The sequence below is a fragment of the Streptomyces sp. NRRL WC-3742 genome (assembly GCF_000720635.1).
Lineage (GTDB): Bacteria > Actinomycetota > Actinomycetes > Streptomycetales > Streptomycetaceae > Kitasatospora.
Map to the genome: position 1 here is coordinate 115343 of NZ_JOCF01000003.1, position 167111 is coordinate 282453.

The following is a 167111-nucleotide window of genomic DNA, read 5'->3' on the forward strand; positions in this document are numbered from 1 at the left end:
ACCCGCGCGGCAAGCAGATGCTGCACGCCGCCTGGCTGCACGGCTCCGGCGTGCTCTGGGGGTACGGGGTCAGGCTGGACGCCGACGGGGACCGGCTGCACGTCTCGCCGGGCCTCGCGGTGGACGGCTGGGGGCGCGAACTCGCGCTGGAGGCCGAGGGCTGCCCGTCGCTGGTCGCCTGGGCGACCCGCTGGGCCACCGACCACCCGGCGCCGGCCCGTGCACAACCGGACCCCTGCGCGGCGGAGAGCCGCAGTGTGACGGCCTGGCTGGTGGCCGAGTTCGGCACCTGCGCGAGCCGCCCGGTCCCGGCCCTGGCCGACCCGTGCGACGTCACCCGCCGCCACGACGACTACTCCCGGGTCGTCGAGACCGTCCGGCTGGCGATCCGGCTGGACGAGCCGCCCCGGCGCCGCCCGTACCACCGGGTCCGGGTGCTGTTCGGGCTGGACGGGGTCGCCGGTCCGCAGGACGCGGCGGGCCGTCAGGGGGCCGAGGCCGCCGACCGTGTCCGGTCCGCTCCGCCCGGCCTGCGGGCGCAGCAACTCCTCTCCGAGTTCCGCCAGTTGGCGGCCTGCGACGCGATCGAGGACGCGCCCGAGCACGAGGAGGGCGACTCCTGCCCGCAGCTCTTCCCGGTGGCGGAGGACCACGCGCCGGTGGTGCTCGCCAAGCTCACCTTCGACGTGGTCACCCGGCCCGGCGAGGTGGGCGTCGCCAACGTCGGGATCCGGCAGGACGCGCGAACGGCGCTGCTGCCCACCGGGGCGATCCAGGAACTGCTCTGCGGGCTGGCCCCCGCCCTGCTCGGCGAGACCCTGCGCGAGGACGCCGGGGGGCCGCGCCTCGATCCGGCCTCGCTGCGCTGGTCCCGGGGCGACACCTGCCTGAGCTTCTGCTTCGACAGGCCCGTGGACCGCGCCTCGCTGGCCCAGGCCCTCAGCGTCACCTCGCTCTCCGCGCACGGCGCGGGCTGGTCCGCGAGCACGGTGGCCGGGGTCCGGCTGACCGACGGCGACACCCGGGCCGTCGTCGACCTCGACCAGCCGCCCGCCGACCCGCTGGTCCGCGTCCTGATCCGGGGCACCGGCCCGCAGCCCTGCTACGGGACGGACCCGCGGGTGCCGTTCGCCGGACTGAGGGACGGCCCGGCGGCCGGTGCGGACGACGGCCACGACGCCGTGGTCACCGCCCAGTTGAACCACACCGCCGAGGCCGGGAGGGCCGAGTCATGACCATCGCCGACAGCGGAGCCCCGGCCGACACCGTCACCGCCGCCACCACCCAGACCGGCACCCCCGACGGGAACTCCGACGGCACGCCGGGGACGGCGGGCGGCGGCATCGACCGGCTGCACCCCTTCGACGGACTGTTCCTGCGCGCGGAGCACCTGGACCAGATCCAGGACTACGCCCGGGAGTTCGGCGCGGCGGTCGGCCGCTCCGGCGGCCCCGGCGTGGTCGAGGGCTTCCAGGTGTTCATCGAGCGCGGCGAGTTGCAGGTCGGCGCCGGGCTGGCGATCGACTCGGCGGGCAGGCCCCTGCGCTCCGGGCGGCAGGTCTCGCTGCCGCTGAAGACCCTCAAGCCGGAGAACGACACCTTCTGGTGGGTCGTGGTGTCCCGGGCGAACTGGAACTACGGCGACACCGCCGTCCAGGGCCTGCTGTGCGAGGACCCGTGCGCCGGAGGCACGACCAACAAGCAGTTCACCGCCGAGGGCGTCCGCATCGACCTGGTGCCGGACACCCTCCCCGGCCTCGGCGCGGCGAAGGACTCCGCCCGCCGGAACCTGCTGGCCTCCTGGCTGTTCGGGCAGGAGCAGAAGTCCGACACGCCGTGGCTCGCCACCCCGGCCGCGCTGCCCGCCGACTGGGAGCCACCGGTCGTCTACGGGCGGCCGCCCGTTCGGCTCGCGGTGCTGATCCCGATCGGGAACAACCCCGCACAGTGGGTCGTCGACGCCTGGTCCGCCCGCCGGGAGGTCGGCGCGCCGCCGCCGGAGCGGTGGTGGCAGGGGCGGCTGGGCATGCGGCCGTGGAACGTCTTCGTCGCCCAGATCCTGCAGTTCCAGGCCCAGTTGGCCGAGTGGCGGGGCGATCCGGCGGGCGCGGCGGTGGCGAGCGCGGCGGCCGAGGAGGAACTGGCGCACACCCGCGCGGAGTTGATGGAGATCGTCGAGAAGGCCGCGAACACCCGCTCCCAGGTCGCCCTGGCGATGAAGGCGAAGGTCGAGGAGGCCATCGAGAACGTCGGCCGCCGGATCGCCGACGCGCAGGCCGCCCAGGCGCTGCCCCAACCCCCGCTCGCCGAACGGGGGTTCGGCGACCTGCCGCCCGCCGGGTACCTGCCGGTGCAGGTCTCCTCCGGAGGATCCGCCGCCGCCGCGAGCGGGCTGCACCAGGAGGTGGTCAGGCTCCTCGGCCAACAGCTGAACCTGCGCTTCTGCCACGGCACCCCGGCCGACATCGCGGCGGCCGTCCAGCAGGCGCAGCACCGCGGCCGCATCACGCTCCAGAGCGCCGCCGACGTGGACATCCTGGTACCCGTAGCGGACTTCGCAGGCTCCGGGGACCTCGCGGCGACGGACGGCTGGACGGGCGGGTGGGTCGCGTTCGTACGGCAGAACCAGCTCTCGTGCTCGAGCGGCCGGTAGAGGTGAGACCGGTGGACGAGGAGCAACCGCCCTACGGCGGGGTGTGCGTGGTGCGGGTGGAGCCGCAGGCGTCGGGGCGCTTCCTGATCACGGTGACGGCCAGCACCGACCTGCGGCGGGCGTCCGCCGAGTCGCGCGGCCGGGCGACCGACGCGGGGGCGGTGCTGACGATGGTGGCGGACTTCCTCCGGGGCTGCCGGGTCGCAAGTGGACAGAGCTGAGGAGGAGTACGGAGGGAACAGGGCGGGCAAGCACCATTCGATTGCGCACCGTGACGAAGCGGTGACGACATCGCCCATAGCATCGGGGGGCCGGGCTTCGAGCGGGAGGACCGTCATGCTTGCTCCGTCTCTGGAATCGCCGAACCTGACCCCGACTCAGGACGACGCGCCGACCCTGCACCTCTTCGGCACTCCGCGAGTGGTGCATGCGGGCCGCCGCCTGGAGGTTCCCGAAGGCAGCAAGCGACTGCTCGCCTTCGTCGCCCTCAACGGCGGCTGGGTCGAACGCCGCCACGCCGCCGGAACCCTCTGGCCGCTGGGCGACGACCTCCGCGCCGCGGGCAACCTGCGCTCGGCGCTCTGGCGGCTCAAAGCGGCCGGAATCGACGTTCTCGATTCCGACAAGTGTTCACTCTCGGTGCGCGAGCACACCGTCGTCGACCTGAACGTGCTCTGCGACTGGGCCGGCCGCCTGATCGCCGGCACCGCCACCTCCGAGGACCTCCACACCTTCCGCTGGCGCGCCGACGCTCTCGACCTGCTGCCCGGCTGGTACGACGACTGGGTGCTCATCGAGCGCGAACGCATCCGCCAGCGCCTGCTCCACGGCCTGGAGGCGCTCAGCCGCCACCTCGTCGTGGCCGGCCGCTGCGCCGAGGCCGTGGAGTCCGCGATGGTCGCCGTCGGCGTCGAACCGCTGCGGGAGAGCGCCCAACGCGTCCTGATCGAGGCCCACTTGGCGGAGGGCAACCTCGTCGAGGCGCTGCGCACCTACGACACCTACCACGGCCTCACCCGCCGCGAACTCGGCGTCGAACCCGGCCGCGACCTCTCCATGCTCCTGCGCGCCCACTGCGACGCCGTCCGCCTCCCGCGCCTCCCCTCGCAGGCCCGGGAGAACTGACGTCCGTCGACGCGGCAGGTGGGTGGGTGGTGTCGGTGCGCGGCGCCCTCCGGCCGGTCACATCGCGGGTGCCGCGGTCCCGTGCAGGCGGCCGCCTGCGAGGTGGAGCCGGCGGGTGACTCCGATGAGCAGTTGGGCGGCGAGGCCGAGGGAGCGGGCCGGCCGGGGTCTTTCCGGTGAGCGGGCGTCAGATCGGGCGCCAGAGGTGGTCCGGGGTCCCGTTGTCGGAGAGGCGCTGCGGCAGTGCCGCCGCCAGGTCCCCGTCGAACGCGACTGAACCCGCCGCCCCGGCCGGCGCGTTTGACCTAACAAGCGTGCGCACGCGAAGGAGTGAACGGTCCGATCAGGAAGGTGAATTGATGTCACACCAGGTACGGCGGCGACTGGCCGCGCTGCTCAGCGGGGCCTCGCTCGTGCTCTCCGCGCCCCTGCTGGCGGTTCCGGCTTCCGCCGCGTCGGCCGGTCCGGCCGGTCCGGTGGACGGCGCCACCGCCGAGGCGTTCTACGAGGCCCAGAGCCGGATCGCCGCGGCGGCGGACGAGGTGAACCGGCAGGCTCACCTGGACCCGGCCACGGGGTACAGCAACATCACCGTGTCGGTGAAGGACCAGGGGTACACCCTCTACTGGAAGGGTGAACTCCCCAAGAACGTCCGCGATCTGGTGGCGGCCCAGCGCGCCCGGGGCGTGGCCGTCTCGGTCGTTCCCTCGCGCTTCACCGCGGAGGAGCTGAAGGAACGGGCGCATGCGATCATCACCTCGGACGTCCGCGTCAACGGCGCGGAGATCATCAGTGCGGGACCGAGCGAGGACGGCAACTCGCTGAAGATCGGCATCGACTCCGCCCAGCTCGCGGCGAGGGGCGAGAACCGGGAGGCCCTCGGGGACGCGGCCGCCATCCCGGACAGCCTCACCCGCGGCATCCCCGTCGCCCTCGCACCGGAGGAAGCCGCCCATGACACGGGCCTGAGGGAGGCGGACAACTCCCCCTGGTTCGGCGGAGCCCTCATCAAGACCGTGAAGGACGGCAAGGCCGGGCTCTGCACCTCCTCCTTCGGCGCCAAGTGGCCCAAGGAGTACAACCCCGCGAAAATCGACCAGTACTACCTGATCACCGCCGCGCACTGCGTGTCGGCGCACACCACGGTCAGGAGCGGCAACGGTGTGGTGATCGGCGAGGTGAAGGACCAGATCGCGCTCTACGACAGTGCGTTCATCCTGGTCGACAAGGCATCGCCGTGGTTCTACACCGGCGGACCGGTCAGGTCGGCCAGCCAGTACCCGTCGAAGTTCACCGGCCCCGGATTCCTCTACAACGGCATGGACTACTGCGTGAGCGGCGCGCTCACGGGCGAGGTCTGCGGCGGAAGGGCCGTCGCCACGGGCCAGGAGAAGAAGATCGACGGAAACACTCGAGTGGTCGCCGAGCTCGACCAGCTCGCCGGCAACAACATGGCAGGAAAGGGCGACAGCGGCGGCCCCGTCTACTCGTACGGCACGCAGGGCACCAAGTTCGCCGTGGGCATCCTGTCCGCGACCATCAAGGGCCAGAACTGCAAGAACCCGCTCGGCGGAAACCGCTCGGAATGCTCGCCCAACCTCTACGTGACGGACATCGCGTCAACCATGCGCCTGTACAACGGCCTGCAGGTCGGAGGCTTCGCGTAGCGGGCCTTCACCGCAGCCGTGGGGTGGACGTGACGTCGTTGCGTCCACCCCACGGCGTGACCCTCACGAGGCCGAACCTCCGACGCGGGTCAGCGCCGCGAACGCGGCGGGCATCCCCGCCCTCGGCTGCACCGGCGGGGTCAACTCCGCCGACCGGCTGGCCGGGACGGGCCGGGTGCTGTTCGGCGACATGCGCGAGCTACCGGAGCTGGTCGCCGCGCTCCGAGCGGGAGTTGACGCCGCGCGGCCGTCGGTAGAGTGGCCGGGACGGGCCGCCGACGAACCACTGGGGTGCAGGGTGCACGAGTTGATCCTCCGCCACGCGGCGGAGCGCACGGGGAAGACCGCCTTCACCGACGCCGAGGAAGCGGTCGACTACGGCGAACTCGCCCGCCGCACCGCCCTGGTGGCGGGCAACCTGCCCGTGGACCAAGGCGGCCGGGTGGCGTTGTTCCTGGGCAACGGGGTGCCCGCCGTCACCGCCACGCTGGGCGTCTGCCGCGCGTCCGCCGTGGGCGTCCCGCTGGACCCGCGGTGCGGCGACGAGGACCTCCGGTTCCGGCTGGAGGACAGCGGCGCCGACCTGGTCGTCACCGACCGCGAACACCTCGCACAGGTCAGGCGGGTGGCCGGGGTCCGGGTGGCCGCCGTCGAGGACCTGCTCGCCCCCACCCGTACGCCGCCGCGCGACGACCTGGCGCCGGACGCGCCCGCCTGGCTGCACTACACCTCCGGCACCACGGGGGACCCGAAGGGCGTGCCGTCCACGCAGGAGGCGTGGCTCCGGTCGGCGGAGCACGCCTACCGGGGGCTGCTGGGCATGTCCGGCGAGGACCGGCTGCTCTGGCCGCTGCCGCTGTTCCACGCCTTCGGGCACTCGATGTGCCTGGTCGGCGTCCTGGCCCTGGGCGCGAGCGCCCACCTGATGGACCGCTTCACGGCGGACGGCGCCGCCGCCCTGCTGCGCCGTACGCCGTTCACCGCCCTGGGCGGCGTGCCCACGGTGTTCACCCAACTCCTGGACCTGGACGCGCCGTTGCCGCCGCTGTGCCTGTCGGCCGGGGCCCCGCTGCCGGAGGGGCTGCGGGAGCGGTTCCGCCGCAGGTACGGCCGCGAGCTCCACGACGGCTACGGCAGCACGGAGGCGTCCGGGAAGATCGCCGTCGACGGCGTCCTGCTGCCCGGGACCGAGACCCGGTTCGTCGACGGCGAGATCCATCTGCGGACGTCCGGCAGCGATGGGTGGCACGCCACCGGGGACCTCGGCCGGGAGGAGGGCGGCCGGCTGGTGGTCACCGGGCGGGCGAGCGAGACGATCATCCGGGGCGGGGAGAACCTCCACCCCGCGGAGATCGAACGCGTCCTCGCCCGCTGCCCGGGCGTCCGGGACGTGGCCGTGGCGGGCGAGCCCGACCCCGTCCTCGGCGAGGTGCCCGTCGCCTACGTCGTGGGCGAGGCGGACCCGGCGGCGCTGCTCGCCGCCTGCCGCCGCGAACTGCCGCCCCACCGGGTGCCGGAGGCCGTCCGCACGGTCAGCCGGATCCCGCAGACCCCCTCGGGCAAGCCGGTGCGGCGGCGCCTGCGCTTCCAGTACCTGCTCGACGTGGTGCAGCGCGAGACCGGGCGGATCACGGGCCTGCCGCCCGACGCCGACCAGCCGTTCGCCGAGGCCGGACTCGACTCGCTCGGCACCGTGCGCCTGCGCGACCGGCTGGTCGCCGAGCTGGGCCTCGCCCTGTCGCCGTCCCTCGTCTTCGACCACCCCACGCCCCGCGCCGTCGCCGACCACCTCACCGGCGGACCGGCCGGCCCGCCGCCGCCCGTCCGCCGGGCCACCGACCCGATCGCGATCGTCGGCATGGCCTGCCGCTACCCCGGCGGGATCAACGGGCCCGAGGACCTCTGGCGGGCGGTCGCCTCCGGGCAGGACGCGATCACCGGCTTCCCCACCGACCGGGGCTGGCCGCTCGAGGAGCTGTACCACCCGGACCCCGACCACGTGGGCACCAGCTACGTCAGGCACGGCGGATTCCTCGCCGACGCGGCCGAGTTCGACGCGGGCTTCTTCCGCATGTCCCCGCGCGAGGCCCTGGCCACCGACCCGCAGCAGCGACTCCTGCTGGAGACGGCCTGGCAGGCGTTCGAGCGGGCGGGCATCGCCCCCGAATCCGTGCGGGGCAGCAACACCGGCGTCTTCGTCGGCCTGATGTACAACGACTACGCCGGACGCTTCCACGGCACCGCGCACCAGCTCCAGTCGCAGATCGCCCTGGGCGCGGCGGGCAGCGTCGCCTCCGGGCGGATCGCCTACCACCTGGGCCTGCACGGGCCCGCCCTCACCCTGGACACGGCCTGCTCCTCCTCGCTGGTCGCCATGCACCTCGCCGCGGACTCCCTGCGCAGCGGCCAGTGCGACCTGGCCCTGGCGGGCGGCGCCACCGTCATGGCCACGCCCGACAGCTTCGTGGTGTTCAGCCGCCAGCGGGGCCTCGCCCCGGACGGGCGGGTCAAGCCGTTCTCCGCCGCCGCCGACGGGACCGCCTGGTCGGAGGGCGTCGGGCTGCTCGTGCTCGAGCGAGTCTCCGACGCGCTGCGCAACGGGCACCCGATCCTCGCCCTGCTGCGGGGCTCCGCGGTCAACCAGGACGGGGCGTCCAACGGGCTCACCGCGCCCAGCGGGCCGGCGCAGGCGGCCGTGATCCAGCAGGCGCTGGCCGACGCGGGGCTGACCGGCGCCGACGTCGACGTGGTCGAGGCCCACGGGACCGGCACGGCGCTCGGCGACCCGATCGAGGCGGGCGCGCTGCTCGCCACGTACGGGCAGGACCGGACGGACCCGGTGCTGGTCGGCACGGTCAAGTCCAACCTCGGGCACACCCAGGCGGCCGCCGGGGTCGCGGGCGTGATCAAGAGCGTGATGGCGATGCGGCACCGCAGCGTGCCCGCCATGCTGCACGTCGACGAGACGAGCCCGCAGGTCGACTGGTCGGCCGGCGCGCTGCGCCTGGTCACCGAGCGGACGCCGTGGCCCGAGCACGGGCGTCCGCGCCGTGCGGGGGTGTCGGCCTTCGGGATCTCGGGGACCAACGCGCACGTGATCGTCGAGGAGTACGAGCAGCTGCGGGTGGCGTTCCTCCTGCGGGGGGAGCGGGACGAGGAACGGGAGGGGTCGTCACGGGGGCCAGCCGCCCGGTACCCCGAGTACGCCGAGGCGTACGAGGAGGCGCGTGCGCAGTTCGAGCCCGGGGACATGCCCGCCCACATCGCGCACTTCGCCCACTTCGCCCACGAGGTGGCGCTGTACCGCCTCCTGGAGTCCCGGGGCCACCGCCCCGACGCGCTGATCGGGCGCGGCCCGGGGCGGATCGCGGCGGCGCACGTGGCCGGCGTCCTGTCCCTGGCGGACGCGGCGAGGCTGGCCGGGGCCCACGGGAGGCCGCAGTTCGCCGAGGTGGCGGAGGGTCTGACGTACTCCCCGCCGGTCGTCCCGATCCTCGGGGTCCGCCCGGAGGAGGTCGGGGAGTGGGTACGTCGGGCGGGGGAGCCGGTCGGCGGCCTCGCCGAGCAGCTGGCCATGGCCGGAGGCGCCACCGTGGTCGACCTCGGCTCGGGCGGTTCCGTCGAGGGCGTCATCCCCACCACGGACCCCGAGCAGGCGATGGCCCGGCTACGGGGCACCCGCGCCTTCCAGCGGCAGCGCTACTGGCTCGACCGCGGCGCCGAGCACCCGCTGATCGAGTCGACCGTGACCGTGCCGGGCACCGGCGAGGTGGTGTGCACCGCCGACCTCAGCCCGGTCTGGCTGCGCGACCACCTCGTCGACGGAACGGCGGTCCTGCCCGCCACGGCGATCGTGGAGCTGGTCTTGTACGCCGGGGAGCGGGCCGGCTGCTCCGTCATCGACGAACTGGTCCTGCACGCGCCGGTGCCCCTGCCGCAGACCCGCCGGGCCGAGATCGTCGTCCGCCCCGGCGAGGACGGCGCGCGGCCGTTCGAGGTCTACGCGAACGGGGTCCTGTGCGCCGACGGCCGCCTGGCTCCGCCGGTCGGTGACGGGCGGCCCGCGCCGGAGGTGGACCTCGGCGCCTGGCCCCCGCCGGACGCCGAGGAGCTCGACGTCGAACAGGCCGACCGAGGGCACGGGCCCGCCTTCCGCGGGCTGAGCCGGATGTGGCGGCGCGGCGACGAGCTGTTCGGCGAGGTCCGCGGCGAGTTCCCGGACGCGGGCCGGTTCGCGCTGCACCCCGCCCTGTTCGACGCGGCCCTGCACCCGGCCCGGCTGCTCGACGACGGCGTGCCCTTCGCCCTGCGCGGCGTCCACCTGCTGGCGCGGGGCGCCACGGGACTGCGCGTGCGCATCCGCGAGGGGCGGATCGACGTGACCGACCGGACGGGACTGCCGGTGGCGCACATCGAGTCGCTCACCGTACGGGCGACGGGGACGGGCCGGGGCACGCTGTTCCGCCCGTCGTGGCGGCGGGTCCCCGGCCGACCGCAGGGCCGCGTCCTCGACGTACCCCGGGGCGAGGCGCCCGAGGCCGCCCTGGCGCTGGTCCTGCGCGAACTGCAGGCCGGCCACGAGCACTTGACCGTACGGGTCCGGCCGGACGACCTCGCCGGAGCGGCCGTCGCGGGCCTGGTCCGGGTCGCGCAGGCGGAGCACCCCGGGCGGTTCACCCTGGCCGAACCCGGCGACGGTGAAGCAGAGTTCGTGGCCGAGCGGGCGGACCTCGCGCCCGTGCCCGGCGGCGGAGCCTTCACCTGGCGCGGGACCGTCCTGATCACCGGAGGCGGCGCCCTGGGCCGGGCGGTCGCCGACCACCTGCGGGGTAAGGGCGCTCGCGTCGTCCTCGCGAGCCGCAGCGGCGAGACGAAACTGGACGTCACCGACCGGGCCGCCCTCGCCGCGCTCCTCGACTCGATCGAGGACCTGCGGGCCGTCATCCACACCGCCGGGGTGCTCGACGACGGAGTCCTCGCCTCGATGACCCCGGCGCGGATGGACACGGTGTGGCGCCCCAAGGCCGAAGCCGCGCGGCACCTCCACGAGTTGACCGCGCACCGGGACCTGGACGCCTTCGTGCTGTTCTCCTCGGCGGCCGGCGTGCTCGGCCACCCCGGGCAGGCCAACTACGCGGCGGCCAACAGCTACCTCGACGAACTCGCCCGCCACCGGCGGCGGTTGGGCCTGCCCGCCCTCTCCCTCGCCTGGGGCCCGTGGACGATCGGGATGGCGGCCGGCCTGACCGGAGGCCCCGGCCTGCTGCCCCTCACACCCGCCGAGGGCGTGGCACTGCTGGAGGCGGCGCTCGGCACCGACGAGCCCGTCCTGGTACCCGTCGCCCTCGACCGCCGGACCGGGGCGAAGGCGGCCGAGAGGCCCCAACCCAACCGGCCCACCCGGTCCGCGAGCACGTTGGAGCTGGTGTGCGCCGAGGTGGCCGCCGTGCTGAGCTACCCCGACGTCGAGCCGGACACCCCGATCTCCGACCTCGGCTTCGACTCCCTGACCTCGATCGAACTGCGCAACCGCCTGGAGGAACGCACGGGCCTGCGCCTGCCCGTCACGCTCGTGTTCGACTCCGCCACGCCCAGGGCAATCGCCGAGCACCTGCAGCCGCAACAGTCCCCGGCCCCCGACACCCTCACCTCCCTCCACCGCAGGCTGTGCGAGCTCGGCAGGCCCCGCGAGGCCATGCACCTGCTCGTCTCCGCCTCCTGGGCGCTGCCCACGTCGACGGCCTTCCCCACCACCGCCCCCCAACGCCTGAGCGACGGCGACGTCCCGGCCATCGTCTGCTTCCCCGCCTTCGTCTCCCCACCCGGCGAGTACGGCCCCCTCGCCCGCCACCTGCCCGGCCTGTGGCTGGCCCCGCACCCCGGCTACGACGGCGGCCCCGTACCCCAGGACGTGGACGCCCTCGCCCTCGCCCACGCCGCCTCCATCCGGCAGCTTTCCCGCCCGGTGGTCCTGTTGGGCCGCTCCACCGGCGGCCTGGTCGCCCAGGCCGTCGCCGACCTGGTCTCCGCCGAAGCCGTGGTCCTCCTCGACACCCACCCCGTCCGCGACGAGGAACCCCTCACCGAACTGGCCGGCCGCACCGCGATCGACCTCGCCGCCCCCGCCCTCGCCGCCCTGGGCGCCTACGCCCGCATCTTCCTCGACTGGAAGCCGTCCCCGACCACCATCCCCACCCTCCACCTACGCCCCGGCGACATCCCGGGCGACCACCACTCCCTCCTCACCGAACACGTCGCCACCACGGCGGACGCCATCCGCACCTGGCTCACCCGCACGCTGCGCCCCGGCGGCGACGGCCCGGGAACGACAGGCCCTTGAGCCGCTGGATGACTACCCCTACCGGGAGCCGTGGACCTGAAGCCCCCTCACGGGGCCGGGCGGGCCGCCTGCCAGTAGGAGGGGTCGGCGGGCGGCCGGGTGCGGAGGTCGGCGCGGACCTCCTGGGCGAGCCGCCGGGTGTCGCGGCGGTTGATGTTGGCGCCGATGCCCGCGCCGAGGAGGAGCGGGGTCAGGGTGGGCAGGCGGCGGATCCAGCTGCGGGTGAGGCGGCGGCGGACACGGCGGCGGACCTCGGCGCTCAGGGTGAGGGCGGCGAAGCCGGCGGGGCGGAGGAGGAGGCGGGCGTCGATGCCGCGCCGGTCGGCCCAGGCCGCCAGGTAGGCGCCGGCCCGTTGGGTGGCGGTGCCGGCCGCCGGGGCGCCGTAGACCTCGTGCAGCTCGGCGACGAGTTTCACCTCGACGGCCGCCACCGCCAGGATCTCGGCGGCGATCTCCATCGGCATCGCGGGCGGCACCGGCAGCATCGCCGCCGCCCCGACGCCGGCGCCGAGGGCGCCGCAGGCCCGGGTGGCGCCGGTGACCAGCAGGTCGGCCAGGGCCTCGGGGTCCTGCGCGCCGGGGTGCTGGGCGCGCAGGGTGGCGAGGTCGCGGACGGGGATGCGGGGCGCGGCCCGGACCAGCTGCTCGGTCAGCGCCCGCCCGCCGATCGCCGTACCCCGGGCGGCGGCCCGGCCTCCCCGCCCCAGCGCCCGTGCGCCCTTGGCCACCAGCGCCCGACCCCGCCCGTGCGGCGACTCCCCGGCCGGGCCCTCGGCCTCCTTGACCAGCTCGGCCAGGCCCTCGGCCAGTGTTCCTTCAGTACTGAGTTGCTCGGAACGATCCGGTTTGCGGAATTTCGTCATGCGCTCGCGGATACCCCGCACGGCCGTCCGTCACGCCGCCATGCCTTCGTATGGCGGTGGGACCGGGCCCGGCGAACGACGCACCGGGCCCGGCCGTGGATCTCGGGCTAGAACAGAACGTCGGTGCAGGAGTAGAAGGCGTTGCCGGTGTCGGCGATCGTCCACACGGACACGACCACGTGGTGGCCGGTGCGGCCGGTGGGCAGGGTCGCGGTGTGGGTGGTGGTCGCGGCGGGCTGGCGGCCGTTGTACGGGACGGTGAGGAACGGGTTGAGGTCGAGCGAGGCCCGGGTGATCGGCTGGCCGGCGTCGTAGCCGGGCTTGGTGAGGTAGTACTTGAAGTTCGTGGTGGAGTGCCGGGCCTCGATCTCCCAGGTGAAGGTGAGCTGCTGGCCCCCCGTCACCTTGGTGGTCGGCCAGGCGCCACCGTGCGGGTCGTCGAGCGGGGCCCACCGCCCGTCGGCCCCGGCGCAGATGGTGCCGTCCGCCGGCCCGCGGGTCGGGAAGCCCTTGGGGCCCTCGACGCTCTGCGGCTCCCACTGGATGTCGCCGCAGTCCCACGGGACGGCGTTGGCGCCGCAGAGCGCGGAACGGCTCGGCGGGAGGTTGATGAAGCCGTGCGACTGGGCCGGTAGGGCCGTCGCGATCGGCAGGATGATCGCGGCCGCGGCGGCCCCGATCAGGTAGCGCTTGCGCATGGTGCTCCTCCGTGGGGGTGGATGGAGTGTGTGCCCGGCGCGGGACATACGCGTACGCGTGGGGGTGCGCACGACGACCGGCCCGAGGGGCGTGGCATGCCCACGCCAGAGCGGTTGCGCACACCGTAGGATCAGGCTTCCCCCCGCGTCAATGGTCTGAACCATTTGCGCCAAGGCCGGGCGGGGCCGCGACCCCGGCGCCCTTCGAGAGCTCCGACCCGCGCGCCACCGACCTGCGCGCCACCGACCCGCGCGCGACCGGCCGCCGCACACCTGAGCCACCGGCCCTGCGTTCGTCGGCCGTTGCACCGGGCGGGCCTGCGGACGGACGATGGGCGCGCACCCGTGGACCCGCGGGTCGACCGGCAGGAGGAGTGATGGATCCGTTGGAGGACTGGCTGGAGGGCATGCAGCCCCGGCTCGTCGGCCTGATCGACTTCGAGCTGGAGGAGGGCGCCCTCCCGGACTACGGGGCGGCCTCGTTGGCCCGTCTGGAAGCCGAACTGCTCGCCCGGCCCGTTCCGGCCGCCGACTTCCTGGAGCGGGTCGCGGGCTTCCTGGGCGAGGCCCTGCTGACCGTGGCCGGCGGGGGCTGGCGCTGGGACGAGCGCCTCGCCCTGCCCGTCGTCTCGCCGGACCGGGCGCTCGGCCTTCCGCCGCTCTGCCCGGCGCAGATCGTCGACAGGGCACGGCGGTTGCGCGGCGGGGATGAGTTCGGCCGCGCGTACCGGGGCCTGGAGGCGGCCGTTGCCGAGCGGCGGTCGGCGGTGCCGGGATGGGAACCGGCCAAGGAGCCCACCCCCGGACTGGACCGCGATCTCACCGTCCGGGGAGGGGAGTTCCTCGCCCAGTGGCTGCCCGAGCGCGCCGCGCGGCACCCGGCCTGGCTCGCCACGTACGCGCGGCGGCCGCAGCGATGGGACTTCTCCGCCGGCTCCCTGGGCGAACTGGAGCAGACGTCCCGTCAACTTGTGGGCAGTTCCGGCGAGTTGGCCGACCATCCCGACTTCGCGGACGGGGCGGTCTGGTACCTCGGTGAGGTGCTCCGGCCCGCGATTCGGGCGCAGTGGAACTACTACCCGGGCGATCCGGCCGACGGCATGTTCCTCGGGCGCCCGTTCCTCGACCAGCTCCTGCCCGACGGCGAGGTCGCCGTGCCGTTCCTGATCCTTCAGATCGCCCTCGACGACCGTGCGCCGGGCGTACTCCGGCGCATCCACGACCGGTTGGTCTGAGCCTCCCCAAGCGCGGTGGGCGCGGCTACCGTCAGGGGCCGAAGCATCTGACGAGGGGAAAGCCGGATCATGGGTGGTCGCCGCCGGGTCCTGCCGTTGTCGCTCGGGCTGATACTCACGGCCCTGATCGGCGTGGTCGGTTTGCCGAGCGCCGGCGAGGCCGCGCCCAGACCGATTCCGCTGCCCACGTTCGGCGGCGCCGCGCCCACCGCCGCCGACCTGCCGGGCGGCGCCCACCCCGTCTCACCCGGCCCCGTCCAGGTCTACCAGTACCCCAACGCCGCCGAGGCGTTCCGGGGCCGGGCCCAGCCGAGCGACGTCGAGGTGGAGGCCGCGCGGTACAGCGACAACGCCGACAAGGCCGGCACCTGGGAGCACATCCTCACGAGGTGGCGGGAGTACCAGCTCCGGAAGGACGCCGAGCTGGCGGCCTACACCGCGGACCCCGCGAACAAGGAACGCCCCTCGCGCAAGCAGCCCTGGAAGACCTGGCTCAACGGGCAGATCCCGAGGCAGGGCAACGACGCGCAGGGGAAGGCGTTCCAACTGCACGTCGCGGAGCGGTTGCGGCTCGGGGCCGACTTCGGCTGGAAGACCGAGGTGCAGGTGCCGGAGGTGAACCGCCAGTACGACCTCGCCAACCCCGAACTCGGCCTCTACTACGAGGTCAAGTCGGGTACGGGCATCGACCTGAAGACGGAGTTCCCGCGCGACAAGGCGTTCGTCGAAGGGGAGCGGGGGAAGCCCAACCCGCGCACGCTGGTCTACATCTTCCCCAGCGAGCCCACCAAGGCGGCCAGGACGGCCCTCCAGAGCGCGGGCATCCCGTACTTCGTCGTGCCCGCGAAGAAGCAGCCGGTCATCCCGGGCGGCGGAGGTCAGCAGAGTGGCGGAGGTCCGCAGGGCGGCGCCGCGGTGCCCGACGACACCCTGCGTGCCCCTGATCAGTTCCAGGCCCCCGGCGCCGCCCCGGAGGAGATCACCGGCTCTCCGGAAACCGCCGAGGACGCGGTGGAAGCGCGCGCCGTCCAGAAGGAGGAGTCAGAGGCGTCCGGGCACCCCGAACTGGCCGAGGACCTCGGCGGCGTCGACTTCTCCACCCTCGAACTGCGATACGTCTCCGACACCTACCACCACGGCCCCGGCGTGCAGTACGCCTTCAAGGCCAACTCCCTGGAGCCCGATCAGAACTCCTTCGGCGGAGCCCGCAACGCCCGCCTCGCCTCCGACTCCTTCTTCGTCTGGCTCGAACTGCCGCCCTCCGCCTTCACCGTGAACCTCAACCCGGACGAGCCGGACCGGATCATCGACGCCAAGTTCGGGAAGACCGACGCCGGCCGGGTGCTGCTGGAGGCGGACCTGGCGATGAAGAAGATCGTCGCCAGGTTCATCCACCCCGACACCCCGGCCGGGCAGAAGTTCTGGGACTCCCTCCAGGGCGACACCAAGTGCATCTCGATGCGGCAGTGGATCGTGCCCGACACCGCCACTGTCCGCGACACGGGCGACGAACTGTACATCCTGGACGCGCCGTTGCTGGTCAAGATGGAGTCGGACGTCGTCAAGGCCCAGGGCGTCGGCGGCTCACCCGGCTGCACCCAGCAGGACAAGGCGGTCACCAAGCACAACGAGGACGTCTACCGGCAGACCATCCTTCCGCAGGTCCAGGACGCCGTGAACCGCGCGCCCGAGTACGCCGACCTGCGCCGGGTCTACGCCAGCCGGGTCGCCGCCGAGTGGTTCCGCCAGCGCAGCACCACCAAGCACACCGCGTACTCCGACCTGGTCGGCAAGGGCGACATCAGCCAGTGGTCCTCCCGGGAACCCTGGTCCCCGCGCGAGGTCTTCGACCGCTACGTCCAGTCCTACAAGAACGGCGAGTTCAAGGTCACCCACACCACCACCAGCGGCGAGACCGTCTACACCTACACGTACGTCTACGGCGGCGTGAACTTCAGCCGGATCAACCAGAACCGGGTGAGCGCCGAGAAGTTCGCCAAGGACCACCCGGAGCTGGCGGCCGCCGCACGGGGCGCGCTGAACGGGCCGAGCGGCGACGGGAGCGGGCTCTGGCTCGGCGGCCAGACCACCGCCGTACCGCCCGCGGAGGCGTTCGCCACCCCGCCGCAGGCGACGTCGAACCGGCTCTTCTACCCGCTCGCGGCCACACCGCTGGTGCTCTGGCTGACGGTCGGCGGCGTGCTGCTGCTCCGTCGGCGGCGGATGGCGGCCCGGGGGAGCACCCGATGACGGCGACCGCCTGGACGGCGGCACCTTCCGAACGACCCCGCCGCCCCGCCGCGCCGGGCACCGTGTTCGCGGCGGGCTACCTGCTCGCCGGGGCGGCCTCGCTGGCCCTGGTGGCCGCGATCGGCGCGTTCTTCGCGATCCCCGAGTACAGCGACCGGCGAGCGGAACAGGCTGCCGACCCGCAGGCCGGCAGCGCCGCCGCGACCGGCCTGGTCGCCTTCGGCACGACGGCCGCGGTGCTCGCCGCCGTCATCCTGGTCCTCGCCGTCCTCGCGGCCCGCGGACGGCAGCCGGCCAGAGTGCTCGCCTGGATCGTGGGCGGGCTGTCGGCCGTCGCCGCCGTTGCGATCCTCACGACGGACGCCTACGGCTCGCTCTCCTGGTTCCGCAGCCTGATCGAGCTCACGGCCGCCGCCGTGCTGGTGCTGACGGTGCTCTCCCTCACGCTCCTGGCGCTGCCGCGCTCCCACCGCTTCTACCGGGCCACCCGCCCGCCGCGCCGCCAGGCTCTCCCCCTGCCGATGCCGCCGCTGCCTCCTCCGCCCCAACCCACCGGCTACTCACGGCCGTTGCCCAGCACGTCGGTCCCACGGCCCGACTACCTCACCCCACCTCCGGGCCACCGCTACCCGCCACCGGCGCCCGGGCAGCAGCCGGGCCACGATGGCTGACGCCGGCTGCCGGCTTCCCGGCCGCTGACGTCAGGGTGACGATGTGGTTGGCGAGCGGCCGTTCGCGCTCATTCGCGCTCATTCGCGCTCATTCGCGTTCAGTCCGGGCTCATTCCGGGTCCTCGGCCGCGAGGAGCTGATCCGCCGGCGGGTCTGAACGGGCCTGATGTTCGGCCCCGAACGACAGAGCTCCCGGGGATCGGCCGGACTGGACCGGACCTGACAGCGGCGTGACAATGGCGGCGGAGAGGGCCTCGCGTGCAGAGCGAGGACGGTGATGTCCGAAGGGGCGGGATGTCCGCGCAGCAGGGCAAGGAGCGTTTTGAGCGCTGGCGGGATCTGATCGGGCGGACCAGGGCCGCCGAGACGACGAGTGAGCACGTGGACGACTTCACGGCGCAGGTACGGCGTCTCGACCTCGGGCCGTTGGTGCTGCTGGGGTCGTCGTTCCCGTCGGCGCGGTTCCGGCGGACGAAGCGGCTGATCCAGCGTTCGGACCAGGAGCTCTACCATCTGACGCTGCTGACCTCCGGAGTGCACGGGCTCAGGCGCGGCCGGGACCAGGCGGAGACCTTCGGCGCAGGGGACCTCGCCCTCATCGACAGCTCCACCCCGCACGATGTGCACCTGTCCGGGGAGCAGGACCCGGGCGGGGGACGGTCCGAGGTCGCCGCTGTGGGCCTCGACCTGCCCGCCTCGCTGTTGCCGGTGCCGCCGCACCGGCTTCGCGACCTGCTCGGCCGCAGGCTCTCCGGCCGGGAGGGGACGGGTGCGCTGCTGGCCGAGTTCCTGCTCGGGCTGGACCGGCAGGGCGCCGGCCTGAGGCCGGCCGAGGCGGGCCGTCTCGGCGCGGTCGTGGTCGACCTGGTGGCGGCGCTGGTCGCCGGGGAGCTCGATGCCGAGTGCGCGCTGCCCGAGGACGCCCGGCAGCGGACCCTGGTGGAGGGCGTCCGGGTGTTCATCCGTGGCAACCTGCACGACCCCGGGCTGACGCCTCCCGTGGTCGCCGCCGCCCACAACATCTCCGTCAGCCATCTGCACCGCCTCTTCGCGCGCCACTTCCCGGGGGAGACCGTGGCCGGGTTCATCCGCGCCCAGCGGATGAGGAAGGCCCACCGCGAGCTCGCCGACCCGGGCCTTCGGGACCTCACGATCCGGGCCGTCGGCGTGCGCTGCGGCATGCCCAACCCCTCCGACTTCGGCCGCGCGTTCAAGGCCGCCCACGGCCTCACCCCGCGCGAGCACCGTCTCCTGGCCGACGCGAAAGCGACCGCCTGAGCAGGCGGGCCCTTCGGTGGTCGCGGGCTCAGCCCTCGCGGGGGAGGGGATGATGCCGAGGCCGTTCCTGAGGGTGAAGACCGAGATGAGAGCACCAAGTTTGACAGATCTTCAAGTTCTCTTGGTCACCCCGTGGTTGTCGCCATGGCCTTCGGCTCGGTGCGCCGCCAGGACGGAGGCGAGCAGGCCCGGGAAGCGGGCGTCGAGTTCCGGGCGGCGGAGGGCCATGATGCGGCTCTTGCCCTCCTGGCGGGTGGTGGTGAGGCCGGCCTCGCGGAGGATGCGCCAGTGGTTGGAGAGGGTGGAGCGGGGCACCGTGAGCCACTCGGGGCTGCAGGCGCTCTCGCCCTCGGCGGCCATCCAGCGGACGAGGGCGAGGCGCACCGGGTCGCCGAGGGCGTGGAGGACGGCGGCCAGTTCCAGATCGTCTGCCATGGCAGTAGTATGCCGATCGTTTCGACGTTTCGGGAAAGTCGAAATGATCAGCCGTAGCCGTCGTCTGCCGAACGGAGTGTCAGCCATGCCCGCACTCGCCACCCTCGCCCGCGTGTACGTGGACGACCTGGACACCGCGCTGCCCACCTTCACCGCCCTCGTCGGCGAGGGGCCCCGGCTGCGGTTCGAGTACCGCGACCTCGAACTGGCCACCGTCGGCGGCTTCCTGCTCATCGCCGGCACAGCGGAGGCGCTCGCGCCCTACCGGGACACCCACGCCACCGTGCTGGTCGACTCCCTCGACGACGTCCTCACCACCGGCACCGTCCTCGACGGCCCCAACGTGGTGCCCACCGGCCGCAACGCCACCCTCCGGCACCCGGGCGGCGCGATCATCGAGTACGTGCAGTTCCAGCCCGCCTGAGACGTCCCGAGAGGACGTGGCGAGGGGGCCCTGCGCGACGCAGGGCCCCCTCGCCACGTCCTCAACCGCTCACAGGTTGGCGCACTGGCCTGCGCGGGTGCCGTGGACGGTGTTGGGGTTGCCGCCGTTGGTCGGAGGCGGGGTGTTGCCGGTGCAGTGGAGGGAGCCGCGGATGGTGTTGCGCTCGATCTCGGCCCGGTCGTCCTCGGGGAACGGGCCGGTGCCGGTGGTGCCGTTGACCTCGACCGAGCCGCCGATCCGGTTGGCGACCAGTTCGGCGCCACTGCGGTTGCCGGGGCAGCCGTCGCCGGGCGGACCTGGCGCGGGGTGGACGGGCCCGGGCGGTCGGTCCGGTCGCGTGGCTGGTCGCTCGCGCCGCCCTGGCTCGTCGCCACGCTCGGTTCGACGGCCCCGGCGGGCCCCGCCCAGGCGTGGGCGGACAGCAGGAGCGGTCCGGCGGCGAGCGACAGGGCGAGGGCCGCGCTGAGCGGGCGTCCGAGGAGGATCGGTCTCCGGGGTGTGCGGATGGCACGCGTCAGTCCTCTCGGTCACATGGCAGGGCGGTGACATCCTGTGATCGAGAGGGGTTCGACGGTGACGCGGCGCACCCGGTCCGTACTTCGTTCGATGGCGGGATACCGTCCGTCAGCGCAGCGTGGGGCGTCTCAGTCGTTCGGCCGCCCGGCCCGCCCGAGGGCGGCGGTGAGGCTGTCCAGGACCTGGGCAGCCGGGGGTTGCCGGGGGCTCAGGGCGTCGATGGGCAGGCCGGACCAGTCGAGGTCCGCCAGGTGGGCGGCCAGGAGGCCGACGCGCTCGCGGTAGAGGGCGTCCCGGTCGAGGTCCGAGAAGGCGGGGGGCAGGGCCTCGCGCAGCTCCTCGAAGCGGTCGGCGGCCGCGGTCACCAGGGTGCGCAGCACCTTCTCCCAGCTGACGCCGCTCAGGCCGATCGTGAGGTGCAGGGAGGGCTCGTCGGTGGTGTCGCCGACGTGGACGAAGCCGTGCGGGATGTAGAGGCACTCGCCCTCCTTGAGCACCACGTCGAGCACCGGCTGCGCCACGGCCGCCGGATCCACCGGCTGCACCCGGTTGGGCCAGCGCTTCGCCGGAGGGCTGATCCGCCAGCGCTTCGAGCCGTGCAGCTGGCGGAGGAAGACTCCCAGCAGGTCGAAGTGCGGCTTGACACCGCGTGCTCCGGGCGGGGTGAGGAAGGCCGTGCTGTCGACCTCGTAGCCGGTCGCGCGGGAGACCTCGGCGGCGAAGGCGGAGACCTCCGGGCTGTGGGTCTGGAGCTCCTCCAGGACGAGGGTGGCGCCCCGGGCGACCAGCTCGGTGATCCTTCCGCCGTCGGCGAGTCCCTCCCGGCTGCGGGGGCTGGTGCCGCGGTTGCGGCGGTAGAGCTCGCTCGGGAGTTGTTCGCCGTTCCTGAACAGCCGGACGGCGGTCAGCGGCAGGCCCGTGTGGATCATGCGTTCGGCGGCCGCCAGGGAGAAGACGTCGCCGAAGTCGTCGAGCCCGACACTGACGAACGGCTCGCGCTCCCAGGCGCGTTGCAACGTGGGGAGGTCGTCCACGAGCCGGAGCAGACTGTCCACGGAAACCTCCAGGAGCGATCGAGCGGGCGATCGAGCGAGCGGGCGATCGAGCGAGTGGGCGGGTCGGGCGTCGGGGCGCGGGAAAGCCGGTGCGGTGGTGACCGCACCGGCCGGGATTCGACGGGGCGCGCCGCCCCGTCGGTCCGTCAGCTCAGGCCGCGCCCTGCTGGATGCCACAGGGGGCTGCGTCCTCGTCCTCGTCGCCGGCGCTGTGCGCGATGACGTCGTCCGGCACGATGCCCTGCTGGACGCCGCAGGTCGAGGGGTTGTCGTCGTCGTCGCCTGCGCTGTGCGCCTGCACATCGGGCTTGGTCATGGGGGACTCCTCTCGTCAGGGCCGGAACCTCGTCCGACTCCAGGGCGACGCTATGAGGGCGCGGTTGGGCTCCGGTATGTGCGCGGCTTCCTGACAGCTTGTCCGCGGGGGCGACGCAGGGCCACCGAACCGTTACGGATCGCGCGCACGTTCTTGTCAGTCCCCCGGGTTGTCCCGCAAGCTGACCGGACACGCGCACATGCCAACGAGGGGGTCCCGTATGGGCGGGGGCAACGCTGTGTCAGGTCCTCTCCGGTTCTCGGTGCTCGGGCCGCTGCAGGTCCACTGCGCCGACCGACGGCTCCAACTCGGGCCCTACAAGCAGCGCCTGCTGCTGGCGGCGCTGCTCTGCCGCGCCAACACGGTGCTCTCGGTGGACCAGTTGACGCAGGTGCTGTGGGACGGCGACCAGCCGCGCACGGCGAGGAAGAACCTCCAGGTGTACGTCTCCGCGCTGCGCAAGATCGTGCCCGACCACATCGACCGCCTGCCCTACGGCTACACGCTGCTGGCGGACGCCCAGGAGTCCGACCTGCTGCGGTTCGACCAGCTGGCCGCCGCGGGCCGGCAGGCCCAGCGCAGGGGCGACCCGGCGGGCGCCTCCGCCCTGCTCGGCCGGGCGGTGGGGCTGTGGCGCGACCGGCCCCTGGTCGACCTGCTCGACAGTCCCTTCGCCGTACGGGAGTCGCAGCGGCTGGCGGACCGCCTCCTGGAGGTCTACGAGGACTGGGCCGAACTGGAGGTGGAGGCCGGCCGGGCGCACGGACTGCTGGACCGGCTGGGCGAGTTGGCAGGCCGCTACCCCTTCCGGGAGCGGCTGGTGGCGCTGCGGATGACGGCGCTGGAACAGGTCGGCGGACGCCGCCAGGCGCTGGCCTGCTTCGAGGCGCACCGTCAGTTCATCGCCCGCGAGCTGGGCCTCGATCCGAGTGCCGTACTGCGCGGGCTCTACCGCGAGATCCTGGCCGGCGAGCAGTCGCCCGCCCCGCCCCGGCCGACGGCGGCGGCACGCCTGCGCCCGGCCCAACTCCCGCGCGACCTCTCCGACTTCGTCGGCCGCTCCGAGCCGCTCGCCGCGCTGACGGCGGCACTGACCGCCGACGGCCCCTGTCCCGGCGTGGTGCTGGTCTGCGGCCCCACCGGGGTCGGCAAGAGCGCGCTGGCCGTCCACGCGGGCCACCTGGTCGCCGACCGCTTCGAGGACGGCCAGGTCTTCGTCTCTCTCAGCGAACCGGACGGCACACCGCGACACTGGCACTCGGTGCTCACCGAACTGCTGCGCAGCACCGGCCTGGACATCGCCCCACCGGCCGAGGAGGCCACCGCGCTCGCGCTGTGGCGCTCCTGGCTCGCCGAGCGGCAGTTCCTGCTGGTCCTCGACGACGCCACCGGCGAGGCGGACATCCGGCGGCTGCTGCCGGGGCGCGGGCCCAGCCGTACGGTGGTGACCACCGCCCGCAAGCTCAGCGGGCTGGAGTGCGTCCACCGCCTGGAACTCGGCGAGTTCACGCCGTCGGAGGCCGGCGAGCTGCTGAACCGGGTGCTCGGCGGCGACCGGGTCGCCGGCCACGAGCAGGCGCTGCCCCGCATCCGGCAGCTGTACGGGCTGGCGCCCGTGGTGGTGCGGGCGCTGGCGGCCAAGCTCACCGTGCTCGGCCACCTGTCCCTGTCCGCGTACGCCGACCGGCTGGGCCGGCTTCCGGTGGCCCTGGACGAACTGATGGTCGGTGGGGTCTCCCTGCACGACGGCTACCGCCGCTTCCACCGGAGCCTGACACCGTCCCAGCGCGCCGCCTTCGACGCCCTCGGTGCGCTGCCCCGGGCCGCGTTCGACCTGGCGGGCCTGCGGGCGGTGCTGGACGGGGTGGACGGCCTGGCGGGCCCCGTCGAACGGGTCGCCGAGGAGCTGATGGAGGCCAACCTGGTCAGCGTCACGGGCGACGAGGACGAGGTGACGGCCCACGCGGCCCATGAGACCCATGCGGCCCATGAGACCCACGCGGCCCACGCCGTCCGCTACCGGATGCCGCCCCTGGCCCACCGCTACGCCGCCGCGCTGCTGCTCGGCAACACGCAGATGCAGAAGGGGAGTTGAGCCGATGGTGCGCCGATCGCCCCGCTCAGCGCACCATGCCCGCCAGCACCTCGTGCAGCGAGTCGACCAGCCGCAGACCGCTGGCCCGCCGGTCCTCCGGCAGCTCCGCGAGCAGCCGGACGATCCCGGCCAGCCGCGCGAACTCCCCGCCGCCCAGGGCCAGGGCCCCGCGTGCGGCCCGACTGCGGACCAGCCCTGAGAGCGCCAGGCCGGCCTGGGCCGCGAAGGCGGTCAGGAGGTCGAGGTCGGACATGCTGGAACGGGACTGGGGGTGCGGGTCGAGCACCTGGATCACCCCGAGCACCTCGTCGCGGTGCATGACCGGGGCGGCCATGATGGCGTCGGGGACGAAGCCGGTCCGCTCGGCGAGGTCCTGGGCGAACAGCCCGTCGCCGGCGAGCCGGTCCACCGTCATCGGCTCGCCGGTGTCGGCCACCCAGCCGGCGATGCCGCGGTGGGCCGGGAAGCGGGTGCCGACCAGGAAGTCCTCACCCTCCCCGGAGACCGCCTCGAAGACCAGCTCGTCGTGCTCCCGGTCGAAGAGGAAGATCGAGCTCGCGGCCGCGCCGAAGATCGAACGCGCCACCTGCACGATGGAGGCGAGCAGCTCGCGGTCCTCCGGTCCGGGGTCGGCCAGCGCTCCGGAGATCGCGGCGACCATCGCCGTGGAGTCCGTGGGGTGGTCCATGGTGTCAGGCTCCTCGCACGTTGGCGGCCGTCAGGTACAGGATGGTCTTCAGCTCGAAGCTCGTCAGGTACGGGTGCTTGCCGAGGATCAGCGCGCAGAGCCCGGTCACGTGCGGGGCCGCGAAGCTGTTGCCGGTGTTGCGGGTGGTGCCACCCTTCAGCGCCGCGACCGGCACGGCCTGGCCGCGGGCGAAGAACTCCACGGGCGGGGAGGGGTTGTAGAGCACCAGACCGGAGTCGTCCTCGGCGTGGCTGCCGACCGACACCACCGAGGAGAAGCGCCAGGGGAAGCTCTCGATCCGGGCGTTGTGGGCCGAGGCGACGATCACCGACCGGCTGAAGTAGGCGCGGTCGGCGAGTTCGCGCAGCACCTGGTTGAACTGCGGGCGGGAGGTGGACAGGCTCAGGTTGATCACGTCGAAGCCCTGCTCGATGGCCCAGGCCAGTCCGGTCAGCAGCGCCTGGCCGCTGCCGCCGCCGTTCTCGCCGAGGATGCGCACGCTGGACAGCTCGCAGCCGGGCGCGACCCCTCGCACGATGCCGGCGCACGCCGTGCCGTGCCCGCAGACGTCCGCGGCGGCCACCGGCACCACCGTCGGCTCGCCGTCGCGCTCGACGACCGCGTGGCTACCGGCGAGTTCGCCGACCATCGGGTGACCGGGCTCGACGCCGCTGTCCACCACGCAGACCCGGACCCCGCTGCCGTCCGCCCCGCCGTACGCCCACGCGGGCGTGACGCGGTGGGCCCCGTCGGCGGCGACCGGGATGTCCGAGGGGCGTCGGTCCAGCAGGTTCCAGGTGAGGGCGCCGCCGCGGGGGTTCCCGGCGGGTGCTTCGGGCGTGGTGGTCATCGGTCGGTGCCAGCTCCTTCGCCGTCTCTCCCGACAGCCGGATCTCCCAACAGGCGTTCGGTGTGCGCGAGTGCCACGAGGTGCCCCTTCCCGGCGAACTGGCGGCGGGCGACCCCCAGCGCGCCACGGGCCCGCTCGGGCAGCCCCGCCGCGGCCCTGGCACAGGCCAGGTCCAGGCAGGCGGTGCCCCGGTCGGCGGGCGAGTCCGTCCGGTAGGCGAACAGCACCGCCCGGCGGGCCAGCGCCAGGGCCTCGCCGTGCTCGCCGCGCAGCGCCCGTATCCTGGCCCGCACCCCGCAGGAGTCGGCCTGCACGCCCGGCTGCCCCTCGGGCACCGCGAGGTCCTCGACCAGCGCCGCCGCGGCCGGCCAGTCACCGTCCGCCAGGTGGAGGCGGGCCAGTTCGAGCGAGCAGGTGCGGACCAGTTCCGGCGCCCGGAGCGCACGGGCCGCCTCCAGGGCCTCGCCCAGTGCCTCACGGGCCCGGGGCCGCCGGTCGGCCAGGACGGCGAGCATCCCGTCGAGCAGCGGCCCGAACACCCGGCCCTCGGCGTGCGCCAGGGCGGCCATCGCCTGCCGGGTGGCGGCCAGGCTCTCGGCCGCGAGGTCGTCGCGGCCCCGCAGCGCGTGCAGCACGGTGAGCGGAAAGCCCAGGGTGCCGCGTACGGCGGGCCGGTCGGCGCCGTGGGCCGCCAGCAGCGCCTGGCAGCGGGCCACCGCGGAGTCGGCGGGTTCCGGGCCCCGCCAGAGCGAGAGGCCCGTCGCACCCAGGGTGTTGGCGAGTTCCCGGTCGGCCCCGACGGCGAGCGAGTGGGTCAGCGCCAGGCCCAGCGTCCGCAGCGCCTCGGCATGGCGGCCGCGCCGCCGGCAGCACCCCGCGAGCACCAGCCGGCTCCGGGCCAGGCCCAGCTGGTCGCCGGCGGACTCGAACACGGGAAGCGCCACGGCCGCCGCGTGCTCGAGCGCCGCCTCGTCGGAGGCGGAGGCGGCCAGGTGCAGCCTGGCGTGGGCGGCGGTGGCGGCCGCCCCTGCCGTGTCGGCCTCGGCGGCCGCCCGGGTGAGCAGGTCGCGGGCCTGAACCGGCCGCCCCAGGGTGAGCAGCACCTCGCCCAGCCGCTGCAGGAGCTCGGGGCGGCCCTCGTCGCCGGGGGCGGTGAGCTCGGCGGCCCGTTCGAACAGGGTCAGCGCCCAGGGCAGGTCCACCCGGTCCAGCGCGCCCGACCCCGCCCTGACCAGGTGCCGCACGGCACGCTCGCGCAGCCGCAGACCGTGCTCGTCCAGCCGGACGACCGCGCTGCGGTAGCGGTACGCCTGCTCGAAGTGGGTGCCGATCAGGGCGTCCGGCCGGCCCGTCCGCACCAGGAATCCGGCGTACCGCTCGTGGAGTTCGCCGCGTCGCAGCTTGGTCAGCCCCTCGTAGGCCACCCGCCGGGTGACCCCGTTGACGAAGCAGTAGGCCGCGCTCGCCCCGAACGGTCGGCGCACCGGCCGCACCAGCCCCCGCCGCGACAGCGTCCGCAGCACCGCCGCGCGGCCCTGCTCACCGTCCTGCTCGCCGTCCTGCTTGCCGTCCTCCGTCGGCGCCGTCAGCTCCGTCAGCTCCGCCAGGTCGGCGGCGTCGAACTCGAGGCCCACCACGGACGCGTGCCGCAGGACGGTGCGCTCGGTCTCGGCCAGCCGGTCGATCCGGGCCGCCAGCAGCGACTGGAGCGTGGGCGGCAGCTCCCGGATGCCGCCGGTCTCCTCGACGGTGGCGGCCAGCTGCTCCAGGTAGAGCGGGTTGCCGTCCGCCTGGGCGACGATCTGTTCCGTCGCGCCGCCGTCGTGCAGCGCCAGGTCGACGAGGTGGGCCGCCAGCACGGTGGAGTCCGCGGCGGACAGGCCCGTGAGCGTGACCGTGGTCGAGTTGGCGCGGCCGGTACCCCAGCCGGGGCAACTGTCGATCAGCTCGGGCCGGGCCAGGCAGAGCAGCAGGACCGGAAGCCGGCGCGTCTCCTCCACCAGCCGCTCCAGCAGGCCCAGCAGCGGCTGCTCGGCCTGGTGCAGGTCGTCCAGCACCAGCAGGACCGGGTGCGTGGCGGTGAGCTCGGTCAGCACATGGGCGAGCGCGGCGCAGGTGGCGTCCACGGACGGGGCCGGGGTGCCGTCCAGCAGCAGGCCCGTCCGCAGCAGCCCGATCGCGTCGGCGGCGCCGCTGGTGAGCGCCCCCTGCTCCGCCCGCGACAGCTCGGCGATCAGCGGGTCCAGGCATTCGGCCAGGGCGTGCAGCGAGCCGCCGGTACCGGGCGCCCGGCACCGGCCCGCGCCCACCGGGCGGTCGCAGCGGCGGAGCCACTCCTCGACCAGCCGGGACTTCCCGATGCCCGCCTCGCCCAGCAGGGTCAGCACGTGCACGTCGCGTTCCTCCACCACCCGCAGCCAGGCCAGGTCGAGTTCGCTCAGGTACCGCTCGCGTCCCACGAAGGGCACGTCCGGGCGGCGGGCCTGCCCCGGACTCGGCTCCGCCACGTCCACCAGCAGCCCGGCCTCCACCTCCTGGGCCACGCCCTTCAGCCTCAGCGGGCCGACCCGTTCGACGGTGAGGCCCGGTTCGGCGGCGCGCCAGGTCTGCGCGCTGAGCAGCACCGTCCCCGGGTCGGCCGCCGCCTGCAGCCGGGCGGCGATGTTGACCACCTCGCCGGAGACCAGGGCCTGACGGCTCGTCGGATCAGCCGTGGTGACCACCTCGCCGGTGTGCACCCCGATCCGTACCCCGAGCCGCACCCCGTGGTCCCGCTCCAGCTCCGCGTTGAGCCCGTCCAGTGCGGCCGGCATGGACCGGGCCGCCGCCAGCGCCCGGTGGGCGTCGTCCTCCCGGGTGGCGGTGAGGCCGAAGACCGCCATCACGGCGTCGCCGATGAACTTCTCCACGATCCCGCCGTGCTCCTCGATCCGCTGCTCCATCAGCGCGTAGTAGCGCAGCAGGATGGCGCGCAGCAGTTCGACGTCCAGCAGGCCGGAGAGCCGGGTCGAGCCGACCAGGTCGCAGAAGAGCACCGTGACGATCCGGCGCTCCTCGGCGGCCTGCTCCCCACGTACGGCCGTGGGGGCGCCGCACCGGGCGCAGAACCGCGCCCCGGCCGGGGGCCGGACGGCGCACGAGGGGCAGCTCACGTTCCCGCCTCCCCGGTCATGCCGACATGTCGCCTATGCACCAGGGCCGTTCGCCGTCGTCCTCCGCCGAGTGCAGCACCACCTCGGGCTCCTCGGGGTCGGCGATCGGCTCCGCAGGCTCCGTCGTGCCGTCGCCGGGTTGCCCGGCGGATGCCTGCTCGGCCGATGCGTGATCGACGGATGTCTGATCGGCGGATGTCTGCTCGGTCACCTCGATCAGCCCCCTTTCTGACACGACACTAGGGCGCCTCAGTTGAGCTTCGGTTTGCGTCCGGTATGCCGTCGACGCCATCCGGGGCGATCACGGTGGAAGCCCGCGGTCAACCTGCCGCATACCGGCGGCAAACCGCCGCTGCCTACCCTCGCGCTGTACTGCGGACCCCCGACCGAGGGAGAAACGATGATCGGCACCAGGCTGGACGAGGCCGACTCGCCGCGGCTGATCAGGACCGACCGCGGCTGGTGGTTCATCGGCAACCGCACCTGGACCCTGCTCAAGCCCGAGCACGTCAGGCCCGACGGCTCGCTCCGGCCGGACGTCGACGGATTCCTACGCAGCGAGGGCGCCTACCGCGAGCGCACCGCGAAGTCCTTCTCGCTCACCGTCCTGACCAGTACTGCCTGCAACCTCGGCTGCGGGTACTGCTTCCAGAACACCGGCCAGGACCTGCAGGGCGGGCACCGGCCCCCGCGGATCGACAGGCGGCAGCTCGACTCCGCCACCATCGACCGGATCGTCGGCTTCGCCGCCGGGCGGATGGCCGAGGCCGGGCTGGAGCGGCTCTACCTGCTGCTCTTCGGCGGCGAGCCGCTGCTCAATCCGGCCGGATGCCTCGAACTGCTGCGCCGCTGCCGGTCGTTGGGGCCGACGACCGCGGCGATGACCAGCAACGGGGTGCTGCTGCACCCGAGGCGCGCCGTCCAGCTGTACGAGGCGGGCCTGCGCACCGTACAGATCACCTTCGACGGGAGCCGGGAGGACCACGACGGCACCAGGGTCACCCACACCGGCGGCGGGACCTTCGACCGCATCCTCGCCAACGTCGCCGCCGCGACCGAACGGACGGGCCTGCTCTGGAACTTCCGGGTCAACGTGTCGCACCACAACGTGGACCGGATCGGCGAGCTGTTCGGCCTGCTCGACGGCCGTACCGACCCGCGCCGCTGCACCTTCACCTTCGCCTGGGTCGGCGACTCCGGGGTCGGCTACCGCAACGACCTGGCGCAGGGCCGGGAGGTGGAGGACCGCTTCGTGGAGTGGACGATCGAGACCCTGGAACGCGGCTACCAGCTGGTCCGGCCCTCGATGCGCACCACCTGCCAGATCTGCTCGACCCCCGGCGGCGCCCAGGGCGCGGTGGTCAACGCCGACGGCACCCTGTTCAGCAGCTGGCAGTCGGCGGGCAAGCCGGGCATGGAGGTCGGCCACATCGACCACGGCTACCTGGACCCGGACACCGTGCCCGACCGGTGGGTCACCTGCGGCTACGAGTACGAGCAGACCGACGCCGAGGTGATGAACCGGTTCCAGGACAACGTCGACGCGCGGATCCTGGACTACCTGCTGGCCAGCGGACGACTTTGACGGGGAGAGCGACCGTGACCGGAAGAGCGGCAGCGGGCGCGGGCCTGCGCAACCACGTGCTGCGGACCAACGCGAACCTGCGGCGGTCCTTCCTCGCCGACCTGACCTCCAATCTCGGTTCGGCGCTCTCCACCCTCGCCTACCCGCTGCTCGTGCTGAGCCTGGGCGGCTCCGCCGTCCAGGCCGGTACGGTGGCCACCGTCTCGCTCGCCACCCGGCTCGGGCTCCGGCTGCCCGCCGGCAGCCTGGTCGACCGCTGGAACCGGCGGACGGTGATGCTCCTCGCCGACCTGGTGCGGTGCGTCGCGGTGGCCACCATCCCGCTGGTGGCGCTCTGGTCCGCCACGCCGTACTGGCAACTGCTGCTGGTGGCCGTGATCGAGGGTTCGGCCTCGGCGCTGTTCGGTCCGGCCAACTCGGTGCTCACCCGGGACATCGTGGCCCCGTCGGAACTCGCGGACGCGCTCGGCGTGAACCAGGCCATGCTCTCCGCCGTCAACCTGGCCGGTCCGGCGCTCGGCGGCGCCCTCTTCGCCGTGGACCCGCTGCTGCCCTTCACCGTGGACGCGGCCAGCTACGCCCTCTCCGCGCTGCTGATCCGGCGGATCACCGTACGGCCGAGCGGGGTGGAGAGCGCCCCGACCGACCTGGACGCCGCCGAACCCGGGGACCGGTCGGCGACAGCCGGGCTGCGCTGGCTGATCGCGCAGCGGGAACTGCTGGTCGTCCTGCTGTACGCGGCCGTCATCAACCTGGTCTCGGCCGCCATCGACGTGACGGTCATCCTGGACCTGCGGGCTGGCGGGGCGTCCGGATCGCTGATCGGGCCGATCCTGTCCTGTGCCGGGGCCGGCGGGATCATCGGGTCCCTGCTGTCCCCGTGGCTGGTGCGGAGGCTGAGCATGCGGGCCATCGTGCTCGGCATCGGCGTGGTGTGGACGGCCGTCCTCGCCGTGTTCGCGGTGGCCTTCCAGCCCGCCCTGGTCGCCGTCCTCCTCACCCTCCTGATGCTGCTCTCCCCGGCCGCCGGGGTCGTGGTCTTCAAGGCGCTGCTCGGGCAGACCCCGCGGCACCTGGTCGGCCGGGTGAGCGCCGCGACCAGCCTGCTGCTCAACGGGCTGGCCGCACTCGGCCCGGTCGCGGCCGGCTCGCTCTACCAGTCGCTCGGCGGTGCACCCGCCTGGGCGGCGCTCGCCCTGCTGACCGGCGCGGTCACGGCGGGCGGCTGGCTGCCCCTGCGAGCGGCCCGCCCACGGGGCGTCGCACCGGAGCCCGCCGTCGCGCCGGAATCCGCCGTCCTCGCCCACGCCGTCGAACCCACCGGATCGGAGCATGACTGACATGACGTCAGATCCCTCGGGCCCCCCGGACCCCCCGGAGCCCCCGGACCCCTACCGCTGGCTGGAGGACGCCGACGATCCGGCGGTCCTGGAGTGGACGGCCAAGCAGGAGGCTTCCTACCGGGCCGCCGCCGACGGCTGGCCCGCCCGGGAGCGCTCGCGGGCCCGGCTGCGGGACCTCTACGCACGCCTCGGCGCACGCTCGGCCCCCCGGCCCGCAGGCGACCGGCTCTTCCTCACCCGGAACCGTCCGGGTGCCGACCACCCCGAGCTGGTGGTGGTCGAGCCCGACGGCACCGTCCGGGTGCTGGTCGATCCGGTGCGGGCCGACCCGAGCGGCACCACCACCCTGGAGGAGTGGGAACCGTCCTGGGACGGACGGCTGCTCAGCTACCAGCTGGCACCCGGCGGCACCGAGAACGCGGCCCTGCTCGTACTCGACGTGGACTCCGGACGGCCACTCGACGGCCCGATCGACCGCGTCCGCCGCAGCACGGTCGCCTGGCTGCCGGACGCCACCGGCTTCTACTACGTCCGCCGCCTGCACCCCGACCTGAACCCGGGAGAGGGCCAGTACCACCGGCGCGTCCGGCTGCACCGGATCGGCACCGACCCGGAGCAGGACCCGGTGGTCTTCGGCGAGGGACGGGAGAAGACCCAGCACTACACCGTCCGGATCAGCCCCGACGGGCGGTGGCTCGCCGTCAGCGCCGCCGCCGGAACCGCACCCCGCCGGGACCTCTGGCTGGCCGACCTCACCGCCGGACCACCCGAAGCACCCCGGTGGCGCGCCGTGCAGGAGGGACTGGACGCCCGGACGGTCCTCCACCCGCGCACCGGGCCCGACGGCACCTGCCACCTCACCACCGACCTGGACGCCCCGCGCGGCCGGGTGGTCGTCACCAGCCCCGGCCGCCCCACCCCCGACACCTGGACCGACCTGATCCCCGAGGACCCGCAGGCCGTCCTGGAGGACTTTGCCGTACTCGACGGACCGGAGCTCGCCCGACCGGTGATGCTGGTGGCCCGCACCCGGCACGCCGTCGGCGAGGTCACCGTGCACGACCTGGCCGACGGACGACCGCTCGGCCGGCTGCCCGTCCCGCCCTGCAGCAGCGTCGGCAAGCTCCGGGTCGCCGCCCGCGACGCGCACCGGGCCTGGTTCCTGTGCAGCGGCTTCGGCACCCCGCCGACGGCGCTGCGCTACGACGCGCGCACCGGGGCCCTCGACCCCTGGACCGCGGCGACCGAGCCGGACACCGGCCCCGCAGCGGTGACCACCCGCACCGTCCAGACCACCTACACCTCCCCGGACGGCACCCGGGTACGGATGTTCGTCATCTCCCCGACCGGCACCCCCGACCGCCCCCGGCCCACCCTGCTCACCGGCTACGGCGGCTTCGGCCAGTCGATGACCCCTGTCTACTCCCCGGAAGCCGTCGCCTGGGTCCAGGCCGGCGGGGTCTACGCCGTCGCCAACCTTCGCGGCGGCGGCGAGGAGGGCGAGGACTGGCACCGCGCCGGCATGCTGGACCGGAAACAGAACACCTTCGACGACTTCCACGCCGCCGCCGACCACCTGGTCACGACCGGCTGGACCACCAGGGACCGACTCGGCATCTGGGGCGCCTCCAACGGCGGGCTGCTCGTCGGCGCGGCCCTCACCCAACGGCCCGACGGCTGCGCGGCCGCCGTCTGCATGGCACCCCTGCTCGACATGGCCCGCTACGAACTCTCCGGCCTCGGCCCCAGCTGGGTCGGCGAGTACGGCAGCGCCTCCGACCCCGAGCAACTGCGCCGGCTGCTCTCCTACTCGCCCTACCACCGGGTCCGCCCCGACACCGCCTACCCCGCCGTCCTGTTCGCCGTCTTCGACGGCGACAGCCGGGTCGACCCCCTGCACGCCCGCAAGATGTGCGCCGCCCTCCAGGCCGCGACCAGCAGCGGCCAACCCGTCCTGTTCCGCCTCGAACGCGGCGCCGGCCACGGCGCCCGCTCGATCACCCGCCTGACGGACCTCTTCGCGGACATGCTCGCCTTCTTCGCCGACCGCCTGGGCCTGCCCCTCTGACGGCGCGGTGGCGCTGGTCCGAGGCGCCGTCGAGATCCTCACCGGTCATGAGGAGCCGCCGCCGCCCGGGGGCGAGGGGTTCTGGGCGGAGGGGTCCTGGGGGGCGGAGCCGTGGGCGAGGTCGAGGCCGAGGCGGGTCGGGTGGTGGTGGACGGACTGGCCGTTGCGGGTGGTGGTGATGAGCCCGGAGTCGCGGAGGACGGCCGCGTGGCGCGACGCGGCTGCCACGGAGACGCCAAGGGTGGCCGCGAGCCGGCTGGTGGTCAGGGCCGGTGTCCTGACCACGGCGACCAGTGCCGCCGCCCTGGTCGAGCCCATGAGGCACTCCAGGGCCTGGGGCGGGGTGCGGAGTTCCGGGTCCCGGGTGAGGGGGGTTGTGGCCGCCGGGTAGCTGATGATCACCTCGTCGGAGAGCGGGTTGAAGCTGATCCGGGTGGCGAGGGCGGAGGGCTGGAGGATCAGGGGCCGTCCTTCGAGGGACTCCGCGGCCTCGACGTTGGTGTTCAGCCGCAGCACCCGGCCGTCCCAGTGGACCGACGGGTGCAGGCGGTTGAGGAGCTCGCCGGGGCCGCCGACGGCGGCGCGGGTCAGGGCCCCGGCGGACGCCGTCGCGACGACGGAGGTGACGCGCCGCCGGTACGGGTCCAGCGCGGTGGCGCGCAGGCCGGTGAGGATCCGGGTCAGGTCGGAGACCGCGCGGGGGTGGCCGTCGGCGAGCCCCCGGGTGAAGGGGGTCAGGGCGCCGGACCGGGCGAGGTCCCGCAGGTGGGCCACCGCGGGCGGCGACTGCGGATCGATCGCGGCCGGTACGGGCAGGGTCGCCTCCTCGAAGAAGGCCGGCAGGTACAGCTCGGTGTACAGGTCGAACAGCCTGCCGTGCCGCGGGTTCCAGGTGCGGGCGACGTCGCGGCGCCACGCCGTGAGGTGCCTGTTCGGTGCCGGCAAGGCCAAGTACTGTCCGGCCAGGGCGAGTTCGTATCCGAGGTCGGGCGTGTCGGCGACCCGTATCCGGTCGAGGTCGTCGGGCGTCAGACGAATCCGTATCAACGGCATCCCCCCGTCGCGGGACCTTTGCGTCGGTGTGCAAAAGCCTAGCCGCCGGGGTGCGGGTCGTCGATCGTTGGTGCGTCCGAAGCAAGAAGTCGTTTCCGTACAGGGGGTACCAGCCCATGCGCTCGGCCCGAACCGCCAAGACCCTGGCCGTCGGTGCGGCCCTCGCACTCTCCGTCCTCGCCGCGCCCTCGGTGACGTCCGCGTCGGCCGCGTCGTCCTCGTCGGCGCCCGCCGCCGCCGTGTACGACTGTTCCGACTACTACTCCGTCAGCAGCAGCGACGTGAACCTCTACGGCTACGTCGGCTACGTGGACCTCCAGTACTCGCCCGGCTGCCACGCCACCCGTTCGCACTTCCACGTGGCCGACTCGTTCCGCAACGGCCACTCGGGGTGGAACGTCCGCCTCTGGGTCGACAACGGCAGGAACGCCGACGGCAGCGCCCAGAACGTGCTGATCGCCTACAACTACCCCAACAACACCTCGTACGCCGACTACTGGTCCCCCAGCACGAGCATCTACGGGAACCCGACGGAGGTGTTCACCGCCGGGGTGACCTGGACGTACAACACCTGCCGGGGCGAGTGGAGTTCCGGCTGGCACGACTACAGCAACGGCTACAACTTCAACGACGGCGGGGCGTCCTCCTTCAGTCAGGGGTGCCACGGCTGAGGGCTGTTCCCGCCTCCGTTCCCGCCTCCGTCCCCGCCTCCGCCTCCGGCTTCGAGCCGGGGGCGCCGCCGGTACCACGGGGGGACGGTGGCCCTCGGCGTGTGGCCGGGGTGGTGGGCGGTCGTCACGGTCAGGGACTCGACGTGGTCCCCCCGGTACCGGCCTGGGAACGGGACGCGGTCATGAACTGCCACAGCGCCCGCGCGGGCTCGCCGGCGGCGGGCGGCTCGCCGTCGACGGTCTCGACGGCCAGACGGATGCGGTCCGCCCACGCCTGCCGCTCCGCGAACAGGCCCCGGAGCTCCCAGTACCGGTGCAGCGCCTGGGCCACGGACCGGGCGTGCTCCCAGAAGCCGTGGGCGACGGCGTGCCCCAGGGCGGCGCTGAGCGTGAGTCTGTTGCGGTGGAGCAGGCCGAGGGCGGGGTCGGCCTCTCCGCTCTCCAGCTTCCGCGTCACCCAGTCGCCGAACATCCCGCAGGTCTCCAGGAAGGCGGGGTCGACGGCGCCGGGCCCGACGGGGTTTCCGGGCGCCCGGAGGTGGGCCGGCAGGGCGGGGTGGACGCGGTACTGGCCGCTGCCGAGGGAGGTGAGCAGGCCCACCCGGGCGGCGCGCGCGAGCAGGCCCTCCCACTCCTGCGCGCTGCGCCACCGGAAGGGCTCCGGGCACCGGGGGACGCGTGAGTAGGCCGCGAGCAGGCTGCTGTCCGCGACGCCCCGGAAGAGTGCGAGCACGGTGAGCGCCTGTTGGTCGGCGTCGGACAGGTGGCCGAGGGAGTACGCGATGCTCGCGCCCAGGGAGGCGGTCCGGCCCCCGTCGGCGGACTCCGGCGGGGGAGCGGCGCTCCGCAGGGCGTCGAGCAGGGTGCCCCGCAGGGCGTCGAGCAGGTCCCGGGCGTCCGTGGTCTCCAGGTGGGGGAGGACCAGCCGCAGGCTCAGCGGGTGACCGTCCAGCCGGCGCATGAGCTCCCCGAAGGCGCGCGCCTCCCGGCGCCGGCGGGCCTGCGGGTGGGGAGCGAGCAGCTGGTCGGCGTACTCGTGCGCCTCCTCCGGCTCGAGGCCGGGTACGGCGACCCGGCGGAGGTCGCCCAGCCACTGTTCCTCGGTGCGGCTGGTGAGGAGGACGGTGCTGCGCCCGCCCTCGGCGACGCGGGCGAGGAAGGCGCGGAGCTCCGTCCGCTCGGTCCCGGACAGCGGCGGGGTCGCCCGGGCGGGGTCGGGCATCGTGTGCGCGGCCTCGAAGTTGTCCCAGATCAGCAGCATCCGCCGGGTGCGCAGGGAGTCCTCGACCCGGGCGCGGCGTGCGGCGCGGTCCAGGTACGGGAAGTCCTCGTCGCCCAGACGCTGCCCGAGGGCGTTGACCACCCCGTCCAGGCCGAAGGTGGCGACGCCGGGTTCGAAGGAGTGCCGGACGACCAGTTCCGGGGCGTCGACCGCGCCGGTGTCGCGGTACCAGCGCCCGAACGCCTTGGCGAGTTCGGTCTTCCCGGTGCCGGCCGGTCCGTGCAGGACGACCACGCGGTGCAGCCTCGCGGCGGACTCCAGGGTGTGGAACAGGGCGTCACGGCCGACGAACTCGCCCTCGGCGGCCAGGTCCGGGTCCTCGTGCGTGTCGTGCGTGTCGTGGCGCTCCTCGGGCCCGGGCGGTACGGGGCCCGCCCCCCGGAGCCAGGGGAAGCCGGCCTCGCTGCGGGCGTACAGAACGGGGACCATCCAGTCGGCCAGCGGCAACAGCCCCTTCGGCGAGGGCCGTTCGTCGGCCGTCGCGAGCCTCCGGCGGCCCGCCGCGACGGCCTCCGTGACGCGGTCGCCCGCCAGCAGGCGCCCGTAGAAGGCCGCCATGAACTCGGCGGCGGCCGCCGCGTGGACGCTGTAGGCCAGCGCGACCACGGCCGCGGTGCCTTCCTGGAGGAGCCGGGTGGCGACCGCGGCCTCCACCCGGGAACCGGCCGCCGCGGACCGGCAGGCGTTCAGCACGACGATCGGCACCCGGGCCTGCGCGAGCACCCCGGCCACCCGCTCGGCCGGCACCAGGTCCTGCCCGCCCGTGGGGTGTTCGAACGCGAGCGTTCCCTGCGGGCCCGAGCCGTCGAAGGAGCGCGGGGAGAAGCGGTCGACGGGCCGCGGGGTGTGCTCGAAGACGCCGTGGCCGTCGAAGTGCACGACCTGGAACGGCTCGCCGGCCGCCCTGGCCTCGGCCAGCACCTCCGCGAGGCGTTCGAGGGTCGGCGGGCGCAGCACGACCAGGTCGACCGTCTCGCGCAGGGGCGCCAGACGGCGGAGCAGCGGCCGGGCGATCATCCGGTAGCCCACGTCCTGCGGTCCGTCCGGCTGCGGTCCGTCCGGCCGGGTGATCACCATCAGGACCCGCAGGCGCGAGGCGCTGACCCGCGCCACCTCGGTCGAATGGGCCGTGAGGAGGCCCCGGGAGAGCGCCACCCGGTCGAGGGCGACCGGCGTGGGCCGCTCCGGGTCGGCCATCAGCTCCCAGGGCAGGCCCAGCGGCCCGGCGCTGGAGGAGAGGATCACGACCTCCGTCGGACCGCCCCGCGCCCGGGCCCGGAGGTAGGCGTCACGGGCCGGGCCGGAACCGAACACCGCTTTGAAGATGCGGGCCCCCCAGACCGGCAGCCGGGCCTCGACCGCGCTCCCGCGGTCGCCGTAGACCCCGAACGGGGTGCTCAGGTACTGCTCCAGGTACCAGCGGAGCTCCTCCAGGTCGTGCTTGTCGAGGGGCCACCGCAGGGGAGCCGCCGGAGCGGCGACCGTCGGATAGAGCTCACCCGAGGGCCACTCCCGGACCGTCACCAGCCCATCGACCCCGCACTCGACCAGCAGACGATCTGTCACAAACCCCGCCCCGGCTACCGGAGGCGGCCACTGGGCAGCCCCGTTTCGGCACCGAGCATAGAGGGTGAACGGCCGCCCGAGGTGCGGGGGACCGACTGCGGCTTCGCGCAGGTCGGATCGGTCCTCGGCAGGCCGTCGCTCGCCGGGTGGGCGTTGACGGTGTCGTCCACGCAGGGGTCGCCCGTCGGCCCGAACCGCGGGCGGCGGGAAGCGGGAAGCGGGCAAGGGAAAGGGGGCAGCGCGCAGCGGGCCCGCTCCTGCCCGTTCCCGCCCGCTGCGGGAGCGTGCGGTCAGCCCCGCGCGGCGGGGTCGGCGGCGAGGCGGCCGAGGAGCGCCATCACCGTGATCCGGGTCCGCTTGTCGTTCGTCACCGCGCAGTGGGCGTCGACGCCCCGGGGGTCCGGCTCCTCCTCCGGGTCGGTCAGGCCGATCCGGACCAGGTCGACGGCGTAGTCGCGGCACCGGGCGTACGCCTCCACGGCCTTCACCGCCTCGACGTGGTCGATCCGGCCGGGGTCCTCGCCGCGCAGCAGCGCCGGGGTGGGCAGCGGGCCGAGCACGTCCCCGATCCACCCCGCGACGGCCTCCCTGGAGCAGCCCTGCTCCAGGTGCGAGGCACGCGCCGCGGTGAGCGCCAGATGGATGAGCAGCAGCCCGAACCAGTTGGCGGCCTCCGCCGGAGGCGTGTCCACACCCGCCGGCGGCATCACGGCCTCGTACATGGCCTCCGTGTCATCGCCACCGGCCGCGGCGATGACGGCCTTCACGGCACTGCCGAGGGCAGCCTGGTCGATGGTCATGTCGCGCTTCTCCCCACGGTCGGCAGCGGTCAACTTACCGCTCTTTTGCGGGGATCGGTGCGATTTGGCCGTTTGTCACCCGCTCGCCGGTTGACCGTGCCGAGGCTCCGGCCGTGGAGATTCACCCGAGTGAGTGACTGTCATGGACAGTACACGTGCGGTCTACTGGCCGTGGGCGGCGGGACCGGTCCCGCCGCGTGCTGGAGGAGGGAGGGGATCGGTGGTGTTCATGCGGCGTCTGCTGCTGCCCGTGGTCATGGCGGTCGCGATGGTCGGCGGGACCACGGTCGCGAACGCGGTACCGGCCGAGGCCGGTTGGCGTCCGACCGCGGTGCCGAGGAGCGAGGTGGTGGCCGGGAAGATGCGGTCGGACCGGGAGGGCGTGCCCGCGGGGTTCAGCAAGGCGGAGGCGGACCGGGCCGAGACGCTGGAGGCCCGCCGGGACGCGGCCCCGGGGTGCCAGGTGTACTGGCCGGCGCCGTACGCGGTGTGCGGCGCGATCCGGGACAAGTACAACGAACTCGGGGGCCCGAACAGCTTCCTGTCCTTCCCGAAGTCGAACGAGCTGACCAATCCGGACGGGTACGGCAAGCGCACCGAGTTCGTCAACGGGCCCATCTACTGGTCCCCGCAGGGCGGCGCCCACCCGGTGGTGAACCACTTCTTCGCCGCCTGGGCCCGCAACGGCTACGAGGCCGGGCCGCTGGGCTACCCCACCTCCGACGAGGCCGTGAACCCGGACAACATCGGGCGGCGGCAGTACTTCGAGCACGCCACGATCTACTGGAAGCTCAACGAGGCGTACGCGGTGCGCGGCGCCATCCGCGACAAGTGGGGCGAGGCGGGCTGGGAGACCGGCTACCTCGGCTACCCGGTCAGCGACGAGTTCGCCACCCCGGACGGGATCGGACGGGGCGCCCGCTTCGAGCACGGGATGATCTACTGGACGGCCGCCTACGGCGCCCACCCGGTCAGCGGCGGGCTGCTCGACAAGTGGACCCTGTCCGGCTACGAACGCGGCCCCTACGGCTACCCGGTCGCCGACCAGCGGCCCCGCGGCTCCTCCTGGGACCAGGACTTCCAGTTCGGCACCATGGGATTCCCCACCGACCCCGTCGCCGCAGGCGTCCCCGACCCCGACGTCGAGAGCGGGGACACCGACGTGGACGAGCCCGAACCGGTGACCTGGCAGGACTTCGCCGCGGACGCGGGCCTCGGCGTGAGCGCGAGGGTCACCCAGGACAAGGCGGGCAGTCTGGAGCCCTGCCGGTCCGGCGAGTCCTGCACGGAGGAGGGGACGGCCACCGCCGCGCCCCGCGCCGCACGGGACCTGCCGATCGCGGACGGCCCCGACACCCAGGGCCGGTTCATCCCCGAGTGGTGCACCAGGGACCCGTTCGACAGCCGCTGGAAGGTGGAGCGCAAGCACGCCTGCGCGACCTGGTCCAATCTCGCGGTCAGGGTCCGCGACACCAAGGGCGCCGAGATCGGGAGGATGGAGTACGCCGTGAAGTCGGGGATCCTGAGCTCGCACAAGTCCGGCGCCCTCCAGCAGGAGTTCCGGGTCGAGTTCGGGAACTTCACGGGCGAGGTCGGCAAGCCCACCTTCGTGTACCAGCCGACGTACCTCGGCTACGGCTCCGGCGCCTACAGCGTCGACGGCCCCGCCAGCGGATCGCCCGTCAGCCCCAACAGCGTCAAGACCTTCGTGGTCACCTGGAAGCAGCAGACCAAGCCGGACAACACCCAATGGAGCCCCGGCTTCCAGATCACCTGGAACCTCGGCAACCTCGCGCCCAACGTCACCGCCTCCAACAGCGGGACGTACCGGTACAGCGGCTTCCGCTGCGACTCCACCTTCAAGATGGCCCGCAAGTACCGGCAGGGCTGCGTGGTGCCCGGCTCCACGCCCACGTTCGAGCTGACCGCCCTCGTGCCGGAGCAGACCTGGCACGTCCAGGAAGCCGTCCGCTCCGGACTGCCCGGCGGCGCCGGCCGTCCGCTGAGCCGCCTGACCGACCAGGTGAAGCGGGACATCAACCGGCAGATGTCCTGCCCCCGTTCGGGCCCGGTGTACGCCGCCCGGCAGCTCGCCGGCCGGTCCTGCGACGAGTACCCGTTCGCCTCGACGTACCAGGGCTCGGCCCTGTCGAACGGCCCCGGCCGAACCGTCCACGAGAACTGCCACGTAGCGGACCTGCCGATCGCCACCGGCCCGACCGGCTACAGCGTCTGCATGATCGACGACGGGCAGAACAAGAGGAGCGGCAGCCTGCTCGGCGCGTTCTACCGCACCCAACGGGTCGTCGACCAGGACGACTTCACCCTCACGACCACCGGGGGAGCGCCGCCGGCCAAACCCTAGGCTCTCGCGAACTCCGTACCGCCTACGGCGCGTTGGCGTGGAGGGGGCGGCGCACTCGGACGCGAACGACGCGAAGCGGAAGCCCGCCCCCTTCTTGCGTCGCGCCGAGTGCGCCGTCACCACCCCTCACTCACCGGCGGCCGCGCACCGTTCGGTCGAGCAGTACCGGGACGAACTGAAGGACGACCTCTTCGAGCGGCTGGTGATCGACCGCATCACGGGCTGACGCCGGCACCGGCCCGGAAAAGGGTTTGCGGGCGAGGGTGGCGGTCCGATAGACCTGCCGCTGGAACTTCGGCACATGGGCCGAGGGCCACGACGGAGAGAGGAGGGATAAAGCCCATGAACGCCATGATCACTGCGCTTGTCTCCTCCCAGGGTGCGGACCGCGTCTGACCCCGGAGCGGACGGGCGCCTTCACCGGAGTGTGCCTTGACCGTGGAAACGTACGACCTGACCATGCGTCCGATCGCCGGGCGCGAAGAACTCGACCTCTTCTGCCAACTGCCGTACGCCCTGAACGGGGAGCTGGCGGACGACCTCGCCGTCGGCCGCCGACGTCCCGAGTGGATGTGGGTCGCCGTGCGCGGCGACCGGCTGCTCGCCAGGGTGGCCTGGTGGAGCCGACCGGGCGGCGACGCGCCGCTCATCCTGGACGTGCTCGACGTCGCCGACGCGCCCGACATCCCCGACATTGCCGACCTTCCCACCGCCGGGGACGGCGATCACGTGGACGTCGGGGTGCGGCTTCTGCGCGCCGCGATGGCCGCCGTCCTCCCGACCGGGGCGCCGCTCCCCGAGTACAGCCGCTTCGTGGCGTCCGACTGGCGCGAGAGCGCGGCGACGAGGCGGGCCGTCGAGGACCGCATGGCCGTCCTCGAGCGGACCGGTGCCCGGCCGCTCGTCGAACGGCTGCGCCTGGAGTGGCGTCCGGGAACGCCCGTTCCCGAGCCCGACGGGCGGCTGGCCTTCCGGCCGGTCCGCGACGGGGAGGAGCTCGTGGGCCTCATGTCCTCGGCCCTGGACGGGACCCTGGACGCCCACAGCCGCGCCGACCTGACCCGGATGCCGCCGCAGGAGACGGCCCTGCGGCACTACGAGGACGAGTTGGCGCGCTACACCAGCCCGAGGGACTGGTGGCGGGTCGCGACCCTGCCCGACGGAGAGCCGATCGGGTTCGTCATCCCGGCCCACAACGGCTACAACCCGATCATCGCCTACCTCGCCGTCCTGCCCCCGCACCGGGGCAACGGGTACATCGACGAGGTCCTCGCCGAGGGCACCCGCATCCTCGCCGGGCAGGACGTCCCCCGCATCCGGGCGTCCACGGACCTCGGCAACGTCCCGATGGCGAACGCCTTCCGCCGCGCCGGATACGTCAACTTCGAGCGGGAGATCACCATGACCTGGAGCTGACGGCGAGGCCCCGTCAGGCCGGGACGGCCTCGACCACGGAGAGCACCGTCGACGTCGGGAGGATCCGGGAGAGTCGAAGGCCGGCCCGGTCGAAGAGCTTCGCGAAGCCCGCCTCGGTGCGCTCGTGGCCCGCAGCCGCCCCCGCCTTGTCGCCGGTGCTCCGGTCCTCGTCCTGCAGGTGTCCCGCGACACGGCGACGGCCTGCACGATCCCAGCGGGATCGTGCAGGCCGTCGCGCAGGAGCAGAACCTTGCCCTCATCGCAGGAATCCGGATGTCGGATCGGATGCGGGCCTTCGGTTTTCTGTGGCGGCCGCGGGCTACAGGTACTCGCAGACCACGGGGTGGAAGTCGGTCTCGATCGGGACGCCGGGGATCGGGCCGTCGTTGGAGCCGCCGCTGACGTAGACGGCGCTGATCCAGCCCAGGGTGTGCTGGGGCGTGATGATCTCGACCCAGTAGTGGTTGTAGTAGGGGCCGTCGGTGACAGCGCCGCCCCATCTCTGGCAGAACGCCTGCACGTTGGTGTTGCTGACCTGTTCCTGCGTGGCCAGCCGGCAGGTGACGGCCAGGCAGTCGCGCACCCGGACCTGGCTGGCCCAGACGTGGACGGTGGTCGTGGTGGGGTCCGCCTGTGCGGGGGCGGACATGAGGCCCAGTGCGGCGGTCAGGCCGAGCAGGGTGGCGCACAGCGCGCGCAGGGAGAGCCGGCGGGTCGTGGACTTCGGGAGCATGGCGAGGTTCTCCTTTCGGTGTCGGTCGGAGGGAAGGCGGTGCGTCGGGGATCAGCAGGTGGGTACGCCGGGGAGCCAGGCCGGGCCCTGGATGGAGATGTTGCTGATCCAGGAGCCGTCGGTGAGGCGGGACCAGGCGTCGTTGGTGTAGCCGTCGGCGGTCACCTGCTGGGCGTGGGCCTGGCAGACCACGTTGACGGTGGTGGGCTGCGGGAAGTAGTCCACGGCGGGGGAGTTGACGTTGGGCTGGGAGTGGGTGCGCACGTCGGTGGTCCAGGTCTGGAACGGTTGGCTGCTGCCGTTCGGCGGCGGGGTGGGGGTGCCGCCGCAGTCCGGGACGCCGGGGAGTGAGGCCGGGCCCTTGACGTAGATGTTGGTCAGCCAGGAGCCGTCGGTGAGGCGGGACCAGAGGTCGTTGGTGTAGCCCTCCGCGGTGACCGTCTCGGCGTGCTGCTGGCACGTCACCGACACCTGGGTGGGGCCGGGGAGGGTGCCGGTGACGGAGGCGTGGACGCTGGGCGCGGAGTGGGTGTGCACGTCGGTGCCCCAGGTCTCGAAGGTGGTGCCGCCGTTGGCGGGCGGGGGCGGCACCGTGCCGGAGCCGTCGATGCGGACGGCGCCCGCGTAGTCGCCGCCGGTGCGCACCGGCGTGACCCGGACGTGGGTGCCCGACTGGTACGCCTCCACCATCTGTCCGGCGCCGAGGTAGACGGCGACGTGGTGGATGTGGCCGCTGCCCCAGAACATCAGGTCGCCGGGGAGCAGCGGCGCGGAGCCCTGTGCGGCGGAGAACCTGGCCGCCGCGTCCGGGGTGTGGAACTGGTCGTCGGCCGTGCCGCTGAGCAGGTCGCGACCGGTCGCCCGGGCGTAGGCGTAGCGGGCCAGTCCGGAGCAGTCGAAGCCCAGGCGCTCGTCGTCGTGGAGGCTGGCGGGGTCGGAGCCGTCGTAGTAGCCGTACGTCGGGCCCGGGGTGGCGCCGTGGCCGCCGCCCCAGCTGTACCAGACGCCGAGCTGGCTGCACGCGGCGCGGACGGAAGCCTCGGCGGTGGCGGACGCGCCCGGGGCGAGGACGTCGCAGGCGGCCTGGGTGGACGCGGGGCCCTCGGGCGCGGCGTGCGCCGCCGCGGGCAGGGCGACGGAGAGGGCGAGGGCGGCGAGGGCGGCCAGCGAGCGGCCGGCGACGCGGGGCGTCCTGATGGTGGTGGTCACGGTGCACTTCCTCCGTTGACGGTGTGTCATCCCGAGGACGGTTCCGGGGTCGAGGCGGTATGTCCCTGCTCGAAGTGACGTGCGTCACGGCCCTGCCGCTCATATCCGCTCCGGCCTTTCGACGTCTCCCGGATGCCCCCGCCGACCATGGGAGACGACATGGCTCTGTCCGAAGTGCCGACGACCGCCCGGCGCCGCTGGGCCGCCGCCCTCGCGTCCGCCGCGGCGCTGGGCGGCGCGCTGCTCGCGTCGCCCGCGGCCGCAGCCCCGCTGCCCGCCTACGAGGCGTACGTCTGGGCGAGCGACGTGAACCTGCGTCCGTGCCCGCAACTGTCCGACGCCTGCCGGCCCACCGGTGTGCGCCTCGGGCGCGAGTACGTCTCCGCCTACTGCCAGGCCCTCGGCGACCGCGTCGTCGACGGGACCTACGCGAACGCCTACTGGGTCGAGGTCGCCGCGCACGGCCAGGTCGGCTGGATCAGCGCCGTTTACGTGCGCGGGGGCGACAACGACCGGCCCGCGCCCGGCATCCCGGGCCCCGACAGCTGTGTCTGACCCGTCCACCCACCGCCTTCCACGTCAGGAGACCGCTGTGCCCCGATTCCCGTCCCGCCGCCGCGGCGCCACGTCCGCCGTCGTCGTCCTCGCCGCCTCGGCCGTCCTGCTGGCCACCGCCCCGACGGCCGGGGCGCGCACGCTCGGCCCGTACAGCGTCACTGCGTACGAGACCGTCAACATTCGTACGAAGCCCACGACTTCCTCCCGCGCCTTCGGTCAGGTCCGGGCCGGGGAGACCCGTACGGACGCCATGTGCTGGACCCACGGCGAGACCGTCCGGGACCACGGTTACACCAACGACGTATGGATCGGCTTCACCGAGGGGTGGGCCAGCGCGGTCTACCTCAAGGGGAACGAGTACGCGGGGCTGCCGGCCGACGCGACCTGCTGAGACCGAGCAGCCCGAAACGGGGGCGGGGCCAGGCGCCCGCCCCCCGCTTCGCTGCTTACCGCGCCTCGGCCAGCGCGGCCCGCATTTTGGCGAGGCCGCGCATCCGGTTGCGCTGGACGGTCCCCCGGTGCGCGCCCAGATGTTCGCCCGCCGCGTCGTGGGTGAGCCCCTCCAGGTCCACCAGGATCACCGCGGCGGCCTCCTTCGGGGACAGCAGGGCGAGTAACTCCAGTGCCGCGAACCGGGTTTCGCAGTGCTCGACCCCTCCGTCCCAGCACGGTTCCGGCATCCGGCCGGTGGCTGTCTCCCGGCGCGAGGGCTGCCGCCAGGAGTCCCGAAGCAGGTTGAGCGCGGTGGCGGAGGCGTAGGCGTACGGGGGCTGCTGGAGGGTGAGGGGGCGCGTCCTCGCGCGGCGGGAGAGCCGCAGGTAGGTGTCCTGGAGCAGGTCGTCCGCGTCGTACGGGTTTCCGGTCATAGCCAGCAGCCGGCGGCGCAGCCGGGGCATCACCTCGGTGAAGGCGGCGTCGAACTCGGCCTGGTTCATGGTGCTCATAGGACGTTCCCCAGAGGCACGTGAAGGGCGGCGCGCGCGGTTGGGGGACGCGCGCGCCGCCCTCCGGGGCGGAGAAGGATCAGGTCGTGGGGCCGGTCACCCGAAGTACGGGACGGGTTGGCCGTAGATGTCGATGATGTCGCTGTCGCCGTTGGGGCCGCCGCTGACGAAGATCCCGCTGATCCAGCCCCACCTGTCGGTGCCGGGGAAGGCGATCCACGCCCACCGGTTGTTGTGGTAGGCCCCGTAGGACGCCTCGTCGCCGATCCACTCGCTGTCGACGCAGTAGTTCCCCGCGTTGACCGTGCCGATGGTCGGCTGGTTGAGGATCCGGCCGCCGTCCCAGGGGCTGTGGACCCGCACGTCGTTCGCCCAGACGTGGACGGTCGTGGTGCAGGAGGGCCCGCCGGTGGCGTGGGCGGGGGCCGCGGAGCCGACGCTCACCACGGCTCCGGCCAGGGCGGTGGCGGCCAGGGCCAGAGCCTGGGTGCGGCGGAGCCTGCCGAGCATCTTCATGGTGTTCTCCTCTGTGTTCTCGGTGCTCGTGCGGGATGACGGGATGCGGGAGCCGAACTCCCGCTGCCGGGCCGTCAGCAGTGGTCGACGTGCGGTGACCAGTCCGCGAACCGCCCGGTGTTGAGGTAGTAGTCGTTCACGTAGACGGTGGCCTCGGAGACCTGGAACCAGTAGGTGTCCCCGTGCCCGTCCGCGTCGGGGGCCCCGGTGGTCCAGCAGACGAGCGGCACCTCGTCGCCGTTGTGGAGCTTCACGCCCTCCTGGACCCCGTGGGCGTAGTCCGGCGCGTTGTGCTGGGCGAGGTACGAGCCCGGGGCGATGGCGGTCACCGTGGTGCACACACTCGAGCCCCAGTTGGCGTAGCAGGGTTGGTGGAGGTCGACCGCGGCGGAGGCCGGGGACGCGAACAGGCCGCAGGCGGCCAGTGCGAGTCCGAAGGCGGTGGCCAGGCGGGCGGTGGCAGCGGCGGAAGGACGATGCATGAGGGAACTCCTCTCGAGGGGACGGCCGTCGGGGAGCCGCAGGGAAGGAGGCGCAGTCCGACTCGGAACGGCCTCGACGGCGAGCGGCTTCGGTTCGAAGAGCGCGGCCGTCGAACTCCTACGGTTCCCGCAGGCGGCATGCTTCGGCTATCCATTCGGCGGCGAACTGTGGTCCTTCGGCGGATAGTTGCCGCGCCGCTCGATCGCCGCCGGACCGACGGGGGCTCGGTCGAGGTTCGTTCCGCCCAGGTCGGACGGCCAGGCCCACAAAGGCCGTCGCTCTCAGGCCGTCACGTGGTGGCCGTTGCCGTTCTCACCCGGCCCCGGCCCCGGCCCCGGTGCAAGAGCGCCAGAGTCACACTCGGTTACTGTCGTCGACGTTCAACGAGCGGACGAGCTGGGTGAGTTCGGCGTGGAAGAGCTTCTGCGGCGAGAGTGTCTGGGCGTGCAGGTGGCCGTAGATCTCCAGCGAGACCAGGCCGTGCAGGTGCCCCCAGATCCGCAGCGCCAGGGCCACCCCGGCCGGCGGTAGCGCGGGGAAGGCCGGGCGGACCTTGTCGAGGAGGCCGGGGTCGAAGTCGGCCCAGTCGAAGTCGCTGTCCCCGTAAGCCTGTTCGGCGTCGCCCCACGCCGTGTCCGCCAGCGCGGCGATGCCGATGCAGACCCGCCGGGCGGCGTCCGGCGCGGCGCCGCCGTCCGGGGCCCGGTAGCCGGGGACGGGGTCGCCGTAGATCAGCCGGAAGCCCTCGGGGTTGGCGAGCGCCCAGTTGCGGAAGGCGTGCGCCCAGGCCCGGATCCGCTCGGCCGGGGCGGCCTGTGCGGACGTGGTCCAGGCGGCGTCGACGGCGTCGGCGAGCGCGGTGTAGACGTCCGCGATGAGGACGGTGACCAGGTCGTCGCGGGTGGCGAAGTAGCCGTAGATGGCGTTGGCGGTCATGCCCATCTCGCGGGCGATCGCCCGCAGGGTGATCGCGTCGGGGCCGCCCGAGCCCATCAACTCCAACGCTGTGCGCTTGATCTCGGCGGTCGTCTCGGCCCGCAGTCGCTCGCGTCGTCCGGTGCTTCGGGTGCCTGCCACGGGCTCACTCTACAGCGTCACCGCACTGATTGCCGTGCATAAACTTCACGCCGTATAGTTTTCGCACGGCGTGAGACCGCTTGGCCGCCTTGCGCCGTCCGTCCGGCATGACCACGGCATGAACCACGGCATGAACCAAGGGGAGAACCATGCACATCGGCGTCATCGGAGCCACCGGCACCATCGGCAGTCGGGTCGTCACCGAGGCCCTCGGGCGCGGGCACCGCGTCACGGCGTTCAGTCGGGACGCCTCCGCGATCACCGACCGGCGGGAGAACCTCGACTGGGCGAGCGTCGACGTCCTGGACGCCGCGAGCATCGCCGCCGTCCTGCCCGGCCTGGACGTCCTGATCAGCGGCTTCCAGCCCGGGAACGCGGCGAAGGACTTCGCCGACACCGTCCGGCGCTCGATCGCGGACCCGACCGTCTACGCGGCTGCCGCCCAGGCCCTCGTCAAGGCCCTGGAGAGCCACACCCGCACCCGGCTGATCGTCATCGGTGGCGCCGGCAGCCTGGAGACCGAGCCGGGCGTCGTCCGCGCCGACCACGACGAGCTCATCCATGCGTCGCTCGACGAAATCGGCCTGCCCCGCGAGTACGCCGCCGCCGTACGCGGCCACCGGGAGGCGCTGAACGTCCTGCGCCTCTCGAACCGGCTCTGGACCTACTTCAGCCCCGCCGAGCAGATCGCCCCCGGCGAGCGCACCGGCCGCTTCCGGGTCGGCGGCGACCGGCCCGTGCTGGACTCCGACGGCCTGAGCCGGATCTCGGCGGAGGACGCCGCAGTCGCCCTGGTGGACGAGGCGGAACTGCCTCGCTTCGTCCAGCGCCGGTTCACCGTCGGCTACTGAGGCGGCGGGCTGGGTCGGATCGCCGTCAACAGCACAGTCCTGCATAAGTAGTTGACGTATCGTCAGAGATGCGTGCCCGCCGCGTCGGCCGACCGGCCAGGCGGTCGCCAGGCACCCTCCCGAGGGCGCCTGGCGTGCCGGGGGCACCGGGGTGAGGGGTGCTCGGCGGGGCTGTCCGAGGGGGGCGGGCATACTGGCGCGGTGTCGACTGCCGAGGAACCCCACCAGCCCTCTTCCCGTGAGCCGGAGCCCGTGGCGCCCGGGCGGGAGGTACCCGATCCGTTCGAGGGGCTCGTCCTGGACGAGCGGTTCGTGAAGGACGCCGCCGTCAAGGAGCCGGGCGCGCGGGCGCGGATGCTCGCTGCGCGCTGGCGGGTGGAGCCGCCGGTGGATCCGGGGGGTCGCCGGTGGGCGCCGGGGGAGGGTTCCGGCGCGGTGCGACGGCGGCGGTGGGTTCTGGCCGGGCGGCGGCGCACGGTGGTGGTCGCGGGTACGGCGTTCGCGGTGCTGCTGGCTGTCCTGGTCGGGTCGGATCCGTACGGGGTGATGAACTGGGACGGCCCGGGGGGTCCGGGGGCCGTGCCCGCCTCCCCTCGGCCGGGTGCGGACGTGGCTCTGCCCGGCGGCGGGGTTTCCGACGGCAGCAGGTGCGGGGCCAAGGGCTTCCACTACTTCGCGCCGACGCCCGCGTCCTTCACCTACGCCCTCGGGTCGGAGCCGCCCGTCGCGCCGCCTGGACCGCAACTCGTGCTCGGCTCCTACGGGTTCTCGCGGTCCGGGGCGAAGGACCCCGGGCACTTCGAGTTCGGCCTGAATCTCGCCGCCGGCCCCGGCGGTCACACGCTGGACCTGTCCGCGCCGCTCGGCCCGCAGGGCGTGGCGGTGGAGATCGAGGGCCCGGACGGGCTGGTCGCCGGGGCCCACGGGCTCCCGGTCACGAGCGTCGAGGACGCTCCGCCCGGCGCAGGTGGCACCGTCCACGTCGGACCGGAGGGCGGCGCCTCCGTGCAGGTGACCCTCCCGGTCGAGGCGCTGTGCCGGGGCTTCGACGGCTTCGCCGTCGCGCAGCGCCTGACGGCGCCGATCGACTCGCACAACACCGTCATCGGTGACCCGCCCTACCGGCTCACCGTCTCCATCTCGGACCCGGCGATCGGCGCATTCCGGCGCCAGGCCGGTTCGAAGGTGCCGGGCGACGTGCTGGCGACCGACAACCGCAGTCCCGGAACGCTGTCGGTGGCTTGACCCTCGTACCGGTCCCGAAGTGCCTGGCATACGCGGGCCGTGATGGATGTCCAGGAGTTCCGGGCCCTGATCGACGAGGCGTGCGCCGAGGTCGACGCACTGGAACCGGACCTCGACTACTCCAGGGGTGGATCCCGATCACACATTCCCTGCCCGGCCCACACAGCGCCGGCCATTTCTATTCAGCGGGTAGGAGATAAAGGCAGCTGAATTTCCTGCTGAAGCGGCGGCACACTCACACCTCGGCCGACTCCGGGACCTGGCGCTTCCGGGGTTCGGACAGCTCGCGGTCGAAAAGCCGTCGCGGGTAGACCGCCATCAGCAGTGGGCTGGTCATGGCGGTGGTGACGACCGCCATCAGCACCATCAGCGAGTACAGCGAGGTGTCGAGCATGCCGAGTTGCAGCCCCACGCTGAGGATCACCAGCTCGGTCAGGCCCCTGGTGTTCATCAGCGCCGCGAGCGCCGCGGACTCCCGGCGGGCGATGCGGCAGGCGCGGGCCGCCAGGTAGGCGCCGCCGAGCTTGCCGCCGATGGCGGCGAGCAGGATGAGGGCGAACTCGCCGATGGAGGCGGGGTTGATGACGGACAGGTCGACCTTGAGGCCGGCGGCGAGGAAGAAGACCGGCATCAGGAGGAGGTTGCCGATCCGGCCGAGGCCCCCCTCGATCTCGCGGCGGAACTGCCCGGACTCGTCGCGGGGCACGACCAGGCCGAAGACGAAGGCGCCGAAGATGAAGTGCAGGCCCATCCACTCGGTCAGGGCTCCGGAGACCAGCAGCCCGGCGAGCACGGTGGTCAGGCTGCCGGCGCTGCCGGGGCGTCGGCCGAGTGAGAGGCGGCGCAGCAGCGGGCCCACCACCGTGAAGAGCAGCAGCAGGTAGAGCGGGAAGAGGACCAGCCGCCACTGGTCGGCGCCGCCGTTCCCCACCACCGCCACCACCACGGCCAGGACCGACCAGGCCAGTACGTCGCTGGCGGCGGCGCAGGTGAGGGCGAGTCCGCCCAGTTGGGTGCCCTGCATGCGGAGGTCGGTGAGGATGCGGGCCAGCACCGGGAACGCGGTGACGGACATGGCGGCGGCCATGAAGAGCACGAATCCGGTCATGTCGTGGGTGGGGTGGTTGCGCACCAGGACGAAGGCGAGTGCGCCGCCGAGCACCATGGGCAGCAGCATCGAGCCGAGGGCGACGCCGCCCGCTGCCCGGCCCCGGCCCTTCAGGAGGCCGCGGTCGAACTCCAGGCCCACGACGAACATGAAGACGGCCACGCCGACGTTCGCCAGCGCGTTGAAGAAGGGCAGTTCGCCGGCGGGGAAGAGCAGCCGGGTGTGCGCGCCGTGGAACAGGGTGGGCCCGAGGAGGATGCCCGCGAGGATCTCGCCGATCACCGCGGGCTGGCCCAGCCGTTGCGCCGCGAGGCCGCAGAGGCGGGCGAAGCCGAGGCAGACCGCCAGGCCGACGAAGAAGAGGACGAGCTGGTGTGACGTCACCTTGAATGGCCTTTCACAGCGATACGACGATACGGCGGTACAGCGAAACAGCGATACGGCGATACGGCGATACAGGTCGGGGTATCCGCGGAATGAGCCTTTTCGGCCACGGAGAGGGAGGGGGGAGAAAAATTCGAATCGGACTCTGCGAAGGGAAAGGAAAAGGCGGTAGCATCGGCTGGCACGGTTGACTGTCCAGCAGGGGGAACGATGAATCGTTTTGTGGACGAAATGACAGAGCTGTCGGCCGGGGTCCGGTATTCACTGAAGGGGTTGGAGGGCATCGCGCCGTCCGCCTCCTCGGTGGTCGAGCTGATCGACCGCCAGTGCGCCCGGACGCCCGGGGCGGTGGCGGTGTCCGGTGCGGAGCGCCGGATCGGCTACGCGGAGCTCGCCGGTGACGTGTCCCGGCTGGCCCGGCGGCTGCGGCAGGAGGGCGTCCGGCCGGGGCAGGTGGTCGGCGTGTCGGCGGAGCGCTCGCCGGAGCTGGTCGTCGCCCTGCTGGCGGTCCTGAAGGCGGGCGGCGCCTTCCTCTACCTGGACCCGGCGCTGCCCGCCGAGCGGCTGGGCTTCATGGTCGAGGACGCGGACGCCGCGCTGGTGCTCGGCGGGCAGGAGCGGCAGCCGGACTTCGGTGGACGGCGCGCCCTGCCGCTCGACGCGCAGCCCCTGGCCGACGAGGTCGCGGAGGACGTGGAGGTCGCGGCCGCGCCCGGGGACCTGGCGTACGTCATCTACACCTCGGGCTCGACCGGGCGCCCCAAGGGCATCCTGGTGGAGCACGCCGGTCTGCTCAACTACGTGGAGTGGCTGGTCGCCGAGTTCTCCGCCGGGCAGCCGGTGACCAGCCTGCTGCACAGTCCGCTCGGCTTCGACTTCTCGCTCTCGAGCCTCTTCCTGCCCCTCGTCACCGGTGGTGAACTGCGGCTGGCACCGGCCGAGTTCGAGCACGAGAGCCTGGCGGAGGCGATCCAGGACCAGAGCCTCGACCTGGTCCGGCTCACCCCCTCGCACATCGAGGTGCTGCGGGCCGCGCTGGACGGGCGGCGCGACCTGCCCGGCGCCCGGGTGCTGCTGATCGGCGGGGAGGTGCTGAGGGCGGACCAGGTCGCCGCGCTGCGCGCGCTCTTCCCGTCGGCCTCGCTCTACAACCACTACGGGCCCGCCGAGGCGATCGTCGGACGCTGCTTCCAACGGCTCGACGAGAGCGAGGAGTTCAGGCTCGCCGACTACGCGCCGGGCGACCCGGTGCCGGTGGGCCGCCCGATCCCCCACACGGAGCTGGTGGTGGAGCAGGGGCCGGACGGGGCGGGCGAGCTGCTGATCGCGGGCCTCGGCCTGGCGCGGGGCTACCTGAACCTGCCCGAGCTGACCGCGAGCAGCTTCGTCCGGTCCGGGGCGGACGGGCGGGTGTACTACCGCACCGGGGACCAGGCGGTGGTCGACGGCCACGGCCGGCTGACGGTGCTGGGCCGGGCCGACGACCAGGTCAAGGTGCGGGGCTACCGGGTCGAACTCGGCGAGATCGAGGCCGCGCTGCGGACCGTCGACGGCGTGCGGGCCGCCGCGGTGGTACGCACCGTGCGCCCGCACGAGGCGCTCTGGGCCTTCGTCGTGGGCCCCGGCCAATCCCGGCTGGACGCACCGGAGTTGCGCGCCGACCTGCAGCGCAGGCTTCCGGCCTACATGGTGCCGCACCGGCTGCTCGCACTGGACGAGCTCCCGCTCAGCGCCCACCGCAAGCTCGACCGGGCCGCGCTGGTGGCCGAGGCCGAGCGGATCGGCCTTACCGCAACGGACGACGTGGCACCCCCGGCCGGGGGTGGCCGGCTGGCCGAAGCCTACCGGGCGTGCGCCCAGGTGCTGGGGGTGGCGGAGGTCCGTCCGACGGACAACTTCCTCGCCCTGGGCGGGGATTCGATCACGGCGATGAAGCTGGCCGCGGCCTGCCGCAGGCTCGGCATCGGCCTGCGCAGTGTCCGGGTGCTCGCCACGGACACGCTGGCCGAGGCGTTCGCGGGCATCGAGAACTAGTGCCCGCCTTGCGGAGGTTGCCGAACGGATCAGCAACCTCCGCAAGACGCTACGCACGGGCCGTCAGCAGGAAGAGCTGACCGGCCCGCTCCGGGTCCCGGGCGGTCTGCAGGTGGTCGAGCTCGACCAGCGCCGCCAGGGTGTCGGCGTCCTCGTCGGGGACGCTGACGCCGACCGCCTGCGCGTCGGGGAAGGTGCAGAACGGTGTCGTGGCGACCTCGCCGAAGCCGGACCCGCGCAGCTCCTCGGCCAGTTGGGAGGGCTCGGTGAGGCGCCCGCGCAGCTGGGCGAGCTCCATCGGGGAGTAGAAGGACAGGAAGCTCTGGAACGCGCAGCGCGGGTCCCAGGCGCTGACCACCAGCCGGCCGCCGGGGCGCAGCGTTCGCCGGGCCTGGGCGAACAGCCGCAGCCGCTGCGCGTCGGAGAGGTGGTTGACCGTGCCCATCATGCAGGTGATGAGGTCGAAGGAGCCGTCCCGGAACGGCAGCGCCGTCCCGTCGGCGACCACGAAGCGGCGCAGCCACTCCGGTTCGACGCAGGCCCGGACCCCGGAGTCGCGCAGGTCGATGCCGACCGAGCGGACGCCGTACCCGGCCAGCACCTGCGGGTAGCGCAGGGTGCCGCTGCCGATGTCGAGGGAGCTGCCGATCCGGGTGGGGTCGACGGCGGTCAGCAGCTGCACCATCTCCAGCCGCTTCTTGACGGTGTCCTGGACGGCTGTGTTGTCGAACTGGTGGTAGAAGGAGGAGTCGTAGGCGTCGATGCCGCGCTGGTCGACCGAGGGCAGCAGGTCGCGCGCCGCCAGCCGCCGGACGGTGGAGACCGTGGGCGGCACCGTGAGGTCGGCGTCCTGCGCGGGCTGTCCGGACCGGAACTTGCGCAGGTGGGCCCAGGCGTCCTGGTAGTCCGCGTCCCAGCTCAGCAGGAACTCCAACTGCCGCGCCGCCTCCACCGTCCGGCCGCGCTCACCGAGGCCCCGGGCCAGGTCGTAGAGGGCCTGCTTCTGCTCCTCGGAGGGCCCGCAGGCGGCGGCCCGGCGGTAGACGGAGTCCGCGGCGGCGGCCGCGCCGAGGGCCTGGAAGCAGTCGCCCATGCCGTGCAGTGCCCGGGCCCGCAGGTGCTCGGCGGCGAAGGCGGCCTGGTAGTGGCCCACCGCCTCCTCGAAGCAGCCGCTGCGGGCGAACGCCGAGGCCGCCTCGAAGGCCGCCTCCGGGTCGCCGGCCGGCGGGTCGTTACGGACGGCCCCGGTGATCTCCCGATCCGCCTCGCCCGGCTCGATCGCGCCCGCGTCGGCCAGCCGCCGCAGCCGCCGGACGGCGAAGCCCGTCGAGGCGGCGCCCAGGTAGAGCTCGGCGGCGCGGGCCGCCCGCTCGGGTGCGGGCAGCTGCCGCTCGGCCGCCAGCAGCGCGGCGGCCGCCTGAGCGGAGAGCCGCAGGCACAGCCCGTAGGCGGTGCCGACGGACGTGGTGGCGGTGACCAGACCATCCTGCCCGAGGGCCAGGGAGGAGACTCTGCCGTCCAGCCGGACCCGCTCCAGCACGGTGCCGTCGAGCCGGGCGAGGACCCGATCCCCGTCCGCCGCGATCTCCAACTCCGCTGCGGCGGTGGCGATCCGGCGCGGCCCCGCCGGGACCGGGCCGGGCTCCTCGCGGATCCACAGGATTCTCATGCGCTTGCTCCTCGCCCGGTGGTGGGGGCCTCGGTGCCCGCCCGCTCGCGCAGCCGGGCGCTCAGTGCGGCGACGGTCGGCTCCTCGATGAAGGCGGCCAGTTCCAGTTCCACCCCGAAGCGCGCGTTCAGCTGGCTCAGCAGGGTGACCGCGATCAGTGAATCGCCGCCCAGGGTGAAGAAGTTCTCGTGCACGCCGACCTCGCTCAGCCCCACCGACTGCTCGTACAGCCGCAGGACCTCGCGCTCGAGCTCGTCCTGGGCGGCGGTGCGGTCGGCGGAGGTGACGACGACGGGCCGCTCGGCCAGGGCGCGGCGGTCGACCTTGCCGCTGGGGGTCAGCGGGAAGCGGTCGAGGGCGACGAAGACGGACGGCACCATGTAGCCGGGCAGCGCGGCGGCCAACTGCTCCCGTACGGTGGAAGCCTGCCCGTCGTCGGCGAGCAGGTAGGCGATCAGCCGGCGGCCCGTCCCGGCGCCCTCGTGGACGACGACCACGGCGTCCGCCGGTCCGGGGACGGCCTTGAGCGCGGTCTCGACCTCGCCGAGCTCGACCCGGTGCCCGCGGATCTTCACCTGGTCGTCGCGCCGGCCGAGGAAGACGACGCGGCCGTCCGGCTCGATCCGGCCGAGGTCGCCCGTGCGGTAGAGCCGGGCGCCGGGGGCGCCGGCCGGGTCCGGCACGAACTTCTCGGCGGTGAGCACGGGCCGGTTCAGGTAGCCGCGGGCCAGCACCGGGCCGCCGATGCCGAGTTCGCCCTCGGCGCCGTCCGGCAGCGGGCGGCCGTGCTCGTCCAGCACGTACATCCGCGCGGAGCTGATCGGCCGTCCGATGGAGGGCAGTTCCGGCCAGCCGTCCGGGTCGGGGTCCAGCCGCAGGGCGGTGACGATGTGGGTCTCCGAGGGGCCGTACTGGTTCTCCAGGGTCAGGTCCGGCAGCTCGGTGAAGAACCGCCGCAGCGCCGGGGTGACGTGGAGCTGCTCGCCCGCCGTGATGATCTCGGTCAGCGACAGCGGGTACCGCCGCTGCTCGTCGGCCGCCCGGGCGAGCGCCTGCAGGGCCACGAACGGCATGAAGACGCGGTTGACCCGGGCCTCGTCGACGAAGGCCAGCAGCCGGTTGGAGTCCCGGCGGACCTCCTCGTCGACCAGCACCAGGCAGCCGCCGCAGGCCCAGGTGCTGAACATCTCCTGGAAGGAGGCGTCGAAGCTGGCGGGCGAGAACTGGAGGGTGCGCGACTCGGGCCCGCAGTCCGAGGCGGCCCGCTGCCAGGCGATCAGGTTGGACAGCGGCCCGTGGCCCATCGCGACGCCCTTGGGGACACCGGTGGAGCCGGAGGTGTACATCACGTAGGCGAGCTGCTCGGGTGCGGCGGCTCGCTCCGGGCGGGTCTGCGCGTCCGGCGCAGCCGTCTCGAGCAGCTCGTCCAGCAGGACCACCCGGACACCGGCGGGGACGGGCAGCCGGGTGAGGGCGTCGCGCTGGGTGAGCAGGACGGCGGCCCCGCTGTCGCGGATCATGAACTCCAGCCGCTCGGCCGGGTATCCGAGGTCCAGCGGCAGGTAGGCCGCGCCGGCCCGGAGGATGCCCAGGACGGCGATCGGGAAGTGGAAGGACCGGTCGGTGGCCAGGCACACCACCGTGTCGGGGCCGCAGAGCCGGGCGAGCTGGGCCGCGAGGTGGTCCGCCCGGCGGCCGAGCTGCTCGTACGTGAGCTGCTCGCCCCGGTACTCCGCCGCCGGAAGGTCGGGGGTGGCGAGCCGCTGGGCGGCGAACATCGCCTGGACGCTGGGCAGTTGCGGCACTTGCGGCAGTTGCGGCAGTTGCTCGGTCATGCCGACTCCCCAGGAGTGGGCAGGGCGGCGGTGACCAGCGCGGCCAGCTCCCGCACGTGAGGTTCGGTGAACATCGAGAAGTGGTCGCCCGGGGTGCGGAGGGGCTCCACCGGCGCCTCGGTGAACTCCTGCCAGCTGTCGGCCGCCTGATGCTGGTAGACCGGGTCGCCGGCGGCGGCGAAGACCAGGAGGACGCGCTCCACCGGACGGGCCGGCCGGTAGCGCAGCAGCGCCCGGGTGTGGGACTCGAACCGCGTCAGCCGGGCGAGCAGCTGCGGGTCCTCGACCGTCTCGGTGCCGGAAGCCTGCGCGGCGGTCAGGCCGAAGGCGCGCTGGACGAAGCCCTGGAGCGCCCGGTCCTCCGCCAGCGGCCGGTACTCGGGCAGGTCGGCGCCGAGGTAGCCGTCGAGCAGTGCCAGCAGCTCGACGGATTCGCCCTGCTCGCGCAGCCGTCCGGCCATCTCGAAGGCGATCGCGGCCCCCATCGACCAGCCGAGCAGCGCGTACGGCCCGTGCGGCTGGACGGCGCGGATGCGCTCCAGGTGCCGGGTGGCCAGGGACTCGACCTCGGTGTCCGCGTCGTCGGCCGCCCCGAGGGCGTGCAGGCCGTAGACGGGCCGGTCGGCGCCGAGGTGCGCGGCCAGCTCGCGGAAGCCGGTGATCTCGCCTCCGGCGGGGTGCACGCAGAACAGCGGCGCGCCGGTGCCCTGGCGCCGCAGGGGCACCGCGCCGGCCGGGTCCGGCGTGGCCGAGACAGCCGGGCCGTCGAGCAGTTCGTGGATGCGCTCGGCGAGGTAGGCGGCCGTGGCGGGTTGGCGCCCGTCGCTCTCGGGGGTGTCCTCGAACAGGACGGAGAGCGGGAGGACGGCGCCGAGCCGTTTCCTGATCCGGGCGATCAGCTGGGCGGCGAGCAGCGAGTGGCCGCCGAGCTCGAAGAAGCACTCGTTCCGGCCGATGCCTTCGATCTTGAGCAACTCCTCGAAGATCCGCAGGAGTTCGTCCTCGACGAGGTCGTGGCGGACGGCGGATTCCTTGGTCATACGGCGTCCTTGGTCATGCGGCGTCCTTGGTCATACGGAGCCTCCGGGCGGGTCGGTGCGGGGGACGAGGGTGACCTCCAGCCGGTCGAGGCCGTGCAGGAAGGTGGAGGCGGAGCGGACGGGCACGCCCGCGGGCACGATCCGGGCGGCCCGGTCGAGCAACACCTGGAGCAGGGTGCGCAGTTCGAGCCGGGCGAGGGCGGCGCCGATGCAGTAGTGCGGCCCGGCGCCCAGGCTCAGGTGCGGGTTGGGGCGGCGGTCGATCAGGAACTCGTCGGGCCGCTCGAAGACGGTCCCGTCGCGGTTGCAGGACGGTATCCACAGCACGACCCGGTCGCCGGCGGCCAGTTCGGCCCCGCAGAGCTCGGTGTCCCGGGTCGCGGTGCGCATCATGTGCATGGGCGGCGTCGTCCAGCGCAGCACCTCCTCCACGGCGGGCCCGAGCAGGTGCGGGTTCTCCGCCAGGCGGGCCCAGGTGTCCGGGTGCTCGGCCATCGCGAGGACGGCACCGGAGACGGCGTGCCGGGTGGTGCCCAGGCCGCCGTTGACCAGTCCGTCGCAGTTGAGCAGGATCTCCTCGTCGGTCAGCCCGCCCGGTCCGTCCTGGTCGCGCAGCAGGCTGCTGATCAGATCCTCGTTCGGGTTCTCGCGGCGGTCCTCCAGCATCTCGGCGAAGTAGCCGAAGATGCCCGCGCTGGCGGCCTGGCGGGCCGCCGGGGAGGCGTTCTCCTCGCGGAAGGCCGTCCCGGCCAGCGCGGCCAGGTGGTCCCAGTCGGCCTCCGGCACGCCGAGCAGGTCGCAGACCACCCAGGTGGGCAGCACCTCGGCCAGGCCCGTGACGATCTCCACCGGCCGGTCGCCGACCAGGGCGTCCAGCCGCTCGGCCAGCCGTCGGCGCAGGACCTCCCGGGCTCCCTCGAGCGCCCGGCGCTGGAGCCAGGGCGCCAGCGCCGCGCGCACCCGCTGGTGCTGCGGCCCGTCGGAGACCACCAGCATCCGGCCCGCGGCGGCCCGTACCGCCGCCTCCGGCGCGCCCAGGCGCATGCCGAGGGTCGAGGTGAACAGCTCGGGGGCGCTCAGCACCTGGGTCGCCGCGGCGTGGCCGGTCACCGACCAGTAGGGGCCGAAGGCGGGGGAGTCCAGCCGCTGGACGGGCGCGCCCCGGCGCAGCTCGTGCCAGCCGGCCGGGTGGTCGGGGCGCTGGTGGGCGGCCGGGTCGGTGGGGTCGAAGGCCGGGCACCCGGGGGGCGGGGCGGCCGCGCGAGGGCTGGTCATCGGGCGTCTCTCCTGGCAGCGGTGGTCCTGGAGGCGGTGGCGTGCTCGGCGGCCAGCCGGTTCAGGGCGGCCCGGTCGAGCTTTCCGTTGGGCAGGACGGGCAGCCGCTCCAGCACCTGGGCGGCGCGCGGCGCGGCGGCCTGCGGCAGCGCGGAGAGCAGGGCGCGGTAGAGCAGGGCCGGGTCGAAGCCGGGGCGGGGGGCCACCACGAACGCCACCAGCCGTACGGGCGCGCCGGGGCGGCGCACCACCCCGACGGCGGCCGCGGCGGCGCCGGAGTGCTCGCGCACCAGCTGCTCGATCTCCGGGAGTTCGATCCGCATCCCGGCGAGCTTCAGCTGGTCGTCCGCGCGGGCGAGGAAGTGGACGGTGCCCGCTTCGTCGAGCCGGGCCAGGTCGCCGGTCCGGTAGCCGGGCCGCCCCTCGACCGGGGCGAACGGTCCGGGCCCGTCGCCGTGGCCCGCGTACCCCAGGGCGACGCCGGGGCCGCTGACCCACAACTCGCCGGTGCCGGAGGCGAGATGGACGGCCGCGCCGGGGATCGGGCGGCCGATCGGGACGCTCGTGCCCGCCGCGTCCTCGGGCCGGCAGGTGTGCGCCAGGGACCAGACGGTGCACTCGGTGGGGCCGTACTCGTTGTGCAGCGCGGCCCCGGGCAGCTCGGCGAAGTGCTCCCGGACCAGCGCGGGCGGACAGCTCTCCCCGGCCACGATCACGCACCGCAGGCTCGCCAGCGCCTCCCCGTGCCCGGCGTCGAGCAGCGCCTCGTACAGCGAGGGGAGCAGCAGCAGGTGCGAGGCGCGGTGCCGGGCCGCCGCCCGGGCGATCGCCTCGGTGTCCAGCGGGTTGGCACTGGGCACGACCAGGTGCGCGCCGGTGGCCAGCGACCAGTAGATCCCGGCCACCGAACTGTCGAAGGAGATCGAGGAGCAGAGCAGGAAGACCGACGGTGCCTCGCCGTAGTACGCCGTCCGGGCCTCGGTGGAGTAGCCGAGGTTGCCGTGCGAGACCGTGACGCCCTTCGGGGTGCCGCCCGAGCCGCTGGTGTACATGGTGTACGCCGGACGGTCGGCGGGCAGCTCGGGCAGCTCGGGCAGCTCGGGCAGCTCGGGCAACTTGGCCACAGCGGAGGACGGTTCGGGCAGGCCGACGTGGAAGACCCGGTGCTCGGCCGTCTCGGGCTCCCCGGCCTCGAGCACCAGGAACCGGGCGCCGGAGGCGCGCAGGACGGTCTGCTGCCGGGCGGCCGGGAACCCGGTGTCCACGGGCACGTACTGCGCTCCGGCGCCGAGCACGCCGAGCATCGCCGCCACCGCCCAGCGGCCCGGCCGGGCCCGTACGACCACCGGTTCTCCCGCCCGGACCCCGGCCGCCGCCAGCTCACCGGCCAGTCGGGCGGCGTGCGCGTGGAGCTGACGGTAGGTCAGCGAACCCTCCGGGTCGGTGACGGCGGGCCGGTCGGGCCGCCGCGCGGGCCAGGGGCGCAGCAGCTCGAGGATCGGGCGGGTCGGGCCGAGGGGCGGCCCGGCGATCGTGGTGAAGGTCAGACCCGGTTCCACGGCGCCTCCCCGTCGGCGAGTTGGGACAGCGGCCGGTCCGGGTCCACGAGCAGTCCGTCCAGCAGGGCCGAGATCCGCCCGAGCAGCCGGTGCACGGTCGGTTCCTCGAAGAGCTCCGCGCGGTACTCCAGGAAGCCGCTGAGGCCGTCCGGGGCGTCGCGCAGGATCAGCGCGAGGTCGCAGCGGGTGGTGTCCAGGCGGGAGGGCATCGGCCGCACCTCCAGGCCCGCCAGCGCCTCGCCGTCGTCGCCGCCGGGCGTGGTGTCCAGCACCAGCTTCACCTGGAACAGCGGCGCGTGGCTGCCGCTGCGCCGGGGGTTGAGGGCGCGCACCACCAGGTCGAACGGCACCTGCTGGTGGGCGAGCGCCTCCAGTACGGTGGCCCGGGCGCGGCGCAGCAGCCCGCGCCCGCTCGGGTCCCCGGAGGCGTCCAGGCGCAGCACCAGCTGGTTGACGAAGAAGCCGATCATCCGTTCGCTCTCCGGCTCCTGCCGGTTCGCCACATCGGTGCCGACCGCGAGGTCCGTGAGCCCGGTGTACTCGTGCAGCGCCGCGCCGAGTGCGGTCAGCAGGACGGCGAACGGGGTGGTGTTCGTCTCCTGGGCGAGTGCGCGGACGGCCCGAGCCGTCCGCTCCGGGTAGCGCACCGGCACCACCCGGCCGGCCGAGGAGAGCCTCGCCGGGCGCGGGTTGTCGGTCGGCAGCGGCGGCAACTGGGCGACGCCGTCGAGGCGTTGCTTCCAGTGGTCGAGCTGCTGGTCGAAGTGTCCCTCGTCCAGCAGCCGCCGTTCCCAGGCCGCGTAGTCCGCGTACTGGACGGCCGGCGGTGGCGTGGCGGGGGCCCGCCCGGTGCTGAACGCGCCGTACAGCTCGCGCAGTTCACCCATGAACAGGCCCATCGACCAGGCGTCGTGGACGATGTGGTGGAAGCTCAGCAGCAGCGCGTGGTCCTCGGGGGCGAGCCGCACCAGGTGGGTGCGCAGCATCGGCCCCTCGGCCAGGTCGAAGGGCCGGTGGTACTCGAGGTCGGCGAGCCGTTCGAGCTCGGCCTCCCGAACCTCGGGGGGAAGGCCGCCCAGGTCGATCAGCGGCGCCTCGAACGGCCGGTACGGGCGCACGGACTGCAGGGGCAGCCCCTCCGGGGCGACCAGCACGGTGCGGAGCACCTCGTGCCGGGCGACGATCCCGTTCAGCGCCCGCTGGAGCGCGGCCAGGTCCAGCGGCCCGCGCAGCCGGTCGAAGGCCGGGACGTTGTACTCGACGTCGCCCGGGCGGAGCTGGTCGGCGATCCAGAGCCGCTCCTGGGCGAAGGACGGCGCCATCTCCTCGCTGCGGGCCACCCTGGCGAGGCGCGGCCGCTCGGCGGCCGAGGCGTCCGGGGCCGCCGCTTCGCTCAGCAACCCGTCCAGGTGGGCGGCCAGTTCGCCGAGTGTGCGGTACTCGAAGGGGGCGCGGACCGGGAGCTCCACCTCGAACCTGCGGCGGAGCCGGAAGACCAGCTGCAGGGTCAGCAGGGAGTGGCCGCCCAGGCCGAAGAAGTCGTCCTCGGCCGTGACGTCCGTGCAGTGGAGCAGCTCCTGCCAGATCGCGGCGACGGCCTGCTCGGTGCCGGTCAGCGGGCGGGCGGCGACCTCGAGGGCCGGGCGCTCGGCTCCGGCGGTATCGGCTGCCGGGTCGGTGGCGAGCCGGCGCAGCATCGCCCGGTCGGCCTTGCCGTTGGAGGTCAGCGGCAGCTCCGCGAGGACCACGAACCGGGCGGGCAGCATCGGTTCGGGCAGCCGCTCGCGCAGGTGCTCGGAGATCTGCGGTACGGCGGCGGAGGCGGCCCGGTGCCAGAGCGGGTCGTTGGCGTACCGGCGCGGCTCGAAGGCGGGCAGCGGTTCGGCGGCGGGCGCGGACGGCGTGGCCGCCGTCGTGTCCTCGCGCACCAGGACGGCGTCGAAGGCGCCGTCCGCCCGCCCGGTGTGCCAGCTCAGCTCGACCCGGTACCCGTGCCGCTCCTCCAGCGCCCACAGGTCCTCGGGGTCGACCCCGGCGGGCTCGCGGGCGGTGGCGGCCCCCAGCAGTTCCCCGACCGAGGAGGCCGGGTCGCGCTCGGCGAGCAGGCGGTGCAGCTCGTCGGCTGTGGCGAGGCGGGCGTTGGGGACGTTCCGCAGCCGGAGCCGTGGCGGCTTGTGCTCGTCGAGGAGCCGGCCCAGGGCTTCGAGGTCCAACCCCTCGGCCGACCGGTCGAGTTCAGGCCCGCCGAGTTCAGGACCGTCGAGTTCGGGCCCGTCGAGTCCAGGCCCGTCGGGTTCCGAACCGGCGGGGGAGCCGACGGTGAGCACCACGTCGTAGCGGAAGCAGCTGAGCTCGTTGCGGTAGCGGCCGCGCTTCGGCAGGACCCGGACCTCCCGGATCCCGGGCCGGCGCCGTCCGAGCTCCTCGAACAGCCGTGGGTCCAGGCAGAGTTCGGGCTCGTTGGCGACGGCCCGCCGGACGCGCGAGCGCAGCTCGGCGATCCGCATGGCGGCCGGGGCCTTGTGGGCCTGCACCGAGGTGTGGAAGAGCTCCAGCAGCGGCAGGCTGCGCAGGTCGCCGAGGAAGACGTGGCCCCCGGCGGGCATCGCGGCCACCGCGCGCTCGATCACCTCCAGCAGGTAGTCCACCGAAGGGAAGTACTGGACCACCGAGTTGACCACCACGGTGTCGAACTCCTGGCCCTCGGGCACGCTCAGGTGCGCCGGGGCCGCGAGGAGCTCGGCGCCTTCGGCGGCCGTCCCGGGCAGGGTGCGCCGCAGGTAGGCGATGGCGGCGGGCGACAGGTCGGTGCCGAGGTAGGAGGCGCAGGAGCCGGCCACCCGGCTGGTGATCATGCCGGTGCCGCAGCCGATCTCCAGCACCCGTTCCGGGCGCAGTGCGTGGATCCTGGCCACGGTGTCGTCCAGCCAGGCCGCCATCTCGCCCTCGTCGAGCGGGCGCCCGGTGTAACTGCTGTTCCAGCCCGCCAGGTTGAACGTCGGGTCGGCGTCCTCGCGCAGGTCGCGGTAGGTGTCCTCGTAGAGCCGGTGCCACTCGTCCAGGCGCTCGTGCTGCCAGTCGGCCGCCTGCGACTGCGGCCGGAGCCGGACGAAGGCGGTGAGCTGGTCCTCCCCGGAGGGGCGGGGGACGAGGTCGACGGCGCACTGGCGGACGGCCGGGTGCGCGGTCAGCGCGGCCTCGATCTCGCCGAGCTCGATCCGGTAGCCGCGCAGCTTCACCTGCTCGTCGCGGCGGCCCAGGTACTCGAGGTCGCCGTTGGGCAGGTGGCGCGCGAAGTCGCCGGTCCGGTACAGCCGCGCGCCCGGCTCGTCGGCGAACGGGTCCGGTACGAACCGCTCGGCGGTGAGCGCGGGCCGGCGCCAGTAGCCGTAGCCGACGCCCGCCCCGCCGACGTAGAGCTCCCCGGTCACGCCGACCGGGACGGGCCGCATGGCGTCGTCCAGGACGTAGACCCGGGCGTTGGCGATCGGGGTGCCGATCGGCACCCGGCCGGAGGCGGAGCGCTCCTCGCCGACCTGGTAGGCGGTGCAGGCCACCGCGGTCTCGGTCGGGCCGTACTCGTTGACCAGCACCGGGCCGCCGGGCCCGCGCAGGTCGGCGATCGACTCCTCGTACAGCCCCTCGCCGCCGATGATCACCGTACGGGCGGGCAGCCGCCCGGCGCCGGGGGCCGGTCGGCGGTGCTCCAGCAGGCGCAGGTGGGAGGGCGTCAGCTTGACGAAGGCCATCTCCGCGCCCGGCGCCACCCGGTCCAGCAGCAGCGGCAGGGCCGTCCCCGGCGCGGCCTGGGCGGGCGGGAGCAGCAGCCGCTGGCCGACCAGCAGCGGGGCGAAGATGCTGGTCACCGTGAGGTCGAAGGCGAGCGAGGAGTGCACCGGCACGCCGTCGCCGTTCTCCGGGGTGAAGCGGCCGGTCACCCAGGAGAGGTAGTTGACGAGGTGCCGGTGGGCCAGCACGGCGGCCTTGGGCGCGCCGGTGGAGCCCGAGGTGTACATCAGGTACAGCGTGTCCTGGGGCGTGGCACCGCCGACCGGCGCGGTGTCCGGGCCGGAGGCGATGGCCTCCCAGTCGGTGTCCAGCCGTACGACCTCGGCGCAGGTCACGCGCGGCTCGCCCCGGGTGACCAGCACCGCGGCGGCGCTGTCGGCCAGCACGGCGGCGTGCCGTGAGTCCGGATGCGCCGGGTCGAGCAGCAGGAAGGCCGCGCCGGACTTCATGACGCCCAGCAGGACGGCGATCGTCTCCGCCGCGGGGTCGAGCAGGACGGCGACCACCTCGCCCGGCCGGGCCCCCAGGGCGCGCAGGTGGTGGGCCAGCCGGTTGGCGGTGCGGTCCAGCTCGTGGTAGCTGAGCTCGGGGGCCTCGACGGCTTCGGCGCCCTCGGCGCTCTCGGTGCTGACGGCCACGGCCTCGGGCGTGCGGGCCGCCTGGGCCTCGAACAGCTCGGTGAGCGTGGCGTCGGGCACCGGGGCGGCGGTGTCGTTCCACTCCCGCAGAATGCGGTGCAGCTCCTCGCCCGGCACGATGGGGTAAGCCCCGGCCGGCCGCGCGGGATCGGCGGCGACGGCGGTCAGCAGCAGCTCGAAGGAGCGGGCGAACCTCGCCACGGTCGCCGCGTCGAACAGGTCCGTCGCGTAGTCGATGAAGCACTCCAGGCCCTCGGGCGTCTGGAGGATGTTGAGGTCCAGGTCGAAGCGCGCGGCGTCGGAGTCGGTGTCCAGCAGCTGCACCCGCAGGTCCGCCATCGACTCGGTCAGCGGCGGTGTGTTGTGCAGGGTGAAGTTGACCTGGTAGAGCGGGTTGTGGCCGAGGTCGCGCTCGGGGGAGAGCCGCTGGGCGATCTCGTCCACCGGGACGTCCTGGTGCTCGTACGCCTCCAGGCAGGTCTGCCGTACCTGGGCCAGCAGCTCTTCGAAGGAGGCGCCGAGGTCCGGCCGGACGCGGTACAGCAGGGTGTTGGCGAAGAAGCCGATCAGGCCGTGGAGTTCGGGGCGGCGGCGGTTGGCGATCGGGCCGCCGACCACCAGGTCCCGGTCGCCGCTGTAGCGCGCGAGCAGCAGCGCGAAGGTGGCGAGCAGGGCCATGTGCGGCGTCGCGCCGGACCGGGCGCCCAACTCGGTGAGCTGCGCGCCGAGTTCGGCGGAGAGCCGGAAGCGGTGGGTGGCACCCCGGTAGCTCTGAACCGCCGGGCGCGGCCGGTCGGTCGGCAGCCGCAGCAGGGCGGGCGCGCCGCTCAGCCGCTCCACCCAGTACTCGAGCTGCCGCGCACCCTCCGCGCTGCGCGACCACTCCTGCTGCCACCGGCTGAACCCCGCGTACTGCACCGGCAGCGGCTCCAGCGGGGACGGCAGGCCCATCTGGAACGCCTCGTACAGGTCCTGGAGCTCCCGGCCGAAGACGGCCAGGGACCAGCCGTCGATCACCGCGTGGTGGAAGGAGGCCAGCAGTACGGCCTGTTCCGCGCCGAGCAGCACCACGGTGAAGCGCGCCACGGCCCCGGCGGCCAGGTCGAACGGGCGGGAGCGCTCGGCGAGCATCAGCCGCTGGTGCTCCCGCTCCCGTACGGGCCGGGGCAGCCCGCGCAGGTCGACCACCGGCAGCGGCGCGCCCGTGGGCGGCACGACCCGCTGCACCGGGGTGCCCGCGACCTCCAGGAAGGCGGTGCGCAGCACCTCGTGGCGGGCGGTGATCTCGTCGAGGCAGCGGGCCAGCACCGGGAGTTCGAGCGGGCCGGTCAGCCGGTAGGCGTTCAGGTTGTGGTAGAACGCGCTGTCCGGCTGGAGTTCGCTGAGGAAGAGGACCCGGCGCTGGGCGGAGGAGAGCGGCGCGTCGGCCTCGCCGGTGTGCTCGGTCGGTTGCGTCGGTTCGGTCAAGTCGGTCATGGGTGTGCCGGGCCTCCGGTCGGCCGGATCGCCACAGGCTCGCCGCCGCCCGTCCGGTCGCCGTCGCGCAGCGCGTCGACGACCCGGGCGAGTTCGGCGACGGTGGCGCTGCCGAGGAAGCGTTCCAACGGCAGCTCGACGCCGAAGCGCTCCTGGTATCCGGTGATGAGGATGGTGGCCAGCAGGGAGTGGCCGCCCAGGACGAAGAAGTTGTCGTGCCGCCCGACCGCGTCGAGGCCCAGCTGCGCGGCCCAGTCCTCGGCGAGCAGCTGCTCGGTGGCGCCCACCGGCGCGGCGTACGGCGCCCGGCCCGGGGCGGGCTCGGGGGCCGGCCGTGCGGCGGGGGAGACCTGGGCCAGCGGCAGCGGCAGGTCCGCCACGCCCTGGTCGGGGTCGGCGGCCATGGCCTCGAGCACCAGCGCCCAGGCGTCGGCCAGCTGCGCCACCGTCCTGCCGTCGTAGAGGTCGGTGGCGTACTCGAAGGAGCCGGTCAGCCGGTCGTCGCCGTCCAGCACCGTGCAGACCAGGTCGAAGGTCGAGGTCTCGCGGTCCACGGCATGAAGCCGGGCGTCCAGGCCGGGGAAGGTGAGCTGCGGCGCGCGGTCGTCCAGCAGCTGGAAGACGGTCTGGAAGACGGGGTGGCGGCCGGGCTCGCGGACGCCGCCGACCTCCGCCACCAGCTGTTCGAAGGGCAGCTCCTGGTGCTCGTACGCGTCCTGGCAGGTCCGGGCGGTGCTGCGGAGCACCGCGCGCAGGGAGTCCTTCGGATCGACGGCGGTCCGCAGCGGCAGCATGTTGACGAAGCAGCCGATCATCTCGCGCAGCTCCGGGCGCTCACGGCCGGAGGTGGTGCCGCCCAGCACGATGTCGCCCAGCCCGGTGCGCCGGTGGGCCACCACGGTGAAGGCGGCCAGAAGCGCCATGAACAGGCTGGCGCCCTCCTCGCGGCACAGTGGCCGCAGCCGCTCGGCGAGGTCGGGTGCGAGCGGCGCGAGGTGGGTCCCGCCCCGGTGGGAGGGCCGCTGGGGGCGGGGCCGGTCGGCGCCCAGGTCCAGCTCGGTGAGGTCGGCCAGCTTCTCGCGCCAGTAGGCGACGGCGGGGTCGAAGGCGCCGCCGTCGACGGCCCGGCGCTGCCAGGCCGCGTAGTCGGCGTACTGCAGCGGCGGGGCGGGCTCGGGGTCGGTCCGGCCGGAGACCCGGGCCCGGTAGCGCCCGGCCAGCTCCCGGAGGAACAGGTCGAGGGACCAGGCGTCGGCGATGATGTGGTGCAGCGTCACCAGCAGGACGTGCCGCTGCCGGGAGAGCCGGATCAGCCGTAGGCGAACCAGCGGGGCGCGCTTGAGGTTGAACGGTTCCTCGGCCTCCTGCCGGGCCAACTGCTCGACCAGTTCCCCGGCCGTCGGCACGCCCTCGGCGGGCGGAAGGGCGGAGAGCGCGGAGAGGTCGATGACGCGCAGCACGGGCTGCTGCGCCGTGACGATCTGCAGCAGCCTGCCCTGCATCGTGGTGAAGCAGGTCCGCAGGCTCTCGTGGCGCTCCACGCAGTCCCGTACCGCCCCGGTGAGGCAGCCGAGGTCGAGCTCGCCGGTCAGCTCGATGCTCCGGGCGATGTTGTAGACGGCTCCGGAGGGCGCGGTCCGGTCCAGGAAGTGGATCCTGGCCTGGGCCGAGGAGACCTCGGCGGCGGTGGCCCGTGCGTTCACAGCGAACCGACCGCTGCGCTCGGCTCGGCGGTCGGCTCGGCCATCGCCACGGCGATCCGGCGCGGCGGGGTGAACGGCTCGCGCCCGTGCGCGGTCAGCATGTTGTCCACGATCAGCACGTCGTCCTCGCGGTAGTCGAACCGGGTGGCGGCGGCGCGGTAGCAGTCCCGTACGTGCGCCATCACCTCGTCCGGGATGGCGCCGCCGTCGCCGAAGTAGCTGTTGTTCGGCAGGTCCTCCTCGTCGAACATCTCCCGCATGCCGTCCCGGACGTCGGGGGAGAGCGAGGACAGGTGGAAGATCGCGGCGTGGTTGAACCAGACCGCCTCGCCCGTCTCCGGGTGGCGGTGCACCGCCTCGCGCACCGAGCGGGTGCGCAGCCGGCCGCCGGGCAGCCACTCGGCCTCGACCCGGTTGGCGGCGCAGAAGCGGTCCACGTCCTCGCGGCTGTCGGTGTCGAACACCTCCTGCCAGGGCAGGCCGAAGTCCGAGCCGAAGTTGCGCACCACCATCCAGCGGCGGCGGGTGAACTCCTCCAGCACCGCCGGGTCCAGTGCGCGCAGCACCTGCCGGACGTCGGCCAGCGGCGTGGCGCCGCGGTCGGCCGGGGCCTGCACGCAGTGGAAGAACAGCGTCATAGGCCACGCGCTGCGGTAGGAGTTCTCGTTGTGGAAGAAGATCTCCTCGTGCGCCGGGTACTCCGTCGAGGTGTAGACGTGCCCCTTGATGGTGGTGCGCGGCGAGGAGCGCTCCTGGTAGGCGAGCGGCTCGCCGGAGAAGCGGCGCACCGCCTCCGCGAAGCCGTCCACGCCGCCGACCCGGAAGCCGCGGAACAGGATCGCCCCGTGCCGGCGCAGGTCGGCCCGCAGCTCGGCGCGCCTGCCGGTGAGCAGGTCGTGGAGGTCGTGCAGATCGCCGGTGGGCGCGTCGGCGCCGATCACCAGGGGCAGCGTCGCGCCGCCGTCGGGCCGCCCGTTCATGCCCGGGCCGCCCGCAGGTCGTCGGGCAGCTCGAAGCGCAGGTCCTGCTCGCAGAACGCGCGCCACTGCGGGGTGGCGCTGTCCCACAGCACCTCCTGGTCGGCCAGCACCGGGTTCCGTACGACCGTGAGGTCCTCGCGCAGGAACACCACCGTCTCGTCGGGCAGTTCGGCGCTGCCGGGCAGGGCGGAGTCCGCCCAGTCGGCGAAGCGGCGGACGTCGCGGAGCAGGAAGCCCCGGTAGTACGTGGTCACTGCGCCTGCCTCTCCTGTATGCGGACGCGCAGGCTCAGGGGCCTGATGTCCGTCCAGACGTCCTCGATGCGGCGCAGGCACTCGGCCCGCGTGCCGCTGGTGCCCTCGTCCCGCCAGCCCGCCGGTGCGGGCCGGTCGGCCGGCCAGATGGAGTGCTGCTCCTCGTGGTTGACGACCACCCGGTAGCGGGCTGCGTCCTCGGGCGGCTGTTCCGTCGTCACCATGCCTCCTCTGGCAGTTGGATGGTCTCCCGCTCGACGGGGATGATCGGGCCCAGCCGGGCCGCCGGTGGCCGGGCCTGCCCGGCCTGCGCCTGCCCGGCCTGCTGTTGGACGGCGGCGGCGAGCCCGGCCACGGTGGGGGTCTTGAAGAAGGTCCGGACGGCGATCTCGGAGCCCCACTCCTCGCGCACCTGCGCGATCACCTGGAGGGCGAGCAGCGAGTTGCCGCCGATGGCGAAGAAGTCGTCGTGGACGCCGACCCCGGTGCGCCCCAGGGCCTGCTCCCAGAGCTCGGCCAGGCGCAGCTCGTCCGGGGTGCGGGCCGGGGTCCCGTGGGCGGGCGGGGCCACCTCGGTGCCGCCGGCCGAGGCCAGTGCGGCGCGGTCCAGCTTGCCGTTCGGGGTGGTCGGCAGCGCGGGCAGCAGCACCAGCCGGTTCGGGGTCATGTAGAGCGGCAGGCTCCCGCGCAGCACCGCGTACCAGTCGGTGGCCCCGGCCCCGGCCCCGGCCCCAGGACGCGGCACCAGGTAGGCGTGCAGCCGCCGCTGCGCCGGGTCGCTGCCCTCGGTGACCACCACGGCGTCCTGGACGCCGGGTGTGCGGCGCAGGGCGGCCTCGATCTCGCCGAGCTCCACCCGGTAGCCGCGGATCTTCAGCTGCTGGTCGCTGCGGCCGAGGTACTCGATCCGCAGGCCCCCGGGGGTCGGGCGGTGACGGACGCGGTCGCCCGTGCGGTAGATCCGTGCGCCGGGGGCGGTGCTGAACGGGTGGGGCAGGAAGGCGGCGGCGGTCTGGCCGGCGCTGCCGAGGTAGCCGTGGGTGAGGCCCGGGCCGGCCACGTACAGGGTGCCGGGCACGCCCGGCGGCACGGGCCGCAGCTGCTCGTCCAGGACGTACGCCTCGGTGCCGGGCAGCGGGGTGCCGATCAGGATCTCGGGCCCGTGCTCGGCCTGCGGGTCGACCGTGAAGTAGGTGCTGTCGATCGCGGCCTCGGTGACGCCGTAGCAGTTGACCACCCGGGTGTCCGGCCCGGCGAGCCGCTGGATGCGGGCGAGTTCGTCGCACGGGTAGGTGTCGGAGCCGACGATGAGGAGCTTGAGGAAGTCCAGGCCCTCGCCGGTCGCCTCGACGTGGTTGACCAGGTTCCGCAGCACGACGGGCACGAAGTCGGCGACGTCGACGCCCTCCTCGCGCATCAGCCGCAGCAGCCGCTCCGGCTGCAGGGAGACCTCGCGCGGGCAGACCACCAGGGTCGCGCCGGAGCCCAGGCAGCGGGTGAACTCGCCGAGGAACCCGTCGAAGCAGAAGTTCGCCATCTGCAGGTGCGCGGTGATCCGGCCGCGCAGGGCGAAGGCCCCCTGCCAGGCCAGGTGGAAGGTGATCAGGCCCCGGTGCGCGGCCAGCACGCCCTTGGGCCTGCCGGTCGAGCCGGAGGTGTAGATCACGTAGGCGAGGTCGGCGGGCCCGGTCGTCCGGGGCGGGCGGGTGCTCGGCGCCGGGGCTTCGCTCGCGGTGACCAACTCGACCGGGGCGTCGCCGAGTTCGTCGGCCAGGTCGTCCTGGGCGATGACCAGGCGCGCCCCGGCGTCGTCCAGGATCAGCCGGCGGCGGGCGGCGGGGCTCTCCAGATCCAGCGGCAGGCAGGCCGCGCCGGCCTTCCAGACCGCCAGCACGGCCACCGCCGTACGGGCCGAGCGCTCCATCAGGATGCCGACCCGGTCTCCGGGGCGGGCGCCCGCCGAGCGCAGCCGGTGCGCGAGCCGGTTGGCGGCCTGGTCGAGCTGCCGGTAGCTGAGCCGGTCCCGGCCGCTGACCACGGCCGGGGCGTCCGGGCAGCGCTCGGCGTGCGCCTCGATCAGGTCGAGCAGGGTGGGCGCCTCCGGCTCCGGTACGGGGGCTCCGGCGGCGGCCGCCAGGGCGGCGGCGTGCTCGGCCGGGTCGGTCAGGCTCACCTCGGCCAGCGGGGTGTCGGGCTGCTCGACCAGCAGGCCGAGCACCGTACGCCAGTGGCGCAGCATGCGCTCGACGGTCTCGCCGCGGTAGAGCCCGGTGTCGTAGTGGGCCAGGAACTCCATCCCGTCGGCCCGGTCGATCGCGTCCAGGGTCAGGTCGAACTTGGCCGCGCCCGCGTCCACTTCGTGCACCTGGACGTCGAAGCCGTCCGGGTCCAGCGGCCCGGTGGCGGGCACGTGCTGGAAGGCGATCTGGAACAGCGGGCTGACCGACGGGTCCCGCTCGGTGCCGAGGGCGGCGAGCACCTCGTCGAAGGGCAGGTCCTGGTGCTGGTACGCCTCCAGGCAGCCGCGGCGCACCCGGGCCAGGGCTTCGCGCAGGGTCCGGGCGCCGGTCAGGTCGGTGCGCAGCACCAGGGTGTTGAGGAACGGGCCGATCAGCTGGTGGGTCTGCGGCTCGTCCCGCAGCGCGGCCGGGGCGCCGATCGCCAGGTCCTCGCGGTCCAGGTGGCGCGAGAGGGTGACGGCCAGGGCGGTGAGCAGCACGATGAACGGGGTGCTGCGCTCTGCCCGGGCCAACGCCCGTACGGAGTCGGCGAGTTCAGCATCCAGGGGGAGCCTGGTGGCGGTCGCGGGGGCCGTGCGGCGGGGCTTGCGGGGGAAGTCCGGCGGCAGTTCGGTGGTGCTGGGCAGGCCGGCCAGCCGCTGCCGCCAGTAGGCGAGTTGGCGGTCGTACTCGCCGGGGGACAGGCGCCATCCCTCCTGCTCGGCGGCCACCTCGGGGTACTGGGCGGAGAGTTCGGGCAGCCGGTGCGGCCGTCCGGCGGCGAGCGCGTGGTAGCAGCGCAGCACGTCGCGGACGAGGACCGTGGTGGACCACCCGTCGGAGACGATGTGGTGCAGGCTGAGCAGCAGGGTGTGCCGGTCTGCCGACTCGCGCACCAGCACCGAGCGCAGCAGCGGGCCTTCCTGGAGGTCGAAGGGCCGGGCCGCCAACTGCCGTGCTATTCGCTCGCCTTCGGCCGTACGGACCGCCTCGGGCAGGCCGCTCAGGTCGACCAGCGGGGTCGGCCCGGCGGGCTCGGCGGCGATCCGCAGCACGGGCCCGCCCTGTACGGCGGGGAAGCGGGCGCGCAGCACCTCGTGCCGGCGCTGCACCTCCAGCAGGCTGCGGGAGACCGCCGGGTGGTCGAGCGGGCCCTCGATCCGCACGGCCGAACAGACGTTGTACTGCGGGCTGCCGGGGGAGAGCCGGTCGAGGAACCAGAAGCGGCGCTGCGCGGGCGACAGCGGCCGGTGCGATCCGGTGGCGGTCATGCTCACACACCCTCCGTCAGCGGGCGCTCGGGAGCGCTGCGCCACAGCGCGGTGCGCAGCCCGTACAGCGCGGTCAGCAGGCTCCCGATGCCGATCAGCAGGCAGACGGCCTTGACGCCGTACGCGGAGGCCGCCGCCGTCAGCAGGCCGGCGCCGAGCGGGCCGAGCGCCGAGTGGATGGTCCAGAACGCCGAGGTCACCCGGCCCAGCAGCTTGTCGGGGGTGACCTCCTGGCGCAGCGACATCGAGCTGATCCCGCCGACACCGGTACTGGCCAGCATCACGCAGGCCAGCGCGGCGATCACCGGGACGCTCGCGGACAGGCCCAGGCAGGCGATGGCGGCGCCGCACAGCACGTTGGCGCCGATCCAGGTGGCGCCGAAGCCGATCTTCCTGCGGATCCGGGCCACGAGCGAGGAGGCCACCATGGTGCCGATGGTCGCGACGGCGAGCACGTAGCCGACGGTGGTGTCGCTGTGGCCCAGCGACTCCTTGAGGTAGTAGATGATCAGGTCGGTGAGGCCGTAGTTGAGGAAGGTCAGCACCGAGAGCAGCACGGTGAGCGGCCGCATGATCGGGTGGTCCCAGAGGAACCTGGCGCCCGCCAGGAACTCCGCCAGCAGCGCCTTGCGCCGGCTGGTCGGCGGCAGCTCGGTCGCCTGCTCGGCCTCGGTCTCGTGTGCCCGCTCGCGGGTGCGCACCAGCAGCACGCCGAGGGCGGAGACGATGAAACTCGCGGCGTCGACGCCGATGGCGACCTCGGGGCCGACGGCGGCGCAGACCATGCCAGCGACCACCGGGCCGATGACGCTCGCCACCGCGAACGAGCCGTAGAGCTTGCCGTTGGCCTCGGTGATCTGGTCGCGCTCGACCAGGCTGGGCGTCATCGCCACGTAGCCGACCCGGAACAGCATCGCGAAGGCGCCGGCGATCGGCACCACCGTGTAGATCACCCACAGCTGCGGGGAGAAGATCCAGGCCAGCGGGATCAGCGCGTAGAGAACGCCCCGCGCCACGTCGCAGAGCAGGAGCAGCAGCCGGCGGTCCACCCGGTCGACGACCACCCCGGCGAACAGGCCCGTGAGGATCGAGGCGGCGCCCTGGAGTGCCGTCACCATACCCATCTGGACAACGGATCCGGTGGCGTGGAGAACCAGCAGAGGAAGCGCCACGTAGGAGAACGAATCACCCAGGGAAGACAGCGTTTGAATCGTCAGGAATAGCTTGAAATCGCGATTCTTCCATAATGAGCCGGAAACGTTCGGCACTGCTTCCCCTTGCTGGAGCCGCTGATCTGGAACGAGGCGAGACGTCAGTAGATCAGCCGTGTCGGCGCTCCGTCAACCCTTCTTGGCTGCTCCGGACCTTAGAGCTGACACCAACTCAGGTTCGCCTGGCTTCCTTGGGATTGGCTGTGAGCCAGTTCGATCACCCTTGACGTGTGCGCGATGGCCGGGGTAGGAAAAGGTGGGGGCCGTCTGTGATTGGCGGGCGCCGCAGTTCGGGTGTCGAGGGGGCGGGAATATTGCTCCGACGTGAATGCGGTGGCCTGGAAATTCTTCCGAGAGGTACAGATGGAGTTTCGATGGAATTAACCAACTGGCGCTGTCCGGGCGGTGGGGGTGACACCCTCGTCCTCGCCGTGAACTTCGAGGCCGGCCGCGGTGACGCCGGGTTCTCCGACCTCGCCGCCCGGCTCGGCGACCACACCGTCTGGGAGACCGCGCCGCTGCCCGCCACCGGTGACCTGCTGCCGGAGAGCGCGCCCGAGGAGTACGTCCGGCCCTGGCTGGACGAGGTCCTGCGCCACGGCCGCCCCGTGGGCGCCGTCCTCGGGATGTGCGCCGCCGCCCCGCTCGCCCAACTCCTGGCGCGGGGCCTGCAGGAGGCCGCGCCGGGATCACCGGCGGTGCTGCTCTACGACCCGCTGCCCGTCGACCGGGACACCCTGGTGACGGAGTTCGAACTCGCCCTCGCCCCGCTGCGCGGCCGGATGACGCCCGCCGAACTCGAGGAGTTCGGCCGGCCGGTCGCCCTCCCCGGCGCCGACCTGGTTCCCGGCGCCGACCTGGTTCCCGGCGCCGACCCGGCCCCCGGCGCGGACCTGGTCCCCGACGCCACCGCCCTGCTCCGGACCTACACCCGGGCCGTGCACACGGTCTGCGGACGGCTCGGCGTCGCCGAGACCCTGCGGGCCCAGCTCGCCGACCGCTTCACCCGCTACCTCACCTACCTCCTCGCCGCCTCCCGCGCCGACCGGCCGAGCGGCCCCCGCCTCCTCCTGTCCCGCGACCACACCGCGCCCTGGCCGGGCGAGCCCGCACTGACCACCCGCTTCGAGGTGCCCGGCGCCAAGCTGCTCGCCGACCCCGAGGTGGCCGCCTTCACCGAACGGGCGCTGCGCCGATGACCGGCGCCGGGCTCCACGGAGCCGCCCCCGACGGGCATCCGGCCGAACTGGTGCGCGCCGCCCGGCGCGAGCGCATAGCCCGCGACCTCTACGAGCACGAGAAGGACTGGCGCCTGCACCCCTTCGACGGCCTGGACCCGCGCGAGGTCTCGGACCAGGCGCTGGCCCGCGAACTGGCCCTCGAACTCACGCAGGCCGACTCCGGGGACGCGGCCGGGGCGCGGCACCGCCGCAAGCACTTCCCCGTCCTGTTCGTCAGCGCCCCGCACGTCGAGGAGGGCGCCACCGGCTCCTTCCCCGGCATCCCCACCCCGCTGCTCTACGCGACCAGCGTCCTCGACCGGCAACTGCGGATCGACGAGTTCCCGGCCGCCCGGGTGCCCGAGGTCGTCGGCGTCATGAACCCGCTCGCCTACAGCCCGGCCTTCGAGGCCGAGCTGATCCGATGCCTGAAGCAGCACCGGCCGGCCCTGGTCGGCATCAGCAACCTCTCCGAGGGCCACCACTTCGCCCTGCGGATCGCCTGCCTGGTCAAGGAGTTCTCCCCGGACAGCCTGGTCCTGCTCGGCGGACAGCACGAGGACGCCGTCAACGCCCGCGCCTACCGCTCGGCCGCCCTCCGGGTCGGCGGCATGGACGGCAGGAAGCGCGCCGCGCACGCCCAGTTCGACCTGACGGACGCCGAGTACGGCCGGCTCCCGGCCCTGCAGACCCTGGCCGAGGACGAGGAGCGCGAGACCGTCGACCTGGTCTTCGCCGGTGAGGCCCCGTTCGCCCTCGCCGAGGTGGTGCGGGTGCTCGCCGAGCACCTGGACGAGGGCATCGAGGGCGTCAAGCGGGCCCTGCTGGCGGGCCGCGAACGCTTCGCCCGACTCCCGGGCACCGGAGAGCTCTTCCTCTACGACCGCGACACCGAGCGCATCGAGTCCGTCGAACTGAGCGGAGCGCCGATCGACGGCAACGAGATCCCGTTCATCGACCTGACCCGGCTCACCCACGAGAACCGCTTCTCGATCTTCGGCAACCGCCTGACCGCCCAGGTGATGGCCGCCATCGGCTGCAAGTACTCCTGCAGCTTCTGCCACGAGTCGGCCGACGCCTTCCTCTACAACCAGCCCAAGATGCGCCAGCGCACCCCCGAGAACGTGGTCAAGGAGATCGCCCTGCGCCGCGAGCAGGGCTTCGAGGCGGTCTTCTTCGACGACAGCACCTTCACCCAGAACCCGCGCTGGCTCGCAGAGTTCCTCGAACTGCTCCGCAAGGAGACCGGCGGCGAACCCGTCGAGTGGGGCTGCCAGACCACCATCAACGACGTCACCCCGGACACGCTGCGCGCCATGGCGCAGGCCGGCTGCAGCTACATCTACTTCGGCGTCGAGTCCGCCGAACCGGACAACGTCGCCGTGCAGAAGGTCCGCCAACTCCGGGTGCTCGCCACCCCGGTGGACTGGGCGACCAGGTTCCGCGAGGTCGCCCACCTCTGTCGCGACCTCGGCATCCGGGTCGGCACCTCCCTGCAGTTCGGCCTCGGCGAGACCGAACGGCAGCGGCTGAACACCCTCGACCTGATCGCCGAACTCCACGGCAGCGGCTGCATCCCCGACGGCTGCGTCGCCCTGAACATCAACAGCCCCTACCCCGGTACCGGACAGTGGCTGGAGATGATTCACAGCGGCGCCGAACTCCCCGACTACCGCGTCAAGTTGGAGCGCCACCCGGGCTTCGAGACGGCACACCAGTTCTCCTCCATCGGCCCCGCCGAGGCCGAGGAGCTCTACCGCCTGGCCGCAGGCAGACTGGGGGCCGCGATCCATGCCTCCGAGTGAACCCGGGACGCTCGTCGACCGGGCCCGCCTGGACGGGCTCAACGCGCACGAGACGGCGTTCCTGTACGAGGAGATCGTGACCCGCCGCGGCTACCTGCCCGAGGGCCTGGAACTGCCCGAGCACGCCGTCGTCCTCGACGTCGGCGCCAACATCGGCGTGTACGCGCTCTTCGTCCGGGCGCACTGCCCCACCGCCACCGTCTACGCCTTCGAACCGCTGCCGCCGATCTTCGACAAGCTGCGGCGCAACCTCGCCGCACACGGAGAAGCGGTCAAGCTCTTCCCGTACGGACTCGCCGACCGTACGGGCGAGGCCCGGTTCACCTTCTACCCGGGCTACACCACGATGTCCGCCCGCAGCGCCCTCGCCGACACCGCGGCGGACCGGGCCTACGTGCGCGACCTGGTCGTCAGCGCCGACGGTGCTGACGGCCCCGGCCTCGGCGACGCCGCCGACTTCCTCGACGAGATGCTCGACTACCGGTTCCGCGAGGAGCCCTACGACTGCCGGCTTCGTCGGCTGTCCGAGGTCATCGAGGAGGAGCGGCTCACCCGGATCGACATGCTGAAGATCGACGTCCAGCGCGCCGAGGCCGAGGTCCTGCACGGGATCGACGACGAGCACTGGCCGCTGATCCGCCAACTCGCCGTCGAGGTCCACGACGAGCCCGGCACCGCGACGGCCGGCCGACTGCACGGGATCACCGCCGACCTGGAGGCCCGCGGCTTCGCCGTCCGCGTCCGCCAGGACGGCACGACGGCGAACGCCGACCGCGCGATGGTCTTCGCGTCCCGTTCCTTCACACACTCACAGGGAGACACCAGATGACGGGTACGACGGGTACGACTGCCATGACGCCACGCGAATCGCTCGCGACCCAGGGCTTCGCCGGCCCGTTCCCCCGGTTCGCCTCCCCGGAGGTGATCGCCGAACTCGCCGCCTTCTTCGCCGACCTGCTCGAGCGGCAGCCCGAGCAGCCCCTGTACGGACGCTATTCCGTCCGGGACTGGCACCTGATCAACGAGACCCTGCGCGACGTGATGACCGCGCCGGAGCTCGTCTCCACCCTGGCCGAGGTCACCGGCGCCGACTCCCTCGTCCTCTGGCGCACCAAGCTGTTCGAGAAGTTCCCCGGCGACGGCGCCATCGACTGGCACCAGGAGTACGGCTACTTCGACGGCGAGGAGGTCGGCGGCCACCGGCCCGCCCTGTTCCCGCTCAACCACTCGGGCCAGTGGGACTGGACGCTCTGGATGGCCCTCACCGACGTCTCCGAGGACGACGGCGTGATGGAGTTCGTCAAGGGCTCCCAGCAGGCCCAGTACCCCAAGCGCATGGTCCGCCTCAGCGAGTCCGGCGCCTACGTCGACCCGCGCAACCGCGTCCGCACCAAGGAGGAACTCCTCTCCCGCGCGGCCAACAACAGCCTCATCCTCGACATCGACACCCGCCGCGTCTTCGAGGGCGTCGACGCCGACAAGTACACCCTCGACGAGCTCTTCGACCAGCTCGAGACCCACTGCGAGGACCTCCTCGCCGTCGTCACCGAACCCTTCGAGCTCGAGCCCGGCGCCACTCAGACCGTCCCCATGAAGGCCGGCGAGTACATCATCTTCACCGAGCGCTGCATGCACCGCTCCCGCGCCTCGCTCCCCACCGCCAAGCCCCGCCTCGCCATCAACGGCCGCTACACCCTCGGCGACACCTGGGTCTACCCCCAGCGCACCACCCGCGACACCGTCGACGGCTCCAACCTCGACATCAGCAAGCACCGCTGCGTCCCCGTCCTCGGCGACCGCCTCAACCCCGACAACGCCTACCTGTAACTACTCACCCGGGGACGCCCCTCGGGGCGTCCCCGACCGGGACCGTGCCGGGCCGCCCCCGCTCAGGGGACGAAGTTCGCACCGAGCAGGCCACGACCGGCCGTTGCCGCGGCGCGCCAGACCGGGAGGACGCCGTCGAGCAGCTCGTCGATGTCCTGCCGGTCCCCTTCCGGGTCCAGGGCCTCGGCGAGGAGCAGGGCGGCCCGGGCCCGTGTCTCAGCGGTCCAGGTGAAGACCCGTTCGACGGCGGGCAGCGTCCGGAGGACCTGCTCGGGGCTGAGGACGAGGTCTCCGAACCAGCCGGGCAGTTCGGCGCTGCGCTGCGGTCCGAGAGCGTAGGCCAGGGCGGCCGCCGGGTAACCCTTGCGGACGGAGACCGTGAGATAGGGAAGATCCCTGTCGCAACCGCGCTCCCACGCCTCGTAGACGAGGCAGATCCTCTCGTCCAGCGCGGACGGGCCGGCCTCGTCGAGGAACTCGTGCATGACCTCCTCGGTGCTGCCCGTCTGCTGCCATCGCCGGATCAGTGCTCTGGAGCCGGGGCGTGCGGCCTTGGCCTCGACGGCCGGTGCCAGCTCCGGCGAGTACTGCGCGATGACGTCGGCGTGCATCGGAATCAGGCACCACATGCCCAGGAAACTCACGGTGCTTCCCCCTCCTGCCCGGTGGCCGGTGCTGCAGGTCCTCCGCCCGGCAGCACCGCCAGGTGGCGAACCGGACCCCGGACGCGCCGGCTTCGTCGAGTGACACCATGCCACAGACCGATCGGGGACGGACAGTTCGTATTCCGGCGGGCCGGACCTCCCGCGCCCTCACCGCCCGGGCGGCAGCAGCGGGCGTTGCTGGACGGGGGAGGAGAGGATCACCGAGGTGGTGGTGCGGCCGAGGGCGGAGATGAGTTCGATCAGCTCTTCCAGGTGGGTGGTGTCGCGGGCGGCGATCCTGAAGACCCAGCAGTCCTCGCCGATCACGTGGTGCACCTCGAGGATCTCCGGGCGGTGGAGGAGTTCCTGGCTGCGGAGGTACTTGACGGTCATGCGGGCGTGCGGGGAGACGCGGACGAACGCCTGGATGCCGTAGCCGAGGCGGGCAGGGTCGACCTGGGCGGTGTAGCCGGTGACGGTGCCGTCGGCCTCCAGGCGGCGGACGCGTTCGCCGACGGCGGCCGGGCTGAGGTTGACCCGGCGGCCGAGTTCGCTCAGCGTGATCCGGCCCTCGGTCTGGAGGAGCTCCAGGAGGTGCAGGTCGACCGCGTCGAGGGTGCTCGCGGGGCGCACCGCGGAATCGTCGGCGGAGATGCCGCTCTGCCGTCGGTCTTTCGGTCGCAGCGCCGGAACTCCCACGATCTCCCCTTCAGTCGGTCGGCCCGCACCGTAACACTTGAGGCATGGAAAACGTGCTCGTCATCGGCGGTAACCGCTACTTCGGACGGGGCCTGGTGACCCTCCTCCGCGACTCCGGTGTCCGCGTCACCGTGCTGAACCGGGGCTCGGTCGCCCCGCCGCCCGGGGTCGCCCACCTCGTCGCCGACCGGGAGGACGGGGCGGCAATGGCCGCCGCCCTGGCCGGGCGGAGCTTCGACGTCGTGGTCGACCAGGTCTGCTACACCCCGCAGCACGCCGAGGGCGCCGTGCGGGCGTTCGCCGGCCGGGTGGGGCGGTACGTGATGACCTCCACGATCGAGGTGTACGACACCGGTGAGCGCCGGCCCGTGGGCGTGCCGCTCGCCGAGCACGTCGTGGACCCGCAGCACTGGCCGGTGCCTGAACCAGCGCCGCAGAAGGGCGAGTTGTCGTACGGCGAGGGCAAGCGCCAGGCGGAGGCGGTACTGACCCGCAGCGGCGCGTTCCCCTTCGTCAGTGTCAGGGCCGGGCACGTCCTGGGAGTCGACGACTTCACCGGCCGGCTCGCCTCCTACCGGGAGCGGATCGCCGCCGGGCTGCCGGTGGCCGTCCACCCGGAGAACCTGCCGTCCTCCTACACCCACGACGCCGAGATGGCCGACGTCCTGTGCTGGGCGGCCGGTGCGGACTTCACCGGGCCCGTCAACGCCTGCTCCCACGGCGAGCTGACCGCCACCGACCTCTGCGACCTGCTCGCCGACGGCCGCCCCTACCGTACGGCCGTGCCCGTGTCCGGCGAGGAAGCCTCCCCGTTCTCCTTCGACCGCTACTACGGGATGGACAACTCCCGCGCCGAGCAGCTCGGTTACACCTTCTCCCACACCCGCGACTGGCTGCCCGGGCTGCTCCTTCCCTCGCACGGATGATCGCGGGGCCTCGGCATCCACCACGACATCCCCGGCATCGTAGACGCGGCCCCCGACCGCGTGGTCACCGCCGTCTCAGAACGGCGGTGACCACCGGCCCGCCCAGGCGGGCTTCGACCCGGCCGGCGGCCAGAAGAAATCCGGGTACGACGGGTGAGGCCACACGTACCCCACCCACTCGCACTCCGGAACCGAGCCTTCGTGGTCGTCGGCGCAGCGGTCGGCCCATTCGCGGCCGACGAGTACCGGCCGCGTGGCCAGTCCGGTCGGAGTGGCCTGGACGCGCAGGACCAGGCCCAGGTCGTCGATCCCGGGGTTCCCGCGCGGCCCGTACGCCAACCTGCCGACCGATTCGGGAAGATCGCCCAGCCAACCGTCCAGTGCAGCCGGATCCCGGCCGACCAGCTCCAAGCCGTCCAGCGTTACCTGTGGCCCCCGCACGGCATCGGCCGCGACGCAGAACAGCCGACCCGAGCCGTCGAAGTACTCGTACAGGGCGGGCTCCTGCGGGCTGTGCCCCAGCTCGATGCCCACGGTCCCCGGGAACCAGGGCTCGGCCTGGAACCGGCGCAGCTCCCGGCCTGCGCCTCGCGGCCGTGGACGCGGCCGGGCCTGTCCAGGGAGCCAGCAGACTGGCTGGAGGGAAGGGGTCAACGGGCGCTCTCGGCTACGAACCCGAGGGCGCGCCGACCGTGTCGAGGTTCATGTCCGACCTGGGGGCACGTCATCGCCCGCCGTGCCCCCTGCCTCCCAGCGCAGGAGGTCGCCAGGCTGGCACATGAGGACCTCGCAGAGCGCGGCGAGGGTCGCGAAGCGTACCGCCTTGGCGCGGCCGTTCTTGAGGACCGCGAGGTTGGCGGGGGTGATGCCCACCCGGTCGGCGAGTTCGCCCACGGACATCTTGCGCCTGGCCAGCATCACGTCGATGTCGACGACGATGGGCATCAGATCACCTCGTCCAGCTCGGCCTTCATCTGCGCCGCTTCGACGTCGCGTGCGACGGCCTGGGAGAGGAGCATCCGCAGGACGAGCACGATGAGCGCGACGCCGAGGATGGCCACGCCGATCCCGGCCATGATGACGGTGACGCCCGGATCGTCCCGCTGGCCCGGGGCGTTGATGGCGGTGACCGTGAACCAGACGAGGGCGGCGGCGACGATCGCGCCGATCACGCCGTCCACGTAGCGGAAGGCGGCGTGGGAGAACACGGTGCCGCGTCGCACCATCGCCACCAGCCGCCACACGCACACCAGGGCGACCTGGGCCGATGCCATCCCCAGGACGGTGACCAGGCGCAGCGGGGTGAGGGGGAGTGCCCCCTCCGCCGGTTTGGTGGCCATCGCCCACACCATCATGGCCTGGATCAACACGGTGCCGGCGAGTACCACCGCCAGCACGGCGCGCAGCGCGCGTACGGCCAACTTACCCACGGCCCATCATTCCTTCCGATCGAACTGCGATCGGAATCTATCGAATCTCGATAGGCAGGGCAAGAAGCCTTGCCTTGCGCATGTCTTGAACTCCGGTCGGCGTATGCGTCAGTCTCATTTCGCCTTTGTGGGCGCTAACAATCCATCGAAGAGACATGCCCGTGGCGCATGTCCTCGACTCCGGCGGCTGAAAGGCTCCAGCACCCCGGACACCGTGTCAACCCTTCTCGCACAGCCCTGCCCCCCGTACGGCGCCCGGCCTCGCAGGCTCGCAGCGCGGCCCCGACGTACGTCCCGCGAGAGGGCCTCGGTCGTGCGCGATGGCTGGGCGCGAACCGGTGTTACCGCGGTTCTTCCTGCCACTCGATGCAGGTCGGTCGGAGGCCGCCGGAGAGCACGAACTCCTTCACGGCCTGACGAGCCAGGTCGACGGGAATCTCCGGTGACTTCCAGAACTCCCTCGGGTACGTGGCCAGCGTGTAGGTCACGTACTCCTTCTCGGCCGTGCCACTCGGAACGAACCAGCCGTCCGCGTCCGCGAAGGCGACGATGCCGACCTGTTCCTCAGGGTCGATCCCGACCAGGAACTCGTGCTCCGGGAACTCCGCCGGGACGGGCGTGCGGTCCAGTGAGAACAGCCTGGCCATGTTGTGGCTGGGGTGTCCGGCAACGAGCGCTTCGATCAGCCGATCGACGGCGTCCTCCGAACCGAGAACGAGGGGCTTCTCATGGTGCTCCTCTTGGAAAACCGCCTCAGCACCCCGCACGGTTCCTGCCTCCGTTGTCTGCGTCCGCCCTGGCCCGGCTCACCGGGGCCGGGTCCCGCGGTGACGGACTCAGCTGTCACGCGAGCCGGTTCAATCCTGTTGTCCGGCTCTCAGAACTCTTCCTCCTGCCATTCGATGCAGGTCGGAAGACGGCCGCCGTTCTCAAGGAATTCCTTCACGGCCTGGCGGACGTTTTCGATGGGAATTTCCGATCCGGGCATGAACTCCCGCACATGCCCGAGGAGCATGTACTCGCCTATGCCGCGATCCACTGTGCCTTTCGACACGAGGTTCTCGTCGTCCGCGAGGGTCAGCGCACCGGTCCGGGCGATCCTGTCGACCCCGACCGCCAACTCGTGATCTCGATACCCCGACGGCAGCGTGGGGCGATCGAGCGAGTACACCACGGCGCAGTTGCGGTCGTGGCGCCCATTCAGCAAGGCGTCGATGAAAGAATCCACGTCATCCGCGCTGGAGAGCTGGCCGGGAGCTCTGGTGTGTTCGGGTTGGAACTGTACCTCCAGCCCCTTGATCCTCATCCCCTGCCTCCGAAATGGTGACTCGTCACCTCACCTGACTCTGTGTCGCGTCAGTGTACCCTCGGCGTCCTGCCGCCCGGCAGCGGGATTCCACGTTTCAACGTGAAGTGCCCCGCCGGAAACGAATCCGGCGGGGCACTTCACTCCTGTTCGGTTATCACTACCCGATGGAACCCGTGAGCCCTTGCTGCCAACGGCTCTCGAGAATTCCGCGGACGTCTCCTCGGCGTGCAGATCGTTGTTCGCCTCAAGCTCCGCCCACGAGGGGACGCGCTCCGAACTGAGCGTCACTCCGTCTCGCGTCCGGTGCTCCCGATCGACGTCGAGCTTGAAGGCCGCGGTCAGAATCCAGCACCCGCAAAACGATCGAAGGCCCCTTCGGAAATTCCGAAGGGGCCTTCGACGTGGTGACGTCAACTGCCGATGTCCGGCCTGCTCGTCATCCCGCGAGGAACGGCCGCGAGGGATTCTCCCTCGCCTCGGCCCATCGCTGTTCGAAGAAGCCCGACGTGATCTCCTCGACCCAGATGTCATCGCGGTCATCGAGCTCCGCGAAGGGAGGAAGAGGATCGGGGCTCAGGGAGATCCTGCCCCTTCCTTCGTCCGCGGCGACCCACTCGACCTTGCCGCCTCCGTAGTACGCGACCTTGCGTACCTCTCTTCCCTCGGCGCTGATCTCGCTGAGGATCTCGGAAGGCTCCTCGGGCCCATGGCTCGGGTACGCCGTTTGCAGGTACCACGCCTTGGCCGGCGCTCCCTGCCTCCGACGCAGCTCCTGGGCGAGGGTCTGCTGGGCCCAGTGGCGCCGAACGCATTCGGGCCTCTCCGCCCGGCACGCCGGCCAGTCGCAGGTGCCGCCGCACGGCCCGCCCGGCTTCCAGCCGAACTCCTCGACGTGCCCGGCCAGTGTCGACCGGGATGCCGCGAGGTTCTCCCGCAGCAGATCGAGGTGCGCGGTGAACGCCGAAGGGTCCGATGCGCTGAGTGCCATGACCCGCTCCTCGGCTTCCTGCCAGGACCGCTCCTGGTGCGCGAAGGCCGAGTCCGACAGGGAGAGCGGGGGCACTCCTCGCGCCTTCGCCAGATTGGTGTCGAAGTTCTGCCAGAGCGCCTCCGCCTCCATGTACGGAGACCGGGGCTGCGGGTAGTACCTCGGCCACTGGGCCTCGCTGACCAGGATGGCCACGGATGCGATGCCCACCTGCAGGTGGACCGGATCGTATTCGTCGATGGTGTCTGCCGCCTGCCGATAGTCGTCGAGGACGATCAGCGCCCCGTCGGGCGCAGGACGCCCGGCGAGAGAAGCCTCGACGACGCTTTCCGTCGCAGCCTTGATCGGAGAATCAAGTGCGTCGAGCAGCGGAAGGATGCGGATCAGGCAGAATACTCCACCGTGCATGGTGATTCCTTGCATTTCGGATCAGTACCCTATTTCCCCGTTCCTGAATTCTCTGTTGATCGCGGTCTTCCACCGAGTGTACTCGGGAAGGTCTGCGTCAATTCCCCCACGTGAGTCTGCACCATGCCGCGCAGGCCGGTCACAAGCTTGCAGCGCGTGGGGCACATGCGCGTACTCGAAGCAATTCCGAGGAGTACGTGTTTGTCCTCGAGCGCGCCGACGATGGTCGCCTCCACGTCCCCCTCGCCGAACTCGGGTCCACGGCAGGGGAGTCGGTGGCGGGCCCGTCCCGTAGCGGGTCGTGGCGGCTGCTGTTCGCCCCTTCGGCGCTCAAGCTCACCCTGTTGTGCTGCGGGTTCTGGATCATGTGCACGACGTCCTACTACGGGATCACCTTCTACACGCCGACCATGGCCAAGCAACTGACCACGAGCACCGCACAGACAAACGTCGGCCCGCTGATCTTCGCCCTGGTCGGACTGGCGGGCGCGGGTCGCAGGCGTGCTGCTCGTCGACCGGGTCGGCCGCTGGCCGCTGCTGATCTGCGGATTCTCCGGACTGGTCCTCGCGCTGCTCGCGCTCGCCCCGCAGCCCAATCCGGGCCTTGCCATGCTGACTGCGCTGCTGACATCTCGAATGTGACGTCATGGGCGGTCGGCTGCTCGGGGGAACGCCGGTACCCGACCGTCCTGTGGAAGGATGGGCGGATGATCGATCCCACACATATCGACCTGCCCCAGTTTCTGGCCACATGGTTCGGACCTCCCGCGGCAGAGGCGAAGCCCCTTCCCGAGAGCTGCAATTGGCTCCCTGCGTCATTGCGTGACTGGCACGCGCTGATCTCGAGGTGGGATGAAGAGCTTGCGTTCACTACGAGAATGACCCCTCCCGAACGGATCGCGGTGGAAGACGGTAAGGCGGTCTTCATGTCGGATTGTGGCGGAGAATGGTGCTGGAGCTTCGATCCGGCCATGCCGGGAAGTGTCTTCAACGCCGAAATCTACGAGCCGTGGGAGCAGGATTCCGAAACGATGTCGGAATTCCTGGTGCACCGGACGATCATGGAGGTGCTTTCCGGGGCCAGCACGAGGATGCGGGCATCAATGGTTTCGGATGAGCACATGGAATACATCCTCGATTCTGCGGAAGAAGTCGCTTTCGGTGCTTGGAGCTGGCCGGTCCCCGGGTATCGAACCTTCATGCGCGGTGACGTTCTGATGCAGATCATCCGGTGCGACGACGGGCCTGGATGGGACGTGGACATTGCCGCCCCGGAGGTCGGAATGTTGTCCAGGTTCAGGGAGATGGTCGATGTGAAGTGGCTCGGCTGACCTGATTCGGTGCAGGAAAGATTTGAGGCCGGACCCGCAATTCGCGGGTCCGGCCTCAAGTCATTTGTTCGTTAGTTTCCTATGAACGGGGCAGGGCGTTGGATGACGCCATTGATGTCCTTGTAGATGACGCTCAGTGAATGGCCTGTCGGAAGCATGTCCTCGAGATACTTGAAGCAGGTGGAGCAGACCTTTCGATCCTCCGCTGCCACCGAATCGGCGAAGTGGATGAAGAGGGTAGCCGACTTCATCTCCGAATCCTGGTGCATCATCGCCGCAACCTGAGATTCCAGGTGGTGGGCGAACCCCATCTGGGTGCCCGGTGCTCGCGTTGCGGCCAGCGGGTTGATGTTCCTGGCGCCCGAGGAAAGGGCATCCGAGAACCACCCGCGCCCCTGGACGTGCAGGGCGCCGGTGGCCTTGCCAGGCTTTGCGAAGGCGCTTGCCGCGCGCTCGGCGGCAGCCAGCCCTGTCTCCTCGCAGGGCAGCCCGTTGTTGTTGTGGACCAGGACCGGGGTGTTTCCGGCCTCCACGTAGTAGGTGTGGAGGTCGCCGACGGTGAGGTCGTAGGTGACGGTGTCAGCGTGGAAGAGACGGACGCCGGTGACCTGGGCGGTGCCGGTGGGCGTCTGGAGGACGTCGCCGACGCGGAGGTCCTTGGCCTCGACGAAGGCGGTCTGGGTCTGGTCGTAGAAGGGGTGGTGGAAGGTGGTGTGGATGGTTCCACCGTCGGCGTTGGCGTCCGAGTCGGTGGTGTCAGCGGTGCCAGCAGTGCTAGCGGTGTCGCTGGTGGTCGAGGCCGCGTAGGCGACCGGAGCGGTCGTGTCGGCCGGCTGGTGGTTGACGCCGATCAGGCTGGCGGCGGCGAGGGACGCGGCCAGGGCGAGGCCGGCGCGCTGCCAGATCCTCTTGCCCAGCGGGATCTCGGCCTGCTTGGCCGGGGCTGCCTCGGCGGTCCGGGTCGGGCTGGTGTGCTCCTCGTTGCTCTTGGTGCGGGTCGGGGTGACCGTGACGTTGGCGAAGTCGTGGTCGGTAGTGGTGACGATGACGTTGGTGACGGTGTGGGTCTGCGTCCCGTCCTGGCCGGGGACGGCGTTGGTGATCTGGTCGCCGGTCCTGACCTGGTCGATCCTCTTGGTGCTGCCGTCGGCCATCAGGACCGGAGTGGCACCGGTGAAGCTGTGCGGCACAGGGGGAATCGGGCAGCTCGCACCGGACTCCGATGCGGACCTGGCTCCCTTGGCCCCGGCCTGCCGGGCCGCCGCCTGGGTGGCGTCCTCGGCCGCGACGTCCGCGGCTTCGGTCGCGCCCTTGCCGAACAGGCCGCCCACGGCTTCCATCGCCTTGGGAGCGACCTTGCCGATGATCGCGCCGCCGAGCTTGCCGAGGGCCCCGCCGACGGCGCCCTCAGCAGCGCCCTCGAGCGCGGACTTGCCGAACGCGCCTGCGCTGCAGGCCGATCCGCCCTTCTGCGCACACTTGAAGCCCTGGGTGACCAGGCTTCCCGCAGCTCCCGCGGCCGCCGCGCAGCCGATGGAGCCGACGCCGCCGGTCAGGGCCTCGCAGCCCGCGAACACGGCGGTCGAGACCACGAACGAGGTGATCGCGGCGGCGTGGTGCTTGACGAAGGTCGCCGCGGTCTTGGCCGCGTGAACCGTCGCCTTGTACGCCGTGCGTGCGGCCTTGTACGCCACGCCCGCGGCCTTGTGAGCGACCTGGACGACGCGCTTGGCGGCAGCCTTGGCGGCGTGGTAGGCGTGTTTCACGACCCGTACGGTTGCGTGGTAGGCGCGTCTGACGGTCCGTACCGCCCAGTGATGGACGCGTTGAGCGTAGTGATAGGCGCGGTGATAGGCGTCCTTGACGTGGTGGTAGACCGACCGGGCCGTGCTGACCGCGGCGTGCTCCACGTACGTGGCAGCGGCCTCGACCTTGTTGGCGACCCAGGTGGCGCCGGTTTCGACCTTGTCGGCCACCCAGGCGGCCCCGGTTTCGACCTTGTCGGCCACCCAGTGGGCGCCGCTGTCGACCGCGTTGACCACCTTGTTGGCGATCTTGCAGGCCGAGTCGGGCATGTACCAGGGGCAGTGGCCGGACGGGTCACCCGCGGAGAGCGGGTTGTCGGCGACGTAGGCGAACGGGTTCGCCGCAGCCGAGTTCGGCACCGGGTTCAGCGAGACGGTGTCCTTGTTGAGGAACACACCCGTACGCGGGTTGTACCAGCGCGAGGCGGTGCCCACCAGGTTGGTGGAGCTCTCCGTCCAGCCGGACTGGAAGCCCAGGTGTCCGGGCAGACCGCTGTTCGCTGTCACGGCGCCCAGTGGGTCGTACGTGGCGGAGGTCGTCAGAGCGGAACCGGTCGGCGCGAAGGTGCCCACCACGTCGTTGTGCTGGTCGAGGACGGCCAGCTGTCCGGTCGAGGTCGACATTGCCCCGGCGAGGTTCAGTCCGACGAGTGAGTTGCCGGGGTCGTAGGTGTAGGAGTAATCGCCGTCGGAGGCGACGACGTTGCCCGCACCGGAGTACGAGAACGTGCGCGTCGTGGCCCCGCTGGTGGTGTCGGTGATGTTCCGTCCGGCCGCGTCGTGGGTGTACGACTGCGTACCGGCAAGCACCTGCTGCCCGTAGGCGTCCGAGGCCAGCGTGGTGCTGCCCGCGGAGGTGATGTCGCTCTTCATCGTGCCGCGCGCCGAGTACGTGTACGTGTGCACGCCGTCCGAGGTCAGCTGGTCACGTGCGTCGTAGGTGAACACGTTGGAGCCGGACTGGATGCGGTTGCCCGAGGCGTCGTACGCGTAGGCGGTGTTGGTGGTGCCGTTGTTCCACGACGTGAGGCGGTTGGCCCAGTCGTAGCCGTAGGTGTGGTTGGCCGCTCCCGTGACTCCGGTGGTGCTCTTGCTGGTCAGGTTGTTGTTGTTGTCGTAGCCGTAGGCGATGGAGGCGAGGGTCGTCGTCCCCTTGGCCAGGGTGTCCGAGGTCAGGCGGTGCAGGGCGTCGTAGCCGTAGGTCCGCACGTTGCCGAGCGAGCCGTAGGTGACCGACGAGACCTGGTTGAGCTTGTTGTAGCCGTAGGTGAGCTGGGCACCCGTGGCCGGGTCGTTCGTAGACTGCAGACGTCCGGCCGTGTCGTATCCGTAGCCGGTTGTACCGGCCGCGTCCGTCCGGGAGGTCAGCTGGCCCGAGCCGTTGTAGGCGAACGAGGACGCACCGCCCGAGCCCGAGGCCGTCAGCAGCGCCCCGCGGTCGTTGTAGGTGAACGTCTCGCTGGTGGCCGCCTGGTAGTCGGGGTTCCCCATGGTGCCGGCACTGGAGGTGGCGGCGGTCAGGACCTGGCCCGCGTTGTCGTAGGTGAACGATCGGGTCGCGGTCGCCGCTTCGGCGCCCGTGCCCGAGGCCGTGAGCAGGTTGTCGACCTTGTCGTAGCCGAAGGACACCGACACCCCGCCCGGCAGGGCCTGGGAGGTCGTGCGGCCGTTGGCGTCGTACGCGTAGGTCGTCGTGGTGTTGTCGGCCGAGTTGTACGTACCGGTGCCCGGCTCCTGGACCGTGGCCATCTGGCCGCGGGAGGTGTACGTGTAGTACCAGGAGTTGTTGCGGCCGTCGGTGTACCGGGTGCGCTGGCCCGCCGCGTTGTAGCCGAACGACGTGGTGATCGAGGAGGTCGCCGAGACCGGCTGGATCTCCTGCGTCACCATGTTGCTCGCGTCGTACGTCAGCTGCGTGGTGTGGCCGTTGGCGTCGGTGACCGAGGTCGCGTTGCCGTTGCCGTCGTAGACCGAGGAGGTCTGGGTCAACAGGTTGTTGCTGGCGTCGTACTGCTTGTGGGACGCCGGCAGGTTGGCGGCCGTGTAGTCGACCGTGCTGTACGTTCCGTCCGCCGCCGTCGTCCGGTACGGACGACCCACGAAGTCGTAGGCGACCGTCGTGGTGTTGTTTGCCCCGTCTGTGACCTGGGTCTGCTCACCGAGCCGGTTGTAGCCGTAGGCCGTGGTCACGTTGGTCGCACTGGTCTCGGAGGAGACGAACGCGCCATAGGGGCTTCCAGGCGTCACCGCGTAGGACTTGGTGCTGGTGAGCGTCTGATTGGTCGGGTAGCGCTCGAGCTTCGTCGTGGTGACGGGCCGTCCCATCCAGTCGTACGTGGCCTGGCTGGCCGCGCCGTTGCCGTCCGTCACCGACAGCTTCTCGCCGTTGGTGTCGTAGAGCGCATGGATGGTGCTGCCGTCCGCCGACGTGACCTGGGCCACGTCACCGAGCTGCGTGTACTTGTACTGGGTGCTCTCTCCACCCGGTCGGGTCGTCGACAGCACGTTGCCGTCGGCGTCGTACGTCCAGAGGCTCTGGCCGTTGACCGGAGTCGTCGAGCCCGGCGCCGTGTACACGGGAAGCGTCTGCGAGACCTTCTGCCCGTTGGCGTCGTACCCGGTGAAGCTCTCGTTCCCGTTCGGGTCGAGCTCCTCCACCGCCTCACCGAAGGTGTTGAACCCGCTGGTGGTCACCGGGCGGGCCGTCACCGAGGTGCCGCCGACCGCCTCCACCGCCACGGCCGGGGCCGTGGTCACCGCGAGGTTGCCCGCCTCGTCGTACGAGAACTGGGTGGTGTTGGAGTTCGGGTCGGTGACGGAGGTCGGCAGGCCCCGCTTGTCGTACGTCCACTGCGTGGTCTGCGTGTTGGACGATCCGACGGAGCCGCCGTTCTGGCCGTTGGTGTAGAGCGTCTGGGCCTCGGCGGCGCTGACGGCCCGCTGGTAGACCTGGACGTTCGCGACCTGGCCCATGGCCTTGTCGAAGGTGCCGTTGTTGGGCGTCTTGGCGGCGCCGACGGTCAGCCCGCCGGTGCCGGTCCACGGACTCGGGTTGTTGCCGGTGGCGCCCAGGGCACCGTTGACGTACAGGCTCATCGTGCCGTTGGACGCGTCGAACGTGGCGACCAGGTGGGTCCACGTGTTGAGCGCGGCCGAGGACGTGTGGGCCGAGTAGTAGGCCGACGGGCTCGTCGCGTCGGAGCTGTTCGCGATGAACGTCCAGCCGCCGAACGCCTTGGAGTACTGCAGGTAGAAGGACGGGACGTTGGTGCCGCCCTGGGTGACGAAGGAGTGGTAGGCCGTGTTGTCGGTCAGGTTCACCCACGCCGAGACGCTGTACGACGAGGTGGTGTTGAGGACCGGGCCGTTGGTGGAGATCGTTCCACCGGAGCCGTCGAAGCCGGCGGCCCCGCCGGACCAGGAGACGTTGCCCGAGACGGACGCGGTGTTCCCGTTGCCCGACTGGTCGGTGACCGTCGTGCCCGAGCTCTGGTTCAGCTGCCACCAGCCGGCCGGGTGGCCGGAGGCGTCGCCGTGGAGGGTCTCGGTGAGCGGACGGCCCATCGGGTCGTAGGTCTTGCTGATGGTGCGGTCCGCGCCGGAGGAGTCGGTCTGGCGCGTGGTGGCGACCAGGTCGTCCGGCGTGTAGGAGACCTGGGTGACGCGGTTGACGCCGGCCGGGTCCAGGGTCGTGCTGGCCACCCGGGAGGCGGCGTCGACCTGGTACTGGGTGACGCTGGCGCCGTTGTTGGTGGTCTTCTGGGTCAGGTTCCCGGCTGCGTCGTAGGTGCTGGACGACAGCTGGAAGGAGCTCTGCCCGGTCGGGTCCTTCCTGGTGACGGTGGCCGGCAGGCCGTTGTCCGTGTAGGTGTAGGTGGTGGTGTTGCCCATCGAGTCCGTGATCGACGCCAGCCGGCCGGCCGGGTCGTAGGCGCGCGAGGACTCCACCAGGTCGGTGGCGGCGGACGGTGCGACCGGGTCGCCCGTGTAGCCCTTGAGGGTCTTCGACAGCAGGTGGCCGTTGGCGTCGTACTGGAAGGTGGTCGTGGTGCCCGTCGGGCCGACCTCCTTCACCATCTCGCCCATGGCGTCGAAGCTGTACGTCGTCGTGCCGCCGTTGGTGGCGCCGGGCACGTTGCCGTTGGCGTCGGTGCGCGACTGCACGTGGTTGTAGGCGTCGTACACGGTGGTCTGCGTACGGGAGGCGTCACCGCCGGTGGTGTCGGCGACCGTCTGCGAGGTGACGTTGCCGTCGTAGTCGAAGACGGTGCTGACCTGCGCGGTGTGGATCGCCCCGGTGACGCGGTCGGTGAGCGCGGGGTTGGTCTCCTGCGTCACCTGGCCGTCGCCGTCGTAGACGTACGAGGTGGCCAGACCGTTCGGGTAGGTGTCCGAGACGACGGTCTTGGTCAGCACCCGGCCCAGCGGGTCGTAGGTGTACCGGGTGACCAGGCCCGTCGGGTCGGTGGTGGAGGCCACGTCGCCGTTGTGGAAGTACGCGACCGAGTTGACCGCTCCACCGGGCGAGGTGGTGGACACCGGCAGGCCCTTGGGCACGGTGCCGCTGTCCGCCGCCGGGTAGGTGGCGGAGCCGTCCGAGATCACCGTGGTGGTGGTGCGCCCGTTCGGGAAGCCGGGCACCGCCGCGGTGGTGACGCCGGTGTGGTTTCCGGCGGCGTCGAGGGTGTAGGAGGTCAGGTAGGTGTTGTCGGTGGCCGAGGCCGAACGGCCGTCACGCGAGGTGAGCATGACGTCGTTGCGGGCGTCGGCCGTGGTCAGCTGGGCGCTCGTGTCGTCCGGGAAGTACGTGAAGTACTGCGTCGAGCACGTGTTGGCCTGCTGGTTCTGGCAGTTGTTGACGGAGACCGTGTTGCCGCGCGGGTCGTGGCCGGTGCGGCTCATGACGCCGTTCGGGTCGACGGTCGTGGTCTGGAACCCGCTGGTGTCGTAGCCGTAGCTGACCGTGCTGCCCACGCCGTCGGTGTGGGACAGGGTGCGGTTGCCGTTGACCACGTCGTACCGGGTGGTCTCCGTGGCGTTCACCGGGTCGGTGACCACCACGGACTTCACCGGCAGCAGGCCGGTCGAGTTCTTGCCCGCCGAGAAGTGGGTGGCGTCCTCCTGCGCGGACAGCGCGGAGTTGTAGAACGCGACCTCGGCGATCGAGCCGGGGAAGTAGCCCCACACGTTGTTCGGGGCGTTGGACCACTGCGACGAGTAGCCCGCGCCGACGTAGACGTAGTTCGACGAGCTCGGCTGGAACGTACCGGTGGAGCTGCCGGCCGACTGGCCGTCCAGGTACAGGTTCAGCGTGGTCGCGCTGCCGCTGAGCAGCACGTGGTGCCACTTGCCGTCGTTCACCGGGGCGCCGGTGGTGATCTGGGGCAGGCCCCAGAACGCTCCGCGGAGCTTGCCGTCGGTGCCCACGTACAGCGAGGGGACCCAGGAGCTCTGCCCGCTGCCGAGCGGGTTGGTGGCGTAGTCGAAGAGGGTTCCGCCGCCGGTGTTGCCGGCCGGCATGTTGAACCACATCTCGACGGAGTTGGGTCCGCTGTCCAGATGGTCGGTGTTGGGCAGCTGGATGTAGGACGAGGTGCCGTTGAACGCCGCCGCGGTGTTGTCCGAGAACGGACCGGCGGACCCGAGGGTGACGCCGTTGTAGGTGGCGGTGCCGCCGCGGACCTCGTCCGTGGCCGCGGCCGATCCGGCCGCGTCGCCCAGGCGCCAGTACCCGGCCGGGGCGCTGCCCAGCACGGAACCGCGGTACGTCTGGGAGGAGCCGGTCACCGTCGGGGCGCCGATCTTCCAGACGCCGCCGTTCTCGTCGGTCACCTGGGTGACGGCGGTGGTCGCCGCGTCGTAGGCGACGCCGGTGAACGCCTTGCCGGAGGGGCGGGTGATGCTGTTCAGCAGGCTGGCGGGGTGCGTGCCGTACTGGTAAAGCGCGTTGACGTCGGCCGTCACCAGCGGGCGGTTGTACCAGCCCACGTCGGCGATCTGGCCGTTGAAGTAGCTGACCGTGCCCTTGCCCGTGTTGGGCTGGTCCGGCCAGCTGCCGCCGAGGAAGCCGGCGCCGACGTAGTTGTAGGGCTGGTTCGCGCCGAACGCCACCGCGCTCTGGATGGACACGGTGCCCGACAGGGTGCCGACCTGGGCGTTGTCCAGGAACAGCGCCTGCGAGTTGCCGGCCGCCGACAGGACGACGTGGTGCCACTTGCCGTCCGTGACCGCCGCGCTGCTGGTGATCGGGGCGGTGCCGCCGCTGTACCAGAACTCGGCGTTCAGCTTGCCGTCCGAGCCGACGTAGATCGACGGCGTGTAGTAGCCCGCCGCGCTGCCGGCCGAGAGCGGCGTGGAGGCGTACGAGTACAGCACGCCCGGACCGGCGGAGGTCTTGAACCACAGCGACAGCGCGCCGGAGTTCGCCGCGTTGCCCGTGTTCTGCGGCAGCGTCATGTACGAGGACGTGCCGTTGAACCCGGCCACCGTCGCGGTGGAGCCCGCCAGCGGACCGCCGGACTGGCCGAGGGTCACGTTGGTGTACGTGCCGTTGCCGTTGGCCTGGTTGGCCAGGACGGCGTCGGCCGCCGTGGTGGCACCGGCCGCCTCCGACATCGGCCAGTAGTTCTGCGGGCCGAGGTCCATGATCGCGTTCTGGTACTGCGATCCGGAGGTGTAGCCGTAGGAGTGGCAGTGCACCGCGTCGGTGGGCCGGCACATCGCGGTGAGCTGGTCACCGGTGTACTTGTAGGTCCAGGTCAGCGGGCCCGGGGTGCCGAGCGAGTCGGTGGAGACCGTGGCCACGTGGGCCGCGTTCGCCCCCGACGGGGTCGCCCAGGTCAGGTGCAGGGCGCGCCCGGAGACCTGGGAGGTCATGTCGGTGATCTGACCGTTCGCCCAGGTGTAGTTGATCGAGCGGTTGTTGGCGTCGGTGATGGCCGTGACGCCGAAGCCGCCCGCCCCCAGCCCCTGGGTGAAGGTGTAGACGTTGCTGTTCTTGTCCGTGAGCGAGTACCCGCCGGTGACGGACTTGAAGGTGGCGAAACGCCCCGACGGCGGGCTGAAGCTGCCGTCGCCGTTCTTGCCGAAGCCGACCTGCGCGCCGTTGGGGTAGGTGATGACCACACCGGTCACCGCGCCCGCGGCGTTGTACTGCTCGGTGGCGCGGGAGTCGAAGACGCTCGACCACCCGGTGCCGAACGCGCCCGTGTAGCGCGGGTCGCGCGAGTTGTAGTCACGGACCACCGACAGCGGCGGACCGGCCGTGGAGACCTCGGCGTCCGTGTCGGAGGTGGTGTAGTTGCCGATCGACGCGTCGAAGCCGTGCTCGCTGCTGTTCTGCGACAGCCCCGAGGTGATCAGCGGCTGCGGCACCTGGATGTTCAGCGCGTACAGGCCGTTGGACGGCGACCAGAGGTTGGCGTCGTTGGACTGCACCTGCCAGTAGTAGGTCTTGCCCCAGGACAGCTTGCCCGCGGGCACCACCCAGTCACCGGCCGCGATCAGGCCGGAGTCGGCGATCTTGGTGTTGGTGTTGTCGTAGACGGTGAACTGGTACTTGAGCGTGCTGCTGGCGCCCGTCGAGTTCGCCCCCGCCGACCAGGCGGTCAGCTCCGGGGTGGTCGTGTAGGCGACGGCGTTGTTGCTCGGGTACTGCGAGTACACCTGCGGGCCGGAGTTGCCGGTGTAGGTGACCTGCATGTACGGGCCCTTGTTCGGGTCCATGAAGGAACCGAACTTCTTCCAGTGCAGGGTGTCGTTGGTGGCCGCGTAGACCGCCAGGCCGTAGTCCGGCGTGCTGCCGTTCATCCAGCCCTGCAGGGCCGAGGCGGACAGCGGCACCGACACCCAGTCACCGACGGCCGGGTTCGCCGTGGTGTTGGTGCAGGCGTTGGTCAGCGTCGGCGAGGCGTTGCCGATCGAGGCGCCGAAGCTGGGGCCGGGGTAGTTCTGGACCTGGCTCGGCGTCCACGGCTGGGTCACCAGCGCGACGTCGAAGCGCTGCGGGGACGCACAGGTCGAGGCCCAGGTCTCGAACAGCTTCAGCGTGGCCGAGGTGACCGTGACGCCGGAGCCGTCCCAGCTCTGGTACCAGTGGTTGATGAAGCTGTTCGCCTTGTTGGTGCCGCCGTCGTAGGAGCCGATCTTGATGAACTGCTCGTACGAGTGGTCGGTGTTGTTGCCGTCCTGGGCGTAGGCGGTCGTCCAGCCGTCGGTCACGGTCGGGTCGACGGTGATCGGGAACTGGCGGTCCTTGCTGCGCACCCAGGACTCGTCCAGCGTCACCTTCAGCGAGGTGCCGCCGTTCGCGGACTTGACCAGCTCGTAGCGCACGGCGTTCGTGCTCGCCGCGTCGCCCGAGCGGGGGTCGACCTTGGAGTCGTAGGCGTAGGCCGGCGGGATCTGCTCGACCGTCTTGCCCGCGGCGTCCGTCAGGTTGATCGAACCGTCCTGCTGCTGGTGCGGCGCCAGGCCGTCCAGGTTCAGCGGGAAGGTCCAGGTGTTGCCCGCCTTCGCCGAGTGCAGGACGATCGATTCCTTGAGACCGTTCGGCGTGGTGGTCAGCACCAGGTCGGTCTCGGGCAGGACGCCCGGGTAGCTGACGTCCGACCCGTTCGCCGTACCCGTGACCGGGGCCGCGCCCTCGAGCGCGTAGCTCAGGGCGTGGCCGCCGCCCGTCCGCAGGGTCGCGAGCGAGGTGTCGGCGGCCTTCGGCGCGAAGTCCACCGCGACCGAGTTGGCCGTCTCGTGCCAACGGCCGTCGCCCGCACCGTTCTTCAGACTGGTGTCGACCTTCTGCCAGTTGCCGGAGGCGTCCTGGTAGTTGATCGGGGTCTGGGAAATGTTCCGGGTGACTGAACCGTCGGCGTTGTCGAACGCGTCAGACGTCTTGGAGGACTTCGCCGCGTTGCGCTTGCTGCTGCGCGCGTCGAACCCCGTCTTCTGCGTGGCGCTCGCCCCCTGGTCGGGCTTGCGCTGGTGGGGGGCGTAGTCGTCGAGCTCGGAGGGGGACTTGCCCGGGGCGTGGCCCTGGCCGCCGGAGGCCCGGGTCTCGTCGGCCGTGGCCTTGTGGCCCCGCCCGGCGGCGGTCCCCGAGTGCTGTCTGGGCGTCGGGCCGAAGCCCGGTCTGCCCGGATCGTCCGAGAACCAGTCCTTCACCTGGTCCCAGGACAGAGACAAGGCCGGGAATCCGCGTTCTGCGGCCCCGGCCGTGGATATGCCTCCGACGGTGGAGAGGGTCACGATCAGTGTGACCGCTAGCAGTCTGATCAGAGGGCGGAAGCGGTGTCGCCTCCGGAATACGGTGAACCGGCGAACCGGCTTCCACGCGCGCATGAGAAACCCCTAAGTCTCGGTCCGTGACCGACGCTCAGATGAAAAAAATCATGCGGAGTGCATCACGGTTGTCGACTGGGGGTCAAGTGGGCGTCAAGGCCCTTGACCTGGGGATTCGCGGAAGATCGACGGTTCGCCGGTGAACAGACACCCGTTCGTCCCGGAACGTTCGTCAGCTCTTCGTGAGCTGCTCGACCTCCGAGGCCACCTGCGTACGCGCGTCGGACGGGCTCGCCACCGTCAGGCCCTTGGTGTTGCCACCCGCGGGCGCGGCGGCCTGGCCGTTCTGGCCGCCCTGACCGTTCTGGAGGAGCAGGAACTGCACCTTCGGGAACGAGTGCGCGCCCTGCACCGCGGCCTGGACCCCGGTGTCACCGGCCACCACCACGGCCTGACAGCCGCCCACCGCCAGCGAGGCGAGGTACGGGGCGGCATTGCCCGGAGTGTCCTCACCGGCGGCCGCGAGGTAGCGGACCTGGACGTGGGTCTTGGCCGACGCGTCCTGAAGACCGGCCCACGCCTGGGCCGACTGCGCGTCCGCCAGCCCGCTCGCCGGGGTCAGCAGGCAGACCTGCGTGGGCTTGTACTCCCGCGCCCGCACGGGCAGCGGGTCCTTCTCGTCGTCCGGCCACAGGGCCACGACCCCCGCCACCACCACGGCGAGCAGCACCGCCACCCCGCCCCACAGCATGCCTCGTCCGTATCGGCGCATCGCCTCGTCCCTTCGACTGTCGGTCCCGTACTGGCCGGCCGACGGCGAACCGCGCCGGTCGTCAGCCGTGGCAGCATAGGCGCATGTGCGCGACAAGTCGCAGCCCAGCCCCCTGACGGGACGTGAACGGGGACGTGAACGGGGCCCGCATTGGTCGGCGGCCGATCCAGGCGATATCGTCGCGCCCGGCCCGCCGTGATCTTCCTTCACGCCTCTCCCAAGCCACCTCCCGAGGACGGTACGTGTCCCACCAGCACAACCCCGGCAGCACCACCGGCAGCACCACCCGCCGCAACAGGGCCATCGCGCTCAGCGCCGCAGGCGTGATCCTCGCGGCCGGTGCCACCACACTCGCCGTCACCGGACTGGCCGGGAACTCCACACCGAGCAGCGCCACCACGGCAGCCTCGGCCGCCGGCGGAGACAGCGCCGCCACCACTGCTCCGCCGAGCCCCAGCGACTCCGGCGCCCCCGGCTCCCCGAGCGCCTCGCCGTCCGCCTCACCCACGGCGACCAAGTCCGCCTCGGCCTCCGCGACGCCCTCGCGCCCGGCGTCCTCCACCACGCCCCCTCCCACACCCGGCGCCGCCGGCCAGCCCGCTGCCGCCCCGGTCGCCAACGTCCCCGCCCCCGCCCGCGGACCGGCCGTCTTCACCGGCAAGGCGTTCGACACCTGCACCGCCCCGCCCGCCGCCACCATGCAGGCATGGCACGGCACCTCGCCCTACGGCGCCGCCGCCGTCTACATCGGCGGCCAGAACCGAGGCTGCGCCCAGCCCAACCTGACCCCCTCCTGGGTCCGCACCGTCCACACCGCCGGCTGGCAGCTCATCCCCCTCTACGTCGGCGCCCAGCCCCCCTGCCAGACCTCCAACAACCCCGAGCGCATCACCGCAGCCAACGCGGCCACCCTCGGTACCGCCGACGGCGCCGACGCCGTCACCCACGCCGCCGCCCTCGGCATGGGCGCCGGCAGCGCCATCTACCTCGACATGGAGGCGTACAACGCCTCCGACACCGCCTGCAGCGCCGCAGTCCTGACCTACGTCCAGGCATGGGACGCCGCCCTCCACTCCCGCGGCTACTTCGCCGGCTTCTACGGCTTCAGCAAGTCCAGCGCCCTCGCCATGAGCCAAGCCGCCACCACCGGCGCCCCCGGCCTCCCCGACGCCCTCTGGTACGCCCTCTACGACGGCACCGCCGACACCACCAGCGGCTTCCCCTTCCCCGCCGACCAGTGGAGCGGCGCCCGCCGAGGCCACCAGTACGCGGTCAACAAGCAGGAGAGCTACGGCGGTTCCTCCCTCACCATCGACCAGAACGCCTGGAACGCCCCGGTCGCCGTCATCAGCTGATCCCCCTGGCCCCGCCGGCCGGCGGGGCCACCGGTTCCCGGCTCGACCGTCCGGACCAGCCGCAGCCCAGCCACGGCGGCGGCCCTGCTACGTCAGGGCCCCGACCACCCCCAGGCCCTCATCACCCGGAACGACCTCGCCCGGTGGCGGGGGAGGAGGAGAAGCGGGCTGCGACGTCCCCCCGGGTTCAGCAGCAGAGGCTGGCCGCTTCGGCCCTGCTGAAGTCGCCGGCCGCGAGCGCGCCGGCGGGGATGGTGAAGTACAGCGTCCCGGCGTCGCCCCAGCCCCATCCGAGCTCGGCGTCCTCGGCGAGCTGGAGCAGGTGGACAGCGGGGCCCTCCTCGTCGCGGGAGGTCACGGGCAGGGTGTACGAGGTGTCGGGCCAGCCGAAGGCGACGTGGCCGCCGGCCGTGTTCCCGTCGTGGTCGTGCATCTGCTCGAGAACGAGCCCGGCCGCGCCCCAGTACCGGTCCCTGTCGTAGGCGAGGTCGTCGTCCTGGACGTCCCAGCAGTCCGGGAGCATCGTCACCGCGGCCGCGTGCACCGGGCGGGCCGGGTAGCGGCGGGCGGGCGCGGGGGCGGCCGTCGTGACCGCCCGGGAGGGATCGGCGGGGATCACCCGCCACGCGTCGGTGCCGGCCGGGTCCAGCTCGCGGTACTGCTCGTACGGCAGGTCGGGATCGAGGTGGAAGAAGTTCAGCAGGCCCGGGCGCACCGGCAGTTGGTTGCCGAGCCACCCGGCGAGCGCATCGGTGTCGAGCACGGCGTGCAGGGACAGCGGGACGCCTTCGAGCGTCGGCCAAGGGGTGCCCGGCTCGAGGAGCGCGGGCCCGCCGAGCCGTGACCGGCCCGCGGCGGGCGCCTCCGCGGTGGCCGCGACCAGCTGGAAGCCGCGACGCGCCATCGCCGCGAACTGCCGTCCGGGTTCCGGGCCGAGTCGCTCCGCACAGGTCCGGTGCATGAGGGCTTCCTCGTCGAACTTCATAGGCAGAGTGTGCCAGCTTGACCGCCCCGGCACCGGCCCTGCCCGGCTGTCCCCTCAGGAGTGCCCCGGCGTGGGCGAGATGTGCGCGAATAGCCCTTCACGTCGGGGCCACGACGGCGGTATGCAGGAGTGGTCGCCTGCCTCCCCGACGAAGGGTCAGCCTCCCGTGCGCAGCAACGTTCCCGACAAGGCATCCGACCGCGAGGCCCCCGACCGTCCGACGCGCCACTCCACCGAGTCGGCCGCCCCGCTGTCGCTGCTCGCCCTGCAGCGCATGATCGGCAACGCGGCGGTCGTGCAGAGGCTCCGCCAGGCGGGGCACCTCCCGCCGGACGTGCAGCGTTCCGCCGTCCCCGACGTGCTGCGCTCCGCCGGCCGGCCCCTGGACTCCGCCACCCGCACCGAGATGGAGGCCCGGCTGGGCGCGGACTTCGGGGACGTCCGCATCCACGACGACACCACGGCCCAGCGCTCCGCCGCGGAGGTCGGCGCCCGCGCCTACACCAGTGGCAGTCACGTGGTCATCGGCGCCGGGGGAGCGGACAAGCACACCCTCGCCCACGAGCTGACCCACGTCATCCAGCAGCGCCAGGGCCCCGTGGCCGGCGCGGACAACGGCTCCGGCCTGCGCGTCAGCGACCCCGGCGACACCTTCGAGCGCGCCGCCGAGGCCAACGCGACCAGGGTGATGGCCGGCCCGGCGCCGGTGCAGCGCGCGGCGGAAACGCTCGAGGACGGCCAGGGCCACGGTGCCGCCGCCGAGGGATTCGTCCAGCGGGCCGCGACTCCGGCCAGGATCGGCTTCGAGTTCCAGCAGTTGGACAGCGAGGTCACCGTCAAGACGTCCGGGGGGTCGGAAACGGAGTCCGACTCGGACGCCGAGGTGTACGAGGTCGCGGTCAGCCACTACGGCGCGGACAGCGGCCTCTGGTACGTCGTCCAGGACGGCGAGAACCTGGAGTTCGTCACCAAGCCCTTCAGCAGCGGCGAAGAGCTGGCCGCGGCCATGAAGGAGATCTCCAAGGTGGCACGACAGCTGTGCGCGGTGGCCACGCGTGATCTGGGGAACGATCCCGACTCGTCCCCGGCGTTCGAGATCGGCGACGTGTACGTGACCGTCCACAGCCCCGACACCAAGGGCCAGCCGCAGGTCAACCCCGACGTGCCGCTGGACTCCCTGCCCGCGCTGTACCAGCGGGCCGCCGGCGACGACGAGCATTTCGACGAACTCTACGGCGCCAACGAGAAGTTCTGGCGGTCCTCCAGGACCAAGAACGAGATCGCCGTCAACGGGGAGGTGGCCGCGAAGATCCGGGCACTCGACCCCGCCCGCCTCGCCGAGGCGTTCAGGATGGCGCCCGACCCGTCCGGCGAGAAGCTTGGAAGCGTGCAGGGCATGCTCCAGGCCATCGCCGCGGCCGTCGTCCACCAGACGATGTACAAGACCAAGCTCCCCAAGGACCAGCCCGTCCTGCTCAAGACCCACATGGGCCACCTCTGGCAGAGCCTGGCGGACGACGGCGTGATCGGCGCCGGGGTCAACGCGGCAGCCGTGGTGAGCCTGCTCACCGACCTGGGCGACGAGCTCGGCGGAGAGCTGGAGGAGGACGAGCAGTCCATGCGGATCGCCCGCAAGATCGTCACGGACATCATGAGCGGCAAGGACCCGGTCTGGGCCAGCATGCTGGACCCGGTAGACATCGGCGCCCCCGCCCAGGAAGGCGGCCCCGCAACCGGCGACCGCAAGCAGATCCTGGTCGAGCTGCGCCGCGTCCCGATCCTCGAGATCGGCGCCTGGACCGACTTCGCTGCCAGCTCCTTCGACCACTTCATCACCGACCTGGAGCGTGCCTACCACCAGGACCTGTAGCCCGGCGGTGCACCGGGTCAGATGGTCCAGCTGACGGGGTAGGTGACCACCGGGGTGAACGTCACGCCGACCGACTCCATCTCCCCGCGCGCGACGACGACCATCTCCTTGAGGTGGTTCAGCTGCGCCGAGTGCTCCTCCGAGTCCCAGATGCTGACCTGCAGCATCGAGCCGTCCGGCGAGACGCCCGCGTAGAAGTGGAGGAGCCCCGGCAGTTGCCGGACGGCGGGGGCCAGGTACTCCGAGGTCTTGGTGTTCATGGCGTCGACCTCGGCGAACCGGCTCGGGTCGAAGGTGGCGCGCGAGGCGCGGACGACGGCGGTCGCGGGCAGTGACTCGGTCATGACTGTTCCCCCTTGGATAGGTGACGTTCCGATCGGATGGTAGCCCGGCGGGCGGCGGCTGCGCCCGGATGCCGCCGGCCGAACCGGGCGCCCGGCGCCGTCCGGCCGCCGGCGTAAGGGGTCGACACCGGTCGGGCCCCGTGCTACTGAGGAACGACCGCCCCCACAAGGACGCTTGAAGGGGAAACGCATGCCCGTGCCCGACCGTGCGGCCGACGATCCCGGGGCTCCGACGTTCGTCGTGTCGCCGCTGGCCCAGTTCATCCACGCACTGCACGACGGCCCCTGCAGCCGCCGCTCCCCCCTGCGACAGCGCTGGTGGCAGACGTCCAGGGGCAGCTGGACACCACCGGGCGCCGCGTCACCGCCCTGGTCAACCGCGCCCAGCCCGACCGCGCGGTCTTCGTGCCGCTGACGACCCTCAGCAGGGCCGGGACACCGTCCCTGAGCCACGAACTGGAGCGCCTGCGCGAAGCCCCGCCCCACTTCCTCGGCGCCCGCCTCGCCGCCGACTGCGGACCCACCTGCCCTGACCACTCACCCCACTGCGACTGGGCCAGCCGCCTGGTGAAGGCCCTGCGCAACGACGAGGACCGCGCGCTGCGCAGCATCGTCGACGGAATCGCCGACACCTTCCGCGCGACCATGGCCGACCACTGGCGGCCGCGCATCGCCCACCACCTCCACCACGACCTGGCCTACCGCACGCAGTTGGAGGAGGACTTCGGCCCGCTCGCCCTGTTGACCTCCGTCGACCGCGACACCCGGCCGAACGCGGGCATCCCGAGCGAACTCGTCCTGATGCCCTGCGCCTTCGGGCACCTGAGGACCCACGCATCCGTGACACCGGCCGGCTGCCGCGTACTCGTCTACCCGGCCCGCCTCGGCACGACCGAGCGCCGGCAGGCACGCGACCCGCTTGCCACCCTCCTCGGCGCCGGCAGGGCGGCCGCCCTACGGGCCCTGCGCGTGCCTACCTCCACCTCCGGCCTCGCCCAACACCTGGGCACCACCAGCCCCGTCGCCTCCCGCCACGCCCAAGTCCTGCGCGAGGCCGGCCTGATCACCACCGTCCGCAAGGGCAGAGCCGTCCTCCACCAACTCACCGCCGTCGGCGAGAGCCTCCTCACCGCCAGCCGCGACCATCCGCCCGGCACGGTCATCGGCCTGTAGTGCGAGCATCCGCCGGCTCGGGCGTGACGGGGTGGAGATTGCTGCCTGCTGACATTTACACGTTGTCACACATCGTTCACCGTCCGGGGTCTGACGCCGGCCGCCCGCCCGGTGGTGAGATGGGGTCCATTCGCCCGGCGTCCCGGTCGGGCCGGCCCAGGAGAGCCCGCTACCATGATGAACCGTCAGCGTTTCACCGTCGTCGCCTCGGCGACCGTCCTCGGCCTGGCCCTCGCCGGGCTCGCCGGAGGCACCGCGCAGGCCACCCCGGCCAAGGCTTCCCCCGTCAAGGCCACGACGCTCAGCGCCAGTTGCTCGCAGGCGTACCTCCCGCTGCCCGACCCGACGTGTACCCCGGGCGCGTACAACCCGGACGTCACGCAGTCGACCATCAGCTCGACCATCTGCGTCTCCGGCTGGACGGCCACCGTGCGCCCGCCGACGAGCTACACCAACGCCCTCAAGGTGCAGCAGATCGCCCAGTACGGCTACTCGGACACCAACACCGCGGACTACGAGGAGGACCACCTCGTCCCGCTGGAGCTCGGCGGCGCCCCGCGCGACCCCAACAACCTGTGGCCCGAGCCGCGCTACGGCACCCAGACCGCTACGAGCAAGGACTCCGTCGAGACCAAGCTGAAGAACGCGGTCTGCGGTGGCCGCGTCACCCTGTCCGCCGCCCGCAGCGCCATCGCGAGCGACTGGACGACGGCGCTCAGCCGCCTGGGCCTGTAGCCAGGTAGCCTCCGCGAACGCGTGAGCCCGCCCCGCCGGATCGCCTCCGGCGGGGCGGGCTCACGCGGTTCCGACGGGAAGAGGGCGCGGGGGACCGGCGCCGATCCGGGCGCGGACGAGGTCGACCGGGCCCCGGAACCAGCCCAGCTTCTCCACCCACCAGGTGAGCCCCGCCGCCCGGTACGGGGTGACGACCGTCGCGTCGGCGTCCTGCCGGAGCCCGGACGTCCGGCCCTCCATGACGACGTCGAACGACCCGTTGCGGACGGCCTGTTGGGCGCGGACGTACGCGACCACGGCGGCCAGGTCGACAGGAGGCATCATCTGGGTGTGGCCCACCCCCGCCCGGGTGGGGAAGACGCCGTCCCAGTGCGCGGCCCGCCGCATCGGGCGTCGCGAGGGCCAGGTACCCGCGATCCACACCGGGATGCGCGGCCGCTGCGGGCTCACCGGCTGGAAGGTGAGGTCCTTGACCGTGAACCAGCGGCCGTGGAAGGTGAACGGGCGGCCGGTCCACAGCCCGTCGAGGACCTGGAGCGCCTCGTCCAGCTTCTCCGCCCGCACCCGTGGGTCCGGATCCTCGCCCAGCGCCTGGAACTCGGCGGCGGAGGAGCCGAGTCCGGCGCCGAAGACCAGCCGTCCGCCGCTGAGAAGGTCCAACGCGACGGTGGCGCGGGCGACTTCGGCCGGGCGCTTGAGGGCGAGCACGTTCACCATGACGCCGAGCCGCAGGCGCTCGGTGTCGGCGGCGATCGCGGCGAGGGTGGTCCACGAGTCGGTGAGGTGCTCGCCCGGGTGCTCCGCGACCTGGCCGTCCCAGAGGAAGAAGCCGTCCCAGCCGGACCGCTCCGCCAGCACTCCCAGTTCGCGGAGCAGGCGGGGATCCGCGTACTCGCGCCGGTTGGGCAGTCCGACGGCGTAGCGCAGCGGCTGCTGTGGCGTGGCGTCCATCGGCTGTCGCCTTCCTGCATGACGTCCCCGCAGGGCCTTCTCGTACGGCATCGCCCTCCTCGATGATGTCGGCCGCGCGACGGCCGGAGCAACCCGAAGCACTCTCCGCAGGCCGGGTGCCGGGCCCGGTGCTACGGTCCTCTGGGAGCCTGAATCGCCTGCGGCGGTCCCCTGTGAGCTCCCCATGGGGCGGTGTCCCCCTCGGCGGGACGGTGCGCCCCCCGCTCCTTCCACACCTTCCGTAGTACCTCCCGTACCCATCGCCTCCGGACGCGACAGCGCACCGGAGGAATCGAGGGGAGCAGCGATGTCCGAGAACAGCGCACCCCCGGAGCCCGGCGACGAGGTCCTGGTGATCGGCGGCGGGTTCACCGGTCTGGCCGCCGCCCATGAGCTGGCCCTGGCCGGGGTGCCCTGCCGGGTGCTGGAGCGCGAGCCGTACGTCGGCGGCCTGGCAGGGTCGTTCGAGGTCGGGGGAGCCCGGCTCGAACGCTTCTACCACCACTGGTTCTCCTCCGATCTGGAGGTCCGGGCGCTGTGCGCGGAACTCGGCTGCTCCCACCTGCTCGAGCCGCATCGGACCCGGACGGGCGTCTACTACGCGAACTCGGTGTACCGGTTGTCGAGCCCGTGGGACGTGCTGCGCTTCGCGCCCCTCCCGCTGCCCGACCGGGTCCGGCTGGGCTGGTCCGCGGTGCGCGCCCACCAGGTGAAGCACTGGCGGGACCTGGAGGACCTCACGGCCCGGGAGTGGCTGCTGGAGCTGAGCGGGCCGCAGGTCTACGAGACGGTCTGGCGCCCGCTGCTGGAGGGCAAGTTCGGCCAGTACGCGACCGAGGTCGGCGCCACCTGGATGTGGACCAAGCTCCACCTGCGCGGCGGCAGCCGGTCGCACAGCGGCCGCGAGGTCCTCTACTACCTGCGCGGTGGCTGCGCCGCCCTGCTGGACGCGTGGGTCTCGCGCCTCTCCGAGCTGGGGGTCCGGATCTGCACGGGCACCCCGGTGCGGCAGGTGCTGACCGACGCCCGCGGGGTGTGCGGGGTCCGCACCGACGGCGGAGTACTGCCCGTACGGCGCGTGCTGGCCACCACGGCACCGGACCTGCTCGCCGGCCTCCTCACCCCCGCCCGCGCCGGACCACCGCCCCATCCGGACGTGCCCGCCGTGCGGCGGCGCCTGTCCGAGATCCCCTACCTCGCCAATCTGTGCCTGGTGCTGCAGACCGACCGGTCCCTGTCGGACACCTACTGGCTCAACGTCACCGACCCGTCGTTCCCCTTCGTCGGCGTCATCGAGCACACCAACCTGGAGGATTCCGACGCCTACGCCGGGCGTCACCTGGTCTACCTGTCCGCCTACCTCCCGACCGGCGCCGAGCTGTACCGGATGGACGACGAGGCGGTGTTCCACGCCAGCCTTCCGCACCTGAGCCGGATGTTCCCGCAGTTCCGGCGCGACTGGGTCCGGGCCCACCACGTCTGGCGGGCCGACCACGCCCAGCCGGTCATCACCCCGCACTACTCCGACCGCATCCCGGCGATGGAGACCGACGTGCCGGGGCTCTACCTGGCGAGCATGGCCCAGGTCTACCCCCAGGACCGGGGCACCAACTACGCCGTACGGCAGGGACGGCACGTCGGCCGCTTGATCGCCGACCGGATACGGACCGCCCGATGCGTGGCCGCCCGCAGCGCCGCCCCCGAGGAGTGGACGCCATGAACTCCCTGATCAGCACCGAGGATTGCGAGCGGATGCCCATCGAGCGGGTGCACGAGCTCTACCGCCGCCACGTCAGCCGGAGCCAGGTGACGCTGCTCTCCGCCTTCGGATTCGGCCGCGACGCCGTGGACAGCGCCTCGGGCTGCTGGATCACCCTGCGCGACGGGCGCCGGGTCCTGGACTTCACCGGCGGGATCGGCGTGCTGAACCACGGCCACAACCACCCCCGCATCCTGGCCGCCCGCCGGCGCTTCCAGGAGCTGCGGCGCATGGAGGTGCACAAGAACTACTTCTCGCCGTACGTCGCCGCGCTCGGGCACAACCTGGCCCAGCTGCTGCCCGGGGACCTCGATGTCAGCTACTTCCCCAACTCGGGCGCGGAGGCCGTCGAGGGCGCCCTCAAGATGGCCTACAAGTACCACCGCGGCCATCGCGGCACCGTCCTGCACTCCGACATCGCCTTCCACGGCAAGCTCCTCGGCGCCGGAAGCCTGACCGCCTCGCCGGAGGTGCACTTCACCTTCCCGCGGATCCCCGGTACGGACGGTTTCGCCTTCGACGACCTCGCCTCCCTGGAGCTGGCCCTGGAGCGGCACAGCACGCCCGAGGGCGGGAGCGACGTCTACGCGCTGGTCCTGGAACCCTTCAGCGCCTCCAGCCTCCGCGAGTGCTCGGAGGAGTTCCTGCGCGAGGCGCGCCGGCTGTGCACCCGGCACGACATCGTCCTGATCTTCGACGAGGTCTACACCTCCTGGGGCAGGACCGGTTCGCTCTTCCACTTCATGCGCCACCCCGGCCTCGTCCCGGACGTGGTGACCACCTCCAAGTCCTTCGGCGGCGGCAAGGCGTCCATCTCCGGCTACGTGGCCAGGGAGCCCGTCTTCCGCAGGGCCTACGACTCGCTCCCCGACGCCACCCTGCACAGCACCACCTATTACGGATTCGGCGAGGAGACGGTCACCGCGCTGGAGGCCGTGGCGATCGCCGTCGAGGACGACTACCCCGCCAGAGCCCGCCACCTCGGCGAGCGGCTGCACCGCGGCCTCACCGCCCTCGCCGCCGGCCACCCGCACCTGATCACGGAGGTGCGCGGCACCGGCGCCCTCCAGGGCGTCGTCCTGCGCCACGGCCCGGCCGCCCTCGAGCGCGCGCTGCACCTGCTGCCGTCCTCCTTCGCCCGCGACCCGCAGGCCGGGGCCAAGCTCGCCACCGCCGCCGTGGTCGCCGCCCTCTACCGCGACCACGGGGTGCTCACCTACTACGGCTCCAACCAGGACCTGCCCCTGATCGCCGCGCCTCCGCTGGTGGCCGAGGACGCCGACATCGACGTCTTCCTGGAGGCCCTGGACGCGGTGCTGGCCAAGGGCATGCCCCGACTCCTGGCGGGCCTGGTCAAGGAGAAGGCCACCGCATGAGGGCCCGTCCACCCGCCGAGGAGCACCGCCGTCCACGGGCCTGGGAACGGCGCGTACGCTCCGCGGGGCTCCCAGCGCTCTGGGCGGGCCGCTGCACGGCCCTGGGCGAACCGTCCCGCCAGGCCGCCGCCGTCCGCCACACGGCCGCCACCCTGGCCGCGCTACCGGCGCCGTACCGCCTGGTGTTCGCCCTGCTGATGCGGGTGCTCCCGGTCGCCGTCGTCCTCGCCGACCCGACGGGCCCGCTCCGGGGCACCTCGGACCGGGCCCGTACGCGACGGGTCGCCGACCGGCTGTCCACGGTGCCCGGCTTCGCCGAACTGCTCAGGGTGAGCCTCGCACTGGCCCTGCACGGTGCCCTGGACGGACCCCTGCACGGCGCCCTGGACGGACCCCTGGACGGACCCTCCGGCGCGCCGCGTCAGGAGCTCCGATGACCGGACCCTCCCACACCATCCACTGCGACGCCCTGGTGATCGGCTCGGGAGCCGGAGGCAGCACCGCGGCCCTGGAACTCGCCGGAGCGGGCCGAGAGGTCCGCGTCCTGGAGGAGGGCCCGCTCGTCCCGCAGGAGCGGATCACCCGAGCCTCCCCGGCGGAGAACCTGCGCCTGCTCTACCGCCAGGGCGGTCTGGTCCCCATCCACGGCGCGCCCACCATCCCCTTCGGGGAGGGCCGTTGCGTCGGCGGAACCACCGTGGTCAACGGAGGGCTGTTCTGGCGCCCTCCCGAACGCCTGCTGGACTCCTGGGCGTCCGCCGGCGTCGACGGCTTCCGGGCCCACCACCTCGCCCACCACCTGGCCGAGGCCGAACGGCGCCTCGGCGTCCTCGACCAACCGCCCGGCCGGGGAAACCGCGACTCGGTCCTGCTCGCCCAGGCCGCCGACCGACTCGGCTGGCGCTGGGCACCGGCCCGCCGGGCGGTGCGGGGCTGCCGGCACGCCAACCGCTGCGTCACCGGCTGCCCCACCGGCGCCAAGCAGAGCATGCTGGTGACCTACCTGCCCGCCGCCGAACGGCTCGCCGCGGTCATCGAGCCCGACACCCGGGTCGTCCGGCTCGAACACGACGGCACCCGGGTCACGGCCGTGCACGCCCTGCGCCACGGCCGACGACTGCGCTACCTCCCGCAGACCGTCTTCCTGGCGGCAGGCCCCATCGGCAGCCCACTGCTGCTACGACGCAGCGCCATCGGCGGCCGGGGCCCGGGCCGCGCCATCGCGTTCCACGTCAACTTCCGTACGGTAGCGCGCTTCAGCGAGCCCGTCCGCGCCACCGAGGGCACCATCTTCACCGCCCAACTGCAGGAGTTCGCCGACCGGGGCGTGCGGGTGATGCCAGGAAACCTCACCCCGGGCTCGCTCGCCGCCGCACTGGCCGCCCACCCCGCCGGAACCGTCGACCGGACGCTGGCCCAACTGGACCGCATCGCGGTCTACACCACCCAGGTGAGCGTCCAGGGCACCGCACGGCTCCTGGCAGTACCCGGCCTCGGCGCACTCCTGCGCCACCGCCTGACCGACACCGACCGCGACCTCCTCGGCACCGCCTTCCGGCACACCGCCGACCTCCTCCTCGCCGCCGGCGCCGTCGAACTCCTCCCACCCGCACCCGCCCGCCTGACCACGGCCGCACAGGCAGCCGACTTCGCCCTCCACAGCCGCCCCGAGACCTGGGACCTGATCTCCGTCCACGCCATGGCCTCCTGCCGCATGGGCCCACCCACCCACGGCGGAGTCTGCGACACCCAGGGCCGCCCCCACGGCTTCACCAACCTCCACCTCTGCGACGCGAGCGTCCTCCCCGGCGCCACCGGCATCAGCCCACAGGAGACCATCATGGGCTTCTCCCACCTCCTGACATCCCGCCACCTCGACCGGCCCACCGGCACCTGAGCGGGGCGATCACCAACGACTTGGTGCGCGGTAGCCAGGTTCCCCAGTTGGTTCGGTGGGCCGCGACACCCTGGGAGACTGCCGAGGTGACGCGCACGATCGTGGTCAGCGACTACGACCCCCGATGGCCCGAGCAGTTCGAGCACCTGCGGCAGCGACTGGCACCCCACGTCGCGGATCTGGCCGTGTCCATCGAGCACGTCGGCAGTACGGCCGTGCCCGGGTGCGCCGCCAAACCGATCATCGACCTCGACATCGTGGTGTCCGAGGAGGCCGTCATGCCCGAGTTGATTTCCCGACTCGTCGGGCAGGGCTACCAACGCGAAGGCGATCTGGGGATTCGGGGGCGGGAGGCATTCCAAGCCCCTCCGGTGGCTCCTGAACATCACCTGTACGGCGTCGTCGCAGGCTCAAAGCCCCACCTTGATCACGTCCTGCTCCGTGACTACCTGCGTCAGCAGCCCGATGAAGTCCAGCGCTACAGCGTGTTGAAGGTCGCCCTGGCGCAGCAGTTCCCTGCCGACAGTGAGGGCAGGACGGCCTACTCGGCGGCGAAGAGCACTCTGGTGGAGGAACTGATCGCGAAGGGCTACGCCGCTCGGGCCGCCGGCGAATCGTGACGTACGGCGGACCGCACGGCTGGGTGATGTTGTGACGCATCACCGGGCCCGTGCGGTCCTGTCCCATCCTGCCTTCTGCGGCCTTGATCGCGCACATCTCGGCGACTGGACCGCAGAGTTGGCTGATCCTTGGGTAGCCCGGCGCGGGTCCGCGCTGCGCGAACGCCGGGGCGGCGCTCGCCGAGCTGTACGGCGTGACCCGCCCCACCGTCGCCCGCGCCCCGACCAGGCGAGGCGCGAACGTTGCCCCTCGTTGCGTCGGGATCTCGTCGGGATCTCCTGCGTGAACACCGCCGTACGCGAGACGGGAACTTGTTGACGCCGACGGCGGGGCCCGGCTAGCTTCCACGGCATGCAGCAACGCCCCATTGCCCTGACGACTCGCGGTCACATCGACCTCCTGCGAGTCTGTTCCGCTGTCTGTCGCGCCTGCTGAGAGCCTCCACCTTCCGAGAGCCTCACTCCGCCTGACCGGCCCGGCGGTCCACGACGCGTCCGCGCGTGCCGGGAGTCGGCCGTATCCGCAGTGCCGCCCTCGACGACCCGATCTGCCCGAGCGCCCGGCGTTCGTAGGTGGCTCCAACCCGCCCTGGAGCAGCGGTGGTTGACGTCCCCCTCGCCGCGTCCTTCCTGCGCCCGGCCCATCCGCCAACAGTCCTGATCCGCTTCGGATCCCATGTGAGGATCGCCATGCGAAAGAGCATCCTGACCCTTCGAGTGCTGACCGCCACGGTCATCGCCGCCCTCGCCGCCACGCTGCCGACGGGCGCCGCATCGGCGGCGGCCCCTGGCGGCCCGCCGCTGCCGCCGTCGCCGTCGCTTCCGCCGCTGACCGTCCTGACCGACGAGCCGGGGGCGGGCGGCGGGGACATCTTCGTCTCGCCGAACTCGGTCGCCGGCCAGTACGCCGGCGGCGTCGAGATCCTCAGCCCCGACGGCAGGAAGGTCGTCTGGTCGCACGCGGTTCCGGCCGGCCAGGAGGCCGCCGATTTCCGGAAGCAGACCTACCGGGGCAGGCCCGTGCTGACCTGGTGGCAGGGCACGGGCCTCGGCGGGCTCGCCAAGGGCGTCAACTACGTCTACGACGACCAGTACCGGAAGATCGCCGAGGTCAGGGCCGGGAACGGCTACTCCGCCGACGGCCACGAGTTCCTGATCACGCCCCGCAACACCGCGCTCATCCTCGCCTACGCCGAAGCCACCGCCGACCTCACCTCCATCGGCGGCCCGGCGAACCAGAAGGTGATCAACGGGATCGTGCAGGAGGTCGACATCCGCACGGGCAAGGTCCTGTTCGAGTGGAACAGCGCCGACCACGTGCCGTACGCGCAGAGCGAGCAGCCGCTGCCCGCCTCGGCGAGCACGCCGTGGGACTGGTTCCACATCAACTCGGTCAAGCCGGACGGCAAGGGGAAGTTGCTCGTCGACGCGCGCAACACCTGGACCGCCTACGAGGTGTCGCAGCACACCGGCGAGATCCTCTGGCAACTCGGCGGCAAGGCCGGCTCGTTCAAGCTGACCGCCGCACCGGGCCAGGTCCTGAACGACGCCGGAAAGATCTTCGCCTGGCAGCACGACCCGCAGCCGCTCGGGAACGGCCTCTACCGCATCTTCGACAACGAGGCCGCAGGCAGGGCGAACACCGGGACCGGGGTGGTCTCCCAACTCCCGTACAGCCGGGTGGTCACCGTGCGTCTGGACTTCAGGACGCACGAGGCGACCCTGGTGGACTCCGTCGATCAGCCCGACGACCTCAGCGCCTCCTCGCAGGGCAACGCCCAGACGCTGCGCAACGGCGACCTCGTCGTCGGCTGGGGATCGCAGCCCTACGTCTCCGAGTTCAGCCGCTCCGGCGAGCTGTTGTTCAACGCCCGCTTCCCCGAAGGGGTGAACAGTTACCGCGCCTACCGGTTCGACTGGAAGTAGCCGGTCCCCAGGGCGGAGGATGGGCGACCCCGCCGCCCATCCTCCTCCGTGCCGCCATCGGCAGCGAAACCGCCCTGGCGGGTCCTGCGACCGCGCCCATGGCGCGAAGCTCCAAGTGCCGGGTGCCGTACGGCGGGTGGGGCGCAGCAACGTGATCCGGCCACCCGCCCACGCCGCACGGACGACCGACGGCGGGCGAGAGGTAGCGCTGGGTAGAGATGACATGTACGCTGCGTGTCGCCGGTTGAGCGGTAAACGGGCCCGGCCGTTACTCCGTGGGGGGAGTCACGCCCAGGCCCGGTCGCCGGTCTGGCCCGGTTGCGCTTCGTGGGGGAGTCGCAGCCGGGCCGTTCGCCGGATGTAGGTCATATGCCCGCCCGGCGGCACCGCCAGACGTGACAGCCGTCCAGCGGGAAGTCGATTCCGGGTCCGTCCGTCCAGAAGGGCTGCTCGACGGACGGGCGCAGACCGATCGCCATGCAGGGCCGGTACCGCGCGGTGGACCCCGGCCGAGCCACAGCTGATCACCATCGGCGCTGCCCCGCAGCCGACCGGCAGCGAAGCCTTCGAGCAGTGGCTCCTCACGCTCATCCCTGCCTTTCGCACCACCGACCCTCCCGGATCCTTCGACGAGATCCGCCAGACCCAACTCGCGCACGGCGCAGGCGGATGCCTGCGCGTCGACCTGCGCCACCTGCCCCCGACCCCGCGGGACTTGACGCAGGACGTGCTCGGCGCCCTCGGCGCGGTCGCCCTCCAACCGGAGAGCACCGACCTGCTCCTCGACGCCGGCCACCTTCCCGACACCCGCACGGTCACCGTCCTCGCCCCGAGGGCACTCGAGGTCCTGGCCTGGGCGCGTGCGCTGCCCTGGCGGCACATCACCCTCGGGGGTGGGGCCTTCCCTCCGACCCTGCGCCGGATCACCCCCAACGTCCTGACCGCGCTTCGCCGTTACGACCTGGACCTGTGGGAGCACGTCGCCCGACGGGCCGGAGGCCGACCGCCCGACTTCGGCGACCACGGCGTCACCCACTCCGACCCGCCCGCCCCCGCCCGGGTACGAGCCGCACCGGCCAACCTGTGCTACACCAGTGGTCGCCACTGGCACGTCCTCCGAGCCGTCGGCGCGGCAGGCGTGGACACGCTTCGGCTGTGCCGCCGGCTCACCCAGGCCGACATCTGGAGCGACAGCGACAGAGACCTGTCCTGGGGCGACGGTGAAATCCGGCTTCGCGCGTTCGGCCTCGCGGCCGGCCCCGGCGGTCCGAGCCAGCGGCGCGCCTGGGAGACCTCCCACCACCTCGCCGCCGTGATCCGGTCCATCGTGGAACGGGGCAGGCCCTGACGGCGCAGGCCCTGACGGGGGCAGGTCCTGACGGTGACGGTTCCGGGCTCCGTTCCCGGTCCGCCCTGGACCTCCATGTCGATCGCGTCGCCGATCCGCACCCGGTGGCGCCGGCCGTCATCGACGTACTCGATCCGGACGACCTCCAGCCCGAGCATCTCGCCGACCGGCGGGCCGAGCCCATCCATCGGGCCGCCCAGCACACCGCAGGTGGATATTCCGGCACGGCCGGCCACCTTTCGTGAATTCGGCCGGACCCGTCGAACCGATGCGGGGAAGCCGATGCGTTGGGCGCGAAGCCGCTGGTAAGGGGTGGTGCCGCGGTTGCCGAACCCGGTGGCGTGTGCTGCGATGGAAGGTGTTTGGAGGGCTCTGCGAACACGGCGCGGACAGGGGGATCGAGGGCCTCCGCGCCCGGCGGCGATATCGGCGGTTCACACCAACGGCGCAACGAGGCGCAATGACGCGGGCCTGAGCAGGATCAGAGGTGGACGATGTCTCCCATCGACGACAAGTGGCAGACGATCCAGTGGATCGGCTCTCCGGTGGACGCCGGCGGCGGTAGCGACGAGATGCCCAACCCCGACGGACGGGGGCGCTCCCGCGACTTCCAGAACGGAACGATCGAGTGGTCGCCCCAGACCGGCGCGTGCGAGGTGCACGGGGCGATCCGGGTGCACTACGCGCAGCTCGGTGGCCCCGAGGGCTTCCTCGGTTACCCGGTGACGGACGAGACCGGCACGCCTGACGGCGTCGGGCGCTTCAACCACTTCGAGAACGGGTCGATCTACTGGACCCCGAACACCGACGCGCACGAGGTGCACGGGGCCATCCGCGAGTACTGGTCACAACACGGTTGGGAGCGCGGACCGTTGGGCTACCCGACCACGGACGAGCGCGGACCGTCCGACCACCGGTCCAGCACCTTCCAGAACGGCACCCTCGAGTGGACGCCGTCCGGCGGCGTGCGCGTGGCGAACGACTTCTGAGCCAAGTGCCGCCGGCCCGGCCCGATGCCGGTCGCCGGCACCCGGCTCCCATCATCGACCAGGGTCACGGTCCCGGCTCCCGCCGTCCCCGGAGCCCGGTCCCGTGCTCGGTCTCGTCCCGGACGAGGAGGAATTCCCCTGGTCCCGGATGGTCTGCTGGAGTCCGCCGGAAGTCACCGGCAGTACCCAGCAGAGGAGTTGACCCGTGCGGGAGCACGCATCACCCAGCCTCACCTCCAGCCGTCGCCCGTCCGTCCGCCGGCACGGGACGGCCGTCGTCATCGCCCTGGCCACCGCCGCCCTGACGGCCGGAGTCCTGGCACCCGGCGCCGCCTTCGGGGCCCCTCGGACCGACCACGTCCAGGCCGGCCTCGACGCCCTCGTCAGGGACGACGGCCTGCCCGCCGCCCTCGCCAGTGTCAGGACGCGCGACGGCCGTACCCGCACCTACACCGCCGGTGTCGGCGACCTCGCCACCGGCGCCCGCGTACCCAAGGACGGCCAGATACGCGCCGGGAGCAACACCAAGACCTTCACGGCCGTCGTCGTCCTCCAGCTCGTCGCCGAAGGAAGGATCGGCCTCGACGCCGCCGTGGACACCTACCTGCCCGGTCTCGTGCGCGGCGACGGCATCGACGGACGCACCGTCACCGTCCGCCAACTCCTCCAGCACACCAGCGGACTGCCCGACTACATGGACGACCCCGCGTTCGCGGACTTCACCGCCGTGCAGTACCGCTACTTCGAGCCGCGCGAACTCCTCGACCGCGCCCTCGTCCAGAAGGCCCTCTTCGCGCCGGGGACCGGCTGGATGTACAGCAACACCAACTTCCTGCTGGCCGGACTGATCATCCAGAAGGTCACCGGCCGGCCCGTCGGCGAGGAGATCACCAAGCGCGTCATCGACCGCGTCGGCCTGCGCCACACCTACTTCCCCGCCTCGGGCGACACCACCGTCCACGAGGCCCACCCCCACGGCTACTACCGGCGCACCCCGGACTCTCCTCGGGTCGACTTCACCGACATGGATGCCTCGATGGCCTGGGCGACGGGGGCGATCGTCTCGACCAACACCGACCTCAACACCTTCTTCACCGCGGTCCTCGACGGCCGCCTCCTGCCCCCGGCCCAGCTCGCCGAGATGCGCACCACCGTCCCCGCCGAACTCCTGGGTCCGGGGATCCGCTACGGCCTGGGCATCCAGAGCAGGCCGCTGTCCTGCGGCGGCCTGGCCTGGGGCCACGGCGGGACCGCCCCCGGCTACCGCTCCCGAGGCGGCGTCACCGACGACGGCCGTGCCGCCTCGATCGCCGTCACCGCCGTCCCGGACGCCAAGGGCGCGCAGGACATGGCGGACGCGCTGGACGCGGCCCTCTGTCGCTGACGGGGCCCGGCCGCCGTGGTCGTCCGCCCGGTCCCTCGGCCTGCGCTCGTGACGCTCGTGACGCTCGTGACGCTCGTGAGCGGAGTCTGACGCTCATGAGCGGAGTCCGGGGCCCGGGAGTGCCGAGAGCAGCGCCGCGGCGGCCCTGTCGAAGGGGGCGACACTGCCCGCGGCGCGACAGAGGATGTGGGCGCCTTCGAGCGTGGTGATCATGAGGGTCGCCAGATCGGCGGCCCGGGACGGGTCCATTCCCGCGTGGGTGAGCTTTCCGGCCAGCTCGCCCTCCCACCCGTTGAACGCCTCGGCCGCCACGGCGCACAGGCCGCCCTGGTCCGCGATGGCCGCACCGCCGTCGACGGTGACCGCCGCGATCGCGCAGCCGCCGCCTCCGGCGGACGCCTCCACGACGGGGCGGACGTTCCCGAGGAACGCCTCGACGACCTCGCGCGGCGTCTGTGCCGGTAGCGCGTGCAGGTGGCCGCGGACGTCCTCACCGTGGCGGCGAGCGGCTTCGAGCGCGAGTTGCTGCTTGCCGTCCGGGAAGTGGTGGTAGATCGCCCCGCGCGCGGCACCGCTCTCGGCCAGGACGTCGCTGAAGGTCATCGCGGCCAGGCCGTGGCGCTGCAGCAGTCCGATCGCTGCGTCGATCATGCGGTTCCTCGTGTCTGCGGCCATCGCAACCCCCTTGACTAGTACGGCCATCCTAGTCCATGCTCATGGCACTAGGACGCACGTACTAGTAGCGCGGGCCGGACAGGCCCCGAACCGGAGGTTCGTGATGGGCAAGACGTTTCTCTACACCGAGATCCAGGCGGCAGTACCGTTCGAACAATTCGACTGGCAGCAGGTCAACGCGGCCTTGAAGACCGCACCGGGACTCATCCGCAAGACCTGGCTGTCCGGGATCGGCACCCACACCATCGGCGGCTTCTACGAGTTCGACAGCGCCGAGAACGCCCTGGCCTTCGCCCAGGGCCCCTTCGCCGAGGAAGCCCGCCGGGCCGGCTGCCCGGCCACGACCCGGCTGTTCGACGGCGAGGTCGTCAAGGACGCCAGCGTCGACCTGAACTCGCCCTACTACGGCTGACGGTCGCTCCGGCCCCGGACGCCGCCTCGCCCCGTGCCCTGAGCCCTGAGCCCTGGGCCTGGGGCGAGGCGGCCCGACGGAAAGTCATCGCGATGAACACCACGCGGTACCCCGAGAACAGTGTGTGCTGGATCGACCTCGGCACCCCCGACATGGAGGCGACGGCGGCGTTCTACACCGCGCTGTTCGGTTGGACCGTCCACCCGCCGGACGCCGACGGCTACCGGCTCTGCACCCTGCGCGGACGACTCGTCGCCGCCCTGGGGCCCGCCGAGGACCCCGGTGCGCCCTACTGGACGATCAACGTCACCGTGGCGGACATCCGGGCCGCCGTCACCCGCTTCGCGCGCCTGGGAGCCCGGATCGTCGTGGAACCCACCAGGGTCGGGACGCTCGGCCACGCCGCCGTCACCCTCGACCCCGTGGGCGCACCGCTCTCACTCTGGCAACCCGGCACCCACACCGGCATGGAACTGACCCACGAACCGGGCACCTTCGCCGGCCTCAGCCTTCTCACCGACCGACCCGAGCGGGCCGCCGCCTTCTACCGACCGGCCCTGCACTGGAACCCCGATCCCGCGCACACCGGGTTCCGGCTGCCGGACAACACCCTTGCCACCACCGGCCCGCGACCGGGGAGCCCGACGGCGCAGCGAGCCCTCTGGCTCGTCGGCTTCGCCAGCGCCGGTCCAGAGGACGACGCCGCGCTGGCCCGGCGCCTCGGTGCGACCGAGGTCCGCCGGGACGACTCCGGCGGGGACGTGGTCCTGCGCGATCCCACCGGCGCCCTGTTCGGCCTCACCCGGCACCCGCAGTAGGGCCCGGTCGGCGCCTGTCAGTACCGGATCGGCGGTTGACCGCTCGCGCCCGTGACGCGCAGTTGGTAGGGCTGCCGGCGCCGGTGCCAGAGGGCGCTCGTTCCGCAGGCGCCGAGGACCGCTCCGAGGGCGTGGAGCATCGCGTTCCGGACGGCCGTACGGGACTTCACCGCCGACGCGGCGGTCGGAGTGTCGCTGTCCGCGAGGGCGGACAGCCGACGGGACGGATTCCAGCCAACGCTGGCGACGGTGATCCTGTCGTCCTCGAGGCCGTGTTCGAGGCCGCCCTCGAGACTGTCCTCGAGATCGGCCGACGAGCACGGGCCGAGCGTGATGCCGGGCTCCCCGGGCAGGGCGGCGACCGGTAGGGCGGCGAGCGCGGCGCTGCGCCGGAGGGAGGTGACGAGGCCGGGGCTGAACTCGAGGCCGGGCGGTATCCGTCCGGGCGAACTGCGGGGGAGCGCCCTCGAGTTGGCCGCCGGGCCTGGGCCGCTGGTGCCGTGCACCCGGGTCTCCCAACCCGGCTTGCTGCGCTCCACGGTGATGCCCAGGGCCGGAAGGAACTCGCCCAGTGCGTTGACCATGCTGGCGGACACGACCTGGCGCGCCCGGAAAGCGGGCTGCTGCGGCTGCTCCATGGCGGCTGCGGAGGCCAGGCGCGCCGACGGCTCCCAGTGAAGGGCGATCAGACCGGCACACCGGTCGCGGTCGTCCAGGGGCTCGGCCGGCCGCAGTTGGACGCCGGGGCCGTGACCGCCGAAGGCGACGGGCAGCCCCGCCAGCAGAACCGCCTCGATGACGCGATCGGCGAGGACCGGATCGAAGCGCAGGCCCGCACCGGAGGGCGAGGCGGATGAGATGACCGCGACCACGTACGTCCTCCTCGGTGCCCGAGTAGCCCCCGCTCTGTCCGCGAGAGGCTACCGCCGCCGGTCCCAACTCGTCGGCGAATCCCGGAACTGGCCGGCTCCGGCCTCGCACCCGAGCCCGGCGCGCTGCTGCCGAGGGCAACGAGTTCTGCGTCCACTAGCTACAAACTGAAGATGTTTCAGCCATAAGGAAGCCGCAGCGGACCAGCCGGTCAGCTGCGGCTTCCGCTTCCATGTACGGAAAAGTCGGCAAAACTAGGCGAGTTGGCAGCGATGGATCAGGCCACGCTCCGCGTTGATCATTTTCACTAAACATTGACTCCCTTTGTGTGCTGAGTGAATGATCGGGACCCGTGACCGGCCGTCCGAATCGGTACTGGGGGCCGGACGGCAACGCCGAACGCAGGTCACGGGCCGCCTGTCGAACACGCGGCTGGCGGCCATTCACCCATCCATCGCCCAAGGGGGGCACCCTTTATGTCGAACACGCACGTCCTCTCCCGAGCCCTGGCCGTCACGGCCGCTTCATGCCTGGTCGCCGGCATCCTCGCCGCCGCCCCGGCCTTCGCCGCCGACTCCTCCGCGTCACCGTCCGCGGCCGCCGTCGTCGTCGACAACGACAAGGGCGGCGCCGGCCAGGGCGGCGCCGGCCCGTCCGCCGCGCCCGCCCTGCTGGCCGCCGGCCCCCAGATCTCCCGCAGCGAGGTGATCAACCGCGCCGCCTCGTGGGTCGGCCTGGGCCTTGAGTACACCCACACCGGGCAGACCTACCAGGGTTATCGCAAGGACTGCTCCGGCTACGCCTCGATGGCCTGGAAGCTCTCCACGTACATGGGAGGACTGGACACCACCAGCTTCGTCCCGAACGGTGTCGCTTCCTGGATCGGCAAGGAGGACCTGAAGCCGGGCGACGCCCTGCTCAACGACGCGGCGGGCTCCTCCGGGCACATCGCCCTCTTCGCGGGCTGGGCGGACTCCTCTCACTCCTCCTACGACGCCTACGAGTTCACCGGCAGCGGTGTCCACCACCGGACCATCCCCTACCCCTACTTCTCGGGCTACGGCACCTTCAAGCCGGTCCGCAACAACGGCATCGTCGACGACTCCGGTGACCAGCCGGTGGCGGGGAACTGGGACGGCGGTCCGGCCGGGAACGTGGGTGTCTTCCGTCCCTCGACGGGCCAGTTCCACCTGCGCTTCGACTGGGGCCAGCCCCGGTGACCCGTCTCCCGGGGGCGTGGCGGACCGCCACGCCCGGAAGGATCACCGGACCATCCGTCAACGACCGACAGCCGAACGGAACCAGGGACACCGACATCGTGAACCGCATCGCGCACCCCCATCTCACCACCCTCGCCGTCGCCACCGCTCTCGCCGCCGCCGTCCTCACCGCCGCGCCGGCCGCCCGTGCCGAGGGGATCCCCGCCACCGGCCCGGTCATGAAACCCCTCGCCGCCAACTACTCCTGCGGACCGATCAGCGGCAGCGACGGTGCCATCGCCGCGCAGCTCAACCCCGTACTGACCGGAAACGAGCGCAACTCCCTCACCGCCTACCGGATCTCCTGCGCCCGGGCGATCGTCAACACCGTGCAGTCCCGCGGTCTGCCCCAGCGGGCCGCCGTCCTCGCGGTCACCACGGCCATCGTCGAGAGCGACCTGAGCAACATCCCCGGCGGGGACCTCGACAGCGTCGGCCTCTTCCAACAGCGCGACAGCTGGGGCACCTTCAACCAGCGGATGGACCCGACCTGGTCGACGAACGCCTTCCTCAACGAGCTGCTCACCGTGCGCGACTGGCAGACCAGGCCGATCGGCGAGGTCTGCCAGGCCGTCCAGAGGTCCGGCTTCCCCTACCGCTACCAGCCCCAGGCTTCCGACGGCGAGACGATCGCCAACGCGCTCCTCTCCAGCGCCTCCGGTGACCAGCCGGTGGCGGGGAACTGGGACGGCGGTCCGGCCGGGAACGTGGGTGTCTTCCGTCCCTCGACGGGCCAGTTCCACCTGCGCTTCGACTCGACGGGTCAGTTCCACCTGCGCAACGACGACGGCAGTCTCGCGGTCATCAACTGGGGCGAGGCCGGTGACATCCCTGTCGCGGGCAACTGGGACGGCGGCGCGGCCACCAACGTCGGTATCTGGCGGCCCTCGACCGGCCAGTTCCACCTGCGTTTCAACGACGGCAGCCTCCACATCGTCGACTGGGGCCAGGCGGGCGACATCCCGGTCTCCGGGAACTGGGACGGCGGTCCGGCGGGCAACGTGGGCGTCTTCCGCCCCTCGACCGGTCAGTTCCACCTGCGCTTCGATGACGGCAGCCTGCACATCGTCGACTGGGGCCAGGCGGGTGACATCCCGGTCTCCGCGAACTTCGACGGTGCGGGCCCCGACAACATCGGCATCTGGCGCCCCTCGACGGGCCAGTTCCACCTGCGCAACGACGACGGCGGCCTCGTCGTCCTCGACTGGGGCCAGCCCAGGTAACTAGGCCGTACCCCTGGTAACTGGGCCGTACCCCCGGTAACCGGACCGTACGGTCAGCCGACGAGGTCCTCGCCCGGCGCCCCCACCGCGGGAGCGCCGGGCGAGGACCACAGGTGCTCGGCCGCGGCGTCCACCTCCGGTGCGGCGACCTTCGCGGCGACCTTGGCGAACCACGCGATCTCGGCGTCCAGATCCAGGCCGTCCGCCCGCAACCGCCACTGCTGCCCGCTGAACTCCGCGCTGCAACCGGCCAGTTCGGCCGCCACCGCATGCTTCAGCAGCACCGCTTCCGCGGCCACGGCCAGCCGCTCGCCGGACAGCCCCGCAGCGCGCAGGTGCTCCTCGGCGGCAGCCGTGTGGGCGGGGCCGAGGTGTCGGTCCAGGGCGAGCATGCTGTCCCTGATCTCTATCACCTGACGGTAGAGCCGCAGCCCGGGGTTGTTCCGCCGCAGCTCGTCGGGCAGCGGGAGAACCACCTCCGGTGTCGCGGCCTGGAGCAGCTGCCAGAGAGGGTGGATCCGCCGGACGCGCCGCGCGGCCGCGCGCTTCTCCCGGTGTTCGGCCAGTGAAGGCCAGACCACCGCGAGGGCGAACAGCAGCATGGTGAGCACCATCAGGACCTGCGTCGTTCCCGCCACGGCGGCCGGCTCTCCGACCTTCCACCCGATGTGACGCACCGTCAGGAAGTAGGCGCGGTGAGCCAGGTACGCCATCCCGATCGCGGAGGAAGCCCGCATCAGCCACAGCGCGGTGCGCACCGGACCGGGCGAGGCGTGCCGACCGTGGACCCAGCACAGGACGGCCGAGGCGGTCAGACCGATCGCCGTGTCGACCGTGAGCACCATCCAGTACAGGTAGCCGGCCAAGGAGCGCTCGCCGTACGTCAGGAGGACGACCTCACCGTCCGGCCGCGGCATCACGGCGAAGGTCACGGTCAGGGCCACCGCGGCGACCGCGAGCCCCGCGAGGTTGAGCCGCGAGGCCCGTCCCTGCGAACGGCCCGTCATCTCCCGGACGAACTCGAGCATGATCGCGGTGGCGACCAGCCCGGACACGTGGACCAGCAGGTTGGTCCCGCTGGCGACACCGGTCGCAGCGTCGATGAGCCGGCGGATCGCCGGGACCCCGACCGTCATCGACACCGCCCAGCTGGCCCACACGCCCCACAGCAGCCGGGTGCGCCGCGGCGCGCCCCGCAGTTTCCGCAGGCTCCACAGGGTGGGGATCCACACCACGGGCAGGAGTCCCAGATCAATCGGCCGCATCCGTGTGCTCCCACTCGTAGGCGTCGGAGAAGGTCGCCATCACCAGGTCGAGCGCGTCCGCGCACTCGCGCGGCGCCCGGGGCAGTGCGGCCGGCGTGCTCGCGAAGTGCTGCCACATCAGTGAGGCGAGCAGTTCGGTCTCCTGCTCCTGATCGGTGGTCGCCCTCGTGCGCCCCCGCATCAACAACCGGGCGGCCATCGCCGGGTCCAGGTCGGGGAAGAGCCGCCGCAGCCCTTCGAGGTCGGGCTCCCCGCTCTGGTGATGGTCGAGCAGGATGTGCGCGAGCTCGTGAAGGATGATGTGGGCCTGGTGGGCCGGGCTGGTCCCGCTCGCGTAGTGAACGTGGTCGACGTCGCCGAAGGCGATCCACACCCCGCAGACCCCCGAACCGCCGGTGTCCCGGCCGGACAGCGGGATCAGCCGCAGGCGCCGCCCGCGCCGCCGGGCCACCGCCTCGGCCAGGTTCTCGATCGTGAACGGCCTCGGGACGTCCAACTGCCCGATCAGCTCGTCGCAGCGCGCACTGAACCTGCGCCACTCCTCCTGCTCCACACGCGCCCCCGCGCTCGGCCCCCGCCGCGTGGTCCGCCGACCACACGCCCTGCACCGGAGTCTAGACGGACGATCATCCGTGTGCGGAGCCCGGCTCCTCCGGCTGCGGGCCCGCGCCCGGAAGCCCGTTCCCGATCGGCCCGTTCTCCATCGGTCCGTGCTCGATCAGCCCGCTGCGCTCGATCAACGACCGTACGGTGTCCACGCCGTGCGTCGACATGGTCGCCACGGCGGCGGCCCGCAGTGCCACCGACCGGACGTCGTTGGCCCGCATCGCGGCCACCAGCGCGAGCTGCGCGGTGACCCGGTCGGCCACCTCGTCATCGATGAAGTACGCCTGCGGGACGCCGAAGAAGTCGCCCAGTGCGCGCAGCGTGCCGACCGTGGGGTTGCCCGCCCGGCCCTTGACCAGCGCCCAGAGCCGCCCGGTCGAGAGCGTCGGGTCTCCGGGTCGGGCCGCCGCGCGGATCCCGTCCACCACCTCGTTCAGGGTGTAGCGCCGGCCGAACGGCTGCACGTACGTGAACAGGTACTCGAGCCGGCGCCCGAGCCGTTCCGCTTCGGGATCGGGCCGACTCGGCCCTTCCGTCCCGGCCGTCTCCGACTCGCTCATCCGTGCATCGCCCCTTCGCCCGCCCTCGGGTGACCCGTATTGTCCACCTTCCCGGGCCCTTACGCTACGGCCCTCCGCCCGGACGGCGAGCATCGCCCTCGTACCGGCCCGCGTCCCGTTCCGTCCCGGCGGCCGTTCGGCAGGCTCAGTCGGATGCCAGGATCTCGGCGAGCCGGGCGGTGTCCGCGAGGTAGCGCTCGTAGGGGAAGCCGGCTGCGAGGAGGCCCTCGCGGAGCTCGTCGTAGAGGGGCCGTCCGGTGTCGTGGAAGGCTGCCCGGCCGGTGTCGGTGAGCATGACCAGGCGGCGGCGCGCGTGGTCGGGGTCGGTCTCGATCCGCACCAGGCCGTCCGCCTCGAGCGGCCGCAGTGCCCGGCTGACGGCCGGGTCGGAGATCGACAGTGCCTGGGCCAGCCGGTGCTGTGTCGTCGGCTGGATCTCCTCCAGCGTTCCCAGCAGCCGGAGTTGACTGTACGTCAGTCCGTCGTGCCCTTCGGCGCGCTTCCGTGTGGCCTCGCCGAGCAGCATGACCACTCGGTGCAGCAGATCCGCGAGTCCGTCGTCCATGATCCCAGCATACCCAAGTGTTGACGCGTTAATATTAACCATGCAAGATTGAAGGCATGGACAGCTTCGAATACCTCGCGAAAACCGCCTTCCCCCTGACCTGGCTCCTGGTTCCCACCCTCGGCGCCTCGGTGCGCGCCCGCCGGGCCCGCACGCGGCAGGAGGCCCTGGAGATCTGGCAGCGCTGGTGGGCGGTCGGCGCCCTCGGCTGCGGCAGCCTGTGGATGGCCGTCTCGTTCCTGGCCGTCCCCGACGGGATGGCCGAGGCGATCGGGTTCGGCCGTACGCCGTTCGAGTTCGAGATCGCCTTCGCCAACCTGGGCCTGGCGGTCATGGGCCTGCGCGCCGCCCGTGCCGGCGCCCGCGAGCGCGCCACGATCGGGCTCGGCGCCGGAATGTTCCTCTGGGGAGCCGTGGCCGGCCACCTCTACCAGTGGTTCGCCCACGGCGACCACGCCCCCGGCAACACCGGCGGCGTCCTCGTCTACGACCTCGTCATCCCCGCCGTCATGATCGCCCTGGCCGGCCACTCCCGCCGGTACGCCACATCGCCGCAGCCCGTCCCGGGCCCGACCGGCTGACGTCCGACCGGCGTCGCCTCCAACACGCTCTGGCGGGCCGACTCCATCCGGACACGGCGGACCGTCGTGGCCCCGTACGAAACTGCTGGTATTACTGGGGGATGCAGGAAGAGACCGCAAGCTCCGCGATCGACACGTTCATCTCCGCGTTCAACGCCTCGGACGACAGCTATGTGACGGCCCTGCTCTCCCGGGCGCTGACCTCGGACGTGGTCTTCTGGGGGCCGTTGGGTCGCAGCGAAGGAATCGAGGCGGTCGAGCGGTTCGTGCTGGACATCCGACGCCACCCGGCGGGGACCGGCACGATGGTGCGGTGCTCCGCGGTGGACATGCCCGGCGAATGGGCCCGGTACCAGTGGGTCTTCACCACGCCCGACGGAGGCCCCCGCCTGGCGGGAACGGACGTCGTCCATCTGCGACGGAGCCTCATCGACCAGATCATCGTCTTCGCGGGGGAGATCGAGCCGTTCGCCCCCTGAGTCGTCGTTCTGTCGCTCGGCGTAGGACGCGCAACTCACGACGCGCGACTCACGACGCGCGACTCACGACTCACGACGCGCGACTCACGACGCGCGACGCGCCGCCCGGATCACATCCGGGCGGCGCGGGTGCCGCAGCGCGGGTGCCGCAAGGGCCTCGTGCCTCAGCGAGCGGCGTACACGTCCTGGACGTACCGGCCGGCGTCGATCAGGGACTGGAGCCACGCCTCGGCGTCGTCCTCCCGCGCGCCGGGCGTGCGGCCCAGGTAGAGGGCGCGGAACGCGGCCCGTACGCCGGGCGCCATGCGGGCGCCGTCGCCGCAGACGTAGACCCGGGCCCCGGCTCCGAGCAGGGACCAGACCTCCTCGCCCTCCGCCGCGATGCGGTCCTGGACGAAGCGTGCGCCCGCCACCGGCTGCTCACTGAAGGCCGGGCGCAGCGAGACCGCGCCGCCCTGCTCGGCGGCCTCCAGTTCCGCGCGGTGCAGGTAGTCGGCCTCGGGGGCGTCGCAGCCGAAGTAGAGGAGGGCCGGGGCCAGGTCGGCGGCGGCCAGGCCGCGGCGCTCGGCCACCGCACCGCGGAAGGGGGCCAGGCCCGTGCCCGCCGAGATCATGATCACGGGGGCGGCCCGGTGGTCGATCCGGAAGGCGTCCCGGCAGGGCTGCACCCGTGCGAGCACGGTGTCCCCGACGGCGGCCCGGGCCAGGTGGCCGGAGCCGGTGCCGCGGTAGGTGCCCCGCCCGGAGCGGGCCGGGGCGTCGAGCACCGACACCATCAGGTCGACGTGGGCGGGGCTGGATCCGGGCGCGGAGGAGATGGAGTAGTGCCGGGCCCGGATCGGCGGCAGCAGGTCCAGCAGCACCGGCCAGGTCAGGACCTCCCGGAGCGCGGGGTGGTCCTCGACCAGGTCCAGCAGGGTGCGCGGGTCGTCCTCGGCCAGGGCCCGCAGCGCGGCCTGCTCGGGCGGGCACGGGTTGAGCGCGGCCAGCGTCGCGCGCTGCTCGGCAGTCGGGCAGTCCTGCAACTCCACGTGCCGGGTGAGGAGTTCGCGTACCGTCAGCGGCCGGTCCACGGCGAGGCCGCCGCGCCGGTGGGCGACGATGTTGAGCACGGTGTCCGGGTCCGCGCCGAACAGCTTCGCCGCCCGCTCGACGAGTGCCGGGTCGTTGGCGGGCAGCACGGCGAGGTGGTCGGCGGTGCGGTAGGTGACGCCCTCGGGCAGGGCCAGCCGGACGAGCCGCTTGACGCGCGGGTAGTCCGGGGCGGTGAGGCTGTCGACGGCCGTGACGGTGAAGGCCGTCAGGTCGTGCCGCGCGGCGAGGGCGTGCAGCGGGCCGCCGGTCACCTCCGTCACCGTGTAGGCGGCCTCGGGCGCGGCGGCGGCCGGCGCGCCCGCGTCGCCGTAGCGCTCCAGCAGCAGGGTGCGCAGCGCCGTCGTGAACGCCCGGACCCCGCCCGCGAGGTCGCCCGAGGCGTCGGCCTCGCCGCGGGCGAGCAGCCGGGTGCCGCCGAGGGCGGCGAGCCGCTCGTCGATGAGGGTCGGGATGTGCTGGTACGTGGCGGCGTAGGTGCGGTCGCCGATGCCGAGCACCGCGTACTCGACGCCCCGGGCCAGGTCGCCGTCCTCCGCCTCCCGCAGGCGTCGGACGAAGAGCGCCGCGTCGTCGGTCGGCTGGCCGTTGTAGGAGGCGGCGGTGATCACCACCGGGCGGTCGAGCGGCAGCCCGTCCGCGTACGCGTCGAGCGGGGCGACGGCGGTCTCGCAGCCCAGGTCGGCCGCCGTCTCGGCGAGTTGCCGGGCGAAGTCGCGCGAGGCGCCGTAGTTGGAGCCGTGCAGGAACAGCACCCCGGTGCCCTGCCGCACCCGCCCGGGCAGGTCGGCGGCGGCGGTCCGGGCCGGCTCGGCGGCGGTCAGAGGGGCAAGGGCGGGGGTGCGCGGGGCGAGGGTGAGCGTGAACCCGTCCGGCTTGATGGTGAGCGTCTGCTTGAGCTTCAGCCGGTAGTCTGCGTGGTCGATCAGCCGGTAGCGGTGGACCAGCATGCCGAGCAGCATGGTCGCCTCGTGCAGGGCGAACTGCCGCCCGATGCAGGCGCGTTCGCCGGTGCCGAAGGGCTTGTAGGCGTGCGGGGAGCGGGCCGCCTCCACCTCGGGGTCGAACCGGGACGGGTCGAACAGCTCCGGGTTGTCGCCCCACACCGGGTCCCGGTGCAGCATCGGGGTGAAGACCATGACGGTCTGCCCGGGGCGCAGCGGGATCCGGCCGCCGAGCAGGGTCTCCGCGCGGGCCTCGCGGCTGAACGCGGGGGCCGTCGGCCACAGTCGCAGCGCCTCGTTGAGCACCTGGCGGGTGTGGCGCAGGAGGCCGACGTCCTCGAAGGACGGCTCGGGGTCGGCCCGGTCGCCCCAGAGGGCGTCCACCTCGCGCTGGACCTCGCGGAGGACGGCCGGGTTCTTGGTGAGGTAGTGGAGGGCGAAGGAGAGCGCGCCGGAGGTGGTCTCGTGGCCGGCGATCAGGAAGGTGATCACCTGGTTGCGGATGTTCTCGGCGTCGAGTCTGCCGCCGTCACCGGGGTGGACGGCGCCGAGCATCAGGCCGAGCAGGTCCTCGGCGGGGCCCTGCTGCGGGCCGGCGGCGCGGCCGGCGATGACCTCGTCGACGACGCGGGCCAGATAGTCGGCGTCCGCCCGGAACGCCGCGTCGCGCACGCTGTGGTCGAGGTCGGGCGAGCGGGAGAGCTTGGTCATCGCCCACTCCAGGCAGTTGACCATGGCCTCGATGAACGGGTGCGGCTCGTCCCGCTCGAAGGAGCCGAAGTCGAAGCCGAAACCGGCCAGGCCGATCGTGTCCAGCGTCATCCGGGTCATGTCGCCGGGCACGTCCACCGACGTCCCGGCGTCGCGGGCGCGGTCCCACGAGTCGATCAGGCGGCGGGCGACGCGGAGCATCACCGGGTGGTAGGTGCGCATCGAGCCGAGGGCGAAGGCGGGCATCAGGATGTCGTGCGCCCGGGCCCAGTTGGGCTCCTCGTTGTACGCGGTGAACAGGCCGTCGCCGGTGAACTGCCGGACGTTCTCCAGGCCGGGGCCGATCGACTTGGCGAACCGCTCCTCGTCGGCCAGTTCCTCGACGAGGTCCAGGCTGCTGATCATCAGGATGTCCCGGCCGTGGAGCCGCTGGACGAAGGCCGGGCCGTGCTGGCGGACCAGGTCCAGGGTCCGCAGGAGCGGGACGGAGGCGGGCGGCAACTCCGAGATGTCCACGACGGGGACGTCGGAGGAGGCCGGCGCGGAGGCCAGGGTCTCGGTCATGGGTGGGGTCGCCTTCCGTGGCAGGTTCCGTGGCAGGTGCGGGCAGGACGTCGACGGCTCTGAGAACCACTGTGCGCCCACGGGGTGTGCCGCCCAGGCCCCCTGACTACATGATGATGTAGTACGGAGAGCGATGAGCGGCTTGCGAACGAGCCGTCAGATGTGCCTGGAGGGGAACCGGCATGCAACTGATCGACTGCGGAACCGGCGCCGAGAGCTGGTACGACCGCGCCGTCATCTGGCGCAACCGCACGCTGCGCCTGCTCGACCACGTACCGGTGCCGATCGCGGTCTGTGAGTACGGCGGCCGCATCATCCTCGCCAACCGCGCGATGGCAGCCGAATTCGGCCTGATGACCGGGCAGTTGCAGCACCGGAAGATCCTCGACCTGTTCACCCTCCGCGACAGCGCCACCCTGCCCGTGCTCGCCGAAGCCGTCCGGCTCCACCGCCGCTCCCAGTACGACGCCCGGGTCTCCTGGACGGCCGCCGGCAACATCGAGCGCCACGGCGAGATGAACGTCGCCCTCGTCAGCGACACCCCCGAGGAACAGCCGAACCTCCTGCTCTCCCTCCGCACCCACCCCGAGCCCCAGGCCCCACCACCCGTGCCGCCGCCCGCACCCCGCGCCGAGGTGAGCCCCACCGAGGCCCGGATCCTGGCCGCCGCCGCCCGGGGTGCCACCACCGCCCGCATCGCCAAGGAGATCGGCCTGACCACGGACGGCGTCAACTACCACCTCACCCGCCTCAGCCGCCGCTGGCACGTCCCCAACCGCACCGCCCTGGTGGCCCGGGCCTACGCGTACGGCGTCCTCGCGGCGGACGCATGGCCGCCGGAGCCCGCCCACCGCACGTGACGGGGCCCTCTCGAGCGGGGAACGGGGAGTCCGTGTCGCAGAACCCCAGAGTTCTGGGGTACCGCACGGATCGGGAGAGTCGAAGACTGCCGGTATGGACACCATCGAACAGAACAAGAGCACGGTCACCGCGTTCATCGACGCGCTCTTCAGCAAGGGTGACCTGGGGGCCGTCGACGAGTACCTCGCCGAGGACTTCGTCAACCACGACCCGCCGTTCGGCGGCAGCGCCGATCGCGAGGGGATGCGCCGGGCCGGAGCGCTGTTCCGGGCCGCCTGCCCCGACTGGCACAGCGACCAGGACCTGGTCGTCGGGGAGGGCGACCTGGTGGTCGAGCACTTCACCGCGAGCGGTACGCACCGAGGCGAGCTGCTCGGCGTGGCCCCCAGCGGCCGACCGCTGACGCTGCCCGGGATCAACATCTTCCGGCTCCGCGACGGGCGGATCGTCGAGCGGTGGGGCCGCCTCGACGAGCTCGGGCTGCTCCGGCAGCTCGGCCTGGCTCAGGAGTAACGTCGGTCCCATGGCGGCATCGCCGGTGGAACGCCGCACGGCCGGACTCGTCGCCCGCTGCTACGCCGGGTCGGACCCGGCCCGGCTGCGGGCGGACGTGCTGCCGCGCCTGCGGCGGCTGGTCCCCACCGCCGCCGTGTTCTTCGCCACCGTCGACCCCGCCTCCCTGCTGTTCACCTCCGCCGCGACGGAGGACCCGCTGGCCGGTGAGACCGCCCGCTTCCTGGAGAACGAGTTCGGCCGGGCCGACGTCAACAAGTTCGCCGACCTGGCGCGGTCCGCCGATCCGGTGGCCACCCTCGACCGGGCGACCCGGGGCGACCGCGCGGCCAGTCCCCGCTACCGGGAGATCATGGCGCCGCTCGGACTCGGCGACGAACTCCGGATGGCGCTGCGCCTCGGCGGCTGCTGCTGGGGCGTCCTGTGCCTGCACCGGGAGCACGCGGACGCCGGGTTCGCCGACGAGGACCTCGCCGTGCTGCGGGCCGTCGCCCCGCACCTCGCCGAGGGGATCCGGCGCTCGGTCGCCCTCGGCCTGGCCGGTTCCACCACGGCCCCGCCGCGCGCCGCCGCCCTCGGTCCGGGTGTGCGACCGCTTCGGCGAGTGGTGGAGCGTGCACGCCACCCGGCTCACCGGGCCGCCCGGGGCCCAGACCGCGGTGACCGTCGAACCCGCCCCGCCCCAGCAGCGCTCCACGCTCCTGCTCAGCGCGTACGGGCTGAGCCTGGCGCAGAACAGGGTCGCCACCCTGGTCCTGCGCGGCTGCTCGACCCGCGAGATCTCGGCCGAGCTGTGCATCTCGGCGAACACCGTGCAGGAGCACCTCACGGCCGTCTTCGACCGGCTCGGCGTCCGCAGCCGCCGGGAGCTGGTCGCGCTCGCGCTGGCGGGCGCCAGGGGCAAACGGCCGGCCTGACCCCGGACCCGGCCGCCGGGCCTGGGCCGTGCCTTCCGGCTCACGCCGGGCGGCCGCCGCCGGGGCACGCACCTCGCCGGCTTCTCGTCGGTCACCAATGTCCCCCAGCCTGGCGGCTGGGAGGTGCCCCCACCGCAGTGGTCGTTGGCCGCGCGGGTCGGCGGCCTGGCGGGAAGCGTGGAAGGGTTGACGCGGGAAAGTGTGAGTGGTTTATTACTCATATGGCGACGACGGGACGGGTGCTCAGCACCGCGGAGGAACGCAGGGAAGTGGTGCTCAGTACCGCGGTCAGCAGCTTCGCGGCCCGTGGCTACTACGGCACCAACACCACCGAGGTGGCGAAGAGGGCGGGCATCTCGCAGGCGTATGTCTACCGCCTGTTCCCCAACAAGGAGGCGTTGTTCGTCGCGGTCGTCGAGCACTGTTTCGACCTCGTGCGGGACAGCTTCGCCAGGGGGGCGGCCAAGGCGCGCGGCAGCGAGCCGCACGAGGTGCTGATGGCGATGGGCGACGAGTACGCCCGGCTCATCGCCGACCAGGACCTGCTGCTGGTCCAGGTGCATGCCCAGGCGGCCGCGGCGTCCGAGCCCGCGGTGCGCGAGGTGGTGCGGCGTAGCTACGCCAGGACCGTCGAGTACGTGCGCAGCGTTTCCGGCGCGGACGCCGACGCGGTCCAGCACTTCATGGCCAGGGGGGCGTTGTGTCACCTGGTGGTGGCGATCGGCGCCACCGAGGTCGACGCGCCATGGGCGAACACGCTCTCGGCGGGCCTGCGCCACTACTGAGTTCCGCCACCAACCGAGTTTTCGCTGCGAGAACGGCCGCGTCACGCGGCCTTTCTTTTGACCCAAATGTGAGTGGTTAACCACTCAATTTTTGGAGGAGAAGTCATGACCCAGGAACTGCACGTCGTCCTCGGCACCGGACCCGTCGGCCTGACCCTCGCCGAGCGGCTCGTCGCCCAGGGCCACCGGGTGCGCACGGTGAACCGGTCCGGCGGTGGGGAGCAGATCGCCGGTTCGGTGCGGGTCGCCGCCGACGTGACCGACCGGGCCAAGCTCGCCGAGATCGTCGAGGGCGCCGAGGTCGTCTACAACTGCACGCACGTGCCGTACCGGCTGCAGCCGCAGGTGCTGCCCGTGATCCAGGACGCGCTGCTCGACGTGGTCGGCCGCAGCGGCGCGAAGCTGGTCACCGTCGAGACGCTCAACCAGTACGGCCCGACCGGCGGGGTGCCGATGACCGAGCGGACGCCGCTCGCCGCGCCTGGCCCCAAGGGCAGGACGCGCGCCGCGATCACCGAGCGGTACCTGGCCGCGCACGAGCGCGGGGACGTCCGCGTCGCCCTCGGCATGGCGGCCGACTTCTTCGGCCCGCGCGTTCTGCTGTCCTCGCTGGGCGCGGCGGTGTTCCCGGCCGCGCTGGCCGGCGCGACCAGGCTCGGGCTGGGCGACATCGACCTGCCGAGGAGCTACACCTACGTGCCTGACCTCGCCGCCGGGCTCGCCGTGCTCGGCTCCGACGAGCGCGCGCTCGGCAGGCTGTGGCACCTGCCCGTCGACGGCCCGTACACGACCCGGCAGATTCACGGCATCATCGGCGACCTCACCGGCGAGCCGACGCAGATCACGGTGCAGCGCGAGGCGGAGCCGTTCGGCCCGTACGACGAGGAGTTCATGGCCGAGTACCGCGAACTCTTCTACTGGCACACCGAGCCGTTCGTCATGGACGACTCGCTCTACACCAGCACTTTCGGTGTCCGCGCCACCCCGATGCGCGAAGCGCTCGCCAAGACCGTCGACTGGTTCGCCCACTCCGTCCAGGAAGGACAGTGACCGTGCAGACCCTCTACACCACCGAAGTGACCTCCAGCGGCGACGGCCGCAACGGCAGGGTCCGCTCCAGCGACGGCCTGCTGGACACCGCACTTGCGCTCCCCAAGGAAGCCGGCGGCTCCGGCGCGGCGACCAACCCCGAGCAGTTGTTCGGCGCGGGCTACTCGGCCTGCTTCCACAGCGCGCTCCGGCTGGTCGCCCGGGAACGCAAGGTCACACTGTCCGGCGACACGGTCGTCGCGCGGGTGGGTCTCGCCCGGGACGAGGCCGGGTTCCTGCTCGACGTCGACCTGTCCGTGGTGCTGCCCGGGCTGTCGCAGGCGGACGCCGAGTCGCTGGCCAGGGACGCCCACGGGCGCTGCCCGTACTCGCGGGCGATCCGCGGAAACGTCGACGTCACGCTGCGCGTCGCCGTCTGACCGGAAGGCCCCGGCATCCGCGAGCGCAACGCTCGTCAGCGCCCCGCGAGGCAGAGCGCCCCGGGTTCAGGCCGATCCCCGAACCGTGCTGCTCTCCGCACCGTCAGCGCCGGGCCAGGCGGCGTTCGCCGCCGGCGCCGGTCGCGTAGGCCAGCTGGTAGTGGGCGAAGACCGCCGGTTCGTCCTCGGCAGGCAGCACGTCGTCGGTGCCGATGGACGGGGCGTCCTTGACCAGGCTCCTGGGGAAGGCGACCTTCAGGTACCCGGGCCCGGCGACCGCGCCCTCCAGGGGGACGAACACCAGTCGGCGCCGGGCGAGTACACCGACGGTGACCGTCCCGAAGGAGGGTTCGTCGGTGGCGGTGTCCACGTAGACGGACTCCAGCGTGCCGATCTTCTTCCCGTCCTCGTCGACGACGTCGTGCTCCCGCCACTCCCGCAGGTCGGCGATCTCGATCATCCGTGCCTCCGCTTGGCTCGGAGTCCATCCTGCACCGTTCGCCGCCACCCCGCACCTGGCCCCGGTACCCGGCACGGTGCCGCCGGCGTGCGAGAGGCTGCCCGCCGTCCTCGGCCGTCGGGTGGGTGGCTTCGTTCACGAGTTCGAGCAGCAGATGTGAAGCACTTCGGACAGCACCGCCGGGAGTGACGGATTCCAACACGGGCGGATCGCGCCCGCCGGTCGTAAGGAGGTGATCCTGCCGGGAGGGTCAGTGGCGGAGCGGCCCGGGGCCGGCGTGGCGCGTCAAAGTCCCGACCAGCAGGTTCACCTTTACGGGCCGTCCGCGCTGCGGTGCACTCCTGGCAGCGATGACGATGGTCGTGCGTGCGTTCCCGTCGCGGCGTGGGGGATGATCGGAAGGAAACGTCGGCCATGGCTCTCGACCCTGACATCGCGGCACTCCTGCACCGGTTCGGCGTGGACGGTCCGCCACCCACCACCCCGCCCACCGTCGCCGAGATGCGTGTCGGCAACCGGCAACTGTCCCTCGCGGTGGCTCCCAGCCCGCCGCTCACGGTCGGGTCGGTCGGTGACGACACGCTGGAGGGTGTGCCGGTGCGGGTGTACCGACCCGAGGCGGGCGGCACTTCCCCGGCTGTCGTGTTCTGCCACGGCGGCGGGTTCATCGTCGGGGACCTGGACACCCACGACAATGTCTGCCGGCGGATGTGCCGGGACCTCGACGCGGTCGTCGTCAGCGTCGGCTACCGGCTCGCCCCCGAACACCCCTTCCCCGCCGGCTACGAGGACTGCCTCGCCGTCGCCCGGCATGTCGCCCGCGACAGCGGGAAGTTCGGCGGCGGCGTGCTCGCCCTCGCCGGGGACAGCGCCGGGGCCAACCTCGCCGCCTCCGTGGCCCTCGCGCTGCGGGACGGGGGCACACCGGTCGCGGCCCAGCTCCTGGCCTATCCCGCCACCGACCTCCTCAGCCCGCGCGAGTACCCGTCCGCGACCGAGAACGCCACCGGCTACCTCCTGACCACCGCCGAATGCGAGAACAACGTCCGGCTCTACCTCGGCGACAACCCCGGCGCGGCGGCGACGTTCCCCGCCTCCCCCCTGCGGGCCGACGACCACCGCGGCCTCGCCCCGGTGGTCGTCGGCGTCGGCGAGCACGACCCGCTGCGCGACCAAGGGCTGGCCTACGCCGACCTCCTGGCTGCCGCCGGAGTCCCGGTCCGGAAGCACATGTATCCCGGCCTGGTTCACGGGTTCCTCAACTTCGACACCGTCGTGCCCTCGGTCAATGCGGCGGTCACCGAGATGTACGCGGACTTCAAAGCCCTCCTCCAGGCCGCCTGATCCGCCAGGGCGGGCGGGGCCCGCGGGGGTTCGGCCCCTCCGCCGGCGAACTCCGGCATCGCATCCCCTGCACCATGCACCGACAGTCCGCGGCCCGACGGGGTGCCAGCGCACGTCCAGGTGCTTGTCCGGTTCGGCGTTGACCAGCTCGCCCGTGAACTCGCTGGTGGCGAACACGAACAGCAGGAATCCGCCGAGCCCGTCCCAGCCCTGCCTGGCCTGGATGGTGTGCACCAGGCGCAGATCACGGGGCCGGGCGATGAGCCCGGATTCCTCGCGCAGCTCCCGGACGGCGGCGTCGGGGAGCTCCCCACCCGGCTCGGCCTTCCCACCGGGGATCGTCCAGGCGGGGCCGGGGCTCCAACTGCGCTGGGCGTAGTGGACGGTGGCGATGCGGTCGGTGGCCGGGTCGTGGACGATGACGCCGACCGACAGCCTGCTCGTCTCGTGCATCAGGGGGCTCCAGGGGGAAGTGGGACACGGCGGTCGGGCGAGACCGTCTAGGAGCTGTCCGGCCGATCATGCTGCTCGTTAGGGTTCCGGTGTGTCGAAGACCAGCGTGAGCAACGAGACCGAGACCATGCTCTGCCTGTGGGTGGAGCCCTGGGGAACTGATCACTGGATGCGCCCCGGTGAGGAGTTCACTGTGGTGACGGAACTGGAACCCGAGGAGTCACCGTTCAACGTCGTTGTCCATGCCCAGGGCATCACGGTGTGGGTGAACTCGGCCAACGACGCTGAGGTCGTCGACAAGAACGGCAGCATCGTGCCGTGCGGGCACCAGCGCCCCGCCGATCTGGGATGGTGACCAGGCTCGGTGCTCGTCAGGACCGCAGCCAGATGACGAGCGCGGCCGCAGTGACCGTGCCGAGGAACACGTAGCCACGCTTGTCATAGCGAGTCGCGACGGCGCGGGGGTTCTTCAGCTTGTTGATGGCTCTCTCGACGGTGTTGCGCTTTTTGTACCGCTCCGCGTTGAAGCCCGGTGGCCGTCCGCCTCGCGATCCTTTGCGCAGGCGGGCGGCCTGGCTGTCGGCCTTCTCCGGGATCGTGTGTCGGATGCCGCGGCGCCGCAGGTACTGACGGCACGGGCCGTTGCTGTATGCCTTATCGGCCGCCACGCTGCCGGGCTTCTTGCGGGGCCTGCCCAGCCCGAGCCGGGGGACCCGGATCTTCTCCAGTACCGGCACGAACTGGGTGCAGTCGGCCCGCTGCCCCGGTGTGACGATCAGGGACAGCGGGCGGCAGAGGCCGTCCGCGCTCAGGTGGATTTTGCTGGTGAAGCCGCCGCGCGAGCGGCCCAGTCCCTCGCCTCCTGCACCACGTCCGCCAGCCGGCCGACGAGGCGCTGCCACGGGGTTTCGTCCTGGTGTTCCAGTTCCTCGCCCCCCTTTGGGGTGGCGGGAGCCGGCGGTGGGTTGGTGCGGGCGCCGGCCGCGTGCTGGTGCGCGCGGACGATGGTGGAGTCCACCGAGATGTCCCAGTCGACCTCGCCCGCCGCGTCGGCCGCGGCCTGGACTCGCTGCAGCAATCGTTCCCAGGTGCCGTCCGCCGACCACAACCGATGGCGTTCATAAACGGTCTTCCATGGCCCGAACCGCTCCGGTAGATCACGCCAGTGCACCCCGGTCCGTACCCGATGCAGAATCCCGTCGATCACCTGCCGATGATCACGCCATCGCCCGCACCGACCGTTGCTCACCGGCAGGAACGGCCGCAGCGGCTCCCATTCCGCATCCGACAGATCGCCGCGTTCTCCCCGCCTCATGTACGGGACAACGATCCGACCAGTCGACAGTCACATGATCGGCCGGACAGCTCCTAGTCCAGGACGACCGTCACACCGCGCTCGTCGAGGATCTCCAGGACTCGGTCGAAGTAGGAGCTGCTCGCGCCGCACTCGACGGCCTGGTCGGCGAAGGCACGACGGGCGATGTCGGAATCGTGCCAGACCAAAGTGAACGGGGGAATGACCGCTGGCCCGCCGCCGAGGCGGTCCCGGAGCCAGAAGAGGTCTCCGCCCAGTTCCCGGCCGGGGCCGAGGACGGCCTCGCCGATGGCCAGGTGAAGGCCCGGTACGTCGGTGGCGAAGCGGCCGTCGAGGTGGTACTCGCCACCGGAACGGCCGATGCCGGGGCCGTACGGGCCACTGGTCGTCAGCCGCAGCCACGCGTAACGGCCCCGGGTGGTGAGCGGTGCCCAGAGGTTGGGCCGGCTCGGTTCGCCGTCGTACCAGGTCTCGTGAATCGCGCGGGCCTCCAGGGGCGGGCGGTCGTCGCGACGGTCCGCGAGCGTGAGGTCCAGCAGGGAGCTGCCCACGACGGAGGGCCGCACGTCGGCGATGTCGACGTCGACGCCGCGGTGGTACATGACCCGACCTTTGCGGTCCAACGTCACCAGCCACACGCACTCCCAAGGCCGGGGGTGCGGGTCCTTCAGCCGCTCCAGCAGCACGTCGGTGGGCTCGCATCCGATCAGGTGGATCGGCTCCGGCCGCGGGGGGCGCTGCGGGTACAGCCCCCGCGCTTCGAGGCATGTGCCGAGCGGTTCGTCGCCCCATCGATGCGCCGACCGGATTTTGAAGCGGTAGGAAGTCGGGGCCTCTGGCACGGCCAGGGCCCTGTACATGGTGTTCGCGACACCGGCGCCCAGGACCAGGTCGATCCGCTCTGGGTCACCGGGCGTGGGGCTGTGGGTGATGACGGAAACGTCGACGAGGTCGACGTCCGTCGGCGATGTCCTGTCGTCCGCGTCGAGGACGTCCACGACCAGGTCACCGAGCAGCCGGTCCTCCGCAGCGGGTCGGGTGGCGAGTGCGACGAGCCGGCTGTCACGGGGGCAGCCGCGCAGAGTGACGACCTCCCGGGGCGGCGGTACCGGCGCCACGTACAGCCCCTCGACGTCGACGCAGCGCGCGAGGAGCGCGACGCGTTCGGTGTCCTCCAGGCTGGAATTGTCCTCGACGAGCAGGTAGCGCAGCGGGAGGTCCCGCTTCCAGCCGAGGAACTCCGTGACCCGCATCCGACCTCCGGTACTTGAACCTTCCGAACCGGGCCACCCTACGGCTCATCGGAAAGATGATCACCCGGGTTTTTCGCCGGTGCGACGGGCAGGCAGAACACGTCTGCACGACCCGAATCAGCTTCCGACCCTCATCCGTATCCATCCGACGATGGTCGCGCAGCGGCAGATCTCTGGCAATCAACTTCAGGCCGCCGCAGGCTCCTCAAGTAGCAGCCAGATGAACGCCATCAATGATCGGCCGGACAGCTCCTAGTTGTCGTGCGCGGGAAGTTGCGAGAGTTCGGTGTCGCGCATGATGCGCTCGACCGTGTCGTGGAGGGTGCTGTCGCTGCCGATGACGGTCTCGATGCCGCCCGGTAGGACGTCGAGTTCGCGGTACCAGGTGCGCAGTTCCCGCTCGGTGACGGCAGCCGGCAGTCCGGGGTCGGCCTTCGAGGCGTGCCGGACCAGCGTCTCCTCGAACGGGACGGCGAGGTAGTAGCGGCGGGTGACGCCGAGGTGATCGTCCACCAGGTGTTCGAGCATCGCGCCGTAGTGCTCGGCGTACAGGATGCCTTCGACGACGACGTGGTAGCCGTGGTCGAGGGAGTAGCGGGCCACGGTGTCGATCAGGCCGATGTTGGTCGCGCCGGGCCGGTCCCGCTCGCGCAGCACGGTACGGCGCAGGTTGTCCTGCGCGACGACGGCCAGGCCCCGGCCGAACCGGTCCCGGATGCCCGCGGCCACCGACGACTTGCCCGATGCCGAGTTGCCGCGGACGACCACGAGCCGGGTCTGCGAGCTGCCCGTGGGTGCCCCGGCGGCGGGCCGGTTCGCGGTGTTCATGCGGGCCCTCCGCTGGCGGACGGGCGGTGCCCGAGCAGCGGCAGATAGTGGTGCAGGTAGGGCGGGACCTTGAGGGCGAGGACTTCGTCGAGGGGGACCATGCGTACGGCCTGGCCCTCGTCGCCGAGGCGAAGGTCGCTGTCGGGGCCGTCCCAGTGGGCGCGCAGGACGCGGGTGAACGGGGAGACCTGGTCGTGCTGGGGGCCGGGTACCGGCCGTACCCGGGTGATCTCGATGCCCGCTTCCTCGCGGACCTCGCGGGCGGCGGTCTCCTCGGGCGTCTCGTCGGACTCGCGCCAGCCGCCGATCGGGGTCCAATGGCCGGGCCAGGCGATGCCGGGCTTGTCGTCGCGGTGGTGCATGAGCAGGCGTCCGGCCGGGTCGGTGACCAGGACCAGGATGCCCTCGAAGTCGTCGGCGGGCTGCGGGCGTTCGAGGTAGAGCGGGTGGCCGCAGCGGTGGGCGCGCAGGATCTGCAGGAGTCGTCGGTAGCGGTCCGGGTCCATGTGGGCGCGCCAGTTGTGGGCCGTCTCGAAGCGCCACTCGGTGTGCTCGGCGGGGTCGAGGCGGATGCGGGCCTGCTGGTCGGGGGTGAGGGTGCCGCCGTCGAAGACATAGCTGCAGACGGGGACGGGGTAGTGCTCGGTTCCGGCCTGCTGGTGGAGGACGGCGACGAGGCGGCGGCGGGCGATGACCTCGGGGTTCTCGGCGGCGAGGTCGAGGCCGATCTCCTCCTCCGCCTCGCGCAGGGCGGTGGTGAAGGGGGTCTCGCCGTGCTCGACGTTGCCGCCGGGGAAGTTCCACACGTCCGGGTTGATGGCGGAGCGCATCCCGAGGACGCGGCCCTGTGGGTCGGTGACGAGGAAGCTGCCGTAGACGCTGGGGCGGGCGATGGTGGTGAGGTAGCCGCCGACCGGCCGCCACCCGGGGATGGCGAGGCGGCCGGTGAGCCACTCGATCACCGATCGCTGCCCGTCGCTGGTCGGCGGCAGCCGGCCGGGGTCGGCCCACTGGGGGGCGTCGTGGTCGGGGGAGAGGGCGAGCGGGGTGCCGTCCGGTACCTCGGTGGTGAAGACGAACTGCCGTACCTGCCGCCCGTTCTGGTCGGTGAAGTCCAGGTGCCGCACGTAGTCGAGCACCCCGGTGAGCCCGGTCTCCTCGGCCAACTCCCGGGCCGCGCCGGCCGGTACGGGCTCACCGTCCTCCAGGGAGCCGCCGGGGTACTCCCACAGGCCGGGCAGCACGTCGTGCGGGGCCCGGCGGATCATCAGCACCTGCCCGGAGGCGTCGCGGACCACCACACCGACGGCGATGCGCTCGATGCCCTCGTCGGCGGCCAGCCTGATCAGCACACGGAAGTCGATCACCGGAGGTGCTCCTTGTTCGCCGGGGCCGTGCGGGACGGCCGGTTCGGGCATGGCGAGGCTGCGATCACACGGGTGATCGGCCGTCGTATGCGGGTGCTCGGGCAGGTGCTTCACCGTAAGCGCCCCGGCCGGGCCGCGTCGGCGTGTCGGCCCGGAAGCCACACGATCCGGTGAACGTCCCCAACTCGGCGAACCAGCAGGGGGATTGAGGGCGAACCGGGGAGTGTGTCACAGGGGGCTGACAATCGCGCCGCACCCGGCGGAGCGGGCGTTCGCGGATCGGCGACCTGGCTCTGCCCGTGGCCGCTTCCGGGCCCTGGCGGAACCGGCCATCCACAGGGGAGCTCGAACGCGAGATCCGCGCAGCCGTGGTGGATGGCTGCGCGGATCTGCTTCGTGCCTGTAGCGGTTCAGCCCGCGTAGATGGACTTCGAGAAGACACCGCCGTACAGGTGGTTGTCGATGTAGATGGTGCCCTGGCCCTGAACCCAGGTGGAACCGTTCAGCGCGACGGTGACGGTCGGACCGAACCACTCATGGCTCCAGCCCGCACCGGTCACCAGACCGCCGTTGTATGCGTCCTGGATCACGCCGTTGACGTTCAGCACGCCGCTCACGAAGACGCCGTGGTACCCGTTGCTGGTCACGCGAACGGACGGAGTCACCTGGTTCCCGTTCACGTAGACGCACGCCTGGGCGCCCAGCCTGTCGACCACCCCTGACGACGGTCAAGCCCCCGATATCGGCCGCACGCCCCGCATTTCGGCCACCCGCTGGCGGCGACAAACGTCCGGCCTGCGCATTTCACCTGCCCCTGAGGCCGGACCGCGAGGGGAGGACGCGAATCCCTTCGACGCAAACCGCTACGCGCCGCGCACACCGGCAGGCCCTGACCTGGACCGTCCCACGGTCACCCGACCCCGGAACAGGCTGCGCCTCCTCCACTGGCGGCACCGTCGCGGCACCTCCGACCTGCGGGCCATATCCGGATTCATCCAGAATGCGGAGCCCGCCGGGATTATGCGGCGGAATTTGAGGCGCCACACCGCATGAATTCATTACCGGGCGATTCCGACGAATCTCGGCCAATGTCCCTGGAATGCGACATGATGGCACGGCTACGGGCATGCGCAGAGATCGCCGACAGGCCGGTGTCCGCCCTGGGGTCGAAGCTCAGGGCGCGGCCACCGCTCGGGACCGCGTCGGGCACCATCGGGCAGCGATCACGCACCAGCTCCCCGTCCCGTGAGCGAGCACCTAGATGCGCGACTTCCGCACCGAGTGCACCGCCGCCCCGGCCAGCGCCAACGTCGACCGCATCAGTGACAGCCGCTCGTGTCGGCGGTACAGCGCCCAGTTGTGCTCCACCAACGACAGTTTGTTGGACGACAGCGACCCCGCCCGGCCGGCCCTGTAGACCGCCAGCGGCTCCTGCAGGCCCCGGGCGGCGTGACCGTCCCTCATGATCGCCAGCCACAGGGCGTAGTCCTGGCGCTTGGGCATGTCCGGCATCAGCCGCAGGCCCAGCTTCGCCCGGTCGTACATCGCGGTCAGGGCACCGATGTGGTCCTGCACCAGCATGTCCCGGTACGTGACCCGTGGCCGGGCCACGACCACCCGCCCGTTCGGGGTGAAGGCGGCCGCCTCGCCCGTGTGGTCGCCGTCGACCTTGTAGTAGGAGGTGAACGTCAGCGGGGCGTCCCCGGCCTCGGCGAAGGCGAGTTGCCGCTCCAGCTTCTCCGGGAGCCACATGTCGTCGCTGTCCAGGAACGCCACGTACTCCCCGCGCGCCCGTGCCATGGCGAGGTTGCGGGCCCTGGCCGCGCCGCCCTGCTCGGCCGCCGCCTGCGGGCGCACGCGCTCGTCCTGGCGGGCCAGATCCTGCAGCAGGTCCATGGAGCCGTCCGTGGACGCGTCGTCGGTGATCAGCAGTTCCACGTCGGGGTGGGTCTGCGCGAGCACGGAGCGCACCGACGCGCCGAGGGTGGCCGCCGAGTTGTGGACCGGCATCACCACGGAAACCAGGGGCACAGCGGTACGCTCCCTTATCCAGATCGGAGTAGTCATGAACTCGTCGTACGCGCCGCCGGGGTGGGCCACCGCGTCACCGGCTACGACGTGGACCTGCACCGTATCAAGCAGCGGAGATCGGTGGTCCGGCTATCCCTTGACGTTTCGCCGGGCCGAACCCGTCAGGAACACCACCGCGAGCATCGCCGCGGACAGCGCCGCGATCAGCAGCGGAGCGGGACCGGCCGGCTTGCCGTTCGCCCGGACCGCGCCCATGAAGTCCAGGGCCGCGACGTGGTTGACGAGGACGTACCAGATGGGCAGGTAGACCGCCTGGAAGACCCGGTGGGTGCGGCTGACCACGCCCAGGGACATGGCGAGCGAGGGGATGAACAGCACGCCCCCGAACCAGCAGGCCACGCCCGCACCGTCACCGGCGGCCAGCATCCGCAGCAGCGGGGAGATGCCCGTCACCGCGGTGAGCACCAGCCCGGACGCCCACTCGGCCAGCAGCCTGCGTCGGGCCGTCGGATAGGCGCCGAGCAGGACCTCCAGGTCGTTCTCGACCTGCTGGCTGCCCAGTCGCGACCAGATCAGCACCGGCCAGAGCCATACGCAGGGCAGCAGCAGTCCGGTCACGGTGCCGATCGGCAGGGCGAAGCCGGCCACGGTGAGCGCGTCGGCGACCGCCCACCACCAGGGGGAGATCCCCTGCAGCAGGATCCGGACCTCGCCGACCAGCAGCCGGCCGAAGGCCCCGGCCCGGGTCGGCTCGGTCCGCGGCAGCGCGCCCGGGGCGGTGGACCAGGTGGACCAGGTGGACCAGGTGGAGCCGGGAGCAGGCGCCGGCGCATCGGTGCCGAACGGCTCGGCCGCCGTGGCGGTGGATGAGTCCTTTGCCGCCGACGACTTGGCCGGGGGTAGGGAACCGGCAGCGCGGGCCGGGTCGAAGCGGGGGAACCAGAGCGCCGGGAGCAGCGCCATCGCGAAGGCCAGCAGGACCAGCACCACCCGGGCGAGGACGAACCCTGCGGACAGGTCGAAGCCGTCCCAGAGGAAGGTGCCCAGCGGCTTGCTCACCTTGGTGAGGCCGAGGCTGAATCCGTCCTCGCCGGACTGCAGGTGCTGATTGCCCATCGCCGTGTTCATCGACTGCGCGACGTGGTGCACACCGAGGCCGCCGAAGGGCGCGGAGCCCGACTGGCCGCCGATCGAGATCACCACGGCCAGCACGAACCAGACCACGTTCCCGAAGCCGGCCCGTAGCAGCGGCACCGTCTCGAACAGGATCGCGGCCGCGGCGGTCAGCGCCATCACCGGCAGCGAGAGGAGCAGGAACGGCTCGGCCAGGGCGACCGGGTCGACCGAGCGGTTCTCCCCGCGGGCCAGCTGCATCAGCAGTGCGGTGACCGCCAGCACGCCGATCATCGAGGCGAGCACCAGCAGGTTGCTCAGGAACTTGGCGGTCAGGTAGCCGGAGGTGCGCAGCGGGGTGGCGGCGAGGATCTGGCCGACCCGGCCGGTCTCGTCCCGCGCGATGCCGCCGCGCACCACGTAGAAGCCGCCGAAGGTGAGCCAGAGCGCCCCTGCCAGGGCGGTGACCGCGCCGACGTAGGCGCTGTTGTAGATGCCCCGGTTGCCGCCGACGTCCATGATCACCCATGTGCTGTCCACGTCGGGGACGGCCAGGTAGCCGAGCCCGATCGCGGCCAGCAGGGTCACCGCGTACGCCGGTCGACGCATCCGGTCGCGGAAGTCGCCGACCGCCAGCCCGGCGAGCGTGCGCACTGTCACCGTCCCACCGCCTGTTGCGAGGCGGGAGTCCGCGCGGCGGACCGGTGGACGATGCCCAGGTAGGCGTCCTCGAGGTCGGGCGGGACCCGGGCGGCGTCCCGGGTCGGCGGGGCGGGGGCGAGCAGCCGCAGCCGTACCCCGTTCGCGGTCCGCATCGTGCGGCTGACCACGTGCCGGGCCTGGACGGCCGGGACCTCGGCGGGGGCGACCATGACCTCCCAGACCTGCCCGTCGACCTCGCGGAGCAGGTCGTCGGGGGCTCCGCGGCGCAGCAGCCGCCCCTGGGCGACCACGGCGATGTCGGAGGCGACCGACTCGACGTCCGAGACGATGTGGGTGGAGAGCATCACGACCCGGTCGGCCGCGAGGTCGCTGAGCAGGTTGCGGAAGCGCACCCGCTCCTCCGGGTCCAGACCGGCCGTCGGCTCGTCGACCACGATCACCTTGGGGTCGGCCAGCAGGGCCTGGGCGATGCCGACCCGGCGGAGCATGCCGCCGGAGTACGTGCCGAGCGGGCGCTTGACCGCCTCGGTCAGGTTGACCAACTGGAGCAGCTCGTCGATCCGGGCCTTGGCGGAGCGTGCGGACAGGCCCTTGGCGGCCGCCAGGTAGGAGAGGAACTCCCGCGAGGTCAGGTTCGGGTAGGCCCCGAAGTCCTGTGGCAGGTAGCCGAGTTCGCGACGAAGGCGGTCCGGGTCGGCGAGCACGTCGGTGCCCTGGTAGCGGACCTGGCCGCTGGTGGGCCTGGTGACCGTGGACATGATCCTCATGAGCGAGGACTTGCCGGCGCCGTTGGGCCCCAGCAGGCCCAGCAGGCCCGGGTTCAGGTGCATCGTCATGCCGTCGACGGCGCGCTTGCCACCCTTGCCGCCCTTGCCGCCCTTGTACACCTTGGTGATGTCGATCAGTTCGAGCATTGTCGTCTTCTTCCCCCTCTTCCCCGTCGGGCCGGTCGGCCTCAGCCCTTCAGATCCGTCGCTTTGCCGTCGCGCGTCACGGCGACTCCGCGCGGCACCTCCACCCGGAACTTGGCGTCGCAGTTGGCCAGTCCGTTGCACCCCGCGCGGAGCTCGAGCGTGCCGTCCTCCAGTTGCCAGAGTTCCTTGGTGGTGCCGACCTTGGGGCCGACGTCGAACCAGCGGGTGACCTTGACGTCCTTGCGGTCGGCCGGGACGAGGTCGGTGGGGATGCCGTGCGACTTGACGTTCAGGCTCTTGCCACTGAACTCGAAGGTCCTGTCCTCGGGCGTGGCGTCCCCGGCCTTGGCGCAGGCGGTGAGCGGGACCAGAGCGGCGAGGGCGAGGGCGAGCAGGGCGGGTGCGGCTTTCTTGCGCGAGAGCACCGGTTCCTCCGGGAAGTTGGGATCGGGAATGCTTGAAAGATTCGCCGATCCACGCCCAGCTGCCATCTGCCGTTCGGCAGATATTGCGGCCCGAGTTCGGGCCTGACCCGTTGACTCGCTGGCTAGGTCAGGTCCAGTCCTTCCGGTCCGTCAGGTCGGGACGCAGCGGCAGCACGCCCCGGACGCGCCAGCCCCCGGCGTGCGGGCCGGCGGTCAGGTCGCCGCCGAGGGCGGTGATCCGCTCGGTCAGGCCGGCCAGGCCGGTGCCGCCGCCACCGGGGCGGCGGGCCGCGAGGCCGCCGGAGCCGTCCTGGCGTCCGCTGTCGGTGACGGTCACTCGAAGGGCGGGGCCGGGGGTACGGACCACCTCCACCTCCAGCCGGTCGGTGCCCGGGGCGTGCCGCCGGACGTTGGTCAGTGCCTCCAGGACGACCCGGTACGCCGCGTCCTCGATCTCGCGTGGCGCCGTACCGGCCAGGCCCGGCTCCAGGTCGAGGGCGCCGCCGATGACGCCCGAGGCCAGGAAGCGGTCGACCAGCTCCGGCAGGTCGGCGAGGCCGCGGACCTTGGTCGGCGGCGGTTCGGCGGCGGCCGACGTCTCCGGGTCGCGCAGGGTCCGCAGGGTGTGGTCCATCGAGTCCAGCGCCCGCAGGCCGGCCGCCTCCAGCCTGCCCAGCAGTTCCCTGACCTGCTCCTCGTCGTACGCGTCGACCTGGGCCGCCTGCACCTCCAGCAGGATGCCGGTCACCTCGTGGGCGACGAAGTCGTGGAGGTCCCTCGCCACTTCGAGCCGCTGTTCTCGGCGGGCCCGCCGGACCGCGCGGGCCCGGCGGTCGTCGTTCGCCCGCAGGTAGAGCCCGACGCCCACGGCGCCGGCCGCCGGGAACATCGCCATCGCGACGGCGACCACGGAAGGCGCGAGCACCGCCTGCGGCAGCCGGAGGGTGAAGCGTAGGGGGAGCGCCAGCAGCGTCAGGGTCAGCGCCGAGCCGACCACCGCCGCGCGGCGGACGTCCGCCCGCCGGATCACCCGCCCGACCAGCACCAGCACGGAAGCGAACTCGAACGGGAGCCACGGCAGCACGAACCCCTGCCGACCGGCGTAGCCGATGTCGACCGCGATCGAGAACGCCGCGACCAGGCCGGCCGCCAGGACCGGGGAGGCCGGGCCCAGCGGCCGGCGCAGCATCGCGACCGTCATCGCCAGGACGGCGACCAGGGCCACGATCCACACACTCGGTGGGGCGATCGCCGCCGGAGCCGCGACCAGGATCGCCGCCGTCGCGCACACCGTGCGGCGGCGACGCGAGTCAGGCATCAGTTCGGTCTGCACGGGGCCGAGCCTACGCACGGCGCAGAACCGGTACGCCCCCGGGCAGATGACCGTCGATCAGGCATCTGCCGTTCGGTAGATCCTCGGACGTGTCCGCACGGCACGACGGCCGGTCGGCACCCCCGCCACGGGCCGAAGGAGTCCCTCACTCGGCCAATCGACCGGTCGCATATCCCATCTCGAAGGCGCGCACGGCGATTCCGACCCGGTTCCTGACGCCCAACTTGCGCTGAATGCTGGCCACATGGGTCTTCACCGTGCCCGCCGAGATGAACAGCTCCCCGGCGATATCGGCGTTGGTCATCCCCTCGGCCACCTTTCCGGCGATCTCCGTCTCCCGGTCGGTGAGCGGATCGACCAAGGTCGGGCCACCCGGCCGGGCACCGGTGACGTGTTTGAGCAACCGGACCGTGATGGACGGACTGATCAGACTGTCGCCCGCCACCGCGGCCCGGACCGCCTCGACCAGCAGCGCCGGACCCGAGCGCTTGAGCAGGAATCCGGAGGCGCCGTGGCGCAGCGCCGGGTACACGTACTCGTCGAGATCGAAGGTGGTGACGACGACGACCTTGATCGGGTTCGCCGCCGACGGGCCGGCGATCAGGCGGACCACCTCCAGACCGTCCATGCGCGGCATCCGGATGTCCACCAGCGCCACATCGGGCCGGAGCCGGCGCGCCGCTTCCACGGCGGCGACGCCGTCCGCAGCTTCGCCGACGACCTCCATGTCCGGCTGGTGCTCGAGGATCCGCCGCATGCCGCGACGGACCATCTCCTGGTCGTCCGCGAGCAGTAGCCGAATGGTCACAGCCGGGAATTCTGTCATACCGGCCGACCGGGGTTATCCGGTCCCGGCGTGTGCCGGACCAGGTCGAGCAGCGCCTCGTCACGGAGCTCGACCCGGCCCGGCGCAGAAGCCGCTGCAGTGCGCCGCGGTGTCGCGATGCCCTGGTCCCCGCTCAGCTCCTGGGAGCACTCAGGACGCAGAACTCGTTGCCCTCCGGGTCGAGGAGTGTCACCCAGTGCTGCCCGTCCTGCACGGTGTCGACGCGCCGGGCACCGAGGGAGAGCAGCCGGGCGACCTCGGCCTCCTGGTCGTCGGGGCGGAAGTCGGGGTGGAGCCGGTTCTTCGACGTCTTGCCCTCGGGGACGGTCACGAAGAGCAGGCCCGGCATCCGGTCCGGCTCAGGCCGGATCTCGATGATCTCCTCGGTTTCGTCCACCACAACCCAGCCGAGAGCCTCGGCCCACCAATGCCCGAGAGCGATCGGGTCGGCGGAGTCGACCATGATTTGTTCCCATTCCAGTGCCATGGGCCTGAGCATAGGCAGACCGGCGGCCCTCCCCGCAAAGCCGCCACCGGCAGAGACGGCGCTGACGACGTGCCTCTGTTGCCCCCGTCCGCGCCGGGGCCCGCCAGTGACGCCGTGCTCGCACAGGCTCTCGCCGATCCGTTCCCCGGCCGGGTCCGGGCCGGGCTGGTCCCGCTGCGGGCCGGACCGGAAGAAGCCGTCCGTGATGGCGTTCAACAACATGAAGGTCCCCTCGGACGGGGTGGTGGGATGGGTGGCGTCACCTTCTCCATCCCTGCACCATCCGTAAAATGACAAGCGGTCACATCGTGAGCAAGGCCGAGGAGGGCCAGCAGGAGCGGACCGGCTGCTTCGTTCGAGTCAGCTGTGTCCGACCGATTCCCGCGTCTGGCTCGACCAGCTCGGCCCCGGTACCGGCGGCCGCGCGGTCCGGGTGCGGGCCGCGACCGCGCTGCGTCGGGCGCGATTCAGTGCGCTCCGATGGGGGATCCAGCGGCGGTACGCATCTCGGTGAGGGCGGAGTCCAGACGTGCGGAGCCCACGGAAGGGGCGAGCCGGGTTGCCAGGGCTGCATGGTGATCGGCTTCGGCGCGGTTGCCCTGCCGGTAGAGCACTGTGGCCAGCCTGGCCGTGGCCATGGCCCGCACGCGGACCTGGGCGGTGTCGGCCTCGGCAGCGCGGCGCAGGTCGGTGACGACCTGGGGGTCGTAGCGGCCGGTGGAGGCGGAGAGCAGGTAGAGGGCGAAGCCGCCGTCGCTGCCGATCTTGGCGGGGGTGATGGTGTTCGTCCAGGCCGGTCCCGAGGCGGGGTCGCCGACGCGCCCGTAAGCACGTTCAGCGACCAGCAGGTGTCGCGCCATCTGCTGCTCGTCGCCGTCCACGGCGTACGCCTGGGCGCGGACGGAGGCGAGCATCGCCCGCGCTGCCGCGGGCAGCCGCCCGCCTGCTTGGGCGGCGAGCTCCAGAGCCTCCGCGGAGCGGCGCAGGTGGATCTCCTGGCGGGCCGCGTTGGTCGCCACGTGGCACAGCAGCCCCGTGTCGCCGTGCTCGCGGGCGGTGGCCAGGCCGAGGCGGAACAGCGGACGGGCCTGGGCGAACCGGCCAGCGTCGAAGGCGGCCCAGGCGGTGAGGTTGGCCAGGCGGGCGATGGCTCCGAGGAGCGCCGTGCGAACCTCCGGGGTGGTCGATGCCTCCGTGAGTTCGACTGCCTGGCGCAGCTCGCGAAGTGCGAGGCCGTGAACGGCTCTTCCTCCTTCGCGGCGGTCGGCGCGCTCCAGCAGGGCGGTTCGCTGCTGGAGCTTGGCGATGTCGCCCGCGCGCAGGCGGGTCGGCGTGTGGCCGGCGGGCAACAGCGCCGCCATGGCGGCCGTCAGTACGTCTCGGCGGAGCGAGGTACTCACCTCATCGGGGTGATCGGGGAGGAACTGCCTAGGCAGCAGGCCCAGTTCGGCCGGTGAGCCCGCACCCAGGACCTGGCAGACGGCCTGGCGGTAGGGCTCGTGCGGCCACGTGATGCGGCCCCGTTCTAGGCGCGAAACGTAGCTGCCGTCAAACGCGGAATCTCGTCCGGTCAGCCCTTCGACGTGGAATCTCATACGCTCGGCGACCTGTCGCTGTGTCAGGCCCAGTGCGCGGCGTGCGTTCCTGAACAGCATGTTCGTCACTGCACCCCACCCCCAACCTCTGTCGCAGGGCGAGGATCCAGCGTATCGGCCGGGCTGAGGACTGCCCACTGAAATGCCCTGCCGCGGTCACCCGATCAGGTGGTCTCCTGGAGATGCCCCACCCGGCCACCTGGCGCCGTCCAGCGGACCTCGCCGGACCTCCGCGCCGCACCGCAGCGGGCCCGTACAGTCCTCGCATGACCGACACCACCGCGCCGTGGCGCGAGATCGAACGCACCACCGTGTTCAGCAAGTTCGGGCGATCCGTCGACCAGGTCGACTTCGAGATGCCCGATGGACGGAAGGAGCAGTTCTACCTCAAGTGCGAGCGACCGGCAGGCGCCGTGCTCGCCCTCACCCCCGACCGGCACGTCATCCTCGCCCGCCAATACCGGCCTGGCCCCGAGCGTGTCCTGCACGAACTCCCCGGCGGCTTCATCGAGCCGGGCGAGCAGGCCGCAGCCGCCATCGCCCGGGAACTGCTGGAGGAGACCGGCTACCAGGGCACGATCACCGAGATCGGCTCCTACTGGCACGACGCCTACTCCACTGTCCGCCGCTTCGCCTTCCTCGCCACCGACTGCGTGCGCGTCACCGAACCCACTCCGGAACGCACCGAGTTCATCGACGTCGTCACCCTCCCCCTGGCCGAGTTCCGCGACCGCGTGCTGCGCCAGGGAGCGATGACCGACGCCGCCGCGGCCTACCTCGCCCTCGACCACCTCCAGCTCCTGTAGCCGGAGAGCAGCGGCATGGGGGTCGGGCCGACCACACCACGCCCACCCGCCACCCGGGAGGACCCCCGTGACCGAACGGAGCACCACCCCCACCACCGTCCAGTACTACACCAGCACCCTGATCCGCCTGCCCGAGCGCGCCGTCGCCCTGGTCCTGGCCGGCGGCCGAGGCACCCGGCTGCGCGCCGCCCACGACCCCGAGCTGCGGTCCACGCCGAAGGTCCTCGTGCCGATCGACACCACCAACGGTCCGATGCCGATGCTCGGCCACGCCCTGACCCAGCTCATCGCCATCGGCGTGCGCCGCATCGCGGTGCTCACCAGCTCCGACCCCGCCACCGGCGCCCAGGACGTCGAGGCGTACGCCCACACCCACTGCGCCCGGCAGGTGGAGCTGACCATCCACCGCGAGCACCAGCCTCTCGGTACCGCCGGAGCCGCCTACGCCGCCCTGGCCAACCTTCCCGACACCCCACTGGCCGTGCTCCTGCCCGCCGACACCCTCATCCCGGTCGCCTTGCTGCCCGCCGCCGTCGCCGCACACCGCGCCCGCCCGGCCGCCGTCACCTGGACCGTCACCACCAGCCCGGGGCCCGGGGCTCAGAACACCGGCCGCCTCTTCCTGTCCCCCGGCGGCGAGCAGGTCGTCCACGCGCTGGAGGGCGTCAACGCCACCCTGCCCGCCGGCACCCGGCAGAACCTGCGACAGGCCACCAGCGCCGGCGCCGTCATCATCACCCCCGGCCGGTTCTGCGCCCTGTTCGAGGAGTACGCCCAGCGCCTCGCCGGCCCTGGCGAGGCCGACCTGTACCGGCAGTTCATGCCCTGGGCGATCAGCCAGGGCCACACTGTAGGCGCCTACGACCTCCGCGCCCCCGCTCCGGACCTCGGCACCCCCGAGCGCCTCGCCGCCTTCGGCCGCACCGCCGCCTGAGGAAGGAGAACAGCACCGTGCCCGCCACCCCGGCCGCGCTGACCGAGCAGCAGACCCGCCACTTCCGAGACCAGGGCTACCTGCGCCTGCCCGCCCCCGGCCTGTCCCACGACCTCCTCGACGATGTCGCCACCTTGGTCCGCGCCCGCGCCGCCCGCCTGCCCGCCGGGCAGGCCAAGGCATACCGGCTGTACCAGCACGACCCCGGCCTGATGCACCGCCTCGTCGCCCACCCCGCCCTCACCGGCCCGCTCACCGCGTTGCTCGGCCCCAACATCGTCTACGTCCTCAACCGGCACAACCAGGGGTCCATCAACTCCCCCGGCACCCAGGAGGTGCGGCTGCACCGCGACATCCTCCAGCCCACCCGCGGCCTGCTCACCGCCGTCCTGTACATCGAGGATGCTACGGTCGACACCGGCTGCACCTGGATTGTCCCCGGGTCCCACCACGCCCCCTACGTCGGCGTTCCCCAGCCCGATGGCGGCGGCACCTGGCTGGACGAGCACCCGGAACTCGTCAGCCTCGGCGACCAGGCCGTCACCGCGGGCCTGACACTGCCCTGGAGCTCCGGCATCGTAGGTCACGTCAACCGGATCGAAATGATCAAGCGCCAAACGTATGGCCGGGCCGGCTTCGGCCTGTTGCGGAAGAGAGTCCTGCTGGCGTCCTGACCACCTTTTGGGCCGCTGGTGTCGCTCTCAGGAGTTTCGTGCAGGGTACTCAGAAGGTGCCTGTAGCAGGTCGGCGGGGATCCGGCTGACGGCGATGGCGATCGCTTCGGCGGCTGTGGTGACGTGGTGCAGGATGGGGCCGTTCCACCACTCTCTGATGGTGTAGTCGCCGGTTCCCCGGGGTGAGTCAAGCGACACGAAGGGTGGGAAGAACGGGTAGTTGGGCGTGTTGGAGAAGCTCAACGCCCAGTGGCTCGTGAAGGGGTAGAGCCTGCGGAGCTTCGGTTCGGAGTGGGGCAAGACCGCCCTGCTGCAACTCCTCGCCCGGCCGGCCGCAGGACGCGGCGCAACCGTCCTGCGCGCCCGAGCGGAGAGCCAGCACGCCAAGCCCTACCAGGTCTTCCGGGATGCCTGGGCGGCCCGGGCCGCTGCGGACGGCCCCGACGCCGTTCCCTGGGACACCGAATCCGGGCACGACGTGGTGCGGGCCCTGCGTGACCGCGGCCGGGACGCCGTCGGCACCGTCCTGCTGCTCGACGACTTCCACTTCTGTGACCAGGCATCCGCTCGCGGTGGCTCGTCGAGCAGTTGCTCGACCAGGCGAGCGCCCTGCGGGCCCGCCACGCCGAGCAGTTGACTGTCCGGCGGCGGCGCACGATCTGCACCGCCTGGACGGCGTGGGGAAGCCGAGGCCGCGGGTCTTGGTGCAGGTCTTGACTCGGCAAATCTCGTCCCGGCCGTGTTCGGTGGCGCGGGTCTCGTCCAGCAGCGGAACGTCCCGCCAGGGCAGTTGCTTCAGCTGCTGGTGCAGCAACGGCTGATTCCCCTTGATCACGGCGATGTAGTGGGTGTTCTTCTCCTCGATCAGGAAGCGGGCATGGCCGCTCTGGGAGTGCAGGGCGTCGAACGTGACCACCGTGTCGGTCAGGTCGAGCGGCGCGAGCATGGGCTTGAAGACGGTGATTTCGTTGGTCTTGGAGCCGACCTCGCGCTGGGCGGTGACCAGGCCGGTCCCGGTCATCGCGGCCGGCAGGTGGACCTGGGTGCCGTCGGTGCGGCGCGCGCCGCGAACGGTCTTGCCGTCCACGGCCAGCGAGCGGCAGGCGTGTCTGCCGAGGTCCTGGTCGGGTGGCGGGCGGTCGGGGGAGCGGGCAGCGAGCCAGGCGCCGATCGCCGCGTCGAGGGCGTCGCCATCCACGCGCTGAAGGATCCGGCGTACGGTGGCTTCGGTCGGGGCGGTGGGCCCGGCGGGTTCGCGGCTCGGGCCGCCGAGGACGGTGAGCACGGCGGCCGGGGCGTCAGCGGCCCATTCCGCGATCGCAGTCAGGGATTTCGCGCCGGCCAGTACCGCGCACGCGGCGAGTGCGAGGACGAAGGCGAGGGGGTGGCGGCGCCCCTTGGCCCTACGTGGATCGGGCACGGTCGCGAGGCAGTCCAGCAGCTGCGAGTGTTTTCCTGGCTCGGCAGGGCGGCCGGTGGCGAGTCGGCCCAGGCCGGCGGGGATGGGCGATGATGATCGGGCAGGCACGGGCTTCAGTCGTGGTGATGACAGCGGCCAAGATCCCCTCCCCGCGTACGGCCGCGGGTTCCCCGCTGGTGGGCGGTCCGCACGGACGGCCAGTTGGACACACCACCGGAGGACTGGCCTGTACGCAGGGTGCTCGTCGCCGAGGGATGACCCGGGCCGTGGTGGCGGGGGGCCCGGGCTGGGGTTACCCGGCGTCCGGCTGGGGGTGGATCTGCTCGATGCGGTCGCGCTTGGTGTACAAGCCCCAGTAGTGCTCGGCGCGGTCGTCCGGGTCGACGAGCGGGCCGACCTGGTCGGGCATCGCGGAGGTGGCCAGCTCGCCCATCTCGCTGCGGGCGATGAAGGCCGCGATGGACAGGGTGCCCGCGTAGGCGCCGATGCCGGCGAGCTCGCCGTTGAGGGAGTACAGCCAGTTGCGGGCGGCGGACACGAGCGGGCCGACGCCGCTCATGTACGGCCGCGGCGCGACGGCGGTGTGGCCGGTGGTCATCAGGAGCGCGCCGTCGCCGCGCTCGGCCCACTCGGGCAGGACCGCGCGGGACAGGCTCGACCGGGGTGAGCAGGAGGAGCGGGATGTCCTTGGTCAGGGTGGCGGCGTCCAGCTTGGTGGCGGGGGCAAAGCTCTGCTCGCCGCTGATCGGCCCGTACTCGATGACGTCGATGCGGCCTGATCAACAGCGGGTCGCGATGGGTCAGCCGCGGGCGTTCCACACCAGCGAAGCGCTGCGGATCCAGGTGTCCTCGTCGACGGCGTCGAGGAGGAAGCGGGCGAGGTTGGCCCGGTTGATCCAGCGCCCGGGCGCGGTGGTGCCGGGGTCGGCGGCGCGCAGGGGGCCGGTGGCGGGCTTGTCGGTCAGGGCGACGCCCCGGGTGAGGGTCCAATCGGTGTCGGAGGCGCGGACGACCTGGTCGACGCCGGTGTGGTCGGTGAAGCCGGCTTTGATGTTCGACAGGTTGATGAACGCCTTGACCAGCGGGATGAGCCGGGCCCAGTCGTCACCGGCGCCCTGGGAGGAGGTCAGGGCAATCCGGCGGATGCCCTGTTCGGCCATCACGGTCAGGGCGTACGAAGGACACGACGACCTCGATGATGACGCGGCCCTCCGCCGGTGGACCACCGCGGCGCTCTACCTCGACGAACTCGGCCAGGAGCGGAAGGGTTTGGGTCAGCCAGCTGGGTTCGCCTCGCCGTCTCTCGAAGGACGGGGCGGGTCAGTCGCAGAACGGCTCCGCGAGTTGGACCACACCGACCCCGGCGAGAACCGCGAAGGCTGCCAGCAGCACGGCGACCACCGCCCCCCCTCGGGACTCGGACCAGCGGGCCAGGGCCCAGGACGCCAGCACTGCCAGCAGGCCGAGGATCCCGAGACCGGACGCGGCGATTGCCGCCATGGCCCGTCCCCCTCCCTTGTTCCAGCAGGTCTGTTCCCGGTGGAAGAGCGACCAGGACGCCACGGTGCAACCGATCAGGACGGTGGTCGCCACCGCAGGGGCGGCCGAGCGCCGCCAGGCTGAGTTCTCGGCTGACTTCTCGTTCACATGTGCTCCCTCGGGGAGTTGGCAGGATCCCCGGCGCGGAATCGATGAGCGTCGGGGATCCTGGGTAGGTCAGCGCGTCACTGGCCGCGCACCGCGGCGTTGATCATGGCAGCGGTGCCGCTGTTCCAGAGGACGGCTGAGGAGACGTTGTCGCTCCTGCCACCGCCGTCGACCCCGCCGAGGGAGGCGATGGCGGTGCCGCGGCTGGTGCTGTTGTTGAAGTTCTCCATCAGCAGGGAGCCCGACACCCCGTCCGCGAAGCCGTCGCACGGGAACTCTACGTGCCAGGTGTAGTTCCTGAGCCGGTGTGTGGCGGTGATGCACTGGAGCGGCGTGTCCCGGTTGCCCGGGTAGCCGGTGATCTCGACGTAGTTGTTGTACCCCGCATTGGTCCGCCAGCCGTTCGCGCCGGTCACGTCCTGGATCCTGCGGCGGTTCAGGTCCTTGAGGACGACGAAGCCGTAGTCGAAGTCCGGGTTTCGCTTGTTGCGCCACTGAGTCGGGATGTAGCGGGACTTCACCGACCACTTGCCGAACGGCGCCTGACCGTCGTGGTAGCCGGGAACGAAGACGCCGTTGGGCGATGGGAAGTGGTTGAAGATGCAGTGGCCGGCCGTCGCGACGATGTTCCTGGACCCGGTGTTGATCACCGTTCCCGTGCAACGCCACTTGACGGGACCGATGTCGAAGAAGAAGGCGCCGACGGAGGGCACTCCGTTGGAAGGCCAGGAGCCCCTGGGGGCCGCGAGCCCGGTGGTCGGGGCCCCCAGGGGCTCGGCGGGGTCGGCCGGTTCGGCCGAGCCCTGGTCCAGCGGACCTGACGGCTCGCTCACGGGAGCTGTGGGGACGTCGTCGCCGACTGCCGCTTGCGGCTGGTCCGTCACGGCTTCCACGGGCCTCGCGGCCTGCATCGCTTCGGGTGTCCAGGAGTCCTGGACGGCCTGGTCGGCAGCAGGATCCGTGTCGTCGGTGAGACGTTCCACGCCCGTGAACTCGGAGAGGCTCCCTGCGGCGGCGACCGTGCCGTCCCCGCTGTCCGCGGTGCCCGCAAGGGCCGGTGCGGCGGCGACAGGCATGAGGGCGAGGACCGTGGCCCCCACCACGACGGTCCGCCGGAACGGGGCATAGAGCTGCATGAACATCCTCATTCGTTCTTCGATCGTCTCCGGATCACGAACGGCGTGGGGCACCCGGCAATCCCCGCCCGCCCCCGCCTTGCTCGCGTGTTCGCAGAGCTTCCCCCAGAGAATGTGAGGATTTGATGAGGCGTTCGCGGGTGTCGTTTCGCCTGCGGCCTTCCTTGGCGTCAACTCACGCTGCGCAGAGATGAGTTGGAGCGGTGAGGTCGGGGCGAGGGCGACATGCCGAGCGGTCAGACGATCGAGGAGACAGCGCGCCCCGGCTGCCTCGGACGGGTCCACGTCGCCCTGCCGTCGACCACTCCCGCACGCATCGGGTGCGGATGCTCGGGGCACTGCGGGCGGGCGGCGCCGTGCGTCAGGTCGATGACCCAGTCCTGAAGGCCGTCGGCCAATCGGGCCAGAGTGTCGGCGGGTTGCATGTCGGCCGGCAGCTGAATCTAGTGCCGCGTCAGGCAACCTTCGCCCCATCGCGACGCCCGGCACGCACTCTCGCCGCACCGGCCGAAAGCCCGAGTACGTCCAGTACGAGGGCTTCCGGCCGGCACGCCGAGAGCACGCACCGGACGCCGCTGCCTGGGGGCACCTCCCGGCCGGAGGCTGGGGGAGGGCAAAGGTTGCCTGACGCGGCACTAGGTCCAGTCGTCACCGTGCCTGGCCGTGACGTACACGCCAGGGTCCGGTGGCGGCTCGTCGGCATTCCCGAAGGAGAGGCTGGAGTGGTACGCCCCGCCCGGGGGAGACGGCGGAGCGGACTGCCATGTCGGTACGGTCACGACGTCGATCTGGGACTGGCCGGGCAGGCCGAGGCTGTTCAGGATCGCCTCGGCCTGCCCGGCCACCAGGTGGAGAGGCTCCGTGGAGGCGACTATCCCCGTTCGGGTTTCGGGCGTGGTTGTTGTGCCCGGTGTGTGCCGTATCGTTCCTTCCGGTTCGCCGACGCCGTGAGCAGGCGGGGCCGTGCCGCGTCGCACCTGAACGTCCGAGAGGGGCTGTCCGTCCGTGTCCTCGTCCAACCCGGTGGCTTCGTCTCCGGTTCGCGTGCTGTTGGTGGAGGACGACGAGCTGATGCGGCGGTCCTTCGCGGTCGCGTTGGGGCGGTACGGGTACGAGGTGAGGGTCGCGGCGGACGGGCTCTCCGGGCTGGAGCTGTTCCGTGACGAGGAATTCGACCTGCTGATCCTGGATGTGATGCTGCCCGGCCTGGACGGGATCGGCCTGTGTCGCCGGGTGCGGGAGACCAGCCTGGTGCCGGTGCTGATGATGTCGGCGCGGGGTGACGGGCTCGACGTCGTCGCGGGTCTGGAGGCCGGGGCGGACGACTACGTGGTCAAACCGGTGGACACCTTCGTGCTCGTGGCGCGCATCCGTTCGCTGTTGCGGCGGGCGGCCTATGCACCTGCCGGCGCGTCCGGTCCGGTGGCGGGCGGGGAGCAGTCCGCGCAGGGGGACGTCCTGGCCTTCGGAGACCTGGTGATCGATACGGCCGCACTGGAGGTGTCCGTCTCCGGAAGCCCGGTGGCGCTGACCCCGACCGAGTTGAAGCTGCTGCTGGAGTTCGCCGCCCGTCCCGGGATCGTGCTGGAGCGGCACACCCTGCTGCGCAACGTCTGGGACTACGGCTGGGACGGCGACAGCCGGGTCGTGGACCTGTGCGTGCAGCGGCTGCGCCGCAAGCTCGGGCGGGAGCGGATCGAGACGGTGCGCGGCTTCGGCTACAAGCTCAGGCGCTGAGGCGATGCGACCGCTGCACCGGCTGCGGCCGGTCCGCGCGTCCCTGCGCTGGAAGATCGCGGCGCTGGCCGCGGCCACCGCCTGCCTGGTCGCGGTGGCGGTCGGCGTGCTGGTGCACCTGTGGACGGACCAGGACATCCGGGACCGGGCGCAGGCGCGGGCCTTCAACTCCGTGTACTCGGCCATGGAGACGTACCGCCGTACCGGAACTCTGGCGGACGGGGCGATGCTCGACCCGGCCGGCCTGCCCGCCGCCCTGCGCGATCCGGCCGACGGCGACCGGCACGTGGTTGTGGCCGGGCCGATGGTCTGGGCGGCGCAGCGGACCGGTGGTCCGGGGAGTCCGGTGCTCGCGTTCGAGGTCAACATGGGTCCGGAGCTCTCCGGCCTGCCCCGGCTGGACGCGGCGATGGCGGTGGCCTCGCTGGTCGCGCTCGCGGTGGCCGCGCCGCTGGCGGTCTACGCGGCCGGGCTGCTGGCGCGGCGGCTGCGGCTGGTCTCCGAGACCGCGCGGAGGATCTCCGCCGGGGACCTGGACGCCCGTACCGGGCCGACCGAGGGACGGGACGAGGTCGCCGACATCGCCGCGACGGTCGACCTGATGGCCGACAGCCTGAGCAGTCGGCTGCAGACCGAACGGCGGTTCACCGCCGACGTGGCCCACGAACTGCGCACGCCCGTCGGTGGTCTGCTGGCCGCCGTCGACCTGCTGCCGCCCGGCGAGACGGAGGACCTGCTCCGCGACCGGGTACGTGATCTGCGGGCCCTGGTCGAGGACCTGCTGGAGATCTCCCGCCTCGACGCCGGGGCCGAGGAGGCGGTCCGCTCCCGGGTGCCGCTCGGCGCCGTGGTGGCCGAGGCCGTGGCGCGGACCGGTCTCGACGCCGAGGTCGACACGTCCGCCGGGCAGGTGGTGGAGACCGATCCGCGCCGCCTGGAGCGGATCGTCGGCAACCTGGTGGTCAACGCCCACCGGCACGGGGGCGCCCCGGTGGAGGTCTCCGTCGAGGGCCGCACGGTCGTCGTGCGCGACCACGGCCCCGGCTTCCCCGTCGAGTTGCTGCGGCACGGCCCGCGCCGCTTCCAGACGGGCACGGCGGAGCGCGGTTCGGGCCACGGACTGGGCCTGACCATCGCCCTCGGTCAGGCTCAACTGCTGCGAGCGGAGCTGCAGTTGGCCAACGCTGCTGACGGCGGTGCGGTCGCCACCCTGCGCCTGCCGGTCTGACCCGCGGCCCCGCTGCTGCACAACCGATACACGGCGGCGCGTCCGCTGATACACGACGGCCCAGGGCCGGATACGTAGGCGCGGCAGTCTTCGAGGTGCACGCTTCCGCACCCGAAGAGGAGACCCGTGACCGTCGCCCCCCAGTTCCCGTACCAACCCCACACGATGCCCGGCATCGCGGCCGCCACCACCGACCTGACCAAGGTCTACGGCAGCGGCGACACCCGCGTCACCGCACTGGACCAGGTCAGCGTCGGCTTCCGAGAGGGCGAGTTCACCGCGATCATGGGCCCCTCCGGCTGCGGCAAGTCCACCCTCCTGCACTGCGCCGCCGGGCTCGACACCCCCACCTCCGGCTCCGTACGTGTCGGCACCACCGAACTGAACGGCCTGGGCGACCGGCAGCTCACCCAACTGCGACGGGACCGGATCGGCTTCATCTTCCAGGCGTTCAACCTGCTGCCCACGCTGACCGCGTCGGAGAACATCACGCTGCCGCTCGCCCTGGCCGGACGCAAGCCCGACCAGCAGTGGCTGGACCGGGTGGTCGCCATGGTCGGCCTCTCCGAGCGCCTGGGACACCGGCCCGCCGAGCTGTCCGGCGGGCAGCAGCAGCGCGTCGCTGTCGCCCGCGCCCTGGCCTCCCGGCCCGCGATCGTCTTCGGCGACGAGCCCACCGGCAACCTCGACTCCCGCGCCGGGGCCGAGGTCCTCGGCTTTCTGCGGGACAGCGTAAGGGAGTTGGGGCAGACGGTCGTCATGGTCACCCACGACCCGGTCGCGGCCGGGTATGCCGACCGGGTGGTCTTCCTCGCCGACGGCCGCCTCGTCGACGAGATGGCGCACCCCACCCCGGACCGGGTGCTCGACGCCATGCTGCGGCTGAGCGGTGGGAGCCGGTAGACCCCGACCGCACCGGCCACCGTCTCCATCCGATCCTGAGAGTCGACCATGCTGAGTACAGCCCTGCGCAACGTCCTGGCGCACAAGGCCCGGCTGCTGATGACCGTCCTCGCAGTCTGTCTGGGGGTCGCGTTCGTCTCCGGCGCCCTCGTCTTCGCGGACTCCACGGCAGATGCCTACCGGGCGGCCGCGACGAGGGACTTCGCCGACACCGCCGTCCGCGTCACCGCGAGCCGACCGGACGCGCTCACCGACGCGCTCGCGCGGAAACTGGCCGACGTCCCCGGTGTCGCCGCAGTTCGGCCCTCCGCCGACGGCTCCACCACCGTGAACGCGGCCGACGGCACCCCGTTGCGCGTCCACCCCGGCTCCAACCTGGGCGCCGCCTACCTTCCCGGTAAGGACGGCAAGGACCCCCGCCACCCGCTCGCGGACGGCCGCGCCCCGACCGGCAGCGACGAGATCGCCGTGGACCGAGGCACCGCCGCCGCAGGCCACTTCCACCTCGGCGACACCATCACCCTGGCCACCGACGGCCCGGCCATGACCAAGCGCCTGGTCGGCATCGTCACCACCGGGGACACCCGGGTGAGCGCCGCCGGCACCCTGGTCCTGTTCGACCGGGCCACCGCCCAGCAGCTGTTCGCCGCTCCCGGCCACTACACCGGCATCGACCTCGCCGCCGCGCCCGGCGTCAGCCAGTACGCGCTGGCGCAGCAGGTCACCGCGGAGCTCCCGGCCGGGGCCGAGGCGACCACCGGCCAGGCGCTGGCCGACCAGCAGGCGGTCTACGTCGGGACACTGACCCGTGGGTACGCGAAGCTGCCGCTGGTGTTCGCCGCCGTCGCCCTGTTCATCGGCTCGTTCCTGATCATCAACACCTTCACCATGCTCGTCGCCCGGCGCACCCGGGAGATCGCGCTGCTGCGGGCGATCGGCGCGACGCGCCGTCAGGTGGTGCGCTCGCTCCTCACCGAAGCCCTGCTGGTCGGCCTCGCCGCCTCGGCGGCCGGGTTCGTCGCGGGCCTCGGCATCGCGAAGGCGCTGCCGGGCCTGCTGAGCAGTGACCTGCCCACCGGCGCGCTGGTGATCGGCCCACGCCCGGTCGCGGCGGCCGTGCTCGTCGGGGTCGGCGTCACCGTGCTCGCCGCCTGGCTGCCCGCCCGCAGGGCCGCGAGGATCGCCCCGATCGAGGCCCTGCGCGCTGCCGAGCAGCCCGCTTCGCGCTCCCGGCTGCGCCCGCTCGCCGGAGCGGCCCTGCTCGCGGTCGGCGCCGGCCAGCTGACCTACCTCGCCGCCACCGCGAAGGACGCGGCCCAGGACAATCTCAACACCGGGGTACTCGGCTGCGGCCTCCTCGTCGTCGGCCTGATCGCGGTCGCCCCCGTGCTCGTCTCCCCGGTGCTCCGGCTGGTCGGCCGTTGCACCCGCCGCTCCGGCATCGTCGGCCGGCTCGCCCGGCAGAACGCGCTGCGTGACCCGCGCCGAACCGCCGCGACCGCCGCCACGCTGTTGATCAGTACCGCGTTGGTCACCGGTCTCGCCGTCATCGGCGACTCCACCGGCCGGACCCTCGCCGACCAGGCCGCGGCCGGGCTCGGCGCCGACTACGTGATCAGCACCAACGCCATCATGAGCGGCATCGATCCGGCGGCCGTGCAGCGGGTGGCCCACACCCCCGGCGTACGCACCGCCAGCGCTGTCGCCGACTCCACCCTGGTCATCGGCGGCAGCGTCCGGACCGTCTCCGGCATCGACCCGGACACCGTGCACGACGTCATGAAGCTCGACTTCCTCAGCGGCTCCGCCAAGGACCTCGGGCCCGGCAGGATCGCTCTGTCCGCCGGCATCGCCAAGGGCGCCGGTCTGACCACGGGCAGCCGGGTCAACGCCCGGATCGGACGCGCGCAGGGCTTCACCGAGTACACCGTCGTCGGCGTTTACCAGGACAACCCCGCCGCCCATGACGTCCTCGCCTCGCGGGGCGAGGTCCAGCAGAAGAGCCGCCTGCAGGGCTCCGTCCAGCGGATCCTGGTGCGCGCCGACGGCGCGGGCGAGCACGACCTGCGCACCGCCGTGGGCAGCAACCCCCTGCTCAAGGTGCAGGACCGCGCCGGCCTCGTGCACGAGGCCGGCGGTACGGTGAGCAACCTGCTCACCCTGATGTACGGGCTGCTGGGCCTCGGCGCCGTCATCTCGGCGCTCGGCATCGTGAACACCGTGGCCATGTCGGTCACCGAGCGCAGCCGCGAGATCGGCGTCCTGCGCGCCATCGGCATGGACCGGGCCGGCATCCGCCGGACGATCCGCCTGGAAGCGCTGACCGTCGCCGCGTTCGGCACCCTCCTGGGCCTGGTCGGCGGCCTGTTCAGCGCGTGGGCCCTCAGCGCGCTGGCCAACGGCGCGATCAAGCAGTACACCCTGACCCTGCCCTGGGGGACACTGCTCCTCGTCTGCCTGACATCCCTCGCCATCGGCGTCGCCGCCGCGGCGGTCCCGGCCCGGAGGGCCGCCGCGCTGAGCCCGCTGGAAGCCGTCGCAGACGCCTGACGCCTGACGGCTGACGCGCGATCGGGGCTCGGCCGGGGCCCGGCCGGCTCGGGCCGGGCCCCGGTGCAGATCAACGGGCCGGCGTGGGCTGTTCCGGGGTGAGGGAGTTGCCGGCCGGGATGCGGCCGCAGTCGGAGGGGGCGGGGCGGCCGGCGAAGCGGTCGTTCAGCCAGGCGAGGGCCTGCGGGGCCCAGACGACGGGGACGGCGAAGTGGCTGAGGGCGTCGTACTGCTGGTACGCGACCGGGCCGGCGCCGGTCGCGCAGTACTGCCGGGCGAGCGCCCGCACGTCCCCGGCGACCATCACGCCGTCGCCCGTGCCGATGCCGGGCGGGTTGTTGAAGGTGCCCTCGAGGATGCCGCCGGCGCCCTGGGCGATGTGGCCGGGCACGGTCGGGGTCGGGGCCGAGCCGAGGTTGTTGCGGTTGACCGCCGTGACGAAGTCCGCCACCGAGTTGGGGTCGGCGTACTGGGGCTTGGCCATCGCCTTCCAGGTCAGTCCGGGGTAGTGGCCCAGGACGTCGACGATCGAGGCGTGCTCCAACTGCTGGTAGACCGAGCGGCCGTAGTCGTTCAGGTAGGGCATGAGGTCGATGCCGAAGGAGCGTGAGACCCCGATCAGCGCCATCGGCGTGATCCCGCTCCACACCAGCGAGCCGTCCACGTACCTGAGGTTGTGCGCCGGGTCCACCAGCAGCCCGCCCTCGGTGTAGCCGACCAGTTCGGCGTTCACCTCGGGCGCGTAGCTCGGCGCGAGCGCGGCTGCCCAGGCGGTGGCGACGGCGCCCCCGGAGTAGCCCATCAGCCCGAAGCGGGTGCCGGAGTCCAGGCCGGTCGCCGGGGAGGCGGTTGCGGCACGGATCGAGTCCAGGGTGTTGGTCCCGTACTCCGGCCCGGCCGCGAAGTCGGCGTTCTGGCCCTCGGTGTCCGGGATCACCACGTTGTAGCCCTGGGCGAGCAGCGGCACCAGGAAGAGCGCCTCGGCGTTCGGGATTACCCCGCCGAGGCTGAGGTCACCGGCCACCGCCCGGGAGGGGCTGTCCGCCGGGTCGAGCGAGTCGTAGAAGGACTGGTAGGAGACGGCTCTGCCGCTGTCCCCGGTCAGGCTGCGCACCACGGTGGTGACGTTGGCCGCCGGGCGGCCCTGCACGTCGGTGGTGCGGTAGAGCAGCTGGATCGCCGTCACCGGGGTGGGCAGGCCCAGGACGTGGTACGGCAGGGTCCGGGTCTTGAGCACGGTGCCCGGCGCGAGCGAGGCCAGCGGCGTGCCGCCGTCGTAGGAGTAGAACGGGTCGCTCGCGGCGGCGGGGCTCGCCGTGGAGCGCACGGCCGCCGAGGCCGGGCCGGCCGTGACGGCCGTCGCGGTGGCGGCCAGGGCGGCGGTGACGGCGGCGGCGAGCAGCCTGGACGTGGACGTGCGCATGATTCCCCCGAGGTTCGTGAATTCCTGACGGTCCGTCGCAGGACGCGTGTTACCAACTGGTAGGCGGCGTCCCGGAGAACATCATGACAGTGGCACGACAGGCTGTCCCCGTGCCGGACCGCAAATTCTCGGGGCGCTTTCGAGCGCGGTGTGCCGGGTCGTCAGGTCTCGGTGATGACGTGGACGGCCGGGCGGGTGACCCTGCCCCGTGCGGGCGCGCAGGCGGGGCCGGCTGCCCGAGTCGACGAAGCGGCCTCGGGCTGTCACTGCAGCGTCGCGGATGCCTCGTTGTCGCTCAGGGCCTGGTAGACGGTCTCCGCCGCGGCCGCAGCGCCGCCTTCGACCCCCTCGGCCGCTGACTCGGGTGTCCTTTTTCGGCCCACGCCGAAGCACGGCGACACCGTCCCGCAACCCTCGGCACGATGGGAGCGCCGGGACGGGGACGCGCCGGTCGGAGGCCGACAGGGGAGGTCTTCGGACGGCCGTCCCGTCCGGTGTCGGGCCGGCTCCTGGTCGGTCTGACCCGCCGGATGCCTCGTCGTGCACCCGGCTCCGTGATGATCCCTGAAGGGGGACGGCACCATGAAGAAGATCACTGCCGCGCTCGGCGTCGCCGCACTCGCGCTCTCGCTCGGCGTCGCCGCCGCGCCCGCTGCCTCCGCGCAGAGCTCCAGCCTGTGCAACTACACCAACAGCGAGCCGGTGCTGCACCGGGGTTCCAGCGGCATCGCCGTCAAGCAGCTCCAGTGCGAGCTCCACTACGCGATGAGCGGCAGCAACCTGACCCGCGACGGCAGCTTCGGCCCTGCGACGGAGGCTGACGTCGTGCGGTTCCAGCAGTGCGCCGGCCTCACCGTCGACGCCAGCGTCGGGCCGAACACCTGGGCGGCGCTCGACTACTGGACCACCGCTCCCGACTACGTCTGCTGACGGTTCGCCAACGACCCGGCCCCGCGCGAGCGGGGCCTTCACCGGCGGACCGGGGTGGTGCCGTTCATGCCGAAGCGGGCGGAGCACTGCTCGCCGGATCGGTTGTCGGCGTTCCGGACGCAGATCCACATGGTGTAACCGCCGGCCGGGACGAAGCTCGTCTTCGCGGCGCCCCAGGAGGCGCGGAAGGTGTAGGTGATGCCGTCGCTACGGTTGAGCTCGGCCACGCAGGTCTGGTTCAGGGAGGTGTTGAGCACGCCCGCGAGCGCGCCGGAGCCGTTGTCGTCGAGCCAGGCGGAGCAGGCGGCGTCGTTGCCCAGCCAACTGGTGTCCGCCTCGGAGCCCTTGACCTGTGCCGGGTCGTCGTGGCCGTTGATGCCGGGGATCGATGACGAGGTGAGGCTGGGGGCAGCTGCTGAGGGCGTGGCGGGGGCCGTACTCGGGGGGGGGGGC

The 167111-nt window shown here is 72.4% G+C and carries 137 protein-coding genes and 7 pseudogenes (1 of these 144 cut by a window edge); 67 read left to right on the forward strand and 77 right to left on the reverse strand.

Features of this window, described 5'->3' with window-relative positions:
- The 6 genes from IH61_RS0102930 to IH61_RS49870 all read left to right on the forward strand — a co-directional run.
- A protein-coding gene (locus IH61_RS0102930) for a hypothetical protein (RefSeq protein WP_031064395.1) crosses the window boundary here: on the forward strand, positions 1–1235 show its 3' portion. 271 nt of this gene lie to the left of the window's left edge; the window shows 1235 of its 1506 coding nt (coding positions 272–1506); its start codon lies beyond the left edge, outside the window; it ends in the stop codon at positions 1233–1235.
- Positions 1232–2653 carry a hypothetical protein gene (locus tag IH61_RS0102935; RefSeq protein WP_031064398.1) on the forward strand — a complete coding sequence of 474 codons (1422 nt, stop codon included), beginning with the start codon at positions 1232–1234 and terminating at the stop codon, positions 2651–2653. The genes IH61_RS0102930 and IH61_RS0102935 overlap by 4 nt, the downstream gene beginning before the upstream one ends.
- 11 nt (positions 2654–2664) lie before the next feature.
- Positions 2665–2874 (forward strand): hypothetical protein, encoded by a 210-nt coding sequence (locus tag IH61_RS0102940; protein ID WP_031064403.1) that lies wholly within the window; start codon positions 2665–2667, stop codon positions 2872–2874.
- A 115-nt stretch (positions 2875–2989) separates the two neighbouring features.
- The gene (locus IH61_RS0102945) at positions 2990–3778 is read left to right on the forward strand and encodes an AfsR/SARP family transcriptional regulator (RefSeq protein ID WP_078910779.1); all 789 of its coding nucleotides are present in this window, start codon (positions 2990–2992) and stop codon (positions 3776–3778) included.
- 359 nt (positions 3779–4137) lie between these two features.
- On the forward strand, positions 4138–5445 hold the full coding sequence (locus IH61_RS0102950) for a hypothetical protein (protein WP_031064409.1): 1308 nt from the start codon (positions 4138–4140) through the stop codon (positions 5443–5445).
- 307 nt (positions 5446–5752) lie between these two features.
- On the forward strand, positions 5753–11785 hold the full coding sequence (locus IH61_RS49870) for a beta-ketoacyl synthase N-terminal-like domain-containing protein (RefSeq protein WP_158844571.1): 6033 nt from the start codon (positions 5753–5755) through the stop codon (positions 11783–11785).
- Positions 11786–11832: 47 nt separating this feature from the next.
- On the opposite strand, the gene IH61_RS0102960 is transcribed toward IH61_RS49870, so the two are convergent.
- On the reverse strand, positions 11833–12648 hold the full coding sequence (locus tag IH61_RS0102960) for a hypothetical protein (protein WP_234326997.1): 816 nt from the start codon (positions 12646–12648) through the stop codon (positions 11833–11835).
- A 107-nt stretch (positions 12649–12755) separates the two neighbouring features.
- On the reverse strand, positions 12756–13346 hold the full coding sequence (locus IH61_RS0102965) for a lytic polysaccharide monooxygenase (RefSeq protein WP_031064417.1): 591 nt from the start codon (positions 13344–13346) through the stop codon (positions 12756–12758).
- A gap of 377 nt (positions 13347–13723) precedes the next feature.
- On the opposite strand from IH61_RS0102965, the gene IH61_RS42425 reads away from it, so the two are divergent.
- From IH61_RS42425 to IH61_RS0102985, 4 genes are all read left to right on the forward strand, one after another.
- Entirely contained in the window at positions 13724–14581 is an 858-nt protein-coding gene (locus IH61_RS42425) for a hypothetical protein (RefSeq protein ID WP_031064419.1), read from the forward strand.
- Between the two features lie 69 nt (positions 14582–14650).
- Positions 14651–16831, forward strand: a complete 2181-nt coding sequence (locus tag IH61_RS0102975) for a hypothetical protein (protein ID WP_158844574.1) — start codon at positions 14651–14653, stop codon at positions 16829–16831.
- Positions 16828–17502: a hypothetical protein gene (locus IH61_RS0102980; protein ID WP_031064424.1), complete on the forward strand. Its 675-nt coding sequence runs from the start codon at positions 16828–16830 to the stop codon at positions 17500–17502. The genes IH61_RS0102975 and IH61_RS0102980 overlap by 4 nt, the downstream gene beginning before the upstream one ends.
- 294 nt (positions 17503–17796) lie before the next feature.
- A complete protein-coding gene (locus tag IH61_RS0102985) occupies positions 17797–18780 on the forward strand; it encodes a helix-turn-helix domain-containing protein (RefSeq protein WP_031064429.1) in 984 nt (327 codons plus the stop codon).
- Positions 18781–18891: 111 nt separating this feature from the next.
- Here IH61_RS0102985 and IH61_RS40280 read toward each other — a convergent pair whose 3' ends face one another.
- Positions 18892–19215, reverse strand: a complete 324-nt coding sequence (locus IH61_RS40280; RefSeq protein WP_031064432.1) for an ArsR/SmtB family transcription factor — start codon at positions 19213–19215, stop codon at positions 18892–18894.
- Positions 19216–19300: 85 nt separating this feature from the next.
- Between IH61_RS40280 and IH61_RS0102995 the strand changes: the two genes are divergently transcribed.
- On the forward strand, positions 19301–19639 hold the full coding sequence (locus tag IH61_RS0102995) for a hypothetical protein (protein WP_031064436.1): 339 nt from the start codon (positions 19301–19303) through the stop codon (positions 19637–19639).
- A gap of 69 nt (positions 19640–19708) precedes the next feature.
- Here IH61_RS0102995 and IH61_RS46700 read toward each other — a convergent pair whose 3' ends face one another.
- The 3 genes from IH61_RS46700 to IH61_RS46705 all read right to left on the reverse strand — a co-directional run bounded on the left by IH61_RS46700 (position 19709) and on the right by IH61_RS46705 (position 21547).
- Positions 19709–20191: a hypothetical protein gene (locus tag IH61_RS46700; protein ID WP_158844577.1), complete on the reverse strand. Its 483-nt coding sequence runs from the start codon at positions 20189–20191 to the stop codon at positions 19709–19711.
- Between the two features lie 113 nt (positions 20192–20304).
- Positions 20305–21231: a JmjC domain-containing protein gene (locus IH61_RS0103000; RefSeq protein WP_051836154.1), complete on the reverse strand. Its 927-nt coding sequence runs from the start codon at positions 21229–21231 to the stop codon at positions 20305–20307.
- A 151-nt stretch (positions 21232–21382) separates the two neighbouring features.
- Positions 21383–21547: a hypothetical protein gene (locus IH61_RS46705; RefSeq protein ID WP_158844580.1), complete on the reverse strand. Its 165-nt coding sequence runs from the start codon at positions 21545–21547 to the stop codon at positions 21383–21385.
- A 238-nt stretch (positions 21548–21785) separates the two neighbouring features.
- On the opposite strand from IH61_RS46705, the gene IH61_RS0103010 reads away from it, so the two are divergent.
- Complete coding sequence (locus tag IH61_RS0103010) at positions 21786–23642, forward strand: AfsR/SARP family transcriptional regulator (protein ID WP_158844583.1); 1857 nt, start codon at positions 21786–21788, stop codon at positions 23640–23642.
- Positions 23643–23667: 25 nt separating this feature from the next.
- On the opposite strand, the gene IH61_RS0103015 is transcribed toward IH61_RS0103010, so the two are convergent.
- From IH61_RS0103015 to IH61_RS0103030, 4 genes are read right to left on the reverse strand one after another with little or no spacing between them, the layout of a single operon-like run.
- Entirely contained in the window at positions 23668–24330 is a 663-nt protein-coding gene (locus tag IH61_RS0103015) for a GAF domain-containing protein (protein ID WP_063763119.1), read from the reverse strand.
- A gap of 4 nt (positions 24331–24334) precedes the next feature.
- The gene (locus IH61_RS0103020) at positions 24335–25180 is read right to left on the reverse strand and encodes a S8 family peptidase (protein WP_031064451.1); all 846 of its coding nucleotides are present in this window, start codon (positions 25178–25180) and stop codon (positions 24335–24337) included.
- A complete protein-coding gene (locus IH61_RS0103025) occupies positions 25177–28332 on the reverse strand; it encodes an adenylate/guanylate cyclase domain-containing protein (protein WP_051836156.1) in 3156 nt (1051 codons plus the stop codon). Before IH61_RS0103025 ends, IH61_RS0103020 begins: the two co-directional genes overlap by 4 nt.
- A gap of 16 nt (positions 28333–28348) precedes the next feature.
- Complete coding sequence (locus IH61_RS0103030; protein ID WP_158844585.1) at positions 28349–28543, reverse strand: hypothetical protein; 195 nt, start codon at positions 28541–28543, stop codon at positions 28349–28351.
- A gap of 189 nt (positions 28544–28732) precedes the next feature.
- Between IH61_RS0103030 and IH61_RS0103035 the strand changes: the two genes are divergently transcribed.
- The 3 genes from IH61_RS0103035 to IH61_RS0103045 are packed head-to-tail and all read left to right on the forward strand — an operon-like array spanning position 28733 to position 33328.
- Positions 28733–29917 (forward strand): radical SAM protein, encoded by a 1185-nt coding sequence (locus tag IH61_RS0103035; RefSeq protein ID WP_031064457.1) that lies wholly within the window; start codon positions 28733–28735, stop codon positions 29915–29917.
- 14 nt (positions 29918–29931) lie between these two features.
- Positions 29932–31257: an MFS transporter gene (locus IH61_RS0103040; RefSeq protein WP_158844588.1), complete on the forward strand. Its 1326-nt coding sequence runs from the start codon at positions 29932–29934 to the stop codon at positions 31255–31257.
- 1 nt (position 31258) lies between these two features.
- Complete coding sequence (locus tag IH61_RS0103045) at positions 31259–33328, forward strand: prolyl oligopeptidase family serine peptidase (protein WP_234326998.1); 2070 nt, start codon at positions 31259–31261, stop codon at positions 33326–33328.
- Positions 33329–33373: 45 nt separating this feature from the next.
- Here IH61_RS0103045 and IH61_RS42430 read toward each other — a convergent pair whose 3' ends face one another.
- A complete protein-coding gene (locus tag IH61_RS42430; protein ID WP_051836158.1) occupies positions 33374–34381 on the reverse strand; it encodes an ArsR/SmtB family transcription factor in 1008 nt (335 codons plus the stop codon).
- 116 nt (positions 34382–34497) lie between these two features.
- Between IH61_RS42430 and IH61_RS0103055 the strand changes: the two genes are divergently transcribed.
- The gene (locus IH61_RS0103055; protein WP_031064465.1) at positions 34498–35052 is read left to right on the forward strand and encodes a hypothetical protein; all 555 of its coding nucleotides are present in this window, start codon (positions 34498–34500) and stop codon (positions 35050–35052) included.
- A 130-nt stretch (positions 35053–35182) separates the two neighbouring features.
- On the opposite strand, the gene IH61_RS0103060 is transcribed toward IH61_RS0103055, so the two are convergent.
- Together IH61_RS0103060 and IH61_RS46710 are read right to left on the reverse strand one after the other, a co-directional pair.
- On the reverse strand, positions 35183–37900 hold the full coding sequence (locus IH61_RS0103060; protein WP_158844591.1) for a CHAT domain-containing protein: 2718 nt from the start codon (positions 37898–37900) through the stop codon (positions 35183–35185).
- Between the two features lie 290 nt (positions 37901–38190).
- Entirely contained in the window at positions 38191–38700 is a 510-nt protein-coding gene (locus tag IH61_RS46710) for a hypothetical protein (RefSeq protein WP_031064471.1), read from the reverse strand.
- Positions 38701–38929: 229 nt separating this feature from the next.
- On the opposite strand from IH61_RS46710, the gene IH61_RS46715 reads away from it, so the two are divergent.
- The 3 genes from IH61_RS46715 to IH61_RS0103080 all read left to right on the forward strand — a co-directional run bounded on the left by IH61_RS46715 (position 38930) and on the right by IH61_RS0103080 (position 42481).
- On the forward strand, positions 38930–41065 hold the full coding sequence (locus IH61_RS46715; protein ID WP_234327006.1) for a NucA/NucB deoxyribonuclease domain-containing protein: 2136 nt from the start codon (positions 38930–38932) through the stop codon (positions 41063–41065).
- A gap of 94 nt (positions 41066–41159) precedes the next feature.
- Entirely contained in the window at positions 41160–41291 is a 132-nt protein-coding gene (locus IH61_RS49445) for a hypothetical protein (protein WP_267883986.1), read from the forward strand.
- 233 nt (positions 41292–41524) lie between these two features.
- Positions 41525–42481: a GNAT family N-acetyltransferase gene (locus tag IH61_RS0103080; RefSeq protein ID WP_031064480.1), complete on the forward strand. Its 957-nt coding sequence runs from the start codon at positions 41525–41527 to the stop codon at positions 42479–42481.
- A gap of 319 nt (positions 42482–42800) precedes the next feature.
- Here the strand turns inward: IH61_RS0103080 and IH61_RS42440 are convergent, their stop codons facing one another.
- Together IH61_RS42440 and IH61_RS0103090 are read right to left on the reverse strand one after the other, a co-directional pair.
- Positions 42801–43214, reverse strand: coding sequence for a hypothetical protein (locus IH61_RS42440; RefSeq protein WP_051836160.1), 414 nt, complete (start codon positions 43212–43214; stop codon positions 42801–42803).
- Between the two features lie 51 nt (positions 43215–43265).
- Positions 43266–44453 carry an NlpC/P60 family protein gene (locus IH61_RS0103090; RefSeq protein WP_031064486.1) on the reverse strand — a complete coding sequence of 396 codons (1188 nt, stop codon included), beginning with the start codon at positions 44451–44453 and terminating at the stop codon, positions 43266–43268.
- A 129-nt stretch (positions 44454–44582) separates the two neighbouring features.
- On the opposite strand from IH61_RS0103090, the gene IH61_RS45540 reads away from it, so the two are divergent.
- Complete coding sequence (locus IH61_RS45540; RefSeq protein WP_051836161.1) at positions 44583–44978, forward strand: hypothetical protein; 396 nt, start codon at positions 44583–44585, stop codon at positions 44976–44978.
- 37 nt (positions 44979–45015) lie between these two features.
- A complete protein-coding gene (locus IH61_RS0103100; protein ID WP_051836162.1) occupies positions 45016–45372 on the forward strand; it encodes an SH3 domain-containing protein in 357 nt (118 codons plus the stop codon).
- Between the two features lie 55 nt (positions 45373–45427).
- Here IH61_RS0103100 and IH61_RS0103105 read toward each other — a convergent pair whose 3' ends face one another.
- From IH61_RS0103105 to IH61_RS0103120, 4 genes are all read right to left on the reverse strand, one after another.
- Positions 45428–45925 carry an RNA polymerase sigma factor gene (locus tag IH61_RS0103105; RefSeq protein ID WP_051836163.1) on the reverse strand — a complete coding sequence of 166 codons (498 nt, stop codon included), beginning with the start codon at positions 45923–45925 and terminating at the stop codon, positions 45428–45430.
- Between the two features lie 96 nt (positions 45926–46021).
- Positions 46022–46441 carry a hypothetical protein gene (locus IH61_RS0103110; protein ID WP_031064497.1) on the reverse strand — a complete coding sequence of 140 codons (420 nt, stop codon included), beginning with the start codon at positions 46439–46441 and terminating at the stop codon, positions 46022–46024.
- Positions 46442–46515: 74 nt separating this feature from the next.
- On the reverse strand, positions 46516–46923 hold the full coding sequence (locus IH61_RS0103115; RefSeq protein WP_031064499.1) for a hypothetical protein: 408 nt from the start codon (positions 46921–46923) through the stop codon (positions 46516–46518).
- A 355-nt stretch (positions 46924–47278) separates the two neighbouring features.
- Entirely contained in the window at positions 47279–48001 is a 723-nt protein-coding gene (locus IH61_RS0103120) for a TetR/AcrR family transcriptional regulator (protein ID WP_031064502.1), read from the reverse strand.
- 149 nt (positions 48002–48150) lie between these two features.
- On the opposite strand from IH61_RS0103120, the gene IH61_RS0103125 reads away from it, so the two are divergent.
- Entirely contained in the window at positions 48151–48852 is a 702-nt protein-coding gene (locus IH61_RS0103125; RefSeq protein ID WP_031064503.1) for an NAD(P)-dependent oxidoreductase, read from the forward strand.
- A 201-nt stretch (positions 48853–49053) separates the two neighbouring features.
- Complete coding sequence (locus IH61_RS47610) at positions 49054–50097, forward strand: hypothetical protein (protein WP_199823257.1); 1044 nt, start codon at positions 49054–49056, stop codon at positions 50095–50097.
- A 235-nt stretch (positions 50098–50332) separates the two neighbouring features.
- Here the strand turns inward: IH61_RS47610 and IH61_RS0103140 are convergent, their stop codons facing one another.
- Positions 50333–51589: a cation:proton antiporter gene (locus IH61_RS0103140; RefSeq protein WP_031064505.1), complete on the reverse strand. Its 1257-nt coding sequence runs from the start codon at positions 51587–51589 to the stop codon at positions 50333–50335.
- Between the two features lie 231 nt (positions 51590–51820).
- Here IH61_RS0103140 and IH61_RS0103145 point away from each other — a divergent pair, with 231 nt between their 5' ends.
- Entirely contained in the window at positions 51821–53623 is a 1803-nt protein-coding gene (locus IH61_RS0103145; RefSeq protein ID WP_051836164.1) for a non-ribosomal peptide synthetase, read from the forward strand.
- A 49-nt stretch (positions 53624–53672) separates the two neighbouring features.
- Here the strand turns inward: IH61_RS0103145 and IH61_RS42450 are convergent, their stop codons facing one another.
- The 12 genes from IH61_RS42450 to IH61_RS0103205 are packed head-to-tail and all read right to left on the reverse strand — an operon-like array spanning position 53673 to position 74599.
- Positions 53673–55292, reverse strand: coding sequence for a class I SAM-dependent methyltransferase (locus IH61_RS42450; protein ID WP_051836165.1), 1620 nt, complete (start codon positions 55290–55292; stop codon positions 53673–53675).
- On the reverse strand, positions 55289–57127 hold the full coding sequence (locus IH61_RS0103155) for an amino acid adenylation domain-containing protein (RefSeq protein ID WP_051836166.1): 1839 nt from the start codon (positions 57125–57127) through the stop codon (positions 55289–55291). Before IH61_RS0103155 ends, IH61_RS42450 begins: the two co-directional genes overlap by 4 nt.
- Positions 57124–58167: a thioesterase II family protein gene (locus IH61_RS0103160; protein ID WP_031064512.1), complete on the reverse strand. Its 1044-nt coding sequence runs from the start codon at positions 58165–58167 to the stop codon at positions 57124–57126. The genes IH61_RS0103155 and IH61_RS0103160 overlap by 4 nt, the downstream gene beginning before the upstream one ends.
- Positions 58168–58197: 30 nt before the next feature.
- The gene (locus tag IH61_RS0103165) at positions 58198–59442 is read right to left on the reverse strand and encodes a cytochrome P450 (protein WP_031064513.1); all 1245 of its coding nucleotides are present in this window, start codon (positions 59440–59442) and stop codon (positions 58198–58200) included.
- Positions 59439–61001, reverse strand: coding sequence for an amino acid adenylation domain-containing protein (locus IH61_RS0103170; protein ID WP_051836167.1), 1563 nt, complete (start codon positions 60999–61001; stop codon positions 59439–59441). Before IH61_RS0103170 ends, IH61_RS0103165 begins: the two co-directional genes overlap by 4 nt.
- Complete coding sequence (locus IH61_RS0103175) at positions 60986–66904, reverse strand: non-ribosomal peptide synthetase (protein ID WP_051836168.1); 5919 nt, start codon at positions 66902–66904, stop codon at positions 60986–60988. The genes IH61_RS0103170 and IH61_RS0103175 overlap by 16 nt, the downstream gene beginning before the upstream one ends.
- Complete coding sequence (locus tag IH61_RS40295; protein WP_063763121.1) at positions 66901–68607, reverse strand: condensation domain-containing protein; 1707 nt, start codon at positions 68605–68607, stop codon at positions 66901–66903. The genes IH61_RS0103175 and IH61_RS40295 overlap by 4 nt, the downstream gene beginning before the upstream one ends.
- Positions 68604–69587 (reverse strand): TauD/TfdA family dioxygenase, encoded by a 984-nt coding sequence (locus tag IH61_RS0103185; protein WP_078910786.1) that lies wholly within the window; start codon positions 69585–69587, stop codon positions 68604–68606. The genes IH61_RS40295 and IH61_RS0103185 overlap by 4 nt, the downstream gene beginning before the upstream one ends.
- Positions 69584–69841: a hypothetical protein gene (locus IH61_RS0103190; RefSeq protein WP_031064524.1), complete on the reverse strand. Its 258-nt coding sequence runs from the start codon at positions 69839–69841 to the stop codon at positions 69584–69586. Before IH61_RS0103190 ends, IH61_RS0103185 begins: the two co-directional genes overlap by 4 nt.
- Positions 69838–70065: an MbtH family protein gene (locus IH61_RS0103195; protein ID WP_031064527.1), complete on the reverse strand. Its 228-nt coding sequence runs from the start codon at positions 70063–70065 to the stop codon at positions 69838–69840. Before IH61_RS0103195 ends, IH61_RS0103190 begins: the two co-directional genes overlap by 4 nt.
- Positions 70059–73331, reverse strand: coding sequence for a non-ribosomal peptide synthetase (locus IH61_RS0103200; protein WP_051836169.1), 3273 nt, complete (start codon positions 73329–73331; stop codon positions 70059–70061). Before IH61_RS0103200 ends, IH61_RS0103195 begins: the two co-directional genes overlap by 7 nt.
- A 2-nt stretch (positions 73332–73333) precedes the next feature.
- A complete protein-coding gene (locus IH61_RS0103205) occupies positions 73334–74599 on the reverse strand; it encodes an MFS transporter (RefSeq protein ID WP_037971470.1) in 1266 nt (421 codons plus the stop codon).
- A 317-nt stretch (positions 74600–74916) separates the two neighbouring features.
- Here IH61_RS0103205 and IH61_RS0103210 point away from each other — a divergent pair, with 317 nt between their 5' ends.
- The 4 genes from IH61_RS0103210 to IH61_RS0103225 are packed head-to-tail and all read left to right on the forward strand — an operon-like array spanning position 74917 to position 79394.
- Entirely contained in the window at positions 74917–75741 is an 825-nt protein-coding gene (locus tag IH61_RS0103210) for a hypothetical protein (protein ID WP_158844594.1), read from the forward strand.
- Positions 75738–77567 (forward strand): B12-binding domain-containing radical SAM protein, encoded by a 1830-nt coding sequence (locus tag IH61_RS0103215; RefSeq protein ID WP_031064535.1) that lies wholly within the window; start codon positions 75738–75740, stop codon positions 77565–77567. The genes IH61_RS0103210 and IH61_RS0103215 overlap by 4 nt, the downstream gene beginning before the upstream one ends.
- Positions 77554–78396, forward strand: coding sequence for an FkbM family methyltransferase (locus IH61_RS0103220; protein ID WP_051836170.1), 843 nt, complete (start codon positions 77554–77556; stop codon positions 78394–78396). The genes IH61_RS0103215 and IH61_RS0103220 overlap by 14 nt, the downstream gene beginning before the upstream one ends.
- Positions 78397–78419: 23 nt before the next feature.
- On the forward strand, positions 78420–79394 hold the full coding sequence (locus tag IH61_RS0103225; RefSeq protein WP_031064540.1) for a phytanoyl-CoA dioxygenase family protein: 975 nt from the start codon (positions 78420–78422) through the stop codon (positions 79392–79394).
- A 62-nt stretch (positions 79395–79456) separates the two neighbouring features.
- Here IH61_RS0103225 and IH61_RS45545 read toward each other — a convergent pair whose 3' ends face one another.
- The gene (locus IH61_RS45545; protein ID WP_158844597.1) at positions 79457–80038 is read right to left on the reverse strand and encodes a hypothetical protein; all 582 of its coding nucleotides are present in this window, start codon (positions 80036–80038) and stop codon (positions 79457–79459) included.
- Positions 80039–80206: 168 nt separating this feature from the next.
- Positions 80207–80671: an Lrp/AsnC family transcriptional regulator gene (locus tag IH61_RS0103235; RefSeq protein ID WP_037971474.1), complete on the reverse strand. Its 465-nt coding sequence runs from the start codon at positions 80669–80671 to the stop codon at positions 80207–80209.
- A 110-nt stretch (positions 80672–80781) separates the two neighbouring features.
- Between IH61_RS0103235 and IH61_RS0103240 the strand changes: the two genes are divergently transcribed.
- Positions 80782–81663 (forward strand): NAD-dependent epimerase/dehydratase family protein, encoded by an 882-nt coding sequence (locus IH61_RS0103240; RefSeq protein ID WP_031064549.1) that lies wholly within the window; start codon positions 80782–80784, stop codon positions 81661–81663.
- 75 nt (positions 81664–81738) lie between these two features.
- Here the strand turns inward: IH61_RS0103240 and IH61_RS42455 are convergent, their stop codons facing one another.
- The 6 genes from IH61_RS42455 to IH61_RS40300 all read right to left on the reverse strand — a co-directional run bounded on the left by IH61_RS42455 (position 81739) and on the right by IH61_RS40300 (position 85798).
- Positions 81739–82197 (reverse strand): hypothetical protein, encoded by a 459-nt coding sequence (locus tag IH61_RS42455; protein ID WP_051836171.1) that lies wholly within the window; start codon positions 82195–82197, stop codon positions 81739–81741.
- A 168-nt stretch (positions 82198–82365) separates the two neighbouring features.
- A complete protein-coding gene (locus IH61_RS0103255; RefSeq protein ID WP_031064551.1) occupies positions 82366–82608 on the reverse strand; it encodes a helix-turn-helix domain-containing protein in 243 nt (80 codons plus the stop codon).
- Positions 82608–83093, reverse strand: a complete 486-nt coding sequence (locus tag IH61_RS0103260) for a DUF2975 domain-containing protein (protein ID WP_031064554.1) — start codon at positions 83091–83093, stop codon at positions 82608–82610. The genes IH61_RS0103255 and IH61_RS0103260 overlap by 1 nt, the downstream gene beginning before the upstream one ends.
- A 341-nt stretch (positions 83094–83434) precedes the next feature.
- The gene (locus IH61_RS0103265; protein ID WP_031064557.1) at positions 83435–83860 is read right to left on the reverse strand and encodes an Imm1 family immunity protein; all 426 of its coding nucleotides are present in this window, start codon (positions 83858–83860) and stop codon (positions 83435–83437) included.
- Positions 83861–83970: 110 nt separating this feature from the next.
- Positions 83971–84399 (reverse strand): Imm1 family immunity protein, encoded by a 429-nt coding sequence (locus IH61_RS0103270; protein WP_031064561.1) that lies wholly within the window; start codon positions 84397–84399, stop codon positions 83971–83973.
- Between the two features lie 439 nt (positions 84400–84838).
- Complete coding sequence (locus tag IH61_RS40300; RefSeq protein ID WP_037971478.1) at positions 84839–85798, reverse strand: DUF6881 domain-containing protein; 960 nt, start codon at positions 85796–85798, stop codon at positions 84839–84841.
- Positions 85799–86299: 501 nt separating this feature from the next.
- Here IH61_RS40300 and IH61_RS46720 point away from each other — a divergent pair.
- A complete protein-coding gene (locus IH61_RS46720) occupies positions 86300–86440 on the forward strand; it encodes a hypothetical protein (protein ID WP_158844600.1) in 141 nt (46 codons plus the stop codon).
- A 65-nt stretch (positions 86441–86505) separates the two neighbouring features.
- Positions 86506–87129: a hypothetical protein gene (locus IH61_RS46725; protein WP_158844603.1), complete on the forward strand. Its 624-nt coding sequence runs from the start codon at positions 86506–86508 to the stop codon at positions 87127–87129.
- A gap of 71 nt (positions 87130–87200) precedes the next feature.
- On the opposite strand, the gene IH61_RS0103285 is transcribed toward IH61_RS46725, so the two are convergent.
- Both IH61_RS0103285 and IH61_RS0103290 read right to left on the reverse strand, forming a co-directional pair.
- Positions 87201–98114 carry a LamG-like jellyroll fold domain-containing protein gene (locus IH61_RS0103285; RefSeq protein ID WP_158844605.1) on the reverse strand — a complete coding sequence of 3638 codons (10914 nt, stop codon included), beginning with the start codon at positions 98112–98114 and terminating at the stop codon, positions 87201–87203.
- Positions 98115–98442: 328 nt separating this feature from the next.
- Complete coding sequence (locus tag IH61_RS0103290) at positions 98443–98982, reverse strand: hypothetical protein (protein WP_158844608.1); 540 nt, start codon at positions 98980–98982, stop codon at positions 98443–98445.
- Between the two features lie 242 nt (positions 98983–99224).
- Between IH61_RS0103290 and IH61_RS48085 the strand changes: the two genes are divergently transcribed.
- On the forward strand, positions 99225–100337 hold the full coding sequence (locus IH61_RS48085) for a glycoside hydrolase domain-containing protein (RefSeq protein ID WP_234326999.1): 1113 nt from the start codon (positions 99225–99227) through the stop codon (positions 100335–100337).
- Positions 100338–100524: 187 nt separating this feature from the next.
- Here the strand turns inward: IH61_RS48085 and IH61_RS0103300 are convergent, their stop codons facing one another.
- On the reverse strand, positions 100525–101322 hold the full coding sequence (locus tag IH61_RS0103300) for a DUF1963 domain-containing protein (RefSeq protein WP_031064572.1): 798 nt from the start codon (positions 101320–101322) through the stop codon (positions 100525–100527).
- A 166-nt stretch (positions 101323–101488) separates the two neighbouring features.
- On the opposite strand from IH61_RS0103300, the gene IH61_RS48090 reads away from it, so the two are divergent.
- Positions 101489–103192, forward strand: coding sequence for a DUF4157 domain-containing protein (locus IH61_RS48090; RefSeq protein WP_420713821.1), 1704 nt, complete (start codon positions 101489–101491; stop codon positions 103190–103192).
- Between the two features lie 17 nt (positions 103193–103209).
- Here IH61_RS48090 and IH61_RS0103310 read toward each other — a convergent pair whose 3' ends face one another.
- The gene (locus tag IH61_RS0103310) at positions 103210–103536 is read right to left on the reverse strand and encodes a hypothetical protein (RefSeq protein WP_031064577.1); all 327 of its coding nucleotides are present in this window, start codon (positions 103534–103536) and stop codon (positions 103210–103212) included.
- 318 nt (positions 103537–103854) lie between these two features.
- On the opposite strand from IH61_RS0103310, the gene IH61_RS0103315 reads away from it, so the two are divergent.
- Together IH61_RS0103315 and IH61_RS0103320 are read left to right on the forward strand one after the other, a co-directional pair.
- On the forward strand, positions 103855–104709 hold the full coding sequence (locus tag IH61_RS0103315; protein WP_031064579.1) for a helix-turn-helix domain-containing protein: 855 nt from the start codon (positions 103855–103857) through the stop codon (positions 104707–104709).
- A gap of 174 nt (positions 104710–104883) precedes the next feature.
- Positions 104884–105444: a hypothetical protein gene (locus IH61_RS0103320; RefSeq protein WP_420713822.1), complete on the forward strand. Its 561-nt coding sequence runs from the start codon at positions 104884–104886 to the stop codon at positions 105442–105444.
- A gap of 60 nt (positions 105445–105504) precedes the next feature.
- On the opposite strand, the gene IH61_RS0103325 is transcribed toward IH61_RS0103320, so the two are convergent.
- Positions 105505–106395 carry an LLM class flavin-dependent oxidoreductase gene (locus IH61_RS0103325; protein WP_037971480.1) on the reverse strand — a complete coding sequence of 297 codons (891 nt, stop codon included), beginning with the start codon at positions 106393–106395 and terminating at the stop codon, positions 105505–105507.
- Between the two features lie 307 nt (positions 106396–106702).
- Here IH61_RS0103325 and IH61_RS0103330 point away from each other — a divergent pair, with 307 nt between their 5' ends.
- From IH61_RS0103330 to IH61_RS44120, 7 genes are all read left to right on the forward strand, one after another.
- Entirely contained in the window at positions 106703–108115 is a 1413-nt protein-coding gene (locus IH61_RS0103330) for an NAD(P)/FAD-dependent oxidoreductase (protein WP_051836173.1), read from the forward strand.
- Entirely contained in the window at positions 108112–109530 is a 1419-nt protein-coding gene (locus IH61_RS0103335; protein WP_031064589.1) for an aspartate aminotransferase family protein, read from the forward strand. The genes IH61_RS0103330 and IH61_RS0103335 overlap by 4 nt, the downstream gene beginning before the upstream one ends.
- Entirely contained in the window at positions 109527–109967 is a 441-nt protein-coding gene (locus tag IH61_RS0103340) for a hypothetical protein (protein WP_031064592.1), read from the forward strand. The genes IH61_RS0103335 and IH61_RS0103340 overlap by 4 nt, the downstream gene beginning before the upstream one ends.
- Entirely contained in the window at positions 109964–111427 is a 1464-nt protein-coding gene (locus tag IH61_RS0103345) for a GMC family oxidoreductase (RefSeq protein ID WP_031064595.1), read from the forward strand. The genes IH61_RS0103340 and IH61_RS0103345 overlap by 4 nt, the downstream gene beginning before the upstream one ends.
- 86 nt (positions 111428–111513) lie before the next feature.
- Positions 111514–112047 carry a GrpB family protein gene (locus IH61_RS0103350; RefSeq protein ID WP_037971483.1) on the forward strand — a complete coding sequence of 178 codons (534 nt, stop codon included), beginning with the start codon at positions 111514–111516 and terminating at the stop codon, positions 112045–112047.
- A gap of 690 nt (positions 112048–112737) precedes the next feature.
- Entirely contained in the window at positions 112738–113973 is a 1236-nt protein-coding gene (locus IH61_RS0103355) for an arylsulfotransferase family protein (protein WP_031064599.1), read from the forward strand.
- Positions 113974–114502: 529 nt separating this feature from the next.
- Positions 114503–115321, forward strand: a complete 819-nt coding sequence (locus tag IH61_RS44120; RefSeq protein ID WP_324607578.1) for a beta family protein — start codon at positions 114503–114505, stop codon at positions 115319–115321.
- Positions 115322–115356: 35 nt separating this feature from the next.
- On the opposite strand, the pseudogene IH61_RS50135 reads toward IH61_RS44120, so the two are convergent.
- Positions 115357–115557, reverse strand: a pseudogene (locus IH61_RS50135) (DUF1326 domain-containing protein); the annotation flags it as partial.
- Positions 115558–115815: 258 nt separating this feature from the next.
- Between IH61_RS50135 and IH61_RS0103370 the strand changes: the two are divergent.
- Both IH61_RS0103370 and IH61_RS0103375 read left to right on the forward strand, forming a co-directional pair.
- A complete protein-coding gene (locus IH61_RS0103370; RefSeq protein WP_031064605.1) occupies positions 115816–116310 on the forward strand; it encodes an LGFP repeat-containing protein in 495 nt (164 codons plus the stop codon).
- Between the two features lie 205 nt (positions 116311–116515).
- Complete coding sequence (locus IH61_RS0103375) at positions 116516–117694, forward strand: serine hydrolase domain-containing protein (protein ID WP_031064607.1); 1179 nt, start codon at positions 116516–116518, stop codon at positions 117692–117694.
- Between the two features lie 93 nt (positions 117695–117787).
- On the opposite strand, the gene IH61_RS0103380 is transcribed toward IH61_RS0103375, so the two are convergent.
- The gene (locus IH61_RS0103380; RefSeq protein WP_199823258.1) at positions 117788–118345 is read right to left on the reverse strand and encodes a TetR/AcrR family transcriptional regulator; all 558 of its coding nucleotides are present in this window, start codon (positions 118343–118345) and stop codon (positions 117788–117790) included.
- Positions 118346–118472: 127 nt separating this feature from the next.
- Here IH61_RS0103380 and IH61_RS0103385 point away from each other — a divergent pair, with 127 nt between their 5' ends.
- Both IH61_RS0103385 and IH61_RS40310 read left to right on the forward strand, forming a co-directional pair.
- Positions 118473–118781 carry a hypothetical protein gene (locus IH61_RS0103385; protein WP_031064616.1) on the forward strand — a complete coding sequence of 103 codons (309 nt, stop codon included), beginning with the start codon at positions 118473–118475 and terminating at the stop codon, positions 118779–118781.
- Between the two features lie 92 nt (positions 118782–118873).
- Entirely contained in the window at positions 118874–119599 is a 726-nt protein-coding gene (locus tag IH61_RS40310; RefSeq protein WP_107057024.1) for a VOC family protein, read from the forward strand.
- 17 nt (positions 119600–119616) lie between these two features.
- Here IH61_RS40310 and IH61_RS0103395 read toward each other — a convergent pair whose 3' ends face one another.
- On the reverse strand, positions 119617–120471 hold the full coding sequence (locus tag IH61_RS0103395) for a hypothetical protein (protein ID WP_031064620.1): 855 nt from the start codon (positions 120469–120471) through the stop codon (positions 119617–119619).
- Between the two features lie 474 nt (positions 120472–120945).
- Between IH61_RS0103395 and IH61_RS0103400 the strand changes: the two genes are divergently transcribed.
- Both IH61_RS0103400 and IH61_RS42465 read left to right on the forward strand, forming a co-directional pair.
- Positions 120946–121689 (forward strand): hypothetical protein, encoded by a 744-nt coding sequence (locus IH61_RS0103400; RefSeq protein WP_051836174.1) that lies wholly within the window; start codon positions 120946–120948, stop codon positions 121687–121689.
- A gap of 98 nt (positions 121690–121787) precedes the next feature.
- Complete coding sequence (locus tag IH61_RS42465; protein ID WP_051836175.1) at positions 121788–122951, forward strand: hypothetical protein; 1164 nt, start codon at positions 121788–121790, stop codon at positions 122949–122951.
- 53 nt (positions 122952–123004) lie between these two features.
- On the opposite strand, the gene IH61_RS0103410 is transcribed toward IH61_RS42465, so the two are convergent.
- The 4 genes from IH61_RS0103410 to IH61_RS0103425 all read right to left on the reverse strand — a co-directional run bounded on the left by IH61_RS0103410 (position 123005) and on the right by IH61_RS0103425 (position 125947).
- A complete protein-coding gene (locus IH61_RS0103410) occupies positions 123005–124216 on the reverse strand; it encodes an MAB_1171c family putative transporter (RefSeq protein ID WP_031064627.1) in 1212 nt (403 codons plus the stop codon).
- Complete coding sequence (locus IH61_RS0103415) at positions 124203–124769, reverse strand: hypothetical protein (RefSeq protein ID WP_031064629.1); 567 nt, start codon at positions 124767–124769, stop codon at positions 124203–124205. Before IH61_RS0103415 ends, IH61_RS0103410 begins: the two co-directional genes overlap by 14 nt.
- 73 nt (positions 124770–124842) lie before the next feature.
- A complete protein-coding gene (locus IH61_RS0103420; protein ID WP_234327000.1) occupies positions 124843–125382 on the reverse strand; it encodes a hypothetical protein in 540 nt (179 codons plus the stop codon).
- A 145-nt stretch (positions 125383–125527) separates the two neighbouring features.
- Positions 125528–125947 carry a MarR family winged helix-turn-helix transcriptional regulator gene (locus IH61_RS0103425; protein WP_031064633.1) on the reverse strand — a complete coding sequence of 140 codons (420 nt, stop codon included), beginning with the start codon at positions 125945–125947 and terminating at the stop codon, positions 125528–125530.
- Between the two features lie 56 nt (positions 125948–126003).
- Here IH61_RS0103425 and IH61_RS0103430 point away from each other — a divergent pair, with 56 nt between their 5' ends.
- Together IH61_RS0103430 and IH61_RS0103435 are read left to right on the forward strand one after the other, a co-directional pair.
- Complete coding sequence (locus tag IH61_RS0103430; protein WP_031064636.1) at positions 126004–126528, forward strand: DUF6790 family protein; 525 nt, start codon at positions 126004–126006, stop codon at positions 126526–126528.
- Positions 126529–126629: 101 nt separating this feature from the next.
- Positions 126630–127007: a nuclear transport factor 2 family protein gene (locus IH61_RS0103435; protein WP_031064639.1), complete on the forward strand. Its 378-nt coding sequence runs from the start codon at positions 126630–126632 to the stop codon at positions 127005–127007.
- A 164-nt stretch (positions 127008–127171) separates the two neighbouring features.
- Here the strand turns inward: IH61_RS0103435 and IH61_RS0103440 are convergent, their stop codons facing one another.
- The gene (locus IH61_RS0103440) at positions 127172–130318 is read right to left on the reverse strand and encodes a cytochrome P450 (protein WP_031064642.1); all 3147 of its coding nucleotides are present in this window, start codon (positions 130316–130318) and stop codon (positions 127172–127174) included.
- Between the two features lie 182 nt (positions 130319–130500).
- Here IH61_RS0103440 and IH61_RS0103445 point away from each other — a divergent pair, with 182 nt between their 5' ends.
- The 7 genes and pseudogenes from IH61_RS0103445 (at position 130501) to IH61_RS0103470 (ending at position 134863) form a co-directional block, all read left to right on the forward strand.
- Complete coding sequence (locus IH61_RS0103445) at positions 130501–131178, forward strand: LuxR C-terminal-related transcriptional regulator (protein WP_051836176.1); 678 nt, start codon at positions 130501–130503, stop codon at positions 131176–131178.
- 94 nt (positions 131179–131272) lie between these two features.
- Positions 131273–131692, forward strand: a complete 420-nt coding sequence (locus IH61_RS0103450; protein WP_031064648.1) for an ester cyclase — start codon at positions 131273–131275, stop codon at positions 131690–131692.
- A gap of 10 nt (positions 131693–131702) precedes the next feature.
- Positions 131703–132137, forward strand: a pseudogene (locus IH61_RS50140) (LuxR family transcriptional regulator); the annotation flags it as partial.
- Positions 132138–132276: 139 nt separating this feature from the next.
- Complete coding sequence (locus tag IH61_RS48095; RefSeq protein ID WP_051836178.1) at positions 132277–132609, forward strand: helix-turn-helix domain-containing protein; 333 nt, start codon at positions 132277–132279, stop codon at positions 132607–132609.
- Positions 132610–132878: 269 nt separating this feature from the next.
- Positions 132879–133394 carry a TetR/AcrR family transcriptional regulator gene (locus tag IH61_RS48100; protein WP_234327001.1) on the forward strand — a complete coding sequence of 172 codons (516 nt, stop codon included), beginning with the start codon at positions 132879–132881 and terminating at the stop codon, positions 133392–133394.
- A 105-nt stretch (positions 133395–133499) separates the two neighbouring features.
- Entirely contained in the window at positions 133500–134444 is a 945-nt protein-coding gene (locus IH61_RS0103465) for an NAD-dependent epimerase/dehydratase family protein (protein WP_031064651.1), read from the forward strand.
- A 2-nt stretch (positions 134445–134446) separates the two neighbouring features.
- Positions 134447–134863 carry an organic hydroperoxide resistance protein gene (locus IH61_RS0103470; RefSeq protein ID WP_031064654.1) on the forward strand — a complete coding sequence of 139 codons (417 nt, stop codon included), beginning with the start codon at positions 134447–134449 and terminating at the stop codon, positions 134861–134863.
- Between the two features lie 103 nt (positions 134864–134966).
- Here the strand turns inward: IH61_RS0103470 and IH61_RS0103475 are convergent, their stop codons facing one another.
- A complete protein-coding gene (locus IH61_RS0103475) occupies positions 134967–135323 on the reverse strand; it encodes a PRC-barrel domain-containing protein (protein ID WP_031064657.1) in 357 nt (118 codons plus the stop codon).
- A 414-nt stretch (positions 135324–135737) separates the two neighbouring features.
- Between IH61_RS0103475 and IH61_RS0103480 the strand changes: the two genes are divergently transcribed.
- The gene (locus tag IH61_RS0103480; protein WP_037971489.1) at positions 135738–136667 is read left to right on the forward strand and encodes an alpha/beta hydrolase; all 930 of its coding nucleotides are present in this window, start codon (positions 135738–135740) and stop codon (positions 136665–136667) included.
- A gap of 108 nt (positions 136668–136775) precedes the next feature.
- Here IH61_RS0103480 and IH61_RS44125 read toward each other — a convergent pair.
- Positions 136776–137120 (reverse strand): annotated as a pseudogene (locus tag IH61_RS44125) (NUDIX domain-containing protein); the annotation flags it as partial.
- 91 nt (positions 137121–137211) lie between these two features.
- Here IH61_RS44125 and IH61_RS0103485 point away from each other — a divergent pair.
- A complete protein-coding gene (locus tag IH61_RS0103485) occupies positions 137212–137475 on the forward strand; it encodes a hypothetical protein (RefSeq protein WP_031064663.1) in 264 nt (87 codons plus the stop codon).
- A gap of 16 nt (positions 137476–137491) precedes the next feature.
- On the opposite strand, the pseudogene IH61_RS44130 reads toward IH61_RS0103485, so the two are convergent.
- From IH61_RS44130 to IH61_RS50145, 14 genes and pseudogenes are all read right to left on the reverse strand, one after another.
- Positions 137492–138435 (reverse strand): annotated as a pseudogene (locus tag IH61_RS44130) (IS5 family transposase).
- Positions 138436–138488: 53 nt separating this feature from the next.
- Complete coding sequence (locus tag IH61_RS0103500; protein ID WP_051836179.1) at positions 138489–139688, reverse strand: hypothetical protein; 1200 nt, start codon at positions 139686–139688, stop codon at positions 138489–138491.
- Between the two features lie 252 nt (positions 139689–139940).
- Positions 139941–140516: a kinase gene (locus tag IH61_RS0103505; protein ID WP_031064676.1), complete on the reverse strand. Its 576-nt coding sequence runs from the start codon at positions 140514–140516 to the stop codon at positions 139941–139943.
- A complete protein-coding gene (locus IH61_RS44135; protein ID WP_051836180.1) occupies positions 140513–141883 on the reverse strand; it encodes an NUDIX hydrolase in 1371 nt (456 codons plus the stop codon). The genes IH61_RS0103505 and IH61_RS44135 overlap by 4 nt, the downstream gene beginning before the upstream one ends.
- Positions 141884–142293: 410 nt before the next feature.
- The gene (locus tag IH61_RS0103525) at positions 142294–142530 is read right to left on the reverse strand and encodes a hypothetical protein (protein ID WP_158844611.1); all 237 of its coding nucleotides are present in this window, start codon (positions 142528–142530) and stop codon (positions 142294–142296) included.
- 610 nt (positions 142531–143140) lie between these two features.
- Positions 143141–143914, reverse strand: coding sequence for a glycosyltransferase family 2 protein (locus tag IH61_RS0103530; protein WP_031064682.1), 774 nt, complete (start codon positions 143912–143914; stop codon positions 143141–143143).
- Between the two features lie 129 nt (positions 143915–144043).
- Positions 144044–145636 carry a hypothetical protein gene (locus tag IH61_RS0103535; protein WP_234327010.1) on the reverse strand — a complete coding sequence of 531 codons (1593 nt, stop codon included), beginning with the start codon at positions 145634–145636 and terminating at the stop codon, positions 144044–144046.
- Between the two features lie 47 nt (positions 145637–145683).
- Positions 145684–146604, reverse strand: coding sequence for an ATP-binding cassette domain-containing protein (locus tag IH61_RS0103540; protein ID WP_031064686.1), 921 nt, complete (start codon positions 146602–146604; stop codon positions 145684–145686).
- 41 nt (positions 146605–146645) lie between these two features.
- Positions 146646–147029, reverse strand: coding sequence for a hypothetical protein (locus tag IH61_RS0103545; RefSeq protein ID WP_031064688.1), 384 nt, complete (start codon positions 147027–147029; stop codon positions 146646–146648).
- A 127-nt stretch (positions 147030–147156) separates the two neighbouring features.
- Positions 147157–148362 (reverse strand): sensor histidine kinase, encoded by a 1206-nt coding sequence (locus IH61_RS0103550; protein ID WP_234327003.1) that lies wholly within the window; start codon positions 148360–148362, stop codon positions 147157–147159.
- Between the two features lie 145 nt (positions 148363–148507).
- Positions 148508–149170, reverse strand: a complete 663-nt coding sequence (locus IH61_RS0103555) for a response regulator (RefSeq protein WP_031064692.1) — start codon at positions 149168–149170, stop codon at positions 148508–148510.
- 151 nt (positions 149171–149321) lie between these two features.
- Positions 149322–149675, reverse strand: a complete 354-nt coding sequence (locus IH61_RS0103560; RefSeq protein ID WP_199823260.1) for a VOC family protein — start codon at positions 149673–149675, stop codon at positions 149322–149324.
- Positions 149676–150142: 467 nt separating this feature from the next.
- On the reverse strand, positions 150143–151075 hold the full coding sequence (locus IH61_RS0103565; protein ID WP_234327004.1) for a hypothetical protein: 933 nt from the start codon (positions 151073–151075) through the stop codon (positions 150143–150145).
- Between the two features lie 51 nt (positions 151076–151126).
- A pseudogene (locus tag IH61_RS50145) lies at positions 151127–151330 on the reverse strand (helix-turn-helix domain-containing protein); the annotation flags it as partial.
- A gap of 206 nt (positions 151331–151536) precedes the next feature.
- Between IH61_RS50145 and IH61_RS0103570 the strand changes: the two are divergent.
- From IH61_RS0103570 to IH61_RS48105, 3 genes and pseudogenes are all read left to right on the forward strand, one after another.
- Entirely contained in the window at positions 151537–152076 is a 540-nt protein-coding gene (locus IH61_RS0103570) for an NUDIX hydrolase (protein WP_031064698.1), read from the forward strand.
- Positions 152077–152143: 67 nt separating this feature from the next.
- Positions 152144–153010 carry a nucleotidyltransferase family protein gene (locus IH61_RS0103575; protein WP_031064701.1) on the forward strand — a complete coding sequence of 289 codons (867 nt, stop codon included), beginning with the start codon at positions 152144–152146 and terminating at the stop codon, positions 153008–153010.
- A 212-nt stretch (positions 153011–153222) separates the two neighbouring features.
- A pseudogene (locus IH61_RS48105) lies at positions 153223–153453 on the forward strand (phytanoyl-CoA dioxygenase family protein); the annotation flags it as partial.
- 258 nt (positions 153454–153711) lie between these two features.
- Here the strand turns inward: IH61_RS48105 and IH61_RS50150 are convergent.
- The 6 genes from IH61_RS50150 to IH61_RS0103610 all read right to left on the reverse strand — a co-directional run bounded on the left by IH61_RS50150 (position 153712) and on the right by IH61_RS0103610 (position 157887).
- On the reverse strand, positions 153712–153984 hold the full coding sequence (locus IH61_RS50150) for a DUF6193 family natural product biosynthesis protein (protein ID WP_420713823.1): 273 nt from the start codon (positions 153982–153984) through the stop codon (positions 153712–153714).
- A complete protein-coding gene (locus tag IH61_RS42485; protein WP_051836181.1) occupies positions 153872–155104 on the reverse strand; it encodes an ISAs1 family transposase in 1233 nt (410 codons plus the stop codon). The genes IH61_RS50150 and IH61_RS42485 overlap by 113 nt, the downstream gene beginning before the upstream one ends.
- Before the next feature lie 292 nt (positions 155105–155396).
- The gene (locus IH61_RS47625; RefSeq protein ID WP_051836182.1) at positions 155397–155702 is read right to left on the reverse strand and encodes a hypothetical protein; all 306 of its coding nucleotides are present in this window, start codon (positions 155700–155702) and stop codon (positions 155397–155399) included.
- Between the two features lie 202 nt (positions 155703–155904).
- Positions 155905–156264 (reverse strand): NAD(P)H-binding protein, encoded by a 360-nt coding sequence (locus IH61_RS0103600; RefSeq protein ID WP_078910793.1) that lies wholly within the window; start codon positions 156262–156264, stop codon positions 155905–155907.
- A 160-nt stretch (positions 156265–156424) separates the two neighbouring features.
- On the reverse strand, positions 156425–156751 hold the full coding sequence (locus IH61_RS0103605) for a hypothetical protein (RefSeq protein ID WP_031064710.1): 327 nt from the start codon (positions 156749–156751) through the stop codon (positions 156425–156427).
- 77 nt (positions 156752–156828) lie between these two features.
- Entirely contained in the window at positions 156829–157887 is a 1059-nt protein-coding gene (locus tag IH61_RS0103610) for a hypothetical protein (RefSeq protein ID WP_158844618.1), read from the reverse strand.
- 1005 nt (positions 157888–158892) lie between these two features.
- Here IH61_RS0103610 and cseB point away from each other — a divergent pair.
- The 4 genes from cseB to IH61_RS0103640 all read left to right on the forward strand — a co-directional run bounded on the left by cseB (position 158893) and on the right by IH61_RS0103640 (position 164305).
- Positions 158893–159624 carry a two-component system response regulator CseB gene (gene cseB, locus IH61_RS0103625; protein ID WP_031064722.1) on the forward strand — a complete coding sequence of 244 codons (732 nt, stop codon included), beginning with the start codon at positions 158893–158895 and terminating at the stop codon, positions 159622–159624.
- 4 nt (positions 159625–159628) lie between these two features.
- On the forward strand, positions 159629–160852 hold the full coding sequence (locus IH61_RS0103630) for a sensor histidine kinase (protein WP_107057028.1): 1224 nt from the start codon (positions 159629–159631) through the stop codon (positions 160850–160852).
- A gap of 165 nt (positions 160853–161017) precedes the next feature.
- A complete protein-coding gene (locus IH61_RS0103635; protein ID WP_031064726.1) occupies positions 161018–161755 on the forward strand; it encodes an ABC transporter ATP-binding protein in 738 nt (245 codons plus the stop codon).
- A 48-nt stretch (positions 161756–161803) separates the two neighbouring features.
- Entirely contained in the window at positions 161804–164305 is a 2502-nt protein-coding gene (locus IH61_RS0103640) for an ABC transporter permease (RefSeq protein WP_031064728.1), read from the forward strand.
- Positions 164306–164375: 70 nt separating this feature from the next.
- Here the strand turns inward: IH61_RS0103640 and IH61_RS0103645 are convergent, their stop codons facing one another.
- Positions 164376–165728 carry a lipase family protein gene (locus IH61_RS0103645; RefSeq protein ID WP_031064730.1) on the reverse strand — a complete coding sequence of 451 codons (1353 nt, stop codon included), beginning with the start codon at positions 165726–165728 and terminating at the stop codon, positions 164376–164378.
- Positions 165729–166310: 582 nt separating this feature from the next.
- Here IH61_RS0103645 and IH61_RS0103650 point away from each other — a divergent pair.
- Complete coding sequence (locus IH61_RS0103650; protein WP_051836184.1) at positions 166311–166658, forward strand: peptidoglycan-binding domain-containing protein; 348 nt, start codon at positions 166311–166313, stop codon at positions 166656–166658.
- A 38-nt stretch (positions 166659–166696) separates the two neighbouring features.
- On the opposite strand, the pseudogene IH61_RS0103655 reads toward IH61_RS0103650, so the two are convergent.
- Positions 166697–167111 (reverse strand): annotated as a pseudogene (locus IH61_RS0103655) (serine/threonine protein kinase); the annotation flags it as partial.

What these genes read in the sequence shown, in the direction of transcription:
- IH61_RS0103090 (WP_031064486.1), bottom strand. Translation starts at nt 44,453, where the DNA reads ATGACACACCGTCAACGGAGGAAGTGCACCGTGACCACCACCATCAGG.
- IH61_RS0103055 (WP_031064465.1), top strand. Translation starts at nt 34,498, where the DNA reads ATGCGCTCGGCCCGAACCGCCAAGACCCTGGCCGTCGGTGCGGCCCTC.
- IH61_RS46705 (WP_158844580.1), bottom strand. Translation starts at nt 21,547, where the DNA reads ATGACCAAGCCCGATGTGCAGGCGCACAGCGCAGGCGACGACGACGAC.
- IH61_RS0103560 (WP_199823260.1), bottom strand. Translation starts at nt 149,675, where the DNA reads ATGGCACTGGAATGGGAACAAATCATGGTCGACTCCGCCGACCCGATC.
- IH61_RS0103410 (WP_031064627.1), bottom strand. Translation starts at nt 124,216, where the DNA reads ATGCGGCCGATTGATCTGGGACTCCTGCCCGTGGTGTGGATCCCCACC.
- IH61_RS0103165 (WP_031064513.1), bottom strand. Translation starts at nt 59,442, where the DNA reads ATGACCAGCCCTCGCGCGGCCGCCCCGCCCCCCGGGTGCCCGGCCTTC.
- IH61_RS0103015 (WP_063763119.1), bottom strand. Translation starts at nt 24,330, where the DNA reads ATGGACCACCCCACGGACTCCACGGCGATGGTCGCCGCGATCTCCGGA.
- IH61_RS0103110 (WP_031064497.1), bottom strand. Translation starts at nt 46,441, where the DNA reads ATGAAGATGCTCGGCAGGCTCCGCCGCACCCAGGCTCTGGCCCTGGCC.
- IH61_RS0103355 (WP_031064599.1), top strand. Translation starts at nt 112,738, where the DNA reads ATGCGAAAGAGCATCCTGACCCTTCGAGTGCTGACCGCCACGGTCATC.
- IH61_RS0103445 (WP_051836176.1), top strand. Translation starts at nt 130,501, where the DNA reads ATGCAACTGATCGACTGCGGAACCGGCGCCGAGAGCTGGTACGACCGC.
- IH61_RS0103450 (WP_031064648.1), top strand. Translation starts at nt 131,273, where the DNA reads ATGGACACCATCGAACAGAACAAGAGCACGGTCACCGCGTTCATCGAC.
- IH61_RS0103385 (WP_031064616.1), top strand. Translation starts at nt 118,473, where the DNA reads ATGGGCAAGACGTTTCTCTACACCGAGATCCAGGCGGCAGTACCGTTC.
- IH61_RS47625 (WP_051836182.1), bottom strand. Translation starts at nt 155,702, where the DNA reads ATGACCACCGGCCACACCGCCGTCGCGCCGCGGCCGTACATGAGCGGC.
- IH61_RS46710 (WP_031064471.1), bottom strand. Translation starts at nt 38,700, where the DNA reads ATGACCATCGACCAGGCTGCCCTCGGCAGTGCCGTGAAGGCCGTCATC.
- IH61_RS0103300 (WP_031064572.1), bottom strand. Translation starts at nt 101,322, where the DNA reads ATGAAGTTCGACGAGGAAGCCCTCATGCACCGGACCTGTGCGGAGCGA.
- IH61_RS0103370 (WP_031064605.1), top strand. Translation starts at nt 115,816, where the DNA reads ATGTCTCCCATCGACGACAAGTGGCAGACGATCCAGTGGATCGGCTCT.
- IH61_RS0103380 (WP_199823258.1), bottom strand. Translation starts at nt 118,345, where the DNA reads ATGATCGACGCAGCGATCGGACTGCTGCAGCGCCACGGCCTGGCCGCG.
- IH61_RS0103145 (WP_051836164.1), top strand. Translation starts at nt 51,821, where the DNA reads ATGACAGAGCTGTCGGCCGGGGTCCGGTATTCACTGAAGGGGTTGGAG.
- IH61_RS0103420 (WP_234327000.1), bottom strand. Translation starts at nt 125,382, where the DNA reads ATGAGCGAGTCGGAGACGGCCGGGACGGAAGGGCCGAGTCGGCCCGAT.
- IH61_RS0102995 (WP_031064436.1), top strand. Translation starts at nt 19,301, where the DNA reads ATGCCCGCACTCGCCACCCTCGCCCGCGTGTACGTGGACGACCTGGAC.
- IH61_RS0103035 (WP_031064457.1), top strand. Translation starts at nt 28,733, where the DNA reads ATGATCGGCACCAGGCTGGACGAGGCCGACTCGCCGCGGCTGATCAGG.
- IH61_RS0103610 (WP_158844618.1), bottom strand. Translation starts at nt 157,887, where the DNA reads ATGCAGCTCTATGCCCCGTTCCGGCGGACCGTCGTGGTGGGGGCCACG.
- IH61_RS0103045 (WP_234326998.1), top strand. Translation starts at nt 31,259, where the DNA reads ATGACGTCAGATCCCTCGGGCCCCCCGGACCCCCCGGAGCCCCCGGAC.
- IH61_RS0102935 (WP_031064398.1), top strand. Translation starts at nt 1,232, where the DNA reads ATGACCATCGCCGACAGCGGAGCCCCGGCCGACACCGTCACCGCCGCC.
- IH61_RS0103125 (WP_031064503.1), top strand. Translation starts at nt 48,151, where the DNA reads ATGCACATCGGCGTCATCGGAGCCACCGGCACCATCGGCAGTCGGGTC.
- IH61_RS0103465 (WP_031064651.1), top strand. Translation starts at nt 133,500, where the DNA reads ATGACCCAGGAACTGCACGTCGTCCTCGGCACCGGACCCGTCGGCCTG.
- IH61_RS0103570 (WP_031064698.1), top strand. Translation starts at nt 151,537, where the DNA reads ATGACCGACACCACCGCGCCGTGGCGCGAGATCGAACGCACCACCGTG.
- IH61_RS0102980 (WP_031064424.1), top strand. Translation starts at nt 16,828, where the DNA reads ATGACGGCGACCGCCTGGACGGCGGCACCTTCCGAACGACCCCGCCGC.
- IH61_RS40300 (WP_037971478.1), bottom strand. Translation starts at nt 85,798, where the DNA reads ATGCACGGTGGAGTATTCTGCCTGATCCGCATCCTTCCGCTGCTCGAC.
- IH61_RS0103400 (WP_051836174.1), top strand. Translation starts at nt 120,946, where the DNA reads ATGTCGAACACGCACGTCCTCTCCCGAGCCCTGGCCGTCACGGCCGCT.
- IH61_RS0103425 (WP_031064633.1), bottom strand. Translation starts at nt 125,947, where the DNA reads ATGGACGACGGACTCGCGGATCTGCTGCACCGAGTGGTCATGCTGCTC.
- IH61_RS0102985 (WP_031064429.1), top strand. Translation starts at nt 17,797, where the DNA reads ATGTCCGCGCAGCAGGGCAAGGAGCGTTTTGAGCGCTGGCGGGATCTG.
- IH61_RS0103240 (WP_031064549.1), top strand. Translation starts at nt 80,782, where the DNA reads ATGGAAAACGTGCTCGTCATCGGCGGTAACCGCTACTTCGGACGGGGC.
- IH61_RS0103325 (WP_037971480.1), bottom strand. Translation starts at nt 106,395, where the DNA reads ATGGACGCCACGCCACAGCAGCCGCTGCGCTACGCCGTCGGACTGCCC.
- IH61_RS0103335 (WP_031064589.1), top strand. Translation starts at nt 108,112, where the DNA reads ATGAACTCCCTGATCAGCACCGAGGATTGCGAGCGGATGCCCATCGAG.
- IH61_RS0103435 (WP_031064639.1), top strand. Translation starts at nt 126,630, where the DNA reads ATGCAGGAAGAGACCGCAAGCTCCGCGATCGACACGTTCATCTCCGCG.
- IH61_RS0103195 (WP_031064527.1), bottom strand. Translation starts at nt 70,065, where the DNA reads ATGGTGACGACGGAACAGCCGCCCGAGGACGCAGCCCGCTACCGGGTG.
- IH61_RS0103175 (WP_051836168.1), bottom strand. Translation starts at nt 66,904, where the DNA reads ATGACCGACTTGACCGAACCGACGCAACCGACCGAGCACACCGGCGAG.
- IH61_RS42430 (WP_051836158.1), bottom strand. Translation starts at nt 34,381, where the DNA reads ATGCCGTTGATACGGATTCGTCTGACGCCCGACGACCTCGACCGGATA.
- IH61_RS0103115 (WP_031064499.1), bottom strand. Translation starts at nt 46,923, where the DNA reads ATGCATCGTCCTTCCGCCGCTGCCACCGCCCGCCTGGCCACCGCCTTC.
- IH61_RS0102945 (WP_078910779.1), top strand. Translation starts at nt 2,990, where the DNA reads ATGCTTGCTCCGTCTCTGGAATCGCCGAACCTGACCCCGACTCAGGAC.
- IH61_RS0103210 (WP_158844594.1), top strand. Translation starts at nt 74,917, where the DNA reads ATGGAATTAACCAACTGGCGCTGTCCGGGCGGTGGGGGTGACACCCTC.
- IH61_RS0103475 (WP_031064657.1), bottom strand. Translation starts at nt 135,323, where the DNA reads ATGATCGAGATCGCCGACCTGCGGGAGTGGCGGGAGCACGACGTCGTC.
- IH61_RS0103310 (WP_031064577.1), bottom strand. Translation starts at nt 103,536, where the DNA reads ATGACCGAGTCACTGCCCGCGACCGCCGTCGTCCGCGCCTCGCGCGCC.
- IH61_RS45540 (WP_051836161.1), top strand. Translation starts at nt 44,583, where the DNA reads ATGGCTCTGTCCGAAGTGCCGACGACCGCCCGGCGCCGCTGGGCCGCC.
- IH61_RS0103330 (WP_051836173.1), top strand. Translation starts at nt 106,703, where the DNA reads ATGTCCGAGAACAGCGCACCCCCGGAGCCCGGCGACGAGGTCCTGGTG.
- IH61_RS0102960 (WP_234326997.1), bottom strand. Translation starts at nt 12,648, where the DNA reads ATGACGAAATTCCGCAAACCGGATCGTTCCGAGCAACTCAGTACTGAA.
- IH61_RS0103290 (WP_158844608.1), bottom strand. Translation starts at nt 98,982, where the DNA reads ATGCGCCGATACGGACGAGGCATGCTGTGGGGCGGGGTGGCGGTGCTG.
- IH61_RS0102950 (WP_031064409.1), top strand. Translation starts at nt 4,138, where the DNA reads ATGTCACACCAGGTACGGCGGCGACTGGCCGCGCTGCTCAGCGGGGCC.
- IH61_RS0103220 (WP_051836170.1), top strand. Translation starts at nt 77,554, where the DNA reads ATGCCTCCGAGTGAACCCGGGACGCTCGTCGACCGGGCCCGCCTGGAC.
- IH61_RS0103645 (WP_031064730.1), bottom strand. Translation starts at nt 165,728, where the DNA reads ATGCGCACGTCCACGTCCAGGCTGCTCGCCGCCGCCGTCACCGCCGCC.
- IH61_RS0103160 (WP_031064512.1), bottom strand. Translation starts at nt 58,167, where the DNA reads ATGACCAAGGAATCCGCCGTCCGCCACGACCTCGTCGAGGACGAACTC.
- IH61_RS42450 (WP_051836165.1), bottom strand. Translation starts at nt 55,292, where the DNA reads ATGAGAATCCTGTGGATCCGCGAGGAGCCCGGCCCGGTCCCGGCGGGG.
- IH61_RS40280 (WP_031064432.1), bottom strand. Translation starts at nt 19,215, where the DNA reads ATGGCAGACGATCTGGAACTGGCCGCCGTCCTCCACGCCCTCGGCGAC.
- IH61_RS0103500 (WP_051836179.1), bottom strand. Translation starts at nt 139,688, where the DNA reads ATGCGGGTCACGGAGTTCCTCGGCTGGAAGCGGGACCTCCCGCTGCGC.
- IH61_RS0103185 (WP_078910786.1), bottom strand. Translation starts at nt 69,587, where the DNA reads ATGAACGGGCGGCCCGACGGCGGCGCGACGCTGCCCCTGGTGATCGGC.
- IH61_RS46725 (WP_158844603.1), top strand. Translation starts at nt 86,506, where the DNA reads ATGATCGATCCCACACATATCGACCTGCCCCAGTTTCTGGCCACATGG.
- IH61_RS0102965 (WP_031064417.1), bottom strand. Translation starts at nt 13,346, where the DNA reads ATGCGCAAGCGCTACCTGATCGGGGCCGCCGCGGCCGCGATCATCCTG.
- IH61_RS46715 (WP_234327006.1), top strand. Translation starts at nt 38,930, where the DNA reads ATGCGGCGTCTGCTGCTGCCCGTGGTCATGGCGGTCGCGATGGTCGGC.
- IH61_RS0103080 (WP_031064480.1), top strand. Translation starts at nt 41,525, where the DNA reads ATGCGTCCGATCGCCGGGCGCGAAGAACTCGACCTCTTCTGCCAACTG.
- IH61_RS0103345 (WP_031064595.1), top strand. Translation starts at nt 109,964, where the DNA reads ATGACCGGACCCTCCCACACCATCCACTGCGACGCCCTGGTGATCGGC.
- IH61_RS0103320 (WP_420713822.1), top strand. Translation starts at nt 104,884, where the DNA reads ATGATGAACCGTCAGCGTTTCACCGTCGTCGCCTCGGCGACCGTCCTC.
- IH61_RS0103535 (WP_234327010.1), bottom strand. Translation starts at nt 145,636, where the DNA reads ATGCGTCGACCGGCGTACGCGGTGACCCTGCTGGCCGCGATCGGGCTC.
- IH61_RS0103340 (WP_031064592.1), top strand. Translation starts at nt 109,527, where the DNA reads ATGAGGGCCCGTCCACCCGCCGAGGAGCACCGCCGTCCACGGGCCTGG.
- IH61_RS40310 (WP_107057024.1), top strand. Translation starts at nt 118,874, where the DNA reads ATGAACACCACGCGGTACCCCGAGAACAGTGTGTGCTGGATCGACCTC.
- IH61_RS0103630 (WP_107057028.1), top strand. Translation starts at nt 159,629, where the DNA reads ATGCGACCGCTGCACCGGCTGCGGCCGGTCCGCGCGTCCCTGCGCTGG.
- IH61_RS0103600 (WP_078910793.1), bottom strand. Translation starts at nt 156,264, where the DNA reads ATGGCCGAACAGGGCATCCGCCGGATTGCCCTGACCTCCTCCCAGGGC.
- IH61_RS0102975 (WP_158844574.1), top strand. Translation starts at nt 14,651, where the DNA reads ATGGGTGGTCGCCGCCGGGTCCTGCCGTTGTCGCTCGGGCTGATACTC.
- IH61_RS0103505 (WP_031064676.1), bottom strand. Translation starts at nt 140,516, where the DNA reads ATGAACACCGCGAACCGGCCCGCCGCCGGGGCACCCACGGGCAGCTCG.
- IH61_RS0103270 (WP_031064561.1), bottom strand. Translation starts at nt 84,399, where the DNA reads ATGAGGATCAAGGGGCTGGAGGTACAGTTCCAACCCGAACACACCAGA.
- IH61_RS0103155 (WP_051836166.1), bottom strand. Translation starts at nt 57,127, where the DNA reads ATGACCGAGCAACTGCCGCAACTGCCGCAAGTGCCGCAACTGCCCAGC.
- IH61_RS42440 (WP_051836160.1), bottom strand. Translation starts at nt 43,214, where the DNA reads ATGCTCCCGAAGTCCACGACCCGCCGGCTCTCCCTGCGCGCGCTGTGC.
- IH61_RS0103640 (WP_031064728.1), top strand. Translation starts at nt 161,804, where the DNA reads ATGCTGAGTACAGCCCTGCGCAACGTCCTGGCGCACAAGGCCCGGCTG.
- IH61_RS0103215 (WP_031064535.1), top strand. Translation starts at nt 75,738, where the DNA reads ATGACCGGCGCCGGGCTCCACGGAGCCGCCCCCGACGGGCATCCGGCC.
- IH61_RS0103225 (WP_031064540.1), top strand. Translation starts at nt 78,420, where the DNA reads ATGACGCCACGCGAATCGCTCGCGACCCAGGGCTTCGCCGGCCCGTTC.
- IH61_RS0103635 (WP_031064726.1), top strand. Translation starts at nt 161,018, where the DNA reads ATGCCCGGCATCGCGGCCGCCACCACCGACCTGACCAAGGTCTACGGC.
- IH61_RS0103200 (WP_051836169.1), bottom strand. Translation starts at nt 73,331, where the DNA reads ATGACCGCCACCGGATCGCACCGGCCGCTGTCGCCCGCGCAGCGCCGC.
- IH61_RS42425 (WP_031064419.1), top strand. Translation starts at nt 13,724, where the DNA reads ATGGATCCGTTGGAGGACTGGCTGGAGGGCATGCAGCCCCGGCTCGTC.
- IH61_RS0103480 (WP_037971489.1), top strand. Translation starts at nt 135,738, where the DNA reads ATGGCTCTCGACCCTGACATCGCGGCACTCCTGCACCGGTTCGGCGTG.
- IH61_RS0103650 (WP_051836184.1), top strand. Translation starts at nt 166,311, where the DNA reads ATGAAGAAGATCACTGCCGCGCTCGGCGTCGCCGCACTCGCGCTCTCG.
- IH61_RS0103440 (WP_031064642.1), bottom strand. Translation starts at nt 130,318, where the DNA reads ATGACCGAGACCCTGGCCTCCGCGCCGGCCTCCTCCGACGTCCCCGTC.
- IH61_RS0103020 (WP_031064451.1), bottom strand. Translation starts at nt 25,180, where the DNA reads ATGACCACCACGCCCGAAGCACCCGCCGGGAACCCCCGCGGCGGCGCC.
- IH61_RS0103105 (WP_051836163.1), bottom strand. Translation starts at nt 45,925, where the DNA reads ATGAGCACCATGAACCAGGCCGAGTTCGACGCCGCCTTCACCGAGGTG.
- IH61_RS0103430 (WP_031064636.1), top strand. Translation starts at nt 126,004, where the DNA reads ATGGACAGCTTCGAATACCTCGCGAAAACCGCCTTCCCCCTGACCTGG.
- IH61_RS0103540 (WP_031064686.1), bottom strand. Translation starts at nt 146,604, where the DNA reads ATGCTCGAACTGATCGACATCACCAAGGTGTACAAGGGCGGCAAGGGC.
- IH61_RS0103255 (WP_031064551.1), bottom strand. Translation starts at nt 82,608, where the DNA reads ATGCCCATCGTCGTCGACATCGACGTGATGCTGGCCAGGCGCAAGATG.